189 protein-coding genes, 1 tRNA gene, 1 other RNA gene and 1 riboswitch (1 of these 192 cut by a window edge) are annotated in these 230,686 nt (G+C 45.6%); of the genes, 109 read left to right on the top strand and 82 right to left on the bottom strand.

The window, feature by feature from the left end:
• The 4 genes from ABDW16_RS01980 to ABDW16_RS01995 all read right to left on the bottom strand — a co-directional run.
• Positions 1-2,423 (bottom strand): SusC/RagA family TonB-linked outer membrane protein (locus tag ABDW16_RS01980; RefSeq protein WP_343667436.1); only part of this gene is annotated, 2,423 nt, incomplete at its 3' end.
• Between the two features lie 221 nt (positions 2,424-2,644).
• The gene (locus ABDW16_RS01985) at positions 2,645-3,631 is read right to left on the bottom strand and encodes a FecR domain-containing protein (protein ID WP_343667437.1); all 987 of its coding nucleotides are present in this window, start codon (positions 3,629-3,631) and stop codon (positions 2,645-2,647) included.
• A gap of 97 nt (positions 3,632-3,728) precedes the next feature.
• On the bottom strand, positions 3,729-4,316 hold the full coding sequence (locus ABDW16_RS01990) for an RNA polymerase sigma-70 factor (RefSeq protein WP_343667438.1): 588 nt from the start codon (positions 4,314-4,316) through the stop codon (positions 3,729-3,731).
• Between the two features lie 175 nt (positions 4,317-4,491).
• A complete protein-coding gene (locus tag ABDW16_RS01995; RefSeq protein ID WP_083721383.1) occupies positions 4,492-5,367 on the bottom strand; it encodes an AraC family transcriptional regulator in 876 nt (291 codons plus the stop codon).
• Positions 5,368-5,748: 381 nt separating this feature from the next.
• Here ABDW16_RS01995 and ABDW16_RS02000 point away from each other — a divergent pair, with 381 nt between their 5' ends.
• From ABDW16_RS02000 to ABDW16_RS02025, 6 genes are all read left to right on the top strand, one after another.
• Positions 5,749-6,780 carry a substrate-binding domain-containing protein gene (locus ABDW16_RS02000; protein WP_343667439.1) on the top strand — a complete coding sequence of 344 codons (1,032 nt, stop codon included), beginning with the start codon at positions 5,749-5,751 and terminating at the stop codon, positions 6,778-6,780.
• A gap of 808 nt (positions 6,781-7,588) precedes the next feature.
• A complete protein-coding gene (locus ABDW16_RS02005) occupies positions 7,589-10,876 on the top strand; it encodes a SusC/RagA family TonB-linked outer membrane protein (protein WP_343667440.1) in 3,288 nt (1,095 codons plus the stop codon).
• 37 nt (positions 10,877-10,913) lie between these two features.
• A complete protein-coding gene (locus ABDW16_RS02010) occupies positions 10,914-12,488 on the top strand; it encodes a SusD/RagB family nutrient-binding outer membrane lipoprotein (protein WP_343667441.1) in 1,575 nt (524 codons plus the stop codon).
• A gap of 126 nt (positions 12,489-12,614) precedes the next feature.
• A complete protein-coding gene (locus ABDW16_RS02015; RefSeq protein WP_343667442.1) occupies positions 12,615-13,910 on the top strand; it encodes a cytochrome c in 1,296 nt (431 codons plus the stop codon).
• Between the two features lie 64 nt (positions 13,911-13,974).
• Entirely contained in the window at positions 13,975-14,529 is a 555-nt protein-coding gene (locus ABDW16_RS02020) for a redoxin domain-containing protein (RefSeq protein ID WP_343667443.1), read from the top strand.
• Between the two features lie 3 nt (positions 14,530-14,532).
• Positions 14,533-15,837, top strand: coding sequence for a cytochrome c (locus ABDW16_RS02025; protein WP_343667444.1), 1,305 nt, complete (start codon positions 14,533-14,535; stop codon positions 15,835-15,837).
• A gap of 71 nt (positions 15,838-15,908) precedes the next feature.
• Here the strand turns inward: ABDW16_RS02025 and mutS are convergent, their stop codons facing one another.
• Positions 15,909-18,515, bottom strand: a complete 2,607-nt coding sequence (mutS, locus tag ABDW16_RS02030) for a DNA mismatch repair protein MutS (RefSeq protein WP_343667445.1) — start codon at positions 18,513-18,515, stop codon at positions 15,909-15,911.
• 54 nt (positions 18,516-18,569) lie between these two features.
• On the opposite strand from mutS, the gene ABDW16_RS02035 reads away from it, so the two are divergent.
• From ABDW16_RS02035 to ABDW16_RS02075, 9 genes are all read left to right on the top strand, one after another.
• Complete coding sequence (locus ABDW16_RS02035; protein ID WP_343667446.1) at positions 18,570-19,103, top strand: RNA methyltransferase; 534 nt, start codon at positions 18,570-18,572, stop codon at positions 19,101-19,103.
• A gap of 3 nt (positions 19,104-19,106) precedes the next feature.
• Complete coding sequence (locus ABDW16_RS02040; RefSeq protein WP_343667447.1) at positions 19,107-19,973, top strand: UbiA-like polyprenyltransferase; 867 nt, start codon at positions 19,107-19,109, stop codon at positions 19,971-19,973.
• Positions 19,973-20,386 (top strand): Holliday junction resolvase RuvX, encoded by a 414-nt coding sequence (gene ruvX / locus ABDW16_RS02045; protein WP_343667448.1) that lies wholly within the window; start codon positions 19,973-19,975, stop codon positions 20,384-20,386. Before ABDW16_RS02040 ends, ruvX begins: the two co-directional genes overlap by 1 nt.
• 103 nt (positions 20,387-20,489) lie before the next feature.
• A complete protein-coding gene (def, locus tag ABDW16_RS02050) occupies positions 20,490-21,068 on the top strand; it encodes a peptide deformylase (protein ID WP_343667449.1) in 579 nt (192 codons plus the stop codon).
• Positions 21,069-21,136: 68 nt separating this feature from the next.
• Complete coding sequence (locus ABDW16_RS02055; RefSeq protein ID WP_343667450.1) at positions 21,137-21,685, top strand: sigma-70 family RNA polymerase sigma factor; 549 nt, start codon at positions 21,137-21,139, stop codon at positions 21,683-21,685.
• Between the two features lie 4 nt (positions 21,686-21,689).
• Positions 21,690-22,550, top strand: a complete 861-nt coding sequence (locus tag ABDW16_RS02060) for an anti-sigma factor (protein WP_343667451.1) — start codon at positions 21,690-21,692, stop codon at positions 22,548-22,550.
• 217 nt (positions 22,551-22,767) lie between these two features.
• Positions 22,768-23,319, top strand: coding sequence for a sigma-70 family RNA polymerase sigma factor (locus ABDW16_RS02065; RefSeq protein ID WP_343667452.1), 552 nt, complete (start codon positions 22,768-22,770; stop codon positions 23,317-23,319).
• A gap of 3 nt (positions 23,320-23,322) precedes the next feature.
• Complete coding sequence (locus tag ABDW16_RS02070) at positions 23,323-24,153, top strand: anti-sigma factor (protein WP_343667453.1); 831 nt, start codon at positions 23,323-23,325, stop codon at positions 24,151-24,153.
• A gap of 26 nt (positions 24,154-24,179) precedes the next feature.
• Positions 24,180-25,106 (top strand): hypothetical protein, encoded by a 927-nt coding sequence (locus ABDW16_RS02075; RefSeq protein ID WP_343667454.1) that lies wholly within the window; start codon positions 24,180-24,182, stop codon positions 25,104-25,106.
• Positions 25,107-25,158: 52 nt separating this feature from the next.
• Here the strand turns inward: ABDW16_RS02075 and ABDW16_RS02080 are convergent, their stop codons facing one another.
• Together ABDW16_RS02080 and ABDW16_RS02085 are read right to left on the bottom strand one after the other, a co-directional pair.
• The gene (locus tag ABDW16_RS02080; RefSeq protein WP_343667455.1) at positions 25,159-26,820 is read right to left on the bottom strand and encodes a gliding motility-associated C-terminal domain-containing protein; all 1,662 of its coding nucleotides are present in this window, start codon (positions 26,818-26,820) and stop codon (positions 25,159-25,161) included.
• 202 nt (positions 26,821-27,022) lie between these two features.
• Positions 27,023-28,090, bottom strand: coding sequence for an RluA family pseudouridine synthase (locus ABDW16_RS02085; RefSeq protein WP_343667456.1), 1,068 nt, complete (start codon positions 28,088-28,090; stop codon positions 27,023-27,025).
• A gap of 303 nt (positions 28,091-28,393) precedes the next feature.
• On the opposite strand from ABDW16_RS02085, the gene lipB reads away from it, so the two are divergent.
• Complete coding sequence (gene lipB, locus ABDW16_RS02090; protein WP_343667457.1) at positions 28,394-29,107, top strand: lipoyl(octanoyl) transferase LipB; 714 nt, start codon at positions 28,394-28,396, stop codon at positions 29,105-29,107.
• A 28-nt stretch (positions 29,108-29,135) separates the two neighbouring features.
• Here lipB and ABDW16_RS02095 read toward each other — a convergent pair whose 3' ends face one another.
• From ABDW16_RS02095 to ABDW16_RS02110, 4 genes are all read right to left on the bottom strand, one after another.
• The gene (locus ABDW16_RS02095; RefSeq protein ID WP_343667458.1) at positions 29,136-29,927 is read right to left on the bottom strand and encodes a hypothetical protein; all 792 of its coding nucleotides are present in this window, start codon (positions 29,925-29,927) and stop codon (positions 29,136-29,138) included.
• Positions 29,928-30,034: 107 nt separating this feature from the next.
• On the bottom strand, positions 30,035-30,922 hold the full coding sequence (locus ABDW16_RS02100) for a pyridoxal-phosphate dependent enzyme (protein ID WP_343667459.1): 888 nt from the start codon (positions 30,920-30,922) through the stop codon (positions 30,035-30,037).
• Entirely contained in the window at positions 30,922-33,192 is a 2,271-nt protein-coding gene (locus ABDW16_RS02105; RefSeq protein WP_343667460.1) for a family 20 glycosylhydrolase, read from the bottom strand. The genes ABDW16_RS02100 and ABDW16_RS02105 overlap by 1 nt, the downstream gene beginning before the upstream one ends.
• A 28-nt stretch (positions 33,193-33,220) precedes the next feature.
• The gene (locus ABDW16_RS02110; RefSeq protein WP_343667461.1) at positions 33,221-34,564 is read right to left on the bottom strand and encodes an alpha-L-fucosidase; all 1,344 of its coding nucleotides are present in this window, start codon (positions 34,562-34,564) and stop codon (positions 33,221-33,223) included.
• 232 nt (positions 34,565-34,796) lie between these two features.
• Here ABDW16_RS02110 and ABDW16_RS02115 point away from each other — a divergent pair, with 232 nt between their 5' ends.
• The 15 genes from ABDW16_RS02115 to ABDW16_RS02185 all read left to right on the top strand — a co-directional run bounded on the left by ABDW16_RS02115 (position 34,797) and on the right by ABDW16_RS02185 (position 52,093).
• Positions 34,797-35,699 carry a sugar phosphate nucleotidyltransferase gene (locus ABDW16_RS02115; protein ID WP_343667462.1) on the top strand — a complete coding sequence of 301 codons (903 nt, stop codon included), beginning with the start codon at positions 34,797-34,799 and terminating at the stop codon, positions 35,697-35,699.
• A gap of 414 nt (positions 35,700-36,113) precedes the next feature.
• Positions 36,114-37,019 (top strand): branched-chain amino acid transaminase, encoded by a 906-nt coding sequence (locus ABDW16_RS02120; protein WP_343667463.1) that lies wholly within the window; start codon positions 36,114-36,116, stop codon positions 37,017-37,019.
• Positions 37,020-37,469: 450 nt separating this feature from the next.
• A complete protein-coding gene (ilvD, locus tag ABDW16_RS02125) occupies positions 37,470-39,149 on the top strand; it encodes a dihydroxy-acid dehydratase (protein WP_343667464.1) in 1,680 nt (559 codons plus the stop codon).
• The gene (gene ilvB, locus ABDW16_RS02130; RefSeq protein ID WP_343667465.1) at positions 39,115-40,872 is read left to right on the top strand and encodes a biosynthetic-type acetolactate synthase large subunit; all 1,758 of its coding nucleotides are present in this window, start codon (positions 39,115-39,117) and stop codon (positions 40,870-40,872) included. The genes ilvD and ilvB overlap by 35 nt, the downstream gene beginning before the upstream one ends.
• Positions 40,873-40,898: 26 nt before the next feature.
• Positions 40,899-41,489 carry an acetolactate synthase small subunit gene (ilvN, locus tag ABDW16_RS02135; RefSeq protein ID WP_343667466.1) on the top strand — a complete coding sequence of 197 codons (591 nt, stop codon included), beginning with the start codon at positions 40,899-40,901 and terminating at the stop codon, positions 41,487-41,489.
• A gap of 63 nt (positions 41,490-41,552) precedes the next feature.
• Positions 41,553-42,809: a threonine ammonia-lyase IlvA gene (gene ilvA / locus ABDW16_RS02140; RefSeq protein ID WP_343667467.1), complete on the top strand. Its 1,257-nt coding sequence runs from the start codon at positions 41,553-41,555 to the stop codon at positions 42,807-42,809.
• 101 nt (positions 42,810-42,910) lie between these two features.
• Positions 42,911-43,867: an NADP-dependent oxidoreductase gene (locus ABDW16_RS02145; protein WP_343667468.1), complete on the top strand. Its 957-nt coding sequence runs from the start codon at positions 42,911-42,913 to the stop codon at positions 43,865-43,867.
• Positions 43,868-43,878: 11 nt separating this feature from the next.
• Positions 43,879-44,988 carry an FAD-dependent oxidoreductase gene (locus ABDW16_RS02150; RefSeq protein WP_343667469.1) on the top strand — a complete coding sequence of 370 codons (1,110 nt, stop codon included), beginning with the start codon at positions 43,879-43,881 and terminating at the stop codon, positions 44,986-44,988.
• A gap of 103 nt (positions 44,989-45,091) precedes the next feature.
• Entirely contained in the window at positions 45,092-46,789 is a 1,698-nt protein-coding gene (locus ABDW16_RS02155; protein WP_343667470.1) for a sodium/sugar symporter, read from the top strand.
• A gap of 71 nt (positions 46,790-46,860) precedes the next feature.
• The gene (locus ABDW16_RS02160; protein WP_343667471.1) at positions 46,861-48,333 is read left to right on the top strand and encodes an FGGY family carbohydrate kinase; all 1,473 of its coding nucleotides are present in this window, start codon (positions 46,861-46,863) and stop codon (positions 48,331-48,333) included.
• A gap of 172 nt (positions 48,334-48,505) precedes the next feature.
• Positions 48,506-49,834 carry a xylose isomerase gene (gene xylA, locus ABDW16_RS02165; protein WP_343667472.1) on the top strand — a complete coding sequence of 443 codons (1,329 nt, stop codon included), beginning with the start codon at positions 48,506-48,508 and terminating at the stop codon, positions 49,832-49,834.
• A gap of 77 nt (positions 49,835-49,911) precedes the next feature.
• A complete protein-coding gene (locus ABDW16_RS02170; RefSeq protein ID WP_343667473.1) occupies positions 49,912-50,862 on the top strand; it encodes an aldose 1-epimerase in 951 nt (316 codons plus the stop codon).
• 74 nt (positions 50,863-50,936) lie between these two features.
• Positions 50,937-51,122: a CsbD family protein gene (locus ABDW16_RS02175; RefSeq protein ID WP_343667474.1), complete on the top strand. Its 186-nt coding sequence runs from the start codon at positions 50,937-50,939 to the stop codon at positions 51,120-51,122.
• 1 nt (position 51,123) lies between these two features.
• Entirely contained in the window at positions 51,124-51,273 is a 150-nt protein-coding gene (locus ABDW16_RS02180) for a lmo0937 family membrane protein (RefSeq protein ID WP_343667475.1), read from the top strand.
• Positions 51,274-51,379: 106 nt separating this feature from the next.
• The gene (locus tag ABDW16_RS02185) at positions 51,380-52,093 is read left to right on the top strand and encodes a carboxypeptidase-like regulatory domain-containing protein (RefSeq protein ID WP_343667476.1); all 714 of its coding nucleotides are present in this window, start codon (positions 51,380-51,382) and stop codon (positions 52,091-52,093) included.
• Positions 52,094-52,166: 73 nt separating this feature from the next.
• Here the strand turns inward: ABDW16_RS02185 and ABDW16_RS02190 are convergent, their stop codons facing one another.
• Together ABDW16_RS02190 and ABDW16_RS02195 are read right to left on the bottom strand one after the other, a co-directional pair.
• Positions 52,167-53,246 carry a S1C family serine protease gene (locus tag ABDW16_RS02190; protein ID WP_343667477.1) on the bottom strand — a complete coding sequence of 360 codons (1,080 nt, stop codon included), beginning with the start codon at positions 53,244-53,246 and terminating at the stop codon, positions 52,167-52,169.
• Positions 53,247-53,282: 36 nt separating this feature from the next.
• On the bottom strand, positions 53,283-53,852 hold the full coding sequence (locus tag ABDW16_RS02195) for a sigma-70 family RNA polymerase sigma factor (protein WP_343667478.1): 570 nt from the start codon (positions 53,850-53,852) through the stop codon (positions 53,283-53,285).
• A gap of 253 nt (positions 53,853-54,105) precedes the next feature.
• On the opposite strand from ABDW16_RS02195, the gene ABDW16_RS02200 reads away from it, so the two are divergent.
• The 8 genes from ABDW16_RS02200 to ABDW16_RS02235 all read left to right on the top strand — a co-directional run bounded on the left by ABDW16_RS02200 (position 54,106) and on the right by ABDW16_RS02235 (position 62,356).
• Entirely contained in the window at positions 54,106-54,336 is a 231-nt protein-coding gene (locus tag ABDW16_RS02200) for a hypothetical protein (RefSeq protein ID WP_343667479.1), read from the top strand.
• Between the two features lie 560 nt (positions 54,337-54,896).
• Positions 54,897-55,718 (top strand): prephenate dehydratase, encoded by an 822-nt coding sequence (locus tag ABDW16_RS02205; protein WP_343667480.1) that lies wholly within the window; start codon positions 54,897-54,899, stop codon positions 55,716-55,718.
• A gap of 22 nt (positions 55,719-55,740) precedes the next feature.
• Complete coding sequence (locus tag ABDW16_RS02210) at positions 55,741-56,901, top strand: aminotransferase class I/II-fold pyridoxal phosphate-dependent enzyme (RefSeq protein ID WP_343667481.1); 1,161 nt, start codon at positions 55,741-55,743, stop codon at positions 56,899-56,901.
• A 12-nt stretch (positions 56,902-56,913) separates the two neighbouring features.
• Entirely contained in the window at positions 56,914-57,756 is an 843-nt protein-coding gene (locus ABDW16_RS02215) for a prephenate dehydrogenase (RefSeq protein ID WP_343667482.1), read from the top strand.
• Between the two features lie 110 nt (positions 57,757-57,866).
• Complete coding sequence (locus ABDW16_RS02220) at positions 57,867-58,964, top strand: chorismate mutase (protein ID WP_343667483.1); 1,098 nt, start codon at positions 57,867-57,869, stop codon at positions 58,962-58,964.
• Between the two features lie 38 nt (positions 58,965-59,002).
• On the top strand, positions 59,003-60,028 hold the full coding sequence (gene aroB / locus ABDW16_RS02225; RefSeq protein ID WP_343667484.1) for a 3-dehydroquinate synthase: 1,026 nt from the start codon (positions 59,003-59,005) through the stop codon (positions 60,026-60,028).
• A 16-nt stretch (positions 60,029-60,044) separates the two neighbouring features.
• Complete coding sequence (aroA, locus tag ABDW16_RS02230) at positions 60,045-61,334, top strand: 3-phosphoshikimate 1-carboxyvinyltransferase (protein WP_343667485.1); 1,290 nt, start codon at positions 60,045-60,047, stop codon at positions 61,332-61,334.
• Between the two features lie 26 nt (positions 61,335-61,360).
• A complete protein-coding gene (locus tag ABDW16_RS02235; protein ID WP_343667486.1) occupies positions 61,361-62,356 on the top strand; it encodes a chorismate synthase in 996 nt (331 codons plus the stop codon).
• A gap of 44 nt (positions 62,357-62,400) precedes the next feature.
• Here the strand turns inward: ABDW16_RS02235 and ABDW16_RS02240 are convergent, their stop codons facing one another.
• The 5 genes from ABDW16_RS02240 to gcvP form a co-directional block, all read right to left on the bottom strand.
• Positions 62,401-63,117: an FKBP-type peptidyl-prolyl cis-trans isomerase gene (locus tag ABDW16_RS02240; RefSeq protein WP_343667487.1), complete on the bottom strand. Its 717-nt coding sequence runs from the start codon at positions 63,115-63,117 to the stop codon at positions 62,401-62,403.
• A gap of 67 nt (positions 63,118-63,184) precedes the next feature.
• Positions 63,185-65,077 carry a CocE/NonD family hydrolase gene (locus tag ABDW16_RS02245; protein ID WP_343667488.1) on the bottom strand — a complete coding sequence of 631 codons (1,893 nt, stop codon included), beginning with the start codon at positions 65,075-65,077 and terminating at the stop codon, positions 63,185-63,187.
• A 5-nt stretch (positions 65,078-65,082) separates the two neighbouring features.
• Positions 65,083-65,436: an MmcQ/YjbR family DNA-binding protein gene (locus tag ABDW16_RS02250; RefSeq protein ID WP_343667489.1), complete on the bottom strand. Its 354-nt coding sequence runs from the start codon at positions 65,434-65,436 to the stop codon at positions 65,083-65,085.
• 130 nt (positions 65,437-65,566) lie between these two features.
• Positions 65,567-66,085, bottom strand: coding sequence for a hypothetical protein (locus tag ABDW16_RS02255; RefSeq protein WP_343667490.1), 519 nt, complete (start codon positions 66,083-66,085; stop codon positions 65,567-65,569).
• Between the two features lie 186 nt (positions 66,086-66,271).
• Positions 66,272-69,142, bottom strand: coding sequence for an aminomethyl-transferring glycine dehydrogenase (gcvP, locus tag ABDW16_RS02260; protein WP_343667491.1), 2,871 nt, complete (start codon positions 69,140-69,142; stop codon positions 66,272-66,274).
• 166 nt (positions 69,143-69,308) lie between these two features.
• Between gcvP and ABDW16_RS02265 the strand changes: the two genes are divergently transcribed.
• Positions 69,309-69,800, top strand: a complete 492-nt coding sequence (locus ABDW16_RS02265) for a YkgJ family cysteine cluster protein (RefSeq protein WP_343667492.1) — start codon at positions 69,309-69,311, stop codon at positions 69,798-69,800.
• A 6-nt stretch (positions 69,801-69,806) separates the two neighbouring features.
• Here the strand turns inward: ABDW16_RS02265 and ABDW16_RS02270 are convergent, their stop codons facing one another.
• Positions 69,807-71,072: an MFS transporter gene (locus ABDW16_RS02270; protein ID WP_343667493.1), complete on the bottom strand. Its 1,266-nt coding sequence runs from the start codon at positions 71,070-71,072 to the stop codon at positions 69,807-69,809.
• Positions 71,073-71,376: 304 nt separating this feature from the next.
• Here ABDW16_RS02270 and ABDW16_RS02275 point away from each other — a divergent pair, with 304 nt between their 5' ends.
• The gene (locus ABDW16_RS02275; protein ID WP_343667494.1) at positions 71,377-73,503 is read left to right on the top strand and encodes a carboxy terminal-processing peptidase; all 2,127 of its coding nucleotides are present in this window, start codon (positions 71,377-71,379) and stop codon (positions 73,501-73,503) included.
• A gap of 70 nt (positions 73,504-73,573) precedes the next feature.
• Here ABDW16_RS02275 and ABDW16_RS02280 read toward each other — a convergent pair whose 3' ends face one another.
• Together ABDW16_RS02280 and topA are read right to left on the bottom strand one after the other, a co-directional pair.
• Positions 73,574-74,449, bottom strand: a complete 876-nt coding sequence (locus tag ABDW16_RS02280; RefSeq protein ID WP_343667495.1) for a transglutaminase-like domain-containing protein — start codon at positions 74,447-74,449, stop codon at positions 73,574-73,576.
• A gap of 123 nt (positions 74,450-74,572) precedes the next feature.
• The gene (gene topA, locus ABDW16_RS02285) at positions 74,573-76,927 is read right to left on the bottom strand and encodes a type I DNA topoisomerase (RefSeq protein ID WP_343667496.1); all 2,355 of its coding nucleotides are present in this window, start codon (positions 76,925-76,927) and stop codon (positions 74,573-74,575) included.
• A gap of 384 nt (positions 76,928-77,311) precedes the next feature.
• On the opposite strand from topA, the gene ABDW16_RS02290 reads away from it, so the two are divergent.
• Genes ABDW16_RS02290 through ABDW16_RS02305 form a run of 4 tightly spaced genes read left to right on the top strand, consistent with a single transcriptional unit; the run spans position 77,312 to position 80,172 of the window.
• Positions 77,312-78,076, top strand: a complete 765-nt coding sequence (locus tag ABDW16_RS02290) for a DUF2520 domain-containing protein (RefSeq protein WP_343667497.1) — start codon at positions 77,312-77,314, stop codon at positions 78,074-78,076.
• Positions 78,077-78,126: 50 nt separating this feature from the next.
• Positions 78,127-78,648, top strand: a complete 522-nt coding sequence (locus ABDW16_RS02295) for an HAD-IIIA family hydrolase (protein WP_343667498.1) — start codon at positions 78,127-78,129, stop codon at positions 78,646-78,648.
• Positions 78,649-78,670: 22 nt separating this feature from the next.
• Complete coding sequence (locus ABDW16_RS02300; protein WP_343667499.1) at positions 78,671-79,612, top strand: geranylgeranylglycerol-phosphate geranylgeranyltransferase; 942 nt, start codon at positions 78,671-78,673, stop codon at positions 79,610-79,612.
• Positions 79,612-80,172 carry a Maf family protein gene (locus ABDW16_RS02305; RefSeq protein ID WP_343667500.1) on the top strand — a complete coding sequence of 187 codons (561 nt, stop codon included), beginning with the start codon at positions 79,612-79,614 and terminating at the stop codon, positions 80,170-80,172. Before ABDW16_RS02300 ends, ABDW16_RS02305 begins: the two co-directional genes overlap by 1 nt.
• Before the next feature lie 83 nt (positions 80,173-80,255).
• On the opposite strand, the gene ABDW16_RS02310 is transcribed toward ABDW16_RS02305, so the two are convergent.
• Both ABDW16_RS02310 and ABDW16_RS02315 read right to left on the bottom strand, forming a co-directional pair.
• Positions 80,256-81,437 carry a homoserine dehydrogenase gene (locus tag ABDW16_RS02310; protein ID WP_343667501.1) on the bottom strand — a complete coding sequence of 394 codons (1,182 nt, stop codon included), beginning with the start codon at positions 81,435-81,437 and terminating at the stop codon, positions 80,256-80,258.
• Positions 81,438-81,487: 50 nt separating this feature from the next.
• Positions 81,488-82,666 (bottom strand): PLP-dependent aspartate aminotransferase family protein, encoded by a 1,179-nt coding sequence (locus tag ABDW16_RS02315; protein WP_343667502.1) that lies wholly within the window; start codon positions 82,664-82,666, stop codon positions 81,488-81,490.
• A 130-nt stretch (positions 82,667-82,796) separates the two neighbouring features.
• Positions 82,797-82,920: riboswitch (SAM riboswitch) on the bottom strand.
• Positions 82,921-83,031: 111 nt separating this feature from the next.
• Between ABDW16_RS02315 and ABDW16_RS02320 the strand changes: the two genes are divergently transcribed.
• The 6 genes from ABDW16_RS02320 (at position 83,032) to ABDW16_RS02345 (ending at position 92,692) form a co-directional block, all read left to right on the top strand.
• Entirely contained in the window at positions 83,032-84,333 is a 1,302-nt protein-coding gene (locus tag ABDW16_RS02320; protein WP_343667503.1) for a DUF2851 family protein, read from the top strand.
• Between the two features lie 236 nt (positions 84,334-84,569).
• Positions 84,570-85,424, top strand: coding sequence for a hypothetical protein (locus ABDW16_RS02325; protein ID WP_343667504.1), 855 nt, complete (start codon positions 84,570-84,572; stop codon positions 85,422-85,424).
• A gap of 104 nt (positions 85,425-85,528) precedes the next feature.
• Positions 85,529-86,452 carry a lipoyl synthase gene (gene lipA, locus ABDW16_RS02330; protein ID WP_343667505.1) on the top strand — a complete coding sequence of 308 codons (924 nt, stop codon included), beginning with the start codon at positions 85,529-85,531 and terminating at the stop codon, positions 86,450-86,452.
• 486 nt (positions 86,453-86,938) lie between these two features.
• The gene (locus tag ABDW16_RS02335) at positions 86,939-88,270 is read left to right on the top strand and encodes a TolC family protein (RefSeq protein WP_343667506.1); all 1,332 of its coding nucleotides are present in this window, start codon (positions 86,939-86,941) and stop codon (positions 88,268-88,270) included.
• A 55-nt stretch (positions 88,271-88,325) separates the two neighbouring features.
• Positions 88,326-89,477, top strand: a complete 1,152-nt coding sequence (locus ABDW16_RS02340) for an efflux RND transporter periplasmic adaptor subunit (protein WP_343667507.1) — start codon at positions 88,326-88,328, stop codon at positions 89,475-89,477.
• Between the two features lie 38 nt (positions 89,478-89,515).
• Positions 89,516-92,692, top strand: coding sequence for a multidrug efflux RND transporter permease subunit (locus tag ABDW16_RS02345; RefSeq protein ID WP_343667508.1), 3,177 nt, complete (start codon positions 89,516-89,518; stop codon positions 92,690-92,692).
• 57 nt (positions 92,693-92,749) lie between these two features.
• Here ABDW16_RS02345 and ABDW16_RS02350 read toward each other — a convergent pair whose 3' ends face one another.
• Both ABDW16_RS02350 and ABDW16_RS02355 read right to left on the bottom strand, forming a co-directional pair.
• On the bottom strand, positions 92,750-93,160 hold the full coding sequence (locus tag ABDW16_RS02350; RefSeq protein WP_343667509.1) for a hypothetical protein: 411 nt from the start codon (positions 93,158-93,160) through the stop codon (positions 92,750-92,752).
• Between the two features lie 207 nt (positions 93,161-93,367).
• The gene (locus ABDW16_RS02355; RefSeq protein WP_343667510.1) at positions 93,368-96,055 is read right to left on the bottom strand and encodes an AsmA-like C-terminal region-containing protein; all 2,688 of its coding nucleotides are present in this window, start codon (positions 96,053-96,055) and stop codon (positions 93,368-93,370) included.
• 103 nt (positions 96,056-96,158) lie between these two features.
• Between ABDW16_RS02355 and ABDW16_RS02360 the strand changes: the two genes are divergently transcribed.
• Complete coding sequence (locus ABDW16_RS02360; protein WP_343667511.1) at positions 96,159-96,746, top strand: RNA methyltransferase; 588 nt, start codon at positions 96,159-96,161, stop codon at positions 96,744-96,746.
• A gap of 55 nt (positions 96,747-96,801) precedes the next feature.
• On the opposite strand, the gene ABDW16_RS02365 is transcribed toward ABDW16_RS02360, so the two are convergent.
• Together ABDW16_RS02365 and ABDW16_RS02370 are read right to left on the bottom strand one after the other, a co-directional pair.
• Positions 96,802-99,204 (bottom strand): ribonucleoside-diphosphate reductase subunit alpha, encoded by a 2,403-nt coding sequence (locus ABDW16_RS02365; protein ID WP_343667512.1) that lies wholly within the window; start codon positions 99,202-99,204, stop codon positions 96,802-96,804.
• Positions 99,205-99,308: 104 nt separating this feature from the next.
• Positions 99,309-100,280: a ribonucleoside-diphosphate reductase small subunit gene (locus ABDW16_RS02370; protein ID WP_146967206.1), complete on the bottom strand. Its 972-nt coding sequence runs from the start codon at positions 100,278-100,280 to the stop codon at positions 99,309-99,311.
• A gap of 474 nt (positions 100,281-100,754) precedes the next feature.
• Between ABDW16_RS02370 and ABDW16_RS02375 the strand changes: the two genes are divergently transcribed.
• From ABDW16_RS02375 to ABDW16_RS02415, 9 genes are all read left to right on the top strand, one after another.
• Entirely contained in the window at positions 100,755-101,396 is a 642-nt protein-coding gene (locus ABDW16_RS02375) for an ABC transporter ATP-binding protein (RefSeq protein WP_343667513.1), read from the top strand.
• Complete coding sequence (locus ABDW16_RS02380; RefSeq protein ID WP_343667514.1) at positions 101,383-102,489, top strand: hypothetical protein; 1,107 nt, start codon at positions 101,383-101,385, stop codon at positions 102,487-102,489. The genes ABDW16_RS02375 and ABDW16_RS02380 overlap by 14 nt, the downstream gene beginning before the upstream one ends.
• Positions 102,490-102,652: 163 nt before the next feature.
• The gene (locus tag ABDW16_RS02385) at positions 102,653-104,005 is read left to right on the top strand and encodes an outer membrane beta-barrel protein (protein WP_343667515.1); all 1,353 of its coding nucleotides are present in this window, start codon (positions 102,653-102,655) and stop codon (positions 104,003-104,005) included.
• Positions 104,006-104,168: 163 nt separating this feature from the next.
• On the top strand, positions 104,169-105,041 hold the full coding sequence (locus tag ABDW16_RS02390) for a DUF2314 domain-containing protein (protein ID WP_343667516.1): 873 nt from the start codon (positions 104,169-104,171) through the stop codon (positions 105,039-105,041).
• A gap of 15 nt (positions 105,042-105,056) precedes the next feature.
• Positions 105,057-106,148 (top strand): Gfo/Idh/MocA family oxidoreductase, encoded by a 1,092-nt coding sequence (locus ABDW16_RS02395; RefSeq protein WP_343667517.1) that lies wholly within the window; start codon positions 105,057-105,059, stop codon positions 106,146-106,148.
• Positions 106,145-108,763: a glycosyl hydrolase gene (locus tag ABDW16_RS02400; RefSeq protein WP_343667518.1), complete on the top strand. Its 2,619-nt coding sequence runs from the start codon at positions 106,145-106,147 to the stop codon at positions 108,761-108,763. Before ABDW16_RS02395 ends, ABDW16_RS02400 begins: the two co-directional genes overlap by 4 nt.
• Before the next feature lie 136 nt (positions 108,764-108,899).
• On the top strand, positions 108,900-109,370 hold the full coding sequence (locus ABDW16_RS02405; protein WP_343667519.1) for a hypothetical protein: 471 nt from the start codon (positions 108,900-108,902) through the stop codon (positions 109,368-109,370).
• On the top strand, positions 109,367-110,119 hold the full coding sequence (locus tag ABDW16_RS02410; protein ID WP_343667520.1) for a peptidoglycan recognition family protein: 753 nt from the start codon (positions 109,367-109,369) through the stop codon (positions 110,117-110,119). Before ABDW16_RS02405 ends, ABDW16_RS02410 begins: the two co-directional genes overlap by 4 nt.
• A gap of 25 nt (positions 110,120-110,144) precedes the next feature.
• A complete protein-coding gene (locus ABDW16_RS02415) occupies positions 110,145-112,721 on the top strand; it encodes a hypothetical protein (protein WP_343667521.1) in 2,577 nt (858 codons plus the stop codon).
• On the opposite strand, the gene ABDW16_RS02420 is transcribed toward ABDW16_RS02415, so the two are convergent.
• Entirely contained in the window at positions 112,718-114,271 is a 1,554-nt protein-coding gene (locus ABDW16_RS02420) for a hypothetical protein (protein WP_343667522.1), read from the bottom strand. The two genes, ABDW16_RS02415 and ABDW16_RS02420, sit on opposite strands and share 4 nt — an antisense overlap.
• A 241-nt stretch (positions 114,272-114,512) precedes the next feature.
• On the opposite strand from ABDW16_RS02420, the gene leuC reads away from it, so the two are divergent.
• From leuC to ABDW16_RS02445, 5 genes are read left to right on the top strand one after another with little or no spacing between them, the layout of a single operon-like run.
• Positions 114,513-115,910, top strand: coding sequence for a 3-isopropylmalate dehydratase large subunit (gene leuC, locus ABDW16_RS02425; RefSeq protein WP_343667523.1), 1,398 nt, complete (start codon positions 114,513-114,515; stop codon positions 115,908-115,910).
• Positions 115,911-115,920: 10 nt separating this feature from the next.
• Complete coding sequence (locus ABDW16_RS02430) at positions 115,921-116,679, top strand: methyltransferase domain-containing protein (protein ID WP_343667524.1); 759 nt, start codon at positions 115,921-115,923, stop codon at positions 116,677-116,679.
• A 48-nt stretch (positions 116,680-116,727) separates the two neighbouring features.
• Positions 116,728-117,327, top strand: coding sequence for a 3-isopropylmalate dehydratase small subunit (gene leuD, locus ABDW16_RS02435; protein WP_343667525.1), 600 nt, complete (start codon positions 116,728-116,730; stop codon positions 117,325-117,327).
• 29 nt (positions 117,328-117,356) lie between these two features.
• Positions 117,357-118,436, top strand: a complete 1,080-nt coding sequence (gene leuB, locus ABDW16_RS02440) for a 3-isopropylmalate dehydrogenase (RefSeq protein WP_343667526.1) — start codon at positions 117,357-117,359, stop codon at positions 118,434-118,436.
• A gap of 30 nt (positions 118,437-118,466) precedes the next feature.
• Positions 118,467-119,978 (top strand): 2-isopropylmalate synthase, encoded by a 1,512-nt coding sequence (locus ABDW16_RS02445; RefSeq protein WP_343667527.1) that lies wholly within the window; start codon positions 118,467-118,469, stop codon positions 119,976-119,978.
• An 84-nt stretch (positions 119,979-120,062) separates the two neighbouring features.
• Here ABDW16_RS02445 and ABDW16_RS02450 read toward each other — a convergent pair whose 3' ends face one another.
• On the bottom strand, positions 120,063-120,680 hold the full coding sequence (locus tag ABDW16_RS02450; RefSeq protein WP_343667528.1) for a M15 family metallopeptidase: 618 nt from the start codon (positions 120,678-120,680) through the stop codon (positions 120,063-120,065).
• A 115-nt stretch (positions 120,681-120,795) separates the two neighbouring features.
• On the opposite strand from ABDW16_RS02450, the gene ABDW16_RS02455 reads away from it, so the two are divergent.
• From ABDW16_RS02455 to ABDW16_RS02495, 9 genes are all read left to right on the top strand, one after another.
• On the top strand, positions 120,796-121,578 hold the full coding sequence (locus ABDW16_RS02455; protein ID WP_343667529.1) for a glucose 1-dehydrogenase: 783 nt from the start codon (positions 120,796-120,798) through the stop codon (positions 121,576-121,578).
• An 89-nt stretch (positions 121,579-121,667) separates the two neighbouring features.
• The gene (locus ABDW16_RS02460) at positions 121,668-122,411 is read left to right on the top strand and encodes a hypothetical protein (RefSeq protein WP_343667530.1); all 744 of its coding nucleotides are present in this window, start codon (positions 121,668-121,670) and stop codon (positions 122,409-122,411) included.
• Between the two features lie 33 nt (positions 122,412-122,444).
• A complete protein-coding gene (locus ABDW16_RS02465; RefSeq protein ID WP_343667531.1) occupies positions 122,445-123,296 on the top strand; it encodes a fumarylacetoacetate hydrolase family protein in 852 nt (283 codons plus the stop codon).
• 114 nt (positions 123,297-123,410) lie between these two features.
• Positions 123,411-123,740 (top strand): L-rhamnose mutarotase, encoded by a 330-nt coding sequence (locus ABDW16_RS02470; RefSeq protein ID WP_343667532.1) that lies wholly within the window; start codon positions 123,411-123,413, stop codon positions 123,738-123,740.
• Positions 123,741-123,794: 54 nt separating this feature from the next.
• Positions 123,795-124,622 (top strand): amidohydrolase family protein, encoded by an 828-nt coding sequence (locus ABDW16_RS02475; protein WP_343667533.1) that lies wholly within the window; start codon positions 123,795-123,797, stop codon positions 124,620-124,622.
• 74 nt (positions 124,623-124,696) lie between these two features.
• On the top strand, positions 124,697-125,479 hold the full coding sequence (locus ABDW16_RS02480) for an SDR family oxidoreductase (RefSeq protein WP_343667534.1): 783 nt from the start codon (positions 124,697-124,699) through the stop codon (positions 125,477-125,479).
• Between the two features lie 30 nt (positions 125,480-125,509).
• Positions 125,510-126,751: an L-fucose:H+ symporter permease gene (fucP, locus tag ABDW16_RS02485; RefSeq protein WP_343667535.1), complete on the top strand. Its 1,242-nt coding sequence runs from the start codon at positions 125,510-125,512 to the stop codon at positions 126,749-126,751.
• A 71-nt stretch (positions 126,752-126,822) separates the two neighbouring features.
• On the top strand, positions 126,823-127,530 hold the full coding sequence (locus tag ABDW16_RS02490; protein WP_343667536.1) for an MbnP family protein: 708 nt from the start codon (positions 126,823-126,825) through the stop codon (positions 127,528-127,530).
• Complete coding sequence (locus ABDW16_RS02495) at positions 127,530-128,576, top strand: cytochrome-c peroxidase (protein WP_343667537.1); 1,047 nt, start codon at positions 127,530-127,532, stop codon at positions 128,574-128,576. The genes ABDW16_RS02490 and ABDW16_RS02495 overlap by 1 nt, the downstream gene beginning before the upstream one ends.
• Here ABDW16_RS02495 and ABDW16_RS02500 read toward each other — a convergent pair whose 3' ends face one another.
• The 4 genes from ABDW16_RS02500 to glmS form a co-directional block, all read right to left on the bottom strand.
• Positions 128,577-129,140 (bottom strand): DNA-3-methyladenine glycosylase I, encoded by a 564-nt coding sequence (locus tag ABDW16_RS02500; RefSeq protein WP_343667538.1) that lies wholly within the window; start codon positions 129,138-129,140, stop codon positions 128,577-128,579.
• A 27-nt stretch (positions 129,141-129,167) separates the two neighbouring features.
• Complete coding sequence (locus ABDW16_RS02505) at positions 129,168-129,704, bottom strand: hypothetical protein (protein ID WP_343667539.1); 537 nt, start codon at positions 129,702-129,704, stop codon at positions 129,168-129,170.
• 233 nt (positions 129,705-129,937) lie between these two features.
• Entirely contained in the window at positions 129,938-132,148 is a 2,211-nt protein-coding gene (locus ABDW16_RS02510) for a DUF4954 family protein (protein WP_343667540.1), read from the bottom strand.
• 15 nt (positions 132,149-132,163) lie between these two features.
• The gene (gene glmS, locus ABDW16_RS02515; protein WP_343667541.1) at positions 132,164-133,999 is read right to left on the bottom strand and encodes a glutamine--fructose-6-phosphate transaminase (isomerizing); all 1,836 of its coding nucleotides are present in this window, start codon (positions 133,997-133,999) and stop codon (positions 132,164-132,166) included.
• A gap of 192 nt (positions 134,000-134,191) precedes the next feature.
• Here glmS and ABDW16_RS02520 point away from each other — a divergent pair, with 192 nt between their 5' ends.
• Positions 134,192-134,713, top strand: coding sequence for a histidine phosphatase family protein (locus ABDW16_RS02520; protein WP_343667542.1), 522 nt, complete (start codon positions 134,192-134,194; stop codon positions 134,711-134,713).
• Here ABDW16_RS02520 and mgtE read toward each other — a convergent pair.
• Positions 134,710-136,086 (bottom strand): magnesium transporter, encoded by a 1,377-nt coding sequence (gene mgtE / locus ABDW16_RS02525; RefSeq protein ID WP_343667543.1) that lies wholly within the window; start codon positions 136,084-136,086, stop codon positions 134,710-134,712. The genes ABDW16_RS02520 and mgtE overlap by 4 nt on opposite strands.
• A 51-nt stretch (positions 136,087-136,137) precedes the next feature.
• Positions 136,138-137,007 (bottom strand): bestrophin family ion channel, encoded by an 870-nt coding sequence (locus tag ABDW16_RS02530; protein WP_343667544.1) that lies wholly within the window; start codon positions 137,005-137,007, stop codon positions 136,138-136,140.
• Between the two features lie 94 nt (positions 137,008-137,101).
• Between ABDW16_RS02530 and ABDW16_RS02535 the strand changes: the two genes are divergently transcribed.
• The 7 genes from ABDW16_RS02535 to ABDW16_RS02565 all read left to right on the top strand — a co-directional run bounded on the left by ABDW16_RS02535 (position 137,102) and on the right by ABDW16_RS02565 (position 144,070).
• Positions 137,102-137,491, top strand: coding sequence for an SET domain-containing protein (locus tag ABDW16_RS02535; protein ID WP_343667545.1), 390 nt, complete (start codon positions 137,102-137,104; stop codon positions 137,489-137,491).
• Positions 137,492-137,579: 88 nt separating this feature from the next.
• Entirely contained in the window at positions 137,580-138,062 is a 483-nt protein-coding gene (locus ABDW16_RS02540) for a MarR family winged helix-turn-helix transcriptional regulator (protein WP_343667546.1), read from the top strand.
• Positions 138,063-138,071: 9 nt separating this feature from the next.
• Positions 138,072-139,640: a histidine ammonia-lyase gene (hutH, locus tag ABDW16_RS02545; RefSeq protein WP_343667547.1), complete on the top strand. Its 1,569-nt coding sequence runs from the start codon at positions 138,072-138,074 to the stop codon at positions 139,638-139,640.
• Entirely contained in the window at positions 139,618-141,288 is a 1,671-nt protein-coding gene (gene hutU, locus ABDW16_RS02550; RefSeq protein ID WP_343667548.1) for a urocanate hydratase, read from the top strand. Before hutH ends, hutU begins: the two co-directional genes overlap by 23 nt.
• The gene (gene hutI / locus ABDW16_RS02555) at positions 141,285-142,490 is read left to right on the top strand and encodes an imidazolonepropionase (RefSeq protein ID WP_343667549.1); all 1,206 of its coding nucleotides are present in this window, start codon (positions 141,285-141,287) and stop codon (positions 142,488-142,490) included. The genes hutU and hutI overlap by 4 nt, the downstream gene beginning before the upstream one ends.
• Positions 142,487-143,431: a formimidoylglutamase gene (hutG, locus tag ABDW16_RS02560; RefSeq protein ID WP_343667550.1), complete on the top strand. Its 945-nt coding sequence runs from the start codon at positions 142,487-142,489 to the stop codon at positions 143,429-143,431. Before hutI ends, hutG begins: the two co-directional genes overlap by 4 nt.
• Before the next feature lie 36 nt (positions 143,432-143,467).
• The gene (locus tag ABDW16_RS02565; protein WP_343667551.1) at positions 143,468-144,070 is read left to right on the top strand and encodes a hypothetical protein; all 603 of its coding nucleotides are present in this window, start codon (positions 143,468-143,470) and stop codon (positions 144,068-144,070) included.
• Positions 144,071-144,106: 36 nt separating this feature from the next.
• Here ABDW16_RS02565 and purU read toward each other — a convergent pair whose 3' ends face one another.
• Positions 144,107-144,970, bottom strand: a complete 864-nt coding sequence (purU, locus tag ABDW16_RS02570; protein ID WP_343667552.1) for a formyltetrahydrofolate deformylase — start codon at positions 144,968-144,970, stop codon at positions 144,107-144,109.
• Positions 144,971-145,088: 118 nt separating this feature from the next.
• Here purU and ABDW16_RS02575 point away from each other — a divergent pair, with 118 nt between their 5' ends.
• Both ABDW16_RS02575 and ABDW16_RS02580 read left to right on the top strand, forming a co-directional pair.
• Positions 145,089-145,580, top strand: coding sequence for a metallophosphoesterase family protein (locus ABDW16_RS02575; RefSeq protein ID WP_343667553.1), 492 nt, complete (start codon positions 145,089-145,091; stop codon positions 145,578-145,580).
• A gap of 98 nt (positions 145,581-145,678) precedes the next feature.
• Positions 145,679-146,683, top strand: a complete 1,005-nt coding sequence (locus tag ABDW16_RS02580) for a DUF4421 domain-containing protein (protein WP_343667554.1) — start codon at positions 145,679-145,681, stop codon at positions 146,681-146,683.
• On the opposite strand, the gene ABDW16_RS02585 is transcribed toward ABDW16_RS02580, so the two are convergent.
• Positions 146,663-147,298, bottom strand: a complete 636-nt coding sequence (locus tag ABDW16_RS02585; RefSeq protein WP_343667555.1) for a hypothetical protein — start codon at positions 147,296-147,298, stop codon at positions 146,663-146,665. The two genes, ABDW16_RS02580 and ABDW16_RS02585, sit on opposite strands and share 21 nt — an antisense overlap.
• Positions 147,299-147,375: 77 nt before the next feature.
• Positions 147,376-149,643: an aconitate hydratase gene (locus tag ABDW16_RS02590; protein ID WP_343667556.1), complete on the bottom strand. Its 2,268-nt coding sequence runs from the start codon at positions 149,641-149,643 to the stop codon at positions 147,376-147,378.
• 222 nt (positions 149,644-149,865) lie between these two features.
• Between ABDW16_RS02590 and ABDW16_RS02595 the strand changes: the two genes are divergently transcribed.
• On the top strand, positions 149,866-150,087 hold the full coding sequence (locus ABDW16_RS02595; RefSeq protein ID WP_083720643.1) for a PspC domain-containing protein: 222 nt from the start codon (positions 149,866-149,868) through the stop codon (positions 150,085-150,087).
• A 58-nt stretch (positions 150,088-150,145) separates the two neighbouring features.
• On the opposite strand, the gene ABDW16_RS02600 is transcribed toward ABDW16_RS02595, so the two are convergent.
• Complete coding sequence (locus tag ABDW16_RS02600; protein ID WP_343667557.1) at positions 150,146-150,547, bottom strand: hypothetical protein; 402 nt, start codon at positions 150,545-150,547, stop codon at positions 150,146-150,148.
• Between the two features lie 125 nt (positions 150,548-150,672).
• Positions 150,673-151,494 (bottom strand): 3-deoxy-8-phosphooctulonate synthase, encoded by an 822-nt coding sequence (gene kdsA / locus ABDW16_RS02605; protein WP_343667558.1) that lies wholly within the window; start codon positions 151,492-151,494, stop codon positions 150,673-150,675.
• A gap of 235 nt (positions 151,495-151,729) precedes the next feature.
• Here kdsA and ABDW16_RS02610 point away from each other — a divergent pair, with 235 nt between their 5' ends.
• Positions 151,730-152,683 (top strand): NAD-dependent epimerase/dehydratase family protein, encoded by a 954-nt coding sequence (locus ABDW16_RS02610; RefSeq protein ID WP_343667559.1) that lies wholly within the window; start codon positions 151,730-151,732, stop codon positions 152,681-152,683.
• A gap of 88 nt (positions 152,684-152,771) precedes the next feature.
• Here ABDW16_RS02610 and ABDW16_RS02615 read toward each other — a convergent pair whose 3' ends face one another.
• From ABDW16_RS02615 to ABDW16_RS02655, 9 genes are all read right to left on the bottom strand, one after another.
• Positions 152,772-154,019: a GTP-binding protein gene (locus ABDW16_RS02615; RefSeq protein WP_343667560.1), complete on the bottom strand. Its 1,248-nt coding sequence runs from the start codon at positions 154,017-154,019 to the stop codon at positions 152,772-152,774.
• 33 nt (positions 154,020-154,052) lie between these two features.
• A complete protein-coding gene (gene cysD, locus ABDW16_RS02620; RefSeq protein ID WP_343667561.1) occupies positions 154,053-154,961 on the bottom strand; it encodes a sulfate adenylyltransferase subunit CysD in 909 nt (302 codons plus the stop codon).
• Between the two features lie 81 nt (positions 154,962-155,042).
• Entirely contained in the window at positions 155,043-155,726 is a 684-nt protein-coding gene (locus ABDW16_RS02625; protein ID WP_343667562.1) for a phosphoadenylyl-sulfate reductase, read from the bottom strand.
• 136 nt (positions 155,727-155,862) lie between these two features.
• Positions 155,863-156,288 carry an Rrf2 family transcriptional regulator gene (locus ABDW16_RS02630; protein WP_343667563.1) on the bottom strand — a complete coding sequence of 142 codons (426 nt, stop codon included), beginning with the start codon at positions 156,286-156,288 and terminating at the stop codon, positions 155,863-155,865.
• A gap of 30 nt (positions 156,289-156,318) precedes the next feature.
• Complete coding sequence (dapB, locus tag ABDW16_RS02635; RefSeq protein WP_343667564.1) at positions 156,319-157,035, bottom strand: 4-hydroxy-tetrahydrodipicolinate reductase; 717 nt, start codon at positions 157,033-157,035, stop codon at positions 156,319-156,321.
• Between the two features lie 25 nt (positions 157,036-157,060).
• A complete protein-coding gene (locus ABDW16_RS02640; RefSeq protein WP_343667565.1) occupies positions 157,061-157,753 on the bottom strand; it encodes a DUF5683 domain-containing protein in 693 nt (230 codons plus the stop codon).
• A 28-nt stretch (positions 157,754-157,781) separates the two neighbouring features.
• Positions 157,782-158,714 carry a ParB/RepB/Spo0J family partition protein gene (locus tag ABDW16_RS02645; RefSeq protein WP_343667566.1) on the bottom strand — a complete coding sequence of 311 codons (933 nt, stop codon included), beginning with the start codon at positions 158,712-158,714 and terminating at the stop codon, positions 157,782-157,784.
• Complete coding sequence (locus tag ABDW16_RS02650) at positions 158,698-159,519, bottom strand: AAA family ATPase (protein WP_343667567.1); 822 nt, start codon at positions 159,517-159,519, stop codon at positions 158,698-158,700. The genes ABDW16_RS02645 and ABDW16_RS02650 overlap by 17 nt, the downstream gene beginning before the upstream one ends.
• Positions 159,520-159,618: 99 nt before the next feature.
• On the bottom strand, positions 159,619-160,299 hold the full coding sequence (locus tag ABDW16_RS02655) for a metal-dependent hydrolase (RefSeq protein ID WP_343667568.1): 681 nt from the start codon (positions 160,297-160,299) through the stop codon (positions 159,619-159,621).
• Positions 160,300-160,649: 350 nt separating this feature from the next.
• On the opposite strand from ABDW16_RS02655, the gene ABDW16_RS02660 reads away from it, so the two are divergent.
• The 5 genes from ABDW16_RS02660 (at position 160,650) to porQ (ending at position 167,472) form a co-directional block, all read left to right on the top strand.
• On the top strand, positions 160,650-161,909 hold the full coding sequence (locus ABDW16_RS02660; RefSeq protein WP_343667569.1) for a metallophosphoesterase: 1,260 nt from the start codon (positions 160,650-160,652) through the stop codon (positions 161,907-161,909).
• Between the two features lie 53 nt (positions 161,910-161,962).
• Positions 161,963-162,910 carry a hypothetical protein gene (locus ABDW16_RS02665; RefSeq protein WP_343667570.1) on the top strand — a complete coding sequence of 316 codons (948 nt, stop codon included), beginning with the start codon at positions 161,963-161,965 and terminating at the stop codon, positions 162,908-162,910.
• A gap of 159 nt (positions 162,911-163,069) precedes the next feature.
• The gene (locus tag ABDW16_RS02670) at positions 163,070-163,693 is read left to right on the top strand and encodes a porin family protein (protein WP_343667571.1); all 624 of its coding nucleotides are present in this window, start codon (positions 163,070-163,072) and stop codon (positions 163,691-163,693) included.
• Between the two features lie 214 nt (positions 163,694-163,907).
• The gene (gene lon / locus ABDW16_RS02675; protein WP_343667572.1) at positions 163,908-166,310 is read left to right on the top strand and encodes an endopeptidase La; all 2,403 of its coding nucleotides are present in this window, start codon (positions 163,908-163,910) and stop codon (positions 166,308-166,310) included.
• A gap of 127 nt (positions 166,311-166,437) precedes the next feature.
• Entirely contained in the window at positions 166,438-167,472 is a 1,035-nt protein-coding gene (gene porQ, locus ABDW16_RS02680) for a type IX secretion system protein PorQ (protein WP_343667573.1), read from the top strand.
• Here porQ and ABDW16_RS02685 read toward each other — a convergent pair whose 3' ends face one another.
• Both ABDW16_RS02685 and ahcY read right to left on the bottom strand, forming a co-directional pair.
• Positions 167,473-168,210 carry a pyridoxine 5'-phosphate synthase gene (locus ABDW16_RS02685; RefSeq protein ID WP_343667574.1) on the bottom strand — a complete coding sequence of 246 codons (738 nt, stop codon included), beginning with the start codon at positions 168,208-168,210 and terminating at the stop codon, positions 167,473-167,475.
• Between the two features lie 83 nt (positions 168,211-168,293).
• Positions 168,294-169,622, bottom strand: a complete 1,329-nt coding sequence (gene ahcY, locus ABDW16_RS02690) for an adenosylhomocysteinase (protein ID WP_343667575.1) — start codon at positions 169,620-169,622, stop codon at positions 168,294-168,296.
• 524 nt (positions 169,623-170,146) lie between these two features.
• Between ahcY and ABDW16_RS02695 the strand changes: the two genes are divergently transcribed.
• Both ABDW16_RS02695 and ABDW16_RS02700 read left to right on the top strand, forming a co-directional pair.
• Complete coding sequence (locus tag ABDW16_RS02695; protein ID WP_343667576.1) at positions 170,147-176,191, top strand: Calx-beta domain-containing protein; 6,045 nt, start codon at positions 170,147-170,149, stop codon at positions 176,189-176,191.
• A gap of 50 nt (positions 176,192-176,241) precedes the next feature.
• Positions 176,242-177,144 (top strand): type IX secretion system membrane protein PorP/SprF, encoded by a 903-nt coding sequence (locus ABDW16_RS02700; protein ID WP_343667577.1) that lies wholly within the window; start codon positions 176,242-176,244, stop codon positions 177,142-177,144.
• 286 nt (positions 177,145-177,430) lie between these two features.
• On the opposite strand, the gene ABDW16_RS02705 is transcribed toward ABDW16_RS02700, so the two are convergent.
• From ABDW16_RS02705 to rplU, 6 genes are all read right to left on the bottom strand, one after another.
• Positions 177,431-177,925: a GNAT family N-acetyltransferase gene (locus tag ABDW16_RS02705; RefSeq protein ID WP_343667578.1), complete on the bottom strand. Its 495-nt coding sequence runs from the start codon at positions 177,923-177,925 to the stop codon at positions 177,431-177,433.
• Positions 177,922-178,545: a DsbA family protein gene (locus tag ABDW16_RS02710; RefSeq protein WP_343667579.1), complete on the bottom strand. Its 624-nt coding sequence runs from the start codon at positions 178,543-178,545 to the stop codon at positions 177,922-177,924. Before ABDW16_RS02710 ends, ABDW16_RS02705 begins: the two co-directional genes overlap by 4 nt.
• 5 nt (positions 178,546-178,550) lie before the next feature.
• Positions 178,551-180,206 carry a helix-hairpin-helix domain-containing protein gene (locus tag ABDW16_RS02715; protein ID WP_343667580.1) on the bottom strand — a complete coding sequence of 552 codons (1,656 nt, stop codon included), beginning with the start codon at positions 180,204-180,206 and terminating at the stop codon, positions 178,551-178,553.
• Positions 180,207-180,400: 194 nt separating this feature from the next.
• A complete protein-coding gene (locus ABDW16_RS02720) occupies positions 180,401-180,847 on the bottom strand; it encodes a histone H1-like repetitive region-containing protein (protein ID WP_343667581.1) in 447 nt (148 codons plus the stop codon).
• A gap of 73 nt (positions 180,848-180,920) precedes the next feature.
• Positions 180,921-181,193 (bottom strand): 50S ribosomal protein L27, encoded by a 273-nt coding sequence (gene rpmA, locus ABDW16_RS02725; protein WP_116851816.1) that lies wholly within the window; start codon positions 181,191-181,193, stop codon positions 180,921-180,923.
• 28 nt (positions 181,194-181,221) lie between these two features.
• Complete coding sequence (gene rplU / locus ABDW16_RS02730) at positions 181,222-181,524, bottom strand: 50S ribosomal protein L21 (protein ID WP_072359712.1); 303 nt, start codon at positions 181,522-181,524, stop codon at positions 181,222-181,224.
• Between the two features lie 345 nt (positions 181,525-181,869).
• On the opposite strand from rplU, the gene ABDW16_RS02735 reads away from it, so the two are divergent.
• From ABDW16_RS02735 to rseP, 3 genes are all read left to right on the top strand, one after another.
• Positions 181,870-183,366 (top strand): GH3 auxin-responsive promoter family protein, encoded by a 1,497-nt coding sequence (locus ABDW16_RS02735; RefSeq protein WP_343667582.1) that lies wholly within the window; start codon positions 181,870-181,872, stop codon positions 183,364-183,366.
• Between the two features lie 52 nt (positions 183,367-183,418).
• Positions 183,419-184,585, top strand: a complete 1,167-nt coding sequence (locus tag ABDW16_RS02740; protein WP_343667583.1) for a 1-deoxy-D-xylulose-5-phosphate reductoisomerase — start codon at positions 183,419-183,421, stop codon at positions 184,583-184,585.
• A gap of 107 nt (positions 184,586-184,692) precedes the next feature.
• Positions 184,693-186,027, top strand: coding sequence for an RIP metalloprotease RseP (rseP, locus tag ABDW16_RS02745; RefSeq protein WP_343667584.1), 1,335 nt, complete (start codon positions 184,693-184,695; stop codon positions 186,025-186,027).
• 63 nt (positions 186,028-186,090) lie between these two features.
• Here the strand turns inward: rseP and ABDW16_RS02750 are convergent, their stop codons facing one another.
• Positions 186,091-186,333 (bottom strand): hypothetical protein, encoded by a 243-nt coding sequence (locus ABDW16_RS02750; protein WP_343667585.1) that lies wholly within the window; start codon positions 186,331-186,333, stop codon positions 186,091-186,093.
• A gap of 205 nt (positions 186,334-186,538) precedes the next feature.
• Here ABDW16_RS02750 and ssrA point away from each other — a divergent pair.
• Positions 186,539-186,912: a transfer-messenger RNA gene (gene ssrA, locus ABDW16_RS02755) on the top strand.
• Positions 186,913-186,946: 34 nt separating this feature from the next.
• Here ssrA and ABDW16_RS02760 read toward each other — a convergent pair.
• Genes ABDW16_RS02760 through ABDW16_RS02785 form a run of 6 tightly spaced genes read right to left on the bottom strand, consistent with a single transcriptional unit; the run spans position 186,947 to position 194,693 of the window.
• Positions 186,947-187,303 carry a YbaN family protein gene (locus ABDW16_RS02760; RefSeq protein ID WP_343667586.1) on the bottom strand — a complete coding sequence of 119 codons (357 nt, stop codon included), beginning with the start codon at positions 187,301-187,303 and terminating at the stop codon, positions 186,947-186,949.
• On the bottom strand, positions 187,300-189,582 hold the full coding sequence (locus ABDW16_RS02765; RefSeq protein ID WP_343667587.1) for a phosphotransferase: 2,283 nt from the start codon (positions 189,580-189,582) through the stop codon (positions 187,300-187,302). The genes ABDW16_RS02760 and ABDW16_RS02765 overlap by 4 nt, the downstream gene beginning before the upstream one ends.
• Before the next feature lies 1 nt (position 189,583).
• Entirely contained in the window at positions 189,584-190,348 is a 765-nt protein-coding gene (locus ABDW16_RS02770; RefSeq protein WP_343667588.1) for a hypothetical protein, read from the bottom strand.
• Positions 190,342-190,947 (bottom strand): hypothetical protein, encoded by a 606-nt coding sequence (locus ABDW16_RS02775; RefSeq protein WP_343667589.1) that lies wholly within the window; start codon positions 190,945-190,947, stop codon positions 190,342-190,344. The genes ABDW16_RS02770 and ABDW16_RS02775 overlap by 7 nt, the downstream gene beginning before the upstream one ends.
• The gene (locus ABDW16_RS02780) at positions 190,937-192,274 is read right to left on the bottom strand and encodes a nucleotidyltransferase family protein (RefSeq protein WP_343667590.1); all 1,338 of its coding nucleotides are present in this window, start codon (positions 192,272-192,274) and stop codon (positions 190,937-190,939) included. Before ABDW16_RS02780 ends, ABDW16_RS02775 begins: the two co-directional genes overlap by 11 nt.
• On the bottom strand, positions 192,267-194,693 hold the full coding sequence (locus ABDW16_RS02785; protein WP_343667591.1) for a PEP/pyruvate-binding domain-containing protein: 2,427 nt from the start codon (positions 194,691-194,693) through the stop codon (positions 192,267-192,269). Before ABDW16_RS02785 ends, ABDW16_RS02780 begins: the two co-directional genes overlap by 8 nt.
• Before the next feature lie 106 nt (positions 194,694-194,799).
• Here ABDW16_RS02785 and ABDW16_RS02790 point away from each other — a divergent pair.
• Positions 194,800-194,875, top strand: a tRNA-Ala gene (locus tag ABDW16_RS02790).
• An 8-nt stretch (positions 194,876-194,883) separates the two neighbouring features.
• On the opposite strand, the gene ABDW16_RS02795 is transcribed toward ABDW16_RS02790, so the two are convergent.
• From ABDW16_RS02795 to ABDW16_RS02865, 15 genes are all read right to left on the bottom strand, one after another.
• On the bottom strand, positions 194,884-196,086 hold the full coding sequence (locus tag ABDW16_RS02795) for a WG repeat-containing protein (RefSeq protein ID WP_343667592.1): 1,203 nt from the start codon (positions 196,084-196,086) through the stop codon (positions 194,884-194,886).
• Between the two features lie 81 nt (positions 196,087-196,167).
• Positions 196,168-197,607: an NADH-quinone oxidoreductase subunit N gene (locus ABDW16_RS02800; protein ID WP_343667593.1), complete on the bottom strand. Its 1,440-nt coding sequence runs from the start codon at positions 197,605-197,607 to the stop codon at positions 196,168-196,170.
• A complete protein-coding gene (locus ABDW16_RS02805; RefSeq protein ID WP_343667594.1) occupies positions 197,604-199,070 on the bottom strand; it encodes an NADH-quinone oxidoreductase subunit M in 1,467 nt (488 codons plus the stop codon). The genes ABDW16_RS02800 and ABDW16_RS02805 overlap by 4 nt, the downstream gene beginning before the upstream one ends.
• Entirely contained in the window at positions 199,067-200,956 is a 1,890-nt protein-coding gene (gene nuoL, locus ABDW16_RS02810) for an NADH-quinone oxidoreductase subunit L (protein WP_343667595.1), read from the bottom strand. The genes ABDW16_RS02805 and nuoL overlap by 4 nt, the downstream gene beginning before the upstream one ends.
• A gap of 7 nt (positions 200,957-200,963) precedes the next feature.
• Positions 200,964-201,272: an NADH-quinone oxidoreductase subunit NuoK gene (gene nuoK / locus ABDW16_RS02815; RefSeq protein WP_343667596.1), complete on the bottom strand. Its 309-nt coding sequence runs from the start codon at positions 201,270-201,272 to the stop codon at positions 200,964-200,966.
• Positions 201,272-201,805: an NADH-quinone oxidoreductase subunit J gene (gene nuoJ, locus ABDW16_RS02820; RefSeq protein WP_343667597.1), complete on the bottom strand. Its 534-nt coding sequence runs from the start codon at positions 201,803-201,805 to the stop codon at positions 201,272-201,274. Before nuoJ ends, nuoK begins: the two co-directional genes overlap by 1 nt.
• 13 nt (positions 201,806-201,818) lie before the next feature.
• The gene (nuoI, locus tag ABDW16_RS02825; protein ID WP_343667598.1) at positions 201,819-202,334 is read right to left on the bottom strand and encodes an NADH-quinone oxidoreductase subunit NuoI; all 516 of its coding nucleotides are present in this window, start codon (positions 202,332-202,334) and stop codon (positions 201,819-201,821) included.
• Between the two features lie 12 nt (positions 202,335-202,346).
• Positions 202,347-203,294 (bottom strand): NADH-quinone oxidoreductase subunit NuoH, encoded by a 948-nt coding sequence (gene nuoH / locus ABDW16_RS02830; protein WP_343667599.1) that lies wholly within the window; start codon positions 203,292-203,294, stop codon positions 202,347-202,349.
• A 5-nt stretch (positions 203,295-203,299) separates the two neighbouring features.
• Entirely contained in the window at positions 203,300-206,011 is a 2,712-nt protein-coding gene (gene nuoG / locus ABDW16_RS02835; RefSeq protein WP_343667600.1) for an NADH-quinone oxidoreductase subunit NuoG, read from the bottom strand.
• Between the two features lie 27 nt (positions 206,012-206,038).
• The gene (nuoF, locus tag ABDW16_RS02840; RefSeq protein WP_343667601.1) at positions 206,039-207,313 is read right to left on the bottom strand and encodes an NADH-quinone oxidoreductase subunit NuoF; all 1,275 of its coding nucleotides are present in this window, start codon (positions 207,311-207,313) and stop codon (positions 206,039-206,041) included.
• A gap of 4 nt (positions 207,314-207,317) precedes the next feature.
• Positions 207,318-207,782, bottom strand: coding sequence for an NADH-quinone oxidoreductase subunit NuoE (nuoE, locus tag ABDW16_RS02845; RefSeq protein WP_343667602.1), 465 nt, complete (start codon positions 207,780-207,782; stop codon positions 207,318-207,320).
• Positions 207,783-207,796: 14 nt separating this feature from the next.
• On the bottom strand, positions 207,797-209,539 hold the full coding sequence (nuoC, locus tag ABDW16_RS02850; protein WP_343667603.1) for an NADH-quinone oxidoreductase subunit C/D: 1,743 nt from the start codon (positions 209,537-209,539) through the stop codon (positions 207,797-207,799).
• A gap of 12 nt (positions 209,540-209,551) precedes the next feature.
• Positions 209,552-210,190, bottom strand: coding sequence for an NADH-quinone oxidoreductase subunit NuoB (gene nuoB, locus ABDW16_RS02855; RefSeq protein ID WP_343667604.1), 639 nt, complete (start codon positions 210,188-210,190; stop codon positions 209,552-209,554).
• Positions 210,171-210,608, bottom strand: coding sequence for an NADH-quinone oxidoreductase subunit A (gene ndhC, locus ABDW16_RS02860; protein ID WP_343667605.1), 438 nt, complete (start codon positions 210,606-210,608; stop codon positions 210,171-210,173). Before ndhC ends, nuoB begins: the two co-directional genes overlap by 20 nt.
• Positions 210,609-210,746: 138 nt before the next feature.
• On the bottom strand, positions 210,747-211,178 hold the full coding sequence (locus ABDW16_RS02865) for a CBS domain-containing protein (protein WP_343667606.1): 432 nt from the start codon (positions 211,176-211,178) through the stop codon (positions 210,747-210,749).
• 228 nt (positions 211,179-211,406) lie between these two features.
• Between ABDW16_RS02865 and ABDW16_RS02870 the strand changes: the two genes are divergently transcribed.
• Both ABDW16_RS02870 and ABDW16_RS02875 read left to right on the top strand, forming a co-directional pair.
• Positions 211,407-211,766: a BON domain-containing protein gene (locus ABDW16_RS02870; protein ID WP_343667607.1), complete on the top strand. Its 360-nt coding sequence runs from the start codon at positions 211,407-211,409 to the stop codon at positions 211,764-211,766.
• A 5-nt stretch (positions 211,767-211,771) separates the two neighbouring features.
• Positions 211,772-212,188, top strand: coding sequence for an SH3 domain-containing protein (locus ABDW16_RS02875; protein ID WP_343667608.1), 417 nt, complete (start codon positions 211,772-211,774; stop codon positions 212,186-212,188).
• Positions 212,189-212,591: 403 nt separating this feature from the next.
• Here ABDW16_RS02875 and ABDW16_RS02880 read toward each other — a convergent pair whose 3' ends face one another.
• Positions 212,592-213,080, bottom strand: coding sequence for a hypothetical protein (locus ABDW16_RS02880; protein ID WP_343667609.1), 489 nt, complete (start codon positions 213,078-213,080; stop codon positions 212,592-212,594).
• Between the two features lie 135 nt (positions 213,081-213,215).
• On the opposite strand from ABDW16_RS02880, the gene ABDW16_RS02885 reads away from it, so the two are divergent.
• On the top strand, positions 213,216-215,771 hold the full coding sequence (locus ABDW16_RS02885) for a TIM-barrel domain-containing protein (RefSeq protein WP_343667610.1): 2,556 nt from the start codon (positions 213,216-213,218) through the stop codon (positions 215,769-215,771).
• 128 nt (positions 215,772-215,899) lie between these two features.
• Here the strand turns inward: ABDW16_RS02885 and ABDW16_RS02890 are convergent, their stop codons facing one another.
• The gene (locus ABDW16_RS02890; protein ID WP_343667611.1) at positions 215,900-216,232 is read right to left on the bottom strand and encodes a HopJ type III effector protein; all 333 of its coding nucleotides are present in this window, start codon (positions 216,230-216,232) and stop codon (positions 215,900-215,902) included.
• Between the two features lie 94 nt (positions 216,233-216,326).
• Between ABDW16_RS02890 and ABDW16_RS02895 the strand changes: the two genes are divergently transcribed.
• From ABDW16_RS02895 to ABDW16_RS02905, 3 genes are all read left to right on the top strand, one after another.
• Positions 216,327-219,425, top strand: a complete 3,099-nt coding sequence (locus ABDW16_RS02895) for a glycoside hydrolase family 2 TIM barrel-domain containing protein (protein ID WP_343667612.1) — start codon at positions 216,327-216,329, stop codon at positions 219,423-219,425.
• 114 nt (positions 219,426-219,539) lie between these two features.
• On the top strand, positions 219,540-221,675 hold the full coding sequence (locus tag ABDW16_RS02900) for a S9 family peptidase (RefSeq protein ID WP_343667613.1): 2,136 nt from the start codon (positions 219,540-219,542) through the stop codon (positions 221,673-221,675).
• Between the two features lie 286 nt (positions 221,676-221,961).
• Complete coding sequence (locus ABDW16_RS02905) at positions 221,962-222,660, top strand: PDDEXK nuclease domain-containing protein (protein WP_343667614.1); 699 nt, start codon at positions 221,962-221,964, stop codon at positions 222,658-222,660.
• Here the strand turns inward: ABDW16_RS02905 and ABDW16_RS02910 are convergent.
• Positions 222,657-225,146 (bottom strand): TonB-dependent receptor, encoded by a 2,490-nt coding sequence (locus ABDW16_RS02910; protein WP_343667615.1) that lies wholly within the window; start codon positions 225,144-225,146, stop codon positions 222,657-222,659. The two genes, ABDW16_RS02905 and ABDW16_RS02910, sit on opposite strands and share 4 nt — an antisense overlap.
• Before the next feature lie 204 nt (positions 225,147-225,350).
• Here ABDW16_RS02910 and ABDW16_RS02915 point away from each other — a divergent pair, with 204 nt between their 5' ends.
• From ABDW16_RS02915 to ABDW16_RS02930, 4 genes are all read left to right on the top strand, one after another.
• Entirely contained in the window at positions 225,351-225,740 is a 390-nt protein-coding gene (locus ABDW16_RS02915) for a hypothetical protein (RefSeq protein ID WP_343667616.1), read from the top strand.
• Between the two features lie 107 nt (positions 225,741-225,847).
• Positions 225,848-226,942: an efflux RND transporter periplasmic adaptor subunit gene (locus ABDW16_RS02920; protein WP_343667617.1), complete on the top strand. Its 1,095-nt coding sequence runs from the start codon at positions 225,848-225,850 to the stop codon at positions 226,940-226,942.
• A gap of 24 nt (positions 226,943-226,966) precedes the next feature.
• Complete coding sequence (locus tag ABDW16_RS02925) at positions 226,967-230,134, top strand: efflux RND transporter permease subunit (protein ID WP_343667618.1); 3,168 nt, start codon at positions 226,967-226,969, stop codon at positions 230,132-230,134.
• A protein-coding gene (locus ABDW16_RS02930; protein WP_343667619.1) for a TolC family protein crosses the window boundary here: on the top strand, positions 230,127-230,686 show its 5' end (the start). The gene runs 874 nt beyond the window's last position; the window shows 560 of its 1,434 coding nt (coding positions 1-560); the start codon lies at positions 230,127-230,129; its stop codon lies off the right edge, out of view. The genes ABDW16_RS02925 and ABDW16_RS02930 overlap by 8 nt, the downstream gene beginning before the upstream one ends.

Below are 230,686 nucleotides of genomic sequence, written 5' to 3' on the forward strand. Positions count from 1 at the left end.
CGGTTATCTTCCGGCTTCAGGTATATACCGGGATATGGTGTGCGGGTATTAAAATTCACTCTTGACACACCTGCTGTGGTTTGCAAAATAAACCGTGCGGGCCGTGAAGAATAAGGGGCGATGTCATTCCCTGCTTTGGCATAAGAAAGCCGCACTTTTGCAAAGCTGATGGCTTTGGGCAGTTTAACCAGTTCACTGATGATCGTGCTGATGCCGGAGGAATAATAAAAATAACCCTTGTCTTTGATAGGTGTAAAGGCAAATGTGCTGCTCCAGTCATTACGCCCCGTGAGGTCTAAAAAGATGCTGTTTTTAAAATGCACCTGTGCACTACCAAAGAGTGCCTGCAGTTGTTTACGTTCTACACTTTGCTGTGCATCGAGTGCATTGGGAGCAATGTTTTTTACGGAGAATATATTGGGCACAATCAATCCTTCTGCAGCAGTGACATTGGTGCTGATCAGGCTCCTGTCATGTGCCCTGATATCGGTGATACTGGCGCCCAGCATACCTTGCAGCTTCCAGGAAGGACATACCTGCCTCACAGCAGTGAGCATCATATCGGCATAGAACTGTCTGTTACTTTCTTTTTCAAGGGTATACCTGCCATTGGGAGGGGAGAGTACCTGTTGGGTGCCTGCGTAGGCTTTCATTTCGTATTGGTCGTTGCTTTTATCAAAGTTAGCCCTGGCCTGCAGGTGGAGCCAGTCATTAAAGCGGTACCTGGCCGAGAGGGCAGCCAGCCCCCTGTGGCGATTATCTTCCCGCTCATCTCTTTTCTGAATCCAGTAGGGGTTCTGCTGATCATCCTGCCCGGTCCATCCCAGGCTGTTGTTAATGTTCCACCAGTTCTGCATATACATATTCCTGCTGTTGTCAAAGTATTCAAAGTCTTTGTAGCTGTTAAAATCCAGCCCTCGTGGAAATGCATATAAACCTGTGAGGGGGTTATAATATAAACCACTCGACGGTCTGTTCACAGCGTATTGAACCAGGTAGGAGATATTCGCATCTATATGTAGTTTATTTTCCAGCATATCGCTGGTAACACGGATATTGAAGTTGTGCTTTTGCAGCCGGTTGATGGGCATGATGCCCCTGTTCATGGTATTCGAGTACGAAATGTAATACTGTGTTTTCTCAATACCGCCACTGACAGATAATCCATTCATGGAAGTCAGTCCTGTGTTAAAGAAAGGGCTCACATGGTCTTTGGCATGGATAGGTGCGCCCCAGCTATCTGCAGAACCGGCCTGCTTATCACTTGTATAAGGCGGTGTAGTTTGCCCATAGCGATATTGCAGTGCAGGTAAAAGTAATGGTGTTTCTGCAGTGAGGTCAGAAGATACTTCGATATGTCCTTTGCCTGAATAGCCTTTTTTAGTTGTAATCATGATCACACCATTGGCGGCCTGACTGCCATACAAAGCAGCGGCGGAAGCGCTTTTCAGTACACTGATGCTTTCAATGTCGTCAGGGTTCAGGTTAGAGATGCCATCTCCGCCATCACGACCGCCATTCCCTGTGATGCCCGATGATTCTCCCCATATATCAGTAGGCTGTGAAGGGGTGAAATTCGCCATCGGTACACCGTCGATGATATATAAAGGCTGATTTTCGCGGGTAGATTTATTCCCTCTCAATACGACCCTGGCAGAGCCACCGATCCCTGAGGCACTACGGTTGATCATTACTCCGGCTATTCTGCCGGAGAGGTTGTTGATCACATTGGCATCTTTTACGGTAGAGATATCATCGCTGTTTAACAAACCGGTGGAGTAGGGGAGTTCTTTGTTATTTTTAGGAATACCCAGTGCAGTGACGATGAGTTCATTCAGTCCTTTGATATTTTCAGTAAGGGTAACATCCAGGTTGTAAGTAGCTACAGGTACAAGTATTTCTCTATTGATATAACCTACAGAACGGAAGATGATTACATCACTCAACCCGGTTTTGATATTGTAATACCCTGCATCATCGGTCTTCACCCCTCTTGTGGTGTTTTTGATCATGACGGTAACGCCGGGTAATGGTGAGCCATGCATAGAAACGACCCTGCCACTGACTTCTTTTTGCAACGCAACAGGATTATGCAGCTGTACATTTTCATCCACAGTGCTTACAATCACATTTTCTCCCCGGGGGGTAAATTTATAACCGGTTAATGCGGATAACTGTTCCAGCACCTGCGCTAAAGAAAGATTACTACAAGTAAAAGATACAGGTTTATCCACATCAATCGCGGCTTTATCATAGTGGAAACTAATGTGTTGCCGGGCGGCAATAGCATCCATAATTTCCGTCAGGGGTTTATTATGCAGGGAAAGGCTGATCTGGGCAATAGCCTTTCTTCCTGGTAATAGTGATATTAACAGGAAAATTACGACAATACATACTTTCATAAAGTATGATCTTCCCTTCATTTCGGCCCCGGTGATTTTAACATAGTAAAGCAGCAATAAACATTTATGGGGCTACCCAAATACTACATGCAGGAATGCTCTGGGGAGCGAATTATAAATAGCTGGGGTTCCCCGTGTTATAGGAGGAACCTTTGTAATAGTGCCAAAACGTGTTAGATGTTAAAGGGCCGTTACATGTGTATACGGCCACCTGATTGTAGTGTCGGGGCTAACCCCATAAATTATTTCTTATTTTTTAAAATTACAGTATCACGCGCTATCGACCAGGACAGTGATTCAGTCAGACAGATTGTTTCCAGCACATTTTGCAGGGTTTCCTGCCGGAAGCTACCGGTATAGGTCCATGCTTTTTTATCGCTTTGGTTGATGACGGTTACGGCAAAAGTGTTTTCAATGGCATTGCGCACTTGTTCATACGAGGCATCTTTGAATACCAGGGTGCCTTGTTGCCACCCGGTGGCTTCCGGGGTGCTAAAGGTGGTCCTGGTTACTTTCAGGCTTTGCAGGTCATAACTCAATAGTTCACTGGATTCGAGTATTACTGGTTTGGTGCCGGTGGCAGCTACTTTTACTTTACCACTCAGCAGTGCCACGGTAATTTTCTGTTCGTTTCGGTAAGCGCGTATATTGAAAGAGGTGCCCAGTGCTGTTGTACTGAGTCCTCCGCTGTGTACGGTGAAGTGGTGTGCGGGGTCGGGAGCTACGTCAAAGTAAGCCTCTCCGTCTTCGAGATAAAGGTCACGACTTTGGCTGAAGTGTACAGGGTACCTGAGGCGGCTGCCGGCATTGAGCACTACGGTGCTGCCGTCTTCCAGCCGCAGGTGTTCGGTTTTACCTTTTACGGTAGTAACGATATAGAATCCGTTGATAATTTCTTTATGGTTGTCAACTTTGGCCATAGGGGCTTTGTCCGCAGGTATTGCGGAGCGGGTATAGTGCTGGAAGAACCAGCTGGCGGCAGCTACCAGCATAGTGATAGCGGCAGCGGCATAATACCACGGGCGCAATGTACGCCGGCGGGGCACGTTCATATTTTTATGCAGTGCAGCGTGTACATCTGCGAGGTCCTGCTGGATGACAGTTTCCGGAATGTGCGTAACAGGCTGTTGTATCCCTTCAAACCACTCTTCTATCAACTGTTTTTCCCCGGCTGTGGACGCTCCTTCGTTATAACGTTCCAGTATTTTCTTTATCTGATCAAGGTTCACAGCTTAGTAATTTAAAATAATGTCCTAATGTTCCTATTGTTGTCCCTAACGTTAGTGATGCTCTTAATGGTGTCGTTTCAAGTTGCAACAAGTACCATCAATTGTAAAAAAAAGCGGCCGTGAGCAGCAGCAAAACGATGTCTGTCTGCGCATGGTTGGTACGCAGTATTTTTAAAGCCTTGGTAATCTGGTTTTTAACCGTTTGTTGTGACAGTCCCAGGCGTACTGCAATCTGTTCCACCGTCTGGTGTTCTACCCTGCTCAGTATGAAGACTTCCTTCATTCTTTCGGGAAGCTGGTTGATGGTTTCAAACACATCTTCCGTACGTGTTTTACTGTCCAGCAGTTCTGTGATACTACCGGGTTGTACATCAAAGTGTTCGATGAGCTGTTGCAGGTATTTGCGATAAGTATTGTTCTTGCGGTAAATGTCTATAATCTTATGTCGGGCGGACTGGTAGAGGTATGATTTCAGCGATTCATTGACGCTCAGTGTCAGCCTTCTTTCCCAGAGGGAGGTAAAGAGTTCCTGTAATACATCCTTGCCTGCTTCGGCAGGTTCAATCTTGCTCAGGATGTAGAGGTATAAGGGCTGGCTATAACGTGCGTAAATAGCATTGAAGGCCATTATGTTATCTTCCTGGAGCAGTGAAAGTAATTGGGTGTCTGAGTAATTACTATACATGGATTACAGTCGTGACATAGATTTGGTTAAGGTTTTCAACAATTGTATATATGAAGGGAAATTACCACATTTATTGAAATTACCAAAAATTCAAATCACCCCTTTAACGACAAACGCTTCTGCTGCAGGCAGAAGCGTTTGTCGTTGGCCATAAGGCCTGCGGTCGGCTTAAATATCAAGCCTCTTTGAGCCTCAATTCATTCTTATACTCTTTAGGCGTTTTACCCACTATTTCTTTGAAAAACCTGTTAAAATTCGACAAGTTCTTAAATCCACACGAATATGCAATCTCTGCTATTGACCAGTCTTCTTCTGTTAGTCGCTTACAGGCATGCCCAATCCGCACTTCATTTAAGAACTGTACAAACGATTTCTTCGTCCTGTTCTTAAAGAACCTGCAGAAAGACTGTGGCGACAGGTTCGTAATACTCGCTACATCCTGCAGAGAAATCTCTTTGCTGAAGTTACTCATCACATACTTGAATACTTCATCGATTTTATGATTGTCCTTCGCATTGAAAGCATGTGAATAACCTGTACTTGCCAGGTACTGCACATCCTTTGTTTCTGTCAATACTTTCAGGATACTCAGCAATGAAATAATTCTTTCCAGGCCCTCTTTCTTTGGCAATTGGAGGATCTGATCTTTCAGCAGATCATAGGTAGGACCTATAATCTTCATGCCACGTTGCGCACGGTGAAATAAATCAGTCAGTGCCTTTGTCTCCGGCAAGCCATAGAACTTATCCCCAAAAATGTCTTTCGGAAAATAAATCACAACAGATCTTGCCTTCAGCGCTTCATTGTTCTTGTAGTAGCTCTCATCATTGTACCATACATGTGGAATATGTGGCCCCAGAAACACCATATCTCCTACATCAAAACTCTCAATGCTGTCGCCTACAATTCTTTTACCGTTGCTCTCCGTAACGTATACCAGCTCACACTCCGGGTGAAAATGGAATGGAGTATTGAAATAAGGATCACTTCTCTCAATGATCGTGATCTGATTGTCGGCAAACGCCCCCACTTTAATCAGAATGGGTTTCATGTAGTATAAGTTTAAGCTGTTTTTATTCTAGCTCCGTTGTGATGATGATTCGTCTTCTTGCCCCAGACAGGACATAATCTCCCCGAAACAATTCAATTGATAATAGTAAAAAATCCATGGCCACGTCCAAATGGATGGCGGTCTTTTAAAACATTCCCCCTGACAGAACTTTTCCTGTGAAAGTGCCAAATTATCAAATTTTGGTTAAAAAAACATCATTTTTTAGTAAATAACATTTATTTCCTGTTGAAACGCCTATCCGGGCAGGTAAACGGGGGATGATGAGGATCATTCCTCCCCGGATAGGCTTATCTGGAAATAATTTGGTCGTTTGCAACTAAGATTATAATTTTCTAACGAATCAAACCAAATCTGAATCACGTGAAAGGAATATCGATTAAAGATATAGCCCAACAGGCCGGCGTTTCTCCCACCACCGTTTCTTTCGTTCTGAATGGTAAAGGAAAAGAAAAAAGGATCAGCGAACAGGTAAGCAAACGTATTCTGAAGATTGCCGGCAAGCTAAAGTATAAACCTAACCAACTGGCACGTGGATTACGCACTGGTAAAACCAAAACAATCGGGTTAATCGTAGAGGACATTGCCAATAATTTCTTTGCCAATGTAGCGAAAGTAGTAGAAGATGAGGCAGACAAATATGGCTATAAAGTACTTTTCGGCAGCACCGAAGACAATGAAGAAAAAGCCCGTGGCCTGCTGGAAGTGCTCCGTTATCGCCAGGTAGATGGGTATATCATTACGCCTACTCTCAACCTGGACAAGGACATTGCCACCCTGCAAAAACCTGTTGTACTGATGGACCGCTATTTCCCGAATGTCAAAGACTCGTCTTATGTGGTGGTAGACAACTACCAGGGTGCCGTGACTGCAGTCGATCACCTGGCGGCACAGGGATACAAGCATATTGGGATTATTACTACTACCTCGCACCAGATCCAGATGCAGCAACGTTTGGAAGGCTTTACTGCAGCCCTGAAAACACATGGCCTGCCCGCAGGCAAGAATGTGATCAAGCGCCTGCCTTTTGACCTGGATAGGCCCGGATATACACAGGAGATCACCAAATACCTGCAGAACAACCGGGAGCTGGATGCCGTGTTCTTTGCCACCAACTACCTCGGTATTTGTGGTATTGAAAGCATTCGCTCTCTCGGGTTACAGATAGGTAGCGAGCTGGGCATGGTTAGTTTCGACGATCATGACATCTTCCGCCTACTCAGCCCTGCAGTGACCTGCGTAGCCCAACCTGTCGAAGAAATTGGCCGAAGGCTGATCAGGATACTGATGGAAGAACTGGACGAGACATCAGAAGCACCACAACAGGTTGTGCTGCCACTTGAATTGCGGGAACGTGAGTCATCCGTGCGGAATAAGAAGTTAGTGAAAGCCTGATGTAATCGTTTACCTTAATAATTAACATTTATAATCGCTTTTGTCGCAGGCAGAAGCGATTTTTTTTGTTATAAACATTACCGTCCATACAAATATAATTTGCTCATAATGAAAACTTTCAATAAGTTGCAAAAAATGACCTATGCCGGGAAACTGTGAAAATGCCTAATACCCACTAATCTGCTTTTTTATACCAGGAAATCATTTTTGTAAATGCTATACCATGAAAAGAATGAGATACCTATTGTCGCGTTACGGATAATTTTCCACTATTAAATTTTCGTAAAGTCTTGGGACATGAGTTGAATTTATATTACGAATTTCTTCAATTGGGTTCATTTCTCCGATAGTATTTTCTCGTGAAGGTGTGCTAATTTACCGAGATTAACAGATAATGAAAGTTTAGATAAAAAAATGTTAAATCTTTTTTGTTTCTAAAAATTATTTGGGTAGTTTGGCGCTGTCAATTTTAAGAATGTAGAGAAAAACTATGGCATTTTGGAAGAGTGGAATGTACTGAGGGACAAAGCGGTGAAAATAACACCAGTTAAGAAAGGAAGTTAAAATGTCCTATACCGGAAATTGAGTTAAATAAAACGTAAACGGTAACCGCCGGAATGTATTAAAAAAAGGATACAAATCCAGGTAAAGGTACCCAAAGAAAAAAAGAGAAAATAGCATCACATTCTGGGAACAATAGATTGTCAGCTTCCGAAAAGTGGAGGCCAGCCATTCCCATGCGTTTCTGTATGTAATTACACTTGTGACTAAACACTTATCATACTTAAAATCTAACTAAAAGAAAGCTATGCGAAGATCTCTATTAGTAAGCACATTGCTTCTTTTGTTCTGCTGCTTTACTGCTTTGGCACAGAACAAAAAGGTAGTGTCCGGGACTGTTAAAGATGACAAAGGAACAGCTATTCCAGGTGTTACTATCCTGGAAAAGGGCACCAAGAACGGTACTCTGACTGCTCCCGATGGTTCCTTCAAAATCTCTGTTGCTCCTGAAGGCACTCTGGTTGTATCCTTTTTAGGTTATGCCACTCAGGAAATTGCGGTAGGTGGCCAATCCACGATTAATGTTGCACTTGCTACAGACAACAAAAATCTGGGCGAAGTGGTTGTAACTGCGATGGGTATTAAAAGACAGGCCCGTTCCCTGGGTTATGCCGTTAGTACCGTAAGCGCAAAAGAAATTTCACAGACAGGTTCTCCCAGCTTTGCATCTGCATTGTATGGTAAAGCTGCTGGTGTGAAGGTTATTTCAGCTCCAGGTGGTGCTTCTTCCGGTGTATCTATCCAGGTGAGAGGGGTAACCTCCGTTTCTGGTAATACTCAGCCACTGTATGTTGTGGATGGTATTCCTATCAGAAACATGCAGGATCCTACCAAGAAAGACTTCAATACTACTAACAACCGTATCGATGGTAACGGTGCCCTGGATATCAACCCTGAAGATATCGAGAGCCTGACTGTACTGAAAGGTGCTTCTGCATCTGCACTGTATGGTTCTGAAGCTACAAACGGTGTGGTTGTAATCACTACCAAAAAAGGTTCCAGATCAAGAGGTTTAGGTGTTGATCTGAACTACGTGTATACCGCTGAGCAACTGGCTAACAGCCCTGACTACCAGAACGAATACGGTCCTGGTTATGCAGAAGCTTACATGGTTGGTATCAGTGGCGATGGCACTGGCTGGGTGAAAGAAGCTGATGGTTCTGAACATCCTTATTATGGTGCTTACGAGGCTTTCGGTCCTAAATTCGACGGCAGAACCGTTAAATACTGGGATGGATCTACCCGCAAATATGTAGCAAACAAGAATAACTACCGTGATTTCTTCCAGACTGGTTACAACTCCCAGTTCAACGCTGCAATTTCTAACGCTAATGAGAACGCTTCTTACCGTTTCTCTTATACCCGTACAGACTATAAAGCGATTGTTCCAGGTTCTAACCTGAACAAGAATAACTTTAACCTGAACGCTACCCTGAAACTGCACAAGAAAGTATCAGTAGACATCATCTCTACTTTCAATAATAACTACACGCATAACCGTCCGTCTACCCTCACGAACGTATTGAACTCTTATGGTGGTTTCTTCAGCCGTATGGATGATATGGATACTTACTATAACAAGTACAAGACTTCTAACGGTTATAAGTATGTTAAGTATAACAACAGTAGCTACGATCAGAGCGAGAAAATCATCTATCCACTGAGAGCTACTCAGCTGATGGACTATATGTGGACACAGCTGCGTGACAACTACAATGAAAATCAAAACCGTTTCATCAACAGCGTAACTTTAAACTATTCCATCCTGGATAACCTGAAGTTCCGTGGTCGTATCGGTAATGACTTCACCAGCTGGAAAGCGGCAAACGAAGAACACAATACCCAACCTACATATGTAGGAACCAGTGGTAAATTTGGTATCGAACAGAGAACTAACAGCCTGATATATGGAGATGCGATGTTGAGCTACAATCCTAAAATCGGTAAGAACTTTGATCTGGGTATCTCTGGTGGTTTCACTGCAAGAAAACAAAACTTCCAGTACCAGAGCAGTAATACTACTGTAGGTCTGGCTAGTGAAAACTGGTTCTCCCTGAATAACTCTGCAGGTACACTGCAAACTTCAAGCACTCACGGTGAGCAGGTTGACGTAGCTGGTTTCGGTATCGTAAACCTGAGCTATAAAGGCTGGTTGTACGTTGAAGGAACTGGTCGTTCTGAAAGAACTTCTACCCTGGCTCCAGGTCTGAATAGCTACACTTACCCATCTGCGAATGCTGGTTTTGTATTCTCTGATGTATTCAAACTGCCTACATGGTGGAACTATGGTAAACTGAGAGCTTCTTACGGTATCACAGGTAACCACCCTGTAATGTTCGTATCTCCTGTTGCCTACACTCAAACCGGTGTGACCCTGAATGGCCAATACCTGGTTTATCAACAGCCTTCTGGTAGCAGCTTCGGTAACGATAAACTGGAATCTGAGCAGAAGAGAGAGTTTGAATTCGGTCTGGAAACAAGAATCATTGGTGGTAAAGTTGGTGTAGACTTCACTTACTATAACAACAAGATCAAGAAACAGATCCTTGAAATCACAACTCCTCAGACAGCTGGTGCTACTTCCCAGTTCGTTAACGCTGGTGACCTGAGCAACTACGGTTTTGAAGGTGCTATCAACGCAACTCCAATTCAAACCAAGGATTTCCGTTGGGATACACGTTTCAACTTCGGTATTAACCGTAACAAGCTGACTTCATTGCCTTCTTACCTGCCTAACCTGACTAACGATCTGGAAAGTGGTTACGTAATCGCAAGATCTGAAATAGGTGATCCACTGGGTAACATCTATGTTCACCCACACAACATGGACGCTAACGGTAACTACAAAGTAGATGGTAACGGTCTGTACACTTACAATACCGATGCTTATATCAAGGTTGGTAACATGATGCCTAAAGTTGTAGGTGGTTTCTCAAACAGCTTCTCTTACAAAGCATTCAACCTGGATATCACCCTGGATTACCGTTTCGGTGGTAAACTGGTTTCTATTCCTTCTTACTATGCAGTTGGTGCCGGTATGTACAAGAGCACTCTCCAATACAGAGATGCAGCTCACGGTGGTATCGGTTACAATGTTGTTGACGAAGAATCTGCTAACTACGTAGCTGCTGCTGCTGGTGCAACTGCTGATCGTTACAATGGTATCATTCTGCCAGGTGTAACTGATGATAACGGCACTAAGAACACTAAAGTAACTTCCGCTGGTATCTATTATGATGCACAGTTCGGATGGCACACTGGTGACTATTCTCAGGCAGTATTCAAAAACAGCTATATCAAAGTACGTGAAGTAGCGCTGACTTACAATATGCCTAAGAGCATCATTAACAAATTACATTTCCAGGGGCTGCAGGTAGCACTGATTGGCCGTAACCTGTTCTACGTTTACAAATCCCTGCCTTATGGCCTGGATCCGGAAGTTGCAACTGGTTCAAGATGGATTGATCAAGGTATGAACACTGGTGGTATGGCTCCTACAAGAAGCCTTGGTGCCAGCCTTCGTGCTCGCTTCTAATGTATTTATTTGCTAAATGACGAAACAAAGAAAACTAATGAAAAAACTTCTTATAAACGCAGCGCTTCTGGTCTTACTGGCAGGTTCTTTCAGCTCCTGTAAGAAAAAGATCGAAGAAGACTACCAAAACCCGGAACTGACTACCTCAGGTAACATCGGTAAGCTGTTCGCCGGTATGTTCTTCAACAAGAGAATTCACCCGTCTTACTGGGATTATTATACCATTCTGCAGTCTTACACAGGTGCTTACTCTGGTCTGGTTTCCCTGGTACCAAGCAGCACCATGTATCAGACTACTTCCAGCTATACTGATGGTAAATGGACTGACTTCTACAACGGTTCTACCGGTACTGACTATAACTATAATGGTCCTGGTATCCTGAACAACTACCGCGAAATGCAGACTACCTATAATGGACTGGCTACAAGTGAGCAGGCAAATCAGGACATTTATCTGAAACTTGCTCAGGTAATCGTAGCTGACCAGGCTGCGCAGATGGTGGATCTGTGGGGTGATATTCCTTTCTCTAAGGCAAACTCCCTGAACTCTTCTACCCGTCAGGTGGAGTATGCAGCTTATGATGATGCAGCTGCGCTGTACGATACACTGATTGCGAACCTGGATGCGGTAAACACCTACCTGACTACTGCAACCGTTGCTGCTACAGAATCTGGTAATCTGAAACTGTACGACAGAATATACAACGGTGATCTGACCATGTGGCGTCGTTATGCTAACTCACTGCGTCTCCGCTTGCTGATGCGCATCTCTAACGTTAGCGAATCGAAAGCACAGACAGCTGTTACCAATATGCTGAATAATCCAAGCACGTACCCACTGATCTCTACTAACGCTCAGGATGCACTGCTTTGGGAAAGCCCAACCACCCTGGTTAGTGATCTGCTGAGTGCATTCACCAGCTTCCCTTACGCTCCTAAGTTCTTGTTGGAAGATGTACTGGTTGCTAATAATGACCCTCGTACCAAAGTTATGTTCGATCCGGACACTGCTAACGGTTACAAAGGTTTCCCTTATAACGGTACTTCTACAGAATATAGCAATGGTGGTTATGCTTCTTTCGATTCTGCTACCTTCTTCTATAACTACAACCTGCCAGGTGTACTGTTCACTGCTGCTGAAGTTAGCTTCCTGCAGGCTGAAGCTTACGAAAGATGGGGATTGGGTACTGCAGCTACTGCATACACTACCGGTCTGGATCAGTCAGTTGAATACTTCTACATGCTGAACAGCAAAGTTTCTAACCGTTCCACTCAGTACAAATGGCCTTCACTGACTGTGAATACCGATACTGTAGCACTGTGGAAAGCAGCAGCTGCTGTAGCTTACACTGGTACTGCTACTGAGAAACTGGAAAAGATCTATACGCAGAAATGGGTGAACTTCTTCGTTATGCAGGCAAACCAGGCATGGTCTGAATACAGAAGAACAGGTTATCCTGCAATTCAACTGCCAGTTTCTGCTGGTATCCAGGCTAATCCTCCGGTACGCTTCCTGTATCCATCTAACGAGTCATTGTATAACACTGTAAACTACAATGCTGTTAAATCTAAGGATACCCGCGACACTAAAGTATTCTGGGACGTTAACTGATAACGCTTAGATAAATATAAATTATAGTAGAGGCCCCGGCATACCTGCCGGGGCCTCTGCGTTTTTTACAAAAAAATCAAAATATTATACATTTGAGAAAAAATTATCTATTTTGGGTAAATAAGTATGAAACGCCTATTCCTATGCCTGTCGATTGTCCTGTCTTTTGCTGCCAGTGCGCAGCGCATTACCTGGTACCAACATATCGCTCCCATTGTTCATACTAACTGTACCCCCTGTCACCGCCCGGACGAAGCCGGCCCTTTTTCACTCATCACTTACGAAGACGTAGCCAAGCGCGCCGCCATGGTAAAGAGAGTCACCCAAAGCCGGTACATGCCACCATGGAAAGCAGATCCACATTATGTAAACTATGCCAACGAACGCCGCCTTACCGACGAAGAAATTGCCATGATCGCCAACTGGGCAGATCATCAGATGCCTGTAGGTAAGAACGATAAAGACAAACCTGATACCATTACCACCTCCAAAGTTTCGCGCCTGCCCGACCTCGAGCTCACCATGAAACAGGCCTTCGTAATCAAAGGTGATAATGTGGAACGTTTCATTGTTTACAAAATTCCTTTTGAACTGCCCGACTCCATGAATGTGGAAGCAATCCGCTTCATCACCAACAACCGCAAGCTCATTCACCACGCGAATTATGAAATAGACGACGTGCCTGAACTGGACCTTTACAACACCGTTGATTACATCAACCTTACTGAAGATGACCGGAATAAATATACACAGTACGTACCCTACCGCCATCGTATGATTTACTATGGTGGCTGGATTCCAGGTGCCTCCTATGAATCCTATCCTCCCGGTATCGGCTGGCGGATGCCGAAGAGAGGTGTGATCCTGCTCACCCTGCACTTTGCACCTGTGGGTAAAGAAGAAAAGAGCATCAGCGGCGTACAATTATACTTCACAAAGAATAAAGTAAAGAGAGACATTCGTGCCGTGAGCATAGGTTCCGGTGGGGTAGGAGAGAAAGACATTGATCCGTTCTTTTATATTCCTGCCAATGCAGTGAAGACTTTTAAGGTGAAAGTAAAGGTACCCGAAGATCAGTCACTGTTGTATGTATGGCCACATATGCACTACCTGGGAAAAATCTTCAGGGCTTATAGTGTGACGCCTGCAAATGATACGGTACGCTTAGTATCCATTCCTGACTGGAACGTGGCGTGGCAGGAAATGTACTGGTTCCCTACCTTGAAAAAACTACCGAAAGGGTCTACTATTTATGTGGAGGGGACCTATGATAATACAGCTGAGAATCCAGCTAATCCTAATAATCCTCCCCAGCTCATTTATAGTAGTGGCGATATGAGATCGACAGATGAGATGATGACATTAGTGATGATTTATTTGCCGTACGAAAACGGGGATGAAAGGATGGAAATTAAACAATGACATATATCATGAAAAAACATAATTGATATATTGTAATTTACCAACTGTCAACCAATGAGCCGTTATGTTAAGACTACTACTCTTATCCCTGCTGATAACTATGCAGTCGATAGGGAATCCACATGGTACTTCCTTTACTGAGCGATTAAAGGATTATACAGGCAAAGCTTATGACATCAGGCCACAGGGAAAGATCGTCGTGTATTTGTTTCTCTCTCCTGAATGTCCATTGTGCAGAAACTATGCACCCATCGTACAGCGGCTTTCGGAAAAGTATAAAAGCGTACAATTCTATGGCATCATCAGTGGCCGCACCTTTACCAGGGGGCAGATTGGTGCTTATGTAAAAGATTTCAGTCTCACCTTCCCTGTTCTCATGGATACAGATAAGGAGGTGGCAAATTCACTCAAAGCAACCGTCACACCCGAAGCATTGCTGGTAGGTAGTGATGGCAAAGAATATTATCGGGGATTGATAGACGACTGGATCACAGGCCTTGGTACCAAGCGTGCAAAAACCACGCAGCTCTACCTGGATCAGTCTATCCAGAACCTGGTGGCAGGTGTGCCCACTGTTACAAAAACCACACCCATAGGTTGTCTGATCAGTAATTATTAAAGTATGCGTATTGTCGTTGCAGTAACGCTGATGTTATCGTTATTTATTTGCGGAAAGGGGCGGGCACAGGATATCACCTGGTATAAACACATTGCCCCCATCATTCATAGTAATTGTACACCTTGTCACAGAACTGGAGAGGCGGCGCCTTTTCCCCTTGTTACCTACGATGATGTGGCTAAAAGAGCCAGTATGATTCAGCGGGTCACAGAAGCGCGCTATATGCCACCATGGAAACCAGATCCGCACTATGCACAATATGCCAATGAAAGGAGATTGTCTGACGAAGATATTGCCAAAATAGCCAACTGGGCAAGCCATGATATGCCTAAAGGCAATGCCGCTGATGCCAAAGATGAACGAAACTTTGTACCGGGTACCGTCTACTCCCGTCAACCTGATCTGGTACTAAAGATGAAGGATAGTTACCACCTGAATGGAGATAACAAAGATCATTACATCGTATATAAAATACCTTTTGAACTGGCAGATTCTATGAATGTGGAAGGCATAGAATTTATTACCAATAACCGGAAGGTGATTCACCATGCGAATTTTGAAATTGATGACGTACCGGGTATGGACCTGTATAACACAGTGGATTATGTAGATCACGAAACGGAAACAGTAAAGTACTTTGAAAACTTTGTACCCTATCGTAAGCGCATCATGTACTTTGGTGGCTGGATACCGGGTGCTTCTATGGAATCTTATCCTGAGCACATTGGTTGGGTGATGCCGAAGAGAGGAGTGATATTGCTAACCGTTCACTATGCACCATTGGGAAAGGAAGAAGAGGTGATCAGTGGCGTGCAGATCTGGTTTACAAAAACAAATGTAACAAGGCGGATCAAAGCACAGAACCTGGGTTCCGGGGGGGAATCACAAAAGCAGATCCAGCCATTCTTTTATTTACCTCCCGATGTAGTGCGGACTTTTACATTGAATGTAAAAACAGAAAGTGATCAGTCATTGTTGTATGTGTGGCCGCATATGCACCTGTTAGGAAAAGAGTTCAAAGCATATGCCATCAAACCGAACAAGGATACCATTCCATTGGTACATATTCCTGTTTGGGATTTTAACTGGCAGGAGATTTACTGGTTTCCAAAGATGGTGAAGATTCCGAAGGGATCCACTATTCATATTGAAGGAACGTATGATAATACGATTAATAATCCTTACAATCCTAACCTGCCTCCGGCATTGGTAATGGAGAATATGAATACGAAGGATGAGATGATGACACTGGTAATGGTGACGCTGCCGTATGAAGATGGAGACGAGAATGTTTCTTTAAAAAAATAGCCGGCCGCAGGCCATCACCGCTGCCCGAACAAAAAACGCTTTTACCGAAGGTAAAAGCGTTTTTTGTGCAACTATAACAAATGCTTTATCTCACTTAATTTTAACAACGCCTCCACCGGTGTCAACCTATTTATATCCACATTCTCCAACATATCCCGTATCGTCTTAAACGTATCACTATGCGCATCAAATATACTCAGCTGTACCTTTTGCGCAGGCCCTGCCAAATTCTTCACCCGCTCCTGCACCGGCCCATCAATCTGCTTCTCTTCCAAATGCGCCAACACCTCATTTGCCCTTTCAATTAGCTTAGGAGGCATACCCGCCATTTTTGCCACATGAATACCAAAGCTATGCCTGCTACCTCCCGGCGCCAGTTTTCTCAAAAATATCACCTTATTCCCCGACTCCTTATTCGTAATATGGAAGTTCTTAATCCTTGCATGCTTATTCTCCAACTCATTCAGCTCATGATAGTGCGTGGCAAACAATGTCTTTGGTTTAGCCGCTGTCATATCATGCAGGTACTCTACAATACTCCATGCAATAGAGATACCATCATAAGTACTGGTACCCCGCCCAATCTCATCCAGGATCACCAGGCTACGCGGTGTAATATTATTAATAATACTCGCCGTTTCATTCATCTCCACCATGAAGGTAGACTCCCCGCCACTCAGGTTGTCAGAAGCCCCTACGCGTGTAAAGATCTTATCTGTCAGTCCGATCTCCGCCGCAGCCGCAGGTACAAAACTACCCATATGCGCCATCAGGGTAATCAATGCCGTCTGCCGCAGCAAAGCGGATTTACCACTCATGTTCGGTCCCGTCAGAATAATAATCTGCTGTGTTTCTTTATCCAGCATGATATCATTCGCTACATAACTCTCTCCCGGCGGCAATCCTCTTTCAATGACCGGATGTCGTCCTTCACGGATATCCAGATGATATTCATCTGTAATATGCGGACGACGATATTTAAACTGTATTGCATTGTTCGCAAAACTCAGCAGGCAATCCAATTTCGCCATCACCTGTGCATTCTGCTGTATCGGCCTGATAAAAGGTTGTAATGCAGACAACAGTTCTTCGAACAGCTGTGCTTCCAGCGTCAGGATCTTTTCTTCTGCCCCTGTAATCTTCTCTTCGTATTCCTTTAGCTCAGGTGTAATATATCTTTCAGCATTGGCCAGCGTTTGTTTTCGAATCCAGGTGTCGGGAACTTTATTCTTATGCGCATTGGTTACTTCCAGGTAGTAACCGAATACGTTATTGAATGCAACTTTCAGACTTGGAATCCCCGTAATTTCAGATTCCTGCTGTTGGATCTGTAGCAGGTAGTCTTTTCCGGAGCGGGCAATTTTACGCAGGGCATCCAGTTCTGTATGAACGCCCATCTGGATCACATCGCCTTTGCTCACGAGAATAGGCGGTGTCTCCGTTATTTCGCGCAGTATCCTGTCGAGAATGTCGTTACACCCATCCATCGTCATGGCCAGCCCGGCAAGGTATGGATGTGGTACTTTTTCCAGCAGGGCCTTTATGGCACATACCTGTTGCAGTGCTTTTGCCAGCGACATCACTTCCCTTGGGTTGATCTTCTTCAAAGGAATTTTGGATACCAGTCTTTCCAGGTCACCGGTTTGCTTCAGGTGATGGACCAGGTTTTTGGCAAGATCGGTCTCTTTGATAAAGTACTCCACTACATCCAGCCTTTCATTGATCTGGTTGATGTCGCGGAGCGGGAATATGAGCCAGCGTTTCAGCAGGCGGGCGCCCATAGGGCTTACGGTGGTATCGATAGTGGTGAGCAGGGTATTACCGTTTTCCACACTGCTGCCCAGCAATTCCAGGTTACGGATCGTAAACCTGTCCATCCACAGGAAATCATCCTGTTCTATGCGCTGAATATTGGTAATGTGTTGCAGGTGAGGATGTTCGGTATCCCGCAGGTAATGCAGGGCAGCGCCTGCAGCAATGATGGCATTATTGAGACCATCTACCCCAAAGCCTTTCAGGCTATGCGTCTCAAATTGCTTGAGGAGAATTTCATGGGCATAAGTGGACGTAAAGATCCACTCATCCATGGTGTATGTGTAAAACTTAGTGCCAAAGTGCTGGCGGAAGTTCTTTTGTTGTTGTTTGGCGTAGAGTACTTCGGCAGGTTTGAAGCTTTGCAGCAGTTTATCGGCATATTCGATGGTACCCTGTGCAATAAAGAATTCACCCGTGGAGATATCCAGGAAAGCTACGCCGGCGGCATCGTCCTGGAGGTGTACTGCAGCCAGGAAGTTGTTGTTGGCATTTTCGAGAATCTTATCATTCACGGCTACCCCGGGCGTCACCATTTCGGTCACGCCGCGTTTCACAATTCCTTTTACAGTCTTGGGATCTTCCAGCTGGTCGCATACTGCCACGCGGTGACCTGCTTTTACCAGTTTGTGGAGGTATGTGTCCAGTGAATGGTGTGGAAAACCAGCCAGGTCAACGTAAGAGGCCGAGCCATTGGCTCTTTTGGTCAGTACGATCCCCAATACTTTGGAGGCTATGACTGCGTCTTCATTAAAGGTTTCATAAAAATCGCCCACGCGGAACAAAAGCACGGCATCCGGGTAACGGGTTTTAATAGCCTTATGCTGTTGCATCAGTGGGGTTTCTTCCGATTTGCTTTTCGCCATTCGGCAAAAATATAGAAAATGTGGTTTATTTAGCAATTGCCATAACTTTGCGCCATGCGAAAACTAAGCATGGACGAACTAGGCCGCAAGACCATCGACGAATTCAAGGCGGCCGAAAAAACACCACTGGTATTAATACTGGACAATGTGCGGAGTATGCACAACGTAGGCTCCGTATTCAGAACGGCCGATGCCTTTCTGATTCAAGGGGTTATACTTTGTGGATATACTCCCGTACCCCCTCACCGCGATATTCAGAAGACAGCCCTGGGGGCTACAGAAACCGTGCACTGGCAGTACTATGCCACCACCATCGGGGCCGTTACTGCTTTAAAAGAAGCCGGATATCGTATCCTGGCTATTGAGCAGGCAGAAAACAGTGTAATGCTGAACCAGTTTCAGCCTGGAAGCGATCAGCCCCTGGCACTGGTGTTTGGCAATGAAGTGTCTGGTGTGGACGGGGAAGTGATGAAGCAGGTGGATGGGTGTATTGAAATACCTCAGGTAGGGATGAAGCATTCATTGAACATATCTGTGAGCACAGGTATCGTAGTTTGGGATATCTTTGTAAAGTTAAAAAGTAAATAGGAGATGATTACCACAGTAAACAAGTACCTCTCGCTTGTAAAATTCAGCCATACCATATTTGCCATGCCGTTTGCGCTGACCGGCTTCTTTATTGCCACTGCCAAGGCGGGGTATTCTTTCAGCTGGCAGCTGTTTGTATTGGTTATATTATGTATGGTCTTTGCAAGAAGTGCGGCAATGGCATTTAACCGCTGGCTGGATGTGGATATTGATAAGATCAACCCCCGTACTGCTAAACGCGAGATTCCTGCTGGTGTGATTACAAAAAACAATGCCCTCCTGTTTATTATTGTGAACTGTGCTGCATTTATCCTCACTACATACTTTATCAACATGATTTGCTTTATCCTGTCACCAGTCGCCCTGATTGTAGTGCTGGGATATAGTTATACCAAGCGTTTTACGGCGCTGTGCCATATGGTACTGGGATTAGGATTGTCACTGGCGCCCATAGGAGCATACCTGTCTGTAACAGGGCAGTTTGCGGCATTGCCGGTGTTGCTGTCCTGCCTGGTGCTCTGCTGGGTATCTGGTTTCGACATCATTTATTCCCTGCAGGATGAGGATTTCGACCGTTCCCAGTCCCTCAATTCTGTGCCTGCCTGGTTAGGAAAGGTGGGAGCGCTGCATTTTTCTGAAGGATTGCATGTGGTAGCGGGTGCACTGGCCATTACGATCGGGTTGATGGGGCAGTTCCATTGGCTGTATGCAATTGGAGCAGCTGTATTCATCATCATGCTGATTTCACAACACATGTTGGTAAAGCCAAACGATCTGAGCAAGGTGAATATCGCTTTTATGACCACAAATGGTATTGCAAGCGTAGTATATGCAGTATTTGCGATTGCTGACATGTTATTTTTAGGGTAATGGGCAGAATACTGGCAATAGATTATGGGAAGAAGCGGACCGGACTGGCAGTGACAGATCCCTTGCAGATAATAGCAACCGGGCTTACCACGGTGCCTTCTCAAACGCTGATTCCTTACCTGAAAAAATACTTCGAAACCGAGCAGGTAGAGCTCATTCTCATAGGCGAACCCAGGAACCTGGACGGGAGTAATACAGATGCGACTGCTTTGGCAGCAGAGTGTGTACGGATCCTGAAGAAGCACTTTCCCAATATACCGCTGAAGCAGGTAGACGAGCGATTTACCTCCAAAATGGCCTTCCAGACCATGATAGATAGTGGATTGAAGAAAAAAGACAGGCAGAATAAAGCCCTGGTAGACGAGATCAGTGCCACAATCATACTACAGGAATATTTACGCACTAAATTTTAGCCGGCTGCAAGCCCCGGCGCACAAAAAAATCGCTTTTGCCATAGGCAAAAGCGATTTTTTTGCCATTTTCGTAACTTTGCACTTTTAAAAACAAAACGATAGAATGATTTTACCAATCGTCGCCTACGGCCATCCGATACTCCGTAAAATGTGTGATGACATTACACCAGATTACCCGGAATTAGACAAGCTGATTGCCAATATGTGGGAAACCATGTACGCATCCAGCGGTGTAGGCCTCGCAGCACCTCAGATCAACAGGCCCATCCGCCTTTTTGTAATAGACAGCGAACAAATTATCAATAACCTGGAAGAAGATGAAAAAGACGAGTACCCTGGCGATGCCGGCGTAAAACGTGTTTTCATCAATGCCCACATCGTAGCCACCGGTGGCGAAGAATGGCCTTACAACGAAGGTTGCCTCAGCATTCCTAAGGTAAGAGAAGACGTATACCGGCCCGAAACCGTTACCATCCGCTATGTAGACGAGCACTTCCAGCCGCACGAAGATACTTTTACCGGCGTCACAGCCCGCGTTATATTCCATGAATACGACCATATTGATGGTAAGTTATTCATCGATCATCTCAAACCGCTTAAGCGCAGAATGATCAAAAGCAAGCTGGACGATATCTCCAAAGGAAAAGTTAAAGTAGATTACAAGATGATATTTCATAAATAAAACGTATGAAAATTTTGTAATGTTAAAAATCCCTATTATTTTAGTGCCTGCAAACTAATCAACTATATTTGGGAGCAGCACTTACATATACTGAAGCCGAACTGGTAGCTGGATTAAAAGCCAGAAACGAAAAGTTTTTCGGTTACTTATATGATCATTATTCACCGGCACTGTATGGAATCGCCCTCAAAGTTGTGGTCGATGAGTCCCTTGCCGGAGATGTGTTGCAGGAAATCTTTCTCAAGATCTGGAGAGGTATAGACCGTTACGATGCAGAAAAAGGTCGCCTGTTCACCTGGATGGTGAACATAGCCCGCAATACAGCTATCGATACCCTCCGCTCCAAAGGCCACAAGCTGGGCCAGAAAGTTCAGGAAATAGGAAACAATTCCCTTATAGTCGATCAACTGGCGGTACACCCGTCCGTTGATCATTTGGGATTGGCCAAAGTGGTGGAACAGTTGAACAAGGAACAACGTGTTATCATAGACCTGGCTTATTACAAAGGTTGTACCCAGGAAGAGATCTCCAAAATACTGGATATTCCACTCGGTACAGTCAAGACCAGAATGCGTAATGCGATCATACAATTGCGGAATATTTTAAAACAGATGTAAGCAAGTGGATGTTCAACGTTACATATCATCCGGTGCCATTGAGAACCATGTGATCGGTTTAGTCTCCGAAGCGGAAACCCGCGAAATGGAGGCTGCGATCCGGCAGTATCCCGAAGTAAAGGCGGCTGTCGATGCTGTGCAGCAGGATATGGAGAAATATGTGATGATGTTGGCAAAGAAGCCACCCGTTAACCTGAAAAAACAAATCCTCGAAAAATTAAAACAGGATACCATTGCAGATGAGCCAGTTGTTGTTGTAGCCCAACCCGTTGCAATCGACGAGGAAATTCCTGTAATCGACTACGCCTCCAAATCCCCCATTTCTCCTTTAAAAATATGGCAATATGGCGCCGCGGCCGCTTTTACCCTGCTTGTAGCCAGTGTTGTCATGAACATTGCTTATTTTACAAAATTCAACGATTCTCAACAGCAATACGCCAGTCTTCAGGATAGCCAGACCAGCTTTACTGAAGAGAAAAATTCGCTCTCAGAAAAACTGCGCCTTGCCAACCAGGAACTGGCCCTGATGAAAGATCCGGCTTTCAAATGGATTAAAATGCTGGGTACGCCTAAGCACCCTGGCAATGTAGCCACCATCTGCTGGGATCCGCAGTCGAAAACTACCTATATACTCGCACAGAAACTTCCCGCACCCCCTGCAGACATGCAATACCAGCTATGGGCAGTCGTAAATGGCAAATGTATAGATGCAGGTGTGTTCGCTACAGGCGAACCGTCTACCTCCATGCAAAAGGTCAAAGATGTGGTCAATGCACAGGCTTTTGTAGTTACCCTCGAAAAGAAAGGTGGCAGTCCAACTCCCACTCTGGACCAGATGTTTGTAGCCGGCAAAGTGGCTGGATGATACGAAAAAATCTCTTACTCTCTCATTTTCAATTATTCCGCAATAATTGCTATATTTCCTTTATTATTGCATTCCCTTTAACCATTAATTATTATTTGTATTTATTTGTAATCACACGCAGCTGTACCGGGACACGGGTACTTTCTTCTGTAGCGTCTACGGCTATGATGTGGGAGCACATGCGAAAAGTCATTTTTAACATAATTCTTTAATTGTTTTGGAATCCGCGTTCACATTTACGGAATCTGAGCTGATTCAGGGTTTAAAAGCTAAAGATCAAAAGGTCTTTGGTTACCTGTATGACCGATACTCTCCGGCTTTGTACGGTGTGGCGCTGAAAGTGCTCAACGACGAAAGCAATGCGAGTGATTGTCTGCAGGAAGTATTCATGAAGATCTGGCGAAACATCGATCGCTACGACGAAAGTAAAGGTCGCCTGTTTACCTGGATGCTGAATATTACCCGCAATACCGCTATTGACTCCCTACGTTCTAAGGCACATAAAATGGATCAGAAAATCCAGGACATCGGAGATGACGTACATTTATTTACAGGCAATTTAGCCGTACACCCATCCGTTGACCATCTCGGACTCTCCAAGGTGCTGGAAAAGCTGACAAAAGAACAACGAATCATCATTGATCTTGCCTACTACAAAGGTTGCACACAGGAAGAAATTGCTAAGGTGCTGGAAATCCCTTTGGGTACTGTGAAAACAAGGATGAGGAACGCGATCATTCAATTAAGAAACCTGTTAAAATTAGCTTAAGAAGTGGGTGCAACAAGTTACATATCCTCTGGAATTATTGAGGTCTATGTCAGCGGATTGGCTTCTTCCCGTGAAAGGGAGGAACTGGAATTCGCGATAGCACAATACCCTGAGGTTGCTGCAGAATACCAAAGCTGCCAGCAGGATATGGAGCAATACATAATCTATAAGTCAGTCATACCACCTGCCACTTTAAAAGAAAGATTACTTACACAGTTAAATACCGAAGAAACTGCACGTGCAAATGGTACTTACGTCGATGAAGATGTGATACCGGAAACGCCCGTACGTAAAGTTCTTGTAAACAGCGCATGGCGCTGGGTAGCTGCTGCCTCAATCCTTTTGCTGGTAGGAAGTGCATTGTTATATTATAACCTGTTTACACGATATACCGGTTTGCAACAGCAATACGAAGCTGTGGCAGCGTCCAATGCTACTATCGCTGCAGCATCCAGCGCATATCGTACCCGGCTGGAACAGGCCGAACAAAATCTACACATTGTACAGGACCCATCCATGAAAACGGTGAAGATGCAGGGTACCAAATCATTCCCGACTGCCCTCGTTACCGTATACTGGAACCCGGCTTCCAAAGAAGTCTTCGTAATGGTAAACAACCTGCCACAACCTTCTCCTGATAAGCAATACCAGCTATGGGCCATGGTAGACGGTAAACCCGTAGACATGGGCGTATTTGAAACTGGTACCGAAGCTAAAATTATCCAGAAAATGAACTCTATCGGCAATGCCGGGATGTTTGCCGTTACTTTGGAGAAAAAAGGCGGTAGCCCGGAACCAACTTTAGATCAGATGTACGTAGCCGGTAAGATATAATCCCACGGTATTTCGTAATTTGCAGCATGCGATCTTTGTTGTTATTCATTGTTGCTTTCTTAATCAGTAACATTTCAATTGCCCAGGATACGGCCAACTATAGAGGAATGACCGTCAATCTCGACGAGGTTGTCGTGCAGGCCAAACGGGTAGGCTTTGATGTCAACAGCTTCATCAAGCGGGTAGAAACAGATACTACCTTCTACAGGGCTTTCCGGAACCTTCATTTATTGGGTTATTCGGCCGATAATGACATCCGGATTTATGGGAAAAAAGGAAAGATAGATGCTTTCCTGAAAAGCCAGACCGTGCAGACCATGCAGGGAACCTGCCGAACCATGAAAGTACTTCACGAAGAAACGGGCGGCGATTTCTATACCTCCAAAGGCGACTATAAATACTATACTGCTGAACTGTATGCAAACTTCTTCTTTACCAAAGGTACCGTGTGTGCCAAAGCCAACGGTGAATCTATAGAACCTTCGAAAGGGAACCTCGCTAAACACAAAGCCCAGCTCAAACAATTGATCTTTAATCCCGGTCAGCCTATCAGGGGGGTACCTATCGTAGGTGGTAAGGTAGCGATCTTTGATCCCGAAGTGATGCGCCTCTACGATTTCTCCATTACATCCGAAGATTTCAATGGTGTACCTTGCTGGGTGTTTTCAGCGACTGCTAAAAAGGGATTGGGATATTTTGACAGGAATGATATTGTAATCAATGAGCTGATTACCTATTTCACGAAAGAAAGCTTTGACATCGTCAACAGGAAATATTCACTCTCTTACAAGACGCTGGTTTTTGATTTTAATGTGAAGATGAATGTGCAGCTGGTGAAAAAACAGGATCTGCTTACACCGGTATTAGTGACGTATGAAGGAACATGGGATGTGCCGTTCAGGAAGAGAGAAACGGCGATATTTATAGCAAAGTTTCATGAATTCACAAGATAAATGGTCTTTATAAAAAGAAAGCCCCGTTCGTGAGAACGGGGCTTTTTTTATTTTAATGTATGACTGTGATTGCGCCTGTTTTCCTGATATGTTCTCCTGTTTTCTGCACCGTATATTCCATCACCCACACATATGTTCCGACTGGTACCCTTGTTCCGTTTTTCGTGCCCGTCCAGCCGATATCAGGATCTGTCGTATAGTAAATCTGCGCACCCCATCTGTCGTACACACTAATCGAAAACGACAGCAGCGGACACCTGTATTTCGGTCTGAATAAATCATTGTTCCCATCTCCATTCGGACTAAAGCCGCTGGGTAACCAAACCTGGCAGTCACAATCCCTAAATCCTACTTCTACAGAATCGATTGCAGTGCCACAGGTATTTTGCGCCACTACGGCATAGATGCCGGCGGTATTCACTTTGTAGAGTGCTACCGTACTACTGTCCTGCCATTTATAGTTATTGCCCGCTCCTTTGGGATACAGGGTATAAATCTCTCCATTACACAGCACTGTATCTCTGCCCAGGCTCACCCGCAGGGTATCTTCAATCTGTACATGAATGGTATCGCTGGATACACATCTGCCTATTTGTGCACGCACATAATAATAACCGGTTTTGGTCACATAATAGGTGGCCTGCTTACTGGTATCCTGCCATCGATAGGTACCGGTGCCAAAATCGGCGGTGAGTACGAGCTTTTCCCCTTTACAGATGATGGTATCATTGCCGAGGTTTACATTGCGCAGGGCATTGTAACGTACCCGGATGGTATCAATCACATTACAGGTGTTATTGATCGTGGCATAGCACCACAAATCTGCCGGGCTGCTGGCAGAAACCGTGGGGGTAGTTGCACCGTTGCTCCACAGGTAAGCAGTGGCGCCGGAAGTGCTGCCATCGATGATCACTGTTTCGTCAGGACAAAGTAAAGTATCCGGACCCAGTGAGTATGGGTGCTCAGTGCCTGCAAATGAAATGGTGATACTGTCACTGAAAATACCGCAACCCTTGGCGTTGGCATTCACGATATACATGAATGGCGCCCGCGCAGTATCGCTGTGTACCACAATATCCGGCGTAGTTTCGCCCGTATTCCAGGAGAAGGTACAGTTTTGAGCAGTAGCATCCAGTTGCAGGTATTCATTGAGACAGAGCACTACGTCATTCCCCAGTTCTATTTCCGGTTCCGGGGTATAGAATACGTTCATAGAATCTGGTACCAGGCAACCATTGATCTTTACCTTGTACGTCTGCATGGTATCTACCACGATGCTCTGACCAGTGGAGCTATCCTGCCACAGGTAGGCAGCGCCGGCTACATAAGGAGCGGTCAGGGTAATGGTAGTACCTTCACAGAGAGTAGAGTCGGTAGGCCCAAAGTCGTAAGGTACAGGTGCTACGATGGTGAGGGTATTGGTAGAAATGTCTTCCACCCCACTCCGGTACGCAACCAGGGTGATGGTATAGTCGCCAAGGGTACTGTAAAGGTGCACCCCGTTGATGGCTTTGGAAGAATCGTATTTGCCAGACGCCGGATCGCCATAGTACCATTTGACGGAGTCGATGCCGTCACGGTCAGCCGTGGCAATGACAAAACGAATACTATCGTTCTGGCAGGTTGAGTTGAAGGTAAACGGTGTAGACGCCTGCGCGGTGGGCGAACCGAGTAAACCGAGTAAAATGACGAGGATTAGATATAGGTTTCTCATGCTTGGGACATGGGTAAGGCATAAAATTAAAAGAAATTCATGATATATGGTATTTTTTTAATGGAAACGTAAAAACTTAGTTCCATTAACATCCGGTTAGCAAACGTACCATATCATTATCCTACTTTTATGCCTGAGAGAGAAGTAAAGCAGCCTCCCATGCTGCTCAGGCATCCCGCCATGCGGGATGCCTTTCGGACCACTAATCTTCCAGCGGCCTTGCAGAGATATACCTTCTCCACTTTTCTAATACCGCCTTAAAATCTTCCGGCAGGGGACTTTCAAAATGGACCGGCTTGCGGGTGCGTGGGTGAATAAAGCCTAAAGTCTGCGCATGCAGGGCATGTCTTGGCATGAGCTCAAAGCAGTTATCCACAAATTGCTTGTATTTATTAAAAACGGTGCCTTTCAGGATGCGGTCGCCGCCATAAGTATCGTCATTGAACAGGGAATGGCCTATATGCTGCATATGCACCCTGATCTGGTGGGTACGACCTGTTTCCAGGCGGCACTCAATGAGTGTCACGTAGTTAAAGCGCTCCAGCACCTTGTAATGGGTAATGGCATCTTTGCCATATTCCCCGTCAGGATATGCATCCATAATCTTCCTAAAGCGTTGATGGCGACCCACATGTGCTTCTATGGTGCCTTCATCTTCTTCAAAATCTCCCCATACCAGGGCGATATATCTTCTCTGTACGGTGTGATCAAAGAATTGTTTGGCCAGGTCGTTCATCGCTTTTTCTGATTTAGCGATGACGAGCAGACCGCTGGTATTCTTATCAATACGGTGTACGAGGCCAAAGCGGGGAACTTCAGGCTCCGTCACCTCGGTGGTCTGACCGCCCAGGTACCAGGCCAACCCGTTTACCAGGGTGCCGGTATAGTTACCACAACCCGGGTGTACGACCATCCCTGGTTGCTTGTTGATGATCATAATGTCTTCATCCTCAAATACGATGTTCAGGTCCAGTTGCTCCGGTATTACATCTGTATTCTCAGGATTTTTGGTCGTCATGACCACAATCCTGTCGAAGGCTTTGACTTTATAGTTAGACTTTACGGGTTTATCATTGACAATGACCCAACCTGCTTCGCAGGCCTGTTGAATTTTGTTGCGGGTGGCACCTTCCACCCGGTTCATCAGGAATTTATCGATACGGAGAGGCTCCTGTCCCTTGTCGGCAACAATATTGACACGCTCATACAGCTCTTCACTGCCTTCGCCGCTTTCCAGCTCATCATCCAGTTCAATCAGATCTTCGGTCATGTATTTAAAAAATTTCTGCAAAGGTATGTCATTTTGGCCGTTTCATAGTATAGCCATAGCCCGGTCACAGCGATATTCCATATGTATCTCACAGGTATCCCATAGATATTCCGTATCTCTATAGATACGGGATATCTACGGCTTATCTACGGTTTATATACGGGATATATACGGAATACCTCACAGAGAGCGCTATGGTCGTAGTATTGGGAGGATCATGCTTCAAAAAGGCCACGTAGCAAGGTTGTAGCGAGCGAGCGATTTCAATTCCGGAAGGCAACATTTCAGTAACTTTGCACTGTTATGACCAACAGAACCATTCATATCCAGGACCTCGGCGTAATTGAATATCAACCAGCCTGGGATTACCAGGAGCAGTTGCTACAGGAGAATGTAAGAATCAAACAGGCAAGAGGCAGGGGAGAGCTCCCCGCCGATAGCACGGTAGAGACGACCAATCATTTTCTCTTTTGTGAACATCCCCCTGTATATACCCTCGGCAAGAGCGGGCATATGGAAAACCTGCTGCTCGATGAAGCGCAGCTGGCAGACAAGGGTATTGCCTTTGTGCCTACGAACAGGGGTGGAGATATCACCTACCATGGCCCCGGGCAGGTAGTAGGGTATCCAATTCTGGACCTCGAATACTTTTTTACTGATATAGGCAAATACCTTCGTTTACTGGAAGAAGTCGTGATTCGTACACTGGCAGATTATGGTATCAAAGGGGATCGTTCCCCGGGAGAAACGGGGGTATGGCTGGATCCGGAGGATCCAAAAAAAGCCCGTAAGATTTGTGCAATGGGAGTGCGCTGCAGCCGCTGGGTAACCATGCATGGTTTTGCCCTGAATGTGAACACAGACCTGAATTACTTCAGCAATATTATTCCCTGTGGTATAGTGGATAAGAAGGTAGCTGCCATGCAGGAAGAACTGGGCAGGGAAATTCCCCTGGGGGAAGTGAAGGAAAAACTATTACAGCATTTTGCCGAAGTCTTTGACGCCGTTATCGCATAAAAAAAGGAGCGCTTTTAGCGCTCCTTTTTTAGTTTCTATAGATGAGTGGGATGAACACATTCCACTTTTCCAGTACTTTTCCGTCTTCTAAGATTTCAAAATTGAACCAGCCGGCATGGAGAAAGATGGCTTTTTCCAGGATGAGGAAAGGCTCTTTGACCTCTTTGATGTCGAACAGGAAGGTACCATCCGGTTCATAGAACTTCACTATATACTTTTTATTGGGTGCATCGGGCAGTTTGATGTTCACATTGCCATCTGCAGTGGTATATATGTAATTGGAAGGATGCCATACGATCTTTTCTTCCTTTGGCGCTTCTTTTTCCTTTACGGCACCTTTGTCGGTAACGACCGGCGGCGGAGTGGTGGAGGTGGCTATACCCGCAGCTTTGGCGGCGGCAATAGCGGCTTTTACATCGGCTGCGGTCAGTTTTTCCCGATCATTGATGGAGGAGTCCGGTACGGCCAGGACAACCTTGGTGAAGAAATAGCGGCCATTGTTGAAAATGATCAACATACGGTAATAGTTGGAGCCTGGTAATGGCTTACCATCATCATATGAACATCGGATATCTCCAGGATTGCTGATATAACCAATGGTATTAAAGTTCAGGACGCTGTCAAGCGAGCGCTGCACGCCGATCGACTTTACGTCTCTGAAACCCGATATAAATTCAAGTCGGATCTTCCCTGTTTGAATCAGGGCCGAAAACTCCGGAAATACCGGGAGCGCCTTTTGAGCCTGTTGGGCCTGTGCTGAAAATGCTAATGCTGATAGTGCTAATACTGTGACAATAAAAATTCGCGACAACTGCTTCATAAATTCCTGATTCCTGTAACTACAATAAGCTTCAAATATAGTAAACGCCTTTTTAAATATTCGTTAATAAAGTAATATACCGGGCAGAAGGAGAAAGATATTTTTGATTAGTAGTGTAATACTCCTTTTTTGAGTGAAAGGTTGCCCTGTAATCCCCCGGAGTGAATCAATAAGACCCTGCTCCCGGCCGGGTATAATCCACTTTCAATATCTTTTTTAAATCCCTGTACCAGTTTGCCGGTATACACTACATCCAGTGGTATTTTAGTCTCCTCATAAAATTGATTCATAAATTCGATCAATTCCCCTTTTACCTTTGCATACCCGCCACCATGGTGGGCATGGATCAATTCCCAGGGGGGAGCACTGCGCTCTTTTAGCAATGCTTTTACTTCGTCTGAAAGATATTCCGCCCCTTTCAACACCACATATCCTTTCAACTGCTGCTGTGGTGCTGCACTATTAATCAGCCCTGCCAGGGTAGTACCAGTCCCTACTGCACAAATGATGTGGGTAAATCCTGAAATATCTTTGATGGATAAGATTTCTTCACACCCTTTCGCACCCGCTGCATTATGCCCTCCTTCAGGCACAAACCAGGCATCCGGAAATTCCGCTGTCCAGTCTCTGGTTGCTTTCTCTCTATATGCCTCTCTCGTCACAAAATGCAACTGCATACCCTGCTGCTGCGCCAGCTGCAATGTATGGCTTAACCGGGGTGCAGCTTCGCCCCGCACTACCGCTGTACACCGCATGCCCAGCAACCTGCATGCCGCCGCTGTGGCGGCCAGATGATTAGAGTAAGCCCCTCCAAAAGTTACAATATGATCCCTGCCGGCCGCTTTGGCGGCCGCAACATTACATTGCAGCTTGAACCATTTATTGCCGGATACAGCATCATGTAAAAGGTCTAAACGCAACATGGCTGCCTGTATTGTACCGGGCAGCCATGTTGGCGTGATATTTTGTAACTGAATATTACTATAGTCGAACATTAATTAAACAAGCTATTGCGCAAATTTAATGGTTGTCCACCTTTTGACAGCAGTACATTTATCCACCCAATCTCACCGGTATTGAAATACTGTATTTTGATTTTGTGATATCCCTTTTTCAACCCAATTACGCCTACTTTTTCGGTCGTGTTATGTACGCCATCATTGTCAGCGACTACCTCATCATCGATGTATAAAACTGATCCGTCGTCAGACAGCAGGTTGAATGTATACATCCCATCAGCATCTACTTTTACATACCCTGTATAGGTAACTCCGAAATCTTTCTTTGCAATAAAAGGGCGCAGATCCAGGCCGCCAATAGTTCCGGCACTATCACCTTTTTCCCCCAGTTCTTTAGCCGTTTTTGGTACATTCTTATACACTACTGAAAAGCGTAATCCATTTGTTGGTTTTACACTGGCAGCTTCCCGGTAAGGTTTACGTGTATAAGTGGTGCTGTATACATTGCTCTTACGGCCGCCGGGCGTCACTTCTATGTATTTCAATACAACAGTTCCATTCTCAGGTACAGAGATAGTGAACGGCTGCGTATATAGCTTACTGTTAGTATCCGGTCCGCTGCCGTCGATGGTATAATATATAGCGGCGCCTTTCACCCCGGGAGTCAGTGTAACGGTGGTTCCCGCTGTAGCGATCAGGGTATCTTTCAGCTGCATGGGTTCCGGTATTCTGAAGTTTACCCCCTGCTTGTCAATAGCTGCCAGTGCAGTGGGGGCTTTTTTCTGGAAGCGGTTCCAGTTGCGCCTGGCCGCAGGGGACCAGGCTATTTCAGACAGTGCCAATGCCCGCGGCCAGGTCATGTAATCTACATAAGTCTGATCAGGCATATATTCTGTCCATATATTCGCCTGTACACCTTTGATGTATTGCTGTTCTTCTGCACTCAATGAAGGGGGCAATGGCTCATAGTTATACACGGTGCTTAGTGACAGGTAATTGCCAATTCTGCTGGGCTCTGTGGCTTGAGGACTCTGGTAATAATCGAGGTACAGGTAAGTATTGGGCGACATGATTACATCATGTTTTTCCTTTGCTGCTGCAATACCACCAGCTTCACCACGCCAGCTCATCACGGTTGCATTCGGCGCTAAACCACCTTCCAGTATTTCATCCCAACCAATGATGCTGCGCCCCTTGCTATTCACAAACTTTTCCACGCGTTGTATGAAATAACTCTGCAGGGCATGTTCATCTTTCAGTCCCAGTTTCTGCATGAGCGCCTGTACCTGTGGCGATTCTTTCCAGCGATCTTTCGGACACTCATCACCGCCTATGTGAATATACTTACCTGGAAAGAGGTCCATTACTTCTGTAAGTACATCCTGGAGGAAAATAAATACAGAATCATTCGCCGGGTTCAGTACTTCTTTTGATACGCCCCAGGTAGTCATGGTTTCATATTGCTTACCATAACCAAAGCTGGGAAATGCGGCCAGCACTGCCTGTGAGTGGCCCGGCATTTCTATTTCAGGAATGATGGTGATATGCCTGTCAGCGGCATACTTTACGATATCCCTTATTTCATCCTGTGTATAAAATCCGCCATATGGTTTACCATCATAAGTATTGCTGCGTGCTGCATGACCTACTACGGTTTCCTTTCTCTGGGAAGAGATCTTTGTAAGCTGTGGATATTTTTTAATTTCAATACGCCAGCCCTGGTCTTCTGTGAGGTGCCAGTGGAAGCGGTTGAATTTATACTGCGCCATCACATCGATGAATTGCTTCACATAGTCAGGAGGAAAGAAATGACGGCCTACATCCAGCATCAGCCCACGATAGGCAAAGCGGGGAGCATCGGATATTTCCACACCCGGTATATGAATGGCAGCACTTTTTTCGGCTGGTAATAACTGTTGTAAAGTTTGCAAACCATAGAACAACCCTGCTGCATCGCCTTTTAGTGCAATGGTACCATTGTTTACAAAAAGCGTATAAGCCTCTGGCGCACCGGTTGTTTCTTTGATGTCAATAATGGCGGTGGGCTTTACTTTCGGCACAGGCTTGTCCGTCATTGCTACTTTAAACCCATATGTACTTTGCAAAAATGCATTGAGCAAACCGGCAGTGGTTTGGGCGGCAGCACCTTCATAATGAATCAGCGCATTTTCGTTCAGCACAAAGCTACCCGGTACACTTTGCAGTGACTTAGGCTCCGGGATGATCATAATGTCAGCTGTTTTCTTTTGAGCGGTACCATAGAGGCACAGCAGCGCTGATAAGGTTGACAGGATTAGTTTTTTCATAATGCGAAGCTGTTTGATGGCTTGTTGATTAATCGTTATTTGTCAGGAAACCTCCTTTGCCCCTGTACAGCTTTACGGGCTTGTCCAGTTGCAGGGCCAGTACAGTCATATATTTATCCTGGACATTCTCAGGTACGTCAATATACACAAGACCGGGCACACTACTCCATGAAATTTTACCAACGATCTTATGAGATAGTTCAGTGTTCGTACCTACTACTTGAATATGCTGAATATTATTCATTAGTCCTTTTACCATAATAGATCCTGTTACTTTGCCAGGCAGGAACAGGTACAGGGTAGTGGAATCTTTACTAAGAGTAGTAGGGCCATAGAAGTGGCCTTGCGGAATACCACCGATGGTATTGAAGATGGCAGGTGCATGTTTTTTATTCCAGGCGCCCAGTTCCTGCAGCACATTTACCTCTTCGGGAGGAATGTGCCCGGTGGCATCGGGGCCGATATCCAGCAGGAGGTTGCCACCATTACTGATAGCGTCGGCAAAGATGGTGATAATTTCATAAGGTGTTTTCCAGTTGGTATCGTCAGGATGGTATCCCCAGTTACTATTAATAGTCATACAGAGTTCCCACCAGTTGTAGTGAGGGCGTGTTACGGGGAAATTCTGTTCCGGTGTTTCGTAATCGCCATACCCTTGCAGGCGGCCATTAATAATAGTGTTTGGGTTGTAGGTTGTAAGCATGGTGCGCATTTTGGCAGCTTCCCATTCAGCGGCGCTGTGTTCCCAGTCGCCATCGAACCACCAGAGGTCAGGATTGAAGCGGGTCATTACTTCTTTAAGTTGTGCTTCGTAGAAGTTGCGGAAGCGCTGCCAGCGTACGGTATCTTTAGCGGCATCATACCGGGAACTATCTTTCAAAAACCCGGGATAGTCAGGATAACTCCAGTCTATCAACGAAAAGTAGGCACCGCATTTAATCCCTTCTTTGCGCAGGGCGGCATAGAAGGGGGTGAGTACATCTCTTTTGGCGGGTGTACTGTTCACCGCATCCAGCTTACTTAATTTGCTGTCCCACAGTGCTACCCCGTCATGGTGCTTGGTGGTGATCACGGCATAGCGGGCGCCGGATTCTTTGATCAGCGAAGCCCATGCAGCAGGGTCATAACTGGTGGCAGTGAAGCCTTTCAGCTGTGCCATGTAGTCCTGATATGGTATTTTTTTATTGTGGAAGGACCAGGATTCGTCTACCCCATTTACGGAATATATACCCCAGTGAATAAAGATTCCCAGCTTCGCATCCGAGAACCACTGCATCTTTTGAGCGATCTCCGAAGCTGGAACATGTTGTTGGGCAAAGGCGCTGGCACATAGCGAAAAGGCAATGGCAGCCTGCAAAAAAACTCTTTTCATTGACAGATTATAATTGATAACAATAACGTAATAGCCCGGGTTGGTATAGTGTTTGCTGTTTTCCTACCACCTACAGGACTAATATTATAGGTAACTCTAATGGCTAGAGCTACGAAAGTTGAGACACCTACTTTATTGAAAAAGAAAACGTGAAAATAGTTTTAATCAGTAAATTTAGTCCCTGGAAATTCGCCAATCACAATAAAAAATTAATAAAAACAATCTCCTACAGATGCAACCCACTTTATTGATTCTGGCAGCCGGTATGGCGAGCCGTTACGGTAGTTTAAAACAAATACAGCAGTTTGGCCCTAGCGGTGAGACTATTATCGACTACTCTATCTATGACGCGATCAGAGCAGGTTTCGGTAAGATTGTGTTTATTATCAGGAAAGATTTTGAAGCGGAATTCAAAGAAATATTTGAGCCCAAACTGAAGGGTCGTGTACAGACTGATTACGTATATCAGGAGATGGATGCTTTCCTGGATGGATATCCGGTACCAGCGGATCGTACTAAGCCGTGGGGTACTGCGCACGCTGTGTTGTGTGCTAAAAACGCCATCAACGAGCCATTTGCTGTGATCAATGCAGATGACTTTTATGGTCGTGATTCATTTGAGAAAATGGCGAAATTCCTGGAGAACTCCTGCAAACCTGACGTATACAGCGTAGTTGGTTATCAGCTGAGCAAGACTATTTCCGAGCATGGTTCCGTATCCCGTGGGGTATGCGCGGCCGATGGTAATGGCAACCTGGCGGAGATCAACGAACGTACCAAAGTATATAAGGATGGCGATAAGATTGTGTACGAAAATGCGGATGGCAGCAAGCACGAACTGGCCCCTGAAACACCGGTATCTATGAACTTCTGGGGTTTTCACCAGAATGTATTTGGTCTGAGCCAGGAGCTCTTCAAAGAATTCCTGAAGAAAGATGGAGATAAGCCTAAGTCTGAATTCTTCATTCCAATTGTGGTAGATAGCTTCATTCAGCAAAAACTGGGTGTGGTAAATGTACTGCCAACTGCTGCACAGTGGTTCGGTGTTACTTACAAAGAAGATGCGCCGGGCGTACAGGCTAGCCTGTCAGCATTGGTTGAATCAGGAGAATATCCTACCAACTTGTGGAAATAAACCACCACCTGGTGTTATTAATGTCAGTCATTATACAATAATTCTGTTGGTTTTATAAAAAATGTACAAAGAAAAGGGGATAAATTTCAATATTTTCAAAAAGGGATGATTTGTTTGCGAAATCACTAAATTTTTTGATTGTATTGTTTTTTATTTCAATCACCAATACTTTTGTACAGTTAAACAACAAAGCATTCCTCCCATGTGGGTAAATAAAGACAATAACAAGATCAATCACATCGTAGCTCAGCTCAACTGGGCTATTACGCTCGTTGTGATCGTCGTTGTCATTATTAGCCACCAGTATGGAGGATAGGTAACTGTGTACAACCAAATCGAATATACAGCCTTCCTCCACAAGAGGGAGGCTTTTTTTATGCCTGTTATTCACTAGATTTCTAATATCTGAATTATATGTATAGCTATTACAACGAGAACACCATCATTTACGTGGACGGGGAGTATAAGAAAGCCACCGAAGCCAAAATCGACCTGTATGGTCAGTCTTTACATTATGGATACGCCGTATTCGAAGGTATCAGAGCTTATAAAACTGCGAGTGGAGAAGTGAAAATCTTCAAAGCTGAAGAGCACTTTGATCGCTTCCGCCGCAGCTGTGAGTTAATTCATATGCCTTACAATTACACCAACGAGGAGTTAATCACCGCTTGCTACAAGGTATTGGAACTGAACAATATGCAGGAAGCGTACATTCGTCCGCTCGCTTATTGCCCACCAAACATGACCCTGAAAGCTGCATCCGAAATGAACGTGATGATCTGTGCATGGGAATGGGGTGCTTACCTGGGCGAGAAGCTGCTGAAGGTAATGACATCTTCTTATCAGCGTCCAAATCCAAAGGCATTCAAGATTGAATCCAAGTCGGCTGGCCTGTATATCAACTCCATCCTGGCTTCGCAGGAAGCTAAATCAAAAGGCTTTGACGAGGCTTTGCTGCTGGATCTGGAAGGCTATGTAGCTGAAGGTCCGGGCGCTAATATTTTCTTCGAAAAAGATGGTAAACTCGTAACCCCACCTCCAGGTGCTATTCTGCCTGGTATCACCCGTGCTACAGTCATTGAACTGTGCCAGGAGCTGAACATTCCATTAGAACAAAGACTTTTCACTACCGACGAACTGAAACAGGCTGATTGTGCATTCTTCTGCGGTACAGCTGCTGAGGTAATCGGTATCGAATCGCTGGATGGGCAGGGTTTTGCTAAGCCATGGCCGCAGTCGCTGGGTAAGCTGCTGCAACAGGCTTATAAAGCTAAGGTGCTGGAGAAGGAATTTGACCGTTCTTCAGTGAAAGTGGCGTAAGGGATAAAGGTGTTCAGAATATATAACTGAATCATTTTCAGGAGTTTTTTCTGGAAGAGAGGTTGTATTTTGTATATAATTTAGAAATAAGAACATACCGGGAGTATTTATGGCCTGGTATACCCAATGAACACTGCTTCGCTTTGATATTCAATAGGTGAGTGGTCCGATGGCGGCCGGCCGTCAGACCACTCCCATTTTAAAGAATCAGCATTCGTATTAGAAGATTTTTTTAAGAGTTGGATTTTGGATTTTTGAGTTCACGTTATTCAGTACCATAGCGGTTTTGAGACGAAAATGGACCTTCTTGAAATCCGTTGGGACCCCAAAATGTCGGTTTGGAACTTGACGCATATAGCCGCTTCTTTGTATCCTGCTTAATATGATATTCAACATTTGGGAACCGGTTGAATAAACTATACCGGAACCCTGGCAAACTTTTACTAAAAGATGGAATTGAACAAGTACAGCAAAACGCTCACTCAGGACCCTACACAGCCTGCTACCCAGGCTCAGTTGTATGGTATAGGTTTAACAGAAGAGGACCTGAAGAAAGCACAGGTGGGCATTGCCAGCATGGGATATGATGGCAACACCTGTAATATGCACCTGAATGAACTGGCACAGGAGGTCAAAAAAGGGGTCTGGGCCAATGATCTGGTCGGCCTTACTTTCCATACCATAGGCGTCAGCGATGGTATGACCAATGGTACACCAGGTATGCGTTACTCGCTTGTGAGCCGTGACCTGATTGCCGATTCCATCGAAACTGTAGTGGGTGGCCAGTATTATGATGGCCTCATCACTGTACCGGGTTGTGACAAAAACATGCCCGGCTCCCTGATAGCAATGGGCCGTTTAAACCGTCCGGCTATCATGGTATATGGTGGTTCTACCTCTCCTGGTCATTATAAAGGAAAGGACCTGAACATCATCTCTGCTTTTGAAGCACTCGGCCAGAAAATGGCGGGTAATATGAACGATGAGGATTATAAAGGTATCATCATGAACTCCTGCCCGGGCGCTGGTGCCTGTGGTGGTATGTATACCGCTAATACCATGAGCTCTGCTATTGAAGCCATGGGTATGAGCCTTCCTTACAGTTCTTCTACTCCTGCTCAGAGCGAAGCAAAACGCGAAGAATGTAGAATTGCAGGCAAATATATTCGCCTGCTGCTCGAAAAAGATATCAAGCCCAAGGACATTATGACCTTCAAGGCTTTTGAAAACGCTGCTGTAGTGATTATGGCCATGGGTGGTAGTACCAATGCCGTGCTGCACATGATCGCTATTGCAAAGGCTGTGGGTGTGAAGTTTAACATCAACGATTTTCAGCGTATCAGCGACAGCACTCCACTGATCGCCGACCTGAAACCAAGTGGCAAATACCTGATGGAAGACCTGCACAAGATTGGCGGTGTTCCATTGGTAATGAAATACCTGCTGAAAGCCGGCCTGCTCCATGGCGATTGTATGACCGTAACCGGCAAGACCATTGCTGAAAACCTGGAAAGCGTACCAGACCTGGAGTTCGAAAGCCAGGACATCATTGTACCGGTAGAAAAACCACTGAAAGCATCCGGCCATATCCAGATCCTGTATGGTAACCTGGCAGAACTGGGTTCTGTAGCTAAGATCACGGGTAAGGAAGGTGAGTTCTTCCGTGGTACGGCAAGGGTATTCGATGGTGAATATGAACTGATTGCCGGTATCACCAGTGGCCGTGTAAAGAGCGGAGACGTAGTGGTAATCCGCAACGTAGGTCCCAAAGGTGCACCAGGTATGCCTGAGATGCTGAAACCTACCTCCGCCATCATGGGTGTGGGGCTCGGTAAGAGCGTAGCACTGATCACCGATGGCCGTTTCTCTGGCGGTACCCACGGTTTCGTGGTAGGTCATATCACCCCTGAAGCGGTAGAAGGTGGCCTGATCGGATTAGTAGAGGACAACGATATTATTGAAATTGACGCAAAACACAACACTATTAAGCTGGAAATAAGCGATGAAGAAATCGCTGCCCGCCGCGCTAAATGGGTAAAACCTGCCCTGAAGGTAAATAGTGGAGTATTATATAAATACGCAAAACTCGTTTCAAATGCAACAGAAGGATGTGTTACCGATGAAGCCTGAGGCGGCTAATAAGCCAGCAGCGGCTACTGCGGAAAAACTACATATAACCGGTTCCGAAGCCGTTATCCGCTCGCTGATTGCAGAAGATGTGAAAACCATTTTCGGCTATCCAGGTGGGGCCATTATGCCCATTTATGATGCCCTTTACGATTTTCAGGATGAGGTTCATCATATATTAGTTCGCCACGAACAGGGCGCTACCCATGCTGCGCAGGGGTATGCCCGTACCTCCGGCAAGGTGGGTGTGGTGTTTGCAACCTCCGGCCCTGGTGCTACCAACCTGGTAACCGGTCTGGCCGATGCTTATATGGATTCTACTCCAATGGTATGTATCACTGGCCAGGTGGCTGCTCACCTGCTGGGTACCGATGCCTTTCAGGAAACTGACGTGATCGGGATTACCATTCCTATTACTAAATGGAATATCCAGGTAACCCGTGCTGAAGATATCCCAGGTGCTATCGCCAAAGCATTTTACATTGCTGCCAGCGGTCGTCCGGGTCCTGTACTGGTAGATATTACCAAGAATGCACAGGTAGCCAAGTTCGATTTTGAATATAGCAAATGTGAATATATCCGCAGTTACCACCCTGTTCCAAGGCTGGACAACCAGGCAGTGAAAGCTGCTGCTGCCCTCATCAACGAAGCAAAGCGACCTTACATCCTGTGTGGACATGGGGTACTGCTGGCAGGTGCTGAAAAGGAGCTGATTGCGCTGTCTGAAAAAGCAGGTATTCCCATCGCTTCTACCTTGTTAGGTCTTTCTGCCGTACCGGTAGATCATCCTAATTATGTGGGTTTCCTGGGTATGCATGGTAACTATGCTCCCAACATCAAAACCGACGAATGCGATTTAGTGATTGCTGTAGGTATGCGTTTTGACGACCGCGTAACCGGTGATGTCACTAAATATGTAAAACAGGCAAAAGTAATCCACATCGAAATTGATGCTGCAGAGATCAACAAGATCATCACTGCAGAAGTAGGTGTACATGCGGATGCTAAAACTGCACTGCAGGCCCTGTTGCCACTGGTGAAAGAAGCAAAACACGATGAGTGGATTGCAGGCTTCAAAGAGGCTGATAAACAGGAGGAAGAGAAGGTAAACCGTCGTGAACTGTACCCTACCGAAGGAGCATTGAAAATGGCGGAAGTAGTGCGCCTCATTTCTGAGCGTACTGAAGGTAAAGCAGTACTGGTTACAGACGTAGGTCAGCACCAGATGATTGCCAGCCGTTACTACCGCTTCAAAGATCCAAATACCAATATCACTTCTGGTGGTATGGGTACCATGGGTTTCGCACTGCCAGCTGCCATGGGTGCCAAGATGGGGGCCCAGGAAAAAGAAGTAGTGGCAGTGATTGGGGATGGTTGTTTCCAGATGACCTTACAGGAATTAGGTACGATTTACCAGTCACAGATTGGTGTGAAAATCGTGATCCTGAACAATAATTTCCTGGGTATGGTGCGTCAGTGGCAGCAACTGTTCCATGACAAGCGTTATTCTTCCACCGAAATGACGAACCCTGACTTTGTACAGATTGCGAAAGGGTTTTACATTCCGGGCAAGAAGGTAACTGACCGTGCCGATATTGTGGCGGCGATTGATGAAATGATCTCCCACGATGGTGCTTACCTGCTGGAGGTAGTCGTAGAGAAGGAAGACAACGTATTCCCGATGGTACCGGCTGGTGCGCCTATTGCAAATATCAGGCTCGAGTAGTAAACCTTTTAACAACGAAGAATTTTATGCAAAAAGAATATACAATCACGGTATATACAGAAGACAGGATCGGTATCACGAACCGCATCACTGTTATCTTTACACGCCGTCGTATCAATATCACCAGCCTCACTACCGCACCAACGGAGATCGAGGGTGTTTACAAGTTCATCATCACCGTACTGGCCGAAAGATCACTGCTGGATAAGGTAGTTGGTCAGATTGAGCGCCTGGTGGAAATTCACCGTGCATTTGTACACGATGAAGATGAAGTAGTGTACCAGGAGCTGGCTCTCTATAAGATATCGACAAAAGCATTGAAGAACGGCAGCATCGAAAAGCTGATCCGTGAAAATGCAGCGCGGATCCTGACTATTACAGACGAATACTTTGTATTGGAAAAGACGGGTCACCAGGAGGAGCTGATAGCGCTGCAGGCGAAACTGGCTCCTTATGGATTGATAGAGTATTCCAAGAGCGGTCGGGTAGCGATCGTGAAATGGAGCCGTCGTTTCCATGATCATTTGAAAGATTTGTCTCAGCAGGAGGCAGATGATCTGGCAGAAGTGGACTATACGCACGGGCAGCCAGGGTCACATCAGGCAGAGAGTATCTAATAAACTATAATTAAATTCATTAGGGCTGACTGTATGGTCAGCCCTAACGCTTATCTCAATCACATGTCTCAGGTATTAACAAGTGTTAATCCGCTCAATATTCTCGATGCAGCGGTGAAGTTGAAACCAGTGGTGAACAGAACACCGCTGACTTATAGTCCAACATTGTCACGCAGGTACAATGCAGATATTTATCTGAAAAGAGAAGACATGCAGATTGTACGCTCGTATAAGCTGCGTGGTGCTTACAACAAGATTAGCAGTTTGGACAAAGACGTGCTGGCCAAGGGTGTAACCTGTGCCAGTGCGGGTAACCATGCACAGGGTTTTGCATATGCATGCCGCCAGCTGGATATTAAAGGTGTAGTATTCATGCCGATTATTACCCCCAAGCAGAAGGTGAACCAGGTAAACATGTTTGGCGGAGACAATATTGAGATCAGACTGGTGGGAGATACATTTGATGATTGTGCTGCCGAAGCGCAGGCTTATACCAAGGCGCATGGCATGACGTTTATTCCTCCTTTTGACGACCCCAAGATCATAGAAGGACAGGGTACAGTAGCCGTAGAGGTACTGGAAGACCAGTCTCATATCGATTACTTTTTTGTTCCCATCGGTGGTGGCGGACTTGCAGCTGGTACCGGTACTTATTTCAAAACCTATAGCCCGCATACCAAAGTGATCGGGGTAGAACCTAAAGGTGCTGCATCTATGACCGCTGCACTGGAAAAAGGTGAGCCTGTGACACTGGATGAAATAGAGCGCTTTGTAGACGGTGCTGCTGTGAAGAGAGTAGGTGCACTGAATTTCGAAATCTGTAAGGAAGTGCTGGATCAGATGCACACTGTGGCAGAAGGTAAGATTTGTACGACCATCCTGAAATTGTATAATGAAGATGCGATTGTAGTAGAGCCGGCAGGTGCCTTGTCTATCGCAGCACTCGACGATTTTGCCAAAGAGATCGAAGGCAAGAAAGTAGTATGTGTGGTAAGTGGTGGCAACAATGATATTGACCGTATGCAGGAGATCAAAGAAAGATCTTTACTGTTTGAAGGGCTGAAGCATTACTTCATCATCCGCTTTGTACAGCGCCCGGGTGCACTGAAAGAATTTGTGAACCATGTGCTGGGGCCTGATGACGATATCACAAGATTTGAGTTTATCCAGAAGCATAATAAGGAAACAGGTCCGGCACTGATTGGTGTGGAGCTGAAGAAGAAAGAGGATTATGATATACTGGTGGCCAATTTCAGGAAGTACGGTATCCATTATACTGCACTGAATGAAGATGATAACCTGTTTGGTTACTTAGTGTAGGTTGCTGCAATATATCTGGTAACAAGAAATTAACCTCCTGTATTACGCAGGAGGTTTTATTTTGCCCCTTTTAATTACATTTAGATAAATAATTCAGGAAGATGAGCAATCTCATGCGCGCAGCCCTGCTGCGGGAATTTGGCCCCGCCAGTAACCTGACTATCGAAAGAATACCCGTACCCCTGCCTGCTGCCGGTCAGTTACTTATAAAAGTACGTGCTGCAGGTATTAATCCTGTTGACTATAAAACCCGAAATGGTAAAGGCATTGCAGCCAGAGAGCTGGAACTCCCTGCAGTGCTTGGCTGGGATATAGCCGGTGAGGTCGTGAGCCTGGGAGACGGGGTGAGCCGGTTTGATAGAAATGACCGTGTGTTTGGAATGAGCAATTTTCCACATGCGGGGAATGCATATGCGGAATATGCGATTGTACACGAAGATGAATTTGCCCTCATTCCTGCCTCCATCAGTAATGAGGTAGCTGCTGCTACGCCACTGGCTGCACTCACAGCCTGGGAGGCATTGTTTGATCATGGCCACCTGGCAGCCGGGCAGAAAGTACTCATTCATGCTGCGGCAGGTGGTGTAGGCCATATTGCAGTACAACTGGCTAAGTGGAAAGGGGCTTACGTAGTGGGTACTGCCTCACAGCAAAATCATGGTTTGCTGCAGGAACTGGGAGTAGATCTGCCACTGGATTATAAAACACAGGATTTTACCACTGTTGTAAAGGATATGGATATGGTGCTGGATGGCATAGGTGGTGAAAACTCACTTCGTTCTATAGATGTATTGAAACCTGGGGGCGTATTGGTATGCCTGCCTTCTATGTATAAAGATGATCCGGCGATTCTTGAGAAGGCCGCTTCCAGAAATGTGACGGTGAAATGGATGATGGTGACACCATCCGGCGAAAGAATGGAGCAACTGGCAGATTTGCTGGCGGCGGGAGATCTGAAAGTAAAAGTTGATCAGACTTTCCCACTGGAAGATGTGGGGAAAGCACATGAAGCTGTGGAAACGGGTCATGTAGCCGGCAAGGTAGTGCTGGTAATCTAAAAGATATATGTATGCTCAGCTACTGGGAAAAACAATCTCTGCTTCAATACGATTACATTATTGCCGGCAGCGGTATTGTGGGTTTGTCTACGGCGATCAGCCTGCGCGAAGCGCAGCCGCAGGCACATGTGCTCGTATTGGAACGGGGAGTGTTGCCTACAGGGGCGAGTACAAAGAATGCGGGGTTTGCCTGTATAGGGAGTTTGACGGAGTTACTGGCAGATTTGAGACAATTGCCGGCGTTTGAAGTGCTGGCATTGTTGGAGTTAAGATGGAAAGGGTTAAATGCTCTGCGGCACAGGGTGGGTGATGAGCATATAGATTACCGGGAGAATGGGAGTTATGAGTTGATAGGGGAGAAGGAGTTGCCAGCGCTGTCTGAACTCGAAAGTATGAATGAGTTGCTGCGGCCTTTGTTGGGTGGGGATGCATTTACGCTGGTTCCCAATGATTTTGGATTTGACCCATCGTATGTAAAGGCGATGGTTAGAAATAATTTTGAGGGGGAGTTGCATACGGGAAAGATGATGCGCCGGTTGATAGACCTGGCGCTTTTTTATGGGGTGGAGATTAAGACAGGGTGTGCGATTTCCTCAATAGTGGAATCTGCAGCGGGCGTATATGTGTCTGTAGGAGAATATCAGTTTGTGGCTTCCCAGGTAGGTATTTGTACAAATGCATTTACAAAAGATTTAATCCCTGACCTTGATGTGGTTCCAGGCAGGGGGCAGGTATTAATCACCGATCCTATCCCGGGATTACCCTTTAAAGGCATCTACCATATGGATGAAGGTTATTATTACTTCCGGGAGCTGGAGGGGCGTGTACTCTTTGGGGGCGGGCGTAATATGGACTTTGTGGGAGAGGCTACTACCGCTTTGGGATTGACTACCAATATTCAAACAGAACTGGAAAACCGCCTGCGCCATATTATTTTGCCGGGTTTTTCGTTTAATATTGCTGACCGCTGGGCGGGCATCATGGCTTTTGGCCAGAACCGGCAGCCGGTTATCCGCCGTCATTCACCCCGAATCGCGCTGGGCGTTCGAATGGGCGGTATGGGTATTGCAATTGGAACCGCTATCGGGGCACAACTGGCCGATATCCTTATAAAAGAATGACCCTGATCAATTCCACTACTGAAATAATTTTTAAATGTAAATTTTACGTTTAATAAAAATGTTACTATATTGACCAACAATTATTTTTTACCACGTTGATTTTATGCAAAAGAGTTTACAATTCCTCGATTATGTCGTCTTTTTGGTGTATTTCGCGATCGTTGCCGGTTACGGTATATATATCTACCAGAAAAAGAAACGAAAAACTGCTGATTCCAAAGACTTTTTCCTGGCAGAAGGTTCCCTTACATGGTGGGCTATTGGTGCTTCCCTGATTGCTTCCAACATCTCTGCAGAACAGTTTATAGGAATGGCTGGTTCCGGTTTTAATATAGGTTTGGCGATTTCCACTTACGAATGGATGGCGGCTGCTACCCTGATTATCGTAGCTGTGTTTTTCCTCCCCATTTATCTGAAAAACAAGATTTATACCATGCCGCAGTTCCTGCTGCGCAGGTATAACAAAACAGTGAGTACCATTATGGCGGTATTCTGGTTGCTGCTCTATGTGGTGGTGAACCTGACTTCCATTCTGTACCTGGGTGCACTGGCAATCAACACGATTTCAGGAATTAACTTTGAAGTCTGTATGATATTGCTGGCTGTTTTTGCTGTATTTATCACGCTGGGTGGTATGAAGGTAATTGGTTATACAGACGTGATCCAGGTATTCTTCCTGATCATGGGTGGTCTGGCTACTACTTACCTGGCACTCAACCTGGTATCCGAACACTTCGGTGAAACTGGTGTGCTCAAAGGCTTCCACCTGATAACTCAACATGCGGGCGATCACTTCCACATGATCCTGAAAAGAAATGATCCGCATTACCTGGATCTGCCTGGATTATCTATCCTGGTAGGTGGTATGTGGATTGTAAACTTAAACTATTGGGGTTGTAATCAATATATTACACAGCGTGCATTGGGTGCTGATCTGAAAACAGCGCGCTCTGGTTTGCTGTTTGCAGGTTTCCTGAAACTCCTGATGCCATTGATCGTGGTATTACCTGGTATTGCTGCTTATGTACTGCATAGCCAGGGCTTGTTCCAGTCAGAAATGCTGAAGGATGGTGTAACCAATGCGGACAATGCTTATCCGGTATTAATGAACCTGTTGCCAATTGGTATGAAGGGGTTGGCTTTTGCCGCGCACACTGCAGCAATAGTGGCTTCCCTGGCTGGTAAGGCGAACAGTATTTCTACTATCTTTTCACTGGATATCTATAAAGAGCACTTTGCGAAGGATGCAGATGAAAGGCACGTTGTGCGTGTAGGTAAAATTGTGGTAATCGTAGCGATGATCCTGGCCATTATAATTTCTCCATTCCTCGGTATTGAGAAAGGTGGCTTCAAGTTTATACAGGAGTACACTGGTTTCGTATCTCCGGGTATTTTTGCGATGTTCCTGCTGGGATTTTTCTGGAAACGTACCACTCCCGGTGCGGCATTATTTGCGATGGTGGGTGGTTTCGCAATGTCCATCATCCTGAAGGTGTTGCCAAAATGGACGGATCTTTCCGGTTTATCTGGTATAGGATTTTCAGCCATTTCACCAGACAGCAAGTTGTATGAGATTCCGTTCCTGGATCGTATGGGTATTGTATTCGTGGTGTGTGTAATTGTTATGATCCTGATTTCATTGTTAGCTCCTGCTAAAGTGAAGGTAGCGGGTGCTGAATTGGTAGATGAATCCAAAGGTCTGGAAGTGGATGCATCTATGTTCAGAACATCTATGCCATTTGCCATTACAGCGATTTTGATTTGCGGTATCCTGGTGGCATTATATACCATTTTCTGGTAAGAGATATTTGACAAAGCTGGCTTACAACATGATGTATAGCCAGCTTTCTTTTTTATAAACCTGCAAGCGTTATGAGGTATACGATTGGTTATGATATAGGATCGTCTTCAGTAAAGGCGGCCCTGCTGGACACTGATACAGGAAAATGTGTGGCGACGGCGATCAGCCCTGCCCAGGAAATGCCCATGCATGCGCCGGTGGCGGGATGGGCAGAACAGGACCCTGAGATGTGGTGGCAGGAAGTTCAACATGCAACGAAAAAGTTACAACAAATTCACCCCTTTGATGGATCGGCTGTAGCAGGGATAGGCATTGCCTACCAGATGCATGGATTGGTATGTGTGGATAAGGAGCAACAGGTATTGCGCCCTGCAATTATCTGGTGCGACAGCAGGGCAGTTGAAATAGGGAATACAGCTTTTGAAAAGCTGAGCCCTAACTGGTGCCTGCAATATCTCTTAAACTCTCCCGGAAATTTTACGGCTTCTAAATTACGTTGGGTACAGGAGTATGAGCCTGCCATCTATGAGCGCATTGACAAAGTGATGCTCCCTGGCGATTTCATTGCTATGCGCCTGACGGGTGATGCAGCAACGACTATTTCTGGTTTGTCTGAAGGGATTTTCTGGGATTTCAGTATGCACCAGGTATCGCCGGTGTTGCTGAAACATTATGGCATTAGTGAGAAGCTGTTGTCGAATGTGGTTCCTACTTTTGGTTTACAAGGGAAGGTGACGGCGCAGGCAGCTGCGTTGTTAGGACTGGCACCTGGTATACCGGTAACGTACCGTGCGGGCGACCAGCCGAATAATGCATTTTCACTGAATGTATTGCAACCTGGCGAAGCCGCTACCACAGCAGGCACGTCGGGTGTGGTATATGCAGTACATGATCATATTGCATTTGATGCACAGAGCAGGGTGAATACTTTTGTACATGTGAATGATACAGCAGCTGCGCATCGTAATGGTGTGCTCATGTGCCTGAATGGTACGGGCATTTTGAACAGCTGGATGCGAACACTGGTAGGCAAGCCATCTTACGAAGAGATGAATGCCCTGGCAGCGGTAGCGCCGGTAGGTGCCCGGGGATTGAAGATCTATCCGTTTGGAAATGGTGCGGAACGTATTCTTGCAAACAAGGAATTGGGTGCATCATTGAAGGGGCTCAATTTCAATATTCATGGCCGGGAGCATATGCTGCGTGCAGCACAGGAAGGGATTGTATTTGCCCTGAAATACGGGATGGATATAATGAAGGATATGGGATTGAATATTTCACGCGTGCGGGCGGGGCATGCGAATATGTTCCTGAGTCCATTATTCAGAGAGGTATTTGCAAATACGGCTGATGTGGTGATTGAGTTGTACAATACGGATGGTGCGCAGGGGGCTGCAAGAGCAGCGGGTGTGGGAGCCGGATTGTATGCAGTAGAGGATGCGTTTAAGGGCATGGAGTGTTTGGCTACGATAGAGCCGGAGGCGAATAATTCGTATAAGGAGATTTATGAGGAGTGGCTGGAAGGATTGAAGAAGGAAATTTGATAAGGAAGAGGATACTTCCAGTTATGGAAAAGGATATGTCCAGTCATGAAAGAGGTAATACATCCACTCAGAGGGATTGTCCTCCCTGCATTAACATCTGACTGCGAAGCAGTCTGCAATTAAAAAAGAAACACACACACATAACACGTTAGGATCAAAAAAAACACTGACAATGAGCATTACACTAGGAAACAAGGAATACTTCAAAGGCATTGGCAAAATCGCCTATGAAGGTCCTCAGTCAAACAACCCATTTGCATACAAATGGTACGATGAGAACAGAAAGATTGGTGGAAAAACCATGAAGGAACTCTTCCGCTTTGCGGTGTCTTACTGGCACACCTTCTGCGGAACCGGCGGCGACCCATTCGGTCCGGGCACCAAAGCATTTCCATGGCTCACAGCGCCAGATGCTGTGCAGAGCGCAAAAGACAAAATGGATGCAGCATTTGAATTCATTACCAAACTGGGCCTTCCTTACTACTGCTTCCACGATGTAGACCTGGTAGACGAAGGTGCAAACATCGCTGAATACGAAAGCCGCATGCAGGCAATCGTGGAGTATGCGAAAGAAAAACAAAAAGCCAGCGGTGTAAAACTGCTCTGGGGAACTGCGAATGTATTCAGCAATCCCCGCTATATGAACGGTGCCAGCACCAACCCTGACTTTTCTGTAGTGGCTTACGCAGGTACACAGGTAAAAAACTCCATGGATGCGACAATCGCACTGGGAGGTGAAAACTACGTATTCTGGGGTGGCCGCGAAGGTTACATGACCCTGCTGAATACCAATATGAAACGTGAGCAGGAACACCTGGCACGATTCCTCGGCATTGCCCGTGACTATGCACGCAAACAAGGTTTCAAAGGTACGTTCTTCATCGAGCCTAAACCTTGTGAGCCTACGAAACACCAGTACGATTACGATTCAGCTACTGTAATCGGTTTCCTCCGTCATTACGGTCTGGACAAGGATTTTAAACTGAACATTGAAGTAAACCATGCAACACTGGCAGGTCATACCTTCCAGCATGAACTGCAGGTTGCAGCTGATGCCGGTTTCCTGGGCAGCATTGATGCGAACCGTGGCGATTACCAGAATGGTTGGGATACTGACCAGTTCCCAATGAACCTGAATGACCTGGTCGAAGCGATGCTGGTGATCCTGGAAGCGGGTGGATTTGCAGGTGGTGGTGTGAACTTCGACGCGAAAACACGTCGTAACTCTACTGACCTGGAAGACATTTTCCATGCACACATTGGTGGTATCGATTCATTTGCACGTGCAGCGATTGTAGCAGAAAAGATACTGGAACAGTCTCCTTACAAACAATTCCGTAAAGACCGTTATGCATCATTTGACAGCGGTAAAGGAAAGGAATTTGAAGATGGTAAACTGACACTGGAAGACCTGCGCAGCTTTGCGATTGCGAATGGCGAGCCAAAGATGATCAGTGGCAAACAGGAATGGCTGGAGAATATCATCAATCAGTATATCTAAATTTAACTGATTATAAGGAAGGGCCGCTACCATGTAGCGGCCTTTTTTGTGTAACTTGGTGTACACAATTAAGCACCATGTTTTCCATAGAATCATATCATCAATCAGGTTTTGATATCATCGCTCTTATCGACGGCGACACTGGTACAAGGGCAGAGATCATCCCGGCACACAGTGCACTGCTGCATGCCTTTAAAATACCACATAGAGATAGTTTCCTGAACATCATAGATAGTTATGAAAGCCTGGATGATTACCAGGTGAACCTGCCAAATTATTACAAGAGTGCCAAGCTAAGTCCTTTTGCCTGCCGTATCCCTGCCGGTACATATCGCTGGGAAGAACAGGAATACACCATTAGCAAAACACTCTCCTCCGGCAATGCCATTCATGGTCTGCTCTACGATGTACCGTTTGAGGTAGTAAGCCGGGAAGCAGATGAAAAGGGAGCTGTGTTGACTTTGCTCCATACTTACTCTGGGAATGACGCCGGATATCCGTTCCCCTATGCCTGTGAGGTCAGGTACCACCTGGTACCGGGGCAGCAGCTACGCATCTCTACTTTTATCCTGAACAACGCTGACACGGCGATTCCCCTCATGGACGGCTGGCATCCTTATTTTAGTACGGGAACCCCTGTCGATGAGCTGGAATTGCAGTTCGCTTCGGAACAAATAGTAGAATTTAATGCGCAACTGGTACCAACAGGTCATGTGCTGCCTTACGATCGGTTCCTGGAAGCCCAAAGCCTGGCAGGTATACCGCTGGATAACAGTTTTGTGCTGGATTTTAGCAGGCATAGCGCCCTGGCCACATTGCGGGATCCACAAAAGCGGGTGTTGATCCATTTCCACCCCGAACCATGCTACCCGATTCTACAGATTTATATTCCTGCTCACCGCAATAGTATTGCGATTGAGCACCTCACCGGGGCCCCGAATGCCTTTAATAACGGCATGGGCCTGGTGAGCCTGGAGCCCGGCGAAGAACGGGTATTCAGCACAGCTATCACAGCTGTAGCCTATTAATAACAGGTGTTCCTCTGGCATAGTCTTTGGAATTTATATCTGTAAAGCATTGTTTCACCCAAAACGTTAATGTTATGGATACTTTACAAATAAAAGGTGCCTGGAACGAAATCAAGGGTAGGATTAAGCAGCAATACGCAGAGTTGACAGACGATGATCTGCTGTACGAAGAGGGGCAGGAAGATCGGCTGATTGGTAAAATTCAGCAAAAGCTGGGCAAGAGCAGGGACGAAGTTATTAACATGCTTAAATCTGTGTAAAATGGGAAGTCTATTATATATCATTGCAGTAATACTTATTATCGGTTGGTTGTTAGGCTTCTTTGTATATTCCGCAGGTGGGTTAATTCACATCCTGTTGGTGATAGCCTTAATAGCCATTCTTTTACAGGTGATAAGAGGTGCCAGTTGAGTGATTATACTTTTACTGTGGCAAAATAATCATGCAAAATCCTCCTGGCAACGGGGGGATTTTTTAGTTTTTTTAAGGAACTTGGTGGAATAAACAGAACAGATATATGAAACAATTGCCCTTATTGCTCCTGCTGGTACTTTGCAGTCTGCTGGCAGAAAAGAGCCAGGCGCAGGTTACCCTGACCGGTATGATTGTAGACAAGGAGAATGGATTGGTGTTACCCTATGCAAGTATTACAAACAAAACAACGGGGCGCAGGTCCTATTCTGATAAGGGCGGTTTTTACAAGATTTCAGCGAAGAAGGGAGATATGGTGGTGTTTGGGTTCCTGGGGTACAATCCTGATAGCCTGGTAGTGAGTGCAGAAAGTGGCGTAGTAACGAGAGAGATTCACCTGGTCGTAGAAAGCAGGCAATTGCATGGTGTAGAGGTGACCACAAAGTATACACCTTATCAGCTGGACTCTATCAACAGGCGGGACCAGTTTGGGTATATCCTGGATAATCCTGACAAGCCATTGGCAGGAGGCAGTACACCTGTAGGCGCAGGAATTGTATTCAGCCCGTTTACCAGGTATTCCAGAAAGGAGAAACAGAAGCGGGAGTTCAAGAAGATTTATGCAAAGGCTGAGCGGGACAGATACATTGATTCAAGGTATACGCCATTATTCGTGAGCAGGGTAACCACATTGAAAGGAGATAGCCTGCGACTGTTTATGATGGAAAATTATCCGGATTACGATACGCTGAGAATGATGCCGACAGAAGACCTGATGTACTGGATCACGGATAGGTACAAAGCCTGGAAGAAGAAATAATTATAAAACGAACGGCCACCCTGAATCCAGGGTGGCCGTTTTGGTTGCAGAGGCCAATAGAAAAAATATTTTATCAGTTGTAGACTTTCACCATATATACAAAGTCTTCCAGCTTTTTGATCTGTTCCACGCGGGTCAGGTTTTCCAGTCGGTTTTTGTGATTCCACTTGCCCATTTTCTCCTTCGGCATTTCTTCCAGCAGGCGCTTCAGCTGTGCTGATTTTACTGCAAAGGCAATTCCGTCAGCAGTGGTTTGTTTGCCAGTAACGATACCTACTACATCGCCCTTTGCATCCATCAGCGGCGCACCACTGTTGCCCGGGTTTACAGGTATAGACACCTGGTATGCGGCAGAATCTCCATTAAAACCGGTCTGTGCACTGATATAGCCTTCTCCATAAACAATCTCATCACGTGGATAACCCAGTGTAAAGACTTTTTCGCCACGCAGGGCTTTCTGGAATTTTACGGAATAAGGAATAGGCTGGCTTCTGAAGGTGCTATCTGTGATCTTTAAGATCGCCAGGTCGCTGGAAATGTCTTCGAATACACTGGTTACCTTGTAGGCTTCTCCTTTGGTATTCTGGATATAGATAGAATCGGCACCTGCTACCACGTGGTAGTTAGTGACCACATACCCATTGTCGGTAATGGCAAAACCAGTACCTCCGTAAGTGCCGGGGTTGGCGGGTATTCTCTTCTTATTATTAATATCGTTGATGAGGGCGTTCTGAGAGCGTTGGATATTGTTGAGCACCCGTCTTACATCCTCGTATTGTGCAGTCGTTTTTTGCCTGTTTGACCGCTGGATGAGGGCGATCGTGGTCAGTGAGGTAGCGAGGGCTATACATGCAGCAGCCGCTACGTTTGTAAGTAACCTTCTGCGGAAGGTGATCACCCTGGCTGGGGTAGGAGCGGCTGCATCGCGCAGCATATCCATATCGAGGGAGGCATGGACCTGGTCCATTTTCTCCTGTAGCGCCAATCTGCGGCCGTAACTTTCCAGCTGTGCCGTAATGTGCTGATGGGCTTTCAACTGCTCATTTACTACCGGGTCGGACTGACACAGCGCTTCGAATGCAGTTTTTTCCTGCATATTCATGTCGCCTTCCAGATAGCGTTCAATGTCACGTATTAAATTTGTATCGTTCATCGCCTGTAAACCACTTTGCGGGTCCTGTGGTGGGCCCTATAATTTATATTTATCAAAAAAGAGTTTCTTCAATCGCATCAGGCACTTGTACTTCTGGTTCTTCGCATTTTCCGCGTTGGTGTACCCGAATTTCTCTGCTATATCTGCCATAGAGAGTTTCCTGATATAATAATCTTCCAGGATGGTTTTGCAGGGTTCTCCCATACTACCCATAGCCTGCTCCATGATGCGGAACTGTTCATCCTTTTTATCATGGTCTTCCATGTGGTTGTCTGCTGGTATTACTTCTTCGAGTTCCTCCGGCAGGGAGAGCTGCCAGCTACCCGACTGCAGCTTTTTGAGCCAGAGGTGGCGGCAGATGGCGTATAAATAGGTCTTGAGCTTACTGTAGAGATCAAATTCACTTGTTTGTGCTTTCTCATACAGTACGATCATGGCCTCCTGGAAAAGATCTTTCGCATCATCCTCAGAACCTTTGTGCTGTAATACCATTCTTAATACGGCTGGAAAATTTTCCACGTAGATGGCAGACAGCGCCTTATCGTCATTCCGGGCAAGTCCCAGTAATAATTCCCGATCCCTTTCTATGTTCAGATTATGCTTCACTTATTAATACTATTATATCGCTTTGGTAACCCAAAGTAGAGGAAAAAAAATAAGTTTTCAGCCAGGTGATAGATGCAGGCTGCAATCTTTTTTCATATAAACTTATAATTTATATAATTAAAAACCTTGTCTACAGGGGCTTTTATGAAAAAAAGAGTTTTTTTGAAAAAAAATTCTGAAAAGCAGGGTTACCTTTTCTTTAACCAGGTATAAAGAAGAAACAATATTTCAAAAAACCTAAAAAATAAAAAAAATGAAGAACGCACTGAAAATTGGTTTCTTAGCATTAGCACTGGGTGTATTTGTAACTGCATGTGGTGGTGGCGCTAGCGAAACTGCTGCTGATTCTACAGCTGCAACTACACAGGCTATCGATTCAGTAGCAAACGCTGCTCAGGATTCAATCACTGCTAAAGCTGATACCGCTAAAGCTGCTATTGATTCAGTTGCTGGTGCTGCTAAAGATTCTGCTGCTAAGCACTAATCTTACCCTGGTAAGCAAATAAAGGCTTTTTATATACCGCTCTGCACCTTGCAGGGCGGTTTTTTTTTACTTATAGGGGTAGCGGGGCCTTCATTTTTGAATAAATCGATAGAATTCTGCCTGTTTATTAAAAAGAATATAATTTTTTACAAAAGTGCTTGGACAATTCAAATCCTGACGTATTTTTGTCGGGCAATTCAAGCAAATTATGATACAGCAAACAACCTTTGGTTACTTTTATGGTTTCTACTTTTTCTGGTATCAGAATTAGGGGAGGTCGTTTGTAGTACTTAAACATAAAAAGAAACTAACAAAAAGGCCTCCCGATAAGGGAGGCCTTCTTTTTTTCTAATAACTTGATCTATGTTACGTCGTTTCAGTCTTTACTTCTTTTACTTTTTTTACTTTTTCTTTTACGTCGTAAAGGCCGGGACTCTTTTGTAAAAAATGCACTAAACATATAAATGCACTTTAAAGGGTCCCGGCTCAACCGGGGCCCTTTTTCATTTTACCCGGTAGTTGTTGTAGCAACTATCAAACACAAACAAATCACATTAAAGATGCACATCGCAATTCAGGGATTCGAAGGGTGTTTTCACCAAATAGCGGCACAAGGATACTACGGAAAGGATATTACGATCGAATGTTGTGCTTCGTTCGCGGAATTGATTAAGAAAGTCAAAACGCAGGTAGCCGATGCAGGTGTGATGGCCATCGAAAACTCGATTGCCGGAAGCATTCTTCCCAACTACACCCTGCTGAAAAATTCGAACCTGCATGTAGTAGGCGAGATCTACCTCCACATCAAGCAACACCTGATGGCACTGCCCGGGCAGCAACTGGAGGATATCAGGGAAGTACATTCTCACCACATGGCGCTCCTGCAGTGTACTGACTTCCTGGACAAGTATCCGCAAATGAAGCTGGTGGAAACTGAAGATACCGCCCTGAGTGCAAAGCATGTGGCTGCGAAGAAATTAAAAACTACAGCAGCCATCGCGGGCAAACTGGCCGCTGAGATTTATGGTCTGGAAATCATTGCACCCAACATCCATACCATCAAGAACAACTATACCCGCTTCCTGGTTGTCTCTCCCAATGGTGTAGAACCTGCGGCAGACTCCAACAAAGCATCCGTATACTTCCAGACTTCCAACGAGTCCGGATCCCTGGCAAAAGTGCTGACACAGGTAGCAAATACAGGTATTAACCTGAGCAAGCTGCAGTCTTTTCCGATGCCAACCAAAGAGTGGAACTATTATTTCCACGCCGATTTCGAATTTGATGATCTGGCTACTTTCCAGAAAGGCATCAGCAAAATCACACCGCTGACTGAACATCTGAAAGTGCTCGGTATCTACAAAAAAGGCAAAACATTATAATCCTATTTTTCAATCATACGATATGAACTTACAGGTAGCAAAAAGGCTGCAACAAACAGAAGAATACTACTTCTCCAAAAAACTGAGAGAGATAGATGAAATGAACAGGGCTGGTGCCAAAGTAATCAACCTTGGTATTGGTAGTCCTGATCTGCCCCCGCATCCTTCTGTGATCGAGGCCCTGAATGAAAATGCTCATCGCCCCGATACGCATGCCTATCAAGGGTACAAAGGAATTCCGGCACTGCGCCAGGCAATGGCCGGCTGGTACCAGCGCTACTATGGCGTAACCCTGGATCCTGAAAAAGAAGTGCTGCCACTGATCGGTTCCAAAGAAGGGATCATGCACATCTGCATGACTTACCTGCAGGAAGGAGACGAAGCCCTGGTACCTAACCCGGGTTATCCAACCTACCGCTCTGCTGTGAACCTGAGTGGTGCTACCGTAAGGGACTATGACCTGGAAGAAAAAAACGGATGGTTACCTGACCTCGATGCATTGGCTAAAACTGATCTGAGCAAGGTGAAGCTGATGTGGGTAAACTATCCGCATATGCCGACCGGTGCCCGCTTCAATGCTGCCTTTGCAGAAAAGCTGATCAAATTTGCCAACGACCATAATATTCTTATCTGCCACGACAACCCTTACAGCTTTATCCTGAATGCACAGCCACAAAGTCTGCTGCAAACGCCGGGTGCGAAGGATGTGGTACTGGAACTGAACTCCCTCAGCAAATCATCTAACATGGCCGGATGGCGCGTAGGTATGCTGGTGGGTAAGCAGGAATGGATTAACGAAGTACTGCGCTTTAAAAGCAATATGGACTCCGGTATGTTCCAGCCATTACAAATGGCCGCTGTAAAAGCACTGGAACTGGGTCCTGAATGGTATGCCGAACTGAATAAGATCTATACCGGCCGCCGTGCGAAAGTATTCGAACTGCTGGAATTGCTGAACTGTACTTTCGATCGTGACCAGGTAGGTCTGTTCGTATGGGCTAAGATACCTGCTACTGCAAAAGATGGATTTACTGTGACGGACGAAATTCTGCAAAAAGCGCAGGTATTTATCACGCCAGGTGGTATATTCGGTAGTAACGGAAACGGGTATATAAGAGTGAGCCTGTGTAAAGATGAAAAAGTATTTGACGAAGTGCTGCAAAGGATCAGGACAATTAAATAAACAGACAAACGTATGATCGTAACGATAGTAGGTACTGGTTTAATCGGTGGATCTCTGGCCATCAGCCTGAGAGCAAAGGGTGTTGCCACCCACATCATCGGTGTGGACCAGAACGAAGATAATCTTAGAAAGGCGCAGGAGCTCGGCATCATCAATGAAGGGGCTACCCTGGAAGCAGCAATGCAGCGCTCCACAGTCGTAATACTGGCGATTCCGGTAGACGGATTGCTGAAAGTGCTGCCTTCTATTCTTGATAATGCGGGTCCACAACAGGTGATCATGGATGTGGGCTCTACAAAAGAAAAAATATTAGCACTCGTAGCCGGTCATGCCCACAGAGGTCGCTTTGTAGCCGCCCACCCCATGGCCGGCACGGAGTATTCCGGCCCCGAAGCTGCTATACCGAACCTTTTCACCAACAAGACCATGGTACTGTGCGATGTGAAAAACAGTGATGAAGATGCCGTGGAAATTGTTGAGGATATGGTAGACAAATTGCAGATGCGTCTCGTATATATGAATGCGGAAGAGCATGACCTGCATACTGCCTACGTATCGCACATTTCTCATATCACCTCCTTTGCCCTGGCACTGACCGTATTGCAAAAGGAAAAGGAGCACGGACGCATCTTTGAACTGGCAAGCGGTGGTTTTGAATCTACCGTACGCCTGGCCAAAAGCTCTCCTGATATGTGGGTGCCGATCTTTAAGCATAACCGTCATAATGTGCTGGATGTACTGGATGAACATATCCACCAGTTGCAACAGATGAAGGACCTGCTGGAAAATGAAGATTATGATGCTTTTTATAAACTGATCCAAAAATCAAATAAGATCAGAAAGATTTTAAAATAAGTAAACAATCGTTCGTGGGCTATAGTCGATGGCTCATAGAAACAAACCAAATAATCAAATCAAACACTATGGACTATCGACTATAGTCTGTGGACTAAAAAAGTACAACGATGGTATTAGCAAACGTTCTTTCCAACACAAAATTCTCTGATCCGGGCTCAGACAAGAAGCCGTTGATCATCTCCGGCCCTTGCAGTGCTGAAACTGAAGAGCAGGTACTTGAAACCGCACAGCGCCTGGCTAAGACAGGTAAAGTAGATGTACTGCGTGCAGGCATCTGGAAACCACGTACCCGTCCTGGTTCCTTTGAAGGTATTGGTGTACAGGGATTGCCATGGTTACAGAAAGCAAAAGCCCTGACAGGTTTACCAGTGGCTGTGGAAGTAGCTACCCGTCAGCAGGTGGAAGAAGCCCTGGCACATGATGTAGACATCTTGTGGATTGGTGCACGTACTACTGTAAACCCATTCTCTGTACAGGAAGTAGCTGATGCCCTGAAAGGTGTGGATACCACTGTACTGATCAAGAACCCTATTAACCCTGACCTGGAACTGTGGGTAGGTGCAGTAGAACGTGTGCGTAACGCAGGCATCACCAAGATTGGTCTGATTCACCGTGGTTTCTCCAGCTATGGCAATACCGAATACCGTAATGCGCCGATGTGGCACCTGCCAATCGAAATGAAGCGTCGTATGCCAGAACTGCCTATCGTGTGCGATCCAAGCCACATTGGTGGTCGTCGTGATATTCTGCAGGAAATTGGCCAGGAAGCAATCGACCTGGATTACGATGGTCTGATGTTGGAATCTCATATTGATCCGGACAAAGCATGGAGCGATGCGAAACAACAGGTGACTCCAGAAAGACTGGCAGAAATTTTGGACGGTATCAAATGGCGTCATGAGCGTACAGATGTAAAAGAATTCAACTCTGCACTGGATAAACTGCGTGGTCAGATCAACCAGATCGATGATGAAATACTGCTGCTGCTGGGTAACCGTATGAAGATTGCTGAGAAAATTGGTATCTACAAGAAAGAAAACAATGTGACCATCCTGCAGACAAACCGCTGGAATGAAATCCTGGAGCGTGGTATTGCTAAGGGTGACAAACTGGGTCTGACCAAGGATTTCATCCTGAAATACTTCGATGCAGTTCACCTGGAATCAATCAACAGGCAGAACAGAGTAATGAACGAAGGCAAATAATGGCGGCCTGGGCAATCAGGCACAACCATCAATCATATATGAGAACATTATCTTACCAGTTCCAGCATAGTGCTACCAAATATTACCTGGGAGAAAGCCTCGACCAGCTGGGCAATTACGCCGATCCATCCCGTACCGTACTGGTAGTGGATGAGAATGTGGATAAACACCACGGAATGAAATTGCAGGGTTGGAGAAAGCTGGTGATTCCGGATGGAGAAGAGAATAAAAGTGAGGAAGTACTCGAACAGATCATTGATGGGCTCATAGAGCTGGAAGCTGACCGCAAGACTATGCTCGTAGGTATAGGCGGTGGCATGACCACAGATCTGACTGGTTATGCCGCCAGCATATACATGCGCGGAATGCCGGTAGGTTTCGTGCCTACCACGCTGCTCGCACAGGTAGATGCATCTATCGGTGGCAAGAATGGTATCAATCATGGTAAACATAAGAATATGCTGGGTACTACCCGCCAACCTCAGTTTATCCTGTTTGACTACACACTGCCACTGACCATGCCTGACGAAGAATGGCACAATGGTTTTGCAGAGATCATCAAGTATGCCTGCATCCTGGATGCGAGCTTATTCACTTACCTCGAAGAGAACCGGGATAAGGCTATGCAAAAGGATGCTGCTGTTCTGGAATACCTGGTAGAACGCTCAGTAGAGCTAAAAACCAAGGTAGTACTGGAAGATGAATTTGAGCAGGCATCACGTCGCTGGCTCAACTTTGGCCATACCCTGGGGCATGCAGTAGAAAAAATTGAGAACATTGCCCACGGTAAAGCAGTGGCTATCGGGATGGTGGCAGCAGCCAAAATCTCTGAGAAACTGTCTGCGCTGCCAGTGGAACAAACAAACCGGTTGATCAGGCTGATCAATGATTACCAGTTGCCGGTGACCCTGACTACCAACAAAGAGGAGATGTACGACATCTTCAAGCTGGACAAGAAAAGGGAAAAAGATGCGATCAATTTTGTGCTGCTGGAACAATTAGGTAGCGCGCATACAAAGGCTGTACCGCTGGCAACGCTCAGGCAGTTGCTGGAGGAGCTATAAACAACCAAACACACACATGCAAGTAACAATATTACCCGGCAGCATCAATGGCACGGTAACTGCCAATCCTTCCAAAAGCGCTATGCAAAGGGCAGTAGCCGCAGCGTTGCTGAGCAATGGTAAAAGCATTATCCGGAATCCGGGTTTGAGCAATGACTGCCTGGCAGCGCTGGATGTAGCCAGCAAACTGGGTGCAGTTATCAACCGCCAGGAAGATTATATCGATATTACCAGCAAGGGTATTCAACCGGTGCAATCTGCCGGTAACGAAATCAATTGTGGAGAATCCGGTCTCGGTATCCGCATGTTCACACCGATCGCTTCTTTGTCTGCACTGCCTATCACCATTAATGGCCATGGCAGTCTGACCACCCGCCCCATGAACTTCTTCGAAGAAGTGCTGCCACAGGTGGGGGTAAAGATCAGCTCCCGCGAGGGCAAGCTGCCTTTGCACATCCAGGGCCCATTGCAGGCTAAAAATATTACGATCGATGGTTCACTCAGCTCACAGTTCCTTACGGGCTTACTGATGGCTTTTGGGGCTGTTGCGGAGGATGTGACCATCACTGTAAAAGACCTGAAGAGCAAACCTTATATCGCCCTTACCCTGCAGCTCATGGAGCGGTTTGGTGTACAGGTGAAAGAAGAGAACTTTGAACGTTTCTCATTTGGTAAGAAACAGGCGTACAAAGCCGGAGAATATACTGTAGAAGGAGATTGGAGCGGTGCTGCGTTTCTGCTGGTAGCTGCTGCGGTAGCTGGTAAGGCAGAAGTACACCACCTCAATACACAGTCTGCACAATCTGATAAGGCCATACTGGAAGCACTGGAAAAAGCAGGTGCTGGCCTGATGCCAGGCGTATTCACTGTAAATGTGGAAAAGCAACAATTAAAAGCGTTTGACTTCGATGCGACTGATTGTCCTGATCTGTTCCCGCCACTGGTAGCCCTGGCTGCTAATTGTGAAGGCACCACAAAAATATTGGGTGTGAGCAGACTGGCGCACAAGGAAAGTGACCGTGGTAAAACCTTACAGGAAGAATTTGGCAAACTGGGTATCCTTATAGACCTGCATGGCGATGAAATGCTGGTGCATGGTGGTACAGGTATTACAGGTGGTTCGGTGCGCTCTCACAACGATCACAGGATTGCCATGGCATGTGCAGTAGCTGCATTGACAGCGAGTGGTCCGGTAGTGATTGAAGATGCGGAGGCGATTAACAAATCTTATCCTGAATTTTATGAACATTTGCAGAAGTTAGGCGGTGTAGTAAAGCAGGAAGGAGCCACCAGTCAGGTACATTAACATGACATTGATAAATCAGCATACTAATGAACAGTTTCGGTAGATTATTCCGGGTAAATGTTTTTGGGGAATCGCATGGCGCTAGTGTAGGCGTGAATATTGACGGTGTACCGGCAGGTATTCCGCTAAAGCAGGAAGATTTCCTGCCAGACCTGGACAGGCGCAAGGCGGGTGCCAAAGGCACCACACCGCGTAAGGAAGATGATCTGCCTTACATCAAATCAGGCGTTTTCAATGACCATACAACTGGTGCGCCGATTACAATTTTGTTTGAGAACAACAATACGCGTAGTACTGACTATGAGAAGCTGCGTGAGTTTCCACGGCCCGGTCATGCGGATTTTGTAGCCACGCATAAGTATGGCGGCTTTGAAGATTACCGTGGTGGCGGACACTTTAGTGGCAGGCTTACACTGAACCTGGTAGCGGCTGGCGTAATAGCCAAGAAGATATTGGGCGAAAGCATCAGGGTAACTGCGACTTTGAAAGAAGTAGCTGGTTTGCCTGATGCAGAGCAGGGGCTGGAAGCGGCGATTGCTGCGAAAGACTCTGTAGGTGGTATAGTGGAATGCGTGGTTGAAGGGTTGCCAATTGGATTGGGAGAACCTTTCTTTGATTCAGTAGAGTCCTGTATTGCACATGCGGTATTTGCTATTCCGGCTATCAAAGGCATTGAGTTCGGTGCTGGTTTTGCTGCGGCAAAGATGAAAGGGATAGAGCATAATGATGCAATACTGGATGCCAGTGGAAAGACTGCGACGAATAATGCGGGTGGTGTAGTAGGAGGTATTACCAACGGAAATCCTTTGGTATTCCGTGTAGCGGTAAAGCCTACTTCGAGCACGCCTAAGGAGCAGCAGACTTTGAATATTAAGAGCGGGCAGGTAGAGGCTTTTAGTGTGAAGGGAAGACATGATTTGTGCATAGCGCTGAGGGTACCGGTGGTGTTGGAAGCGGTGGCGGCAATGGCGCTGGCAGATTTGATGATGATAGAGCAGCGGAGCCCGAGAGTGTGGAAATAAGTTATAATAAAAAGGGGAATTACAATTGTAATTCCCCTTTTTTATTACTTCTCGATGTCTAACAATTCAACATCAAAAATCAGTGCGCTATTCGGCCCGATCTTCGGTCCTGCCTGACGATCGCCATAAGCTAAATCAGCAGGTATAAACAACCTCCATTTAGAACCCACAGGCATCAACTGCAGCGCTTCGGTCCAACCTTTAATCACTCCACCCACAGGGAAGGAAATAGGCTTACCTCTTTCTACAGAACTATCAAACACAGTACCATCGATCAAAGTACCATGATAGTGTGTCTTTACTTTATCTGCGGCGGTAGGCTTGGGACCATTACCTTCTTTCAGGATCTGGTATTGTAAACCGCTAGGCAGTGTAACCACCCCTGGTTTAGTCTTATTTTCTGCCAGGAATTTTTCACCTGCTTCTTTGTTCTTTTGCATCTTTTCCGCTTTTATCTGTTGGAGATAATTACTGATACTCATATTTGCTATTTCTTTTTCTACTAATGTCGTATCCCTCAATGCATCTTCGATAGCGTGTTTCAGTACATTCAGGTTCAGGCTATCCAGGCCCTGTGTTTTCAGGGTGTTTCCGATATCCTGACCGATGCCGTAGCTGATGGTATCGATTTTAGTTTGCAGTAAAGGTAGAACAGGAACAACAGTTTGCTCCTTGTCTTTGTTCTTTTTAGATTTTCTCTGCGCAAATCCATTCAGGGAAATGACGCCAAGTGCTCCCAGCAGTAGGGCTTTTCTGATCATAAAATAGTAGTTATCAATGGTAATGGACTTACGAAATTTACATATTTGAACGCCCGCAAGTTAAATTTTATTTCAACACCGGCAATTCTATCACGGATGGATGGCTGGCATCGTGATAAATACGGATGGTTGCTTTCTTAAAATCCTTGTCTGTAGCGTGATAGATATCTGTAAACACCTGCGGGTTACGATCTACCAGCGGAAACCAGCTGCTCTGTACCTGTATCATGATTTTGTGCCCCTTCTGGAATGTATGTGCTACGTCAGGCAAGGTGAAGTCTACATTGGCAGGCGCATCTGGTGTGAAGGGAACTGGCTTCTCAAAGCTCTCTCTATATTTACCCCTCATAATTTCGCCTCTTACCAGCATTTCATAACCACCCATGGGATAGGTAGATGATGGTACTCTGTAGTGTTCGCTGCGTGCTTTGTCTTCATATTTGAAATCATAGGGGAACACATCAATCAGTTTTACGATGAAGTCAGCATCTGTACCACTGGTGCTGACTACAAGTTTCGCCGTGAGCGGACCTGCCAGTGTAATATCTTCTGTCAGTACATCGGTTGCAAAAGTAGCTACATCGGGGCGGCGCTCGGCAAAACGCTGGTCGTCGGTCATGTAATTGATAGTACGATAGAAATGTACGTCTTCCGTGTATGGTACTGGTTTAGCCGGATCGCTGACATATTCGGAGAAGCTGCTGGCACCAAGCGGTTTGGAGAAATCCAGTTTGCCATTTGCCTGCAGGTAGATGGATTGCTCCTGTACATTGGCAGGCGGCCATTGCTGGAATTTGCGCCACTGATTTTCGCCGGTAAAGAAGACGGTTGCTTCTGCGATATCAGGTGCAGCGCCTTTGCCTTTCAGGTAGTAATTAAAGAAAGGTATTTCGATATTTTCCTGGTAGTATTCAGATGTGTTGCTACCGAAGTGAACATTGCCTAAGTGGGTACCATCATTGGTGCTCCACTGGCCATGATACCATGGACCCATTACAATGCGGTTACTTGCACCAGGGCTTAATTTTTCAATTGCTTTATAAGTATTCCATGCACCAAAGCAATCTTCTGCATCGAAGACACCGCCTACTTCCAGCATTGCCGGCTGAATACCTTTCAGGTATTGTCTTACATCTCTTGCCTTCCACCATGCATCGTAGTCACCATGGCTCATGAGGTCTGTCCAGAATGCAATGCTATCGCCCATCAGGCGGGAGAAGTTTGACAATGCGCCTGTTTTGAGATAGAACTCGTAGTTATCTTCGGTAGTGAAGTAATTGAAGTTGGTAGGCCCTACGGTAGTAGGCCTGGGTCTTGGCTGACCAAAACCGGAGTAGAAAGAGAATGCATCGGCAACGAAGAATGCACCATTGTGGTGGAAGTCGTCGCCGTGGTACCAGTCAGTCACCGGTGCCTGAGGGCTTACGGCTTTCAGTGCAGGGTGGCCGCTCAAAGCAGCCATGGTGCTGTAAAAGCCGGGATAGGAGGTGCCAAATACACCTGCTTTACCATTGTTGTTGGCGATGTTTTTCAGCAACCAGTCGATAGTGTCGTACGTATCACTTGCTTCATCGATCTCGTTCCTGCCCTTTTTAGCGGGATTATAAGGACGAATGTCCATAAAGGTACCTTCACTCATCCACCGGCCACGCACGTCCTGTATGACCATGATATAGCCTTCGTGCAGGTATGTATTCGTGTACCGGGCATAATAAGGTCTGAACTCTTTGTCTCCATATGGAGCGCAGGAGTAAGGAGTGCGGGTTATCAGAAAAGGGTGTTTTTCGGCATTGTCTTTCGGTATATAAATGGATGTAAACAGTTTTACACCATCCCGCATAGGGATATATACTTCTTTTTTAGTGTAATGTTCATACATCCATAAGGAATCTGCATTGATGGCTTTTGCCTTTGCACCAAAGGCAATGATCACCACAAGCAGCCATAAGATCCGTTTCATAAGCATTATATATTTTTCAGTTGTTCTTTTGTCTTCTTTGGTAATGATTCTACTACAAGGTCATATGAATCCCTGATCCACTGGTAGATTAGCTTATCCGAAATACCAGCGTGTACATCGACCGTATTCCAGTGTTTCTTGTTCATATGATACCCGGGCGAGACGCCATCGTAGCGCTCCCGCAGCTCTACTGCAATTTCAGGATCACATTTGAGATTGATGCTTTCAAAGCTATCGAGACTGGTTAATGTAAACATTTTTCCCATTACCTTGTACACAAGTGTCTCTTCACCAAATGGAAACTCTTCGGTGACACCCGGTAGGGCGAGGCAAAAATCACGAAACTGTTCAATATTCATAAGGCATTGAATCTAAGTGCGTCCAAAGGTATAAAAAAACCGGGGCAGACAGTATACCTGTTGCCCCGGTTGCATATTGTAAAAATAAATAGCTACATGCAGTTGATATGGTTGTTTTTTTTATGGATGATCAGGCTTTGCTGATGGCGAGAATGATGCGGGAATAACGACCGTATACTATCTCTACTTCCTGTCCTGATTTATAATCGTCCAGCCGGCCGCGCATCCAGTAAAAGAGTCTTTTTCTCTTTCTTACGCCTTCCTGTTTTACGATAAAGCTGGTCTGCATATCATTGTTACCCTGGTATACATGTTCCAGTGGAACTTTGATCTGTCCTTTCTGAAGGAATGTCAGGTCTTTCTTGATCGTAAAGTACCGGACATCAGTCACCTTTATCAGCGCGAAGATGAGTACGAGTACAAAGGAAAGCAACCATACCCAAAACCAGGTATTCCTGTAGCTGAACATGGTGGCGTCGATTTCTTCTTCGGAATACCTTCTTTTGAGAAAGAATTGAGGTACGTAGGCTGCGATGAGCACTAAAGAGAGGCCAATCAACACGAATTTAATGATTTGCCTTTTGTTCTTTTTCAACGCATCCTGAAGGAGGAAAATCTCCTCGATGGTCATAAAAGAGTAATCCTGCATAGATAAGGGTTTTTCTTATTTCTAATATATGTAAAATTTTTCTAAATATAAGTAAGTCTTAATACGATCAAAAAGCACTTTTAGTATGCGTGTGAATAAAAAAATATTAGATTTTTCTCATTTGTAAATAAAAAAACGGCTAAAAGCATTCGCTTTTAGCCGTTTGCGTATACGTTAATTTTTTTCTTACGCTTCTGCTTCTGCGTAGGCGCTTACGGGCTCGCAGGTACATATCAGGTTTCTGTCGCCATGAGTATTGTTTACCCGGCTTACAGAAGGCCAGAACTTATTGAGTTTTACATATTCCAGCGGGTAAGCTGCCTGTTGGCGGCCGTAAGGACGGTTCCACTCTTCGGCAGTGATCACGAACTGGGTATGAGGTGCATTTTTCAATGCGTTGTTTGCTTTGTCAGCTTTGCCTGTTTCCACAGCGCTGATTTCTGCGCGGATGGCCAGCAGTGCATCGCAGAAGCGATCCAGTTCGGCTTTGTCCTCACTCTCAGTAGGTTCGATCATGATTGTACCTGGTACTGGGAAGCTGAGGGTTGGTGCGTGAAAACCGTAGTCCATCAGGCGTTTTGCCACATCTTCTGCTTCCACACCGGCTGTTGCTTTGAATGGACGGAGGTCTACGATGAACTCGTGTGCACAGGTGCCATTGCTGCCACTGTAAAGGATTTCGTATGTTTTTTCCAGGCGGGCTTTCATGTAGTTAGCATTCAGAATAGCATTTTCAGATGCTTTCTTCAGTCCCTCTGCACCCAAAAGACGAATGTACGCATAAGAGATGAGCAGGATGCTTGCAGAGCCATAAGGTGCTGCAGATACTGCATTTGCGGTTTTCTTGTCAGTCAGGCTAACGTGACCAGGCAGGTAAGGAGCGAGGTGTTTAGCCACGCAGATTGGACCCATGCCAGGACCACCACCGCCGTGAGGAATTGCAAATGTTTTGTGCAGGTTCAGGTGACAAACGTCGGCACCGATGAGGCCAGGAGCGGTCAAACCTACCTGTGCGTTCATGTTGGCGCCATCCATATATACCTGACCACCATATTCGTGTACGGTGTTGCAAATGTCTTTTACGCTCTCTTCATAGATACCGTAGGTAGAAGGGTAGGTGATCATGATACCTGCCAGGTTATCAGCATACTGTGCTGCTTTGGCTTTCAGGTCAGTTACATCGATGTACCCATTTTCCAGTGCCTTTACTACTACCACTTTAAAGCCAGCCATTACTGCAGATGCAGGGTTGGTACCGTGAGCGGAGATAGGGATCAGCATTATATTACGGTGTCCTTCATTTCTGCTTTCATGATATTTGCGGATCACGAGAAGACCAGTGTATTCACCCTGTGCACCACTGTTTGGCTGCAGGCTGCAGGCGTCAAAAGCAGTGATTTTGCAGAGGTATTCGCCCAGTTCATCTACAATCTGCTGGTAACCACCTGTCTGTGCTTTTGGCGCAAATGGGTGGATCCTGCTCCAGTGAGACCAGCTCAGAGGAATCATCTCTGTCGCAGCATTCAGCTTCATGGTACAGCTACCCAGAGAGATCATGGAAGTATTGAGAGAAAGATCTTTATTTTCCAGCAGCTTGATATAACGCATCATCTGAGACTCGCTGTGATGACTGTTAAATACTGGGTGAGTGAGGTATTCTGAAGTACGTACCAGTGCTGCAGGTACAGCGGTAGCGGTCAGGCTGTTCCTGTCAGCAGGCAGGCTGCCTGCGTCGAAGATGGAGAGGATATCGTTCACATCCCGGATGGTAGTGGTTTCATCGAGAGAGATGATCACCTTGTCAGCACCAGGATAGAAGAAGTTAATACCAGCACCTTCCGCTTTTGCCCTGATATCAGTTACTGCTTTTACAGATACTTCGAGGGTATCAAAGTAGCTGTCAGCAGCGAGTGTATATCCTTTCTTTTGCAGGGCAGTACCCAGTGCATTAGCGAGGATAGCTACGCGGGTAGCGATATTTTTCAGACCGGCAGGGCCGTGGTATACGGCATACATAGCAGCCATGTTGGCCAGCAATGCCTGTGCAGTACAGATATTGGAAGTTGCTTTTTCACGTTTGATGTGTTGCTCGCGGGTTTGCAGCGCCATACGCAATGCGCGGTTGCCCTGTGCATCTACGCTCACACCAATGATACGGCCTGGGATAGCGCGTTTGAACTCATCTTTTACTGCAAAGAAAGCCGCGTGTGGACCACCAAAACCTAATGGTACACCAAAGCGCTGTGCAGAACCCAGTGCTGCATCTGCACCCAGTTCACCAGGAGAGGTAAGGATAGTGAGTGCCAGCAGATCGGTCGCCATAGCTACGTAAGCACCAGCTGCATGTACTTTCTGTACAAAGTCCTGGTAGTCTTCTACAGCACCTACACTGTTTGGATACTGTACCAATGCACCAAAGAAGGTTTCATCGATAGCAGTAGTTTTATAGTCGCCGGTTACTACCTGGATGTTCAGCGGAGTAGCACGGGTGGTGATTACATCTTTTGTTTGTGCGAACACATTTTCGTCCACGAAGAATTTAGGACGGGCCAGGTTGTCGTGGTCCTTGTTCAGTGTGCTGAAGAACATGCTCATGGCTTCGGCAGCAGCTGTTGCCTCATCCAGCAGGGATGCATTGGCAATAGGCAGACCGGTGAGGTCACTGACCATAGTCTGGAAGTTCAGTAAGCTTTCCAGGCGACCCTGGGAAATCTCTGCCTGGTAAGGAGTATACTGTGTATACCATCCTGGATTCTCGAAGATGTTGCGCAGGATCACACTGGGTGTGATGGTATCGTAATATCCCTGACCGATGTAGGTACGAAATACTTCGTTCCTGAGTGATACTTCTTTGAGATGGCTGAGGTATTCACTTTCACTCATTGCTGCAGGTACTGCCAGCGGGTGGTTCATGCGGATTGCGCCAGGTACGGTCTTGCTGATTAATGCTTCCAGCGAAGATACACCGATGGTTTCCAACATGTGGTTGGTCTCTGTCTCGTTAGGTCCGATGTGCCGACCTACAAACTCATTTTGTTGTATATCAAAAAGATTCATGATGTGAAAGCAGGTATGATAATAAGAATGTGCAAAGGTATTTTGTTTTTTAGCAATAGCCAAACCTGCTGGGGGCTTGTGGAAATTGTGGTGATAATTGGGGTTGAATATTTCCCGGAATTGTCACATGATTGTCGTATGAAGGAGAGTATTACCTTTGCAGCAAATGGATGCATCACTAAATAACTGGAAGCAGCGGGCAACTGAGCAGCAAAAAGTCAATAAACAGTTTCTGCAGAAGCTACAGACGAAGAAGGGCAGGGGCGTAGAGAAACTATTGCCTGACCTGCATGAGGAGGCTTTCAGCCATATTGATTGTCTGCAATGTGCAGGTTGCTGTAAGTCAATCAGCCCAAGGTTTAAAACTCCTGATATCAAGCGTATTTCGAAATACCTGGGCATGCGGGAATCTGTGTTTATTGAAACTTACCTGCGACTGGACGAAGATGGGGATTATGTGGTGAAAAGCAGTCCCTGCCCGTTTTTGGGTACAGACAATTATTGCAGCATCTATGATGCAAGGCCGGGAGATTGTGAGAACTATCCCTACACGGATAGCTACGAGTTTGTGAAGCGGCCTAATACCACTTACCTGAACAGTACGATTTGCCCCGCCGTATTCTATGTGTTAGAGAAGTTGCGGGATGTAGTGAAATAAATTTGTTTATGCCTTCAGGTCCAGCTTCCGCATGGCCGGTGAAATGATATAAGTTGTAATGACTACTCCCAGTGTCACACATCCACCAAACACAACAGAGGGCACCAATCCCATCATCCTGGCCATAAAGCCGCTTTCAAAAGCTCCCAGCTCATTGGAAGAACCTACGAACATAGAGCTCACTGCAGCTACACGGCCCCTCATTTCATCAGGGGTTTTCAATTGCAGAATCGTTTGACGGATGATTACGCTGACGGCATCCAGCGTACCACTCAGTAGCAATGCAATGAAAGATAGATAGAAGTTTTTGGACAACCCGAATATGATGATACAGATCCCGAAACCGAATACTGCCGCCAGCAACTTGATTCCTGGTTTATGTACCAGTGGTTTGTAAGCCAGTACAAACATGGTCATCAGTGAACCTACCGCCACTGCGGAACGGAGCAAACCAAATTCCAGCGCGCCTGCATGCAGTACATCCGAGGCAAATACAGGCAGCATGGCTACCGCGCCACCAAACAATACTGCGAACATATCCAGGGCCATGGCATTCAAAACTACCTTTGTATTCCACACAAAGCGCATCCCTTTGGTCAATCCATCCAGGAAGGTTTCGCCCTTGGCTGAATAGTGTACCGGCTTTGGTTTGATCATGATCAGGCTGAACAGGGGCAGCAGGAAAATCGACACCACCAGCAGCATGGACCAGTGTACACCTATGGCATATACCAGCAGTCCACCCAGTGCAGGGCCAGCCATACTGCCTATCTGCCAGGCGCTGCTGGCCCAGGTAGAAGCATTGGCATATAATGTACGGGGCACGATCAAACCTTGCAGGGAGAAATTGGCCGGGCTGACAAAGGCACGTACAATGCCACCGCAAAATACCAGTCCATAAATAGACATCAGTACCTGGTGGGTATCAAACCCTTCCACCGCTTTATCCCACGTGAGGAAGAAAAGCCCTGTACCAATAATGATGTAGGCGAATACGCATTTGAGCAGGATACCCCTTTTCTCTCTTTTATCCACAATATGGCCTGCAAAAGGCGCCAGGAGCACTGCCGGGATAACCTCGGCAAGGCCTATGAGGCCAAGGGCAAAGGGATCATGGTTGGAGAGCAGGTTCACCTTCCACTCTATGACAATAAACTGCATTGTAAGTGCAAAGACAAGCGCAAACCGAATAATTAAGTAGTAGTTGAATTCAGGAAGACGAAGCGAAGCGTATGGGTCGTTCTTACTATTAGCGTTAGCCGGATTATCCACGTAATCAGTTTTTAAACCACCGCAAAAATATATAATTTGAAGAAATACCTACCTGACGATTTTACAACCGGTTCCATTTAAACTGATAAGCGGTATCGTTAAATCCGACCAGGAACCGTATTTTTATAAGACATTGGTCTGGTTTTAGTAGCAAACAACCGTAGTGAATGTGGCTGCCAATACTGTATAGCTAGCGCCTATGCTACATTACCCTGTTTCTCAATCTTTTGTTAAAAGAAAACTGCCATTCTAGCACAATGGGCAATTTTATGCTATATTTGATGACGTTCAATTAGGATTTTCTATGAGAAGAATGAAAGTGATTATACCAGTAGTGCTGATTACCATCTCGATGGGAGTATTGGCTTTCAGCAAACTGCGTAAAGAAGACCCCCCTGGCAAAAATGAAGTAATCATTGGTCTGGTAGGGCAAATATTAAAGGATGGGCACTATCAGCCGAAGGCTATAGACGATAAATTTTCAAAGGATGTCTTTGAAAAGTTCCTCAAGAACCTTGACAGTGAAAAGAAATTCTTCCTGAAGAGTGATATCGAAAACCTCAAACCATTATCTACTCATATTGATAATGAACTGATGGGTGAACCCCTGGATTGTTTCAATGCAGTCAATGACCTGATCAAAAAACGTGTTGCTGAGGCAGCAGCGCTTTATCCTGAAATCCTGGCTAAGCCTTTCGATTTCTCAAAAGAAGAAAAGGTGATCCTGGATCCTGATAAGGTAGACTACCCTGTGGATGAGGCAGCCCGTAAAGAAGCATGGCGCAAGGTGCTGAAATATCGTACCCTGGAAAAATACTCCGAACTGGTAGAAGCCCGCGACAAGCAGGATAAGAAAGATACAGCAAAAGTGAAAACTGATGCCCAGCTGGAAGCCGATGCCCGCGCGAAGGTGAAACAGGTATACGACCGCTACTTCGACCGTTTGAAAAACAGGCAGGACGATAACGAGCGCTTCAGCACTTATGTAAACAGCATTACCTCTACAATGGATCCGCATACTGACTTCTTCCCGCCTGATGAGAAGAGAGCGTTTGAAGAGCAGATGGCAGGTAAGTTCTTCGGTATCGGAGCACAGCTGCGTGAAGAAGATGGTAAAATCAAGATCGTGAGCATCGTAACAGGTAGCCCAAGCTGGAAAGAAGGTAACCTGAAAGCAAACGATGTAATCCTGAAAGTAGCACAGGGTGACAAGGAGCCGCTGGACATTACCGGTTATGCTGTAGAAGATGCTGTAAAAGTGATCAGGGGTGAAAAAGGTACAGTAGTGAAGCTGACAGTGAAGAGTGTAGACGGTACTGTCAAAGATGTTTCTATTGTACGTGATGAGATTGTACTGGACGAAACATTTGCAAAATCAGCGATTATCGGTGGTCAACATAAAATTGGTTACATCTACCTGCCTGAGTTCTATGCAGACTTCCAGGACAGAAACGGTGCCCGTTGTGCCGAAGATGTGGCAAAGGAAATTACGAAGCTGAAAGCTGAAAATGTAGAAGGTATCATCCTTGATCTCCGCTTCAATGGTGGTGGTTCCCTGCAGGATGTAGTGCAAATGGCTGGTCTGTTTATTCCGGATGGCCCTATTGTACAGGTAAAATCCCGCACCGGCGATCCAATGGTGCTGCGTGATCGTGATAAGAGTGTACAGTATGGTGGCCCGCTGGCCATTATGGTCAATGAGTACAGCGCTTCGGCTTCCGAAATTATGGCAGCTGCTATGCAGGATTATAAACGTGCGGTGATTATAGGTAGTTCTTCTACTTATGGTAAAGGTACCGTACAGCGTATGTTCAGCCTGGATGAGTTTTACTCCAACAGGGAGTTAGGTCCGCTGGGTGCGATCAAGCTTACACAGCAGAAGTTCTACCGTGCAAATGGTGGTTCTACACAGCTGAAAGGTGTTTCTTCTGACATTGTATTGCCAGATCCATATTATGAGGTAGCTGAGCGTAAAGATAAAGATGCCCTGAACTGGGATGAAATTCCAAAGGCAAATTACACCACCTGGATAGACCCGGTACCGGTGGCTGCGCTGAAAGCGAATAGCGACAAGCGCCTGGCGAACAGCGAAGCGTTCAGGATGATGAACGACAATATCGCTACCCTGAAGAAGATGGATGCACAGGAAAGTTATTCTCTGAACTATCAGACTTATAAGACTGAGCAGAAGAATAATGCGAATGCGCTGAAGCGCTATGATTCAGTAAATGAGAAAGTGAAGGAACTGGATATTACCAGTCTGAAAGTAGACCTGGATAAGATAGCTAACGATACATCTAAACTGGCCCGTAATAAAGATTGGTTGAAATTCAGACAGAAGGATATTTACCTGGATGAAGCAGTGAATGTGATGAATGATCTGATTGGATTGACTTCTTCTAAAGTACAGGGCAGGTTGGCAAATAAGTAAGATTGAGATTATTTAAAATAAAAAAAAGCATCTGTTTTAAAACAGATGCTTTTTTTTATTTTAAAGAGTTTTATTCTCCACTTAATAAGCGTATCAAATTCTTCAGTTCCTCCTGCTTATACATATCCTTGTCATCCTGGAAACACTTGGACAGTTCCTCCAGCAGGAACTGTATAATCCGCGTATTTGACTGTGGCATATAATAAGATGGTGTAGGAGGGAGGGACATCCGCTTCAGGTAGTTTTCCACATCCTGGTGGGAATAGATCTGGCCCTGAATGGGGTCAATAAAAAACAGGATCCTGTAATCATCCGGACTGGCGGGCTCAGAAAAATCGTAAAAGCTATCAAAATAGGCAAGGATAAACTGTCTTGGGATATTCACCGCATACACGGGCAGGTCCAGCATAGCGCAAAGGCTCTGGTAAACAATGCCATTGGTCAATGGATTTCCCTTCTTGGATTCCAGCACCTGGTTGATGAAAAACTGGTTTTTCCGCACATAGGCCACCTCTTCTCCTTTCAGCCCGAAGTAGTTGTAGATCATGCTGTTCAGCACATTGATCTGCTCCAGGGGGGTGAGGTAGTTATTGAGCTCCAGCCATATATTACGCTTGATCTTTTCGATTTCGTTGAGAACGGAATTTGCCTGCATATCAGGAAACTGATACCGGGCTACAAGGATGGCTCCCTGTAAAAGGTCGGGCACTTCGGCCTTATTCCATTGCTGCAGGGCCATCTGCAGGTCCATGTAGTGGACCCTGTGAATCAGTTGCTCGATCCTTTCTTGGATAGATTCATCTACAGTGTTTTCCCACAAGTTTTCCAGGTTGGGAATGATCTCTTTCCCAAACAGTAATATCTTGCTGGCAACGGTATCATATACCTCCTGGTCCGGATCGTCCAGAAGATGGAACAAAGCATTTATTTCTTTGGTCTCGTGCATAACAAATCAAATGTGCCGATGTGCAAATATGCTAATCCCTGAATCATCCAAATGGTATAGGACGGGTCTTTTTTAAAAAAAGACAACCTTATATACACACCGGCACATTCCGATAATAGCACATTATTCGGCTTTTTTCTTTCTAGGAGGTGCTTTCTTCTTAGGAGGGTTGGCTTTCACATCTTCGATGATAGCTTTTGCTTCCTCCACTGTAATATCCGCAGCGGTATCGATCTTCTCCTTTGGTATCTTAAAGTTCCTTAAGCCTTGTTTAATATACGGACCATAGGGGCCTTTGAGTATCTGGATTTTTTCTTTTTCAAATACTTTGATGGTACGTTCATCTTTTGCAGCACGTTTTTCCACAATTAGGGGAGCGATTTCATCGAGTTCCACTGTGTAAGGGTCCATTTCCTTTTTCAGGGAATAGAATTTCTTATCGTGTGCTGCATATGGACCGAACCGGCCTATGTTCACGGTTACATCTTCGCCTTCAAATTTACCCAGGTTTCGGGGAAGTTTGAACAGCTCCATTGCTTCCTCTAAAGTAATGGTTTCGATGCTTTGTGTTGCTTTTAATTTTGCAAAGCGGGGTTTTTCCTCATCTTCTGCTTTCCCGATCTGCACCATAGGGCCATAACGTCCCATGCGGGCTACGATAGGTTTGCCGGTAGACTCTTCGGTACCCAGTTGTCTTTCCCCTTTCACCCTTTCCGCATTTTCCAGGGTGTTTTCCACATCCTTGTGGAAAGGTGTATAGAACTCGTTCAGCATCTTGTTCCAGATCTTCTTACCATGTGCCACTTCGTCAAACTCTTCTTCGATCTTGGCGGTGAAACCGTAGTCCATTACATTTCCGAAGTATTGGCTCAGGAAGTCGGTTACGATCATGCCCAGGTCTGTTGGGAACAGTTTGGACTTTTCGGCACCGGTATTTTCAGATTCTGTTACTTTAGTAAGTTTGTCTGCTTTCAGCAATAATATACGGAAGTCTCTTTTCACACCTTCTTTATCACGTTTTTCCACATAATTACGCTTCTGGATGGTGGTAATGGTTGGCGCGTAGGTAGATGGCCGGCCTATGCCCAGTTCTTCCAGTTTCTTTACAAGGCTCGCTTCCGTGTAGCGGGGAGCGGGGCGGGTAAAGCGTTCGGTCGCTTTCATTTCCTTCAGGTCCAGTACCTGTTTCAGTGTGAGTGGTGGCAGGGAACCATCCTGTTCGTCGTCTTCACTTACATCTTCGTCATCCCGGCCTTCCATGTATACTTTCAGGAAGCCATCGAATTTCAGTACTTCTCCACTGGCAGTCAGCTCTTCGTGGTTAGTAGAGATATCGATTTTGGCGATTGTCTTTTCGAGTTCTGCATCGCTCATCTGGCTGGCGATGGTACGTTTCCAGATCAGCTCATACAGTTTACGGCTATCGCTGTCGTCTATAGAAGCATTCTCCATATAGGTGGGGCGGATGGCTTCGTGCGCTTCCTGGGCAGACTCGTTCTTGTTTTTGAACTTGCGGTGCTGGTGGTAGCGCTCCCCGTAGTTGGTAGTAATTGCTTTCTGGATATCAGCCAGTGCGGTATCTGACAGGTTGACTGAGTCAGTACGCATGTAGGTGATTTTACCACTTTCATACAGTTTTTGTGCCAGTAGCATGGTTTTAGACACGCTGTAGCCGAGTTTACGGCTGGCTTCCTGCTGCAGGGTGGAAGTGGTAAACGGAGCGGCAGGAGATTTCTTGCCGGGTTTTACCTGTATATCTTTTACGGAGTAAGCTGCACCGACACATTGCTGTAGGAATTTCTCCGCATCTTCTGCAGTTTTGAACCGGGTAGGTCCCTCGGCCTTGAAGGTAATATTCTTACCGTTCAGGTCTTTGGCAATGAAGAAAGCCTCCACTTTAAAGCTGCTCACAGCAGTAAAGCCATTGATTTCTCTTTCCCTTTCTACTATCAGGCGTACTGCTACGGATTGAACACGACCTGCGGAAAGATGGTTACGCATACTCATTTTACGCCAAAGCACCGGTGACAGCTCAAAACCTACGATCCTATCCAGGATACGCCTGGCTTGTTGCGCATTTACCAGGTTCATATTGAGCAGGCGGGGTTGTTGCACGGCTTTTTCAATGGCGGGTTTTGTAATCTCGTGGAATACAATGCGTTTGGTAATTTCTGGGTCTAATCCCAGTACCTCACACAAATGCCAGCTGATGGCTTCTCCCTCGCGGTCCTCATCCGTTGCTAACCAAACCTCGTCGGTTGTCTTGGCCAGCTTCTTCAGATCCTTCACTACCTTTTCCTTGTCGTCGGGGATTATATACTTAGGTTTGAAGTTATTGTTGATATCAATGCCCATATCATCCTTTTCCAGATCACGGATGTGACCGAAGCAGGAAATGACCTCGAAGTCCTTGCCCAGTATTTTTTCAATCGTCTTGGCTTTGGCCGGAGACTCAACAATTACTAGATTTTTTGCCATGAATGCCGTCTTTATGTGCTACTAGATACGTAAAATTCCGTATTAAATTGTATAAACCGCTTTAAGTAAGTGCCTCAAAATTTAAGTGCTCCCTCTGGCGGAGGATAGCCAACTGATCAAAAAGGGGCTATCCGGATTTTTGCAAGTATATAAAAGAAGTGGTAGAATAAAAAATCAGTCTCTTTTAAAACATTGAATATAAATGTAATATTTTTGGGAAATCCATTAAAAATGAATGTTTAACAGTTTAATGGTTAAATTGCTGGATAACAACGCTGAGGGAAGGGAAACGTGCTGTACCATATAACTGTATGAGCCCGGTAGCCCAAATTTTGCTTTTATCTGACCGGTACACCATAATATATTAATAACCACTTTTACCCGATGAACATAGTAATTATTGGCGCGGGAAATATTGCGCATTGTTTCGGTACTTTATTAAAGATGCACGGGCACCAGATTTTACAGGTAATTAGCCGTAAAAAAGAAAATGCCCAGGTATTGGCAGAGATTTTACATGCATCTGCTACTGACGACCTCCTGGATATCAATATGGATGCAGATATCTATTTGCTGGCAGTGAGCGACTCAGCTATTCCGGAACTGAATGATGAGCTTCGCCTGGGCAAAAGGATTGTATTGCACACGGCAGGGGCTGTACCCCTGGATGCCATCAGGCGTATCTCTACTCATACAGGGGTGATGTATCCCTTACAATCTATCCGTAAGGAGGTAAAAAATTACCCTGTGATTCCCCTCATGCTGGAGGCCAGCAATGACGAGGTAATGCGCAGATTGCAGTCAATTGCGCAGAGTATTTCGTCCCGGATTGAGGTAGTTAGTTCTGAACAAAGGCTGCAATTACACCTGAGTGCGGTATTTTGTAATAATTTTACTAATCACCTGATAGTAAGGGCTAAACAGTTTTGTGAACAAAAAGGGCTTGACTTTGGCCTGCTTCAACCCATTATCAGGGAAACCTTTGAAAGGCTTGAAAAGTTTGCTCCTGAAACGGTGCAGACCGGTCCTGCTATGAGAAAGGACGAAGAGACCATGGCCAAACACCGGACTTTGATGCAGGACCAGCCACACCTGCAGGAGATTTATAAAGTGATGTCTGACAGCATTTATGATTTCTATAATGCCTGACATCAAAAATCTATACTACTTTTGCGCAATACGATATTTTAATAAACGCAATGAACGTTTTATCTCTTTTTAAGCCCATCACCACTTTTGTGTTTGATGTAGATGGCGTGCTCACAGACGGTACCGTGCAATTATTGCCTAATGGAGAGCAATCGCGCAGAATGAACATTAAAGATGGGTATGCTCTGCAGCTGGCCGTGAAGAAGGGTTACCGTATCGCCATCATATCAGGTGGCCGATCTGAAAGTGTGGTAAGCCGGCTCCAGGGATTAGGAATAAAAGATATTTACACCGGCATTACCGATAAACAGGAAAAGCTGCAGGATTATGTGTTCGAGAATGACCTGCAATGGGAGCAGGTCATTTTTATGGGAGATGACATCCCTGACTACCGTGCTATGCAGCTGGTAGGTTTGCCGGTATGCCCGGCGGACGCCGTACCTGAAATTAAAGGTATATGCCGTTATATCTCACCTGTAAATGGTGGTAATGGTTGTGTAAGAGAAGTGATCGAGAAGGTGCTGAAACTCAATGGGCACTGGACGATAGACGAAGAAATAGCCAGCCGCTGATTTGTTTTCCAATTAATTGATTATGAAGTTACTGACAGCTTTTTTCAAACTGGTGCGGTATCCAAACCTTATATATATAGCCCTCACGCAATATTTACTTCAATACTGTGTAGTAGCGCCTATTCTCCATTATAATGGTGTAGAACCTTCCCTGTCCGTGGTGTCTTTCTGCCTGCTGAGTTTATCAACGGTGCTGATTGCTGCTGCCGGGTATATTATCAATGACTACTTTGACATTAATATTGATATCATCAATAAGCCTGACAAAATGGTGCTGGATAAGGTGATCAACCGCCGCTGGGCCATGGCCTGGCACACCATTTTTAATATGGCCGGGGTGAGCATCGGTTTTATTGCTGCATGGCAGATTGGCCAGATCTACCTGGGTTTTACCCAGGTATTGTGCTCGCTGATGTTGTGGTTTTATTCCACTTCCTTCAAGCGCCAGGCACTGATCGGGAATGTGCTTATTTCTTTGCTCACCGCACTGGCTGTCGTAGTAGTTGGCTTTTATGAGAAACAGATCTATGAAAGCTTTGAAGCCATTATGTCTCCGGAAGGCAGAAAGCTGATCCAGATTATTGGTATCTATGCATTGTTTGCTTTTGTGATTTCGCTGGTCAGGGAAATTGTAAAAGACCTGGAAGATGTAATCGGCGACAGCAAAGATGGTTGCCGCACTATTCCCATTGTATGGGGGGTGGAACCAGCTAAGAAAATCTGTTACGGATTACTGTTGGGATTGCAGGCACTGATTGTAGTAGTAGAGGTAAGGGTGGCACTAATAGGTTGGTATATCGCGATCGCCTACCTGTTAATTTTTGTACAGGTACCTTGTTATTATATTTACTCTTTACTGAGAAAAGCACACCTGCCGGAGCATTATCACAAAGTGAGCTCCCTGGTAAAACTGGTGATGCTGTCAGGTATCCTGTCGATGATCTTTTTTAAATTATTCCTCTGATGTATACGGGCAAACGTGTTATACTGGGTTCTCAGTCGCCCCGGCGCAAGCAGTTGCTGGAGCAGGCAGGAATTCCCTTTGAAGTGAAAGTTGTGGATACGGCAGAAACCTTTCCTGCTGATATGCACATCAAGGATATTCCTGTTCATATTGCGCGTCAGAAGGCGCTGGCCGTAGCGCCTTTGTGCCAGGCAGACGATATTATTATTACTGCTGACACCGTGGTGGTGCTGGACAATGCCATTATAGGAAAGCCTAAAGACAGGGACGATGCGATTCGTATACTGAGTGCACTCAGCGGCAGAGAGCATCGCGTGATAACTGGTGTGATTATTCGTCGCAACGGTGAGGAAGATGCTTTTTCAAAAGAAACAGCGGTGCACTTCAAACCATTGACGACGGAGCAGATCACATATTATGTGGATAACTTCAAACCCTATGACAAGGCTGGTGCTTATGCCATCCAGGAGTGGATTGGTGCGGTAGGCATTGACAGGATCGACGGCTGTTTTTACAACGTTATGGGATTGCCTGTGAGCAATGTTGTAGAAAAATTATAGAAATAAACGGCGCCCTGATCAGAGCAGGGACGCCGTTTCATTTTGGTTGGTTAATACTTTGATACTTCCTATTAACGCAATTTCTATTCCAATACCAGCAGGTTTACATCTGGATTCTTCAGCCATTTAGCTTCCTTCAGCTTTTCCAGATTGATCACCCCAACTATATAACGCCAGGTAGAGGATTCATATTTTTCAGAGATATTGTAGAAGTCTGGCAGATGTACCTGGTCGGCCGTACGATAACGCAGATATATCTTTAGCTGCACATCGTTAGTAAATGCCGGAGAGTTAGCCTGCTTGATCTTCTTATACTCGTATCTGTAATTATATGTCAGTGCAGAGATGTCAGATAGTACTGCGCTACCAGTAGCGGTGCCACCAGCACCTTTACCTACAAAGAACTGCTTGTCGGTAAATGCGCTTTCGAGCAGGATACCATTGTACTCGTTGTACACATCATACAGCAGGTTGTGTTCCTTGATGAGGTGTGGTAATACCGATGCATTTACGCTGCCGTTCTTTCTTCTGCAGCCAGCAATAAGTTTCACTGTACAATTTCTTTGCTTTGCAAACTGAATATCGAAATCATTCAGGCGATGAATACCGAAGTTGAATACTTCTTCTGGTTTTACGAATGTACCAAAGGCATGTAGCAGTAAGATAACGATCTTGAATTTAGGATCATAACCTTCGATGTCCAATGTAGGATCAGTCTCTGCAAAACCGAGCTCCTGCGCCTTTTTAAGGGCTTCATCAAAGCCCTGGTTTTCTTCGAATATTTTGGTAAGGATATAATTCGTAGACCCGTTACAGATACCTTCAACTGCATTGAGCAGGTCGTTGTCGTAGTACTCTTCCAGGTTACGTACAATCGGAATACTTGCACAGCTGGATGCCTCATAAAGGAAGGGCACTTTGTTTTCTACCTGTAGCTGGTAGAGAGCTGGCAGGTTTTCGGCGATCATGCGTTTGCTGGCGCTTACTACTGCTTTACCATTACGCAGCGCGGTGCTTACGATTTCGAAAGCTGCTTCTGTTTCATTGATCAGTTCCACTACTACATCGATGGTAGGGTCCTGTAAGATATCATTCTTGTCTGTTGTAAAATAGCTGGCGTCGATAGGACGTGGCTTATTGGGGTCTTTGATACATATTTTTTTAATACGCGCATTGATACCTTTAGTTCTGTTCAATACTTCGTAAAGTCCTTGTCCCACACAACCAAATCCGAAAATACCCAGATTGATAATTTTGTTTTCCATGTTCAATACTTAGTGCTGCATTCAGTGTCCGTTGCAAAACGGTTTTGCGTTTATTGTAAAACTGTAATTTGTTTACCTGCAGGCAGGTTCAGTTTATCCAGTGCCTGTTTGAGGTCATTGATCAGGTCTTCTGCATCTTCAATACCTACAGAGAGGCGGATGCATGAATCCTGTAAACCTGTTTTTTTGCGGTGGTCTTCCGGAATATTCCGGTGTGTCATGGTCGCTGGATGATCCAGCGTACTTTTTACACCACCAAAGCTTTCGGCGAGTTTGAACAGCCGGGTGGCGTTCACTACTCTTATTGCGTTTTTGATGTTGTCACTTTTGAGAGAGAAGCTCACGAGTGCACCGTATTGCTTTTGTTGCTTACGGGCAATGTGGTGGTTTTTGTGAGATGCGAGTCCGGGATAGAATACCTTATCTACAGCAGGATGTGCAGAGAGCCAGTTGGCAACTGCCATTGCATTGCTGCATTGCTTATCGAGGCGCAGGCACAGGGTTTCGATACCCCTGATCGTGAGCCATGCTTCGAACGGGCTGAGTATACTTCCGGAAATATTTTGATTGAAGCGTAACTGATCGGCCAGTGCCTTGGAGTTGACTACAACCAGTCCCGCGATTACGTCGGTATGACCTGCAAGGTACTTGGTGGCACTGTGTATCACGATATCGGCACCCATTGGAATGGGTTGCTGTAGCAGTGGTGTACACAGGGTATTGTCTACTACCAGCAGTACGTTGTGCTGCCTGGCAATCTTGCTGATGGATTTGATATCGGATACGCGTAATGTAGGATTGGTGGGCGATTCCAGCCAGATCATCTTTGTATTTGGTGTGATGGCAGCCAGTACTTTGTCGGTATTGCTGGTATCTACAAAGTTTGCTTTGATGCCAAAGCGTTCAAACATATGCTGGAACATCTGGAAGATACCGCCATAAGTATCTTCGACAGCCATGATTTCATCACCTGATTTCAATAATTTCATTACTGCATCGATCGCGGCCATGCCACTGGCAAAGGCAAAACCTGCATGGCCTTCTTCGAGGCTGCAGATGATGTTTTCCAGTACCTTGCGGGTAGGGTTGTTGGCACGGGAGAATTCGAACCCTTTGTTGATGCCGGGTGATTCCTGTACGAAGGTAGAAGTCTGGTAAATAGGGACGGAGATGGCGCCCGTCAATTCATCTACCGGGATACTATGTAATAACTGTGTGGCTATTTTCAACGCAAAGCAATTATACGGTTATGAACAGGTGGTTCAGAACAGATAACTACCCGAAATAAAAAAGGCTCTTCCGTAGTTGGAAGAGCCTTTTCAGTATTTATTAAGTACGATGAAAATGTCAATCTCTGCCAACTTATCTATCTCCGGTTATGTGAATAACCGAAGCCGGAATTAGCACCTTTCCCTCATTTGTTAAACAAGGTTGGTTGCTAAGGCATCGCAGGGCCAAGTCCCTCCGCCTTTCTGGATAAGTCATCTATAAAGAACTGGGTGCAAAGTTAATGGTAACTCTATCAGATTTCCAAAAAAAGAAAAATTTGGAATCCGGAAGGGGGAATGCTAATTTTATTAGTAAAGATGAATTTATGACCATTGTTCAAATAGCCCCGCTCCTCACAGAGGAGCTGTTCCAATATATTTGGCAACATCGTTTGTTTACCATTTCTCATTTGCATACAATAGAAGGAGAGGCCGTACAGGTACTTCAGCCGGGAGTACTGAATAGTAATGATGGACCGGATTTCAGCAATGCCAGGTTGCGGATAGGCGATACCATCTGGGCTGGAAATGTAGAATTGCATTTAAAAACTTCTGACTGGTACAGGCACAATCATCAGCGGGATCCGCGCTATAAGAATGTTGTGCTGCATGTGGTGTTTGAGCATGACCTGGAAGAGACAACGACGCAGGGTATTCCTTGTTTGGAATTGCAGTCGGCTATTCCAAAAATGCTGTTGCACAGGTATGCACAGCTGAAGCATTCGGGCCATTTTGTGCCTTGTGGAGGAAATGTGGCAACAGTGGAGCGGCTTACCTGGCGAAGCTGGAAAGACCGTATGCTGGTAGAGCGGTTAGAACGCAGGGCTGATATGATGAAGGAATGGTTGAACAAGAGTCGGAATAATTGGGAAGAGTGCTGTTACTGGGCTATTGCACACAGTTATGGATTGCCGGTAAATGGGGATGCATTTCTGAAGCTGGCCCAATCGCTGCCGTATACAATGCTGGTACGGAACAAGCATAATCTTGTACAGTTAGAGGCGCTTTTATTCGGGCAGGCGGGTATGCTGGAGGGCCCGTTCAGTGACGAATATCCATCGGAACTGCAGGCAGAATATGTGTTTCTGAAGCGGAAATACCACTTGCTGTCTTTATTGCCTCACCAGTGGAAATGGTTACGGATGCGGCCTTCTTCCTTTCCTTCGGTGAGGCTGGCCAGCCTGGCGGTATTGTTGCAGCAGGGGAGGGACCTCTTTGCCCGCCTGCTGGAAATGAAAGACCTGCAGCATTTTCATGAGGTGCTGTTTGTACAGCCGGAGGGCTACTGGAAAGATCATTACCGGTTCGATACCCCGGCGGTGATTATGCGCAGACCGGGCATTATGGTGACCAGGAATGTGATTATTAATAGTATTTTACCCTTGTTGTACTTATATGGAAGGGAGAAAGGATTGCCGGAATACCAGGAAAGGGCATTGGGCATGATGGAAGCATTGCCTGCAGAGGAAAACAATGTGATGGAAGGCTGGAAGAAGGTGGGTATACTGGCCGGAGATGCTGCCGATTCACAGGCATTGCTGCACCTGAAGCAGCACTACTGTGAGGAAAAGCGATGTTTGCAATGCGCAATAGGGTGCAAGCTGCTGAAGACCGGCATCGCCCTGTAACCATTTTACTCCGGGTGCGTTATATTTAAGGAGAGAAGAGGAGATAAAACAAATTTACACATGAAAGAAAAAACGTGTAGGTTTGTAATGATAAGTATACCAATATTACGCCCCTTACGTTTATTAGTAATGGTGGGCGATACAGTTAGACTCAGGATACTTTTGTTTGTAATTCGTGATGAGGCTGATCAATCATAATTTAATATTACTCCCTTAACAAAAACAAATCTATACAGGTGAAAAAATTACACTTATTCTTGCTTTTATTGGTAGTGGCAGGTGGAATGAAGGCACAGGACAGTACCTCGTCGGTAAAGTCAGGAGCACAGCACAGGGAGCAGAAGAAGTCTAAGCCCGTTGCCTCGTTTAAACAGCAGGAAGAGCTGGAAAATGTTTACCAGCGTGAGTTTTCAGTAGGTGCCCGTCTTAATACCGACGGTTGGAGCGGTTTCCTCGAAAAAGGATATCGCAGTAGCAGAACGAAAGTGACCTTTTTCCAGTTTGAATTTGCAGAGAAGAAAGATCCAAAAGAAGATAAAAAGTCAGGCGCGATCAAGGGAGTTGACCAATATGGATTTGTATATTCTGAAAAGCCTTATATCTATGGTAAGCAGAATAACTTTTACCAGGTAAAGATCGGTATCGGTCAGCAGAGACTGATAGGCGGCAAAGCTAATAAGAATGGAGTACTGGTGAATGCTTTTTACTATGGAGGTCTTTCAATCGGATTGCTGAAACCTTATTACCTGAATGTAATTGATCCAAATGACGGCGTATCTGTAAAAACCATTAAATATGGCGAAAGCGTAACGTATAACCAGGCATTCCTGGATAGAAACTCCATAATTGGTGGTGGTGGGTTTGGAAAAGGTTGGGGAGAGATAACAGTAGCACCCGGCGTACATGCCAAGACCGGTCTTCGTTTTGACTGGGCCAGATTCAATGAAGTGGTGAGCGCCCTGGAGGTGGGTATAAATGCTGAATATTATACTAAGGATATACCTATAATGGTTGAAAATGATCCTAAGAAGTTCTTTTTCAATGCTTATATAGCTTTACAGTTTGGTAAGCGCTGGAATAAGAAAAAGTAAAAATGAAAAATAATGTAAAAAACGCTTTTGCCCCTGGCAAAAGCGTTTTTTATTGGAATCCCTCAAGAAGTACTATTTTTGTAATCTTAAAGAAAGGATCAGAGATGCAAGAACCAACACTCACGACCGCAACACCTTGCAGTACAGCACCTGATGCTGCACCTGCCCCCAGGACCAAAAAACCTGACTGGTTGCGTGTCAAATTACCAATAGGAGAAAACTACAAACAGGTTCGTAGCCTGGTAGATACCCATAAATTACATACCATCTGCGAAAGCGGAAACTGCCCTAACATGGGTGAGTGCTGGGGAGCCGGTACTTCTACCTTCATGATATTAGGAAATATCTGTACCCGTAGCTGCGGATTCTGTGCCGTAGCCACTGGCAGGCCAGAAGCAGTAGACTGGGATGAACCTCAGCGTGTGGCGGAAGCCATCTTCCTCATGAAGGTAAAACACGCTGTGATCACCTCTGTAGACAGGGATGAGCTGAAAGATGGTGGCTCCATCATATGGGCCAATACCATCAAGGCAGTAAGGGCGCTGAACCCTGAAACGACTATGGAAACCCTGATTCCTGACTTCAGGGGTCAGTGGGAGAACCTGCAGCGTATTATTGATGTAGCGCCAGAGATAGTTTCTCACAACCTGGAAACTGTAGAGCGCCTCACCAAACAGGTGCGTATCCAGGCTAAATACCATAGAAGCCTTGAAGTAATTCGCCGCCTGAAAGACGGGGGGATGCGTACCAAGAGTGGTATCATGCTGGGGCTGGGTGAAACCAAAGAAGAAGTAATTCAGGCTATGCAGGATCTGTATGATAACGGTTGTGATGTAGTGACCCTGGGTCAATACCTGCAGCCTACACCAAAGCACCTGCCTGTAATACGCTTTGTGCACCCGGATGAGTTTGCAGAGTACAGAGAAATCGGCTATGCAATGGGCCTCGATTATGTCGAATCAGGACCATTGGTAAGATCTTCCTACCATGCAGAGAAGCATATCCACAGTGGGCGGCCAAATAAATAATTAATCAAGTTTATTAAAATCCATCAGCGGTGATGGATTTTTTTATTTCCATCATATCTTCGCATCTCGATTGCGATTAGAGAATATTTATAAAATAGGGGTGCATTTTATAACCAGCAGACCTTGAGTTACTATCCCAACCGATTTAGCAGATGTCAGAATAATTGACAATCTGTTGATTTATAGAGATAGAAAATTTTAATTGAATAGTTATCTTCGCAAAGCATTTTTCAAATTGTTTCGGGAAATATGCGGATATTTCCCGGTATATGCCCGTATATACGACCAGAACCGCAGCTTACACCTACAATACCTGTAACCTACCTGTTTGATTGTTAGTACATACTGATCTGTGCTTAAGCTGGGTATCGTGTGTTCTCGTTCTATTTAAATCTTTAATTAAATACTGCGCAAGCAAAGAACATATGGCATTATTGCTTTGTTCTACGATTGGTCTAAAGAAGAAACTGATTGTCAAAACCTTTTATGAAAAGAGTAATTTATCTGACCGCCATGTTGGGAGCAGGGCTTATAAGCACCTCATCCTCTGCACAGCAGGTATCTGATTCCGTCATGCCAAAAGCGTCTTTGCAGGATTGCATCCAGTACGCGCTAACCCACCAGCCAGTGATGAAACAAACACTGCTGGACCAGGAAATTACGGAACATACCATCAAAAGCAAACTGGCAGACTGGTATCCCCAGCTGAATCTGGCCGCCGGCCTGAACCACTATCTGAAGCTGCAGACGTCTTATTTTAATGGTGCTGCCATCACCACCGGTGTGGCAAATACCTCTTCTGCAGCCTTTACTTTAACACAAAACCTGTTTAACAGGGACGTATTGCTGGCCAGCAGAACCGCCAAAGTAGTGCGCCAGCAAGCTGCACAAAATACCACCAGCAACCAGATCGACGTGGTGTCTAATGTAGCCAAAGCTTACTACGACATGCTGCTTACCAAAGCGCAGGTGGCAGTACTGGATGAAGATATCGTACGCCTGGAACGTAGCCTTAAGGATGCCTACAATCAATACCAGAGCGGTATTGTAGACAAAACCGACTACAAGAGAGCGACCATTTCCCTGAACAATGCCAAAGCCCAAAAGAAAACAGGCGAAGAATCGCTGAAAGCGAAGAACGCTTTGCTGAAACAATATATGGGCTTCCCGGCTGACTCTGTACTGGATGTGAAATACGATACTATCCAGATGGCGCAAAGCGTACAACTGGATACCAATACAACCGTTACTTACCAGAACAGGATAGAGTACCAGTTACTGCAAACCCAACGTTCACTGCTGGAAGCAGAACTGCGCTACAATAAATGGGCTTACCTGCCTACTGTATCAGCATCCGGTAGCTATACCTTTGCCTATTTCAACAAGGATTTCGGGAAGTTGTACAACAACAACTATCCTAACTCGCTGATAGGGCTGACCGTATCTATGCCTATCTTCCAGGGTTTCAAACGTACCCACAATATCAAGATCGCTGAGCTGAACATCAAGCGTACTGACTGGGACGTAGAATCACTGAAGCAACAGATCAATACCCAGTATACACAGGCAATGGCCTCTTACAAGAGTAACTTGAATGAGTACTTCGTACTCAGGGAAAACATGGAACTGGCCAAAGAGGTATATAACCTGATCGATCTGCAGTACAGGGAAGGGGTTAAGACCTACCTGGAAGTGATCACTGCCCAGACAGATCTTCGCTCAGCAGAGCTGAACTACTATAATGCTATGTACACCGTATTATCCAGCAAGATAGACCTGGAAGTGGCATTAGGTACTTTAACACCATCAATTCAATAAATGACAAAACTGGCTGGTTGTAATAATCAGTCATTGAAAGGACAAATATTTTCAGATGAAAACAAAGCAACACATTCTCCTCATTGGCGCCACAGGTATGTTTTTTCTGGCTTCCTGTAAAGGGCCGGCACAAAAAGGTGCTATGGTAATGCCTCCAACCAAGGTAAATGTTACAGCTGCTACTACGGGACAGGCTATTTATTACGATAAATACCCGGCTACAGTGGTGGCGCTGAACCAGGTAGAACTGCGTGCGCAGGTAAGTGGTTATATCACCGGCATCTTTTTTAAAGAAGGGGAGGTCGTGCAGAAAGGAAAAGCCTTGTATGAAATAGATCGTCGTAAATATGAAGCTGCCGCTCGTCAGGCAGAAGCAAACCTGGCCAGCGCAAAAGCTACCCTGGTACGTGCACAGAAAGATGCAGACCGCTATCACGAACTGGCTAAGCAGGATGCGATAGCCCGTCAGACACTGGACAATGCTGATGCAACACTCGAAACCAGCCGTGCAGGGGTAGCAGCTGCCGAAGCAGCCCTGCTTTCTGCCCGTACTGACCTGGATTACTCCGTTATTAAAGCACCTTTCACCGGCCGTATCGGTATCTCCCAGGTAAAACTGGGTGCACAGATCAGCCAGGGATCTACACTGCTGAACACCATGTCCAGCGAAAACCCGATAGCTGTGGATTTTGTGGTGAGCGAAACGGATATTCCCCGCTTCTCAGCAATGCAGGGTAAGACGATTACTCCCGATGACTCTACCTTCCGCCTTACACTGCCAGGTGGTATTCCTTATACAGAAAAAGGTAAGATCCTCGCCGTTGACCGTGGTGTAGACAACCAGACTGCTACTATCAAAGTACGTATCGAATTCGCTAATCCAAAAGATGAGCTGAAAGATGGTATGAGCGCCGTACTGCAGGTGTTGAATGCACAGAGTGGTGAAAATGTGATCATCCCATACAGAGCTGTAGTAGAACAGATGGGTGAGTTCTTTGTATTCGTGGCAAAAGATACTATCGCTGAGCAGCGCAAGATTCACCTGGGTCCAAAACTGAGAGATCGCATTGTTGTAACTGATGGTCTTCAATCAGGTGAAGTGGTTGTAACTGACGGTTTCCAGCGTTTGCGTGATGGTGGTACAATCGATACTTCCGGTGTACCAAAACAACCACAGCAGGCCCCGGGCCAGGCTCCTAAAAAATAATTGTAAATAGTTTGAGTTTGAATCAATAGAAGAAGATCATGATTGCAAATACTTTTATACGCAGACCGGTCACCGCGATAGTAATTTCTGTTGTACTGGTGTTGGTTGGGATATTGGCGATGCTCAACCTGCCTATCGGTCAGTATCCTGAAATCTCACCTCCCACGGTGCAGGTAACGGGTACATATACCGGTGCGGATGCCCAGACCATTGAGCAAACAGTAGCCACACCTGTGGAAGTACAGGTAAACGGTACGCCTGGTATGACGTACATGACCAGTAACAGTACGAACAGTGGTTCCATGAGCCTTACTGTAAACTTTGAAGTTGGTACTGATATCAATATCGCGGCGCTGGACGTGCAAAACCGTGTGGGTATCGCTCAGCCAACCCTGCCCCAGGAAGTACAACGTTTGGGTCTCACAGTAAGAAAGCGTAACCCGAGCATCCTGATGCTGGTGGCATTGTATTCTCCAAAAGGTACACATGATATCACCTTCCTGGATAACTACACGAACATTTTCATTAAAGATGCCTTGCTGCGTGCAAAAGGTGTGGGTGATATCTTTACCCGTGCAGACGACTTTAGTATGCGTGTATGGCTGAAGCCTGATAAGCTGGCCGAAATGAACGTATCTGCCGATGAAGTGAAAGCAGCCATTACAGAGCAAAACGCGCAGATCGCAGCTGGTTCTGTGGGTGCCCCACCACAAAAGACAGGTCAGACTTACGAATATAATATCTTCGTAAAAGGCCGTCTGGCAAATACCGAGGAGTTTGGCAATATCGTGGTAAAGACCCAGCCTAATAATGGTGGTATCGTATATCTGAAAGATGTGGCCCGCGTAGAACTGGGTAAATTCAACTATACTGGTAACTCCTTTGTGGATGGTAAAAGAGCTTCTTACCTGCTGGTATACCAGGCACCAGGTAGTAATGCGATCGAAACTGCCGAGAATGTGACTGCTGCAATGGAAGAACTCAAGAAAGCTTTCCCTAAGGATGTGGATTATGTAGTACCATTCGAGTCAGTATCTGTGGTGAAAGTATCTATTCACGAGGTGGTGGAAACACTGCTCGAAGCACTGGCGCTGGTAGTAATCGTGGTGTTCCTGTTCCTGCAGAGTTGGAGAGCTACCATCATTCCGGTGCTGGCGATTCCGGTGTCTATCATTGCGACGTTTATCTTCTTTATACCACTGGGCTTTACCATCAATACCCTGACCCTGTTCGGTTTCGTACTGGCAATTGGTATCGTGGTAGATGATGCCATCGTGGTGGTGGAGGCGGTCCAGCATAATATGGATCATGAACGGATGTCGCCAAAAGAAGCTACCTCACAGGCCATGAAAGAAATCTCCGGCCCGGTTATCGCGATTGCGTTGATCCTGGCGGCGGTATTCGTACCAGTAGGATTTATTCCCGGTATCGTAGGTCGTCTGTACCAGCAGTTTGCGATCACCATCGCGATCTCTGTACTGATCTCCGCATTCGTCGCATTGTCCCTGACACCGGCATTGTGTACGCTGATTCTGCGTCCTATGCACCTGGATAAGGATTCAAAAGGTCTGAATCAATTATTCTATCGTTTCAATACCTGGTTTGGTCATGTGACCAGCCGTTATTCACTGGGAGTAAAGAAAAGTATCCGTTGGGCAAGGTATGTGATGATCCTCCTGCTGTGTATTTGTGTGGGTGTATTCATGTTGTTCAGAACCAAGCCTACAGGGTTCATTCCTACAGAAGATGATGGCCGTCTGTATATCACATTCGACTTGCCGGAATCTGCTTCTACAGAGCGTACCGTGGAAGCGCTGACAGGTATGATGCATGCTTTGGATAGTGTACCGGGCATTGGTCACTATGCAGCATTGGGTGGTTTGAACGTAATCAGCTTTGCGACCAAGTCAAACAGTGCTACCATCTTCGTACAGCTGAAACCATGGGATGAGCGAAAGTCTAAAGAAACACAGATCCAGGCGATTGCTGCTAATATTCAAGGGAAGCTGTCCCGATGGAAACAGGCCTCTGTCGTAGTTATCCAGCCACCAGCTATTCCTGGTCTGGGTAGTACCGCAGGTTTCTCCTTCATCCTGGAGCAGCGTAGTGGTGATCCTGATATCAAGGCATTTGAAGGTGTATTGCAGAAGTTTACTGCTGCGATTAACCAACGTCCGGAAATAGCAAGGGGCTTCTCCTTCTTCACTGCCCGTACACCGGGTTACCAGTTAGAAATAGACCGTGAAAGAGCAAAGAAAATGGGTGTATCTATTTCTTCAATTGCCACAGCGCTGTCCACTTATATGGGTAGCTCCTATGTGAATGACTTCACCATCTATGGCCGTAACTTCCGTGTGCTCACACAGGCTGATTCCAGCTATCGTGGCGATATCAAGGATCTGAACCAGATGTTTGTAAAGAATACAAATGGAGACATGGTACCGCTGAGTGCTGTGACTAATTATAAGGTGACCGAAACGGCGCCGGTAATTTCTCACTATAACCTGTTCCGTTCTGCAGAAATTAACGGTGCTCCTAATCCAGGTTATAGTAGTGGGGATGCGATCAATGCGCTGAAAGAAGTAGCTGCACAGGTATTGCCTGACGGTTATGGATATGAGTTCTCTGGTCTGAGCCGTGAGGAACTGTTGTCTGGTAGTAAGACGGTGTACATCTTCGCGCTGTCTATTGTGTTCGTATTCCTCTTCCTGGCGGCGTTGTACGAGAGCTGGTCAGTACCATTCTCTGTATTGCTGGCGGTGCCGATTGGTGCGTTTGGCGCGATCCTGACGCTTACGTTCCTGCCTAAGATCAGCAATAACGTGTACGCACAGATTGGTTTGATTACGTTGATTGGTTTGTCGGCGAAGAACGCAATCCTGATTGTGGAGTTTGCGAAAGAACGTGTGGATAGGGGGATGGAACTGGTAACGGCGACTGTAGAAGCTGCGAAGCTGCGTTTGCGTCCGATCATCATGACTTCCCTGGCGTTCCTGTTGGGTATTCTGCCGCTGGTGCTGGCTTCCGGTGCGGGTGCAGAATCACGTAAAACGATGGGTTGGACTGTATTGGGGGGTATGTTTACCGCTACCTTCCTGGCAATCTTTATTGTGCCGGTATTGTTTGTAACGATTACAAGACTGGCGTATGGCAAAGACAAGCTGAAGGCGATGCAGGATAGCTACAAAGTGATGCAGGACCATATGGATGTATAAGACAATGGCTAATAGCTATATTAAAAAAGCCCGCTCAATTGAGCGGGCTTTAACATTTTACTTACCAACCACTTGTCTGTAGTATAGCAAAATGGCTAACAGGGACAGGGCAATCGAGGATAGAAAGAATATCAGAAATATTTTCCATCCTATATGAACAGTCATTTTATTCTCTGGTGGCGCCACATCTGTATACACTTTACTTTGCACCCGGGATGACACGCTTGCTTGCCTGGTCGCTTCTTCCAGGGCAATCCGCTGCATCAGAGCGGTCTTAATATGTGCTGGAGGCATTGGGGCATTTTTGAATGCGGCCCGCTCCATACGACGTTCTACTTCTTCCATTTCTGTATGTAATTCAGGAAAAATGTTCAAATGGATTTGCAGGTCTTCTTCCTCTTCCAGGGTAGTGAACCCCAGAAAGTGTTTTTCGATTAGCCCATCTGATATATAACGCTCGTATTCCATATACTTATTAAGGTTTTCTCTCAAGTTAACATGTCATCCACTCAAAGGATGGAGAATAAGCAAATTTCCACGGCTTTGCTAAGGTGATAAAAATGTTAGACAAAAAGTTGTCCAAATTAGTGAAATAGGAAAATCCTCAAAAAAAATTAGGATCAGGGGTTCATTATCCCCGTTATAGGTATATATAAGTGATTATAATGTGTACCCCTAATTACTTTTCTTCTTGAAAATGTTCCCTATCCCCTTTACCGCCTCTTTTCCAGCATTCTTCAATTCTTCGGTTTTGTTTGTAGTAGTAGCACCCGTTGTATCCTTCTTTCCTCCTGATAACTGCCTGGTCAGCTCCTCTTTGGCTGCTTCTTTTACGGTAGTTACTGCCTGCTTCTTTACCGATTGCAGGGTATCTTTTACCGCTGTTTTTACTGTGTCTACTTTGTTTTTTACTAAAGCAGCAGCCTGATCTTTCAGGTTATTCACCGTATTACCCGCGGTTTCCTGCAAGTTAGTTTTATAAGTTGGTTTTAAGATATTTCCGCCCAATAAAACATTTAAATGGATACTATCACTTACGTTTACGGGTATACCTTTATTACTTGCCTGCGTGGCAAGGCTGGTGATCAGGGCATCACCCTGTTTGCCAATCACGCTTCTTGGCAGGGTCATCAGCATGGTGTAATCCAGTGACTGGTCAAAGCCATGTGAGCCACCAATCTGCATGTGCATACCATTGAAGTTTACTGTGAAAGGATTTATTTTCACCTTTCCGTTTTCAAATGAGAAGTAAGTTTTCAGATCTTTCAGCGAAATGTTTTTCAATGCAGTTACATTCAGTGTATTGGCCAGTTGGTCAACCACACCAAATTTTTGCAGAGCACCTTCCAGCACCAGCAGGTTACCATCTCCGGTCAGGCTACTCAGCACCGGCATCATGTCCTTGCCCAGCTGACCTTTCAGGCTAAGTTGAGAGGTTACCTTACCGCCTATAAATTGGGCGATCGGCATTAATTTCTGTACTGTATTGAAAGATTTAAATGCCTGCTGTATATCTATCTGCTGCACGTTGTATGCCATACTGATATCGGGAGTATTTGGATTTGTCCTGGTGCTGTAGCTACCATTGATCTCCATAGTACCCTGCATAGCATTGGCTTTCACCTGTTGCATAGTAACCGTCTGGTCTTTTACGAGCAATGCCCCGGTTACATTGGTCAGGTCCAGTTTATCATAGTGTACTTTGTCAGCAGTGGCATTCAGGCTCAGGTCCAGGTTTGAAGGCACTACAAATGGTGCACTCTGTGTATCCGTAGCAGTGGTAGCCGTTGTTTCGGTGCCCATCCATTTATCCAGGTCTATCTGATCGGCTTTCACGGTCAGGTTACCATCCAGTGGCTGGTTTTTGAAAGCATAGGCCAGCATATTATTCACTGCCCCATTGGCTTTGAAATTGGTGCCCATGTACTGGCCGTCGAATGACTCTACCGTTACATTCTTAGGGTTGAACTTCATAGACAGGTTATTCACTTTCACGCCATCAGGGTAATCTTTGCTACGATACAGCAGGTTGGTTACCAGAATGCTGCCTGCTGCATAGAAACGGTCGTATTGTTGCTTTTCAATAGCGCTCATATTGCCTTTGGCACTTACGTCTGCATCTACGATACCGCTAAGTGCAGTTCCCTCTTCCAGTTTTATGAACTGGGTTACTTTAGAGAGATCCAGGCTTCCTTTGGCAGCACCATCCACATACATGTCGGATACCGGAGTTTTGACCAGCAGGCGAAGGTCCAGCGGGGTATTGTCCATATCCAGGTGGGCAGATGGCATGTCTACGATAGTGTGATCAGGCACACCGTCAGGGTTATTGACCTTCAGTGCAACCTGGATATTTTTCACTGGTTTAGGCAGATCGGGATATTGGAAAAATCCATCTTTTACATTTAGGTTAAGGCCAAATGCCGGCATCTGTGTAGCACTGTAAGTACCTTTTACATAACCATCAAATGAAGCAGTACCCGAAGTCTTAATCTTGTCAAAGTCTGTCATGAAAATGGCCGGTACCAGTGAAAGGATATCTTTAAATTGAGTAGACGGCGCTTTCATGCTCAGGTCCATGCCATAGGTGCTGTCATTTACCAGTGTGAAAGAGCCCTGTGCAGTCAGCTGCAGGTTATTCAGGCTGGCTTTGGCCTGTTGAATGGTGTAGGTGCTGGTCTTGTTATCTACCTTGATGTCTGCATCCATTTTGGTATGGGTACGCAGCAGGTAGGGAACGAGGCCATACCGGAAAGTGACGGCTTCAGCTTCGGTGCTGGTGGTGAGGGTAAAGAGGTCCTGTGTAAAATCACCTTTTCCTGAGTGATCCAGGTTTTCTATAATCAGCGCCATATCTCCCTGGTGGTCAGTATATTCAATATACGCATCCTCGATTTTGTACTGTTGCAGACTCATAGCAAACTTAGTCGCAGCAGTATCTGCCGGATTAGCCTGGGCTGTATCTGGTTTGGTAATGTCCCAGTTGGCCTTACCATCTTTGTTGATGATAGCATGAATTCGTGGTGCCTCGATATTAACGTTGTAGATATCGTAGGTTTCGCCTTTGATTACGCTCATCAGATTCAGTGCCACATCGATTTTTTTCACGGAGATCAGGGTATCTCCAACAAAAGGTGCGCGATTTACCACCTGCAGGTCTTCCAATGCCACGGCAAGGCGGGGAAAGTGTCTGATCAGGCTGATATCTACATCTTTAAAGTCAACGTCCGCCTCTAACTGTTTATTCAGTTCAGTTTTTACGATGGACATAATCTTTCCCTTAAACAGGAAAGGAATGGCAATAGCTGCGGCTACTAGTACGAGCAGCAATATGCCGGTTACTTTCAGGATCTTCTTTAACATGTGGCAGAGATAGGTTTATATATTCCGATTGAAGATAACAAGTAAATATTGTATTCTTCAAATTAGCTTATTTTTGCCACTGAATTTTTATATCTAATTGATTATGACGCCTGAACGTAGAGAACGATTATTATCCGTATTGAATAGACGCCAGGCCGGCCTCACAGTGGTGCTGGACAATATTCAGGATCCACACAATGTTTCTGCAATAATGCGTACCTGTGATGCGGTAGGAATCCAGGAAATCTTTGTGCTGACTACCAAGGCACCCAGGGTGAAGAAATGGGGGGCGAAAAGTTCTTCAAGCGCTGCTAAATGGTTGACAGTGCATCAGTTTACCGATGTACGGGAATGTATCAAAGTATTAAAGCAGCGATATGATAAATTGATGACGACCCATCTGGCACATGATGCGGTTAGTTTGTACAATATTGATTTTACAGCATCTGTAGCACTGGTATTTGGGAATGAGCAGACAGGAGTGTCAGAGGAATTGCTGGCGGCTGCAGATGGAAATTTTATTATTCCGCAAATGGGAATTATCCGTTCACTGAATGTATCTGTAGCATGTGCGGTGAGTATTTATGAGGCAATGAGACAAAAGACGCTGGCAGGGCATTATGAGAAACGGAGTTTACCTGATGAACAATTCAATACCTTGTTGGACGAATGGGGATATGAAGAAGAATAAGCATAAAAAAAGCTGTTGCAATCTGCAACAGCTTTTTATTTGAAAGACGTTTTAATTAAGCACTACAAGTCACACAGCCCTCTTCCATGGTGCACACTGCACCTTCAATTATCTCCACCTCATCTAACTTCGGGTCTACTTTCTTCTCGCCGGCAGGTGTTGTAGCTGCAATCACCGGCTCCATATTCTGACCACCCTGTTTCTCTACAGTAAACTGTACTGCCTGTGCCGCAGCCTGTGTACGCAGATAATACATACCTGTTTTCAGTCCTTTCTTCCATGCGTGGAAATGCATAGAAGTCAGCTTTGCTGCAGAAGGTGTATCAACAAACAGGTTCAGTGACTGAGACTGACAAATGAAAGCCCCACGGTCTGCAGCCATGTCGATGATAGTACGTTGTTTGATTTCCCAAACAGTTTTATACAGTGCCTTGATATTAGCAGGAATTTCCTGGATGTTCTGAATGGAGCCATTTGCAGAAATGATTTTGTTTTTCATATCATTATCCCACAGGCCCAGTTCTACCAGGTCTTTCAGCAGATGTTTGTTTACCACCACAAATTCACCGCTCAATACGCGACGGGTATAAATGTTGGAAGTATATGGTTCAAAACATTCATTGTTTCCAAGAATCTGGGAAGTAGACGCGGTTGGCATTGGTGCCAGCAACAGGGAGTTGCGAATACCGTGCTTCTTAATTTCTGTTTTCAGTGCAGCCCAATCCCAGCGGGTAGATGGGGTTACACCCCACATATCGAACTGCAGGATACCTTTAGAAGCAGGCGAACCTGGGAAGGTTTCGTAAGCGCCTTCTTTCACAGCCAGATCTTTGGAAGCAGTGAGGCCGGCAAAGTAGATGGTTTCAAAGATATCTTTGTTCAGCTGTTTAGCTTCTTCACTTTCAAATGGATAACGCATCAGGATGAAGGTATCTGCCAGCCCCTGTACACCCAGTCCGATAGGACGGTGACGCAGGTTGGAGTTACGCGCCTGTTCAACCGGGTAGAAATTATGATCGATAATGCGGTTCAGGTTGATCGCTACCTGGTAAGTCACATCAAACAAACGCTGGTGATCAAATTTGCCATCGATCACGAAGCGAGGCAGTGCCAGGGAAGCGAGGTTACATACTGCTACTTCATTGGCATCAGTGTATTCAATGATTTCTGTACACAGGTTCGAGCTCTTGATAGTACCCAGGTTCTGCTGGTTCGACTTGCTGTTGGCAGCATCTTTATACAGCAGGTAAGGGTTACCGGTTTCAATTTGTGCATCGAGAATAGCGAACCAAAGTTCCTGTGCTTTTACAGTTTTGCGTGCGCGGTTTTCGCTTTCATATTGTGTATATAATTTCTCGAAAGCTGCACCCCAGCACTCGTGCAGTCCTGGTGCTTCGTGCGGGCAGAACAGGCTCCAGTCGCCATTTTCTTCTACACGCTTCATGAACAGGTCTGGTACCCATAGCGCATAGAACAGGTCTCTTGCGCGCATTTCTTCTTTACCATGGTTCTTACGCAGATCCAGGAATTCGAAGATGTCTGCATGCCAGGGTTCCAGGTAAATGGCAAAAGCACCTTTACGCTTACCACCACCCTGGTCTACATAACGTGCAGTATCGTTGAACACACGCAGCATAGGAATGATCCCATTTGAAGTACCGTTGGTACCACTGATGTAGGATCCTGTAGCGCGGATGTTGTGAATGCTCAGACCAATACCGCCTGCACTCTGGGAGATTTTTGCAGTTTGCTTGAGGGTATCATAGATACCTTCAATGCTATCGTCCTGCATGGTAAGCAGGAAGCAGCTGGACATCTGTGGCTTAGGCGTACCTGCATTGAACAGGGTAGGCGTAGCGTGTGTGAACCAGCGTTCGCTCATCAGGTTATATGTTTTGATGGCAGCGTCGATATCCTCTTTGTGTATACCAACTGCCACACGCATCAACATATGTTGTGGACGTTCTGCTACTTTCCCATCTATCTTTAACAGGTAAGAACGTTCCAGTGTTTTGAAACCGAAATAGTCAAATGCAAAATCCCGGTCGTAAATTATATTGGAGTCGAGAATCTCTGCATTTTTGCTGATGATTTCCATCACATCGTCAGAGATCAGCGGTGCAGGTTTACCAACTTTAGGATCGATGTATTCATACAGGTTCCTCATTGTCTGGGAGAATGATTTCACTGTATTTTTATGGAGATTACTTACTGCAATGCGTGAAGCCAGCAGTGCATAATCGGGGTGTTTGGTAGTAAGCGAAGCAGCTGTTTCTGCCGCCAGATTATCCAGTTCAGTAGTATTTACTCCATCATATAAACCTTGAATTACTTTCTTGGCAACGTCGATGGCATCTACATAATCCGCATTTAATCCATAACAAAGCTTTTCCACGCGGGCAGTGATCTTGTCAAACTTTACCGCTTCTTTGCGGCCGTCACGCTTAATTACAAACATGGTTAAATGAATTTAAAAGGTTAGTATATTGGAATATGTCGGCAAAAAAATGTCAGCATACTGCTTGCAATTATTATGCCTTTATACATGAATCCGGTAAATAATTAGAAATCTTCATCGAGGCTGAAAGTCTGTGTGTCTTTTCCAGACATTACACCAGCTTTCTGATAGTCACCTACGCGTTTTTCGAAGAAGTTGGTTTTTCCCTGGAGAGAAATCATCTCCATAAAATCAAACGGATTTGCGGTATTATATATTTTGCTATAACCTAATTCTGATAACCAGCGATCGGCTACGAACTCAATGTATTCGGCCATCAGCTTACTATTCATACCAATCAATGCTACAGGGAGTGCATCGATAATAAATTCTTTTTCAATTTCAACAGCGTTGGATATAATCTGGTGAACCTGTTCTTCTGATAATTTTTGTTCCAGCATGCTATAGAGCAAACATGCAAATTCACAGTGCAATCCCTCATCACGGCTTATCAATTCATTGGAGAATGTAAGACCTGGCATCAGCCCTCTTTTCTTGAGCCAGAAGATAGAACAGAAGCTACCGGAGAAGAAAATACCCTCTACCGCAGCAAATGCTACCAGGCGCTCCGCAAAGTTGCCATTCTCAATCCAGCGCAGTGCCCATTCTGCCTTTTTCTTTACAGCAGGTACAGTGTCGATGGCATGGAACAGGCGGTCTTTTTCGACCGGGTCCTTTACGTAAGTATCGATTAGTAATGCATAAGTTTCAGAGTGAATGTTTTCCATCATAATCTGAAAACCATAGAAACAACGAGCTTCTGGCAACTGTACTTCACTCATGAAGTTAACAGCCAGATTTTCATTTACAATGCCATCACTGGCTGCAAAAAATGCGAGTACGTGTGTAATAAAGTGACGTTCACCATCATTCAGATTAGCCCAGTCTTTCAAATCTCCACTCAGGTCTATTTCTTCAGCTGTCCAGAAACTGGCTTCGTGCTTCTTGTATTTTTCCCATACAGCCGGATAATTGATTGGCAGCAATACAAAGCGATCCTTATTTTCCTTCAAAAGGAGTTCATTCTCGTAGTTCATCACTCAATTAATTTAATTATGGTTAACGTATACAGACATGCAAGGACATTACGGAAAGGAGATGTTCCCGCCAATTTAATTTGCTATGAACCTTTTTTTCTGTGATACCCTTTTTATAATATGTGTACGCTGGTTTGTTCAGGACAGGTGGATTGCGCTGGTAATGTTTCTCGGGGCACAACTTCGCCATGAACTTATACAAATGTAATAATGATCTTCGCTGGCTATATTTTAAGTTATTAACGACCTGTGGAAAACACATGTGGGTAATCAGAAAATGAAGCAGGACAGGGGAATGCGCGGATGTCAATTCTATCCGCAAACGTTTTGCACATAGAAAATAATTTAGATATTATTTAGTTTTTTTTCCGGAAATCAGGCTAAATTTTCACCAATTTTTTGTTAATTCATTTACTACCAGTAGGATAAAAAAAATATTTTGTACAATATTAGCAGAAAGTATAATCAATCATTATGTCGGTACCCGTACTCCATTTAAAAAATGTGATTAAAGCCTATGAGGATCATGTAGTTCTGAATATCCCCGATCTCCAGTTAGCATATGGAACCTATTGGTTATTAGGCGGAAATGGAGCCGGCAAGACCACCAGTATGAAGGTAATGGCTGCGCTGATCCCCTGCCAGGGCGAAATCAGTGTGGAAAACGTGCAGGCAAAACAGCAACCTGTACAATTTCGACGCCTTATCAATTACGCAGAAGCTGAACCTGTTTACCCAGGTTTCTTAACAGGAAAAGACCTGGTGAGTTTGTACCTGAAAACCAAAGGAAAAGGGTATAAAGACCTGGATGAAATCATACACTTATTAGGTATCCACGAGTTTATCCACAGGCCTGTGAGCGGGTATTCCAGTGGTATGTTGAAAAAGCTATCCCTGGTATTGGCATTTACAGGTAATCCCAAAGTTATTTTGCTCGATGAGCCGCTTATTACGCTGGATGTACAAACAGTTCCTTTGATCAATGGCCTGGTAGAAGAATTTCATACAAAATTCGGAGTCACTTTTATTATTAGTTCACATCAGCCAGTTTCGGGCAGTTCTATCCGCTTACAGGTACAGGACAAAAATATCGTTGCAGTTCATGGCGTTATCTAAAATATTTACAGCCCGCTTTTATGCAAGGAATGCGGTTCTTTTTTTCCTGGTATTTTATTTCTTTTTCGGAATAGTACCAGGCAATATGTTGCCTGCATATCACCTCGCATTGATCAGGGGTTTTACTGGCAGTGCAGACTTTCTGTGCCTGGTATTATTACTTTGGGCTGCGTATAATGTGAAATGTGCATTTTTCGTTTTAAAAACATTAAGTGCCAGGGAATCATTGTACCTGTATGCAACATTGGGTGTACTGGATGGTATGCATAAATGGAGTACCTGGTATCGTATACATTTCTCCATCTATCTGCCTGCACTGGCATATAGCGCGGTAGCAGTATGCGTGGCGTGGAAAGATAGGCATATAGGGGCCACTGTTACTATCGTGTTGTTCCAGTTAATGATGACAGTAGTACCATTGTATTTCTATGATTATAGAATGAAACGCCCTGGTACTACTTCTGTCTTTATCAGGTGGCAGCAAAAACTGAATCGCTTATTCACAAAACCATTGTGGGCATATTATGTGTACGAGTTGTTGAATAATGGCAGCCGTTCATTTTTTATTACTAAAGGTTTGACTGCGCTCATCATTATTGTTACTTATTCACTGATGGAACAGCCTTACGAGTTGCGGTTTATGCTGGTAGGATTGCTATTGGTATTACTGGCACATACGGTGCTTGTATTTAATCACCGGCAGTTCGACGATCTGAAGTTATCTATAGCTATACAATTTCCATTACCATTGTGGAAAAGGTATGCACATACATTGTTAGGATATTTTGTTTTGCTACTGCCTGAGTTTATTTTCCTGGCAGTAAGAACGTACCAGGTAGCCGGACCATTGGATCAGTTGTTATTTATCTGCCTGAGTGTATCGATGCTGGTAATGTGGAGAATGCTGTTATATTTTTCAAGACTGGACCAGGATAAGTATTTCCGATGGGTACTAATATCAGTAGTGGTTGCCTTGTTCATGATATTAGCTTATTGGTACTGGTACATTGTTATCGCATTGCAGGTACTGGCTTATACAATATTTGCTACGCGGTATTATAAGTACGAACCACCGCTGGCCGAAGTGCAGTAATCCTTCTCATTTTCTTAGAAAGTCTCTCATAATGAGAGGCTTTTTTTGTGCGCGACAATATATTTATTTTGTTGAAATGCTTATCAGTAAAGCGTTTTGTACTTCCATGCCAGAACCGGAACAGATTTCGGTTACTACCGGGCATCGAATAAACTTATACAAAATGAACAAACTCTTAAGCGTACTTTTATTTGCATCTGTCCAAACATTCGCGCAGACACCTGATACGACCAAAGTACCTTTTAGCGGAATGGATATGACCTGGCAAAACGGGAATGACAGAAGGGATCAACCTAACCTGCAATCAAAGTATGTGACTGGCATCGTGATGCTGGATGTGAACTACACACATTCTTTCAACAATCCTAATGACAATACTGTAGTCGGTTCCACTGCATTGGCACGCAACAACGAAGTGCAGGTATCCAGTGCTGCCCTCGGCGGGGAATTTAATTACAATGGCGCCAGGGGCCGCATCATCACCCAGTTTGGTACCCGCTCTATCGTCGTACCGCGCAATGACTACAGCGTGTACAGGGGACAATATCAACTGGCCAATGCATACCGATACATCAGTGAAGCTTATGCAGGTTATCACTTCAACAAGTGGTATGGTATCAATGTAGATGCCGGTATGTTTATGTCTTATATAGGTCTCAACTCTTACTACCAGGTGGAAAACTGGGAATACCAGGCCAGCTTTACATCTGATAATACACCCTGGTTTTTCAATGGTGTGCGCGTACAGATTTTTCCTACAAAACACCTGAAAATAGAACCCTGGCTCATTAATGGCTGGCAGAGCTATGGTAAGTTCAATGCAATGCCAGGACTGGGTTTCAATATTACTTATGTGCCAAACGATAATGTAAAACTGATTACTAACAACTACTACGGAACCGATGCTGCCATGATTCAGGACCGTAAGCGTTTCCACTCAGATAACAGTTTCCTGTACAGATATTACAATAAGCCTTCTTCTAATGGCATTACCAAAATGGCTTTCTCCCTCACCGGTGACCTTGGTTTTGAAAAAGGTGGTGGGGTGAATGGCTTTTCTAATGGCGACAGTACCAAAGGGCCGGCACAATATTTCATAAGTGCCATGTTCTACAACCGGACCTGGTTTGCCCATGACCACTTGGCATGGACAATCGGTGGCGGTGTAATGAAAAACCCCGGCCGGTACCTGGTGCTGTATCCTACAGGTCAGGCAAGCCCATTGCCTAATCCCACAGATCCTACAAAAACAGAAGGCGCCTATCCATTTTCTGCAAACCCCGGCGATCAGTTTGCCGCATGGGATTGCAGTACAAACCTGGACTGGATGCCTAACCAGAACCTGACTTTCAGAATCGAATATGTGCACAGGCATGCGAACGTACCTTACTTTGCAGGCAAGGGTGGAGTGACTTCCCCTACAGGGTACACCACCACTCCATTGCCGGCAGACTGGCGTCCTGACCTGGTGAAATCAGAAGACAGGATTATCTGTGCTTTACTATTCAGGCTGTAAATAATCAATTATATTCCTATGAAAACGCAGGAGAGGGTTGCCGTCAGGTAACCCTCTTTGTATTTATACATGATAATTATTATTTCAAATTGACTATATTCGTAATTCGAGTGCATAAACTAAGAGGGGACTAATCAACCGTGGTCTTTAATTGAAATTATCAATGGGCTTATTTTCCAAATTATTTGGCAAGCGTAGCGAACCCGCTTCCAATGAGCAATTACCTGTAATACACGTCCCTGATTCAGATGAGCGAATGAACTGGGCAATAGAAAAAGCCAGGGCAACAATGCATCACTTTCAGGATAGCCTGTCGGCGCCAACACCTGCACAGCAATACTTTTCAGTGAAAGTACTGATCGATGACGGTACCAGTCGTGAACATATATGGTTGACTACGCCCAGCTTTGACGACGAAGGCAACCTGTATGGCGAAGTTGGCAACAAACCCGTTTACGTCAGTTCTGTATCTGTCAATCAACGAATAGGTATCGATCCGCAATTCATCACCGACTGGATGATTATTGAAAATGGCCGCCTGATAGGTGGCTATACCATCCGGGCTATCCGCGAGGGGTTGCCGGATCATGAGGTGGCCGGTTTTGACAGGCAGGTAGGATTGTACATCGACGAAGGGATCGACTATTTTGCACATGACTTTTCCACACCGGAAGGAGCCATCCTGTGCCTGGAAGATGCCTATGATGAGCAGGATATTGAAAAAGCATTGTCGTGCAAGAACTTTTATGAAGAAGCAAAGTTGCTGCTGAAGAAAATGAATGACAGGTTCAATAGTCCTGACATTGTCAAAACTACTGCCGAAGTACTCCGCCTTTCTTTTATCAAGAACCTGGAAGAAAAAGGATTCCCTGTATTCCACAACCTGCTCAGGGCATTTCCTGAAAGAAGGAAGGTAACCGAACACCTGTACATTATCACTGAGATTTGTATTTTCCCGGATGGGGGAAAAAGTAGCCAACAATTGTATACCTTCAGGGATGAAGATGGTTGGAAGGTGTTGAATGTTGCAGATTAATAAACAAACATTTTTATGAAGCAGTTAATCCGTTACAGTCTGTTATGTATGGGACTGTTATCCACGTGTATGTCTACCGCCCAGCAGCTGCTCAATGTGGGCGTAGCAGGTCTCAATCACGATCATGTGCATTTGCTCATGCATCAGTTCAAAGAAGGAAAGGTGCGTATAGCCGGTATTGCAGAAGCTGATACTGCGCTGGTAGCAAGGTACAAAAGGAGTTACCACCTGCCTGATTCTCTTTTTTATCCAAATCTGAATGCTATGCTGGCCAAAGTACATCCGGATGCAGTACTGGGTTACAACCCGGTGGCAGAGCACATCCTGGTGGTAGAAGCCTGTGCACCAAAAGGCATTCCTGTGATGGTAGAAAAACCGCTGGCCACCACCGTAGCCCAGGCTACCCGCATAGCAGCGCTGGCAGAGAAGTACCATATTCCTGTGCTTACCAATTACGAAACTACCTGGTACAGTACTAACCAGCACGTATATGAGCTGGTGAAGAAAAATACCATTGGCCCGGTTAGGAAAATGATCGTGCATGATGGTCATGAAGGTCCTATAGAGATCGGGTGCAGCAAGGATTTTACAAACTGGCTCACTGATCCTGTGAAAAACGGGGGCGGAGCAATTGTTGATTTTGGTTGCTATGGTGCGAACCTGATGACATGGCTGATGGATGGTCAGGCGCCCATTGCGGTAACAGCAGTGGCTCGTCATATTAAACCATCAGTTTATCCTCATGTAGATGATGATGCCACGATCCTGTTGGAATACCCTGAGGCTACAGGCATCATTGAAGCCAGCTGGAACTGGCCTTTCAGCATCAAAGACTGGGAGGTGTTTGGCAAAAGTGGGTATTTACATGCCCTGAACGCCAATCAGCTGCAACAAAGACAAAAAGATAGTACACAGTCACTCACAGTGCCTGTACCCGCATTTACCGATAACCTGACCTACCTGGCAGCCGTATTGAATGGCACGATAAAACCTGGTAATGATCTTTCTTCTCTGAAAAATAACCTGATTGTAGTACAAATATTGGAGGCTGCACGAAAGTCAGCGAAAGATGGGAAAAGACAGGTCATGAGCCAATCTATGCCATGAAAAACTACTGGATATTGCTGCTGTTGCTGTTTTGCCAGCTTAGCTATGCGCAACAAATAGATCCCGGCTTGTTTGCCCATCCGCCTGCCAGTGCCGGTGTCCGGTGCTGGTGGTGGTGGCTCAATGGTAACGTGACCCGCGAAAGCATTACCCTCGACCTGAAAGCCATGAAAGCCAAAGGTTTCAGTGGCGCCTGTATTGTAGATGCAGGTGGGCAGAATCAGCGGGATAATGGCAATGTACCCGAAGGGCCCATGTTTGGTTCTGCTGAATGGGTAGCTTTGTTTCAGCATGCGGTAAAAGAAGCACACAGACTAGGACTGGAGCTGAGTATGAATATCCAGAGTGGCTGGAACCTGGGAGCACCTGATGTAACACCACAGGAATCGACGAAGCATATTACCTGGTCAGATACTACATTGACCGGGAATAAAATAATCCAGGTACAACTGGCCACCCCACCTACAAGGCAGGGTTTCTACAGGGACATTGCAGTACTGGCATTTCCCTGGCGGGATACTGCTGGTATCCATCCGCTGAAAGACCTGCGCAAAAAAGCAGCCTTTGAAGAAGCTGGTTTTTCTGCTGCCGATACCCGCTATTTACTGAAGAATGATGTAGTGGGCAAACCCAATGCCTGGCACGCTGAAGTGCGCGATATCACAAGATTTATGGATCATGCAGGACGTTTGAAATGGAAAGCGCCCGCTGGTAAATGGGTGATCATGCGCTTTGGCTATACCAATAACGGTGCGCATATTTCTACCGCCAGTGGCAAATGGCAGGGCCTTGTAATTGATTACATGAATGCAGATCATTTTGACAGGTATTGGAATACGCATGTAAAGCCATTGCTGGATGGTATTGGTGCAGATGCAGGCACTACCTTGCGTTATTTGCAAACGGATAGCTGGGAACTGGGTGGTATTAACTGGACAGAAAATTTCCGGAAGGAATTTCAGGCCCGCAGGGGATATGACCTGTTACCTTATCTTCCTGTAGTGGCAGGCAAAATTATCGATAGTCCTGATTCCAGTAACCAGTTCCTGAATGATTTCAGAAAGACAATCGGTGACCTGGTGTCTGATTATCATTACAAGGTATTCAAAGAGCATGCAGCAAAATACGGTATAGGCATTGGCCCTGAATGTTCCGGCCCCCACGTTGGATTCTTTGACGGGTTAAAAAACTACGGACACAGTGATATCATGATGAGTGAATTCTGGGCGCCTTCTGCACACCGGCCGGACCCGGATAGCCGGTTTTTTGTAAAGCAGGCAGCAAGTGCCGCGCATATTTACAACAAACAGTTAGTAGGTGCAGAATCATTTACCACCATCGGAAAGCACTGGAATGATGTGATCTGGCACGATATGAAAAGCTCTTTTGACCACGAAGTATGTGCTGGATTGAATCTTGTATTCCTGCATACATTCACCTCTTCTCCTGCATCTATGGGAGAGCCGGGGCAGGAGTATTTTGCGGGTACGCATTTTAACAGGCACATTACCTGGTGGCCTTTTGCAGATGCATTTTTCAACTACATGGCAAGAGTGCAGTATATGATGCAGCAGGGGCGATTTGTAGCAGATGTGGTGTATTACTATGGCGATCACGTACCGAATATTGCAAGGAATAAAGAAAGCGATCCGGCGCATGTATTGCCATACAATGATTACGATGTAATCAATGAAGAGCAGCTGATGAAACTGGAATTGAAGAATGGCCTGCTGGAATTGCCGGGTGGTATGCGATATAGAAAACTCGTTGTGCCGGATGATTACAAATTATCTCCTGCCGTGCAGCAAAAAGTAAATGCACTGCAAACCAATGTAACACTCACTCCTGATTTTATTGGCGAAAATATTAACTGGATTCATCACCAGCAGGATAGCATCGATTACTACTTTGTAAGCAACAGGGCAGACACTGCTACGCATGTACAAGCCAGTTTTAGAATCACTGGCAGACAACCTGAATACTGGGACCCTGTTACGGGAGAAATACACCAAATTTCGGCTTTCAGGCAAAAGGGAGGAACAACCTCTATGCCGCTTTCTTTTGCGCCATATGGGGCTTATTTTGTTGTTTTCAGGAAGCCTGTAAATGGGAATGGAAAAGCCGGTACAAACAACGCTGTTTTCCTGCCAAAAGATACATTAAAAAACTCCTGGCAGGTACAATTCAAAAACATACCTGCAAAGACTTTTACCAAACTGGAAAGCTGGACGAACAGCACTGATCCCGCAGTGAAATATTATTCCGGTGCTGCCACCTATCAACAGTCATTTAACTGGAATGCCACCTCATCAGATTCCATGTACATCGATCTGGGAGATATACAGGATGTAGGTATTGCGCAGGTACTGTTAAATGGCAAAGACCTGGGTATTGTATGGACGCCTCCTTTCAGGGTACCTGTCAAATTGAATAAAGGGAAGAACGACCTGCAAATCACTGTTATTAATAGCTGGCGCAACCGCCTGGTGGGAGATAGGGGATTGCCGGAAGCGCAACGCACCACGAACACTAATATCTTTATCCGGCCCGACTGGAATTTACTCCCCGCAGGATTGCTGGGACCCGTTGTAATCGGTTGCCTGACTGATCAATAGCGCTATTCATTAATTATTTTTTGAACAACACTTCACCATATTTGTTATATTTGATATAAGAAGAAGAGGAAGAAGCCCCAAAAACCGATATACCAAAACGACATTGTAAATACCACAACCCCAAAAATTAAATGTTATGTCCATCACAGACATTATCTACACCGTAATTGCCGGTGGTCTTCTTGGCGCTATGGGCCAGGGAATCCGAATCGCCGTAGGACTTAAAAAGTTAGGTGACTCCAACGCACAGCAGGTAGCAGCAGGCAATACACCTGAAAAAATGGATACAGGCCGCCTCTGGGTAAGTATCTTCATTGGCTTTGTAGCTGGTGCCATTGGCATGATCATCAAAGGCGCCTCACTCAAAACCGCAGATGGTTACCAGACAGAAGCTATCGTGACCATCATTGCCATCGGTTACGCAGGCGCAGACTTCATTGAAGGGTTCTTTCAGACTTACCTGAACAAGGTAAAAGCTGTAGCGCCAGTCACTGTCACAGCTACCCCTCCGGTAACTGTATCCGTTGAAAAAGCAACCCCTGTAGAAGAAGAACCAGAGCTGGTTGCAGATGAATATACCCCACAACATAACAATGCATTAGGATGAGTATCATACCAAAATTAAGCCCCAATTTTACCGCAGGTAGAAAGAATTACACCCCATTTGCCATCGTTATCCACATTATGGATGGTACGCTGGCCGGTACTGACAGCTGGTTCAGTAATCCTGCATCCAAAGTATCTGCCCACTATGGCGTAGGCCAGCACGGCGAAGTGCATCAATATGTGAAAGAAACAGACAGTGCCTGGCATGCAGGCCGTGTGTACACACCTTCATGGACACTGATCAAAACTTCCAATGGTCAGTACATCAATCCCAATTATTACACCATTGGTATCGAACACGAAGGTAAAGGCGATACACCCTGGTCAGATGCTATGTATGCCGCCAGTTCGGCCCTGGTTCGCGATATTGCTGAGCGCTGGCACATTCCGCTGGACAGAAAGCACGTGATCGGTCATCACGAAATCTATGGTGCTAAAACATGCCCGGGTACTAAAGTCGATCTCAACAAACTGATTGCACTGGCCAGCGGCAATCAGTCTACACCTTTGAACGGCGACGACGATGGCGACATCCTGCAAAAAGTAAAAGCCACAGGTAAAGTTACTTCCCGCTCACGGCTCAATATCCGCGCTACGCCTGATACACACAAGGCCCCCATCAATATTGTGGAAGCCGGTATTCAACTGGCCTACGATGGGTATGTGAATAACGGTGAGAAGATCAATGATAACAGCAAATGGTATTACACCGAAGAAGGAAGCTGGTTCTGGAGCGGTGGCGTGAAGTAACCCATACAACCCCAAAAAATAAGTTATGGAAAAACTGTTGGACTTGTTAAAGTCTTTCGCAGGCTTTTTGTTTTATCATTACAAAGGATTGTATAATGAACTAAACAAAGCCAGGGATCACGTGCCCTTACGGTACATGATCAGTGACTTTGTAGGTGTACTTCGAAGCTGTGGTATGTTTGTGACCCTGCACATGGTGGCTTTATTGGTTTTTACGGTATTGCCACAGGGAAGAGATGTACTACTCATAGTTGTTGAAGAAATTGCCGTGCAGCACCATATAGGAAACCTCCTTTGGTTGCTGGGCGGCGCCTTTGTATGGAGTGTCGTATCTGAGTATGGCAGCCGGTATGCCATCTATGTTACAGACCACTCCGGGAAAAGCCTTTCTGACGAAAGAGTACTATGGCGCAAAGCGGTGCAGAAAACCATTGCGCAGACTTCATTATTAATGCCTTACTTCATCCTGGGATTAGGTTTTGTGATCAATTATATAGGAGAAAACACGCTGACTGCCAACCAGCGCAACCTGGGGTTTGGAGTCCCGATGGGATGCCTGCTCCTGCTGGTAAACCTGGTAGCCAGAAGGTATTTCCTGGATGAAAAAAAGGACGGGCCGGACGAAATCATTATGGACCCCAAATCAGGTGAGCTGGTATCAAAAAAGCCATCCGGTATTATGTCTTTCATGCGCCTGCCCAAACAGGAAATGGAGTGGTGCAATAAACTGATTGGCATTTACAATGACTATGTTTTTCAGCTGCGCAAGCCTACCAATTTTTCTGAAAATATCAATGGCCGGTTCGAAGAGTTTACAGAGCAGTTCTTAAACCTGTCCCGCGCAGAACAGAGTGAATTTTTGAAAGATCCCAGCAAAATGCCGCCGGAGACAATTGTACCTGCTTCGTTTGTACCATCGCCTACCGGGTTGATACAGGATGATAAGCCTGATACCATGTACAGGTGGATTTACAGGATTCCATTGAAGTTCTATAAACAACTGCACCTGCAGTTAAAGATCATTGCCCTCACCAGTCTGAGTATTTTTTTGATTGTAAGTGTACTACCTATCCGGTATTATGAAAGGATTGGTGCGCCAGGTCTTGTCATCTTTGCATTTGCCTGCTGGATTGGTATTTACATCGGGTTATTGTATGTAGATTTTGCATTGCTGAGAAAAAAAGCTTTTTCATTGCGCATCACCTTATTGATTGTATTGATCCTCTCTTCACTCCTGAATAATGATCATCCTGTACGCTATGACAGCGAAAGCAACTACGACCGCAGACCCTTAATGTCTACACATTTTGATAACTGGTTTGAACAATATAAATCAGAAGGTGATCACCGGTATCTTTTCAGCTGGATAAGAGATACTGCTGGAAAGCCCATACCTAAATACCCCGTTGTATTTGTATGTGCAGAAGGTGGGGCTTTGAGAACAGGTGCCTTCACTTCGCTGATGCTGAGTTTCTTGCAGGAGAGCCTTGCAAATGCACAGGACTCCGTGTATAGAAAAAATCATCCGGATACTTCGAAAGGTGCAAATATCATCCAGCCAATCGTCAATCATCCATTCAATTTCAAACGGGCCATTTATGCTTATTCAGGTGTATCGGGTGGAAGCCTGGGCATTGCATTTTTCAATGCGATGGCATACCTCACACCTGATAGCCTGCACAAGGTGGATTCCCTCACGAACATGACGGATTTATTTTTCCAGCAGGACTATTTATCGCCTGTGATCGGGAAGATGTTTTATGGTGATCTGATCAATCTTTTTTTGCCATTTCAGGTACCTGTATTTGACAGGGCAGCAGCATTGGAGAAAGGATGGGAGAGCGGCTATAGAAGGGTAGTGACCCCAGATGCCAGTAATATCTTTTCTGATAATTTTCAGAAATTATACCCGCCCAGAAACATATTGCCCGCTATGTTTATTAACACCACCGAAGTGGAAACCGGATTGCAATGCTGGATGACGAATGTAAGACCTGATAGTACAATGCTCCTGTCCCAGCGCAGAGATTTGTTTAATAAAAAAATCCGTGGAGGTATCCGTTATAGTACGGTAGTTAATTTTAGCACGCGTTTCCCCCTGTTCTCACCGGGTGGTAATCTGAAGCAGGATGATGAAACCAAATATCACTATGTAGATGGTGGATATGTGGAAAACACTGGCACTGCTACCATGCTGGAAATACTACAAACTTTGAAAATAAAATCAAAGGCCTTCAGGGGGAGTGAGATCGTGCCTTTTGTATTTGTGCTCAGCTTCAGTGATTCCCGGGAGGCGAATACCAAGAACCTGAGTTTTGGAAATGAACTGAGCGAAATCCTTTCAGGTATTTACAATACCCGTGCGGGCCGCTCTGCCATGGCCACAGATGAACTGCGGCATTATACAGAGGATGAACTGCATGGAAAAGTGATTCAGCTTTGCATTGGCAAATCGGGTAGCCAGGTACCATTGAACTGGGTATTGTCCACAAATAGCCTGAATAACCTGAAGATAGACATCAAGGACAAGTGGCAGAACCGGGAGTTCAATGACCTGCGTAACCTGTATATTCTGAATAAAGGTGTTAAGTGGGATTATTAGATCCTTTTTTCTCTCTTCAAAAATTTCCTTCTGATCACGTCCTGTACAGGGATGCCTTCTATCTTGCTCTCCAGCCAGGAGATGATGTCCAGGTACAGGAATGATCTTCTTTCATAAGGATTCTGCGACAACTGCACCAGCTTTTCTTTCAGGTTGGCAAATGCACTCTTCAATGCCTTTGGATTGGCATAAATATTCTTACGGAGAAACTTCAGTATCTCTTCCATCATCTGCCCAAGGTCTTTGTTCTTCGCAATGAAATGGTATACTGATTTAATCAGGTATTCAACCAGGCTGTAATTCTCCAGTTCATAATGAGCTATGAGGTGCAGGATGCGTGCAAAACACTGGATATCTGCACGCAAATTACCGATGCGGAGGTGAATAATCTTGTTCAGGTACACGATCGCTTTGTTATTATCTCCACTACCAAAGTACAGGCAGGCGATCTTGTAGTAAAAGAGCAATACCCTATGCTGGTCTACCTTTAGCTGGTGTTCTGCAATCTCGGCTTCCAGCTGTGGAATGATGCTCAGTCCCTCACCAAAAGTGCCTTCAAGGAAGTACCGGTTAATCCTGGCAGTGTACACGTACACAAACGCGGTGGTCTTGGTATTTTCATTGAAGGTTTCATTGTTTTCGGCAATGAATGTTTCCAGTGTGCCCAGGTCACGAATAAATTTCTCGTGGTTACTGGTATAGAACTGTGCGGTAAGCAGGTTGTGCATGGCCTTGATGTACAGTTCCACGTCTGTTTTTTGCAGGGATGGATATTGAGAAAACAGGTCTACCCATTTGCGGGTATACCGGTAAAACATCACAAAGTCCTGCAGAATATAGTAATACCAGCTATAAGCCTGGTACAGGTTAATCTTTTCATAAAAGCTCATGTCCTGGTGGCAATTGGCAGGCAATTCCTTTTCGAAGAATAGCTTTACCATATTGGCATCCCGCTCATCCCGGGCATGACCCAGTTTCAGGTAGAGGCCATACATGCGGAGAGACAGGGTAGAGAGCTTGCTGATATTGCTCAGTTTTGTTTCTATAACCCGGCTTTCCTCACTCAGTTCATCTGCCCGGTTTTCAAGACTACGGGTAATGTGGCGGCTTTCGATGAGTTTTTCGAACTCTATGATTTCATAGCTGAGCATCACTTCCTCCTGTTCAATGGCCATAGACTTGGCTTTCGAGAGAAGCTTCAGGCTTTGGTTGTAAAGCCCCTTGCTGTAGAGCACCCGGGCGTAATCCAGTTGCTCCCGGAGGTCGATCAGGGGGTCTTTTTGCTTGTAGAGCAGGCGGAGGGTGGTCAGCAACTGCTTATACAGGTGCGCCTTTACATTGCTCAGCTGTTGTTTCTTGATAGCGGGTATTTTCTTCAGAATCAGTTCCTCGTCATATTCCTTCAATTTGTCCAGGGTGTTAAACAGCTGGATGAATAATACGTCTTCCTTCGTGTTATTTTTGTTGAATGCAAGCTGGAAATTCCGTTTTTCTGCTTTGGTGAGCGTTTTTATTAATATAAAGAGCGCATCATGCTGATTGTTGGACATCGTTTATAATATGTTATAATTGACTGACAATCAAACGACTAGTTCTCGTCAGGCTATGTTATATATCGTAATTAAAGCAAATTTAGCTATATGGCAATTAAGGTTTGCTATTAGATTTGAAGTTACAAACAAACAGGGAAGCACAAAATTAATGATTTCGCCTGTGTTGCACCAGGTAAAGCATGTTATAAAATTTAATGTAACTATTTGATGCAACGGGCTTATAAAAAGTAATTACGGAATGGGAAAAACATTAGTTGACAAGATCTGGGACAATCATATCGTGGTAAGTAAGCCTGGTTTTCCGGATGTAGTGTACATCAACACACATTTCATCCACGAAGTTACCAGTCCGCAGGCATTTGACGGATTGCGCAAAAGGGGCATTCCGGTATTCCGTACCGGTAAAACCCATGCTACAGCCGATCACAACGTACCTACCCTGAACCAGCATCTGCCTATCAAAGAGGCGCTGAGCCGCAAGCAGGTGGAGATGCTGACAAAGAACACAGCAGAGTTTGGCGTAGAACTGTACGGTCTTGGCCACCCTTACCAGGGTATTGTACACGTAATCGGCCCTGAGCTGGGTATCACCCTGCCAGGTATGACCATCGTGTGTGGTGATAGCCATACCAGCACTCACGGTGCATTTGGAGCTATCGCTTTTGGTATTGGTACCTCCGAAGTGGAAATGGTACTGGCTACCCAGTGTCTGCTCCAATACCGTCCAAAACGTATGAAAATTGAGGTAAATGGTCAGCTGAAGAAAGGAGTGGTATCCAAGGATATCATCCTGTACATCATCTCCAAAATCTCTGCATCCGGTGCTACCGGCTACTTTGTGGAATTTGCCGGTGAGGCGATCCGCAGCCTGAGCATGGAAGCCCGTATGACCATCTGTAACATGAGTATCGAGATGGGTGCACGTGGAGGTTTGATCGCTCCTGACCAGACTACTTTCGACTATATCAAGGGCCGCGAGTTTGCACCAAAGGGTGCTGACTGGGATAAGGCCCTGGCTTACTGGCAGACTTTGTACTCCGATGCTGATGCTGAGTTTGATACTGTCATCACCTTCGATGCTGCAGATATTGAACCAATGATCACTTACGGTACCAACCCAGGTATGGGCATTGGTGTAACCCAGCACATTCCATCCCTGGAGCAGCTGGATGAAAAGGAAAAACCTTCCTTCAAAAAATCCCTGGAATATATGGGCCTGGAGCCTGGCAGCGAACTGCTGGGCAAAAAAGTGGATTATGTATTCATTGGTAGCTGTACCAACAGCCGCATCGAAGACCTGCGTATGGTTGCTGATTTTGTAAAAGGCAAGCATAAGGCAGACGATGTAGTGGTTTGGATCGTACCAGGTTCCAAGCAGGTAGAAGCGCAGGCAAAGAAAGAAGGTATCGACAAGGTATTTGAAGCTGCCGGTTTCCAGCTGCGTGAACCAGGATGCTCTGCATGCCTGGGTATGAACGAAGATAAAGTTCCTGCTGGTATGTATTGTATCTCTACCTCTAACCGTAACTTCGAAGGCCGTCAGGGCCCCAATGCCCGCACCTTCCTTGCCAGCCCACTGTCTGCAGCTGCGGCAGCGATCACTGGTAAAGTAACCGATGTAAGAGAACTCGTATAAAAGTATTATCATGGCCTGGAACGCGGATTTATATAAAGAAAAGCATGCTTTTGTATTCGACTACGGCAACAGTGTAGTGGAATGGCTGCAGCCCAAAGCAGGGGAGACCATCCTCGACCTGGGTTGTGGTACAGGCGAACTCACTGCCCGGATTGCTGAGAGTGGAGCCACGGTAAAGGGGATAGACAGTTCCGCCAGTATGATTGCCAGTGCAAAAAGTCATTACCCCGCCATCGATTTTGAAGTGGCAGACGGTACATCTTTTTCACTGGGCCAAACCTTCGATGCGGTATTTTCCAATGCTACCCTGCACTGGATTCGCCAAAAGGAGAAAGTACTGGATCGTATCTGGCATCACCTCAGGCCCGGTGGCAGACTGGTATTGGAAATGGGAGGAAAAGGCAATGTAGACGATATCACCGGTGCACTGAGCAAAGCGATGGCAGAAAAGGGGTATGAATTTAAACCCTTCTGGTATTTTCCATCTCCCGGTGAATATACTTCCCTGCTGGAAGAATATGGTTTCCGGGTAAATCAGCTGAGCTACTTTGACCGTGTGACCGAGCTGGCTGATCCGGAGAATGGCATCGTAGAGTGGTTGCAGATGTTCGGGGCCTACTATCTCGAAGCAATACCTGAAGCAGAAAGACTGCCCATACTCAAAGCCGCCCAGGAAAGCATGCGTGCTACCAACTTCCGCGATGGCAAATGGTATACTAAATATGTAAGGTTGCGCGTGAAAGCAGAAAAAATTGCAGACGCTCAATAATTTGTAAAACATGTAAATTTAAAGTCCTCTTTACGGAGGCGATATATAATGAGTAAGAATTTTCAACAGTTGGAATCTACCGCAGTTCCTATTCCAATCGAAAACATTGATACTGACCAGATCATTCCGGCTCGCTTCCTGAAAGCAACTACCCGCGATGGTTTCGGCGAAAATCTGTTCCGCGACTGGCGTTTTGACGGCGACAATCAACCTAAAGCTGATTTCGTACTGAACAATCCTACTTACAGTGGCCAGGTACTGGTAGCTGGTAAAAACTTTGGTTGTGGTTCCAGCCGTGAACACGCAGCCTGGGCGATTGCCGACTATGGTTTCAAAGTAGTGATCAGCAGCTTTTTTGCAGATATCTTCAAGAACAATGCACTGAACAACTTCATCCTGCCTATCCAGGTGACTGATGCATTCCTCGACAAGATCTTCGCCGCAATCGAAGCAGATGCGCATGCAAAACTGGCTGTAGACCTGGAAAAACAGACCCTGAAGATTGTATCTACAGGTGAAGAGACCTCCTTCGACATCAATCCATACAAGAAAGCATGCCTGATCAATGGCTATGATGATATTGACTACCTGTTAAGCCTGCGTAAGGATATTGAAGCTTACGAAGCCACCCGGGAGTTTAATTTTTAACTATTCGCATTAACTCAATAAAACATTAAATGGGCGTAGACAAAAAAATTCTGGTAATTCCGGGTGATGGCATCGGACAAGAAGTGACTACCTGGGGAAGGAAAGTGCTGGAAACCATAGCAACGAACTACAAGCACAACTTTACGTTTGAAGAAGGCATCATGGGCCACGTAGCGATCGAAGCTACTGGTAATCCTCTGCCAGATGAAACACTGGATAAAGCACGCAAGAGTGATGCTATCCTTTTTGGTGCTATCGGACATGCCAAATACGACAATGATCCTACGCTGAAAGTACGCCCTGAACAGGGATTACTGAAAATCCGTAAGGAACTGGGATTGTATGCAAACCTGCGTCCTATTAAGTTGTTTGATGAGCTGCTGGAAGCTTCCAGCATCAAGCCGGAAATTCTGCGTGGAGCAGACATCCTGTTTTTCCGCGAGCTGACCGGTGATGTTTATTTTGGTGAAAAGAAACGTACCGAAGACCGCAACACTGCTTCTGACCTGATGATCTATCATAAGTACGAAGTAGAGCGCATTGCCCGCAAAGCCTTTGAAGCAGCCCGCACACGTCGTAAAAAACTGTGTTCTGTGGATAAAGCAAACGTACTGGAAGCAAGCCGCCTGTGGCGCGAAGTAATACAGGCACTGGAAAAAGAATATACTGACGTAGCCGTAGAACATATGTTCATCGATAACGCCGCTATGCAACTGGTAAAGGATCCTAAGCGCTTCGACGTGGTGGTAACCGGCAACCTGTTTGGCGATATCCTGACAGACGAAGCTTCTCAGATCGCTGGTTCTATGGGTATGCTGGCTTCTGCTTCTGTAGGCGACAGCGTTGGCTTCTACGAGCCTATCCATGGTTCTGCACATGACATTGCAGGTAAAGGTATTGCCAATCCGCTGGCATCTATCCTGTCTGCAGCGCTGATGCTGGATATTTCGTTTGGTCTGAAAACTGAATCCCTGCGTGTGATCAAGGCTGTGGAAGCTACTTTGAAACAAGGCTTCCGTACAATGGATATTGCTAACAAGCATACAGAAAACCACCTGGTGATGGGTACCGATGCAATGGGTGCCAAAGTACTGGAAAACTTAAGCTAATTTTTAAAAACAATAACAAATCAACATAAGATGAGTGATAAGAACCGTGTATACGTCTTTGATACTACTCTCCGCGATGGTGAACAGGTGCCAGGCTGCCAGCTGACCACCGTTGAAAAAATCACGATAGCCAAGGAGCTGGAAGCGCTGGGAGTAGATGTTATTGAAGCCGGTTTCCCAATATCGAGCCCCGGCGATTTCCAGAGCGTAGTAGAAATATCGAAAGCTGTAAGTGAGCCGGTGATCTGTGCACTGACCCGTGCAAACACGATGGATATTGATGCTGCTGCCGAAGCCCTGCGTTTTGCCAAGCGTAAGCGTATTCATACAGGTATCGGTTCGTCCGATATGCACATTAAATATAAATTCAACAGTACCCGCGAGGAGATCCTGAAGCGTGCTGCTGATGCGGTAAAATATGCGCGTAAATTCGTTGACGACGTAGAGTTTTATGCAGAAGATGCAGGCCGTGCAGACAATGCATACCTCGCACAGATGATCGAAGCAGTGATTGCTGCCGGTGCAACTGTGGTAAACATTCCTGATACGAATGGTTACTGCCTGCCCGACCAGTATGGTGCAAAGATCAAGTACCTGGTGGATAATGTGTCTAACATCGATAAAGCGATTATCTCCGTACACTGTCACAACGATCTGGGTATGGCTACTGCCAACTCTATTGCTGGTGTGATCAACGGTGCACGCCAGGTAGAATGTACCATCAATGGTATTGGTGAGCGTGCAGGCAATACCTCTCTCGAAGAGGTGGCGATGATCCTGAAAACGCACCATGCATTGGGTTATCATACAGGCATTCAGTCAAAGAAACTGTATCAGCTGAGCAACATGGTAGAGACTATGATGCGTATGCCGGTACAGCCCAATAAGGCGATCATTGGCCGCAATGCATTTGCACATAGTTCCGGTATTCACCAGGATGGTGTGCTGAAGCATCGTGAAAACTATGAGATCCTGAATCCGGAGGATGTAGGTATTGAGTCCAACGCGATTATCCTGACTGCACGTAGCGGCCGTCATGCCCTGAAGCACCACCTGGAGCGTTTGGGTTATAAACTGGATAAGGTAAACCTGGATGAAGTTTACCAGCGCTTCCTGGTGATGGCAGATAGCAAGAAAGAGATTTCTGATGCTGATTTGCTGGAACTGATGGGGAATGGTAATGATCAGAATTATTCAGATGATAAGGCGATCAAGGTAACGTTGTTGCAGGTGGTATGTGGCGATCCGCTGCGTCCTATGGCGACTGTGAAACTGAAGATCAATGGCGAGGAGAAGGAAGCCAGTTCTGCAGGTAATGGCCCGGTAGATGCGGCGATCAATGCGATTCATGAGATTATCAAAGATCAGATAGATATTGATGAGTTTAATATTCAGTCAATGAGAGGGGGGAGTAAGGATGTGAGTAAGGTAAATATGAGGGTGAAGCATAATGGGCAGAGTTACTATGGATATGGTATGTCCACAGATATTGTGAATGCTTCTATGCATGCTTATGTAGATGCGTTGAATAAGATATTCTAAATGTGGTTTATTGAAATTCAGCAGAGCTGAATTTCAATAAACCACGAGGGCAAAAACTATGAAAGGTTGGCGAAAGCCAACCTTTCATAGTTTTTGGAAGTCAACATTCATGAGTGGATATTGCTGCGCATCTTTTAAGTAAAAATGCCACCACTCAGTAGTTAAGTTTATAAACCCATGCTTCTCCATTACATCTCTCAATAATTTACGATTGTCAGCGACCAAAGTATCCTGTAATTTGTAATCCTGATGCGCCTTCTCCGTAAAATCATCAAAATCCGTGGGCATTGCCAAAGGTTTACCGGTTTTTAAATCACATAGTGTCAAATCCACTGCTATCCCTCTATTATGCCCTGAACCTTTAGCCGGATTTGCTGCATACCTTTCATCCGGAACAATCTCCCACATTTTCTGCGTCACACTAAAAGGTCTGTACCCATCATAAATCAACAATCCCAATCCACGTTCCTCCAACTCTTCCTGTACTTCTTTCAATGCCTTCGCTGCCGGCAGTTTCAAATAGGCTGCCGCCCGGGGATATAATACCTGGTGTGTAAAATTATTAGCAGTTGCATACCTGATATCCAGCCTCACATGGGGTATAAACTTCGTAAGGTCTACCAACTCATACTGGTTGGTTTGCGCCAAAGCAAAATGGTACCAGAAAATGAAGAAAATAGCAACAGTGTAATTGATTTTCAACCCTAATTCATTTAAAAAATTTAAAATATGGTAATAAAGTACAGAATTCTGCTAAAAAAAGATGGAATTTCCCTTATTAAAAAGGCTATTTTAGAACCCTTAAATTAAGGAAATTATGAACCTGTTTAGATTAGATAATAAAGTGGCAGTCGTTACGGGCGGTGGAAGCGGAATTGGTCAGGCTATTGCTAAAGTATTCGGTGCACAGGGCGCCAGTGTTCACATCATAGAGCTGAATGAAGAGGGTGGTCGTCAGACCGTTGCCGATATCACAGCCGAAGGCGGCAAAGCTGCTGTATATGGCTGCAACGTAGCCAAACAGCAGGAAGTAGTCGCTGTAATGGAAAAGATCACTGCTGCTGCCGGCCGTATCGACATCCTCGTAAACTGTGCCGGTATTGCACACGTAGGCCGGCTGGACACCACTTCAGAAGAAGATCTGGACAGGGTATATAATGTGAACGTGAAAGGTACTTACAACTGTATGTTTGCCGTAATCGGCCAGATGAAAGCACAAAAGAGCGGGGTGATCCTGAACATAGCTTCCATCGCCAGCAGCGTAGGTATCCCTGACAGGTTTGCCTACTCTATGAGTAAAGGTGCTGTGCTTACAATGACGCTTTCCGTTGCAAAAGATTTTATTAAGGATGGTATCCGCTGTAATTGTGTATCTCCGGCACGTGTGCATACACCATTTGTAGACGGATTTATTGCTAAAAACTACCCGGGTAAAGAAGCGGAAATGTTTGAGAAACTCTCTCATACACAACCAATTGGGCGTATGGCTAAGCCGGTCGAAGTGGGCACCCTGGCACTGTACCTGTGCTCAGAAGAAGCTGGTTTCATCACCGGTTGCGATTATCCGCTGGATGGTGGTTTTATAAAGCTTAATAATTAATTATAAGTAAAGAATTATGAAATAAGGCAAAAGGTATCTTATATTCGTAAATTCTAATTTGTAATTAATCAACCACAATTCCATTATTCATGAAATCTATTTGGTCAGTTATCATACCAGCCACAACCTTATTGTACGCATGTGGCGGTACAGGCACCAATGCAGGCGGCAATCAGCAGGGGGGCGATAGCACCGCTGCATTTCAACCAGCTACACCATCAGGCAAGCTGGCTGTCTCATTTCCGGCAGATGCAGATACCACCCGTATCTCTATCCATTTCGAAGCAGACGGACAGTCTTCGGACAAAACGTTTGAACTGCCACTGGCAAGAGACGTGGCTGAGCAGGATCTGTACCGTGCTGTGTGGGACAAGCCTAACAGCGTATACATTGGTGTGCTGAAAAGTGACCACTCTACCCGGTATTATCACGCAAGTATTGATAACGGTAGTGCAAAAATCAACCTGGTGGGCACGCCGCCTGCAGCAGTATGGCACTATGCTGAAGATAAGGAAGGTTTAGGTACTATTAGCCTGGATCTGAAAGCAGTTGATTCTTACGAACAACAGTTACAATCCGGCACTATCATCGCTGATCTGATCGTAAAGAAACTGCCTGTTTCATCTCCTGATTCTGTGAAGATCTATGCAGAATTTGGTGGCGCTAACAAGACCATTGGAATGGTGGTACCGGCAGAAGCAACCACGGGTATTGTACAATCACCATCTCACCCTGAACAGGTGTTCCTGGTGCAGATCATGAACAAGAAGTATACGAACCTGGTGGAAATCAAAGTGGATAATGGTCACCTGAAGATCAATTCACTGAGATAACCGTTAAATAAAAAAACAAAGTACAATTAACATATGAAACTGATACGATTTGGAGCACCGGGAGCTGAGAAGCCGGGAGTGGTAACCGAAGCAGGCATGTTTGATGTAAGTGCATTCGGTGAAGATTTTGGAGAGCAATTTCTGGCTACAGATGGTCTGAACCGTCTTGCTGCATGGTGGGCGCAAAATGAAAAAAGTTGTCCTTCCGTGCCTGCGGGTACCCGTCTCGGAAGCCCTATCACAAGGCCTTCCAAGATCATTTGCATTGGTCTGAACTATGCTGACCACGCAAGGGAAACCAATGCAGCGATTCCACAGGAACCAATCGTATTTTTCAAAAGTACTACAGCACTGGTAGGGCCGAATGATGACTTAGTCATTCCCCGCAACAGTGTAAAAACTGACTGGGAAGTGGAACTGGCTGTGGTAATTGGCAAAAAAGCCAGCTATGTGGAAGAGAAGGATGCGCTGGAATACATAGCCGGTTATGCATTGCACAACGACTATAGCGAGCGTGAGTTTCAGCTGGAACGTGGCGGACAGTGGGTAAAAGGTAAGAGCAATGACACCTTTGCACCGCTGGGCCCATGGCTGGTAACCAAAGAGGAAATTAAAGATGTGAATAACCTGCGCCTGTGGTTAACACTGAATGGTAAAACCATGCAGGATGGTACCACGGCCAACCTGATCTTTAAGATTCCATTCCTCGTATCCTACCTGAGCCAGTTTATGACCCTGCTCCCAGGCGATGTAATCTCTACAGGTACACCTGCCGGCGTAGGTTTGGGAATGAAACCAAATGTATATGTAAAAGCTGGCGATGTGATTGAGCTGGGTATTGACGGTCTGGGTACATCCAAACAAACAGCTGTTGCTTTCAAATAGGAATGCTGTAAGACATTTTGATGCGGTCAGACTGCTTTTGCCGTCTGACCGCTAAATTTTCCACTTACTGTAATTCTGGGATTTATTCCCTTTAAACTTGTAATTTGCTACGATATGAAAAGGCACTGTCTTGCGTTAGATCTGAAGAATGACCCGGTTTTGATCGCTGAGTACGAAGCGTATCACCGGGAAGTATGGCCCGAAATCAAAAAGAGTATTTTAGACAGCGGCATAGTGAATATGGAAATATACCGTATCATGAACCGCCTGTTTATGATCATGGAAGTAGATGAAACCTTTTCATTTGAAAAGAAAGGCGCTGCAGATGCGGCTAACCCTAAAGTACAGGAGTGGGAAGCGCTGATGTGGAAATACCAGCAGGCATTGCCAGTGGCGAAGCCTGGCGAGAAATGGATATTTATGGAAAAGATCTTTGCATTGTAAGAAGAGATGACTAACGATAGGTAGATTTAGTAAGGAAGCAAACGTTATGAAAAAATGATCATAGACGCTCACCAGCACTTTTGGCAATATCATCCTGTAAAGGATGCCTGGATCACTGATGATATGAAAGTGATTCAGCAGGATTTTATGCCACAACACCTGCAACCGGTTTTGGCGCAAAATAATGTGGATGGCTGTGTCGCTGTACAGGCGGACCAGTCAGAGGTGGAAACTGATTTCCTGTTGGGGCTTGCTGCTGCTCATGATTTTATTAAAGGCGTAGTAGGTTGGATAGACCTGCGCGATGCAGACCTGGAAGACAGGCTGGCGCATTATGCCCAGTTTTCCCTGCTGAAAGGTTTCAGGCATATCGTACAGGGTGAGCCTGATCCTGCATTTATAATCAGGAAAGACTTTTGCAGGGGTATACACCTCCTGTCGAAATATAATTTTACTTACGACATACTGGTTTACCCGGTACAATTACCGGCGGTAGCAGCGTTTGTTCAGCAGTTTCCTGATCATCGCCTGGTGATCGATCATCTGGCCAAACCGTATATCAAAACCGGGGATGTGGATGGCTGGGCAAAACAGATGCGTGCTATAGCACAGTATCCGCATGTATATTGTAAACTCAGTGGTATGGTCACTGAAGCTGACTGGAATAACTGGGAGCCGGCGCATTTTGCACCTTTCCTGGAAGTGTGCCTGGAGGCTTTTGGACCTGACCGTTTACTGTTCGGCTCCGACTGGCCGGTATGCCAGCTGGCAGGGAGTTATACACAGGTAAAAGGTATAGTGACTGATTTTATTAGTCGTTTATCACTAGCAGAGCAGGAGAAGATAATGGGGGGAAATGCGATTGCATTTTATGGATTGTGAGCAAGTAAAAAACTTCTTCCGAAGGAAGAACTATTAAAAGAACAATATTTCTAAACAATATTTAAATCGTTCACATGGATCTGGGATTAAAGGATAAAGTATTTATTGTTACCGGTGGTGCAAAAGGAATAGGCGAAGCCATCTCAAAACTGATAGCCGCCGAAGGCGGTATTACCGTAGTGGCAGGTAGAAATGCAGCCGATAATGATAAAACTGTAGCAGCGATCAAAGCTACCGGTGGCAAAGCATTTGGCGTTGCTGCTGAATTGAGTAAAGTGGAAGATTGCAAAAAAGTAATTGACCTGGTAATTGCAGAATTTGGCCGTATCGATGGCCTGGTAAACAACGCCGGCGTGAATGACGGCGTAGGCCTGGAAAACGGCAGCCCTGAAAAATTCATGGCCTCCCTGCAAAAAAACCTCTCTCACTATTATAACCTCGCGCACTATGCACTACCTTATCTGAAAACAGCCAAAGGTAGTATCTTAAATATCGGTTCCAAAGTGGCTGAAACCGGCCAGGGAAGTACCAGTGGCTACGCTGCCTCCAAAGGTGGCATCAATGCACTGACCCGTGAATGGGCAGTAGAATTGCTGCCTTACAGCATCCGCGTTAATACCGTCATCCCTGCCGAAGTATGGACGCCACTATATGAAAACTGGATCAAATCCCTTCCTGATCCAAAGGAGAAACTGGCTGCTATCGTATCTAAAATTCCTTTAGAGAAAAGAATGACCACCTCCGAAGAAATCGCCAACATGACAGTGTTCTTACTGTCCAACGTATCGTCTCATACCACCGGCCAGATCATCTATGTAGATGGTGGTTACACCCATCTGGACAGGTCTGTGAGCTAACTTATTTTTAAATCATTCAAATTTTCCACAATGGCCGGAGCCACAATGTCCACTTCCACTGTTAAGGCAAATATCGATTCGAATAAGAGTTACCTGTTTCCATTTATACTGGTGACAAGCCTGTTCTTTTTATGGGGACTTGCTTACGGGTTGCTCGACGTGCTGAACAAACATTTCCAGGAAGTTCTGGAAGTGACGAGAAGAAAGTCTACGCTGTTGCAATTGTCTTACTTTGGCGCTTATTTCCTGATGGCATTGCCGGCGGGGTTCTTTATGAATAAATACGGTTATAAAAAGGGTATTCTGCTGGGACTGCTGCTATATGCAGTAGGTGCATTTTTGTTTTACCCGGCAGCAGGTGCGCTCAACTTCAACGGTTTCCTCGCGGCATTGTTTATCCTTGCCTGTGGACTGGCTTGTTTGGAGACGGCGGCTAACCCATATGTAACCGTATTAGGCCGCAATGAAACTTCTGAATTGCGCCTTAATCTTTCACAGTGTTTCAATGGCCTGGGATCTACCTTAGGGCCCCTGATCGGCGGGATGCTGTTCTTTGAAGACAAAAATGGTAGTGGATCCAAAGATCTGTCTACCGTACAGTTCACTTATATCGCGATTGGTATAATAGTATTGCTGATAGCTGCATTTTTCTGGCGTACGCCACTGCCTGAGATTAAGGAAGAAGAGCAGGAAGGTAATGAGCCGCTGGCGAAAGCCCGTCCATTATGGTCTCATTCACACTTTGTATGGGGTGTGATCACACAGTTCTTCTATGTGGCAGCACAGGTAGGTGTAGGCACATTGTTTATCAACTATGCTACTGAATACTGGAAAGGCACTTCCAGCAAAGAAGCATCTTCCTTACTGGCAATCGGTATGGGACTGTTCCTGGCAGGCAGGTTCATAGGTACTGCCATTATGAAGAAAGTACGACCTAATAAACTGCTGATGATCTACGCTGCTGTCAATGTATTGCTTTGCCTGCTGGTAATATCCGGCAGCGGGCAGTTATCTGTATATGCGCTGATTGCTATTTTCTTCTTTATGTCCATCATGTTCCCTTCCATCTTTGCACTGGGTGTGAAAGATCTGGGCATACATACCAAACAGGCATCTTCCTTCCAGATCATGGCCATCGTGGGTGGTGCGATAGTACCTTATGTAATGGGTACAGTAGCCGATGCACAGTCCACAGCAATGGCTTATGCAGTACCACTCATCTGTTTCTCGGTAGTATTCTACTTTGGTGGATGGGGCTACAGGCAACGATGATTCTCATCATGAAATATGTAAATAGCTTCTGCCACCTGCAGAAGCTATTTTTTTTTAACTACATTCGATTCATGAACCGGTTATTGTTATTCCTTTGCCTTTTGATCGGTCATACGGCTGTATCACAATCCGTATCAATCACCATCACGCACGAGGTGAACCACCAGCCTATGCGAACGAATAAAGCCTATTACACCGCACAGGGAGATACCTTTACCATCACGAAGTTCAAATACTACCTCAGCAATTTTTCTTTTACAAGTGAATCGGGAGAAAATATCAAATTACCTCCCGAATATTTCCTGGTGAGCGACGACAGCGCTGCCAGTAAAACGATCTCGCTTACAGGACTGCCATTGGGGCGATATAAGGCTGTTTCTTTCATGATTGGTGTGGACAGTATTATGAACTGTACCGGGGCACAGAGCGGGGCCTTAGACCCTATTTATGGCATGTTCTGGACGTGGAACAGTGGATACATTATGGCGAAGCTGGAAGGTACCTCTCCTGCATCTCATTTACCGGGGCATGTACTGCAGTTTCACATTGGGGGTTATAGAGGTGCACACCAGTCTCAGCGGATGGTGCAATTACAAACATCATTTGTAGTCTCGACAGGCAAAACTCCGGTAGTGCACCTTGTAGCAGATGCTGCCACCTGGTTCAATGGTTCAAATCCGATCCGGTTTAGTGAAACGGCGGGCTTTATGGCCCCGGGTACGATAGGAGACCGGATTGCAGATAATTACAGTCACATGTTTTCCGTTAAAAAGAAATAATGAATTCCAAAACAACATACGTGATCATGGCATTCTGCCTGTTCCTGGTGGGGATCAGTCTCCGTGGAAAAGGACCTGGCCCCGGTGTCACCTATGTAACCCTCAGATTGCCTGATAGCCTGCCTAAACCTGTGTATGACTTTTCTAAAAACCCATTGACAAAAGAAGGCATCGCATTAGGAAGATACTTGTTTTATGATCCTAAGTTATCACGCGATAGCTCGGTTTCCTGTGGATTCTGTCATCAGCAGTTTGCTGCATTCGGGCATTTTGACCACGCACTGGCACATGGGGTGTATGGCAGGATGGGTATACGTTCTGTACCTACATTATTTAACCTGATCTGGCAAAAGGATTTTATGTGGGATGGAGCTGTGAATCACCTGGACATACAACCGATGTCGCCTATAGTTGCGGAAAATGAAATGGATATGCCATTGAATGAACTGCTGGACCGTCTCAAATGTAATGAGAAATACCAACAACTATTCAAAGCTGCATATGGTACAGAAGAAGTGACGAGTGAGCGTATGTTCAAGGCACTGGCGCAGTTTATGGCAACGATGATCAGCTTTGACAGCAGGTACGACAGTGTGAAAAGGGGCGAAGCGGGTGTAGCATTTACTGCAGAAGAAGCGGGGGGATATAAGACCTTTCAGCAAAAATGTGCCGGGTGTCATAAAGAACCGTTTTTTACAGACTTCTCCGCCCGGAATAATGGGTTGCCTTACAGCCCGAATATGAACGATATGGGGCGCATGCGTATTACTAACAATACAGGCGATTATATGAAATTCAAAGTACCCTCTTTACGCAATGTAATGGTGAGTGCACCTTATATGCATGACGGCAGGTTCTTTGACATTTTCCAGGTGTTTGCCATGTATGATCATGGGCAGGAGAAAGGGAGCACCGTTGATCCATTAGTACGCGGTATGCAACTGTCAGCAAAGGAACAACGCCAGCTATACATGTTTTTGCTAACCCTTACGGATAAACACTTTTTAAAAAATCCCGATTTCAGCGAGGTGATGATAGCCAATTAATTATTTCTTCTTCCTCTTCCAGCAGTCTGCTATGTGGTCATCTACCATACCTGTAGCCTGCATAAAGGCGTAGCAGATAGTAGAGCCTACGAACTTAAAACCACGCTTCAGCAGGTCTTTGCTCATTGCATCGGAGATGGCGGTTTTAGCAGGTACCTCGCTCAGTGATTTGAAGTGATTCACAATCGGCTTACCACCCACAAAACTCCAGATGTATTTGTCAAAACTGCCGAATTCTTTTTGTACTTCCAGGAATGCTTTGGCATTGAGAACGGTACCGTTTATTTTGAGGCGGTTCCGGATAATGCCGGCATCCCCCATCAGGGATTCGATCTTTTTGTCAGTGTATCTGGAGATCTTTTTTGCGTCCCAGTTATCAAAAGCCTTGCGGTAGTTTTCTCTTTTGGTGAGCACAGTATACCAGCTCAGGCCAGCCTGAGCGCCTTCAAGATTGATCATTTCGAACAGGCGGGTATCGTCGTGAAGCGGAACGCCCCATTCGTTGTCGTGGTAATCTTTATAAAGCTGGTCTTTGGTAGACCAGGAGCAGCGGTTTGGTTCCATGCTGCAATTTAATTAAAAGGAGGCGACTCATAGCTGCAATTCTTTCACCGTTTCATTCCCCGGCAAATCTACCGCCACGATTATCACTTTGCCACCAACCGGCAGGCCAGCCGCTTTATAATACCAGTCCACACCATTCCTGCCTAAAACAGCGTTTCCTCTTTCGAGTATACTGCCTGCGGCATCGAGTACCCGTACCTGCACTTCCGCTACCCTGAATTCGTCTTTTGCGGTCACTACCACAGTGGTGTCTTCGAACTGGATATTTTGTACCTCAGGAGACCTGTAAGCATCCTTTACAGCCATATTATAAGCATTCTGCCCGGGACCTGCCAAAGATTTATAATAAGCCTTTATTTCAGGATCTTCTATGATCGCCTTTGCATACGCCGCTGCTACAAGCATCTTATACCGGGCTTCCAGCTGCTTTTTGGTCGGCTTTTTCTTTGACGGACCTCTTTTCTTGGCCATTATAATCTGTCCGTTCCTTTCGTAAATCGTGATCTGATCGCCAAGAGAGCCCTGAACGAGTTGAAGCAGTATGTTGTTTTTTACAAGAGCCATAACAAACAATTTTTGGGGTGATAAGCACAATAGTAAAACCTTCTATTGAACTATAGTGCAACTTTAGTGCTAAATGAGTACTAATACTTCACTTAATCGACACCTCAATATCCAATCGATATATAGATGTACTTATAATGCCCTTATGATGACATTATAGTACTAAGGGTATGCTATAGAAAAAGCCTCATCATTTAAAATGATGAGGCTTTTTCTATGAGATGTCTATTTATTTATGCGAGGAGTTTTATCAGCGCTTTTACTTTTTGTTTGTATATCAGCAGCTCTTCCTGCGTTTGCTTTATAAAACTATTATCATCCAGCCTGCCTACCACTGCATCCATCTCTGCTTCATTTTCGTACGTCATCTTTCTGAACGGATTCTCATAATCTTTTGCTCTTGATTTCTGAATCCCTTCTGTCAATACCGTTTGTGTTTGTATAGACGCCTGCAGGCATTCAATAAAGAAGTCCGCATTAAAATCTGCAATTGTTTTTTCCTGTATAAAGAGCAGTGACGCAATAGCATGCTGCAATTTATCTGTAGCATATCGTTTGCCTATCTCCTCGTATTGTACATGCAGATCTGACCAGCTGCTGATTTTATTCTCACGGATATCTTCTTTCAATGCATGCAGGGTAGACGCCGGCATCAGCTGTCCGCCTACATTATACCATTGTTCGCGCTGTGCAGTGAGTGCAATGTTGTGAATAGCTTCAAATGTTTTGATATCATGTGTTTCTACATACTGCATCACATTTTTTACTGCATAGAGTACAATCAATGCGCGGAATAACGGATACGCTTTGTGCACTTTCAATAAATGTACTTCACGATTACTGTTCTCCACACCTTTGATCAGGATCTTCAGTTTCGCAACATCTGCAGGATGATTGAGTAGCAGGTCCTGTCCTTTCTGGCGATAATTCAGCTCAGTCAGTTCCGGGCAATCTGTTTCTGTATGCAGGTGCCAGGCTTTGCCGGTAGCCGCTTCCATCAGTGCCATCGCATGAATCATTTCTTCTACGCTATCAGGCGCCAGGTAGTCGTATTCGATCAGCTGTGTCTTATCTGTGCGCTTGTCGCGATCCAGGTACTTCCATGAGTTACGTGCCAGTGCGTACATATTATGCAGGAACCAATAGCCTGTCATAATCTTCAGGCAATTATGCTGCTCATCATTGATCACTAAACTAAATGGAAATGGAATATCCATCTCCTGCATATAGTTGCCTTTTGCGATCAGTGTAAAGGTGGCAAAGCGGGAATTGTGTTTTAAGCTCACGCAGAGACCCGGCCAGAAACCTCGCCCTGCAATGATTTCACCATCAGGGCCCCTTGAGTTATGATTGGAGCCGATGGTGGCACCGGCAGCCATATTACTCTGGCCCATGATGAGCGCTGCACATAAAAATGAGTTGTTATGGTGCTGCTCATGTGCCGGGAAGATCAATGAATTCAATACTTCGCAGCAGGAGATAGTGGCGTTGTTGCCTAAATAAGAGTTGATCAGTCGTGCTCCATACTTGAGCTGTGAATGCGATGCCATGATGAAGCGCACTGCTTTCACGCCATAGAACACGCGACATCCATACCCCACTATACCATTCACCAGTTCACAGCCTTCACCAATTTGTGTGGATGCTTCTGCACTGCTATTGATGGTGATATTTTTAATTTTGTTGGCGCCTTTCAGGTATGCATCTGTGCCGATCATTACATCTTTCAGGATCTTCACATTCTTGATCACACAGCGATCGCCTACCATGCCATAGTAGCCACGTTTCTTATCAAACTGTTGTTCGGTAAAGGCTTTGAATTTTGCCTGCAGGTCCTTATCGTCGCGGTTACGTGTCCACAGCCATGCATCGCCGGGCAGCATGCCATCAAAAGGCATGATCGATCTGCCACCATTTTCATTGCACAGCTCCAGCCATATGCGTACGCTTTCAGATTCTCCTTCCTTTACAATGCCATTTCCGAATTTAGCATGACCCGTAGTGGCCATTTCATTCACATTACAGATCATCACTTCATTACCTACCAGGTAATGCGAAAGGAAGTTCACATTGTGCACAACTACGTTGTCGCCAAAGTCGCAGGAAGAAATTGTACTGTTGTACAAACCTACAGGCAGGCGCAGGTTGTGGAATTCCAGGAAGTAAGGTTCCAGTTTTCCAATACGTACTATGCCAAAGAACTGGCAGTGTTTAACCAGTTGGGGATCGAACTCATTCGTGACAGAAATGTTGTTCCAGTTGTCAGAAGTATTGTCATTTCTTACAAGCGTCTCTATCTCCCATGCGGACAGGTGCCGGTAGATGTTAGACTTTCCCCATTGCTGATCGCGGAGATAGTATTCATCTTTTCCTTCCGGCAGATAAGGCGCTGCTACAAAATTGTACCCCAGCTCAGTGAGCGGTTTTTTCTGTATCAGGTTCATGTAAGCGTTTTGAGATTATTCAACAGTCACTGACTTGGCCAGGTTTCTTGGCTTATCCACATCATATCCTTTCAGTACGCCTATATGGTAGGCCAGTAACTGCAATGGAATTACGGAGACGATAGGTGCCACCAGCTCGTCTGCCTCAGGTATAATGATCACATCGTCTGCCATAGCCGGAATGGTGAGGTCACCTTCGGTCACTACAGCAATTACCTTGCCTTTGCGGGCTTTGATCTCCTGGATGTTGGATACTACTTTCTCATAATAGCTATCACGGGTAGCCACAAATACCACAGGCAGGTTTTCATCTACCAGGGCGATAGGGCCATGTTTCATTTCGGCAGCAGGGTATCCTTCTGCATGTATGTATGAAATCTCTTTCAGTTTGAGTGCACCTTCCAGTGCTACAGGGAAGTTGTAACCACGGCCCAGGTAGAGGAAGTCGCGGGCATCTTTGTATTTATCCGCAATTTGTTTGATCTGGTCGTTCAGTTGCAGGGCGGCTGCTACTTTTTCAGGAATGTGGTCCAGCTCATCCAGCAGGTGCTGGAAACGCTGTTCGGTAATAGTCCCTTTTTGCTGTGCTACTTTCAGGCCAATGAGGCACAATACTGCCAGCTGGGCGGTAAAGGCTTTGGTACTGGCCACACCTATTTCAGGGCCGGCATGTGTATAAGCACCTGCATCTGAAATACGGGCAATAGAAGAACCAACTACGTTGCACACACCCAGTATAGTGGCGCCTTTTTTCTTAGCAGCTTCTATCGCTACCAGTGTATCGGCTGTTTCGCCGGACTGAGATACGGCTATGATCACATCGCCCTCGCCCACAACCGGGTTACGGTAGCGGAATTCAGAAGCATATTCTACTTCTACAGGAATGCGGCATAGTTCTTCAATCATATATTCTGCCACGAGGCCCGCATGCCAGGAGGTACCACAGGCCACGATGATAATGCGCTTAGCACTGGCCAGTTGTGCCAGGTGATCGCGGATACCACCGATGGTGAGGGTTCCTTTTTTAGCGTCCAGGCGGCCACGTAAGCTATCGAGAATCGTTTGTGGTTGTTCAAATACCTCTTTGAGCATGAAGTGGTCGAAACCGCCTTTTTCAATAGCTGCCAGTTCGATATCCAGTTTCTGGATATAAGGCGTTTGCCTTTCGTTGGAGATATTTTTCAGGATCAGCTCATCGGCTTTGATGATCGCAATTTCGTAGTCGTTTACATATACTACTTCTTTCGTATATTCTACGATTGGGGAGGCATCGGAGGCGAGGAAGTGTTCGCCCTTGCCTACGCCGATTACGAGGGGACTACCTTTGCGTGCCGCGATCAGGGTATCGGGGTTGTCCTGGTCCAGGAGCACGATCACATAGGCGCCTACTACTCTTTTCAGGGCGATGCGCAGGGCTTCTTCGAGGCTGCAATTATTGCTTTGCTGAATCTCTTCGATAAAGTGGATCAGGACTTCGGTATCGGTATCGCTGCTGAACACATGACCTTTATTCAGCAGTTCCTGTTTTAGCTGGGTATAGTTCTCAATGATACCATTGTGTATCATGGCCAGTTTGCCATTGCCGGACGTATGGGGATGTGAGTTCCTGTCACATGGCTCACCGTGGGTGGCCCAGCGGGTATGACCGATAGCAATATGACTACTTGTGTTCTTTCCGGTCAGGTAATCTTCCAGTTCGGAAACCTTACCTTTTTTCTTGTAGACTTTCAGGCCATCATTTATAAAGGCTACTCCGGCACTGTCATAACCGCGATATTCCAGTCTTTTCAATCCTTTGAGAACGATGGGGTAGGCTTCTCGCTGGCCTATATAAGCAACTATTCCACACATATTGTTTTTCAGTTTTACATGGAGATGGGGTGCAATATGCCTAAAAAATGTGAAAATCGTATGAACAATAGGTAATAAAGTTTAAAGATAATCAAATGATCATGACGGAGTTAAGCATGTAAAGGTGATGTTATCCAGTGGCAAATGCGCAGAAAATGCGTAATTTGTCGCAGAAATTGAATCAGTTATCCTATGAGATATGTTGTAATATTACTGTTATGCTGTATGGCATGCCAGCAGCCGTCGCCAGAACGGCAGCCGGTACCTCTATCAGACGACAGTACGTTCCTGACCGGTGTTTTTTATCTCGTAAGGCATGCACAGGAATGCGATTCAACAATGCTCACAGACAGTGGCTACCAGAAAGCAGGAGCACTGTACCGGTTCCTGAAAGACTCCGGTGTGCAACGTATATATATTACGCCATTCCCTTCTTCCAGGGAAACTGCAGAATCACTCAGGGCTTATTTAAATATAGATACTGTTACCTATCAACCCGATTCTTCGGGAGAAGGGTTGTTGTATGAAATTACCCGCAGGGAGGATTGGGGCAAGCGATTGTTGATTATCGGGCTACAAAAAACACTGGTGCCAGTGATTCGTTCATTGAAAGCAAAGGCACCAGTGGATTCCGTGAAGGAGACGGATTATAGTAGTTTATTTATCGTCCGGAAAAACAGGGATACGGCTAAATGTAAGCGTACCCGGTATTAGAGCAATGTTCCTTTCATGAGTGCAAAAGCCACAGAGAAGTAGATCAGTAATCCTGTTACATCCACCAGCGTAGCTACAAACGGGGCGGAAGAGGTAGCAGGGTCAGCGCCCAGCCTTTTCAAAATGAGGGGTAGCATGGAGCCTGAAAGGGTACCCCACAGTACAACGCCTATCAGTGATATACCTACTGTAAGCCCTACCAATATAGAATGCTCTCCATAGCTATGGAAGAGGGAATTCCAGAATACAATTCTTATAAAACCGATGATGCCCAGTACACTGCCCAGCAGCAGGCCGGAGGTGATCTCGCGGCGCATTACCCGCCACCAGTCAGTCAGGGTAATTTCACCCAGGGCCATCGCCTGAATAATGAGGGTAGATGCCTGTGAGCCACTGTTACCACCGCTGGAAATGATGAGTGGAACGAACAGTGCCAGTACGACTGCTTTGGCGATTTCGCCTTCGAAAAAGGCCATGGCAGTAGCAGTGAGCATTTCGCCGATAAAGAGTATCACGAGCCAGCCAATGCGTTTCTTCACCAGTTTCAGCAGGGGAATATCCAGGTAAGGTTCGTCCAGGGCTTCGGTACCACCAATCTTCTGGATATCTTCTGTATGTTCTTCATTCGCGATCCACAACATATCGTCGATGGTCACGATACCGAGCAGGATACCTTCATCATCCACTACAGGGAGGGCTACACGGTTCTCCATCCTGAAAATCTGGATGGCTTCTTCCTGTTCATCATTGACGTGCAGAGCTACAAAGCGGTCGTCCATAAGGGTGTGCACCATAGTATCGGTGGCTACCAGCAGGAATTCCCTGATCCGGAAGTCATCGATCAGCTTGCCCTTTTCGTCCACTACATATATCACGTCGATGGTTTCACTATCCTTACCATATTCGCGAATGTAGTCCAGTACCTGCCTTACGGACCATTCTTCCCTGACAGCAATGTAATCGGGCGTCATGATACGGCCTACGCTGGTCTCGTTGTAGCCCAGCAGGCTCAGGGTGATCTTGCGCTCCTCGGGGTCCAGGAGTTTGATCAGTTCTTTTACAACATCGCTATGCAGTTCTCCCAGGAAGGCGGTACGGTCATCGGCAGGGAGCTCGTTGAGCAGTTCAGCTACTTTGGCAGCAGGCAATTCCCTGATTACATCTTCCTGGACATGGAATTCCAATATCCTGAAAGCCGCCGCTGCCCGGCCTATGGACAATTTATTAATAATAATGCCCGCCTGCTCCGGCATTTCGTGAATGAGTTCTGCTATATCAGTAATGAGCTGATCGTCCAGGTACACTTTTAGTTCCTGGAAGCCCTGCTCTTTGATCAGCTGCTCGAATTTTTCCAGTAAAGCTTCATTTTCCATAGTCCAAAAGGCTGTCAGGTGGCGAAATTAAAGAAAGTTGAATTGGGAACATCACAATATCTCTGCCACATGCTTGCGAATGTTGGCAGAAATGGTGTCTGTTGGCAGGTCGTTGGCGTCAAAACCAAATGGGTCCTCAATTTCCTCGGCAATCAGCTCAAGGCTGGCCAGTACATAGAAAATGAAAACGACGATAGGTATGATCAGGAAACCTACGGTAAATACGTACCCAAAGGGTAAGGTCATTACATAGAAGAAAATGAACTTTTTGATAAATACGCTGTAGGAGAAGGGGATGGGGGTGTTCCTGATACGTTCGCAGGCGCCGCATACGTCGGCAAATGACTGTAACTCATCTTTCAGAAGAATTAATTGTTCACCAGAGAGTTGCTGCTTGCGGTACAGGTCATTGACATGGGCCATGATCTGACCAGCTATCTGGTTAGGAACGTGCTTTTTATCATCCAGGGGAGCGCCCTGGCTCAGGTCCAGTTCCTCCGGAATATATTTTGTGCGCAGGTGATTCTTAAGGGCAAATGCATAATTGGGGATCATAGCCCTGAAGAAGTCTCTGGAAGCTGTATTGCTGGCAGGCAGCATGGCATTGAGCTTGATAGCCAGGTTACGGCTATTGTTTACCAGGCTACCCCATAGGCGGCGCCCTTCCCACCAGCGGTCATAGGCCGTGTTAGTACGGAATACGAGCAACAGGGAGATCACGAACCCCAGCACACTATGCACAAAAACGATATTTTTCCATTCAGCAACGTCAGACAGGTGCAGGACTTTCAGCTCCAGCAGAGCAACCACAGCCGAATAACAACCAATGGCAATGAACATGGGGAACAACTTGCGAACAGTATCGGCCTTGTGAATCCTGAATATAAATGTAAACCAGGCCTTAGGATTGTAATCAATCATCTTTGAACATTAGATTTCCGCAAACCTAAAATTTTTATGCCTGATTTTGATAACTTCTTCCTTTACCTTTACTTTACGAAGTTTTTACAGCTATATGATTAAACCATATTTATACGTCGATAAGACAAAAGGCAAGGGCCGCGGAGTGTTTACAAAAGAGAGAATACCTGCAGGCACCAGAATAGAAACCTCGCCTGTACTCGTTTTATCTTATGATGACACTGAAATCGTGGATAAGACAAAGTTGCATAATTACATTTTTTTGTGGGGGGTGCGTGAAACCCGTTCCTGTATTGCCCTGGGGTTTTGCTCCATCTACAACCACTCTTACGACCCTAATTGTATATACGAAATGGATTTTGATGAAGAAACCATGAGTATTGTCACCCGTCGGGAGATTAAGAAAGGAGAGGAGCTGCAGATCAACTATAATGGGGAGCCATCCGATTCATCACCTGTTTGGTTCGATGTCAGGAAAAAATAATTAACATAAAAGGCTGTTAATCCCAATAAAAGGAATTGAATAATTCCTTATACTTGTACCTAGATATATAAGTGCTTATATAATTTACATGAGTTTCTATTCTTCTTTGGGCTTCCTGGTGTTTGGTAGCCGGTTACGGCGATTGAGTGAATACTTCCTGAGTGAGGTGAATAAGGTATATGAGCAGGCAGGAATTCCCTTTGAAGCCAGCTGGTTTCCGGTATTTTACATTTTAGGCAAAGAGCAGCCCATGCCGCTGATCGATATTGCGGCACAGCTGGAGGTGAGCCACTCCGCCATCAGCCAGCTGGTGACGGGGCTGAAAAAGAAAGGACTGGTCAAAACTGCTCCCTGCCCCGACGATGGGCGCCGGCAACTGGTCATGCTTAGTAAGAAGGGTGAGGAAATGCTGCTACAGATTCAGCCCATCTGGGCCGCTATCACCCAGGCCATGACCGACCTGGCAGATGAAAACAAATGGAGTAAACAGGTGTTGGAAGCTGTGACGGCTGTGGAAAATAGTGTGGAAGCCGAACCCTTATCCGCCAGGATTTTGAAAGCAATGAAATAACTAATTATAATGATACACCAATTCAAATACGGGGTAGATCAGTTCACTCCCGGTAAAGCCCTTGCCATTGCCGATGGGCAGGTAAAAGGGGTACTGGTGCCGGAAGTGGCTGATCGTATCGCTACCAGTTATGGCCACGTACAAACCATCGTGTCGCAACATAGTACCGTATACGGTATCAACACCGGCTTTGGCCCATTGTGCGATACCCGGATCAATGAAGAAGATACCCGGACCTTACAATATAATATACTGCAAAGCCACAGTGTGGGCGTAGGACAGCCGATACCGGTTACCGTAGCCCGCGTGATGCTCATTACCAAAGTGCATGCCCTGGCACAGGGATATTCAGGTGTGGCACCGGCTACCCTGGAGCGCATTATCTGGATGATCGATGAGCACATTACCCCGGTGGTACCTGAAAAAGGCTCTGTAGGTGCATCCGGCGACCTCGCACCATTATCGCACCTGTTCCTGCCATTGATAGGGTTAGGAGAAGTATATTATAAAGGGCAGCGACAACCTGCGGCAGCTGTGCTACAGGCAGAAGGGTTGGCGCCTGTGGCACTGGGCCCTAAAGAGGGCCTGGCCCTCATTAATGGTACACAATTTATTCTTGCCTTTGCCGTGACAGCATTGCAACGGCTACACAATGCTTTGGAAACTGCAGACGTTGTAGGCGCATTATCACTGGAAGGGCTCATGGGTACAGCACGTCCTTTTGACCCCAGGATTCATGCTATCAGGCCTTTTCCAGGCAATCAGCTGGTAGCACACCGCCTGAAGACCATGTTGGAAAATTCGGGTATCATGGCGGCACATGTGGATTGCGACAGGGTACAGGACCCCTATTCCCTGCGCTGTATGCCCCAGGTGCATGGTGCTTCGCGCACAGCCTGGCTCCATTTGCTGGACCTGGTAGCGATTGAGTTGAATGCAGTAACAGATAACCCTATCATCTTTAGTGCAGACGATACAATCAGTGGGGGCAACTTTCATGGGCAGCCACTGGCCCTGCCGCTGGATTACGCTACTGTGGCGGCTGCTGAACTGGGCAACATCTCAGATCGCCGCTGTTATATGATGATAGAAGGCAGGTATGGATTACCTAAATTATTGATTGAAGATGCCGGGTTGAACTCCGGGTTTATGATACCCCAGTATACTACGGCTGCACTGGTCACCGAAAACAAAACGCTGTGTTTCCCTGCCAGTGCAGATAGCGTGCCTACCTCATTAGGGCAGGAAGACCATGTATCCATGGGGTCTATCAGTGGCCGCAAACTTCACCAGGTAATAGATAACCTCGAATATATACTCGCTATAGAATTGTTGTATGCCGCACAGGCAGTGAATTTCAGACGTCCGCTCACATCAGGTCCTATATTGGAAGCCGTGCATGCCTTTGTAAGAGAGACGGTACCTTTTGCTGCAAAAGACCGCATTTTCGCCTACGACATACAGCAATTACATACACTCATACGCCAGCAATCTATTGCCAGGGTAGCCAATGAAACAGCCCTGGAAAATAATTTATCACTCAACGGTATTTATCATGACCAGTTTGGATTTTATTAAGCAATACGCAGCGCATCCCCATTATAAGGCCCCTCGTGGCCCTGAGCTGCACGCCCGCTCCTGGCAAACGGAGGCCCCCCTGCGCATGCTCCTGAACAACCTCGATAGCGAAGTGGCTGAGAACCCCGATGAACTGGTCGTTTACGGAGGTATCGGTCAGGCTGCCCGTAACTGCGAAGCATTGCAAAAGATCATCGAAACATTGCTCACACTGGATGAAGATCATTCACTGTTAGTACAATCCGGCAAACCGGTAGGCATTGTGCGTACCCATCCGCAGGCCCCAAGAGTGATGCTGGCGAATAGTAACCTGGTGCCCAAATGGGCTACCTGGGAGCATTTCAACGAACTGCGTGCAAAAGGGCTCATGATGTACGGACAGATGACAGCAGGTAGCTGGATCTACATTGGCACCCAGGGTATTTTGCAGGGAACCTACGAAACCTTTGTAGAGTGCGGTCGTCAGCACTTTGGTGGCGACCTGAAAGGGAAACTGCTGGTTACAGCAGGCATTGGTGGTATGGGTGGGGCTCAGCCACTGGCCGCTACCATGGCGGGTGCCGTGTTCCTGGGGGCAGATGTGGATGAGAGCAGGATCAGGAAACGTATTGCTACCAAATACATTGACCGTATCACCCATTCTTACGAAGAAGCCATTAGCTGGGCAAAAGAAGCGATGGCAAAAGGCGAAGCCCTTTCTATCGGACTGGTGAGTGATGCTGGTGATATGCTGGAAAGATTATTGCAGGATAATATTATACCCGATATACTGACAGATCAGACTTCTGCACATGATCCTATCAATGGTTATGTACCGAATGGTCTGAGCCTGGCCGCCGCCGCTGACCTGCGTAAAAAAGACCCTGCTGCTTACAAGCAGCAGGCGTTAAAGAGCATGGCAAGGCACGTTCGTTTTATGCTGGAATTGCAACGGAAAGGCGCCATCACTTTTGACTATGGCAATAACCTGCGTGAGTTTGCAAAAGAAGGCGGGGAGCCCAATGCATTTGACTTTCCGGGATTCACACCTGCCTATATCAGGCCCTTATTCTGCGAAGGAAAAGGCCCTTTCAGATGGGTAGCATTGTCAGGTGATCCACAGGATATTTATACAACCGATCAGGCATTGATGGAAGCATTTCCTGACAACAAGCCATTGATCAACTGGTTGAAAAAAGCGCAGGAAAAAGTCGCCTTCCAGGGATTGCCTGCCCGAATATGCTGGTTAGGATTGGGAGAGCGTGAAAAAGCTGGCCTGATCTTTAATGAACTGGTGCGCAGCGGTAAAGTGAAAGCACCCATTGTGATAGGAAGAGACCACCTGGATTGTGGTTCTGTAGCTTCTCCAAACAGGGAAACAGAAGCTATGAAAGATGGCTCAGATGCAGTGTCTGACTGGACATTGCTGAACCTGATGGCCAATACGGGTGGTGGTGCTACCTGGGTATCCTTCCATCATGGTGGCGGGGTTGGCATGGGGTATTCACAACATGCAGGAATGGTGGTACTGGCAGATGGAACTGACAGGGCCGCAACCTGCCTGCAAAGAGTATTGTTCAATGATCCTGCGTTAGGTATCTACAGGCATGCAGATGCGGGGTATGAAAAAGCACAGGAAGTAGCCACTCAATTTGATTTGTACAGATGAAACTTATAGGACCATTTTCACAGATCATACCCCTTACAGGGTTGCCTTTGAAAGGAGCATTGCCCGATGCACAGCTTACTATCATTGAAGATGGAGGTGTGGTAACACATGAAGGGAAGATCGTAACAATTGGTGATTACAATGAACTGCGCAATCAGTATTCCCATGCACTGCCAGTTTTGATTTATGGCCCGGCGGTATTACTGCCGGGCTTTATTGATTGCCACACGCATATTTGCTTTGATGGTAACCGAAGCCGTGATTATGCCATGCGCATAGCAGGTAAGACCTATCTTGACATTGCCCGTGCAGGTGGTGGTATATGGGATTCGGTAATGAAAACACGTGCAGCCAGTATAGAAACCCTGAGAAATAATACAGCAGCAAGAGCGAACCGGCATTTGCAGGAGGGGGTGACTACCATTGAAGTAAAGAGTGGCTATGGCTTATCGGTAAATGAGGAAATCAAAATGCTGCAGGCCATCAGGCAGGCGGGAGAGCATACCAAAGCTACGCTGGTACCTACTTGTCTGGCAGCGCACATGATGCCGAAAGATTATGCAGGCACAGACTATTTAAAGGAGGTAGTAGAAAAATTACTGCCTGCCATTAACTGTAAAAGAGTTGACATCTTCATAGAAGAAACCGCATTCAGTGCAGCCGAAGCATTACCTTATTTACTAAAAGCAAAAGAGCTGGGCTTTGCACTGACCGTGCATGCAGATCAGTTTAGCAGTGGTGGATCGGCAATCGCTGTAGCAGCAGGGGCCTGTTCAGCAGATCACCTCGAAGCCAGTAATGAAGAAGATATTACCCGGTTAGCCAATGCTGATATTGTAGCTGTAGTATTGCCCGGGGCTTCTCTGGGATTAGGTATGCATTATGCACCTGCCCGTAAACTGCTGGATGCAGGCGCCTGTGTGGCCATAGCGAGCGACTGGAATCCGGGTTCCGCACCAATGGGCGATTTGCTGCTGCAGGCAGCAGTGATGAGTGCCGCTGAAAAACTATCTACGGCCGAAGTGTTGGCCGGGCTGACTTTCAGGGCAGCCAGGGCGTTGCAGCTGGATCATGTAGGGCGGCTTGCTGCAGGCTTTGCTGCCGATATGCAGGTGTATCCTACAAACGACTACCGGGACCTTTTATATTATCAGGGAAAAATGAAACCTTCGCAGGTGTGGAAAGGAGGTGAAAAAATATGAAAGCGCATTATCAACAACCGGTAGCATGGACCGGCAGAATAGATGGTACAGACGAAGAAGTGAGCCGCTGGCATCAGCGGGTGAAATGTGTGGATTTATCGGAACCTTTACCCCCGGGTAATGGTGTAGTGCTGCTAGGCTTTGCGGTAGATGAAGGTGTGCTACGAAACAAAGGACGTGTGGGTGCGGCCGCAGGCCCGGCTGCATTGCGGCAGGCAATAAGTAGTTTCCCCGTGCACTTCGATGGTATATTGATGGATGGTGGCAACATTATCTGTCCCGGCGAAGACCTGGAAGCCGCACAACAAGCCCTGAGTGGCGCTGTACAATTAATAAAACGAGCAGGTCATATCCCCTTATTATTAGGCGGTGGGCATGAGATCACTTACGGTCATGCACATGGGTTATATCAATCGTTGCCAGGCGAGCGGTTAGGACTGATTAATTTCGATGCACATTTTGACCTGCGTACGGAAGGCGTTAGTTCCGGAACGGGTTTCTGGCAACTGGCGCAGGAGCATTCGCCCTTTCAATATCTCGCTTTAGGTATTCAGCAATTGAGCAATACACAACGGTTATTCAGAATAGCAGGCGAGCTGGAAGCACAGATTATAGATGCTGATGCTTTTCACTTTCAGGATCGCACGTTATTGCAGGTAGCAGTCACTGAATTTATCAAAAAGGCAGACAAATTATACCTGACTATCGATTTGGATGTATTTGCTGCAGCATATGCTCCGGGGGTAAGTGCAACGGCATTTAACGGTATCCGCCCGGATGGTTTGTTCCTGGAATGTTTTCGTACAATCCTGCACAGTGGCCAACTAGCGGGCATGGATATAGCAGAATTGAATCCTTCATTCGACATTGATCAGCGTACCGCCAAACTAGCTGCTGCACTAATATTCGAAGCAGTGACTTATTTTTTAAGTAAGAAATAGTTTTATCTTTGGCCCCAACCCAAACATTTATTTTTAATGAAGAAGATCCCTAAACTCCTGATGGCAGTTGCCATGTTCGTAATGCCAATGATCGTAAACGCACAAAAATTGAAAGTCATTGAAGGCGATTTATCTCTACTGAAAGGTACTTACAAGCTGAACACTGAATTTGATTATGAGCATGTAGGTGTTGGTAGCTATGCAGATGAAAATGATTACATCGCAAGAAAGACAGAGGACTATAACAAAAAAGAACCAGGCAGAGGTGACAAATGGGCCAAGGCCTGGAAGAATGACAGACCTCAAAGATTTGAACCTAAGTTCAACCAATTGTTTACCGAATACAGTGGTATGACTGCCGGTAAGTTTCCTAAAGCAAAGTACACGCTGATCTTCAAAACCACTTTCATTGAACCTGGTTACAACGTAGGTGTAGTGAGGAAGAATGCAAGATTAAATGGTGAAGCCTGGATTGTAGAAACAGGTGACCACAACAAGGTGATTGCAAAGATTAAAATAGATAAAGCTCCAGGCCGTGTATATGGCGGTTTTGACTTTGATACCGGTTTGAGAATCCAGGAATCTTATGCTGCTGCAGGTAAAGCGCTGGGGAAAAAGATTAAGAAAAAAGCTAAATAATAAAAAGAGGGCGGGTATTACACCCGCCCCTTTTTATCAGAATACAATCGTTTTATTTCCATGAATAATAACCCTGTCATCAATATGTGCAATGACGGCCCTTGTTAACACCTGTCTTTCTATATCCCTGCCCAGCATAATCAGGTCTGTTACTTCATGTTTATGACTCACCCTGGCCACATCCTGGTCAATGATCGGTCCTTCGTCCAGGTCATCTGTTACATAGTGCGCAGTGGCGCCTATTAACTTCACACCCCTGTTATAAGCATTTCTATAAGGATTAGCCCCTGCAAATGCCGGCAGGAAGCTATGGTGAATATTGATAATTTTTCCGGGGAATACACTCACAAAACCAGGAGAGAGGATCTGCATATAGCGTGCAAGCACGATAAAGTCTGCATTCACCCTTCTGATCAGCCGGATCGCTTCCTGTTCCTGCAGCGGTTTATTCCCTGCATCTACAGGCAGGTAATGGAAAGGAATCCCGAAGTCTTCTACAAATTGTTTTAACTCCAGGTGGTTGGAGATCACCAGTGGAATATCCACAGGCAATTCCCCACTGCGCCAGCGCCATAGCAATTCCATGAGGCAATGGTCATAGCGGGATACCATAATCACCATTTGCTTACGACGATCGGGGTAGTCTATACGCCATTCCATCTGGCGGGGGGCGGCTACTTTTTCCTGGAAGTCTTTTTCCAGTTGTTCTTTGGTAAAGGAGGGATTTTCCAGTTGGAAAGACATGCGCATAAAGAAGAGTCCTTCTTTGGGATCTGTACTATGCTGGCTGGCGTCAAGAATGTTTGCACCGCTGGCGTACAGGAACTGGGACACACCGGCCACAATACCAGGGCGGTCTGGACAGGAGATCAATAGCCTGCCGGTTATATCAGTCTGCATAAAAAATGAAATATATTGATATGTAAAATACAAAAGGGAAAGGATTCGGGGGATTTTTTTCTAACGGTAAATCAATCCCGATTTCTTATTTTATTTTTGGGCCTGCTAAGGGAAAACAATGAAGAAGATAGGATTAATGTCAGATACGCATAGCTACCTCCATCCCCACGTTTTCAAATACTTTGAAAAGGTGGACGAGGTCTGGCATGCCGGCGATATAGGTACCACATCTCTTGCCGATGAACTGGAAGCCTTTAAACCTTTCAGGGCCGTATTCGGCAATATCGACGGTAAGGACCTCCGGGTGCGCTATCCTGAAAACCTGTTTTTTGAAGTAGAAGGCGTAAAAGTATTCATCACGCACATTGGCGGCTATCCGGGCAAATATGCTCCGGGAGTCAAAGAATTATTGTTGAAACATTCCCCCAAACTGTTCATCTGCGGTCATTCACATATACTGAAAGTTATACCGGACCCGGCTTTACAGCTATTGCACATGAATCCTGGAGCATGTGGCCAGCAGGGTTGGCATAAGGTGAAGACATTATTACGGTTCGATGTAAACGAAGGAAATATTAGTAACCTGGAAGTAATAGAGTTGCCAAAATAGTACGGAAACCGGCACTCGCACATTTTTTGCAAATCATAGTCGTATTACAACTGTTGCTTATGCGCAAGGGATATATGTTATTATCCATTTGTCTGTGTATGTTTCATTTCGCAAGGGGCCAGCGATCGTCTTTCATTGATAAAATCGGAGATTGGTTTCAGACAAAAAATGATACGGCTTACATAGAGGATCATACCAAAGACCTGACTACCCGTTTTTTCGGGTCCAGGAAATACAATTACTACGATATTATAGATCGTAAACGCAAAACGGAGGTCATGTACCGCCCGAATACGCCATTCAACGTAGGGTTCGGGTTCAACTATAAATTCATTGGTATCAACGTAGCTTTCAACCTCCCGTTCATCAATAGTACGGATAGGTATGGCAAGACCAGGGCACTGGATCTGCAGGCGCATTACTATTTGCGAAAGCTGGTGGTGGACTTTTATGGGCAGCGTTACAAAGGTTATTACATAGCCAACTCCCGCGGCATACTGAATGGATTTGACGAAAAAGGGCCATTGCCTGTGCGCCCGGATATCCGGAATATAAATATTGGGATGAGCGTGGAGTATGTATTCAACGATAAGAAATTTTCTTACCGGGCGGCTTATTTGCAGAATGAATACCAGAAGAAGAGTGCAGGTTCATTCCTGGTGGGCGGAGAGCTGTTTACAGCCCGGATGAAAGGAGATTCTTCACTGATCCCCCACAATATGACGACGCAGGATTTTATTAATGGTATTAACTACTCAGGCACCAGTATATTCAGCGCTGCTGCAAACGCCGGGTATGCCTATACATTTGTATACAAACAACATTTCTTTCTCACGTTGTCTCTCTCCGGCAGTCTGGGCGGTAACTATACCCGTTTGTTCAGAGATGATGAAAACGATCTGCGCAGGTTTGGGATCCAGCTGAACAATACACTCCGCGCATCAATCGGTTATAATTCCAGTAAGTACTTTGCAGGCATTCACTATGTGAACCTGACCACACGCAGCCAGGCACCCGTTGAAAGGACCTTCCAGACCATTGGCGCAGGCAACTTCAGGATAAGTGTAGCGAGAAGGATTGGATTAAAGCGAGAGCTTTTCTAATTCTCTTTGAATATTTTCTTTTGCTACAGCATCGAACCGTTCCCTGAAGCCAGCCGTTTTATAGATAGAAGGCTGATCCAGGAAATATTGTAAGATTTTTTTCCTGCCTGGCACATACACAGCGTCAGGGTAGATGCTATATTCCTTCCGTATATTTTTGGCATATGCCTGGTACATTCGTTCGGGACCGCTCAGTATAAACAGGTCAAAGTCCAGGAAGCAATCCAGGTCAGCATCTCCATTGGGATTCTGATGCGATTTAGTGGCCCTGATGTATGCTGATACTCTTGCTATCTTTTCTGCAGGATAGCTGGTTTGCTCCAGGAATTGTGTGGCTACCAGTGCACTTCTCTCTTCATTGTCAGCTCTCTGTACGTCATAGATGATATCATGGAAAAAAACGGCCAGTTGCAGGGCTTCCAGGTCATGTACGAGGTGGTTGTATTCTTCCATGAATACGAGTAGTGACTGAATATGATCCAGATTATGGTAATACCTGTGAGATTCGCTGTAATGGGTTAGTATGGAATTAAAGCCTTCCTGCACCAGCGACTGGTCGCTGGTATAGTTGCTTACGAGGCTTTCCCAGACATAAAATAGTGGATGGGATTTCATGGCCTAAATGTAGACAAAAAAAAGACTGACTTAATTGCTAAGTCAGTCTTTTATCGTTACTAATGACAGTCTTTTGATTATGCTTTCGCGAACTCAGCACGGATCACGTTCAGTGCACCACCTGCTTTGAACCACTCAATCTGTTGTTCATTGTAGGTATGGTTTACTGTGATTTCGTCCTTGCTACCGTCTTTGTGGTTAGCTACCACGGTCAGCGGTTTACCAGGCGTGAAGGTAGTGAGACCAAGGATATCGAAAGTATCGTCTTCCTGGATCTTGTCGTAATCTTCCTTGTTAGCGAAGGTAAGGCCGAGCATACCCTGTTTTTTCAGGTTTGTTTCGTGGATACGGGCGAAAGATTTCACCAGGATGGCACGAACGCCCAGGTGGCGTGGTTCCATAGCAGCGTGTTCGCGGCTGGAGCCTTCACCGTAGTTTTCATCACCCACTACGATTGAACCGATACCAGCAGCTTTGTAAGCGCGCTGAGTAGCAGGTACTGCACCGTATTCACCAGTCAGCTGGTTCTTAACGGTATCAGTTTTATCGTTGAATGCGTTAACCGCACCAATCAGCATGTTGTTAGAAATGTTGTCAAGGTGACCACGGAATTTCAACCATGGACCGGCCATAGAGATATGGTCAGTAGTACATTTACCTTTTGCCTTGATCAGCAGTTTCAGACCTTTCAGGTCGGTACCTTCCCATGGAGTGAAAGCAGCCAGCAGTTGCAGGCGATCGCTGGTAGGAGACACCACTACCTGTACACCGCTACCGTCGGCAGCAGGTGCCTGATAACCTGGATCATCTACAGCAAAGCCTTTTACAGGCAGTTCATAACCGGTTGGCTCATCCAGTTTCACTTCTTTACCATCCTTGTTTTTCAGGGTGTCAGTCAGTGGGTTGAATGTAAGGTCACCAGCGATAGCCAGTGCGGTTACGATTTCAGGAGAAGCTACGAAAGCGTGGGTACCAGCCAGACCATCATTTCTCTTCGCAAAGTTACGGTTGAAGGAAGTGATGATAGAGTTCTTGCGGTTAGGATCATCGATGTGACGAGCCCATTGACCGATACAAGGACCGCAGGCATTAGCCAGTACTACACCACCGATCTGGTCGAAGGTGTTCAGCAGGCCATCTCTTTCGATGGTGAAGCGAACGAGTTCAGAACCAGGAGTGATCGTATATTCAGACTTAACGTCCAGATTTTTGTCGATAGCTTGTTTAGCCAGGGAAGCTGCACGGGAAATATCTTCGTAAGAAGAGTTGGTGCAGGAGCCGATCAGGGCTACTTCCAGTTTTTCTGGCCAGTTGTTTTCTTTAACAGCCTGGGCGAATTTAGAAATAGGCCATGCCAGATCCGGAGTGAACGGACCATTTACGTGTGGTTCCAGTTCGTCCAGGTTGATTTCGATTACCTGATCGTAGTATTTAGAAGGATCTGCGTATACTTCAGCATCCGGGCGCAGGTGAGCTTTCACACCGTCAGCCAGGGCAGCGATTTCGCTACGCTCAGTCGCCTGCAGGTAAGCAGCGATCTTGCTATCGTAAGCGAATACGGAGCAGGTAGCACCGATTTCAGCACCCATGTTACAGATAGTACCTTTACCGGTAGCGCTCAGGCTATCAGCACCTTCACCGAAATATTCAACGATACAGCCGGTACCACCTTTTACGGTCAGCACACCAGCTACTTTCAGGATAATATCTTTAGGAGAGGCCCATCCGCTCAGTTTACCGGTCAGTTTTACACCGATCAGTTTAGGCATCTTCAGTTCCCATGCCAGACCCGCCATCACGTCTACAGCATCAGCACCACCTACACCGATAGCGAGCATACCCAGACCACCAGCGTTTGGAGTGTGAGAGTCAGTACCGATCATCAGACCGCCCGGGAAAGCATAGTTTTCCAGTACAACCTGGTGAATGATACCAGCACCTGGCTTCCAGAAGCCGATGCCATATTTATTAGAGATAGAGGAGAGGAATTCGTAAACTTCCTTATTGGTGTCATTTGCAGTTGCCAGATCGGCTTCTGCACCTGTTTTAGCTTGAATGAGGTGATCACAGTGTACAGTAGAAGGAACTGCTACCTTGGCACGGCCGCAGGTCATAAACTGTAACAGGGCCATCTGCGCAGTGGCATCCTGCATCGCAACGCGATCGGGTGCAAACTCAACGTAAGATTTACCTCTCTCATATGCCGTTGTGGTTGGAGCATATAAGTGAGCATACAAGATCTTTTCTGACAGTGTGAGCGGGCGTCCCAACAGCTTACGGGTAGCTTCCACCTTACCCGGCAGTGCCGCATACACTTTTTTAATCATTTCAATATCAAACACCATGGAAAAAAAATATTTAAGACCGGTTAGAAAATGCACCGCGAAATTAATTAAATTCAACAAGTTTTTAAAAGATATGTAGTCGATTGTCCACAAAGCTACAGCCCCTTCTTCACCTGCTAATTCCTTCAGTTTCCTGCTAAATCACTGCCAATACGCTGCAAGCGGCCATTTCAGAAAAAATTGGCACTTGTTTTTCACATGAGATTGTGATAAATTTGATATATGAATAGATTTAAAGATTTTGTGGAATGGCAAGCCTTCGGTGTATGCACCGCGATAGGCAACAGGCTGGGAGTAGCGACTTCCCGCATCCGCTTGTTCTTTATCTATGTGTCTTTCCTGACGATGGGATCCCCAATCATTGTTTACCTGATCATGGCTTTTTGGGTCAACATGAAGAATTATATTCTCAATGCCAGAAGAAACCCCCTAAGGTATTTGTAATCACCACATTAAAACAAAAAAGGCTGACCAACATTGTTATTGATCAGCCCTCATTTTCTTAATCAAGGTGGAAGTTGGTCATCGCATGATAGTGATTCTGTAACTGGTTTACAGTCAATGCACCCTTTATTTCCCGGTGTTCATCCCTGTAATTCAGCCGGATAGCTTCCCGGCCATCCAGGTCATGAAACATTACGGAAAATGGCCCACGAACGTAGATCCTGCGATTGTCAGGGGCCGGGGAGGTGTTTTCTTTTGTGAATTTCAGTTTGAGTAACTGTTCTTCGTTGAGTGGAATTGAGTATACGTCGGCCAGCTCATACCAGAATTCCTGTTCGCCTGTTTTTACGCAAACCTGCTTGTCTTCCCGGTTGACCTCCAATACGAGGCCCTCATGCTTTTCGCCTTCGTACTCCACTATTACAGTATCTCCTGCTTTTACATCATGTAAGTTGATCATTGTGTGGATATTTTTGGGTGTTATTATCTGAATTTACGAAAATTACCCAAAAATCAGACCGGCAGCAGGCAGGCCAGTTTCATTAAAAGAAAAACGCTTCTGCCACAGGCAGAAGCGTTTTATAATTATCTGACTACTTCCCTGATTCTGACCAGGTCTTCCAGCAGTTTTTCCAGCAGGTCCAGGTGCAACATATTCGCTCCATCTGATTTCGCGCATGACGGATTTGGATGCGTTTCGATGAACAAACCATCTGCACCGGTTGCAATCGCCGCTTTCGCTATAGTGCTGATCAGTTTTGGATTACCACCCGTTACACCACTGGTCTGGTTAGGCTGCTGTAAGGAGTGTGTGCAATCCATGATCACAGGCACCCCATGCTCTTTCATAATAGGAATATTCCTGTAGTCTACTACCAGGTCCTGGTAGCCGAAGGTAGTACCACGCTCTGTCAGCATGACCTTATCATTACCAGCCTGTCTTACCTTTTCTACTGCAAACTTCATGGCTTCACCACTTACAAACTGGCCTTTTTTTACATTCACCACTTTGCCTGTTTCTGCAGCTGCAATCAGGATATCTGTCTGACGGCACAGGAATGCAGGAATCTGCAATACATCTGCATAAGCAGCAGCCATCGCAGCTTCTGCAGCAGAGTGAATATCGGTAGTTACCGGCAGGTTGAAAGTCTGACCTACTTTCTGCAACAGATCCAGTCCTTCCACATCGCCAATACCACTGAATGAACTGATACTGGTACGGTTCGCCTTACGGTAAGATGCTTTGAAAATATATGGTATCTGTAAACGCTCACAAATGCGGGATACTTTTTCAGCTACCTGCATCAGCAGTGCCTCGTCTTCCACCACACATGGGCCGGCTATCAGGAAAAAATTCTCTGGATTGTATCTTTCTTTAAAAAGAGCTTTCAAATGTGAAACAGACATGATTTTTGTATTTGAGAATGCAAAGGTAGGTTATTCTCAGGGATTACTCCGATAAGGAGGCAGCTGTGCATTGTCATGAAATTGTAACCCCCTTATTGAAAAAGCTTACTGGGCCTATCCAGGCTTTTAGCTACTTTCACAAATTGTTACCGCATTGTCATGCGATTTATGGAGATGTTCGTAATATTTGCGGAACCCAGTAATATTACGTCCTGAAAATTAATCACGAGTTAGCATGAAGAAAGACAAAATCCTGGTAATTGGTGCCTGTGGTCAGATCGGTGTTGAATTGACACTGGCGCTCAGGAAAATGTATGGCGATTCAAATGTGATTGCCTCTGACCTTCGGGAAGAACATGAATTACTAAAAGGCTCCGGACCTTATGTCTCCCTGGATGTGATGAACAAGGAAATGCTGCATGTGCTGGTGATCCGTCACAACATTACCCAGATTTACCTGCTGGCGGCGATCCTTTCTGCTACCGGTGAAAAGAACCCGCTGCTGGCATGGCATATTAACATGGCCAGCCTGTTGAATGTACTGGACATTGCGAAAGAAGAAGGTATCGACAAGGTGTACTGGCCTAGTTCCATCGCCGTATTCGGCCCCGATTCTCCAAAGGAAAGCACACCTCAGCATACCGTTATTGAACCTACTACCATCTATGGTATCAGTAAGTTTGCCGGTGAGCGCTGGTGTGAATATTACAATCACCGTTATGGTGTGGATGTGCGTAGCCTGCGCTATCCGGGCCTGATCAGTTACAAGTCTGCCCCGGGTGGTGGTACTACTGACTATGCCATTGAGATCTTCCACGAGGCGCTGGAAGAAAAGAAATATACCTGTTTCCTGTCAGAAGGCACTTACCTGCCTATGATGTATATGCCGGATGCTATCCGTGCTACGATTGAACTGATGGAGGCCGACAAGGCAAAGATCAAAGTTCGTTCTTCTTACAATTTAGGTGCGATGAGCTTTTCGCCGAAAGAGATCGCTGCTGAGATAAAGAAACATATTCCTGAGTTTACCATTAATTACGCACCTGACTACAGGCAGGCAATTGCCGATGGATGGCCACAGAGTATCAATGATGAAGAAGCGAGAAATGGCTGGGGTTGGAAGCCGGAGTACAACCTGGAGAAGATGACAGCAGATATGCTGAAGAACCTGAAAGAAACGGTACGCTAATAAGAGATGAACTGGGCAAGCAGTCTACACCAGAATAATCCCAAAAAAGTCCTGCCTTTTGGCAGGACTTTTTAATTCAGTTATTCATTTATGCTACGAACCCAACTGCAACAGTCGAGTTACTAAACTCATCGATCAGTATGAACGCGCCATTAGCAGGATTTATGCTATACGCATCTGCAAAGATCGGGGCAGCGGTCTTAATTGCAATCTTACCAATATCATTCAATCCCATCTCTTTCTTATCTTCCACCAGTTTATTGGAAGTTACGTCTACCACTTCCAGCAGCTGTTGCACCTTTGCTTTCACACGGTTAATACCATGCTGCAGCAGGTAGGTTTTACCTGGCACCAGCTTTGTCTGATCCATCCAGCAGATGTTGGCAGTAATATCTTTCAGCAGGGCAGGGGCGTTACCCACCTTTGCCAGCATGCTACCACGGCTGGTATCTATTTCAGTTTCCAGTGTGATCACCACGCTCTCGCGAGCCTGTGCTACGTCCAGTTGTTTTTCAAACTGCCCGATAGACTTGATCCTGCTGGTTTGCTGAGAAGGCAGGGAAATGATTTCGTCACCTACGTTGAACTGCCCGCTTGCCACCTTACCGGCAAAACCGCGGAAGTCGTGGAAAGCTTCTGTTCTGGGACGAATCACAGACTGTACAGGGAAGCGTGCCGGATGGGTGCTGTCTGCATGGTCAAAAGTGATTTGTTCCAGGTATTCCAACAGCGATTCACCCTGGTACCAGCTGATCTTTTCAGATTTACCGGCTACATTCTCGCCATACAGGCTGGAAATAGGAATGAACTTGATAGAAGGAGCTTTAAAGCTGGCACTGGCTACGAGGCCCTGAAAATCTTCGACGATCTGGTTAAAACGTGCTTCGTTGTATTCAACCAGGTCCATTTTATTTACACATACTACCAGGTAAGGAATGCGCAGCAGGCTGGCAATAAAGAAGTGCCTGTAAGTTTGCTCCACAATACCTTTACGGGCGTCAATCAGGATCAGGGATACCTGTGCGTTGCTGGCACCGGTTACCATGTTCCTGGTATATTCCACGTGACCAGGTGTATCAGCAATGATATATTTACGGTTGGGCGTAGAGAAGTAAATATGTGCCACGTCGATAGTGATACCTTGTTCTCTTTCAGCTACCAGACCATCAGTGAGCAGGGACAGGTCAGTGAAGTCAAGTCCTTTGCGCTTGCTGGCAGCGTGCAACGCTTCCATTTTATCCTGGGGGATAGAGTTTGTATCATACAGCAGTCTGCCTATCAAAGTGCTTTTACCGTCATCCACACTGCCGGATGTAGTTATACGTAAAACCTCCATTTATTGAAATTTCAGAATGTTAAAAGTAATTGTTTAGAAATAACCTGCCTGCTTACGTTTTTCCATAGCAGCTTCCGAGCGTTTATCATCAATACGGGCGCCTCTTTCAGATATTTTGGCTTCCAGTATTTCAGAAATGATATCTTCCAGTTTATCAGCTTCGGAAATCACAGCAGCGGTACAGGTCATATCGCCTACGGTACGGAAGCGTACTTTCTGGCGGAACGGTACTTCTTCGTCTGTGGTATTCAGGAATGGAGAAGCTGGCCAATACATGCCATCTCTTTCGATGATATCTCTTTCGTGAGAGAAGTAGATAGAAGGAATTTCCAGCTTTTCTCTGCGTATATAGTTCCATACATCCAGCTCGGTCCAGTTGGAGATAGGGAATACACGAACGTTTTCGCCGATGTTGATTTTACCATTCAGCATGTCGAACAGTTCGGGACGTTGCATTTTAGCGTTCCATTGTCCAAATTCATCTCTTACGGAGAAGATTCTTTCTTTGGCACGGGCTTTTTCTTCATCACGGCGGGCACCACCTATACAAGCATCATACTTCAGCTCTTCGATAGCATCCAGCAGGGTAACCGTTTGCAGGGCGTTGCGGCTGGCATACTTTCCGGTTTCTTCCTGTACTTTTCCCTGGTCTATGCTATCCTGTACATTTCTTACTACCAGGTCCAGACCTAAGCTTTCAACCAGCCAGTCGCGGAATTGGATCGTTTCAGGGAAGTTGTGCCCTGTGTCAATATGTAATAAAGGAAAAGGACACTTACCTGGGTAAAAAGCCTTCTGAGCCAATCTTACGATGGTAATAGAATCTTTACCACCTGAGAATAAGATGGCCGGCCTTTCGAACTGAGCGGCCGTTTCACGTAAAATATAGATGGCCTCATCTTCTAATGCCTGCGGAAACTCCCACTGTATTTTATTACTCATATATCTTGGTTTAACTGCCCATCCCGGGAATGGGACCTTTTACCGTAAACAAAATTTTAACTGAAAAATACACGTAATCCTTTATCCGTGCAAGCCACATTCTTTCTTGGAGATTTCCCACCACCAGCGCCCTGCGCGTGGATGTTCTCCTGGTTCAATGGCCCTGGTACAAGGTGCACAGCCAATGCTGATGAAACCTTTGTCATGGAGCTTATTATAAGGTACGTTGTTCGTTTTCAGGTAGTCCAGCATCTGGTCAAATGTCCAGTTGATCAGTGGCTGGTATTTATATAGTTGCCGGCTTTCGTCCCATTCAATGTCGTGGAGCGACTGGCGGTTTTCCGATTGCTCGGCCCGCAGCCCTGTGATCCAGACTTTCACCCCTTGCAGTGCCCTGTTCAGCGGCACTACCTTGCGGATGTGACAGCATTCCTTGCGGTTTTCTACCGACTCGTAAAAGCTGTTGGGACCTTTTTCCCTGAGTAGCGTTTCTACACTCGAGGTTTCAGGGAAGTAGACTTCAAAGTTTTGCTTATAACGGGCGCGGGTCAGATCCATAAGATCGTAGGTCTCCTGGAAGAGACGTCCCGTATCCAGTGTGAAAACCCTTACAGGGATGTTGTGGCGCCATATCATGTCGGCAATGACCTGATCTTCTTGTCCAAAGGAGGTGGAAAATGCCACTGCTCCGGGGAACGCTGCTGCCAGCCAGGCCATTGCTGCGGGTGCATCAAGGCCTTCAATTGCTTGTCTGATGTCTTTCATCGTAATAAAAAAAACTTCCTTAGCTTCTTACAAAATTACATAAACTCTATAAAAAAGATAGACTTATTTTGATAAACTGATCTTAAAAAAAAATCCCGCTACGTAATGTAGCGGGATTTAATTGATAATCAGTTTCTTAGATAGTTACCTGTCTGGTTAAGATATCCTTTAAGGTCTTGTTTTCCAGAATTTTCAGGGAAGCATCCCGCACTTTACTCATCACCTCGTGGAGCCCGCATACCGCCTCATCCTTACAGTTTTCACATCGCTCATAGTAGTTCAGGCTCACGCATGGCAGCAGGGCAATGGCCCCGTCCAGCAGGCGGATGATTTTAGCCAGGGCAATCTCTTTAGGCGGCTTCATCAGGTAATAGCCACCGCCTTTTCCCTTTTTACTTCCCAGTATACCGGCGTTTTTCAACTCCAGCAAAATGTTTTCCAGGAACTTAATGGATATATTTTTTTCCTGTGCAATTTCAGATATCAGGATAGGTCCTTTATCTTGATTCTCTGCCAGGTGAATAAGTGCATGAAAAGCGTATTGTGTTTTTTTCGATAGCATACTTATACAAAGATAATCCCTTTTTATTTACTATAGGCTTAACACATCCTTCATACCAAACACTCCTTTTTTGCCCTGAATCCATTCAGCGGCTACGACTGCACCAGCAGCAAATCCTTCCCTGGAATGGGCGGTATGCGTGATAGTGATGTCGTCGATAGGCGAGGTATAGCTGACGATATGTGTGCCCGGTGCCGGATCTATTCTTTTGGAAATGATGGACAGTTCGGCGGGTGCTGTGGTTTCATTGTTTACCCAGTTTTGCTTCCTGGTTACTTTTTCCAGCACCTGTTCTGCCAGGGAGATGGCTGTACCACTTGGCGCATCGCGCTTTTGTGTGTGGTGAATCTCTTCCATCTGTACATTGTACTGTGGCTGGTGAGCCATTAGTTCGGCCAGTCGCTTATTAACTTCGAAGAAGATATTTACGCCAATGCTGAAGTTACTTGCATACAGGAATGCCTGATGTTTTTCAACGCACAGCGCTGTTACCGCTGGCAGTTTTTCCAGCCAGCCGGTGCTGCCGCAGATTACGGGTACATTGGCTTCAAAACACTTCAGGATATTATTGTAGGCAGTTTCTGGTCCGGTAAATTCGATGGCCACATCGGCTTTTTGCAGGGTTTCCTTATTCAGGAGGTCCTGGTTGTCCTTATCAATGCGGGCTACGATCTCATGTCCTTTTGCAACGGCAATGGCTTCTATTGCCTTGCCCATTTTCCCATAACCAATTAACGCTATTTTCATCCTTTGTATGTTGATTGTATGTGTGTTACCATTTGGTAGGAGCGGCCATGGCCAGTGAATTCACAGACTTTCTTTTTGGGCCCCCCAGGTTTATTTTGATGCTTACGCCCAGTGCACGGTTATCGATCACGGTAGGGGTGATTTTCATACTCAGGTCGTCGCTCATATCAAAGTTACGCAGGTGGGCAAATACGGTTGCATCCACGATATTGAGGCCATATGCGAGTACGAATACGAGTACGGAGTAATCTACGTATTCCCGGTATCCGTCGCGCAGGTATTTCAGACCGGCATCACTGTACAGACCTACGTAGTCGTCTACGGTATCTGCGTTGCCATCCATACGTATACGGTAGGCATCGCGGTAGGTTCTGTATTTATTCATATTGAAGATATACGTACCGGTAGTGATACCGAGTGCCGCATAAATGAGTGGCAATTTCCAATATTCCCTGTTATAGATCTGGCCCAGACCTGGCAGTACTGCTGAGTAGAGGGCCGCCTTGCGGGGACTATGAATGGGTGGTTGTAATATGGGACCAGCAGAGTCTTTTTTAACTACTGTTGCTGAATCCTTTTTAGTAATAAAAAGATGGGCACTGTCCTTACGGTTATCCGGCTGTTGTTTTTTCAACCATTCAGCTTTGGTACTGTCCTGTGCATTGGCAGTAGTATGTAATAAACACAATACCGGCAAGGCCAGGAAACAAATGCGCAATAAAAAATGAAGTATGTTTCCGGACTTTTTAGCCACCGTATAAGTCTATTTTTTCTAATATACTATCCAGTTCTTCGTCAGAGTAGAACTCGATCGTTACGCTTCCTTTACCGTTCTTGTTTCTATCCAGTTTCACTTTTGTAGCAAAGTGGCTGGCCAGGTTATCTTCTATTTTCTGATAAGGAGGAGGTAATGTGCTTTTAGCTGGTTTTTTTACATTTCCTTTATCAATATGGGTAGTTTTCCGCACCAGTTCTTCGGTCTGGCGTACAGAAAGGCCGTTTTGCATGATCTCATTGAAGATGAAGAGTTGTTTTTCCACATTTTCAACGGCGATCAGGGCACGGGCATGCCCCATACTGATTTGTCCGTTTCTCACGGCTACCTGGATGTCAGGTGGCAGTTTGAGTAGGCGGATATAGTTGGTTACCGTACTTCTTTCTTTGCCCATACGGTCAGCCACCTGTTCCTGGGTGAGCATCACCTCGTCCATGAGGCGTTTGTAGCTCAGGCCAATTTCAATGGCATTCAGATTTTCCCGCTGTAAGTTCTCCAGCAGGGCCAGTTCCAGCAGTTCCTGATCGTTTGCCTGGCGGATGTAGGCAGGAATGTCTTTCAGGCCCGCCATCCGGCTTGCGCGCAATCGGCGTTCACCTGCTATCAGCTGGTATTTTTTGGGCCCCAGTTTTGACACGGTAATCGGCTGGATTACGTCGTGCAAAGAAATGGACATACTCAGTTCCTGCAAAGCCTTCTCATCGAAGTCCCGGCGCGGCTGTTTGGGATTGATGTCAATCTGGTCCAGCGGAAGACGCTCAATACCAGTGGCCTGTGTTACCACCTGCGCATTGAGAGCGTTGGAAGTTTGCTTCAGGTCAGTATCAATGTTTGCCAGCAGCGAGCGGATACCTTTACCCAGCGCCTCTTTCTTATTAGGAGTGCCCTTACTCTGATTGCTCATTGTTGATTGCTAATATTTTATCTTCAAGGTTAATACGTGTGAAATTATTCTTTTGCAGTATTTCCTTGGCAAGGTTCAGGTAATTGATAGCACCTGTACTTGCCGCGTCGTACATGATCACAGATTTACCGAAACTAGGGGCTTCGCCCAGTTTGGTATTGCGGTGAATAATTGTATTGAACACGCTTTCTTCAAAATGTTGTTTCACTTCGTCCACGACCTGGTTGCTCAGGCGGAGGCGGCCATCATACATGGTCATGAGGATACCTTCGATAGCCAGGCTGGTATTCAGGCGGCTCTGAACAATTTTTATGGTATTCAATAACTTGCCCAGACCTTCCAGTGCGAAAAACTCACACTGTACTGGAATGATCACAGAGTCAGATGCCACCAGGGCATTCACGGTGATCAGACCCAGGGAGGGAGAGCAGTCTACTATTACAAAGTCATATTCATCCCGCACACCATCTATTACCTGCTTCATCACCTGCTCCCTGTTCGGGTGGTTGATGAGCTCCAGTTCAGCACCTACCAGATCAATATGGGAGGGGAGTACTTTCAGGTTCGGAGTATCCGATTCCAGCGTCACGTCCTTGGCCTGAACATCGTTTACCATACAGTCGTATAAACTCTGCTGTATGTTGCGGAGGTCAAAGCCCAAACCGGTGGTGCTATTGGCCTGGGGGTCGGCATCCACCAGCAGTGTTTTGTACTCCAGCACTGCCAGGCTGCTTGCCAGGTTAATAGCGCTGGTAGTTTTTCCTACCCCACCTTTTTGATTCGCGATTGCAATTACTCTTGCCATTGTTGATTAGGTATTTCTTAGGTTTACTATAGGATAATAAATAGGCCATGGCTTATAAGACAATAGTCGTTTCACCATGGATGTAATATATATTTATTCTTATAAATCGATAGTAGTTCCTATTGCGGGTAAAAGCAATTCCAAACCTGCCTGTGCAAACTGTTGTTTCGTCTTCTCGTGATCTATCTTAATATAACCGAATGTATCGTAGTGAATACCAACAATCCTTTTACAATCAATGAATTCTGCAGCTACGATCGCATCTGCTGCTCCCATAGTGAAGTTATCCCCAACGGGTAACACTGCAAAATCTAATTTCGCCCAGCGGGGAATCAGTTGCATATCCATGGTCAAACCGGTATCGCCTGAAAAATAGAAATTACCTTCTGCTGTGGTGAACACGTAGCCTACAGGGTTACCGCCATACGATCCGTCGGGCATAGAGCTGGTATGGGTAGCAACTACACACTTTACGGTACCAAAGTCAAAGTTCCACTTACCACCTATGTTCATAGGGTGACCTTTTTCCACTCCCTGTCCCTTTGCCCAGCCCAAAACTTCGGGTACGGCTACCACAGTTGCCTGTGTGCGTTTTGCCAAAGGAACCAGGTCGGCAATATGGTCTTCATGACCATGAGACATAAATATATAGTCAGCTTCCAGTGTATTGACATCAATAGACTTCGCTAACTCATTGTATGTGATAAACGGATCAAAAACGATCTTTTTCCCCTTAATCTCTACTGCAAAACAGGAATGGCCGTAATATGTAAGCTTCATATCTTTCTAAGTGTCTTTATGCATTAACAATCAATAAATTAGAATACACCAGTCCGCAAATTCAATGCCACTGTACTATTCATCGACCATTATGCCTATAAATTACCCAAGTTCGACAAAAGTACAACGATTAAAGAAAATTCAGCAGAGGGGGTATATTTATTTATTCACAGAATTGCTTATTTTTTATTGTTAATTAATTAAAAACCAATTATTTATTGCGGAATGTTAAATGAAATAGAAAAAAAGTAATGTTCCATGCAATATGTTCCACGCTCATTCGTCTACCTATTTTTAGCAAGGGTCGCACTATTTTTGTAAGACTAATTATAATAAGATAAGATAAGCAGATGCGCGCAGGACTAAACACATTCATACTAGCCGGACTACTATTTTTACTTGATTTATATGTATTTATGGCCATCAGGGCCGTCTTTTACGGCGCAGCTGCCCGTGTAAAGACCATTGCTTTCAGCACTTACTGGGTCATTTCGGCATTGATTATACTCCTGGTGGTACTCTTGCCATACGTTCACTGGCAGGATTGGTCCAGGCACGCCAGGGGTTATGTACTTACGATCATCTTTGCCGTCGTGTTTGCCAAATTGCTGGTTGCCGTATTCCTGTTGTTAGATGACCTGCGCAGGGGAGTCACCTGGATTATTCAGCGGTTTTCCACACCGGCTGCCACAGACGTGACTGTGCGGGGTATTTCCCGCTCCCGTTTCCTCACCCAGCTGGCATTGATCACTGGCGGGGGCATGTTCGCCACCTTTATATATGGTCTCTCCAATAAATATAGTTATAAGGTGAGGCAGATGAAGCTCACCTTCAAAAACCTGCCACCAGCCTTTAAAGGGCTGAAAATATTACAACTCTCTGATATCCACTCCGGTAGCTTTGATAATTATGACGCCGTTCGCAAGGGGGTGGAAATGATCAATGCACAAAAGGCTGATATCGTATTGTTTACCGGTGACCTGGTGAATGAACTGGCGGAGGAAATGGACCAGTATAAATCCCTGTTCAGCCAGATCAAAGCCCCTATGGGCGTATACTCCACATTGGGTAACCACGACTATGGCGATTATCACGCATGGCCTGACAAAGATGCCAGCGGGTTTAGTCACCTGCGTATGCAAAACCTCGAAGCCGTGAAACAGGTACATGCCGATATGGGGTGGCGCCTGATGATGAATGAACACGTGGTGCTGGAAAAAGAGGGACAACAAATTGGTTTACTGGGTATTGAGAACTGGAGTGCCATGGCCCGTTTTCCCAAATACGGCGACATGAAGAAAGCTTATGAAGGCGCTGAACACCTGCCCTTTAAAATATTAATGTCACACGACCCCTCCCATTGGGATGCACAGGTCAGAACAGAGTACCCCGATATTGATCTGATGCTGGCGGGACATACCCATGGAATGCAATTCGGCGTCGAAATTCCCGGATTCAAATGGAGTCCTTCCCGTTTCGTCTTTAAAGAGTGGGCAGGATTGTACAAGGAAGGGAATCAGCGCCTGTATGTAAACCGTGGTTTTGGCTTTCTCGGGTATCCTGGCAGGGTAGGTATCTTGCCCGAAATAACCGTCATTGAGCTCGTCTAAACAGTATTGTTAATTTATTTCGCTTATCTTGCAGCTAGTTAAACGCTTCGTGCATGCGCCGCTGCTTTTGTATTTTCTTATTTCTGTTTTGTAGTCAGGCTGTATGGAGCCAGTCCCTTGCCGAACTGGAAAAACAACTTGACTCCTTGCTGAAGAAGCGGGAGAAGAGTGAATTGATAGTAGGGGTAGGATATGGTAACAACCCTGCTTACGGTAGTAAAGTGAATAATGGAGAACGGCCGGTGGTTATGAAGACCTTCCTGTCTCCTACAATTGGATATTATCATAAAAGTGGAATTTATGGTACTGCCAGCAATTACTATCTGTTCAACTCAATTGGTACGCCATGGTTTGAATGGGATTTTTCTGCAGGGTACGATTATTCCAAGAGCAAGCATTTTATGACTGGCATATCCTATACCAGGTATATCTTCGCCGATTCTGCCGATGTTCCGGCTACTCCTATTAATAATGAGTTGTTCGCTTACTTCTATTACCGCGACTGGTGGGTACAACCCGGTATCAGTGTAGATTTCGGTTGGGGCAGTTGTGAAGAGGTGATCGGCCCTAAAGGACCAAATGGCGAACCTGCACCCACCCACAACCTGTCTGGCAACGACTTTAACATCGTGGCAGCCGTGCGCCATCCTTTTATTTTTGTAGATGTACTGAAAAAGGAGGATGCCCTTCTCTTGACACCTTCGGTGGGTCTGACCACGGGTACCGCCCGGTATTACAGCAACTTACGTGCATTCCAATATATCTCCCGTTCACCATGGATGAAAGGAGATGAGCCACATGAAATATTTCATCCTGAAACGACACGTTCGAAACACACGGGATTTGAAGTGCGGGCATTGGATCTGACAGTAAGTGCCTCCTATATTCTTGGAAAAGTTACATTCGCACCGTCCTTCACCGTATTCCAACCATTCCAGGGCGAGGATAAGAAGATTGTAAGCTACTTCACTGCTCGTATTGCCTATACATTAAAAAAATAGGCTTCTTATTTCCTTCACATTTTCATACGATAAGAATTGTAGCATAGAATTTGCTCACATCGCTATGTTAGCGTAGGGGTATTTTCTGTGGGGCTCGTCATATAATAGAAAAACCATTTATCCGTTTACTTAAAAACCTTGTTGATTAAAAAACGCTATATGAAAAAACTGTTTTTCGCCGCGGCAGTACTGTGTGTGACTGCATTCTCTTCTACTGCTGTTAATGCCCAAACCAAATTCTTACGCTTTGGTCTGAAAGGCGGTGCCAACCTGGGAAAACTGGATGGTAAAGGTTACAAGGATGGTTTCAACCTTGGCTACCACCTGGGTGGTTTCGCACAGGTGAACCTGACTAAGGGTTTCGGCGTACAGGGTGAATTGATCTTCTCTTCTACCAAAACCAAGACAACCAGCGACTTCAGTGAAGTATATAACCCTGATAACCTGAATGATCCGGAAAACAACAATAAAAAGATTAGCCTGAACTACCTGAGCATTCCGATCCTGGCAAACTTCTCTCTGGGTAGCCCTCGTATCAAACTGCAGGTGGGTCCTCAGTTTAGTGCACTGGTATCTGACAAGAATGTATTCAAAGGCGCAAATGATGCCTTCAATGGTGGCGACATTTCTGGCGTGGCTGGTTTGTGGATTCAACTGCCAATTGTGAATATCAGCGCCCGTTATATTTTAGGCTTCACAGATGTGAAGAATGTAAGTGATGTGACAAATTCCGGTAACTGGAAAAACCAGGCGATTCAGCTGGGTGTTGGTGTGACATTGTAATCATAATTCTTAAAATAAGAAACTCGCTTTTGCCACAGGTAAAAGCGAGTTTTTATTTTAAACTTAACTGAAAGGGTATTACGTATATTAATAATAGAATACCCTTTTCCTTTTTCGTGGCATTAATCTTGACAATATACCTATGCTTAGAAAAAAGGCGAAAAGAAGAGCCACTGGCTGACAAATTGGCTACTTTTTGAATTAAATTACGGAGATGAATAGATTTTACTTAACGAATTCGGAAGAGGAAATGGAATTCATGCCAATCATCCCTCTGAATGAAGAAGGGGAGGGGCAGGAAGAGGATAATATACCCGATGAGCTGGCACTCTTACCTTTGAGAAATACGGTACTTTTCCCTGGTGTGGTATTGCCCATCACGGTTGGCAGAGATAAATCCATTAAGGCTGTAAACGATGCCTATCGCGGCGATAAACTCATTGGGGTAGTCGCACAAAAGGATAGCACTGTGGAAGACCCTATCATTGCCGATCTGGCAGAGGTGGGTACGGTAGCCCGTATCGTAAAACTGATTAAAATGCCCGATGGCGGTACTACCATCATCATTCAGGGGCGCAAGAGATTTAAAATCAACGAGATCGTTGCTGAAGATCCCTACTTCAAAGCACGGATCGATATATTGAACGATGAGATTGTAAAAGACGATCCTGAGTTTGACGCATACATTTCTACCATCAAGGACCTGGCAGGACAAATCATTCAATTGTCCCCAAATCTGCCGTCAGAAGCCAGCATCATTCTCAAGAATATTGAAAATGAATCTTTCCTGGTGCACTTCGTCTCGTCTAATCTGAACAGCGAACTGAAAGAAAAGCAGCAACTGCTGGAAATCAACAACCTGCGCACCCGTGCCGAACTCCTGCTCAAACTGTTGCAGGTAGAATTGCAGCTGGCAGAGCTGAAAAATAAGATCACCAACAAGACCAAGGCGGATCTTGACAAACAGCAACGTGAATATTTCCTGCAGCAACAGCTCAAATCCATCAAGGAAGAACTGGGAGGCGACAGCAACGACCGTGAGGTAAAGGACCTCCAGCGCAAAGCAGAGAAGAAAAAGTGGACAGAAGCTGCCGGAGAACTTTTCCGCAAGGGGATTGAAAAACTGGAGCGTATGCACCCCAGCACCCCTGACTACTCAGTGGTGTATAATCACCTGGACCTGATGCTGGACCTGCCATGGCAGGAATATACCGAAGATAGCTACGACCTGAAAAAGGCGAAAAAGATATTGGACAATGACCATTATGGTATGGACAAGATCAAAGAGCGCATTGTTGAATACCTGGCCGTTTTGAAGCTGAAAGGTGACATGAAGTCTCCCATCCTCTGCTTTGTAGGCCCTCCGGGTATCGGTAAAACCTCCCTGGGGCGTTCCATTGCCAGCGCCATTGGCCGTAAATATGTACGTCTTAGCCTGGGTGGTCTGCACGATGAAAGTGAGATTCGTGGTCACCGTAAAACATATATCGGGGCTATGCCTGGCCGCATCCTGCAGAGCATTCGCAAGGTGAAAACCTCCAACCCGGTAATGATCCTGGACGAAATTGATAAAATTGGCAACGATCACCGGGGCGATCCAAGTTCAGCTATGCTGGAAGTACTGGACCCTGAGCAGAACGGCACCTTTTACGATAACTACCTGGAGCTGGAATATGACCTGAGCAAGGTCCTGTTCATCGCTACAGCCAACGATATTAACGCTATTAGTCCTGCGCTGCGTGACCGCCTGGAAATCATTGACCTGAGTGGTTACTCCGTCGAAGAAAAAGTGGAAATCGCCAAGCGCCACCTGATTCCCAAGCAGAAAGAAGCCCATGGCCTCAAGCAGCTGAAAATGAGGATCAGCAACGGTGTGCTGGACAGAATTATCCAGGACTATACCCGCGAAAGCGGTGTGCGTGAACTGGACAGGCAAATAGCGTCTATCATGCGCTCCCTGGCCAAGGATGTAGCACTGGAAGAAGAGCTACCAGATAGTCTGACCGAAGAACATGTGGAAGAAATTCTGGGCAAGGCCCGTTATTCCAACGAAATCTACAAGGTAGGTAATCCTCCGGGTGTGGCCGTTGGTCTGGCCTGGACCTATGTAGGTGGAGATATCCTCTTTATCGAAAGCAGCCTTAGTGAAGGCAAGGGCGACCTGCAGCTGACCGGTAACCTGGGCAATGTGATGAAGGAATCTGCCAGCACGGCACTAAGCTATTTGCAGGCCAATGCACACCAGTTCAATATCAATTCAAAGCTGTTCAGGGAAAAGAATGTACACATTCACGTACCTGAAGGCGCTGTACCAAAGGATGGTCCAAGTGCTGGTATCACCATGCTTACGGCTTTAACTTCGGCATTCACAGGCAGAAAGGTGAAATCTTACCTGGCTATGACGGGCGAAATTACCCTGAGGGGACAGGTATTGCCGGTAGGAGGTATCAAGGAAAAAATTCTGGCTGCCAAAAGGGCGGGGATTAAGGAAATTATCCTTTGTTGGCAGAATGAGAAAGATATCAAGGAAATTAATCCCGATTATATCAAAGGGGTAAAGTTCCATTTTGTAAAAGAAATGAACCAAGTGATCGATATAGCGTTATTAAAGAAGTAACAAGTCTATTCCGGCCCTTTTCACAGTTGGGACCGAATGGATATATGTTGATTGTTTTAAGGGTTTTAAAGTAAGGCCATGCTGCTCCCCGGCAGGATGGCCTTATTGTTTTTGTATATTTGTCTAAATGTACCGACTTATATTCCTATTCCTCCTCCTTACCCAATCCGCTATTGCCCAGGTACTGGGAGGGAAAACCACATTTGCCTTCTTAGATCTTCCCGTATCTCCGGCACAAACTGCCCTTGGCAGCGTCAATGTGAGCCAGCAGGGAAATGATATTGCGCTTTCTTCACTGAACCCGGCATTGTTACGCCCGGATATGCATTCAAATCTGCAACTCAATTATACCAGTTATTTTGCGGATGTGCTGTATGCTAATGTTTTATTTGGCTATTATGCTGAAAAGTTGGGGACCACTTTTGGGGGTGGTATTCAATATATTGACTACGGCTCAGTTACACAAACGGATGCCACCGGCAGCATTCAGGGTTCTTTTCGCCCCCGCGATATGGCGATCCAGGTGACAGCCTCCCGCCAGTATTTAGAAAAATGGCATTATGGGGCTACTTTACAATTCGTGCAATCCCGCTACCAGCAGTACAATTCTACGGGTCTTGTATTGCACTTTGGGCTCACTTACGAAGATACTGCTCACCATTGGCAGGCAGGTTTGCTGGCAAAGAACATGGGCTTACAGCTGAGTACTTATACACCCGGCAACCAGGAGCCTTTACCATTCGATTTACAGGTTGGGATTTCAAAAAAGCTGAACCAGTTGCCATTGCAATTGTCCGCCACGCTCCATCACATTTATCAATACGACGTGCGATATGCAGATCCCGGGTTCCAGGAAAGCAGTTTAATCACCAACGGCGATACGGTAAAAACAAGTGGACAGGCCGTAGATAAAATATTCAGGCATTTTGTACTGGCAGCACATTGGGAAATAGGGCACTATGTGACGCTGACAGCGGGGTACAATCATCTGCGCAGGCAGGAATTATCAGATCCCCGGTTAAGGGGTTTGAGTGGATTTTCTGCAGGGGTAGGAGTGGTGACGAGAAAAATCCAACTTCGTTATGCGAGGGCCTGGTATCAGCGCAGTGCTGCGCTGAACCAGTTCGGAATAAATTTGCCCCTGAAGGAATGGAGTTATTAATTACTCCGTGGCCTTCAGCTGTCGCTTATACAATTGAATAGTATTTTCCAGTCCCAGGTACAGCGCATCACATACCAATGCGTGACCGATGGATACCTCTTTCAGTTGCGGAATATGCAGCTTGAAGAAGCGCAGGTTGTCCAGGTTTAAATCGTGGCCTGCATTGATATCCAACCCGATAGCAGTAGCAGCACGGGCAGTATTTTTATAATCATTGAGGAGTTGGAAGTTCTGTTGTTGTGTTCTTGCATTGTTAAATTCTTCTGCATAGGGACCGGTGTACAATTCAATTCTGTCAGCACCGGCAGTTTTAGCTGCTTCTACTTTTTCAGGTTCCGCATTCAGGAAGATAGACACCCTGATACCAGCGGCTTTGAATGTACTGATTACCTCTTTCAGAAATGACTGGTTAGCAATAGTATCCCATCCGGTATTGGAAGTAATAGCATTAGGCGGATCGGGTACCAGTGTAACCTGTTCTGGTTTTACAGACAGTACCAGGTCGATAAATTCTTTCGAAGGATAGCCCTCGATATTGAATTCTGTAGTGACTAATGGCTTCAGGTCTAATACGTCCTGATAACGGATATGACGTTCATCTGGTCTGGGGTGAACAGTGATGCCATCGGCACCAAAACGTTCGCAATCCTGCGCTACTTTCAAAATATCCGGGAGGTTACCGCCTCTGGCATTGCGCAGGGTAGCAAACTTGTTAATATTTACGCTCAACTTTGTCATATGACAAAAGTAACGGTAAAGCCACTAAAAACAAAAAGGGGCTACCAGCGGCAGCCCCTTTTCTTTTTGCACGTAAGTGCTTATTAATATCTGTAGTAGTCAGCCTTATAAGGACCTTCTGCAGGAATGTTCAGGTATTCAGACTGTACCGGAGTGAGCACGTCCAGTTCCACACCGATTTTCTTCAGGTGCAGGCGGGCAACTTTCTCATCCAGGTGCTTAGGCAGCACGTATACTTTGTTCTCATACTTTTCAGTATGCAGCCACAGTTCCAGCTGAGCCAGGGTCTGGTTGGTGAAGGAGTTACTCATCACGAAAGATGGGTGACCGGTAGCACAACCCAGGTTTACCAGGCGGCCTTCGGCCAGCAGGATGATGTCTTTACCATCGATCGTGTATTTATCTACCTGTGGTTTGATTTCAACTTTGGTGTTACCATAGTTCTTGTTCAACCATGCAACGTCGATTTCGATATCGAAGTGACCAATGTTGGAAACGATACATTTATCCTTCATCAGTTTGAAGTGTTCAGCAGTGATAATGTCGCGGCAACCGGTAGTGGTTACGATGATATCAGCTTCTTTTACAGCATCAGCCATTTTCTTCACTTCATAACCTTCCATAGCAGCCTGCAGCGCACAGATAGGGTCGATTTCAGTAACGATTACACGTGCACCGGCTCCTCTCAGAGACTCTGCAGAACCTTTACCTACGTCGCCAAAACCAGCTACAACAGCTACTTTACCGGCAATCATTACGTCTGTAGCACGACGGATCGCGTCTACGCAGGATTCACGGCAGCCATACTTGTTATCAAATTTAGATTTGGTAACAGAGTCATTGATATTGATAGCAGGAATAGGCAAAGTACCTTTCTGCATACGCTCGTATAAGCGGTGTACACCAGTAGTTGTTTCTTCACTCAGACCTTTCACGTGCTGGATCAGTTCAGGGTATTTGTCAAACACCATGTTTGTCAGGTCACCACCGTCGTCCAGGATCATGTTCAGCGGGCGATCAGCACTACCGAAGAACAGGGTCTGCTCAATACACCAGTCAAATTCCTGTTCATTCAGACCTTTCCATGCAAATACAGGTACACCTGCAGCAGCAACAGCAGCAGCAGCGTGATCCTGGGTAGAAAAGATATTACAGGAGCTCCAGCGAACTTCCGCACCCAGGTGTACCAGGGTTTCGATCAGCACAGCAGTCTGGATAGTCATATGTAAGCAACCAGCAATACGCGCACCCTGCAGTGGCTTGCTGTTACCATATTCTTCTCTCAGCGACATCAGACCTGGCATTTCAGCTTCCGCCAGCTCGATTTCTTTACGTCCCCATTCTGCCAGAGACATATCCTTTACTTTATAAGGAAGAGCAAAGTCAATGTTAGATTTAGCTATTGTAGACATTATTACTAGTTTTTTGCAAATCTAAATTTATTTTATGGGTAAAAACAATGCATTTGTTCTTTTTTTATTGTTAAAAACAGAACAAGCGTATTTTTAAGGCCGGATTGCTTCCCCTGTTAAAATACTACCGGTTTCCTCTTAAAATAATAGAATGTGGATAAATATGTGAATTTACAATAATCTGATACTTAACTACAAAAGATAGTTATCCCCATTATTGGTACTGACATATTAACAATTAATATAAAATATTTTGTCTAAATATGGAATATTGAATATGTTTGTATTTCGATATATTATGATTATCTTATAGCGCAGTGTGATGTACAGTGAATGATTGAATAATTGCCTTTCGTGAATCAGCATCGTGTCCCAATCCCTCACTTCCTACAATACTGTTGCAGGTAACATTTTCATTACCAGGCCTTTTTGCATTTTCGTAAAGGCTTTAGCCATTTCTCTAATGGCTAAAACATGGCTGACTAAAGAAATTAGATGGATTATAGAACTTTACACGCTTTACTATGTTCAAGCTTCCCAAATCTGTGAAAAGGAATGCAAGTACCACACCCCGGAAAGTGTCGACCACACTTAAAAGGATGTTCTTTGCTGTAGTGGTGTTATTATTATGCAGTCAGAGTCAGGTTATCGCGCAGACTGTAAAGGCTACTATCAATCCTACAGGGGGTGCCAGCGGCTCTAAAGACCTGAAGATCGATATCTATACCGATGGTAGTATCGTGGTGACCCGCAATGGGCTCACCGAAAGCTATAACCGGGCAGATAGTTCTCTGGGTATGAGGGCTTTTTTCGATTTTAAGAACCTGTCTCATATGGCAGACGAAACTACCCCCAAGGCCCCTGGTACCTGTTATATCTCTCCTATATCAGGTTCCGGTTCTTATGCCGATCCTTATAAAATTCATGTGGTAGGTACCATCCTCGATCCATATTACAAGTATCCAACGGGACAAACGGGTACTGTAACCTGTATTATTACCTATGTAAAAAATACAAGTTACTTCTTCCTCGACTATGTCATGCACATGCCGCAGGTAAGTACGAACGATTATACCAGCGTACTGTTTTACCTGTCTGAACAGGTAGTAATGGGGCCTAATGCGACAGCTGATCCGGACGAAGCCAGTAAATGTGGATATGGATTTATCAATAGCGATACTACTACCATCGGTATCTACAGGGATGCTGCCTGCTCTGAAACGGCAGAATATCCCCGCAGCCATGTGTATCGCATGTACAAGAAGTTCAAATCCTGGGAAGCATCTATTCCTGAAAACCGCTTTTACCTGGATGATGACGGGTTATATCCGCACAATGTAATTGCCGATGGCGTGGATGGTCGTGGTCGTTCCCTGGGGATTATGCGTACCATGCCGATTTACGACAATAACTTTACAGCTACTCCTGTGAACTACAGAACTTTCCGTGTATTATCCGGTTATGGTACCACCATGACTGAGTTCGATACGGTGGCAGCAATGGTCGATTCCATTCCTGTTACGGGATGGGGCAATGTGTCGGTACAGTTCTCGAGTGCTACCCTGTCTACCAATGAAGGTAGTGCAGCGCAGGGTGAACACATAGATTCAAGCGTAACCTTAAAAGTGTCCGGCGGCAAACTCAATGCCCCGGTTTATGTTTTATTGCAGTACGACTCCACTTATAGTTACGCACATCCTGCAGCAAGAGGTACAGACTTTACGCTGGCAGAACAGGGGGCGCTGATTCCCGCGGGTGACTATACAACTGCCAAAACAGTAAAGATCCCTAACCTTCATATTATCGGCAATGACAAGCTGGAATATAGCCGTACCCTCCGCCTCAAACTGACGGCCACCTGTACGGACCTGATCTCCATTTCCGGTACATCTCAGTGTGATTTCACCATTGTAGATGATGAGGCCCGCGGTATGACCCTCACCATGGATAGTACGGCTATCCTGGAAGGTAATTCTACCAAGGCAAGGTTGAAAATGACTTCTACTTCTCCTGAGGATGTAGTGGTCACTTTCTCTACCCATACTTCTTCTACCGCAGGTGATACAGATTATGTAGTACCTACTTCTGTAACCATCCCTGCTAATAGTATTTACAGCCCTGATTTCACCATCTCTGCCAAATCAGATAAGGTGCTGGAAAATACAGAAACCCTGGTATTGCAGTTCAAGGGAACAGTATTGGGTATCGATGTCACCGGCCAGACAAGCCTGACCATCAATGATAGTACCTACTTCAACCCTGCATATGCGAAGATCGTTTCCAGCCTGGTAAATCCATCATCCATCAATCCGATGACGGAAGGTTATGAAGGCTATGTACGATTCCAGCTCCCAGACGGCGTAAGTACGGAAGTACCCATCACCGTCAACGTAGATCTTAATAGTACTAAGTCAACTGCCACCGATGGTACCGACTTTGACTTCTGGTATTATAATGGTCCGGTAACCATTCCGAAACTGGGTACAGGTGCAAACATTTATATTATCGCTTATACCGATGGTTTACTGGAAGGTCCTACACCAGAGTACCTGATATTAGATGTTACTTCTGTAGATAATGTGGGTGCAGGTCGTTCTTATCCTTATAAGGGCGATACGCTTAAAATTAAGGATGCTGATTACGATTCCAGCATGGCACTGATTATGACACCTTCTCCCGCTACATTGCTGGAAGGTGCGACGAGTACGGTGACCGTGACCCTGCCAAATGGTCTCAAGGCAGGATCTGCCATGAGCATTCCTATTGCAAGAGGTGTTTCGTCCAAAGCCATTGCTTCTGATGCAACATTATCTCTTAGCACAGTCACAATCGGAAAGAGTAAATCAAGTGCCACTTTCACTGTAAAAGCGGTGAAAGACAGTCTGCTGGAAAATGACGAAACTTATTATGTAGTCGCTTCCCCATCAGGTTATATCAAAGATTCCTGCCTGATCACTATTAAAGATACAACTGGACTAATCTCCGGCAATAAAGTGCTGAACCTGACCATGACGACCCCTTCTCTCAAAGAAGGAAATAGTTCTAACCTCACCCTGGCGTTTGCCAAGGCTGGTATCATGGCTGGTGATTCTCTGGCGATAGTGCTGACACCTGATGGTACATCAGTAGCTTCTCCATCTGATTATTTTATTAGTGCTGGCAATATTATATATATGCCACCAAATGTCAACAGCAAAACGGTGACAAATGGCTTTAGCGCACTGACAGATAATATCCTGGAAAATACGGAAGCATTTACTTTCAATGCAGCCACTTCTACTATTTCAGGACTGACTATCAATTCCATCTCAGGCTCTATACAGGATGCGACCGGTGACAATGCGGCCAACAGGATTGTCTCTATCACACCAGGTGCTACCACCATGGAAGAAGGTAGTGCATACACTTATACATTTAGCCTGCCTGCAGGTATCACAACCGAAGTACCGATTACAATCACACCAACGATCGTAACTGGTTCTACTGCGGATGCAGCTGACTTTACACTGGATTCTACTACGATCACACTCGATGCCAGTCATCCAACTTCCAATGTTACTGCCATCAATATCGTTCAGGATAATATACTGGAAGGCGATGAGCAGCTGATTCTTGGTGGTACCGCTTCAACAGCACTGACTGCGGGTGTTACCGTTAACCAGGCCACTGCTGTAACCATCAAGGATAAAACTGATTTAGGCAACCTTGTCATCACTACAGATCGTACAGATATTGTAGAAGGTGGTATAGGAGCATACATCACCATCTCTTTGCCGGGTGGCAACACGCCTGCAACACCGCTGACCATCTCCCTGAGCCGTGGCAACAGTTCACAGGCTACCAGCGGATACGGTGGACTGCCACAGACAGTAACCCTGACGACCAATTCAGTGACCATTCCTGTTCCGGTATCAGCACTGACAGACAATATAATTGGAGACAATGAAACACTGGTAGTATTAGTAGAAGCAGCAGGTTATCCAAGTGATTCAGTGACATTGAACATGATAGATGTAACAGCTGATGATCCTGCAAATATGAAAATTACCTTCACGCCAGAACCTGCATCACAAGGCAGTCATGTGGCAGAAGGTAGCAATTATACTGTAAGAGCCAGCTTCCCGGCGGGTATCAAGCCATATACACCGGTTACCCTGAATGTAACAGCAAGCAACCTCTCTGAAGCTGGTGCCGGCGATTACTCAGGTGTACCAGCTACTGTAACCATCGATACATCTGGTTACGGTGACTTTGTCATCACTGCGAAAGCTGATAATATCATTGAAAGTTCCGAACTGCTGAGAATATTAGGTAATACACCTGATATGAGCACAGTAACCGTAGACAGCCTGGATCTCTACATTGATGATGTAAGCACCAGCACACAACTGCAGATGATCATCGATTCCAGCAGCATTCACAAAGGCAACACTACCAAAGTAACAATCGGATTTGCAAACAGCAGTGTAACTTCAGCCAGCGATATCATCATCACCGTAGTGGCTGATGAATCTTCTACTGCGGATACAACAAATTATACGGGTCTTCCAAGGTTCGTGACACTGCCGAAAGACAGTAACCATGTGACCTTCTTCCTGAACATACCTAACAATTATAAGATAGAAGGTCCTACTGTATTACAGTTCAAAGACAGTGCAACCGGGTACACATTTGCGGCTATCGCACCGCTCAATGTACTGGATGCGGAAGGTCAGCCAATTACGCTGGAGAAAGTAACCGATGCGGCAGAACCAGCTACAGACGGTGCATTCAAGGTGGTGATGCCTGCAGTGTCTACTACCGATGTAAGTGTAACATTGACCGCCACTTATGCTGGTACCAACATCAAGGATGTACAAACGACAGTAACAATTCCTGCCGGCAGCCTTTATGCAACAGTGCCGGTATACATCGTAGACGACATTATCCTGCAGGGTAACCTGGTACTCCAGGTAAACCTGACAGGTGCTACAACCAATCAGAGTGGTACTACAAAGAGCTTGTATGTAAGCACATCTACGATGTACATGAACGTGTTTGACGATGAAAGTAGCGATACAGGTCCACAGGCAGAAGCACGTACAATGTTGATAGAGCGTATTGCCGATGCTTACCAGCCATCCACGAGTGGCCAGTTCCGTATAAGGTTCAATGACTCCACACTGATAGCTACACAGGACGTAAAGGTGACTTACTCCGTATCAGGTACGGCAGTAGCAGGCACTGATTACAAAGCACTGAGTGGTAGTGTGACTATCCCTGCAGGTTCCAGCATGGTGACATTCGATGTAGTGCCTTCCGGTTTGCTCACTGCTGGTAGCACCAAGACAGTGACTGCGTTGCTGACCGGCGTTACATCCAATATTCCGCTGGTAACCTGGCCGCTGAGCACCAGTGCTTCTATCTCAACAGTCAACATTTATAATAATAACGTAGATACGCCTTCAGTAAACCTGTTTGCATCTACCAGCACTATCGTGGAAGGTGACTCTGTGAAATTCTTCTTAAGAACCACGAAGTCCATTGCCCTCGACCTGCCTATCACAGTAGCTGTAACATGCGATGTATACAGAACTACTACTATCCATGGTGGCACCACATCTGGTAACAAAGTGGTGGTAACCCTGCCGGCAGGTTCACAGGAAACTTCCTTCACAGTAGTAGTAGACGACAATGATCTGAATGATGATGATGGATGGGTACAGGCAAGCATTCAGGCATACGATCCGCTGAGCAGTGGTCCTGCTTATTATGTAGGACTGGCAAGTGAAGTGAAGAACTCAGTAACTGACAATGACTCATTGAGAATATTATTCAGTCAGAGCCAGTTCTCCGTCGTAGTACCATTTGATACAACAGGTATACCGCTGCCGTTCGAGTTATCAATGAATCGCGCCAGCTCCCGTATCATCACTATCTACTATGAATTCTACGAACCAGGAAGTAGTGAACTGCTGAGTGGTACGGATGTGGCAGTTGCGGGCAAGGATTACGATGCATCAGTAACACCACTGCTCATCATGCCGAATACCAATTCTACATCAATTCCTGTATTGGTAAACAGTGTGGAAAAGAACAAAATGTTTGGTATGCGTTTGCTCAGGGCCACAGTATCTTCTACGCAGAATGTGCCTACCCTCGATTCACTGAGCACAGCTACAGGTCTGATTAAGATCTGTATGGATTGTGATTCAGATGGTGATGGTGTACCTGACTATGTAGAGCGTTTCATCACCGATGGCAGATGGCAGGACAACAACAACGGTAATCTGCGTGTACATCCTGCAATGTCTCCAAACGGCGATGGATTGGGTAACGATGTGATGTACATAGAAAATATTGATTTGTATCCTGATAATGAAGTAACAGTATTCAATCGTTGGGGTGGTACTGTATTTACAACGAAAGGCTATAATAACAGTTCTAACAATTTCAACGGTAAGGGGAATACAGGAGGTGCGAAAAATCAGGATGTTCCGGATGGTTCCTATTTCTTCATTATCCATGCAACAGATGTTTCGGGTAAGAAGATCAAGTACACCGGGTTCCTTGTCATAAAGAGATCATAAGAAAACCAGGCAATGGAGGCAAATGCCTCTATTGCCTGTAATCCGTATATATGAAGAAAGTAATAATTACCCTGTTGGTCCTATTTGCGTGCTATCTGCCTTCAAAGGCACAACAGGATCCTATCTATTCCCAGTATATGTTCAATGGCCTGGTCATCAATCCTGCCTATGCAAGTTTGGATGAATCAGCCAGACTGACTGTAGATGGCCGTAATCAATGGGTGGGAGTAGACGGAGCCCCCAAAACAGCTACATTTTCATTTTATTCACCGCTGAATGAAAGGGGAACTACCCTGGGGCTCTCTGCTATGAGGGAGAGCATCACAGTAGATACCCGTACAGATTTAAACATCTTTGCATCGCAGAAAGTGCACCTTACTGAAGAGCTGCAACTGGCTATGGGCCTGATAGTAGGAATGTCGCAGTATAAAGAAAATAACAGTACATTGACTACGACAGACCCTACCTTTGCCAGCAACCTGAGCTACATGAAGACAAATGTTGGCTTCGGATTTGCATTATTTACAGAGAAATTTTACTTAGGTTTAGGTGCGCCCATGTTCAAGAGTTTTGATATCGGGAAAAGTGTAAACAGGATTGTGACAAAACCACATTACTACATGCAGGCGGCCTACGTATTTGATATCAACGATGATCTGAAATTCAAGCCTACGTTGTTGCTGAGAGATGTGAAGGGATCCGGCCTGAATTATGATTTCAATGCGAGTGTGCTCTTAAAAGAACTGGTCTGGCTGGGAGCTTCCTGGAGATCAGAAAAGACAGTGACTGGTATGGTGGGTGTGAGATTGACACCACAATTAGAAATGGGATATTCATACGATACACCTACAAATTCAAATCTCAAAGGTGCACAGTCAGTATCACATGAGCTGATGATCAGTTATAGATTTGGATGGAGTAGCGATCACGAGATTTTGCCCCGACTTTTTTAGTCTATTAACCGAAATACCCTACGGGGTCATCAGTTCCCGCACTTTGGTGCGGGACTTTTATTTTTCTATCTGATTGATTTATAATTGCTAATGGGAGACGGGGGAAAAATAAAAAAAATAAATCCAAAGCAAATCCATGTTTAAACATTTATCGTATGTATTTTCATGCGGTGAAAAGCCAGCTGTATTTAAGCTGGAAAACGCCCAAAGATTTTAATTAGAAAAGTTGTGTCTTTTAATGGTTAACTTGGGAAACAGCCTGGTATTTTTACCAGGCTGGATTTTTTTATAGCGCTTTCCTCATGATGAAATCATTCATCCAATAGCCATTGCCAATGTCGATATCTTTCTCTTCGTAGACTTCAAACCCGATTTTCTCATAGAATGAACGGGCTTTGTTATACTTGTTTACATTTAGTTCCAGCAGGTGAGCACCAGTTGCTTTTACTGCATCAATGACGGTATTGAGCAGGAATTTGCCGGCCCCTTTTCCCTGGTAGTCAGGGTGCAGGTATATCTTGTTCAGCTTGTACACACCAGGCTCTTCTTTCGGGCTATAGCCTGCAAAGCCAATGGCGCGGTCTCCGTCCCACAGCAGGAGAAAGGTATGATCCGAAGTGAGTTGCCTGGTCAGTTCTTCCGTATTATACATCATGGCTATCATATAGTCCATTTGTTCCTGGGTGAGGATAGACAGATAGGTAGCTGGCCATATCAGATTGGTCAGCTCCTGTATAATGGAAATGTCCTGCGTGGTAGCATGTGTGATCTGGTACATCATTTATTTTTTATCTCCTCAATCACCTGTAGGAGTCGTTCTTTGGGCGTAAAGCCACGTGCTATCAGGTATAACTGTTCGTCTTTTTCAAGAATGGCAGCAGGGAAGCCGGTAATGCCCCATTGCTGTACGATATTAAACTCCTGATTGGTAGCGTATTTATTATCATCTTCCTTCATGTTGTTCAGGAAGGCCTGTACCGGAATATTGTATTTCTCCAGTATGGGTATGTAGGTGTCAGTATCATTGAGGCTCTTGCCTTCAAAGTTAAGCGCTACCTGCATATCGTGTGCAAAGTTTACCGCATTTTCCGGCTGGTATTGCTTGAATACGGTCAGTGCAATGCTTGGTTTTTCAGAATCCATAATATCGTCTGAGCGCAGGTATTCGTTTAGGAATGGCTCGCCAAAAGTAATGCCGGTGGTAGCTTCCACCTGTTTGTGTGCTTCTTTGATGTAGTTGTACATGGCGGAGGCAGGGCGGCGGTTGGCATTCAATAACATGCCGCCAGACAGTATTTCTACCGACATCTCTCCTTTAAATTGCTCCTGTATCTGCTGGATCACAGGCGTAAAGCCGTAACACCATCCACAGATGGGATCATAGATATAGATCAGTTTCATTATCCTTATTTTTTCCTGTTGTGGATATATTTTTCTAAAGCTTCTTTTGAATAGCTACTCAGGTTGCCAGCGGCAGTCAGACCACCTTTACGGGCGGCTAAGGTACCGTAGTAAACGTCTTTGTAACCTGCTATGCTGTGGGCATCGGGGTCGATGGATAGTAGTACGCCTTTTTCACGGGCATAAGGAATCCATTCCCAGTCGATGTCCAGCCGGCGGGGATGTGCATTCAGTTCAATGACTACATTGTGTTCGGCACAGGCGTCGATGATGCGGCGGTGATCTACAGGATAACCGTTACGGCTCAGCAGGAGTCGTCCGGTCATGTGGCCCAGGATGGTGGTATATGGATTTTCAATTGCTTTCAGCAGTCTGCTCATGGCTTTCTCTTCACTCATTTTGAGATTGGAGTGAACGGAAGCGATCACGAGGTCGAACGAAGCCAGAATTTCGTCTGGATAATCGAGGCTGCCATCGTTGAGAATATCTGCTTCTATGCTCTTGAAAATGCGGAAAGGTGCGAGTTGTTGATTGAGTGCATCGATCTGTCCATGTTGTTCAGCAATGCGCTCAATACTAAGTCCGTTTGCATAAAATGCAGAGCGGGAGTGATCGCTGATCACCAGGTATTCAAAGCCCTGTGCTTTGGCGGCGAGGGCCATTTCTTCCAGGGAATATTGACCATCGCTCCAGGTACTGTGAGAGTGGATGATGCCTTTGATGTCTTGTGGGGTGATCAGGTCGGGGAGTTGCTGTACTGCCAGCATACTGCCGTCGTTGCGGAGGCAGGGCGGGAGGTAGGGCATGTTTGCCTGGGCAAAGATTTGTTCTTCCGTGGCGCCGGGGGTAAGGCCGGCAGCGCCGCCAGCTGCAAAGAAGCTTTCAATGAAAGCGGGAGTGGCGGTGGTGAGGAAGAGAGATTTACCAAAATCGTCGATGGCAGATGGATAGATCCTCACTTTGACCTTTTGTGCGTGCTGAAACAGCAGGGAGTTAGGTGTTTCTTCTATGAAGGTGAGAGAAGTTAATTTCTCCTGGATAAGAGCAGGTGAAGCGTCTATCACCAGTTCTATTTCATCGATGATGATTTCCTGTCTTCTTATCTGTCCGGTGAGGGCAGCAGCGGCTGGTGCAAACAGTATTTGTATTTCTTTTTCCAGTTCATTTGCGAGGGTTTCTACTTCGGCAAAGAGATACCGGTCGCGGTTACTGAAATAAAATTCGATGCTTTGTTTTACGCTGTCCTGTGTTTTCTGGCCGAAACCTTTCAGGAGTGTGAGGCGGTTTTCATTACAGGCATAGAGTAGTTCTCCGAGGGATTCTACTTCCAGGTCTTTCCAGATAGAAGCGATTTTTTTAGGCCCCAGGCCTTTGATTTTCATCATTTCAAGAATGCCGGCGGGAGTTTTTTCGATATAGCTATCGAGCAGGCTCCATTGTTCTGTTTGCAGCATTTCCTGGATGCTTTTGCTGATGGATTCGCCGAATCCTTTGATTTTGGCGATCTCCCCGCTGGGCATGTCTTGTAGGGAAGTGGTGAGCTTTTCTACAGTGAATGCTGCATTGGCGAACGACTTGGCTTTGAAGCTGTTTTCACCGTGGATGTCCATGAGTTTGGACAGCAACGAGAAGTTGTCTGCGATAGTGCTGTTATCCGGCATAATTTGATTTGAACTGCGAATTTCGGCTTTTTAGGGAAGGATTTATTGCCTTTTTTAAACCTTTGTTAGGCAATTTCAGCCATTGAAAATCAAGCCCTCTTTCTTGCTGTTGCAGGCCAGTCTCAACCCCATAAAAACACGAAAGGTCCTGGTTATTCACCAGAACCTTTATTTCACAGTGTGTAAAATCGTAATTATGCTTCAGTTGAAGGAGCATCGGTCTGTGGTGCCACTGGAGCAACCACTTTCTTCTTAGCAGCAGCCTTCTTCTTAGGAGCAGCTTTCTTAGCAGCAGCCTTCTTAGGAGCGGCTTTCTTAGCAGCAGCCTTCTTAGGAGCAGCTTTCTTAGCAGCAGCCTTTTTAGGAGCAGCTTTCTTAGCAGCAGCCTTTTTAGGAGCAGCTTTCTTAGCAGCAGCTTTTTTAGGAGCGGCTTTCTTAGCAGCAGCTTTTTTAGGAGCGGCTTTCTTAGCAGCAGCTTTTTTAGGAGCAGCTTTCTTAGCAGCAGCCTTCTTAGGAGCAGCTTTCTTAGCAGTTGCTTTCTTAGCAGCAGCTTTTTTAGGAGCGGCTTTCTTAGCGGTTGCTTTCTTAGCAGCAGCCTTTTTAGGAGCAGCTTTTTTAGCCGCTTTTTTAATTGTTGCCATTGTTTTTTGAATTTTGGGTTAGTAATTAAAATTGGGTATTAAAAAAAACTTTATGGCAAACACTGCGCCAGACTTATGCCTGGGCAGTGGTGTCAAATGATTTTACAGAAACGATGGTTCTGTTCTCGCGTCCTTTTCTGAACTCAACAACACCATCAGCTACCGCAAAAATGGTAAAATCTCTACCAATTCCTACGTTAGCACCTGGATGATAAACGGTACCGCGCTGACGAACGATGATGTTGCCAGATACAGCAGGTTGACCACCAAATATTTTTACTCCCAGCCTTTTGCTTTGAGAGTCACGGCCATTCTTTACACTACCTTCACCTTTTTTATGTGCCATTTCTATGTAAGTTTAAAACTTTAATTAATTAAGCAATTTCTGAAATACGGATCTTCGTAAAGTGAGTACGGTGCCCTACTTTCTTTCTGAAACCTTTTCTGCGTTTCATTTTGAAAGCAATAACCTTATCTCCCTGAACGTGACTCAGGATTTCTGCTTTAACTACTGATTTTACATCAGTACCAACGGTCAGCGCGCCGCCATTATCTATTAACAACACTTCAGAGAACTGCACTTTATCTCCAATATTTCCCTGCAACTGTTGTACAAAGATTTCTTGGTCTTTTTGTACTTTGAATTGCTGACCTGCGATTTTTACAACTGCAAACATAGTGATCCAAAAATAATTTCCTGCAAAAGTAGGATTTGTTTTTAAATTGACAAAGTTTTCTCCATATTTAAAATGCGTTTGCGGTCAAGGCATACGTTTTAAAGGAGAATACTATATATTTTCAAAGATACGTAGTTTATTTTAATATAGTTTGTTATTATATGTAAGTTCCACGATCCACTATGCATAGCATTACCTTAAAAGCCACATTCACAGCTGATCTTGCCATTATTCAAACAGAATGGTCATCAGTAAAAAAACTGCCTGCAGGCAGTTCATTCCATTCCTTTTATAACAATTTTTATTTTATACATTTGTCCTTTCTCATATTCTAAAATAATGGGCATGAAGCTTAAATCACTGCTTGCCAAACCATTTGCTTCCATTGTAGCCAACAGGATCAGGAAGGAGATGCAGAGGGCGGTAGAAGACCAGGAAGCTATCCTGGAGGAGTTGATTAAAACAGGCAGGAAGACCGAATTTGGAAAAGACCACCACTTTGACAATATCCATTCCTATAATGATTTCAGACAGGCAGTACCTATCAGAGACTATGAACAGTTTAAGCCTTATATTAATAAAATTAAAGAAGGCAAACAGAACATCCTCTGGAAAGGCTTGCCCATCTATCTTGCCAAGACATCTGGTACCACCAGCGGGGTAAAGTATATTCCGATCACCAAGGAATCTATCTCTAATCATATTGATACAGCCAGGAATGCCCTGCTCAACTACATGGCAGAAACCGGCCACACTGACTTTGCCAATGGTAAACTCATCTTCCTCTCCGGTTCTCCCGTGCTGGAAAGGGTGGGTGGTATTCCCTATGGCCGCCTCAGTGGCATCGTGAACCACCACGTACCCCGCTACCTGCGTACCAATCAGCTGCCCACTTACGAAACTAACTGTATCGAAGATTGGGAAACCAAGCTGGATAAAATAGTAGATGAAACCATCAATCAGGATATGACCCTCATCTCGGGTATTCCACCATGGATGCAGATGTACTTTGACAGGGTGATAGAGCGTAGTGGAAAGCCAGTGGGTGAACTGTTCAAAAACCTCGATGTACTCGTATATGGAGGGGTGAACTTTGAACCCTATCGCGCAAAACTCATGGCATCTATTGGTCGTCCCATCAATACCATCGAGACTTTCCCAGCATCCGAAGGGTTCTTCGCCTTCCAGGATACACAGGAGCACAAAGGTCTTTTGCTCAATACCAACTCCGGTATTTTCTACGAATTCATACCTGCCAATGAAATCTTCAACGAAAATCCTACCCGTCTTTCCCTGAAAGATGTGGAGGTCGGTGTCAACTATGCCCTCGTAGTCAGCACCAACGCGGGCCTGTGGGGATACAACATTGGCGATACTGTGAAATTCGTATCCACAAATCCTTACCGACTGCTGGTGACCGGCCGTATCAAACATTTCATCTCTGCCTTTGGTGAACACGTGATTGGGGAAGAAGTAGAATACAGCCTGATGACCGCAGCGAAAGAAGATAATTTACAAATCGCGGAGTTTACCGTAGCACCTATGGTAAGTCCTGCTGCCGGCGAACTGCCTTACCATGAATGGTTTGTGGAGTTCGAAAATCCGCCTGCAGATATCACCGCCTTTGCAAAAAGGGTGGATGACAACCTCCGTAAAAAGAATATTTATTACGACGACCTGCTCACCGGCAATATTCTGCAACCGTTAAAGATCAGGACAGTAAAGAAACAGGGTTTTATAGATTATATGAAGTCTGTAGGTAAACTGGGTGGTCAGAACAAAGTGCCCAGACTTAGCAACGACAGAACATTGGCAGACGAGCTGATGAATTATCTGGCCTAAAGCAGGATAGACTCATGTCCGCATTTCTTGTAATTCCCTTATTATTGCAACAATGAGTAAGAAAAATATAGCCATTTTTGGCTCCACAGGATCAATTGGTATACAGGCGCTGGAGGTAATCGAGGCGCATCCTGATAAGTTCAGTGTCGAAGTATTGACCGCTGGTGTCAATGCAGATCTGCTCATAGAACAGGCCCTCAAATTCAGACCTAATGCTGTAGTAATTGCTGATGAATCAAAATACGAAAGCGTAAAAGAAGTACTTTTTGACAAAGGCATCAAGGTATTTGCCGGTGCCAAAGCAATGGTAGAGGTAGCTTCCTGGAGCTCGATCGATATGATGCTGGCTGCCATCATGGGGTTTGCCGGCCTGGCGCCAACCCTGGCTGCCATTGAACAGGGTACCCCCATCGCCCTGGCGAACAAGGAAACCCTGGTCGTAGCCGGTGATATTGTCATGGGCGCTGCCAGAAAAAGGAATGTACCCGTCATACCCGTAGACTCTGAGCACTCAGCCATCTTCCAGTGTCTGATGGGCGAGTCCTCTGCCAAGGTGGAAAAGATGATCCTCACCGCTTCAGGTGGTCCTTTCCTGGGTAAAAAAACCAACTTCCTCATCAATGTGAAAAAAGACCATGCCCTTCAGCATCCAAACTGGCGCATGGGGCCTAAAATCACCATTGACAGTGCAACCCTGATGAATAAAGGGCTGGAAATGATCGAAGCACGCTGGCTTTTCAACATTGATCCTGACAGGATCGAAGTAGTGATCCACCCGCAATCCATTATTCACTCCCTGGTACAGTTTGTAGATGGTAGTATGAAAGCCCAGATGGGCCTGCCCGATATGAAACTGCCTATCCAGTTTGCCCTGGGGTATCCCGAAAGACTGGTAAACGACTTCCCTCGTTTCTCTTTCAGGAACTACTCTAACCTCACATTCGAACAGCCGGATGCCAAGACTTTCCGCAACCTGGGTATCGCTATCGAGGCGATGCTGAAAGGCGGTAATGCAGCCTGTGTGATGAACGCGGCGAACGAAGAGGTAGTACACGCATTCCTGAAAAACCGTATCGGCTTCCTGCAGATGACAGATGTAATAGAAGAGATCATGGTCAAAGTGCCATTCATCGAAAGGCCGACTCTGCATGACTACTATGAAAGTGACCTGGCAGCAAGGGAACACGCGAACAATATGATCAACGCTATCATAATTTAAGAACTTTATAACATGGCATAGCTGCAATATCGCAGTTATACCGGCTATCTTTGCCATTCCTGTTATAGAGAAAAAACAACATATATTTACTGTCAGACAAAGCATACATGACAACACAAGAAATATTGGTAAAAGCCGGGCAGTTGATTCTGTCACTATCTATACTGGTAGTATTGCACGAGCTCGGGCATTTTATCCCTGCAAAACTGTTTAAGACGCGCGTAGAGAAATTTTATCTCTTTTTTGACCCCTGGTTTTCATTATTCAAGTTCAGGAAAGGTGAAACAGAGTATGGAGTAGGTTGGTTACCACTGGGCGGTTATGTAAAGATCTCCGGTATGGTGGACGAAAGCATGGACCGCGAGCAGCTGGCTAAGCCACCGGAGCCATGGGAGTTCCGTTCCAAAAAAGCATGGCAGCGCCTTATCATTATGATTGGTGGGGTGACGGTAAACCTGCTGTTAGGCTTCCTCATCTATTCCATGATGTTATGGCACTGGGGTGAAACCTACCTGCCTACGGCCAATACCACTTACGGTATTGCTGCCGATTCACTGGCGCAAACAATCGGGCTGAAGGATGGCGATATGATTCTGAGTGTAGCGAATGAACCAGTGGAGAACTTCAAAGCGATTCCTGGTAAGATCATTTTGCGTGAGGCTAAAACCATTCAGATTTCCCGCGATGGACAGAAAATAGATATCGCAATTCCGGAAGGATTTGTGGGTAAGATGATCAAGCACAAGAATTCTCTGATGGATGTGAGGGTGCCTTTCCTGGTAGATACAGTGGCAGCCAAAACACCTGCGGACAGTGCCGGTATCCGTAAAGGCGACCAGATCCTGACGCTGAATGGACAGCCTGCTTATTATTATCACGAATACAAAAAGGAAATAGTAAAAGATAAGAACCGGATAGTGCCTATGCAGGTATTGCGCGGTGGAGATACGGTGAATCTGACAGTGCATGTACCTGAAACAGCAGTGTTGGGGTTGAATGTGAATGCAGAGAAGATGTTCACGTTCTCCGTCAAGCATTTCACTTTCCTGGAAGCGATTCCGGCTGGTTTCACAAAATGTATCAATACGCTGGTAGGATATGTACAGCAGTTGCGTTTGATCTTTGTGTCTAAAGAGGTGAAGGCGAGCGAGTCTTTAGGTGGTTTTATGACGATAGCGAAGTTATTTCCTGGCGAGTGGGATTGGATGTCGTTTTGGGAGATGACGGCATTGTTGTCTATCATATTGGCATTTATGAACATTCTGCCGATTCCTGCGTTAGACGGGGGGCATGTATTGTTCCTGATTTATGAGATGGTAACGGGAAGGAAGCCAAGTGAGAAGTTCCTGGAGTATGCACAGATAGTGGGAATGGTGATATTGTTTGGGTTGCTGTTGTATGCGAACGGGTTGGATATTTACAGGAGTATATTTGGGAAGTAAGTATAAATTTAAATTTTGAAGAAGGAAGAGGTCGGAAGGCTTCTTCCTTCTTTTTTTATAGTTTTATGCAGCGCTGACTTTTGGTTCCAGTTTTAACATGCGTCTATCTATTTCATCCAGGCTGTATTCTATTTTTTCAAATCTCGCATCCTCAATTTCAAATTTGTGGTCAAATTTGATCTCTATTGAATTTAGTCTTTTTTCAAGTTTATCTATTCTGTTATTAACTGCCATAAACCGCAGGTTCAGCTTTTCTTCGATTGACCTGAGTGCACCCAGCACTATAGTAAATTGCGAATCAGACATTGTATTCTGTTTAATGGTTTATACTTCTAAATTTATCTCATTTTCCCTGGTCTTCCAAATAATAAACCCCTCAAGTTATTGATTACAAGTGTGTTATCGGGTTGATTCTTCCTTTCTCATTTTAAGCCGGCCGCAGGTCATTAACCACTAACATTTCATTTATATCTAAATATCCCTTAACTTTGTAAGCTGCGAAAGCAAATCTGGGGCTGCCCGGTTTTGACAGCATAGGTCTTTGAAAGTGTAAGCATGTCGTGCGTTGGATAATTAGCACGTAAATCTGAATACCCAAACTTCAAATGGCGAATCTAACTACGCCATGGCTGCCTAATCAGAGATTAGACACCCATTATAGCCGCCGCAAGCTGGCCGTCTACTCCAGCTGCCGCCGCCGAATCACAAATATGTAGAATAGGTACTCATGGTTTCTGTGAGTGAGTGCTGAAACAACAACGGATAAGGACAAGGTTGGTTAGTTATGCCCCTGCCGTGTCTCGAAAAAACAATGCATAAATAAGCATGTAGAAGCCTTTCGGAGGATGTGTTTGGACGCGGGTTCGATTCCCGCCAGCTCCACCATAAAAAAGCCTTGTACAGTTGTACGAGGCTTTTGTTATTTTAACATCCTGTAGATCAACATACTCCCTGCCAGTCCCGCCGCATTGATCACCACCATTACCCACACCTCCGGCCGTAATAACCCCTGCGCTACGATCAACGATACCCACAACTGCGAGATCACCAACCAGACCATACCCTTAGATACCCCTTCGCCATGGCTATACCTGGCTAATACCTTTCCCATAAACCTCCTCCTCAACAGCCACTGATAAAATCTGTCAGAACCTCTCATAAAAAACCATCCCGCAAGCAGAATGAAAGGAATCGTAGGTACTCCGGGCAGCAAAATACCTATATATGCCAGCAGGAGAAATACACACCCTAAAAACAGGTACATGTATTTTCTCATAATAGCGCTTCAATATGTGCTAACATGGAGAAGCAATGCTGCAATACCCTGTTGGGAAATTTCAACTTCATCAGGATCTCCGAAGCTTTGTAAAAGGACATCCTGCATACCAGAAACTCCTTCAATGCATACACATATCCTCCCACCCATGCCTTATCATTCAAATCCCTGCCCCATGCAGCCGCATGCACACCAATATATTTTATCACATCCTTTGGATCCGTCAGCACAAATGCCAGCAGCTCTACAATATCCCGATGTGGAATATTCCTGACCGCCAGCTCCCAATCATAGATGCACACCTCTCCATTTTTACGGATAGCTGCATTCCTCGGATTAAAGTCATTATGGATCACACATACAGGAAGTGTTGTCTCAATAGTCGTCAGGTCTTTCAAAAATCCATACAACCTTTTTAACGCTTCATTATCATCCTCCTTCACGATAATGTGAATTAATTTCTCATAAAGCGGCATCGACTGGGAGGGATCAAATTGTGGAATCAACTGTGCTGAAATATGATCATTGTTTAAATAATAATATTGATGAACAGCCGTAATACTAGCGATCATTTTCTCAATATCTGCTACCTGCCATAGCTCAGGTTTGTTTTCTGTATTAAAAAGATACATATCCTGTTCATGCAAAAACTCAGTGATCAGCAAATAAATTTCCCGCTCATGATGTTGCCTACTTCCATAGAAAGCCGGTGTTATGGAGAACCCATGCTGATTTAGATCCTCATACATAAATATCTCCTTCAGATGGCAATTGTAATATTCAGTACAATGCCGGTAATGATAGAGCAGATCAGACAACGCCGGGTCAATTGCAGCAGCCATACTATGCAGACCTTTGATCACATCTTCATCCATTGCCTTGGACTTGACCAGCAATGACAAATGGTACTGGTCATTCTGTGCCGTAAAAGGAAAGAAGCCTAATAGCTTGTTGCTGGTTTTCCCGGTAAGGTTTGTCACAATCCCATTTTCCATTTCCTTTTCTTCAAAACAAACAGAAAGGGATTTGTACGCTGCACAATATTGCCCCATGATGCTGTTGATGAGCTGTTCATTCATTTCGGATCTCGTCAGCCAGTTCACCGGTTTATTACGGCCCAGTTTTTCATGTGCTTTGGCAAACGCACCACTTACAATAGCCGCGCAGGTTGAAATCTCCAGCGATAAGGCAAAAGCGGCAATTAACTGTGCAAATCTCTCCAGCTTCCCTTTCCCGTAACAATGCATCAATTCCAGCATTTCCTTTTGCTTGGGTACAGAAGTACCCCCGCCTATTGTGCCTATCACCAGTGTAGGAAGGCAAAGTGAAATGTATAACCCATCTTTAGTTTTTTCTAAATTCAACATGCCTACAGACGATTCATGCAGGCAGCCCAGATCCTGTCCTGTAGCAGCAAAGATGGCTGCAATTGTATTGGCTACATTGATGTTATACCCAAACATCTTGTCCATCCTTGCTAACACCACAGAAGGCGCAAAACAACTTAGAATATCGTCCGAAGTAGTGCGTAGCACATTCACGATCACAGCTTCACAAAGGTGACATTCTGCTATCACATGCACGCCTCTTCCATTGGTAACAGAATGAGAGGAGATCTTTTTATCGGAAGAGCCATTGCCCTCAATAAAGTAATTAGTGATAGTGATGCCGGTTTCTGTTTCGAACAGCCCGACAATGAACAGCAGGGCATGCCATGTACAGGTAGTCGTCATATTCTGTCCGGAGGCATCTCCCGTACGATAATAAAACCTTGTATGCACCACGCTATCCACTATGATAGGCTCAATTGATAACAATGTAGCGTGATTGGAATATTTCTCTGCTTCCGTTTTAATAACCTGAAACTTTGCTGGTAACCAGTCAAAGAAGGCCCTTGCTTTAACCGGGGATGCAAAAAGCAACATGGGACAACGGCTCATTTTCTGATGCACGAATGTTGTTTTAATACCGCCACTCATGCTGGCGGCCTTTGCTCCTCTGTTCATACTTGCTACCAGTGCGCCTTCCAGGGTTGCAGCCCCTGTATATGCATATTCCTCTTTACCATCCGCAATATGTAAGAGCGGGCCCACCAGCCCAATAGGAATTTCAACAGAACCGATATAGGACTCTATCTTATTTTGTATATCTCCATGTAAAAGACCTGATGATGAAATGTGTTTGGTAGAGTAGCCCAGCTCGTGCAAATACTCATGACGGAGCCTGGTAGAATAGGGGCTTACCAAACCTCTTCCTGGAATAATGGGGTAGTTATTCATGTCAGTTATTTTTAGAGATGTCTTCCATTAGCGTATCATAAAATTTATCCAGCTGTTCGAAATGTGATGCATCAATGTATTCAACCCTTTCTGGAATGCCTGCAAATAAAGAATCATAGGTCTTGTCAAGCAAGGTAAGGACGGGTAATTGCTCATGAGGCTCTGCTACTTTTCTTGCAGAGATCCGGCTTAGTAAAAGCGCTGGATCAGCCTTCAGAAAGAATATCTTATCAGGCAATGCCGCTTTGAAGATTTCAGAGAGTGTCCCATTTTTAAATGCAGCGCCAATAAAATGGAAGATTTCCCCGGCATAATTCCCCTTGCTCTCAATCGGCAATAAGCTAACTATAAATGCAAGCAGATCGCTGTATGTAGCGTTATAATAATCCAGTCGTTCCAGCCCTGATGAGATTCGCTCACCATAGAATTTAGCGTAGATCAATGGATCAATAAGCGGATGTCTTTCCACGATCAGCACACGGGTTAGTGGTGTAGCAATCTCCTGCACCAGCTGGCCGTATAGTAGCATAGCACCCAGCAATGCGAGCGCTTTTAAATCACTCCAGTTCGCTTCATCTGCCTCCCTGCTCATCTGGTTTAACAGTTGTGCCTTCGTTTTTAAAACTGATGTTGCAGGCAAACTATGTTCATCAATATGCGGTAAATTGATCAGGGCCACGTGTGCCGGCTTTCTTTCCTTTAGTTTTGAAAATAGCGTGCTTTTCCCACAGCCATCTAATCCTGTAATGAGAATTGTCTTTAACATGGAGAAATGAATTGAATAGCCATAGAAGATAATGTAGGTACATCATGTGAAGCATCCAGTAAATACCAGTCTGGTTGTATATACCTTTCAAATTCCATCACCACCTTATTTTGAAAGTCAATGAAGTTTGCTGCCGTGGCTTCTCTGCACCCACATTCATATTTTGAGAACCGTGTCTTTCTTGCTGCACTCAATGCAGGTGCATGATGCAGATAAATGGTCTTGTCCGGAACAGGCATTCTGCCAGCCAGTTGTTTTTCTAATGCGGGATTGGCCCCCATCAATACTTCTGCGGAAAAATATTTATAGTAATAAGCATTGATCAGTAATAAAGGAGCATCTGATCGCAACGCCATATCCATAGCTGCCTCCATGGCATGTGCCAGGAACAGGAGCCGTGCATCGGCAGAAAGCAGACACAAATAATCATCAATATCTTTTTTACTGGTAAAGATCTTTGCCGCCGGATTGGCCAGCATATCCCAGATACTGACCTCATATGCCTGTGGACATTCTTTCTTTATACCATCTACCAGCGTAGATTTCCCGGAGCCATCAGCTCCTGTAATGCAAATAATGCGTCTTTCGTTATTGTACATTGCTTACAACTTTCTTTATTTTGTCAGGATCAATATTGTGCTGACGCAGGTAATCAAAATAAGATGCCCTGGGAAAAACATAATTCACAGGTGAAAGCATTACATCAAAGAATAGCTTTACAAAGAGTAGACAAGTCACCTGCCAGCCTACTTCCTGGGCGATGAGTGAAAATGAGAACCAGGGAGCCTGCAACCTTCCTTTTAGCTTGTTGATAATAGTTGGTTGATGAAATTTATCTATGAATTTCAGGCTATGCTCCTTATCCGGGAAGTAGATCATACGAAGTACCTTCCCATAGAAATAAATGCGATGATGGAACTTGGGGAAGAGATTCAGATAAATGACATTCTTTTCGATATCCTGAAAATAGTCGTGATAAGAAAAGTGGATATCCCCCGTATCGGCAAACATCGCTTTCCTTTTGCGTAAACGCCGCCCAATAAATGAGGACTTCTTCAATGATAGCTCATTCAGCCATGCTGGCGGCATCTTTCCCGTACATAACTGACACATCTCTAACGTAAAAAGGAACTTTTCCCTCGCATTCGACTTTTCGATCAGCTCAAAAAGGGCTGCTTCATCCCAGGTATTAGCTGCGATCAGGTTATACACATCCATACAATCCCTGATCCCGCATTTATAAATACCCATGTGCAATACCAGGTGTAAAAGATTGTATGCAGGAGAAAGCTGCTTACAGGGAATCCCTTCAAACGTAAATGGCAATGCCGTATCCCATGTTTCCTGGATATTCACCTTGTGTGGTGTGGTAGGTGATTTTAACCCCCACTGCGTACCGATGATACACTTGAAATCCGGACTGATAAAAGGAATGGCAGTATGGCTGAACGTTGTTTCCTTTTCCTTTTCACCACTCCATCCAAACCCTAAAGGAATAAACCCAAGGTCAAGATAGATCCTGTGAATTTTACCCCAGTCTTCTTTCCGGATCAGGATATCAAAGTCATTCATCTTTTTATATCCTGTATCAGCATAAATAGTATGTGCAAACAAATTGCCTTTCAAAATAATAACGTCGATATTGTTTTCATGGAAGGCTTTCAGAAAGCGGGCGGCAATGGCATTCCGTTGCTCATTTTCTGATTTGATCTTATTATAAGCGGCTTCGAATTGCGCATTAGAGAATGCTTCCAGCCCATGTCTTTTGAGCTGGATACATATCCACGGGGCCATTTTCCATTGATAGCAATAGTCAAAAAAGGCATTTGTATCCGTCTGCAAAAGTTGCTGTCTGCAAAATGCCTGCTCTGCCGGGGTAATATCTACCTGACTTAATAGTGCGATTGTTTTGAAGAGCTTATTCATGGATGCTTAATCTTTCAATAGAGCCGGTTGCTCCATTCATTTTAATAGTTTCACCATCCCTTATCGTTTGAGTGGCAGTTGTGGCGCTTACTATCAGCGGGATCCCCATTTCCCTGCATAAGATGGCGGTATGAGACAGCAGGCTGCCTTTTTCGGCGATCAGCCCGCCAGCTCTGGCAAATAGTCCTATCCATCCGGGTTCAAAGAAAGTTGCGATCAGGATTTTTCCTTCCACATCTAACCCATGGATGTTCTGACTATGTACCAGTAATGCTTCTCCTGTTACAATGCCGCTGCTACAGCCTGTTCCTGAAAGTGCCTGATCTGTTATAGCTGCCTTCTCTATAGCAAAAAACTGCTCTCCGATCTGGTGGAACCTTGTTGGTTGATATGTGGTTTGATATACTGCGTATGCTTCTTTTCTTTCACTGATCAACGTTTGATAACTACTGTTCAGCTGGGGATTCATTAATTCTTCGAATTGCAGGTATAATGTGTCTCCTTTTGTTGTGATACTGCCTTTCTCCAGCAACCGTTGATCCATTGCTCTGAAAATCTGCCTGGCCATGGCAAATGATTTTGTCCTGATAAACCGGAAGTTTTCTCTGTCGCGTACACGGTTGATAGTGAATACTAATCCTTTTCGTAATAACCAACGTTTAACAGGATGATATTGTTTTAATCGCTGCACATAATCAAAGGGTGTTGATGGTGCGCGTGGTTGATAAGGTATAGATAAATTGGCTTTTAAGAGACTGATAAATTTCGTTGGGTCTTCGCGATAATTCACTGTTTCCATCTTCATTTCCCCATCATCACAGCGTTCGCCATATTTGTCCAGATAAGACATAATCAATGCATAATATGCCGGATACGCCGTTTGAATAAGCAGAAGGGCTTCGCTGCTCTCTTGTTCCAAAATAATGTTCTTAACAGCTTCATGTGCATGCAGCTGACGGATCAGCTCCTGTAATGCACGCACAATTTCTACGGAAATGACATCTCCAATACCGCTAATAGCATCATTGAGCAGATCAGGAATGATCTTTTTAAAGCCATTGTAAGACAGCATGGCAAAGAACCCATTGATCATGGGAGGATACCAGTATCTGCTCAATGCGGATGCCAGCTGATCATGCAGGGCTATTAATGCTTCATGAGAGCCCAGTGGTGTTCCTTCAAATAAGGATAGCGTCTGATGATATTGTGCGAGATATTTTCGTTTATAATAACCAAAGAAAACAATACTCTTCATCAGGTTGAAGAACAGCTTTGCATATACAAGAGGAGAGAAGCGCGTAGCCGGTTTACTAAACTTTGCATCCGCTGCTCCCATCATTTTCGTAATCAGCCGGCTGGTCTTTCGTCCAAAGGGCAACTGATATAACAGTTGTTGCCATGCTGTAATATTATAATACATGCCGCCCTGGATAGTCCCCAGCATATTTTGAAACAATTCATTATTCCTTGCTACAAAGGATGCTCCGGCCCCTAGGAATCTGGCCATACTAATATATGCCCTGCTATAGGAATAGCGCATATAAGAACTGGTCAATGGTAAGGTCACCCCTGGATAATTGATCGATAAGTTAGAATTGTCCCACACGATATATGAACCTTTGGGTATGAGGGCGGTGATCGGCCTCACCTGCAACCAATATACCTTGCCAGCTGCAATGGTAAATTCTGTATCTACCTCGTATCCTTTAAGCTCCTTTAGCCAGCGCAATTGTTCTCTTATCGTATTCAAGGCAGGCGCCGCTTTTTGAAACAGTTCCTCACTACTCCATGTCACGTCTTTATATTCGCCTTCAAATACCTGCCCGTTGTACATTTCCTGTGTAGACAGTATCGTTACCCTGGCGGCAGCCAGGTCTATGCTCATCCCATTTTCTTCCCCTGAAACCAGCCTGAAACCAGCACCGGGAATAATATTAACCATTGGATTTTCATTATCCTGGTCCAGCGGATTTACTGAAAATCCTACCCCGGCGATCTCTCCCTGCACCATTTCCTGAATGATCACATGACAACCAAATGCTTCGCCTTTATGATAAGCAGAAGACTGCACCTCCTTAAATCCTGTTATCACTTTCGCTAGCGCAGCCGGTAGTGCTTCCGCTTTGCAGTTGAGCACTGTTTGAAACTGACCTGCATACGATTGTGCAGTGCCGTCTTCTACTTCAGCACTGGATCGTAATGCCCATAATGTATGGGGATCAGGATGCTCACGGGTTATCCACTCATGAAAAAGCTGTTCAGGCGTAAGCTGCCCTGCAATTATCGCTTGAATAGATCGGTCGGGTATGATATAATAAGGAGGGACATGAAAGCTGTTTTTGGTTAAAAAAATAAGTCCATCGGCTTTGCCTCCGAAAGACCCTTTGGGGAGGTCTGAGTGCGAATAATAGGTGCACATTAAAAGGGTTGATGTGGTGGTAATAATCAGTACGGTGGTCTATCTTATTAAAGATAAAAAAAATCACTGTCCCGGAAAAAAGAATTAATAGAATTATTATACGCCTGGGGAATTAGCTCAGTTGGCTAGAGCGCTTGCATGGCATGCAAGAGGTCACCGGTTCGACTCCGGTATTGTCCCCGTTTCCTTTTTACCTCCCCACTCCCGGAATATATATCCTCCCATTATGCATATTCATATAACCTTTCTTCCCATCCGGCATTTCTACCAGATAGGCTTCCGCCTCGTAATTAGCATAATACACCCGTTTAAAAACAGGTTGGCTCAGCACCCTCCAGTCAGGCTTAATTAATCCTTCCTTGCCATTTACCTGGGGAACATAGTAGCCGCCTTCATTTCGGATGCTATCATAAATACAAGGTAGTAACACATCTCCTTCCGGTGCTATCAACCCGGTTTTACCGTTTTGCACCACCTTCAGCAGCGCTTTCGGTTGCCTGGTTTCATCATAGTAGAACTTTTCAACATTGTTATAACCAGTCAACAGGAACTCCTTGTCAGGCTTTACCGGTGAATTTAAATAATTTCGTTTTTCATAAGTGACCTTCCAATCGTTGCCTTCCCCTTTTGATACATACATGCTCATATAGCCAACATAGGGATCGTCAGAAATAGCTGCCTCGTAGTTCATAGAAGCGGATTCGTTCTGTGTCAGTATAGCAGCATTTCCCGGTCTCACCTTGCCATCGGCAGTGTAAGAAAACACTTGATCTCCTTCAATGGCGTCAAAGGCTCCCTGGCTTTTGTATACCAGGTGATCATATTTGATGGGCGCAATAAGAGCGCCGGTGGTAAGATTTAATACACCATATTTATCCCCCTGCTGCACCATACCTTCATAATAACCAGTGGTAACAAATCCAACCTCATCATACCCCTGCTTATTGATCAGCTGACCGGTAACCATATTCATGAAATACCATTTGGCACCAATACTTACTGGCAGTATGGCCGGATTATCATGTTTGCTCTCTTTCCATTTGTTAAATCCAATACCAGAAAGCTCTTTACCAGTACTTACATCTACCAGCCGGAACTTACCTTTCAACCGGGCGGCTGCAGTGAAACCTTTGATAATGTAGATGGAATCATAACGGCAGGGTGTTATCGCCGCACCATCAATCCCTATGGAACCGTATAAGCCACCTTGCTGCACAATGGCAATCTTTTCTCTGAAAATCCAAAACTCAGCATCATACTTTGGTTGAACCACTACCTGGTTGCTATCGTTAACAAGGCCCCATTTATGGCTGTCGTAATAAGGATATTTTCGGGATTGCGCAAAGCTTTGAATGGTAAAGAGAGTAAGGAGTAAGTAAAAAACTTGTTTCATAGATTGGGCTTATTTGTAATGCAATATACTGCATGACAAATAAAATCTATTCACAGACCGGAGCTGACTAAAAATCAATATCTAATGCAACGATAAAAAAGCCCGTATGCCCTGTAATGTAAACCCCGGAAATAATCCCAGCCAGCATATCAGCCCTGCCATGATCACTAATGTTACATAAGTGGAGACATAGAAAAATGGGTGTACCGGCTCGGGAATTGCCTCTGTAGATACTGTTGTGGAGAACAGGGCATTAATGACGCGCAGATAGTAATAAAGACCGATCACACTGCTTAGTACCAGCACTATCAATGGTAACCAAACGGATTGATGTACACCCGCTGAGAGTACAAAGAATTTCGCCAGAAAACCGGCTGTCAGTGGAATGCCAGCCAGCGATAACAGCGAGATTGCCAGTATGGTAGCTATGATAGGTCTTTTCCACATCAGCCCATCGTATGTATGCAGATCTTCCGCATCACGTTGCCTGGAAGACATGAGAATGATCACCCCAAAGGCAGATAATAAGGTAACAGCATAAGCAGTCAGGTAGAAAATGGCGGCTTCAGTACCCGCATCATTGCCCGGAAGGAATGCTACGAGCAGATAGCCGAAATGCGCTATTGATGAATAGGCCAGCAGGCGCTTCAGGTTGCGCTGTTGCAGCGCCAGTATATTACCCGTTACCATAGAGGCAATAGCGATCACAGAAAAGATAGTGATAGCCAACGGATACTGCTGCAGATGAATGCTTTGTGCAAATCGGAGCAACATTGCAAATGTACCTATCTTGGAAATGGTGGCAATGAATGCTGTGACGGGAGAGGGAGCACCCTGGTACACATCTGCCGCCCATAGGTGAAATGGTACCAGGGCCAGTTTAAATCCTATAGCTACGGTAATAGTACCCAGCCCCAGCAGGAATAAAGGCGTTGATCCTATCAATGCCTGTTGTGCTGCAATATCGGAAAACTTCATACTGCCAGTTTCCATGTAGATGAGCGCCATTCCAAACAGCAGGAAGGCGGAGGACAGTGCAGCCAGTACAAGGTACTTCATACCAGCTTCCACTGCATTGTTCCTGTTGCGCAGATAGGCAATCAATGCATACAAGCTCACGCTTAGTAATTCCAGCCCGATGAACAGGGATATAAAATGTTGACTGATAGTCAGGATGGCAGCGCCAAGTGTGGCAAGGAAAAGGAGTATATAATATTCTTTGGGGTTCTCTTCCCGTTCTTCAAAATAGATATACGAAAATAGCCCTATTACCAGCACCGAAAAAATGATCAGGCCCGTGAATACCGCTGCCTGCCCATCTACAATAAAAAGTGGTGGTATCTCCTGTGGCAGTACATCCCTTACATACCAGGTGGCAAAGACAACGAGGCACATCATCAGGAAGCCTACTACCTGGATAACGGTATGGCTTAAGCGGAAAGCAATCAGCAATATTAAAACGATGGATGCCATTGCCAGCACCATAAACGGAAGCAGCGCAGATAATTGTAGCTCATTCATGGAGTAACGGATGAATATTTAGATAAATGTTGCACGGTATCGATAACAGGTTGCGGAAATAATCCCAGGACCACTATACTGATGCTCAGCGCGGCCATAATAAGCAGTTCCCTGGTGCTGATGTCTTTTACCGGCTCTGTAAAATGCTGCTGGCCCATAAATACTTTCTGCAACATGCGCAGGGAATATATAGCAGAAAGGATCAGACCGAGTGAGCCAACGATGCTGAATACCGGATGACTGGCAAATGTTCCTAACAGCACAAAGAATTCAGCTATAAAGTTGCCCAGTGCAGGAAGCCCGGCAGATGCCATGGTGAACAGTATCGCTATGCCCCCCATTGCCGGCATAGCCGTCCACATGCCACCCATGCGGTCGATATCTCTTGTATGCAGTCTTTCCTTTATCATACCCGCCATCACGAAGAGGGCGCCTGTGCTGAGACCATGGGTAAGAATCTGCATCACAACTCCCTGCATGGCTATGTTATTGAAAGAGAAAACACCTACCAGCACAAAGCCCATATGACTCACAGATGTATACGCGATCAGGCGTTTGAGATCGGTTTGTGAAAAGGCCAGCAGTGCACCATAGATAATACCTGCTACGCCGAACAATATCATTACGGGTGCAATGGCTACAGCACTTTCCGGAAAGAGTGGCAATACAAAACGGATGATGCCGTAAGCGCCCGTTTTCAATAATAAACCAGCCAATATAAGGCTACCTGCTGTGGGGGCTTCTCCATGTGCATCGGGCAGCCAGTTATGGAAAGGTACTACCGGTAGTTTAATGGCAAATGCGATGAGGAATCCCAGCATGATCCACTTCGCTATAGCAGGATCCATTGCTGTATGTAGCAGGCTGAAATAGTCGTACGTGTATTGGCCCGTCTGGTCGCCATGTACGAAATATAAGGCCAGTATAGACAACAGCATCAGCAGGCTGCCTACCTGTGTAAATATGAAAAACTTATAACCCGCATAACGCCGGCGGGCATCCCCCCATAAGATGATCAGGAAATACATCGGTATCAGCATCACTTCCCAGCAGAAATAAAACAGTATCATATCCATGGCAACGAACACACCACTGATACCTGCCAGCGTCCATAAGAGGTTAAAGAAAAAGAAGCCCGTTTTTTCCTTAATCTCCTTCCATGAACAAAGCAGGGCCAGGATACCCAGGAAAAAGGTAAGGAGCAACAATACATGGCTGAATCCATCCATGGCTACATGGAAACTGATGCCTAACGCCGGTATCCAGGTTGCCCGGTAATTGATATACCAGGAAGTATTATCCGGGAAAGCCTTGTAGACACTAAAGAGCCAGCACATGATCAAAAGATCAGCGGTGACAGCGAGCAGGGCTATCCATTTTGCCAGCAGGGGCGATCTTTGTGCCGCCAGCCAGCTTAATATGCCTCCTGCCAGTAATATGCATATGATCCATATCAATATCATAACAGTAATTGTAAGGTGATGATAAACAGGATACCTATCAGCACACCTGTTACATACCATCGCAAGGAGCCATTCTGCGATACAGAGAAGATCCTGTTGAGATAGAGGTTGGCATTAGCGATGGCAGTATACAGTTTATCGGATACATCAGATTTATTAATGCCGGTAATGAACAGAAAGGGCCTTACCAGCAACGTGTCATAGAGCTGGTCGAATTTCCACCCTTTGTACAGGAAATGCCTTATGTTCATCAGGTCATCAGATTGTTTCCAACGTATGAGCAGTTCGCTTTGTCCGTAGTACAATACATAACCGGTATAAATGCCGAGCAGGGACACCACTACGGCAATAAACTGGAACACTATTTCTGGTGGCAGAACACTCTTCAGTGTAGTGGCAGGTAATGCCTGTTGTACCAGCCCGGAGAATAGTGAAACGTGCAGTATGTTATGCGGCCATTCTATCCATCCAACTGCTACTGAGAAGAATGCCAGTATGACTAAGGGAATGGTCATTGCGCTGCCCGGAAGATGCCCCGGTGTTGTTTTCATATCTCCCCAGAAAACTACCAGTATCAGCCTGGTGGAATAAAATGCTGTAATGAAGGCCCCCATCAATGCTAATATCCAGAGTACGGGATGGCCGCCATTGGCACTCCATGCATACCAGAGTATCTGGTCCTTACTAAAGAACCCTGCAGTAACCAGTGGTAAAGCAGCTAATGCTGCTGCTCCTATTGTGAACGTATAGAAGATGACAGGCATCTTCTTTCTAAGTCCTCCCATTTTAAAGATGTCGTGTTCATGGTGCAGCGTTTCTATCACCGCACCAGCCGCAAGGAATAAGAGGGCTTTAAAGAACGCATGTGTGAAGAAGTGAAAGATAGCAGCACTCCAGGCGCCTACACCCAGGGCCAGGAACATATACCCGATCTGGCTGATTGTAGAATAAGCCAGTATTCTCTTAATATCCGTCTGCACCATGGCACTGCAGCCCGCAATGAACAGTGTTACGGCTCCTATGATGGCAGTGACCTGCATCGCAATAGGGGAGAGCTCAAACAGGATATGCATTCTTGCTATCAGATAAACTCCCGCTGTTACCATGGTAGCTGCATGGATCAATGCACTCACCGGCGATGGACCTGCCATTGCATCGGGCAACCATGTCTGAAGGGGAAGTTGTGCAGACTTACCGATCCCGCCCGAAAGCAGCAATAACGCGATCAGTGTAACGGAGGCAGCCCCACTGCTGAATTGCTGGGGGGCCTTTGCCAGTATATCAGGAATGTATAATGTTCCCAGTTCTTTGAAAAGGAGAAAGAGACCAATGATCATGGCAGTGTCACCGATACGGGTGATCACAAATGCTTTGTTCGCAGCCCGGTAATTGGCAGGTGTTTCATACCAAAAGCCGATGAGCAGGTAACTACATAGTCCTACACCTTCCCATCCAAGGTACATTAATACCAGGTTGTCTGCCATTACCAATGTCAGCATGGCGCAAACGAATAGGTTCATGCTGGCAAAGAAGCGGGCATAGTCCCTGTCTGCATGCATGAAAGCAATGGAGTAAATATGGATCAGTGCCCCTATGAATGTAATGATGCAGATGAAGACAAGCGACAGTGCATCCATACGCAGGCTGATGTTTGCAGATAGCTTATCTGTATGGAACCATTGCCATAACACCTGGGTGTATGCACCTGTTTCCGGAGGCGATTGCAGGAAACGGGCACTGATGAACAATGCAATAAGTGCAGAAGCGCAAATACTGCCAGCCCCGATACCTGCAATGAGGCTGCGGGACAGATGTTTACCCGCCATTGACAACACCAGGAAACCCAACAGGGGCAGGAGTGGTATCAGATACAGATACTGTTGCATATAAAACTTAATCTTTTAGTTCTTTGAGTTCTTCAACATCCAGCGTCTTGTGCTGATGCTGGATCTGTAGTACCAGCGCCAGTGCAACGGACACTTCTGCTGCTGTCATAGCAAGTATAAACAGGTACATGACCTGTCCATCCGGCTGCTGCCATCGGGAGCCGGCAGCTACAAAGGCCAGTCCCGCGGCATTGAGCATGATCTCGATAGAGAGCAGCATGAAGATGATATTCTTCCTTGTGAGTACACCTGCCAGTCCCAGTACAAACAGGATAGCGGCGACTATTAATACTGTATGTGCATGAAGCGTTGACATCAGTTCAGGTTTGGATATGTTTGAAGGAACCTGTGCAGGCTCTTTTTCTTGTGTTTACCAATATGTGCTGCTCCTACGATGCCCGTCATCAGCAGGAATCCTATCAGCTCTACTGCTATGATATATTCGCCGTACAGCGATAAGGATACCTGTTTCGGTGTGACTACAACAGCAGGCATTTCTGTAGGCACATCCTGCAACAGTAATACCGCCATTTCTGCCAGTAGCACCAGCGAGAGTATAGATGGGCCAAGCCATGCCCGCAATTGCAGCCATTCTTTCTCCTGTTGAGCGGTCTGCTTACCAAGGTTAAGCATCATCACTACAAAGATGAAAAGCACTACAATGGCGCCTGCGTAAACAATCACCTGCAATGCTGCTGCAAAAGGAGCACCCAGCGAAAGGAATGTAACCGCAAGTGCCAGGAAGGACACTACCAGGTACAACAGCGCGTGGATAGGTTGATAACGTGTGATCACCATTACGGTAGACAGGATGGCAATGAATGAAGATATATAGAAGACCAGTGACATATCCTTTATATTTTCAGGGTAATAAGCTTTTAATATCTACCGGGGCTTCTTCATTTTTCCCCTTGCCTTTTTCCTTCACGCCCGCATCAAGACCTGCCACGTTATAAAAGTTATAACCGGGATATTTCCCTTCGCTGTTTATCAGCAGGTCTTCCTTTTCATACACCAGGTCCTGACGTTTGTATTCTGCCATTTCAAAATCAGGGATCAGCTGGATGGCGTAAGTAGGACATGCTTCTTCACAGTATCCGCAGAAGATGCAACGGGAAAAATTAATGCGAAAGAATTCCGGGTACCTGCGGCCTTCTTCGTTTTCCGTAGCCTGTAGCGCTATACAATCCACCGGGCATGCAGCTGCACATAGATAACAACCTACACAGCGTTCACCTCCATCAGGATCTTTTGTGAGCACGATACGTCCCCGCCATCGCGGATACATGGGCACTTTTTCTTCCGGATATTGCACAGTAGCCTTTTTCTGGAAGAGGTGCCGAAAGACCAACCACATTGTGCGCAGGTGACTAATCATTATTATATGTTTTTAAGATTTCAGCCAGAGTGCAATTGCACCGGTAACCATCAAATTGAGCAATACCAGTGGCAACAGCAGTTTCCATCCGTATCCCATCAGCTGATCATATCTGGGGCGGGGCAATGAAGCACGCATCAGTATAAAAACGCCGATGAAGAAAAATGTTTTCAAGAAAAACCAAACTACCGGAGGCAGGAACGCAGGTCCCAGCCATCCACCAAAAAACAGTGTGACCGTCATTGCAGAGATCAATGAGATACCCAGGTATTCTCCGATGAAGAACATCCCGAATTTCATCCCGGAGTATTCTGAGTGGAATCCGGCTATCAGCTCACTTTCTGCTTCCGGTATATCAAAAGGCAGGCGATGTGTTTCTGCAAGGCCTGCAATAAAGAAAATAACGAAGCCGATTGGTTGTGTAACCACAAACCACAGGTGCTGCTGTGCGGCTACAATGTCTGTCAGATTGAAAGACTTACTCAGCATCACCACACCCATCAGCGAAAGGCCCATGAACACCTCATAGGCAATCATCTGGGATGCACCTCTTAATGCACCAAGCAGGGAGTATTTGTTATTGGATGCCCATCCTCCCAGTACAATGCTATACACACCCAATGAAGACATTGCCAGAAAGAATAGCAGACCCACATTCAGATCCGCTACCACAATGCCTGGTGCAAAAGGTATGATAGCAATCCCCATCAATACACTGGCCACTACGATAGCAGGAGCGAGAATGAATACCCATTTATCTGCAAAGGGAGGAATCCAGTCTTCCTTAAAGAAGAGCTTCAACGTATCTGCCAGTACAATGAAAAGCCCCAGCGGCCCCGCGCGATTAGGTCCCAGCCTGTCCTGCCACAAGGCAAGCAGCCTGCGTTCCACCCATATCAACCCTGCGGCTATATTCAGGAATACGAAGAGTACACCTAATACGATCCATATGTGTTGCATTACAGTCATACGATTACAGTTGAGAGGTGCACCCATGCACCCCAGGTAAGCGCTTCCATACCTGTCAGTCCTGCCGGCACCAGCATAATGCCATCAGGCAATGATTCGTTTATGGCGAGCGGGAATGCGTATGTTTTTCCATCGGTCTTTACGCTCACAGTGTCCCCATTCTTTAACTGGGCCTGTTCTGCATCGCGTCTGGATAATGAGACATAAGGTGCAGGAGATTGTGAGGCAATCCCTTTTGTGTATACACTTAACTCGCCGGAACCAAAGATGTGATACTGTGGCAGCAGCATCCATTTGCCGGCCCGGGACTTAAATGCATCGGGGATGTCTTTTGTGAATACAGGTGGTGCAGTGGTTTGTTCAAACAGCCGGATACCAGGATCTCCTCCTTTTAATGCACCGCCAGCTTCTTCCTGGTACCTGGTTACAGACTGACCGGAGTTCCAGCCGGGTGCCCAGAAGAAAGGAATAAGGGGCGAAGGTGGCAAGCCTCTGTATCCTTCCATTGTATATGACAGCGATGAGTCGTCGTCCTGCAGCGGCTTAGGCTCGCTTACGGTCAGGTTGGCCAGCATAGCTGTACGGCCGCTATAGCGGTGTGGTTCGCGTGGAATACGGGCGCCATGGATACGGAAATCGTGTCGTGGCGCTACCCTGGATACACCTGCAAATTGTGGAAACCTGGTTTCTAATGCCACCAGCAGATCTTCCGGATGTTTTTCGTGGCCGTTGGCAGCAGTATTTAGCATTGCCTTGATGTCATAGAGCCATTTGAAGCTTTCTCTGATCTCACCGTTTGCCGGCATGAATACCTGGCTACTGCGTTGTGCACGGGCTTCATTATTCACGAAAGTACCGTCGGCCTCGGCGAATGTAGCAGCGGGAATCAGCACATGTGCTTTCTCCGTTGTACGATTGTGTAGTGCATCAAGAACAACGATATGTTTACACCTGCTGAAGAATGCATCTGCCCTGGCTGCCGGAATACAACGGTAAAGATCGTTTTCCAGGATGATAGCAGTAACGTTGTTTGTAGTGTTTTGTATATCGGCAACTGCTCTGTCAAAGGAGGATGCACGCGTCATGGCAAGGCCCATGCTGTTACTGTCCTGCATCACAAATGCCAGACCTGCCTTCTTTTCATTCATGTCAAGCGCCGCAGCAATATCAAATGCAGCCCTGATCAGCGCATTGTTCCAGCAGGATGTACCGGTGATAATCACAGGGTGTTTGGCTGCCTGCAGGGCTTTACTGATGGTAGCAGCACTGGCAAGGAGCTCTTCTTCGGCATGGGGTACTTCCGGCAGTGAAGGATTGAGTAGGTGCGCTATTGCAAAACCAAGTCTTGCTATGTCATCCGGTGCAGCCTTCGTGGTAACTGCCGATATCTCGTCAAGCGGGGAGGGCAGCAGGGTCACGTTAGCCAGAAAGCCTTTATCTTCCTGCACCAGTTCTTTGATGGCCGCATCATGCCAGGTAGGAATGGGCAATTGTTCTGTGGTATGTGTGGCAGCTGTCTTCATGACTGACTGACGTACTGCCAGCGCCATAACAGGGGCGGTATTCCAGATATCTTCACCTAATACCAGGACTGCATCTGCCTGTTGAATCTCATTCAGAGAAGGTGTGTGGATACAACCAGATTGGAGAATGTCCACTATTTTCTGTTCAACATATACAAGGTCGTCCGGTATACCCTGGTAAAAGTTTTCTTTACCTACCAGTTCCATAAGGGCATAGTTACTTTCAAGGGAAGCTCTTGGCGAGCCGATACCGATCAGGGCATTGCCCGTTACCAATGTACGCATGTACTGTAACACGGTGTCATGTCCCACCGCTTCTATGGGTTGGTTGCGGATGAGTGGTTGTGTGATGCGGTTTTCGCTGTTCACAAATTCATACCCGAAGCGTCCTTTGTCACATAGAAAATAGCCGTTCACTTCATGGTTGTACCGGTTTACAATAGTACGCAGCTGCCCATAGCGCTCGCCGGCAATCGTATTACAGCCAAGACTGCAATGCTGGCAAACAGAAGGTCCATTGGTGAGGTCCCATTTACGTGTATAATGTTCTTTCAGGGTCTTGTCTGTAAATACACCGGTAGGACATACTTCCACCAGGTTGCCACTGAAGGGGCTTTCCAGTATACCATCCTTTTCCCTGCCGAAATAAACATGATTATGTGCGGCAAAAACATTGAGATCTTTTCCGCCCGCATAATCGTGATAAAAACGTACACAGCGATAACATTGAATACAGCGGTTCATTTCGTGATTGACGAGAGGACCCAGGTATTGGTTGAGATAGGTGCGTTTATTGAAGTGATAGTGGCGGTAGTTATGCCCTGTCATGACAGTCATATCCTGGAGATGGCAGCAACCACCCTCATCGCATACGGGGCAGTCATGCGGATGATTGGTCATGAGCCATGCTACTACCTGTGAGCGAAAAGTTTTAGCTGTTTCATCGTTGACAGAAATAAGCATTCCGTCTTTTACACCTTCCATGCAGCTCATGACCAGGCGACCACGGGTGTCTTCTTTATCTTTGAAGACTTTTATTGCACACTGACGGCAGGCGCCAACACTTCCCATGGCAGGGTGCCAGCAAAAGTAGGGCAGGTCAATTCCCAGGCTCAAACAGGCTTCCAGCAGGTTTTTACCTGCCTTTACATCAAAAGGTTTGTTATCAATATAAATTGTAGGCATGTGAAGATGTATTTATACTATTCTTCGTTAGTCATACGGACACTTTTTATATTCAATATGTTTTTCAAAGTCCTCATGGAAATATTTCAATGCACTCTGCAATGGTTCCATAGCACCAGGTGCCAGCGCACAGAAAGTATTACCCGGACCCAGTAATTGTGTATGCATTTTCAGCAGTTCGATGTCTTCCGGCGTACCTTCTCCTTTTTCGAGAGAAAGTAGGATCTTTTCCACCCAGGGCAGGCCTTCCCGGCAGGGAGTGCACCATCCGCAGCTTTCCTGTGCGAAAAAATGCTGTAGGTTATGTACGAATCCCACAGGGCAGGTGCCATTATCCATTACGATCATGGTACCTGTGCCTAAACGGCTGCCTGCTGCTGTCACAGATTTATAATCCATTTTGATATCGAGGTGTTGTGTAGTGAGAAAGTCTGTGGAGGCGCCACCTGGTAATACGCCTTTCAACCCGAATCCATTTTTCATACCACCGGCATGTTCTTCAATCAGCTCGCGCATGGTAACGCCCATGGGTAGTTCCCAGGTGCCGGGTCTTTTTACTTTACCACTTACACCATATAATTTGGTGCCACCATCTTCGCTGTAGCTGAGGCCCTTGAACCAATCAGCGCCATTGTTAACTATGTGGGGAACACAGCAAAGTGTTTCCACATTGTTTACAATAGTGGGTTTACCAAACAAGCCACTGATTTGTGGAAAGGGTGGTTTAGCCCTTGGCATGGCGCGTTTCCCTTCCAATGCATTCAGCAAGGCAGTTTCTTCTCCACATATATAGCGGCCAACGCCGGTATGCAGGTACATATCGAGGTGAAAACCACTTCCCAGAATATCCCGGCCCAGGTAGCCGGCGTCGTACGCTTCCTGGATGCTTTTCCGGAGCAGGTCTGCAGCTTTGTGATATGCCCAGCGTAAGAACACATATGAGATTTCCGCCTGAATGGCGTAAGCAGCCAGGATCATGCCTTCTATTAACTGGTGTGGATTACCTTCCAGCAGCAGTCTGTCTTTGAAAGTGCCTGGCTCCATTTCATCAGCATTGGCAATAAGATATTTGGGATGAGGTGCCTGGTCGCCCATAGGGATAAGGCTCCATTTGATGCCGGTGTTAAAACCTGCACCACCACGCCCTTTCAGGTTACTGTCCTGCACCAGCTTCTGTAGTGCAGCTGGCGACATTCCACCACATACCTTGCGCACAGCAGCGTATCCGCCCGTCATTTCATATTCTTTCAGGTTAAGCGGCGGGCGATCCGGATGAATGTTCTTGGTTAGCGGGCGTTCCATTGTATTAAGCATATTTTTTTAAGATATCATCCAGCATGGCGGGGGCCACATCACTATACAGATCTTTATCGATCATCAATGCAGGAGCATGGTCACAGCAGCCAAGGCAGGCATTGGGTAGCAGTGTAAACCGTTCATCAGCGCTGGTTTCTCCCATGTGGATATGCAGCTTTTCTTCGAGCGCTTTATACAGGGCACGGTATCCCATTACGTAGCAGGAGATGCTGTCGCATAGCAGGATAACGTGTCTGCCCACCGGCCTGCGGAAGATGAGATTATAGAAAGTAGCGACACTGTCTACTTCGGCAGCACTTATTTCCAGGTAGTCTGCAATGGCTTCAACACTTTCGTCACTGACCCATCCACGGTGCTGCTGTACAATTTTCAATGCCTCGATCACCGATGCCCTTTTGTAAGGCACCAGGCTTATTTCGTGGTCTATTTCCTGTTTTTCTATTGCTGTAAGCATAAATGTTTATTTCACTATCTATCAATATCTGCCAGTACATAATCCACACTTCCCAGTATGGAAAGCAGGTCTGCCACTGTGTAACCTCTACTGATATATGGTACCATCTGCATATGTGCAAATGACGGAGTGCGTATACGTGTGCGGTAAGATGAAGTGTTCCCATCGCTCACCAGGTAATAGCTGTTGGCTCCTTTTGTTGCTTCCACGCAGCTCATCGCTTCTCCCGGTGGGATTACGGGCCCCCAGCTCACATTCAGGAAGTGATTAATAAGGGTTTCTATATCCTGCATGGTATATTTCTTAATGGGAGGAGTAGTGAGTGGGTGATCTGCCTTATAGTTTCCTTCGGGCATATTGTTAAGGCATTGTTCGACGATGCGGAGGCTTTGTCTCATTTCTTCTACCCTTACGATGGCGCGGTCATAACAGTCGCCATTCCGGGCTATGGGAATATCGAAATCAAACATTTCGTAACCGGAGTAGGGCCTTTTTTTGCGGAAGTCCCATTCGAATCCGCAGGCCCTCAGTCCGGGGCCTGTTACCCCCCATTCTATTGCCTCTTCCAATGTATAGACGCCGATGCCTTTAGTACGGGCTTTTATGATGCCATTCCTTAGCACCATGTTGTTATATTGCTTCAGTTCTTTCGGAAAGTTGTTGATAAACTCACGTACGAGTGTATCCCATCCTTTGGGCAGGTCCTGCGCTACACCTCCTATGCGGAACCAGTTGGGATGCATACGGTCGCCGCAGATGGCTTCTATGATGTCGAAGATCTTTTCCCTTTCGGTGAACATGTAGAAGACAGGAGACAGTTGTCCCAGGTCCTGGGCAAATGTTCCAAACCATACCAGGTGGCTGTTGATGCGGAATAGTTCGCAGAGCATTACCCTGATCACTTTTACTCTCTCGGGTACTTTGATGCCAGCCAGTTCTTCCACTGCGAGCAGATAGGCGAGATTATTCATCACACCGCCCAGATAATCCACACGGTCTGTATAAGGGATATAGGTGTGCCAGCTCTGGCGTTCGCCCATTTTTTCTGCTCCGCGGTGATGGAAGCCGATCTCGGGAACAGCGTCTACAATCTCTTCTCCATCCAGTTGCAGGATGATGCGCAGTACGCCGTGGGTACCGGGGTGCTGCGGACCAATGTTCAGAAACATAAAATCTGAGTCTTCACTGTGCGCCTGCAAGCCCCATTCTTCGGGTTTAAATCGAAGGGCTTCCTGCTCCCGGTCCTGTTTTTCATCCCATAGGTGAAATGGCCCCATTTCTGTTGCTCTGGCCGGATATTCTTTGCGGAGAGGATGACCTTCCCAGGTGAGGGGCATCAGCAGGCGTGTCAGATGGGGATGGCCTTCGAAGCGGATACCAAACATGTCGTATATTTCCCGTTCGTACCAGTTGGCATTTTGAAAGATACGAGTAATGGAAGGGAGGGTAGGGTACTCGCCTGCCAGTGCTACTTTGATGCGGATGAACTCATTGTATTTGTACGAGAACAGGTGGTAAACAATGGTAAAATCAGCAACAGGTAATTTCTCTTTGCCAGCCCGGTCACGTTCGTCTATTCCGCATAGATCGTACATGAACAGGAAGTGATTTGATTTCAGGTATTCAATAACGGATAGGATACTACTCTTACTGGTCCATAGTGTAAGTATTCCGTCGGCGGTTATCTGTTCCTGAAATATATCCGGGCCGAAGCGTTGTATCAGTTGTCCGTGTATTTTATGTTCCGTCTCCAACATATTTATCCGGTTTTATATTTCGTCGATTCCTCTGAATGAGGTCATGTTAGTCCGTATGTCACGTCTGCTTTCTTTCATCGAAAGCATGTGTGGTTTTATTACTCCCTGCTCGCCAATGGTCCAGCTGAGTGGGCGGGCTTCTTTACCTACTGCATCGGCGAGTAGTGTGAGCCCCTGCATAAACGCGTCGGGTCTGGGTGGACAGCCGGGTACGTATACATCTACGGGCAGGAATTTATCTACACCCTGTACCACGCTGTATATATCATACATACCTCCGCTGTTAGCACAGCTCCCCATAGAAATTACCCAGCGCGGCTCCATCATTTGCTCATGAAGCCGTTTGATAATAGGTACCATTTTAATAAAGACAGTGCCTGCAATGACCATAACGTCTGCTTCGCGTGGCGTACCACGTATCACTTCGGCACCGAATCTTGCTACATCATATTTACTGGTGATGCTGGTAGCCATTTCAACGAAACAGCAACTTAAACCGAAGTGGAATGGCCACATGGAATTTTTGCGTCCCCATGCGAGAAGGTCCTGCACGGTAGTCAGCACGATACTTCTGCTAACAGTTTCTTCCATGCTGCCATTTCCCGATATATGGCCCGACTGATCACCTGCTTTACTTAGCCACCATTTCATTTTGTTTCTGTTTTTGTTTGTAGGCTTTTAAAATTTTGTTAGCATCTGCTCCTATGTTGAGAGCGCCTATGCCCCACTCGTATATCAGTACCACTACAAGTTGTGCAATAAAGAGTGCAACACCGACATAACCGGGCCACCTCAGGTCATAGAAGCCAAGGGCCCAGAGCATGATGAATACGGCCTCCACGTCGAAGATGACGAACAACATGGCGACCAGGTAGAATTGTACGGAAAAACGAATGCGGGCAGAGCCTGTTTGCTCTATACCACCTTCATAGGGTTTGTTGGTGGCGCGGTCGTTGTGACGTTGCCCTAATATATATGAAAGTGTAAGAATAGCGGCAAGTAGTATTACTACCAGGCCAGCATAGAGCAATAAAGGCCATAAGGGAATACCATGAGTTTCGTTTCCCATAACGTAAGATTTTCCCGGAAGAGGAATACAGGGTACCCTCTTCTTTTAATAGAAAAGAAAGATGGTCCTAGATCCGAATTGCCGTGCCATATACCAGACTAACGGAAGCGTAGAAGTAGTACAGACAGTCTAACGTACTTAGCTAATGATGTAATGTTCAAGATTCTGAATAATGAAGTCTTTGTTGCTGATGACATATTTAAGAATGTCACCGATGGAGATAAGGCCGGTCAGCTGATTGTTTTGGATAACGGGGAGATGGCGGATGAACTTATTCGTCATCAATTGCATGCAGTATTCAATTTCAGTATCAGGTGTAACAAATACCGGGCTATCGGTCATAATGTCCCTGACTAGTGTTTCTTTGGAGGAGCGTCCTTTCAGGATGACTTTGCGTGCGTAATCCCGTTCTGTGAATATGCCAATTAATTGTCCACTTTCGTCCACTACTACTAGTGCGCCTAAATTTTTTTCTTCGAGTACTTCCAGTGCTTCGTACACGGTGCAGGTGGTGCAGATCGTGTAGACCATGTTTCCTTTTATTTGCAGGATATTTCTAACAGTATCCATAACAAAGAATTTAAGGAAGTGACTTTGCTATTAAGTTAGGCTTTTTTTAAATAAAAACAGCTTTTTAAATTTGAAAGATTGATAAAAGGCTTCCCGATGAGGTGTGAGAGCACTGGATGGGAGTAGGTTATAGGAGTATTAACTTTAATATATCTGCTGGGAGAATGATTTATCATTTTTTTGGCACATTTTTTAATATGTTTAAGTCCTAATCAACATCTTAATCACATGAAACATTCGAGAACCTTACTCCTTGCCGTAGCTACCGCTACCTCCCTGGCATTCGTCTCCTGCAAAGGGAAAAACAACTCCAATACCAATACTGATACCGCTACCACTGTCGCTCCACAAGCGGTTGACACCGCCCCCGAACCAATTCCTGCACCTGTAGCAGTCTCCGCCGATGACTCGCTCACGACCAAAGCAACTGACGCTATCAAAGACTTTCCTGGTGTAACTGCTACTGTAAGCAACGGCGAAGTAACCCTCACAGGCGAAATTTCAAAAGATAAATTACCCAAAGTGATGCAGGCTGTAAACGCTATCCATCCTAAAAAGGTAATTAATCAACTCACCATAAAAAAATAACTCCCATGGCTTTACAGGAAAAATACAAAGAGCTCATAGATGGAGCTAAATCCGCTGGTGTGAATAACTTACAGGTAAGAGAACAGGACAATGTGCTTTATATTGACGGTACTGCATCAAGCGGCGAAGTAAAAGACAACCTCTGGGCGATCTACAACAAAATAGATCCCGACTTCCGTGCCGGCGATCTGGTTCTCAACATTGACGCTTCTGCCGCTGCAGGTACTAAAGCAAAGGTGATCACAGAATCATCTAACCTGAATATCCGCAAAGGTCCGGGTACAGATCAGGCAATCGTTGGCAAAGCCGCTCATGGCGAAGTGATAAATGTAATCAGCAAAGCGAATGACCAATGGAGCCTTGTAAGAACAGATAAGGGAGTGGAAGGATATGCCTATTCACAATACCTGGAACAGGCGTAAAATAGTCGTCCAAACAAACTTTATATAAAAAAAGATCGTCTTGAGAAAGACGATCTTTTTTGTTTAAAAACATTGTAAGGTAACAGGCAAGCAAAGTACAAGGCGCGCTACCAATTACGCCATTCCGCATTTTACCGCGAAAACAGGACTCGAACCTGTAACCTCCCGAACCGCAATCGAAGTAACTCTACTCTACGACACTTACAACTAAACCGGGTAAAAAATCGAAAAGGCACTTACGGTGGCGTTTTATCAACACCTCTTTTAGGGCAGGACTGGTTACCTGCATTTCCACCTTGGAACGAAGAACTCCTTTTCTACGACACCAGTTCAATTTGACAATACAAAGATATCAGTACACCTGCGCAGTCTTTTTGCGCAGCATATTTTTATTTTAAAACTTTTAATCCATCGACCCATACCACACCATCGTCCGCTTTCCATATGCATCCCTGAACACCTGTTTCACCTCCGCCAGCAACTTCGTTGCCTCCGGCCCGCTCACATCCTGTATTCCAGCTACTACAATATAATATCCGCCTGAAAGATTTTTATATGCACTTGAATACTCTACCGAGATATAATCATCATTCTCCGCATTCCCATCTCCCCGTGCCGGATAATAAGGAAAGTCTTTTTCATCACTTTCACCGGTCTTACAATCTGCCTCACTCAGCGTCAATCCTGTTTTAGCATTCGGGCTTAGTCCCCGCAAATCCAATTTCTTTCCCAGCTTTTCCGCCGCTACTTTCGCAGTTTTTAGTGCTTCCTCATACTTTGGGGTACTACTGATAATAATGATCTGCTTGGGTACTTCAGTATTCCATTTTTTCTGTGCAAAACCATTTAACGAACAAAGAAGAATGAATAAAAGATAAAGGGCTGTTTTCATAAAACTATTATATCCGTGAATATATAATAATTAGCAGAAAAGAAACAACTATCTCCCAACCCGCTGACTACCATCATTCCCTACCTTCCCATATTTCCCTACCTTTCCCCCTTACTGAAATTTCCGCGTCAAACCATGAATTACAGACTCATCTCAACTTTCCTGCTTATCCTCTCCCTCTCCGCCCGGTCTCAAAATCCTGTCGCCAACCCGGCCTCACAAGTGACCGTCGGAAATGCCCGCTTTACCATTCTCACCCCCAGCCTCATCCGCATGGAATGGAATGAAAAAGCCGCCTTCGAGGACAAAGCCTCTCTCGTTTTTATCAACAGAAACCTCCCTGTTACTCCTTTCCAAAAAAAAGAGTCAGGTGCATTTCTCGAAATAAAAACCACCCACCTCACCCTGCGCTACAAAACAGACGCAGGCAAATTTTCTAAAGACAACCTGAAGATCACTTTCTCCCTCAATGGTCGCAAAGTAGATTGGGTACCCGGTCTCAAAGATTCCCTGAACCTGAAAGGTACCACCCGCACCCTCGATCAAACCGATGGCGATGCAAAACTGGAAGATGGTATCCTCTCCCGCAGTGGCTGGACCCTGATTGACGATTCCAATCAACTCCTCTTCGACGGAGACAAAGACTGGAATTGGGTCACCACAAGAAATGAAGGCGATAAACAAGACTGGTACTTCTTCGGTTATGGCCATGAGTATAAAAAGGCTTTATACGATTACACCCGCGTAGCAGGGAAAATTCCCATGCCGCCCAAATACGCATTCGGCTACTGGTGGTCACGGTACTGGACATATTCTGACACAGAACTCAGAAACCTTCTCAACGACTTCACTACTTACAATATCCCCATCGATGTACTGATCATCGACATGGACTGGCACTATACCTGGGGGCTTGACAAAGAGTGGAAAAGAGATATGATAGGCGAACCTACAGGATGGACCGGCTATACCTGGAATAAAAACCTCTTCCCTGAGCCGTCAGCATTCCTGGACTGGGCACATAAGCGTGGTGTAAAAACCGCCCTGAACCTGCACCCGGCCTCCGGTATCGCTCCTATGGAAGCACAGTATAATTCCTTCGCAAAAGCCTATAATTTCGATACCACAGGTAAGAAGAATATCCCTTTCAAAATAGAAGATAAAAAATGGACGCAGGTTTACTTCGACAGCGTTCTGCATCCTATCGAAAAACAAGGGATTGATTTCTGGTGGCTCGACTGGCAGCAATGGTTGGAAAACCGTAACCTGAAAGGTCTGAGCAATACCTGGTGGTTAAACTACGCCTTCTTTACCGACAAGCAAAGAGAAGGTGGCCGGCCGCTTTTGTTTCACCGCTGGGGTGGTTTAGGTAACCATCGTTATCAGATCGGTTTCTCTGGCGATAGCCGCAGCACCTGGGCTTCATTAGCTTACCAACCATACTTCACAGCCACTGCAAGCAATGTGGGCTATGGCTACTGGAGCCATGATATAGGTGGTCACGTGGCAGACAATCCTGATCCTGAGTTGTACCTTCGCTGGATACAGTTTGGCACCTTCAGCCCGATTTTCAGAACACACTGTTCAAAGAGTGCTTTCAATGAGCGCAGAATCTGGAAATTTCCGGAACACTATAAGATGATGCTGAAAGCTTATGAGCTCAGGTATGCATTGAATCCATACATCTACACTGCTTCTCACGAAGCCTTTGACTCCGGCATATCCATCTGCCGTCCTATGTACTACGATTATCCTGAATCAGCAGAAGCTTATATAGCAAAAGAACAGTACATGTTTGGCGATGATATGATCGTGGCACCGGTTACTGCAAAAGCAGATAGTATTACGCACCTTGCCGCCAAAAAGGTATGGTTACCTGCCGGGCAATGGTTCGATTATTTCTCCGGTTCCCTGACTACAGGAAACAGGTATGTAGAAAATAAATACACCCTGGACCAGGTGCCTGTATTTATCAAAGGAGGCAGCATTATCCCGATGTATGGAAATATCAAAAACCTGCAAAGGCAATCCGATACACTGGTGCTGACTGTAATTCCCGGCGGTAGCGGGGCTACAAAGGTGTATGAAGATGATGGTATCTCTGAAGAATACAAAACCAAAGGCTACAGCATTACAGCTGTAACGAATGTAGTGGCTGCTGATGGTGCGATGGTCTTAACGATTGCTCCACGTGAAGGCGCTTACAAAGGCATGTCTGCAAATAGAAGTTACGAAATCAGGTATCCCTCCGTCTATCCACCTTCCAGCGTATCTATAAATGGCAAGCCTGCCAGCTATACTTATTCGGCTGACAGGCTGATGGCCACCGTGATGATTCCTGCTACTTCCTGTGCAGAACAGGTTGAAGTAAAAGTAATACCAGATGCAGCCGGAAAAGGTAAGGAAGACCTGCTCTACAAAGCAGCCCTTATATTATCCCGCTTATCACAATCAACAGAAGATATGAAGTATGAAACAGCCAGAATAGATTGGGTAGCGAATACTTCAGATTGCATACTGGCGCTGTCTGCTATACCTGGTATGATTAATTATCATCCTGATCAGACAATAGTATTGGTGGAGCAATTGAATAAAGAAATTCTGCCCTGCATACAAACCATGAAAAATTATCCTGGTGTTAATGCAAATACGCTCAGAAAGATAACAGAGCCGTTAGAAGCAGGTAAGTAAAATAAAAGGGTTCATGAATGACCTCATGAACCCTTTTATTTTTGGAGAGGATCGTCAAATGTCTCAAATCTCATTCATATCACTGTAGAAAGCTAAAAAAAGGGTGTCTACCAGACACCCTTTTTTATTTATTTCGCTATCAGCGCCGTCCCCTCAAACGCAATTCCATCCCAACCATGCTGCATAAACTGCCTGATATTCTGATGATCCGTCGCATCCGGATGCCCCAACACTGCCTGGTAATGCTCTGCAAACAATAACAACGTATCCTCCTTACTCCATCCATTCAATTGTGCAAATGCAAACACCTTTGCACTTCCCTGGTTCTGTGTCGCCTCATTATACGCATCCCCATTCTTAAAAGCCGTAGGCTGATGTGTATAACCTGCTTCTATCAATTCAATTACCTCTTTAAATGAAATTGATTTTGCCTTTAGTTTCTCTAATAATTGTGCTTTCATACTTCCAAAAATATAAATTTCTTATCGCTTTCGTCTATGGCGCCTCCAATACTTTTATTATATTTATCGCCATGCCAATATAATATTATTAATTATGAAAAACGGTCTCAACGGAGTGGCACTCATTGCAACCATGCTTTGCTGCGCTCTCCAACCACACAACCTGTATGCCCAATCCAATGAATGGCTGGACCCAAATGTCAATGCGGTAAACCGCTTGCCAATGCATACGAACTTTTTTGCTTATGAAAATGAAAGCCTCGCCAGGCAAGGTGTAAAAGAGCACTCGGCGAACTTCCTCACCCTGAATGGTTATTGGAAATTCAACTGGGTACCCGATGCGGATGCCCGTCCTACTGACTTTTTCAGGCCGGGCTTTAATGACAGGGGATGGAAGGAAATACCCGTACCTGGTATATGGGAATTGAATGGCTATGGAGATCCAATGTACACGAATATCGAGTATCCATGGCATTTTCAGGCTGCGATAAATCCGCCTGTTGTACCAGCAGAAAAGAACCACGTAGGCTCTTATCGCAAGGAAATCGTAGTGCCTGCATCCTGGTCCGGCAAGCAAATCATTGCACACTTTGGTTCTGTAACTTCGAATATATACCTGTGGGTAAATGGTCAGTATGTAGGCTATAGCGAAGACAGTAAGCTGGAAGCCGAATTTGACCTGACTAAATATCTCAAACCGGGTCAACCCAATTTGATTGCTTTCCAGTCATTCCGCTGGTGTGATGGTAGTTACCTGGAAGACCAGGACTTCTGGCGACTCTCAGGTGTAGGGCGTGATTGCTACCTCTATGCAAGAAATGCTGTGCATGTGGAGGACCTGCGGGTAACCCCTGAATTGGATGATCAGTACAAAGATGCAAGCCTGCTTGTGAACCTGCAACTCAGGGGCGATGCGGCAATTGATGTACAGCTGCTGGATCAGAAAGGTAACCTGGTAACCAGTACACAGGGCAAAGGCAGCGGACTACAAAAATTATCGCTGAAAATAAATGCTCCTGAGAAATGGTCAGCAGAAAACCCGTACCTGTACCAGTTGTTGGTAACAGTTAAGAATAAAGATAAAATAGCAGAAGTAATCCGCCAGCAGGTTGGCTTCCGCAAAGTAGAAATAAAAAATGCACAGTTGCTGGTGAATGGGCAGCCTGTGTTGATAAAAGGTGTGAACCGGCATGAAATGGATCCTGACTTTGGCTATGTGGTTTCTCCGCAACGCATGCTGGAAGATATCCGGTTAATGAAAGAACTGAATGTGAATGCAGTCCGCACCTGTCACTATCCTGACGATAACCTGTGGTATGAACTCTGCGATCAGTACGGAATTTACCTGGTGGCAGAAGCCAATATCGAATCTCATGGTATGGGCTATGGTGAAAAAACGCTGGCTAAAAATCCTTCTTATGCCAAAGCTCACCTGGAGCGTAACGAGCGCAATGTGCAGCGGAACTATAACCATCCTGCGGTGATCATCTGGTCATTGGGCAATGAAGCGGGATTCGGACCAAACTTTGAAGCCTGCTACAAATGGATTAAAGAAGAAGACAAAACCCGTCCGGTGCAGTTTGAACAGGCAGGTACCAACGACTTTACAGATATCTATTGCCCTATGTATTTATCACCTGCTGCTGCAGAGAAGTACAGCCAGGGGAATATCAACAAACCGCTCATCCAATGTGAATATGCCCACGCAATGGGTAATTCAGATGGAAATTTTAAAGAGTATTGGGACCTGGTACGTAAATATCCTAAATACCAGGGTGGCTTTATATGGGATTGGGTAGATCAGTCCCTGCATAAGAAAGATGCACAGGGACGTATTCATTATGCATATGGTGGGTCTTACAATAACTATGATCCTTCTGATAATAACTTCCTGGATAATGGTCTTATCTCTCCAGACAGAAGACCCAATCCGCATGCATATGAAGTAGGTTATTTTTATCAGAATATATGGGCTACTCCTGCCGACCTTTCAAAAGGACAGGTGACAATTTATAACGAGAATTTCTTCCGCAACCTGGATAATTACTATGCAGAGTGGGAGTTGCTGGCGGAAGGTGAAAAAATACAATCAGGTATTTTGTTGAATCTTGATGTACCACCTCACGGGAAAAAAGTATTCAACCTTGATTATGATATTCCTTCAGGAAAAGAAGTATTACTCAATATCAGCTTTAAATTGAAAAAGGCTGAAACCCTTTTACCTGCAGGTTTTACAGTGGCCAAAAACCAGTTGAGCGTATCAGGATATAATTTCACGCACACACTTGCTGTAAATGATCGTGCAGATTCCCTGCATGTACAGAATAATGATGAAAATTACCTGATTGTAAAAAATAACAGGATTGACATTGAATTTGATAAACACAATGGTTTCCTGCATCAATATGTGGTCGCAGGTCAGTCCATGCTGAAAGAAGGTACTTATCTTACACCTAATTTCTGGCGTGCACCTACAGACAATGACTTTGGTGCCGGACTGCAACACAGGTACCGCGTGTGGAAAAACCCGGAATTGAAACTGACATCGTTTAATAGTCAGGCTCAAAATGGTATTATTAAAGTTCAGGCAGGTTATGACATTCCTGCTGTATCGGCTAAATTGTCCCTGACTTATGAGATCTCCAATGAAGGAGCCATCAAAGTAACGCAGGACCTGACTGCCGATAAGAGTGCAAAAGTATCTGATATGTTCCGTTTCGGTATGCAGCTGCAAATGCCGAAAGAAGTGGACCGGATTAAATATTATGGACGCGGTCCCGGCGAAAATTATATTGACAGAAACAATGCAGCACAGTTGGGAGTATACAGTCAGACGGTAGATCAGCAGTTCTATCCTTATATTCGTCCGCAGGAGACAGGTACAAAGACAGATGTACGCTGGTGGAACCAGATGACGGTAGGAGGGAACGGATTACGTTTTACCAGTGATACGGCCTTTTCTATTTCAGCGCTGCATTACTCCATTGAAACACTGGATGATGGTAGTAAAAAGGATCAGCGTCACAGTGAGTTATTACAGCCGGAACCACTCACAAACGTATGTATAGATAAGGCGCAGATGGGATTGGGTGGTATTGATAGCTGGGGACAGTTGCCGCTTGAAAAATACAGGTTGCATTACCAGGATTATCACTTTACGTTTATGATAACGCCAATTAAGAATGGCTTTTAAAAATAGAAAGGTGGGGCTTATGTAGCTCCACCTTTTTAGTTAGGTATTGATGCATTGCTAAAGTGAATTTATTTCCCTATTTTTCATAAGCACAATACACAACCTAAATCGCTTATGAACATTAAAACGGCCCTTCAAACGCTCCTTTGTTTGACTGCCATCCATGCAGGCTTTGCCCAAAAGAAACCCATCGCTGTCACAGACATGCTCAAAATAAAAAGAGCATCGGAAGTGAAGTTAAGTCCCGATGGTAAGCATGCAGTCTACACTGTGACCAGCATTATTCCTGATACAGCGAAGAAAAAGGATTACACCTACCTGAAGCAGGTGTACATTTCCGACCTTGCCGGCAATGCACAGTTGCTGGATACAGGAGCTACTTCCTCACCGGCTTATAGCCCTTCAGGCAATGAGATTGCCTTTGTAAGAGCTGTAAAAGGTAAACCCCAGGTCTTTCTTTACACCACCGCTAATGGCAAGGTGCGGCAATTGACGGACTATTCTTATGGTGCCGGTGAACCGGTTTGGAGTCCGGATGGGAAACAGCTGATCTTCACCACGGAGATTACCCTGCAGGAGCTGGTGAATGATAAGGAACTGAACCCGGGAAGAATGGTCCCTTCCTGGAATGATGGGGCACCTGGTTTTGCGCACAATGAAGATCTGCTCACAGATACCACGAACCCTAACCCGGATGGCGACCTTCGGGCTGTAAGGGCTTATTTGTATGACAATGCCAAAGACAAAAAGGCAAAAGTCATCACCCATTCCAAATTCCAGGGTGAGACGGCTGTGGATCCGGAGGTGCATTTGTCGCATATCTTCATCATAGATACCACTGCCGGTGCCAAGCCGAAGGAACTGACGCATGGATTCTTTTCTTATGAAAATCCTGCTTTTGCGGGGAATGACAAGATCATCGTGTCTGCCTATATGCATGCCCATAAACATCCGGATGATACAAGGGAAGTGGAGATTTATTCAGTAGGTACTGATGGCAACAATTTGACCCAGTTATTACATGCACAGGATTCTTCTTATTTTTTAGAAGCAGTATCTCCTTCAGGAAAATGGCTGGTGTTCCAGCGCGCCAGTGAAAAGCAGGTGGATATAGGGGAGATGTGGATTTGTCCGCTTGCCACGATGGCTTCGCCTGTGCTGATACCATTAGATCGCTTAAAGGGTAAAACCAAATTCTCTGCTGATGAAAAGACGATCTATTTCACATCTCTCAATAATGGGGGGACGAGTTTGTACAAGGCAGATGTAAAAACAGGGAAGCTTGAAAAATTGACATCTGAAGATGAAGGAATCATGGACTTTGATATCAAAGGTAATCAGCTGATTTATTCAAAGACATGGATCATGAACCCTTCGGAAGTTTTCATCTCCGATCTGAATGGCAGGTCTCAGAAAGCAATTACCCAGCTCAATACAGGTTGGCTGAGTGAGCGGGAATTGTCTATTCCTCAAAAATTCACTTTTACGAACAATCTTGGTTTGACAGTAGAATATTGGGTGATGAAACCTGTGAATTTTGATCCGCAAAAGAAATACCCTGTACTATTAGATATGCATGGTGGACCTTCTGCTATGTGGGGACCGGGAGAAGCGAGTATGTGGCATGAGTTCCAATTCTTTTGTGGAAAAGGCTTTGGAGTTGTATACTGTAATCCGAGAGGTTCTGGTGGGTATGGCAATAAATTCATCAGGGCCAATTATCGTGACTGGGGGGTAGGGCCATCCAGCGATGTGCTGACGGCGCTTACAAAAGCAGAGGCACAGGGGTGGATTGATACCACAAAACGTTTCCTCACTGGTGGGTCTTATGCAGGTTATCTTACTGCCTGGATAGTAGGGCATGATCATCGGTTCAGAGCGGCGAGTTGTCAACGTGGGGTGTATGATTTTAAGACATTCTTTGGTGAGGGGAATGCAGGGAAAATGTTGGAGAATTACTTTGGAGGGTTTCCATATGTGGATAGTGTAAAAGCTGTTCTTGAAGAGCAATCACCTATTAACTACGTAAAGAATATTACTACACCTTTGCTCATCTTTCATGGAGAGAGTGATTTGAGAACAGGGGTATCGCAGAGTGAGATGTTGTTTAAGAGCCTGAGTACATTAGGTAAGCAGGTGGAGTATGTACGTCATCCGGGGGCGAGTCATGAGTTGGTAAGGAGTGGGGATAACAGGCAGAGGATAGATCAGATGTTGAGGACTTATGAGTTCTTTAGTAGATTTTTATAGTCCTGGTATGAATTACGAACGCACTGCGTTCGTAATTCATATTTATAATTATGATATTTGTAAGTGATTTTTATATGATTTACTATGTCATTGTTAATAGTTATTGTATCAAATCGAAATTGGAAGTTATACCTATTTTGCGCAAGTTGATTTTTCGCCAGAAAGAATAATCTAACTTTATATCATACCATAAGAAGACAACCTAAAATTATTAAAAGAGCTGCCTAATTGAGAATAGGTAGCTCTTTTCCTATTTATACACCATATCAAATCAAAATGACAATTTATGACACAACAACTCACATTAATAAGTGAAATTAAGAACCTCATTCTCGAAAGCAGAGAACAGGCCATTCGTGCCGTAGACCAGGCACGTACGATCATGTACTGGAATATTGGTAAACGCATTCTGGAAGAAGAACAGAAAGGGAAAGATAGGGCTGACTATGGAGTTTACTTGTTAAAAGAGTTATCAAAGGCACTCGAACCTGAATTTGGCAGCAGCTTTTCGGTACGGCAGTTAGAACTAATGAGACAATTTTATAAGGTCTTCCCAATTACGTCCGCACTGCGTTCGCAATTGAGCTGGACTCATTATAGATTCCTGATACGAATTGATAACCAATCCAAAAGAGAATACTACATTCACGAAGCCGCCAATAACAACTGGACCGCCCGCCAACTCGAACGTCAGATCAACTCCCAACTCTACGAACGCTTACTCCTCAGCAATGACAAAGAAAGCCTCCTCGCCATCACCCGAAAAGAACGAATCCCCATGAACCCCTCTGAAATCATCAAAGACCCAATCGTCCTCGAATTCCTCGGTATGAAACGCGAAGCCATCTACTACGAAAAAGATCTTGAATCCTCCCTTATCACCCACCTCCAGGACTTCATGCTGGAATTAGGCAATGGCTTCTCCTTCGTAGCAAGACAAAAACAACCGGCGACCCTTTCCTATCAAAATTATCTAAACACTTAAAACTTATACGCAAAACTCGCCGCCAGCCTTCTCGGCATCTGCTTCTCAATAGTCGTCCATCCTGAGAAGTACTCTTTATTCGCTACATTATCCAGCTTCAATGCCAGACGATACTTTGCCGCATTATAGAACACAGTAGCATTCATGATCACATAAGAAGGCAACGTAAACCTACCCGTTCTGCTATCATTCGTAATCACATTATCCCCCGCATAGTTACCACCAAAACCAACACCCAATCCCTTCAGATCACCTTTCACAAACGTATAGCTCGCCCACAGATTTACCAATGTATTCGGACCCGCTGATACCGGCCTTCTCCCTTCCTGGTAGTAATACCCTTTCGTCATCTTGCTATCATTATAGCTATAACCTGCTATAATGTTCAACCCTGGTACAGGATTCGCCGCCACTTCCAGCTCTACACCCTTACTCGCCTGCGTACCACTTTGTACAGTCACATTATAGGTAGAATCCTGGTAGCTCACTGTCTGCAAAATGCTCATATTGCTTACCTTAATATCATAGTAGCTCGCCGTGAAACCCAGTTTATGATCCAGCACATCCAGCTTCACACCACCTTCCCACTGATTAGCCTGCTGCGGTTTCAGCACATCAGGATAACCCGGAATTCCATAGTTATTAACAGCCGCCACATTTTTGAAACCATTCATATAGTTACCAAATACACTCACCTGGTCTTTCACTACCTGGTACACGATACCAAATTTAGGCGATACAGCTGTCTGCCCATATTTACCAGTAGTTGTACCGGTTAAAAAGTTAGTGCTTCCCTTGCTTTCAAAACGATCCACACGCACACTCGCCATTATCAGCAACGCATCTGTAATGTTGAACACATCAGATACATATGCACTATATACCTGCGCACTATTACCATTCTTAGAACCTGTAGCACCTGCAATCTTCGCATCGACAGCAGCCCTGTTCAGCGTACCATAACTGGCATCTTTAGGGTTGGTCACATCTACAATATCGAATCTCGGAGATGCACTGTTATTATTAGTAGTACTCTGATCGTTAAAGTCCAGACCCAATACTACACGATTACGCAGACCACCAATCCTGAAATCGCCAATAAAGTTCTGCTGTATATCAGTAGTGGTAGTAGTAGAATTCTGGTAATAAGCAAAACGACTAGCCAGCGAATCGCTTGGTGCTACCGCACCCTGGTCCAGGAACATCACGTAAGAATAATAACCGTCGCTCTTACGGGAACTTCTTGACAGGTTCGTTTGTGAAGTCCAGCTGTCAGAGAGCTTATAGTTCGCCTGACCATAAAAATTTACAGTAGGGTTCTTATAAGTCAGGTCATTAGAGGTATAAGATTTATTGAAATCCATATGCAGTTCCTCCGGCGTCTTTGCAATCAGCGTACGGCTACGGTTCAGGAACAACATCATGGTATTGGTCGCTTCACTATTGTAAATTTCCGCATTGATCAGGAATGACAATCGGTCATTGGCCTTAAATGCCAGGCTTGGCGCAATAAAAAAAGACTTCTTAAAACCCGCATCCTGGAAAGAACCTTCGTTATGATATGCTGCATTCACACGCAGAATCGCAGACTTGTCATTATTCAGCGGCGTATTTACATCGACCGTAAAACGGCTCAGACCGTAACCCCCAATGGTATAACCCACCTCACCACCAAAATGATCATAAGGACGCTTTGTCACAATATTTAACAAACCGCCAAATGAAATATAGCTGCTACCAAACAAAGTACTGCTTGGGCCTTTGATCACCTCAATCCTTTCCACATTTGCCGGATCAATACCACCATTAGTCAAACCCGGTACACCATTAATCATTGTAGGCTGTACGGAAAAACCCCTGATAGAGAAATAACCCGCACCGTCACTTGGACGACCAGTAGATGACCATAATTTTGTCAGCCCCGGCGTGTTTTTCAACGCATCGTCAAAGTTGGTCACCACCTGCTCTTTCAGCAATTCTTTGGAAATAGAACTATATACCTGTGGGTTTTCCAGGTTCCTGATCGGCAGCCGTGCTACCTGGTCAGACTCCTTTTTACCAAACTTCGCACGGCCGGTTGCAATCTCTACCTCCTGCAGCTGGGTATCAGAAACTTCCAGGGTCATAATTACCTGGGCGGTAGCATCTGCAGACACGGTCACTGTTTCTTCCTTTGTGCTGTAACCTACCAGCCTCACCTGCAGGGTGTACGTACCCGGTTTTACATGTTCCAGTACAAAGGTACCATCATCTTCAGTGAGCGTAGATTTTTTGGAGCCTTTTAACACCACAGTTACCTGACCCGCTGGTTTACCGTCAGTTGTAGTCACTTTTCCTTTAATAGTACCGTTTCCATCTAAGTCATTGGCAGACAAAGCAGGGGAAACTAACAAAAAGAACGCCGAAATAAGTAATAGAATAGATCTCATCGCTTTATAGGTTTGCGCCGCAAAGGTGAAACTTAACCAGTCTGGCAGTTTTAACATTCGGGAATTATGTTTACGGGATCCGGAAAAAATGCCCTTCAACTTATCCAGAATAAGCCCCATAAAATCTTTTAAGGACTTTTTAATAATCCCCGTATAACCACCTACGGTATTGCATTCCCCATCTAAATCGCCCATTTCCCCCTTACCGCTCATCCCAGCCCGCTTTGCATGTATTATATAACTTATTTATTTTTGGTTCAGATGATGAAGCTACTCATAAGGATTTTTTTCTCGTTCTGTATCCTGCTCACCGGGTATAGTCACCTGAAGGCCACTACGCCACGGGACCATGTCTCGACAGCGGCCGTCAGGATGCTAGTATTCATGGAGCAGGGAAATGACGTGTTGAATATCCGCAATCATCCACGCAAGTTCGAGCGGTTAAATTTAAAATTCACCGAGACAAATAATGAGGATGACACTGATGAAATGTCAGGTTTCAAAAAGCACCTCGCTATTGGCAACAACTTTACCACTGTTTTTTCCCCACCCGCTACCGACAATCCTCACCCGTATTTTCTTCCTGATTCATATCCTGCAACCAGTACTGCACTTAGCCTTTATATAAGGCATGGCGTGCTACGCATCTGATATATTGCCAACCAGTGTTTTTATTGCTTACTACTTCCACGTCCATAGGATACGGAAGTTTATTGTCATTTGCACACCACTTAAAAAAATAGAATCGCATCCTTATTATGAAGAGAACTTCAATGCTCGTCGTGGGCTTGTATGCACTGTTGTGCTTTGCAAGCTGTAAATCATCAAAGAAAGAGGAAGAAAAAGAAGGGGAAACCAGGTACCTCGTGACCACTCCTGTCAAAATGGACACTTCCGTTACCAAAGAATACGTATCCCAGATACGCTCTTTCCGTAACATTGAACTCAGGGCCCAGGAAAAAGGCTACTTACAGAACATCTTCGTAGACGAAGGTCAGTTTGTAAAAGAAGGCCAGCTCCTGTTCAAAATCATGCCCAAAGTGTATGAAGCAGAACTGGAAAAAGCCCAGGCAGAAGCCCAGGCAGCCGAAATAGAACTGCAGAACACAAAATCCCTTGCTGACAAAAACGTTGTATCAAAAAATGAACTGGCAATGGCGCAGGCTAACCTGGCCAAAGCAAAAGCCGAACTGTCACTGGCCAAAGTACACCTGGCATTTACCGACATCAAAGCTCCTTTTGATGGTATCATCGACCGCCTGCCACTGAAACTCGGTAGCCTCGTAGATGAAGGTGAACTGCTCACCAGCCTCTCTGACAACCGCCAGATGTACGTGTACTTCAACGTATCTGAACCTGAATACCTGAACTATGAAGAAGGTGTGAAAGAAAAGAAAGGCAAAATGCCCGTGAACCTGCTCATGGCAAACAGCGAAGTGTTCAAACACACCGGTAATGTAGAAACCATCGAAAGTGAATTCAACAACGAAACGGGGAACATCGCTTTCCGTGCTACTTTCCCTAATCCTGAAGGGCTGCTCAGACATGGAGAAACCGGTAAAGTTCAGATGGTCGTACCACTGAAAAATGCCGTTGTGATTCCTCAGAAAGCAACTTTCGAAATACAGGACAAACACTATGTATTTATCGTAGACAAGGATAACAAAGTAAAATCACAGGAAATCATTGTAGCAGCTGAAATGCCTGACCTGTTTGTAATAGGAGACGGACTGTCTGAAACTGACAAAATACTGCTCGAAGGCGTGCAGAAGGTGAGAGACAATGACAAGATCACCTACGAGTTTGAGGAACCAGCTAAAGTAATCTCGCATCTGAGACTGAAGGCTGAATAGTCTAAGTATCCAAAAAGTATTTAAATGTTCAGTAATATTCTTAAAAGGCCTGTCCTTTCAATTATCATATCCGTCCTAATCGTCTTTTTAGGAATATTGGGTATCACCCAGCTCCCCATCACGCAGTTCCCTGCTATCTCGCCGGTGACCGTAAAGGTTTCGGCAGAGTATCCGGGTGCGAACGGTGAGCTGTTGGTAAAAACTGTAATCATTCCGCTGGAAAGAGCTATCAACGGGGTGCCTGGTATGAAGTACATGACTTCTGATGCCACCAACACCGGTGAAGCCAACATCCAGATCATTTTCGACCTGGGTACCGATCCAAACACGGCATCCCTCAACGTACAGAACCGTATTGCCAAGGTGCTCAACAAACTGCCACCACTGGTAATCCGCGAAGGTCTGCTCACCTCCCTCGAGCAACCTGCAATGTTGATGTACCTGAACCTGTATTCTAAAGATCCGAAAACGGATGAAAGGTTCCTGTACAACTTCGCCGATATCAACATCATGCCTGAGCTGACCCGTTTGCAGGGTGTGGGTAGTGCCCGTATACTTGGTACACGTGAATACTCCATGCGTATCTGGCTGAAGCCAGACCGTATGCTGGCGTACAAGATCTCTTCCGAAGAAGTGTTGAAAGCATTGGGCAACCAGTCGCTCGAAGCTTCTCCTGGTAAGACCGGCGAAAGCTCTGGTAAAAGATCACAGGCATTTGAGTATGTAATGAAATACTCCGGTCGTTTCAGTACCAAAGAAGAATATGAAAACATCGTACTGCGCGCCAATCCAAACGGTGAGTTGCTGCGCCTGAAAGATGTGGCAGATATTGAATTCGGTAGCTTATTTTACGATATCTATTCCAACCTGAATGGCAGACCTTCTGCCGCGATTGTAGTGAAACAGCTGTATGGTAGTAATGCGAGCAAGGTTATTGAAGAAGTAAAAGAGAAACTGCAGGAACTGAAGAAAACAACCTTCCCTGCGGGTATGGATTACGCGATCAGTTATGACGTATCTAAGTTCCTCGACGCCTCTATCGAAAAGGTAATACATACACTGGTAGAAGCTTTTGTGCTGGTAGGTATCGTGGTATTCATTTTCCTCGGCGACTGGCGTTCTACGCTGATCCCTACACTGGCGGTGCCTGTATCGCTGATAGGTACATTCATCTTCATGGGTATGTTTGGGCTGACGATGAACATGATCACGCTCTTTGCACTGGTACTGGCTATCGGTATCGTGGTGGACAACGCGATTGTGGTAATGGAGGCCGTGCATGCTAAGATGGAAGAAGAACATCTTTCACCATATATGGCTACCAAAAAAGTGGTGCATGAAATTGCGGGTGCGGTAATCGCCATCACCTTCCTGATGGTAGCGGTATTCGTGCCGGTAGCATTCATGACAGGGCCGGTAGGCGTGTTCTACAGGCAGTTTGCGATCACGATGGCGGTATCTATCGTACTCTCTGGTGTGGTGGCACTGACACTTACTCCGGCATTGTGTGCGATGATCCTGAAGAATAATCATGGTCAGCCGAAGAAGAAAAACCTGATGACCAAAGGGCTCGATGCTTTCAACAGGAGCTTCGAAAGACTGACCGGGCGCTATACTGGTTTGCTGAAGAAGATTGTGAATGTAAGAACGGTGACCTGGGGTATGTTGATCGGCTTCTGTCTGCTCACCTGGGGAATCAGTACTACCTTGCCTTCCGGCTTCATTCCTGCCGAAGACCAGGGTATGATCTATGGTATCATCCAGGCGCCTCCGGGTTCATCGCTGGAAAGAACTAACGAAATAGCAGAGCGCTTACAGAAGATCGCCGAAAAGATTGATGGTATCAGTTCAGTATCAGCACTGGCAGGTTATGAGATCCTGACGGAAGGTACAGGTTCCAACGCAGGTACCTGTCTGATCAACCTGAAAGACTGGACAGAGCGTAAGCAATCGGCAGAAGAGATCATCCGTGAACTGGAAGAAAAATCCAAAGATATTCCGGGTGCTACGATCGAGTTTTTCCAGCCACCAGCCGTACCTGGTTATGGTGCTGCGGGCGGTCTGGACTTGCGTTTGCTCGATAAGACCGGTACTGCAGACTATAAGAAATTTGAAAAGGTAAACAAGGACTTTGTAGATGCGTTGCAGAAGCGTAAGGAGCTGACATCTATCTTCTCGTTCTATAGTGCCTCTTATCCACAGTACATGCTGAAGATCGATAACGATGTGGCGCAGCAGAAGGGAGTGACTATCGAGAATGCAATGAACACTTTGTCTACACTGGTAGGTAGTAACTACGAAACCAGTTTTATCCGTTACGGTCGTTTGTACAAGGTGATGGTACAGGCAGCGCCACAGTACAGGGCATTGCCGGAAGACATTCTGAAGCTGTATGTGAAGAATGACAAGGAAGAAATGGTGCCGATGTCTGCATTCATGAAGATGGAGAAGTTCTATGGACTGAATGAAATTACCCGCTATAACATGTTTACATCATCTGCTATCAAAGGTGCACCTGCACAGGGGTATAGTAGTGGTGATGCGATTAAGGCGATACAGGAAGTAGCGGAGCAGACATTGCCAAGAGGTTATGGTATTGACTGGGGTGGTATGACGAAGGATGAAGTAGGCCGTGGTAATGAAGCGATTTACATCTTCCTGATCTGTCTGGTGTTCGTATACATGATCCTGGCGGCGCAGTACGAAAGTTTCATGCTGCCATTTGCGGTGATCCTGTCACTGCCTGCGGGGGTGTTTGGTTCCTTCCTGTTGGTGAAAATAATGGGATTGGAAAATAACATTTATGCACAGGTAGGTTTGGTAATGTTGATTGGGTTGTTGGGTAAAAATGCGGTGTTGATAGTGGAGTTTGCGGTGCAGCGGCATCGTGCGGGAGATTCTGTGGTGAATGCAGCGATAGAAGGTGCAAGAACACGTTTCCGTCCGATCCTGATGACCTCCTTCGCTTTCATCGCAGGTCTGATTCCGCTGGTGTATGCCACAGGTCCGGGTGCGATTGGTAACCGTACAATTGGTACGGCAGCTGCAGGTGGTATGTTGTTAGGTACTGTATTCGGCGTAATAGTAGTACCAGGACTGTACCTCATCTTCGGCAAGATTGCAGAGAAACGGAAGTTGTTGAAGAATGAAGAAGAGAATCCATTAACTGAAGAATTTGACCATAATGTTTAAGAGAAAGATATACCATTGCTTAGGGATCGCCTGTCTGTCGCTGACGTATTCGGCGTGTAAAATCCCGGCTGTTGTTGATAAACAGGAAAACAAAAACCTGCCAGCGAGTTTCAGTAGCACGCAGGATTCTACGAACACCGGCAAGGTGAAGTGGAAAGAGTATTTCACAGATCCTTATCTGGCGGCGCTGATTGATACGGCACTGCAGAATAACCAGGAGTTGAATATCACCCTGCAGGAGATCCAGATTGCGAACAATGAGGTGCGGGCTTCGAAAGGTGAGTACCTGCCATCGGTAGGCGTGAAAGTAGGTGCGGATGTGGATAAGGTAGGGCGGTATACCAATATCGGTGCGATGGAGGAGAACACGGAGATCCGTGAAGGGCATTCAATGCCTGATCCGGTGCCGAACTTTTTATTAGGCTTATATGCAAACTGGGAAGTGGATATCTGGCACAAGCTGCACAACCAGAAGAAAGCAGCGGTGGCGCGTTACCTGGCCAGTGTGGAGGGTAAGAACTTTGTGGTGACCAGCCTGATTGCTGAGATCGC

Origin of the sequence: Chitinophaga sp. (assembly GCF_039596135.1) — a bacterium.
Taxonomy (GTDB): Bacteria; Bacteroidota; Bacteroidia; order Chitinophagales; family Chitinophagaceae; genus Chitinophaga.

Coding starts and splice junctions, on each gene's coding strand:
- ABDW16_RS02400 (WP_343667518.1), top strand. CDS start 106,145: ATGAAAAACTACTGGATATTGCTGCTGTTGCTGTTTTGCCAGCTTAGC.
- ABDW16_RS02870 (WP_343667607.1), top strand. CDS start 211,407: ATGAAACATTCGAGAACCTTACTCCTTGCCGTAGCTACCGCTACCTCC.
- ABDW16_RS02865 (WP_343667606.1), bottom strand. CDS start 211,178: ATGGATACTGTTAGAAATATCCTGCAAATAAAAGGAAACATGGTCTAC.
- ABDW16_RS02670 (WP_343667571.1), top strand. CDS start 163,070: ATGAAAAAACTGTTTTTCGCCGCGGCAGTACTGTGTGTGACTGCATTC.
- ndhC (WP_343667605.1), bottom strand. CDS start 210,608: ATGGGAAACGAAACTCATGGTATTCCCTTATGGCCTTTATTGCTCTAT.
- dapB (WP_343667564.1), bottom strand. CDS start 157,035: ATGAAAATAGCGTTAATTGGTTATGGGAAAATGGGCAAGGCAATAGAA.
- ABDW16_RS02215 (WP_343667482.1), top strand. CDS start 56,914: ATGATCGTAACGATAGTAGGTACTGGTTTAATCGGTGGATCTCTGGCC.
- nuoJ (WP_343667597.1), bottom strand. CDS start 201,805: ATGTCACTGGTCTTCTATATATCTTCATTCATTGCCATCCTGTCTACC.
- ABDW16_RS02235 (WP_343667486.1), top strand. CDS start 61,361: ATGAACAGTTTCGGTAGATTATTCCGGGTAAATGTTTTTGGGGAATCG.
- fucP (WP_343667535.1), top strand. CDS start 125,510: ATGGCCGGAGCCACAATGTCCACTTCCACTGTTAAGGCAAATATCGAT.
- ABDW16_RS02520 (WP_343667542.1), top strand. CDS start 134,192: ATGAGATATGTTGTAATATTACTGTTATGCTGTATGGCATGCCAGCAG.
- ABDW16_RS02920 (WP_343667617.1), top strand. CDS start 225,848: ATGAAGAGAACTTCAATGCTCGTCGTGGGCTTGTATGCACTGTTGTGC.
- nuoL (WP_343667595.1), bottom strand. CDS start 200,956: ATGCAACAGTATCTGTATCTGATACCACTCCTGCCCCTGTTGGGTTTC.
- ABDW16_RS02610 (WP_343667559.1), top strand. CDS start 151,730: ATGAAGAAAGACAAAATCCTGGTAATTGGTGCCTGTGGTCAGATCGGT.
- ABDW16_RS02295 (WP_343667498.1), top strand. CDS start 78,127: ATGAACGTTTTATCTCTTTTTAAGCCCATCACCACTTTTGTGTTTGAT.
- ABDW16_RS02740 (WP_343667583.1), top strand. CDS start 183,419: ATGAGTAAGAAAAATATAGCCATTTTTGGCTCCACAGGATCAATTGGT.
- purU (WP_343667552.1), bottom strand. CDS start 144,970: ATGCAGACTGATATAACCGGCAGGCTATTGATCTCCTGTCCAGACCGC.
- ABDW16_RS02115 (WP_343667462.1), top strand. CDS start 34,797: ATGCAACCCACTTTATTGATTCTGGCAGCCGGTATGGCGAGCCGTTAC.
- ABDW16_RS02430 (WP_343667524.1), top strand. CDS start 115,921: ATGGCCTGGAACGCGGATTTATATAAAGAAAAGCATGCTTTTGTATTC.
- ABDW16_RS02350 (WP_343667509.1), bottom strand. CDS start 93,160: ATGGAATACGAGCGTTATATATCAGATGGGCTAATCGAAAAACACTTT.
- ABDW16_RS02475 (WP_343667533.1), top strand. CDS start 123,795: ATGATCATAGACGCTCACCAGCACTTTTGGCAATATCATCCTGTAAAG.
- topA (WP_343667496.1), bottom strand. CDS start 76,927: ATGGCAAAAAATCTAGTAATTGTTGAGTCTCCGGCCAAAGCCAAGACG.
- ABDW16_RS02010 (WP_343667441.1), top strand. CDS start 10,914: ATGAAAAAACTTCTTATAAACGCAGCGCTTCTGGTCTTACTGGCAGGT.
- ABDW16_RS02645 (WP_343667566.1), bottom strand. CDS start 158,714: ATGAGCAATCAGAGTAAGGGCACTCCTAATAAGAAAGAGGCGCTGGGT.
- ABDW16_RS02540 (WP_343667546.1), top strand. CDS start 137,580: ATGAGTTTCTATTCTTCTTTGGGCTTCCTGGTGTTTGGTAGCCGGTTA.
- ABDW16_RS02460 (WP_343667530.1), top strand. CDS start 121,668: ATGAAATCTATTTGGTCAGTTATCATACCAGCCACAACCTTATTGTAC.
- hutI (WP_343667549.1), top strand. CDS start 141,285: ATGAAACTTATAGGACCATTTTCACAGATCATACCCCTTACAGGGTTG.
- ABDW16_RS02020 (WP_343667443.1), top strand. CDS start 13,975: ATGTTAAGACTACTACTCTTATCCCTGCTGATAACTATGCAGTCGATA.
- ABDW16_RS02300 (WP_343667499.1), top strand. CDS start 78,671: ATGAAGTTACTGACAGCTTTTTTCAAACTGGTGCGGTATCCAAACCTT.
- ABDW16_RS01995 (WP_083721383.1), bottom strand. CDS start 5,367: ATGAAACCCATTCTGATTAAAGTGGGGGCGTTTGCCGACAATCAGATC.
- ABDW16_RS02780 (WP_343667590.1), bottom strand. CDS start 192,274: ATGAATAAGCTCTTCAAAACAATCGCACTATTAAGTCAGGTAGATATT.
- ABDW16_RS02925 (WP_343667618.1), top strand. CDS start 226,967: ATGTTCAGTAATATTCTTAAAAGGCCTGTCCTTTCAATTATCATATCC.
- ABDW16_RS02770 (WP_343667588.1), bottom strand. CDS start 190,348: ATGTTAAAGACAATTCTCATTACAGGATTAGATGGCTGTGGGAAAAGC.
- ABDW16_RS02650 (WP_343667567.1), bottom strand. CDS start 159,519: ATGGCAAGAGTAATTGCAATCGCGAATCAAAAAGGTGGGGTAGGAAAA.
- aroB (WP_343667484.1), top strand. CDS start 59,003: ATGAGAACATTATCTTACCAGTTCCAGCATAGTGCTACCAAATATTAC.
- ABDW16_RS02085 (WP_343667456.1), bottom strand. CDS start 28,090: ATGACCGAAGATCTGATTGAACTGGATGATGAGCTGGAAAGCGGCGAA.
- ABDW16_RS02185 (WP_343667476.1), top strand. CDS start 51,380: ATGAAACAATTGCCCTTATTGCTCCTGCTGGTACTTTGCAGTCTGCTG.
- ABDW16_RS02005 (WP_343667440.1), top strand. CDS start 7,589: ATGCGAAGATCTCTATTAGTAAGCACATTGCTTCTTTTGTTCTGCTGC.
- ABDW16_RS02535 (WP_343667545.1), top strand. CDS start 137,102: ATGATTAAACCATATTTATACGTCGATAAGACAAAAGGCAAGGGCCGC.
- ABDW16_RS02390 (WP_343667516.1), top strand. CDS start 104,169: ATGGGCTTATTTTCCAAATTATTTGGCAAGCGTAGCGAACCCGCTTCC.
- ABDW16_RS02905 (WP_343667614.1), top strand. CDS start 221,962: ATGACACAACAACTCACATTAATAAGTGAAATTAAGAACCTCATTCTC.
- ABDW16_RS02375 (WP_343667513.1), top strand. CDS start 100,755: ATGTCGGTACCCGTACTCCATTTAAAAAATGTGATTAAAGCCTATGAG.
- ABDW16_RS02245 (WP_343667488.1), bottom strand. CDS start 65,077: ATGAAACGGATCTTATGGCTGCTTGTGGTGATCATTGCCTTTGGTGCA.
- ABDW16_RS02360 (WP_343667511.1), top strand. CDS start 96,159: ATGACGCCTGAACGTAGAGAACGATTATTATCCGTATTGAATAGACGC.
- glmS (WP_343667541.1), bottom strand. CDS start 133,999: ATGTGTGGAATAGTTGCTTATATAGGCCAGCGAGAAGCCTACCCCATC.
- ABDW16_RS02290 (WP_343667497.1), top strand. CDS start 77,312: ATGAACATAGTAATTATTGGCGCGGGAAATATTGCGCATTGTTTCGGT.
- ABDW16_RS02210 (WP_343667481.1), top strand. CDS start 55,741: ATGAACTTACAGGTAGCAAAAAGGCTGCAACAAACAGAAGAATACTAC.
- ABDW16_RS02180 (WP_343667475.1), top strand. CDS start 51,124: ATGGGAAGTCTATTATATATCATTGCAGTAATACTTATTATCGGTTGG.
- ABDW16_RS02625 (WP_343667562.1), bottom strand. CDS start 155,726: ATGAAAGACATCAGACAAGCAATTGAAGGCCTTGATGCACCCGCAGCA.
- ABDW16_RS02040 (WP_343667447.1), top strand. CDS start 19,107: ATGATTACCACAGTAAACAAGTACCTCTCGCTTGTAAAATTCAGCCAT.
- rplU (WP_072359712.1), bottom strand. CDS start 181,524: ATGTTTGCAGTTGTAAAAATCGCAGGTCAGCAATTCAAAGTACAAAAA.
- ABDW16_RS02155 (WP_343667470.1), top strand. CDS start 45,092: ATGCAAAAGAGTTTACAATTCCTCGATTATGTCGTCTTTTTGGTGTAT.
- ABDW16_RS01990 (WP_343667438.1), bottom strand. CDS start 4,316: ATGTATAGTAATTACTCAGACACCCAATTACTTTCACTGCTCCAGGAA.
- ABDW16_RS02470 (WP_343667532.1), top strand. CDS start 123,411: ATGAAAAGGCACTGTCTTGCGTTAGATCTGAAGAATGACCCGGTTTTG.
- ABDW16_RS02585 (WP_343667555.1), bottom strand. CDS start 147,298: ATGAAATCCCATCCACTATTTTATGTCTGGGAAAGCCTCGTAAGCAAC.
- ABDW16_RS02365 (WP_343667512.1), bottom strand. CDS start 99,204: ATGTTTGTAATTAAGCGTGACGGCCGCAAAGAAGCGGTAAAGTTTGAC.
- ABDW16_RS02280 (WP_343667495.1), bottom strand. CDS start 74,449: ATGCACGAGACCAAAGAAATAAATGCTTTGTTCCATCTTCTGGACGAT.
- ABDW16_RS02615 (WP_343667560.1), bottom strand. CDS start 154,019: ATGGAGGTTTTACGTATAACTACATCCGGCAGTGTGGATGACGGTAAA.
- ABDW16_RS02665 (WP_343667570.1), top strand. CDS start 161,963: ATGCGCCGCTGCTTTTGTATTTTCTTATTTCTGTTTTGTAGTCAGGCT.
- ABDW16_RS02575 (WP_343667553.1), top strand. CDS start 145,089: ATGAAGAAGATAGGATTAATGTCAGATACGCATAGCTACCTCCATCCC.
- porQ (WP_343667573.1), top strand. CDS start 166,438: ATGTACCGACTTATATTCCTATTCCTCCTCCTTACCCAATCCGCTATT.
- ABDW16_RS02120 (WP_343667463.1), top strand. CDS start 36,114: ATGTATAGCTATTACAACGAGAACACCATCATTTACGTGGACGGGGAG.
- def (WP_343667449.1), top strand. CDS start 20,490: ATGATTTTACCAATCGTCGCCTACGGCCATCCGATACTCCGTAAAATG.
- leuB (WP_343667526.1), top strand. CDS start 117,357: ATGGGCGTAGACAAAAAAATTCTGGTAATTCCGGGTGATGGCATCGGA.
- ABDW16_RS02910 (WP_343667615.1), bottom strand. CDS start 225,146: ATGTTAAAACTGCCAGACTGGTTAAGTTTCACCTTTGCGGCGCAAACC.
- ilvN (WP_343667466.1), top strand. CDS start 40,899: ATGCAAAAAGAATATACAATCACGGTATATACAGAAGACAGGATCGGT.
- ABDW16_RS02305 (WP_343667500.1), top strand. CDS start 79,612: ATGTATACGGGCAAACGTGTTATACTGGGTTCTCAGTCGCCCCGGCGC.
- ABDW16_RS02395 (WP_343667517.1), top strand. CDS start 105,057: ATGAAGCAGTTAATCCGTTACAGTCTGTTATGTATGGGACTGTTATCC.
- ABDW16_RS02250 (WP_343667489.1), bottom strand. CDS start 65,436: ATGAATATTGAACAGTTTCGTGATTTTTGCCTCGCCCTACCGGGTGTC.
- ABDW16_RS02710 (WP_343667579.1), bottom strand. CDS start 178,545: ATGAAACTGATCTATATCTATGATCCCATCTGTGGATGGTGTTACGGC.
- ABDW16_RS02875 (WP_343667608.1), top strand. CDS start 211,772: ATGGCTTTACAGGAAAAATACAAAGAGCTCATAGATGGAGCTAAATCC.
- ABDW16_RS02490 (WP_343667536.1), top strand. CDS start 126,823: ATGAACCGGTTATTGTTATTCCTTTGCCTTTTGATCGGTCATACGGCT.
- hutG (WP_343667550.1), top strand. CDS start 142,487: ATGAAAGCGCATTATCAACAACCGGTAGCATGGACCGGCAGAATAGAT.
- nuoG (WP_343667600.1), bottom strand. CDS start 206,011: ATGCCTACAATTTATATTGATAACAAACCTTTTGATGTAAAGGCAGGT.
- ABDW16_RS02080 (WP_343667455.1), bottom strand. CDS start 26,820: ATGAGAAACCTATATCTAATCCTCGTCATTTTACTCGGTTTACTCGGT.
- ABDW16_RS02655 (WP_343667568.1), bottom strand. CDS start 160,299: ATGAAGCTTACATATTACGGCCATTCCTGTTTTGCAGTAGAGATTAAG.
- ABDW16_RS02095 (WP_343667458.1), bottom strand. CDS start 29,927: ATGAAGCAGTTGTCGCGAATTTTTATTGTCACAGTATTAGCACTATCA.
- ABDW16_RS02880 (WP_343667609.1), bottom strand. CDS start 213,080: ATGAAAACAGCCCTTTATCTTTTATTCATTCTTCTTTGTTCGTTAAAT.
- nuoB (WP_343667604.1), bottom strand. CDS start 210,190: ATGAAATGGTGGCTAAGTAAAGCAGGTGATCAGTCGGGCCATATATCG.
- ABDW16_RS02720 (WP_343667581.1), bottom strand. CDS start 180,847: ATGGCAACAATTAAAAAAGCGGCTAAAAAAGCTGCTCCTAAAAAGGCT.
- ABDW16_RS02565 (WP_343667551.1), top strand. CDS start 143,468: ATGAAGAAGATCCCTAAACTCCTGATGGCAGTTGCCATGTTCGTAATG.
- ABDW16_RS02035 (WP_343667446.1), top strand. CDS start 18,570: ATGCGAAAACTAAGCATGGACGAACTAGGCCGCAAGACCATCGACGAA.
- ABDW16_RS02465 (WP_343667531.1), top strand. CDS start 122,445: ATGAAACTGATACGATTTGGAGCACCGGGAGCTGAGAAGCCGGGAGTG.
- ABDW16_RS02420 (WP_343667522.1), bottom strand. CDS start 114,271: ATGTCCAACAATCAGCATGATGCGCTCTTTATATTAATAAAAACGCTC.
- ABDW16_RS02750 (WP_343667585.1), bottom strand. CDS start 186,333: ATGTCTGATTCGCAATTTACTATAGTGCTGGGTGCACTCAGGTCAATC.
- ABDW16_RS02105 (WP_343667460.1), bottom strand. CDS start 33,192: ATGAAAAAACTAATCCTGTCAACCTTATCAGCGCTGCTGTGCCTCTAT.
- leuD (WP_343667525.1), top strand. CDS start 116,728: ATGAGTAAGAATTTTCAACAGTTGGAATCTACCGCAGTTCCTATTCCA.
- ABDW16_RS02580 (WP_343667554.1), top strand. CDS start 145,679: ATGTTTCATTTCGCAAGGGGCCAGCGATCGTCTTTCATTGATAAAATC.
- ABDW16_RS02505 (WP_343667539.1), bottom strand. CDS start 129,704: ATGGCTCTTGTAAAAAACAACATACTGCTTCAACTCGTTCAGGGCTCT.
- ABDW16_RS02110 (WP_343667461.1), bottom strand. CDS start 34,564: ATGAAAAGAGTTTTTTTGCAGGCTGCCATTGCCTTTTCGCTATGTGCC.
- mgtE (WP_343667543.1), bottom strand. CDS start 136,086: ATGGAAAATGAAGCTTTACTGGAAAAATTCGAGCAGCTGATCAAAGAG.
- ABDW16_RS02595 (WP_083720643.1), top strand. CDS start 149,866: ATGAATAGATTTAAAGATTTTGTGGAATGGCAAGCCTTCGGTGTATGC.
- hutH (WP_343667547.1), top strand. CDS start 138,072: ATGATACACCAATTCAAATACGGGGTAGATCAGTTCACTCCCGGTAAA.
- mutS (WP_343667445.1), bottom strand. CDS start 18,515: ATGGCGAAAAGCAAATCGGAAGAAACCCCACTGATGCAACAGCATAAG.
- ABDW16_RS02025 (WP_343667444.1), top strand. CDS start 14,533: ATGCGTATTGTCGTTGCAGTAACGCTGATGTTATCGTTATTTATTTGC.
- ABDW16_RS02340 (WP_343667507.1), top strand. CDS start 88,326: ATGAAAACAAAGCAACACATTCTCCTCATTGGCGCCACAGGTATGTTT.
- ABDW16_RS02320 (WP_343667503.1), top strand. CDS start 83,032: ATGACCATTGTTCAAATAGCCCCGCTCCTCACAGAGGAGCTGTTCCAA.
- ABDW16_RS02795 (WP_343667592.1), bottom strand. CDS start 196,086: ATGAAACAAGTTTTTTACTTACTCCTTACTCTCTTTACCATTCAAAGC.
- ABDW16_RS02205 (WP_343667480.1), top strand. CDS start 54,897: ATGCACATCGCAATTCAGGGATTCGAAGGGTGTTTTCACCAAATAGCG.
- ABDW16_RS02590 (WP_343667556.1), bottom strand. CDS start 149,643: ATGGTGTTTGATATTGAAATGATTAAAAAAGTGTATGCGGCACTGCCG.
- ABDW16_RS02455 (WP_343667529.1), top strand. CDS start 120,796: ATGAACCTGTTTAGATTAGATAATAAAGTGGCAGTCGTTACGGGCGGT.
- ABDW16_RS02775 (WP_343667589.1), bottom strand. CDS start 190,947: ATGTACAATAACGAAAGACGCATTATTTGCATTACAGGAGCTGATGGC.
- nuoC (WP_343667603.1), bottom strand. CDS start 209,539: ATGTTGGAGACGGAACATAAAATACACGGACAACTGATACAACGCTTC.
- ABDW16_RS02600 (WP_343667557.1), bottom strand. CDS start 150,547: ATGATCAACTTACATGATGTAAAAGCAGGAGATACTGTAATAGTGGAG.
- nuoI (WP_343667598.1), bottom strand. CDS start 202,334: ATGATTAGTCACCTGCGCACAATGTGGTTGGTCTTTCGGCACCTCTTC.
- rpmA (WP_116851816.1), bottom strand. CDS start 181,193: ATGGCACATAAAAAAGGTGAAGGTAGTGTAAAGAATGGCCGTGACTCT.
- hutU (WP_343667548.1), top strand. CDS start 139,618: ATGACCAGTTTGGATTTTATTAAGCAATACGCAGCGCATCCCCATTAT.
- ABDW16_RS02900 (WP_343667613.1), top strand. CDS start 219,540: ATGAACATTAAAACGGCCCTTCAAACGCTCCTTTGTTTGACTGCCATC.
- ABDW16_RS02335 (WP_343667506.1), top strand. CDS start 86,939: ATGAAAAGAGTAATTTATCTGACCGCCATGTTGGGAGCAGGGCTTATA.
- rseP (WP_343667584.1), top strand. CDS start 184,693: ATGACAACACAAGAAATATTGGTAAAAGCCGGGCAGTTGATTCTGTCA.
- xylA (WP_343667472.1), top strand. CDS start 48,506: ATGAGCATTACACTAGGAAACAAGGAATACTTCAAAGGCATTGGCAAA.
- ABDW16_RS02175 (WP_343667474.1), top strand. CDS start 50,937: ATGGATACTTTACAAATAAAAGGTGCCTGGAACGAAATCAAGGGTAGG.
- ABDW16_RS02075 (WP_343667454.1), top strand. CDS start 24,180: ATGCGATCTTTGTTGTTATTCATTGTTGCTTTCTTAATCAGTAACATT.
- ABDW16_RS02700 (WP_343667577.1), top strand. CDS start 176,242: ATGAAGAAAGTAATAATTACCCTGTTGGTCCTATTTGCGTGCTATCTG.
- ABDW16_RS02500 (WP_343667538.1), bottom strand. CDS start 129,140: ATGGAACCAAACCGCTGCTCCTGGTCTACCAAAGACCAGCTTTATAAA.
- ABDW16_RS02510 (WP_343667540.1), bottom strand. CDS start 132,148: ATGAACCTGATACAGAAAAAACCGCTCACTGAGCTGGGGTACAATTTT.
- ABDW16_RS02380 (WP_343667514.1), top strand. CDS start 101,383: ATGGCGTTATCTAAAATATTTACAGCCCGCTTTTATGCAAGGAATGCG.
- ABDW16_RS02685 (WP_343667574.1), bottom strand. CDS start 168,210: ATGACAAAGTTGAGCGTAAATATTAACAAGTTTGCTACCCTGCGCAAT.
- ABDW16_RS02445 (WP_343667527.1), top strand. CDS start 118,467: ATGAGTGATAAGAACCGTGTATACGTCTTTGATACTACTCTCCGCGAT.
- ABDW16_RS02915 (WP_343667616.1), top strand. CDS start 225,351: ATGATGAAGCTACTCATAAGGATTTTTTTCTCGTTCTGTATCCTGCTC.
- leuC (WP_343667523.1), top strand. CDS start 114,513: ATGGGAAAAACATTAGTTGACAAGATCTGGGACAATCATATCGTGGTA.
- ABDW16_RS02760 (WP_343667586.1), bottom strand. CDS start 187,303: ATGAGAAAATACATGTACCTGTTTTTAGGGTGTGTATTTCTCCTGCTG.
- ABDW16_RS02220 (WP_343667483.1), top strand. CDS start 57,867: ATGGTATTAGCAAACGTTCTTTCCAACACAAAATTCTCTGATCCGGGC.
- ABDW16_RS02410 (WP_343667520.1), top strand. CDS start 109,367: ATGAGTATCATACCAAAATTAAGCCCCAATTTTACCGCAGGTAGAAAG.
- ABDW16_RS02695 (WP_343667576.1), top strand. CDS start 170,147: ATGTTCAAGCTTCCCAAATCTGTGAAAAGGAATGCAAGTACCACACCC.
- ABDW16_RS02240 (WP_343667487.1), bottom strand. CDS start 63,117: ATGATCAGAAAAGCCCTACTGCTGGGAGCACTTGGCGTCATTTCCCTG.
- nuoE (WP_343667602.1), bottom strand. CDS start 207,782: ATGCTTACAGCAATAGAAAAACAGGAAATAGACCACGAAATAAGCCTG.
- gcvP (WP_343667491.1), bottom strand. CDS start 69,142: ATGAATCTTTTTGATATACAACAAAATGAGTTTGTAGGTCGGCACATC.
- ABDW16_RS02530 (WP_343667544.1), bottom strand. CDS start 137,007: ATGATTGATTACAATCCTAAGGCCTGGTTTACATTTATATTCAGGATT.
- lipB (WP_343667457.1), top strand. CDS start 28,394: ATGACCAACAGAACCATTCATATCCAGGACCTCGGCGTAATTGAATAT.
- ABDW16_RS02015 (WP_343667442.1), top strand. CDS start 12,615: ATGAAACGCCTATTCCTATGCCTGTCGATTGTCCTGTCTTTTGCTGCC.
- aroA (WP_343667485.1), top strand. CDS start 60,045: ATGCAAGTAACAATATTACCCGGCAGCATCAATGGCACGGTAACTGCC.
- lon (WP_343667572.1), top strand. CDS start 163,908: ATGAATAGATTTTACTTAACGAATTCGGAAGAGGAAATGGAATTCATG.
- ABDW16_RS02895 (WP_343667612.1), top strand. CDS start 216,327: ATGAAAAACGGTCTCAACGGAGTGGCACTCATTGCAACCATGCTTTGC.
- lipA (WP_343667505.1), top strand. CDS start 85,529: ATGCAAGAACCAACACTCACGACCGCAACACCTTGCAGTACAGCACCT.
- ruvX (WP_343667448.1), top strand. CDS start 19,973: ATGGGCAGAATACTGGCAATAGATTATGGGAAGAAGCGGACCGGACTG.
- ABDW16_RS02705 (WP_343667578.1), bottom strand. CDS start 177,925: ATGATGTACCAGATCACACATGCTACCACGCAGGACATTTCCATTATA.
- ABDW16_RS02765 (WP_343667587.1), bottom strand. CDS start 189,582: ATGAATAACTACCCCATTATTCCAGGAAGAGGTTTGGTAAGCCCCTAT.
- kdsA (WP_343667558.1), bottom strand. CDS start 151,494: ATGTCTGTTTCACATTTGAAAGCTCTTTTTAAAGAAAGATACAATCCA.
- ilvA (WP_343667467.1), top strand. CDS start 41,553: ATGTCTCAGGTATTAACAAGTGTTAATCCGCTCAATATTCTCGATGCA.
- cysD (WP_343667561.1), bottom strand. CDS start 154,961: ATGAGTAATAAAATACAGTGGGAGTTTCCGCAGGCATTAGAAGATGAG.
- ABDW16_RS02145 (WP_343667468.1), top strand. CDS start 42,911: ATGAGCAATCTCATGCGCGCAGCCCTGCTGCGGGAATTTGGCCCCGCC.
- ABDW16_RS02630 (WP_343667563.1), bottom strand. CDS start 156,288: ATGCTATCGAAAAAAACACAATACGCTTTTCATGCACTTATTCACCTG.
- ABDW16_RS02890 (WP_343667611.1), bottom strand. CDS start 216,232: ATGAAAGCACAATTATTAGAGAAACTAAAGGCAAAATCAATTTCATTT.
- ilvB (WP_343667465.1), top strand. CDS start 39,115: ATGCAACAGAAGGATGTGTTACCGATGAAGCCTGAGGCGGCTAATAAG.
- ABDW16_RS02370 (WP_146967206.1), bottom strand. CDS start 100,280: ATGAACTACGAGAATGAACTCCTTTTGAAGGAAAATAAGGATCGCTTT.
- ABDW16_RS02805 (WP_343667594.1), bottom strand. CDS start 199,070: ATGATATTGATATGGATCATATGCATATTACTGGCAGGAGGCATATTA.
- ABDW16_RS02265 (WP_343667492.1), top strand. CDS start 69,309: ATGGATGCATCACTAAATAACTGGAAGCAGCGGGCAACTGAGCAGCAA.
- ABDW16_RS02310 (WP_343667501.1), bottom strand. CDS start 81,437: ATGGAAAACAAAATTATCAATCTGGGTATTTTCGGATTTGGTTGTGTG.
- ilvD (WP_343667464.1), top strand. CDS start 37,470: ATGGAATTGAACAAGTACAGCAAAACGCTCACTCAGGACCCTACACAG.
- ABDW16_RS02275 (WP_343667494.1), top strand. CDS start 71,377: ATGAGAAGAATGAAAGTGATTATACCAGTAGTGCTGATTACCATCTCG.
- ABDW16_RS02785 (WP_343667591.1), bottom strand. CDS start 194,693: ATGTGCACCTATTATTCGCACTCAGACCTCCCCAAAGGGTCTTTCGGA.
- ABDW16_RS02160 (WP_343667471.1), top strand. CDS start 46,861: ATGAGGTATACGATTGGTTATGATATAGGATCGTCTTCAGTAAAGGCG.
- ABDW16_RS02255 (WP_343667490.1), bottom strand. CDS start 66,085: ATGCAGGATTACTCTTTTATGACCATCGAGGAGATTTTCCTCCTTCAG.
- ABDW16_RS02660 (WP_343667569.1), top strand. CDS start 160,650: ATGCGCGCAGGACTAAACACATTCATACTAGCCGGACTACTATTTTTA.
- ABDW16_RS02385 (WP_343667515.1), top strand. CDS start 102,653: ATGAACAAACTCTTAAGCGTACTTTTATTTGCATCTGTCCAAACATTC.
- ABDW16_RS02200 (WP_343667479.1), top strand. CDS start 54,106: ATGAAGAACGCACTGAAAATTGGTTTCTTAGCATTAGCACTGGGTGTA.
- ABDW16_RS02415 (WP_343667521.1), top strand. CDS start 110,145: ATGGAAAAACTGTTGGACTTGTTAAAGTCTTTCGCAGGCTTTTTGTTT.
- ABDW16_RS02715 (WP_343667580.1), bottom strand. CDS start 180,206: ATGCCGGATAACAGCACTATCGCAGACAACTTCTCGTTGCTGTCCAAA.
- ahcY (WP_343667575.1), bottom strand. CDS start 169,622: ATGTCTACAATAGCTAAATCTAACATTGACTTTGCTCTTCCTTATAAA.
- ABDW16_RS02100 (WP_343667459.1), bottom strand. CDS start 30,922: ATGTTCGACTATAGTAATATTCAGTTACAAAATATCACGCCAACATGG.
- ABDW16_RS02190 (WP_343667477.1), bottom strand. CDS start 53,246: ATGAACGATACAAATTTAATACGTGACATTGAACGCTATCTGGAAGGC.
- nuoK (WP_343667596.1), bottom strand. CDS start 201,272: ATGTCAACGCTTCATGCACATACAGTATTAATAGTCGCCGCTATCCTG.
- ABDW16_RS02355 (WP_343667510.1), bottom strand. CDS start 96,055: ATGTTAAAGAAGATCCTGAAAGTAACCGGCATATTGCTGCTCGTACTA.
- ABDW16_RS02800 (WP_343667593.1), bottom strand. CDS start 197,607: ATGAATGAGCTACAATTATCTGCGCTGCTTCCGTTTATGGTGCTGGCA.
- ABDW16_RS02735 (WP_343667582.1), top strand. CDS start 181,870: ATGAAGCTTAAATCACTGCTTGCCAAACCATTTGCTTCCATTGTAGCC.
- ABDW16_RS02170 (WP_343667473.1), top strand. CDS start 49,912: ATGTTTTCCATAGAATCATATCATCAATCAGGTTTTGATATCATCGCT.
- ABDW16_RS02495 (WP_343667537.1), top strand. CDS start 127,530: ATGAATTCCAAAACAACATACGTGATCATGGCATTCTGCCTGTTCCTG.
- ABDW16_RS02345 (WP_343667508.1), top strand. CDS start 89,516: ATGATTGCAAATACTTTTATACGCAGACCGGTCACCGCGATAGTAATT.
- nuoH (WP_343667599.1), bottom strand. CDS start 203,294: ATGCAACACATATGGATCGTATTAGGTGTACTCTTCGTATTCCTGAAT.
- ABDW16_RS02405 (WP_343667519.1), top strand. CDS start 108,900: ATGTCCATCACAGACATTATCTACACCGTAATTGCCGGTGGTCTTCTT.
- nuoF (WP_343667601.1), bottom strand. CDS start 207,313: ATGGAACGCCCGCTAACCAAGAACATTCATCCGGATCGCCCGCCGCTT.
- ABDW16_RS02885 (WP_343667610.1), top strand. CDS start 213,216: ATGAATTACAGACTCATCTCAACTTTCCTGCTTATCCTCTCCCTCTCC.
- ABDW16_RS02480 (WP_343667534.1), top strand. CDS start 124,697: ATGGATCTGGGATTAAAGGATAAAGTATTTATTGTTACCGGTGGTGCA.
- ABDW16_RS02150 (WP_343667469.1), top strand. CDS start 43,879: ATGCTCAGCTACTGGGAAAAACAATCTCTGCTTCAATACGATTACATT.